The organism is Streptomyces sp. NA02950 (genome assembly GCF_013364155.1).
Classification (GTDB): Bacteria; Actinomycetota; Actinomycetes; order Streptomycetales; family Streptomycetaceae; genus Streptomyces.
The window spans coordinates 2,220,772-2,450,653 of the sequence record NZ_CP054916.1 but is presented as its reverse complement, the minus strand read 5'-3'; the positions used below and the strand labels follow the sequence as shown (position 1 = coordinate 2,450,653).

Here is a 229,882-nt window from a genome sequence, read left to right as displayed (position 1 = left end):
GCCGTCGCGGCGGCCTTCGCCGCACACGGCGCCGACGCCGTCGACGTCTCCACCGGCCAGGTCGTCGCCCATGAGCGCCCCGAATTCGGCCGCTCCTACCAGACCCCGTTCGCCGACCGCATCCGCAACGAGCTCGGCGTCCCCGTCATCGCCGTCGGTGCCATCTCCTCCTGGGACGACGTCAACTCGCTGATCCTGGCGGGCCGCGCCGACCTCTGCGCCCTGGCCCGCCCGCATCTCTACGATCCCCACTGGACGCTGCACGCGGCGGCCGAGCAGGAGTACACCGGCCCCGGGGCGCCCTGGCCGCTGCCGTACCGCGCGGGCAGCCGCAAGCCGCCGACGGGGCGGACGGACGGACCCAAGCCGCGGCTGGCGCTGGAGGAGCCTGCGGCCGGCCGGGCCGGAACTCCTTAGGCCGTACCGCTCAGCGCCGCCTCGGCGTACGCCGCCCCGGTGTCGCGCAGCAGCTCGTCCAGGCGCGCGAAGACCTCGGCGGCACGCACCCCGGGCCAGTCCTCGGGCAGCAGCGCGGCGGGCAGACCGGGGTCGGCGTAGGGCAGCAGCCGCCAGGAGTCCAGGGCCAGCAGATGGTCCCGGTAGGCCTCCTCGGCGTCCTCGGGCGACGGGCCTCGTCCGCTCCACCGGCGCAGCACCGGTTCGTGGTCGGTGAGGAACGCGCGGTGCAGGGCGGCCAGTCCGTCCAGGTCCCACCAGCGGCGCACCGCCTCCGCGGTGGGGGTGAAGCCGGCGTGGGCGCCGCGGAAGAGGTCCACGTACGGCGAGAGGCCCAGGCGCTGGAGGGTGTGCCGGGTCTCGTCGTAGAGCCGGTCCGGGGCGATCCAGACACCTGGCGCGGCCGTGCCGAAGCCCAGCCGGGACAGCCGGGAGCGCAGCAGATGCCGCTTGTGGCGCTCCTGTTCGGGGACGGAGAAGACGGCGAGCAGCCAGCCGCGCTCGGCGGTGTCCGCCTCCGGGCCGCCGTAGATGCGCCGGTCGCCGTCGTCCAGCAGCTGCCGGGCGTCGGCGGACAGGGAGTATCCGGCGGCCCCGGCGGCCGTGCGGTCGGCGACCAGCAGTCCGCGCCGTTTGAGCCGGGAGACCGCCGAGCGCACCGACGGCGGGTCGACGCCCACCGCGCCCATCAGCCGGATCAGCGCGGCGATCGGCACCGGCCCGGCGGGGCGGCCGGCGCTGCCGCGGCCGTGGGCGCCGTAGTAGCTGACGATCAGGGAGCGCGGGGTGTGCTGGCCGGTCACGCGCTTACTGTAGAGCGCCTTCGCGCAGCCGGTAGCGCTGGAGCTTGCCGGTGGCGGTACGGGGGAGGGCGTCCAGGAAGACGAAGACCCGCGGGCACTTGTAGGGGGTGAGTTCCGCGGTGGTGAACTCCTTCAGCGTGGTGACGGTCTCCTCGGTGCGGGGCACCCCCGGCCGCAGCACCACATGGGCGACCACGACCATGCCGCGGGCGGTGTCCGGCCGCCCGGTGACCGCGGCCTCCACCACATCGGGATGGCGCAGCAGGGCGTCCTCGACCTCCGGGCCCGCGATGTTGTACCCGGCAGAGATGATCATGTCGTCGGCGCGGGCCACATAGCGGAAGTAGCCGTCCGGTTCGCGGACATAGGTGTCCCCGGTGAGGTTCCAGCCGTCGCGCACGTACTCCCGCTGCCGGTCGTCCGCGAGATAGCGGCAGCCGGTCGGCCCGCGCACCGCGAGCAGCCCCGGTTCGCCGTCCGGCACCGGGCGCAGCGCGGCGTCCACCACCCGCGCCTCGAAGCCGGGGACCGGAACGCCGGTGGTACCGGGGCGGATCGCGTCGTCGGCGGCGGCGATGAAGATGTGCAGCAGTTCGGTGGCGCCGATGCCGTTGATGATCCGCAGGCCGGTGGCCCGCTGCCAGTCGTGCCAGGTGGCGGCGGGCAGGTTCTCCCCGGCGGAGACACAGCGGCGCAGTGAGGAGATGTCGTACCCGGCGGGGGCGCTGTCGAGTCGTCCCAGCATCGCGCGGTAGGCGGTGGGCGCGGTGAACAGCACCGAGACCCGGTGGCGCCCTATGTCGGCCAGCAGCCGTTCGGGCCCGCCCCAGTCGGCCAGCAGCGCCGACGCCCCGGCACGCAGCGGGAAGATCACCAGTCCGCCGAGGCCGAAGGTGAAACCCAGCGGCGGACTGCCCGCGAAGACATCGTCGGGGGTGGGCCGCAGCACCTGGGCCGAGAAGGTGTCGGCGATGGCCAGCACATCGCGGTGGAAGTGCATACAGCCCTTGGGGCGTCCGGTCGTTCCGGAGGTGAACGCGATCAGCGCGACATCGTCGGCGGAGGTGGCCACCCCCGGATACTCCGCGGGGGCCCGCGCCGCCAGCCGGATCAGGTCGTCGGGTTCGTCGCCGCCGAACCGGGTGGTCCGCAGCCCCGGGACCCCGGCCTTCTCCAGCTCCTCGGCACACCGGACGTCGCACAGGGCGTGCCGTATCCGGGCGAGGTCGCAGATGGCCGCCAGCTCGCGGGAGCGCTGGGCGGCCAGCACGGTCACCGCGACGGCGCCCGCCTTCATCGCCGCCAGCCAGCAGGCGGCCAGCCAGGGCGTGGTGGGGCCGCGCAGCAGCACACGGTTGCCGGGAACGACACCGAGGGTGGTGGTGAGGGTGTGCGCGATCCGGTCGACATGGCCGCGCAGTTCGCCGTAGGTCCACACCTCGCCGCGGCCACCGCACAGGGCGGGCCGGTCGGGGCCGTACCGCTCGATGGTGCGGTCCAGCAGCTCCGTCCCGCAGTTGAGGCGGTCGGGGGTGCGCGGTCCGGGCAGGTCGAGCAGCAGCTCGGGCCACTGGCCGCCGGGCGGCAGATGGTCGCGGGCGAAGGTGTCGGTGTGTCCCGACGGTCTGAGCTCCATCGTGGAATGCGCCCCCTCTGCCTGTCCGATAGCTCTGCCGGATGGCTGCCTGAAGTCGCTGAGTCAGCGTAACGTGATGGTGACGACAGTCAATATGCCGCGATAAGAGGTGTGGTGAGGGAGGGTGCCCCGTGTCGTCATTCGCACTGGATCCGGAGCGGCGCCGCTGGTGCGCACGACTGCGCACACTGGCCCGCGATCGGCTGCGTCCCCTCGCGGAGAGCGGACCGCCCGGCCGGCTCAACCGTCCGCTGACCGCCGCGCTCGGTGAATTCGGTCTGCTGCGGCGGCTGTTCCCGGCCGGAGCGCCGGTCCGCGCGCTCGATCTGTGCCTGCTGCGCGAATCGCTCGCCATGGAGTGCACGGAGGCCGAGACCGCGCTCGCCCTCCAGGGGCTCGGCGCCTATCCGATCGTGCTGTCCGGGACCGAGAAGCAGCACGCGCGCTGGATGCCCGGGGTGCGGGAGGGCCATGTGGTGGCCGCCTTCGCGCTGAGCGAGCCGCAGGCCGGGTCCGACGCGGCGGCGCTGACCCTGCGCGCCGAGCGGGACGGCCCCGGCGGCTGGCGGCTGACCGGCGAGAAGTGCTGGATCTCCAACGCCCCCGAGGCCGACTTCACGGTGGTGTTCGCCCGCACCACCGAGGGCGCGGGCGCCCGCGGGGTCACCGCCTTCCTGGTGCCCGCCGACCGTCCCGGGATCGGTGGTGAGCCGCTGGAGATGCTGAGTCCGCACCCCATAGGCCGCCTGGTCTTCGACGGGGTCCCGGTCACGGCGGAGGATGTGCTCGGCGAACCCGACGCGGGCTTCGGCGTCGCCATGCGCACCCTCGATCTGATGCGGCCGAGCGTGGGCGCGTTCGCGGTCGGCATGGCGCAGGCGGCGCTGGACGCGGCGGTCGCGCACGCCGAGCGCCGTACCGCGTTCGGCGGACCGCTGAAGGACCTCCAGTCCGTCGCCCACCAGCTCGCCGAGATGGCCACCCGCACCGAGGCCGCCCGGCTCCTGGTCTACGCGGCGGCGAGCGCCTACGACGACGGCGCGCCCGATATCGTCCGCCGCGCCGCCATGGCCAAGCTGCTGGCGACCGAGACCGCGCAGTTCGTCGTGGACACCGCCGTGCAGATCCACGGCGCCCGGGCCCTGCAACGCGGCCATCCGCTCGAACACCTCTACCGGGAGGTCCGCGCCCCGCGCATCTACGAGGGCGCCAGCGAGGTCCAGCGCACCATCATCGCGAAGGAGTTGTACCGGTGACGGAACCGACGGGTGCCGTATCGCGCCTCAACCCCGCCGAGCTGTCCCCGCCCACCGGCTTCAGCCACGCCGTCACGGCGCTGGGCGGACGGCTGGTGTTCCTGGCCGGGCAGACCGCGCTGGACGGTGCCGGGACGATCGTCGGCGACACCCTTCCCGCCCAGTTCCGGCAGGCGCTGACCAATCTGCTCACCGCGCTGGCGGCGGCGGGCGGCGCCCCCGCCGATCTCGCCCGGCTGACGGTGTACGCCACCGATGTCGCCGAGTACCGCGCCCGCGCCCCCGAACTCGGCCGGATCTGGCGGGAGATGGCGGGCCGCGACTATCCGGCGGTGGCGGTCATCGGCATCGTCCGGCTCTGGGACGAGGAGGCGATGGTGGAGCTGGACGGGATCGCCGTCCTGCCCTGAGCGCTCCGCGGGAAGTGCCGCGATTGCGGTCGTTCGTCCGTGGCTGCGGCGTGGCTGGGCGCACGCTTGCTTCGTTATTCCGTAATAACGTAATCTCTGGGGCCATGGCTTCCGAGTCGTTGCAGCGGCGGATCGCCGCGCTCGAGGAGCGGGTGGCGCGTCTGGAGACCGCGCGGGACACCGCCGGGGACGTGGGGTCCACGTCCCGGGAGGACACGTTCTGGGCGCTCGAAGGACTGCGCCGCCGGCTCGCCGGGCGCGGTCAGGTGCTGTTCACCGGTGCCCTCGACCTGCCCACCGGTGAGCACTACGAGTGGCAGCAGGGCGCGTTGGCGGACGGGCTGCTCGCCGCCGACTGGTCCGAGCACGCCGCCTCGTACGCCGCGCTGGGGCACCCGGTGCGGCTCACCCTGCTGCGCGCGGTGCTGCGCGGCATCCGGTCCGCCACCGAGCTCCAGGAGGTGGCCGGGCTGAACACGACCGGTCAGCTCTACCACCACCTGAAGCAGCTCACGGCGACCGGCTGGCTCCAGGCCGAGGGCCGCGGCCACTACCGCGTGCCCGCGGGCCGGGTGGTGCCGCTGCTGGTGCTGGTGTCGGCGGTGGTGCCGCCAGGAAGCCGACAGGAAACCGAATGACGGGGGAATACCTGATGAATCGAAGGACCTTTCTCATGACCGCGTCCGCCACGGGCGCGTCCGCAGCGGGCGTCGCCCTGCTGCCCGGCGGCGCCGCGGCGGCCGGCGGTCTGCCCGCCCGGGTGCGGCGCGCGCTGGACGAGGCACTGGCCTCGGGCGCCCCGGGCGCGGTGTGCGGGGTCATCCAGGGCGGCCGCACCCACGTCGCGGGCGCGGGCAGGCTCCGGGCCCGGGGCCCACGCGCGGAGGTGCCGGACGGCAGGACGGTGTTCCAGCTCGGCTCGATCGGCAAGACGCTCACCGCCACCGCGCTGGCCCGCGCCGTCCACGCGGGCAGCACCCGCCTCGACGCACCGCTGACACTGCCCGCCCGGTTCCCGATACCGCGCAAGGGCGACCACCGGATCACCCTGGCCGATCTGGCCACCCACAGCTCCGGACTGCCCTCGCTGCCGCCGAACCTCCTCACCGGAGCCGATCCGTACGACCCCTACGCCCACTACACACTGGACGAGCTGGCCGAGGGGCTGGCGCAGACGGAGTTGGCGACGGTACCGGGGAAGACCTACCGCTACTCCAACCTCGGCTTCGGACTGCTCGGCCAGGCGCTGGCCTTCGACGGGGTGGACGCGATGCTGCGGCGCCGGGTCACCGATCCGCTGCGGCTGCGGGACACCAGGACGACGCTGAGTCCGGACATGGCCTCCCGCAAGGCGGTCGGCCATCTCGACGGAAAGCCGGTACCGGACTGGCACGACCGGGTGCTCAGCGGCGCGGGTACCTCGATGTACAGCACCGCCGACGACATGCTGCGCTATCTGGCCGCTCAACTCCGCCCGGAGCGCTCGCCGTTCCGCGAGGCGATCGAGCTGACCCAGCGGCCCCGCTTCACCGCGGGCGAGGGGCTGCGGCTCGGACTCGGCTGGCATCTCAGCGCGTTGCCCGGCGGCCGCACGATGACCTGGCACAACGGCGGCACCGGCGGCTTCGGCAGCTGTGCGGCGTTCAGCCGGGGGAGCGGTACGGCGGTGGTGATGATGGTGAACACCGCCGGCGAGGAGACCGGGGGCCAGGCCCGCCCGGTCGACGCCCTCACCGTCAAGCTGCTGCGGGAACTCGACGCGGCCTGACCTGGAACCGCCCCGGGAAGTCCGCCCGCACACGGGGGGCGGGCGGACTTCCCGGGTGAACCGCCGGTGGTGGCCGGTGGCGTCCGGTCAGATGTCGCGGAACGTCTCGATCTGCGCGCCGATGGAGTTCAGCCGTTCGGCGAGGTCCTCGTAACCGCGGTTGATCACATAGACGTTGCGCAGCACCGAGGTGCCGGGCGCCGCCATCATCGCCAGCAGTACCACCACCGCGGGCCGCAGTGCGGGCGGGCACATCATCTCGGCCGAGCGCCAGCGGGTCGGTCCCTCGACCAGGACCCGGTGCGGGTCGAGCAGTTTGACGTGGGCGCCCAGCCGGTTCAGCTCGGTCAGATAGATGGCGCGGTTGTCGTAGACCCAGTCGTGGATGAGTGTCGAGCCCTGTGCGGAGGCCGCGATGGCGGCGAAGAAGGGCACGTTGTCGATGTTGACGCCGGGGAACGGCATCGGGTGGATCTTGTCGATGGGGGCCTGGAGCTTGGACGGCCGGACCGTCAGATCGACCAGCCGGGTACGGCCGTTGTCCGCCGGGTACTCGGGGGAGCGCTCGTGGTCCAGGCCCATCTCCTCCAGGATGGCCAGCTCGATCTCCAGGAACTCCACCGGCACCCGGCGGATCGTCAGCTCGGACTCCGTCACCACGGCTGCGGCCAGCAGGCTCATCGCCTCCACCGGGTCCTCGGAGGGGGCGTAGTCCACGTCGCGGTCGATGTCGGTGACACCGTGCACGGTGAGCGTGGTGGTGCCCACCCCCTCGACCTTGACTCCCAACTCCTCCAGGAAGAAGCACAGATCCTGGACCATGTAGTTGGAGGAGGCGTTGCGGATCACCGTGATCCCGTCGTGCCGGGCGGCCGCCAGCAGCGCGTTCTCGGTGACGGTGTCGCCGCGTTCGGTCAGCACGATGGCGCGGGTGGGCGCGACCGAGCGGTCGACCTGCGCGTGGTACATCCCGTCGGTGGCGGTCACTTCGAGGCCGAAGGGGCGCAGCGCGGTCATATGCGGCTGCACGGTGCGGGTGCCGAGGTCGCAGCCGCCCGCGTAGGGAATCCGGAAGCGGTCCAGCCGGTGCAGCAGCGGGCCCAGGAACATGATGACGCTGCGTGTCCGGCGGGCGGCCTCGGTGTCCATGGCGCCGAGGTCCAGTTCGGCGGGGGGCACGATCTCCAGATCGGCCCCGTCGTTGATCCAGCGGGTGCGGACGCCGATGCTGCCGAGCACTTCGAGGATGCGGTAGACCTCCTCGATCCTGGCGACCCTGCGCAGCGTCGTACGGCCGGAGTTGAGGAGTGAGGCGCACAACAGCGCCACACAGGCGTTCTTGCTCGTCTTGACGTCGATGGCGCCGGAGAGTTGGCGGCCGCCCACCACCCGCAGATGCATCGGACCGGCGTAACCCAGCGAGACGATCTCGCTGTCGAGCGCCTCGCCGATCCTGGCGATCATCTCAAGACTGATGTTCTGATTCCCCCGCTCAATGCGGTTGACCGCGCTCTGGCTGGTGCCGAGCGCCTCGGCAAGCTGTGACTGGGTCCAGCCTCGGTGCTGTCGGGCGTCACGGATGAGCTTGCCGATACGTGAGAGATAGTCGTCGGTCATACGTCAGAGGCTATCTCAAATATGAGATGCGCATGCGACTGGAGGGATGGGTGAGTCGCGGTCTGTCCAGCCGCAAGTTGTTCTACTAGTATGCGAACAAGGGGGTTCACCATGACTCGTTCCGCGCGCCGCGCGCTGGTGGTCGCTTCGCCGTTCGCGCTGGCCTGGGCCGCTGTGCTGGGGACGTTCGCCGGGTTGGCCGGCCGGCTGCCGGACCGGCTCGCCACCCACTTCGGCGGCTCCGGTCGGGCCGACGGATTCACCGGTCCGGGTGCCTTCCTCTCGGTGGTGACCGCCGTCCTCCTCGTCCCCGGAGCGGTCGCTGGATGGCTCGCCTTCCGCTCGCGTACGCCGCTCGGGGCGCAGCGGGCGCTGGTGGCTGTCGGTTACGGAACGCCCGCCCAGCTCGGCTGTGTCCTGGGTCTGCTGCTCCTCGCCAACGCCGACGCCGGGGCCGGGACGGGGGCCGGGGGCGCCGAACGGGTGGATTTCCCGCTGTGGCACCTGGCGGTGTCCTTCACCGTCGCGGCCGCCGTCGGCTGGATCGGCTGGCTGCTCGCCGGGCTGGACACCGCGTCGGTGCCAGGGGACGCTGACCCGGACCAGGCGCCCCGCCTCCCGCTCGCAGAAGGGGAGTTGGCCAGCTGGACGCACACCGTCGGCTCGCCGGTGCTGATCGGCGTGGGCGGGGTCACCGCGGTGCTCGGCGGGGTGCTGGCCCTCTCGGCGGGCCCGGCGGCCGGACTGCCGCTGGCCGGAGGCGGGGCCGTCGCCGCCCTGCTGTCCGGCTGCCGGGTGACCGTCGACCGCCGGGGCCTCACCGTCGCCGCCCGGTTCGCCCCGCGCCCCCGGCTGCGGGTGCCGCTGGAGCGGATCGAGCGGGCCACCAGCCGGGAGGTCCGCGCCATGGAGCTGGGCGGCTGGGGCTACCGGTCGTGGGCGGGGCGCAGCGGGCTGGTGCTGCGCTCGGGCGAGGCGCTGTGTCTGCGGCTGGCCACCGGCAGGGAGTTCGTGGTGACGGTGGACGACGCCGCCACGGCCGCCGCGCTGCTCAACACCCTTGCCGAGCGCGGCCGGGCGGCCGGTCCGGGAGGGCGGGACTGAGATGCTGTTCCGCGTCGCCCCCGGATCTCCCGTCCCGCTGGGCGACCAGGTCGCCGCCTCGGTGCGCGGCGCCATCGCGGACGGCACCGTACGCCCCGGCGAGCGGCTCCCCGCCGCCCGCGCGCTCGCCGACTCCCTCGGCGTCAACGTGCACACGGTGCTCCGGGGCTATCAGCGGCTCCGCGAGGAGGGCCTGATCGAACTGCGCCGCGGCCGCGGGGCGGTGGTCACCGGCGAGCAGTCACCCGGCCGGGCCCGCCTCCTGGAGGGCGTCCAGGGCCTGGTGGCCGAGGCGCGGGCGCTGGGCCTGTCCGACGAGGAGGTCCTCTCACTGGTGAGGTCCCGCCTCGCGGGCGGCTGAACGCACCGGAGCGGCCCCCGGACCAGGGGGCCCGGCTCCGGGGGGTCAGAACTCCGAGGTGTCCAGCTCCAGGCCGAACGGTTCGGGGAGCGCGAGGGGGGTGCCGAAGGGGTGGGGGCCGTCCGCCCTGGTGTAGCCGAGGTTCCCGGGAGCCGCGTACAGCGTGCAGGCGCGCTGCTGCCGGTCGACGAGCAGATACAGCGGTGCGCCGTACTCGGCGTAACGGCGGCGCTTGACGATCCGGTCGGTGTCCCCGTTGGAGTCGGAGGTGATCTCGACGATCAGCAGGGTCTGATCGGGGGTCAGTGCTTCAGCGTCCGCCAGGTCTTCGGGCACGACCGCTACGTCAGGCACGTACCAGTTGCTCGTGCCGGGCAGATCCAGATTGCCCGATCCTGAGACGCAGCCCAGTTTGCTCACGATCGAGGCGATCTGGTTTCGGATCTTGTCGGCCGCCTTCTCATGGCCCCAGCTTGGCGACACCTGTGTGATGACCCCCTCGACGATCTGCACCCGGTCGTCCCCCTGGATGTGTTGGATCGCGTACTTCAGCGCGGTTTCGGGATCGTCGGCCGCGTACGAGGCGGCACCCTCATGAGGTTGTGCGCTCATCGGTCCTCCATCAGACGTCGGGGATGCGGCATGACGACGCCGCCAGGTGTATCGCCATCCTCCTCGGAAGAGGGCGTTTCGGTGCGCCCTTCACCCATACCGGTGACGATCCCCCGTCACCAGCGCGGCCAGTGACCGGGCCGGGCCGTCCACGGCCGGGCCGTGCAGCAGCTCGATGCGGTGCGTCACCCGTGGCGCGATCAGCGGGACCGCGACGATTCCGGGCACGCCCTCGGTGGCGGAGTGCGGCACCAGTGTCAGGCCGTGTCCCGCGGCGGCCAGCGCCAGCAGCCCCCGCACCTCCGTCCCCTGGTAGGTCAGCGCGGCGCGGAAGCCGCCGGTGCGGCCCAGGGCGCGCAGGCGCACCAGCGGCATCGCGGTGTCCGGCGCGTCCAGCCAGCGGCTGTCGGCGAGGTCGGCCAGCCGCAGTCCGAGCCGCCGGGCCAGCGGATGGCCCAGCGGCAGCGGCACCACGAGCGGGCTCTCGGCGACCGCGACCGCGGTGAGCTGTCCCGCCGCGGACGGCGGAAGCGGATCGGACGGGGCCGCCGGACCGTCCACCAGACCCAGGTCCAGCGCTCCGCGCGCCACCGCGGCCGGGACCTCCTGGCGACCCAGGATCCGTACGGTGGTCCGGACACCGGGGTGGAGCTTTCGCAGCTGCTCCAGCGCCGACGCGGTCCGCGGGGTCAGGGCCAGCGGTGAGGCGCCGAGCGTGAGCCGGGTGGCCCCGGCCCCGGCCAGCCGCTCGACCTCCGCGCGGGCCGCGTCCAGCCGCAGCAGCAGCGGACCGGCGTGATCGAGCAGCCGCGCCCCCGCGGTGGTGAGCGTCACCGGCTGCCGGGTGAGCAGCGGGGTGCGCAGATCCGCCTCGAGCGTCGCGATGTGCCGGGAGACCGCCGAGGGGGTGGACCCCAGTTCGTGGGCGGCCTCGGAGAAGGAGCCGCAGCGGGCCACGGAGACGAACGTACGGAGCAGGTGCGGATCCATGGGGAGCAGTATTGCGGCGGCCACGGGAGGCCGGGTCCGGAACTCCAAGCCGTCCGGGCCGAGTTCGAGCGGCCCGGATCAGCGTGCCGTGCACCGCGAAGCGGAACGGTCCGCTCACCGTGGGTACCGGGGCGGTCCCGGTCCGGCCATTTCCGGCCGCCACCGGACGTCGCGGGCACGGCACCGGGCCCGCCCCGGTTCGCCCGCCCTCCGTCGCGACCTGCGGCGGACGCGCCCGGCGATCACCCGTACCGGTGAACGCGCCACACGGCATGACACCGCCCGGCGGCAGGGCTGAGCTGACTGCGCGGGGGCGATGTACTAGAGTTATCTCGACATCGAGATATCTGCTGAAGGTGCACCGCCTTCCCCCGTGCTGGTAAGGGTTACCTAACTTAGCCCTACCTTAGCGGACGAGCGCGGGCAGGCAACGGCAGCATTGCGGTGGTACGCGCGAATTCATGCATGAAGGAGACTGTCGTGTCGGCGAACAGCTTCGACGCCCGCAGCACCCTGCAGGTGGGCGACGAGTCGTACGAGATCTTCAGGCTGGACAAGGTGGAGGGGTCCGCCCGCCTGCCGTACAGCCTGAAGGTGCTGCTGGAGAACCTGCTCCGCACCGAGGACGGCGCGAACATCACCGCCGACCACATCCGCGCGCTGGGGGGCTGGGACTCCCAGGCCCAGCCCAGCCAGGAGATCCAGTTCACCCCGGCCCGCGTGATCATGCAGGACTTCACCGGCGTGCCCTGTGTGGTCGACCTCGCCACCATGCGTGAGGCCGTCAAGGAGCTCGGCGGCGACCCGGCGAAGATCAACCCGCTGGCCCCGGCCGAGCTGGTCATCGACCACTCCGTCATCGCCGACCGCTTCGGCACCCCGGACGCCTTCACCCAGAACGTGGAGCTGGAGTACGGGCGCAACAAGGAGCGCTACCAGTTCCTGCGCTGGGGCCAGACCGCCTTCGACGAGTTCAAGGTCGTCCCGCCCGGCACCGGCATCGTCCACCAGGTGAACATCGAGCACCTGGCCCGCACCGTCATGGTCCGGGGTGGCCAGGCGTACCCGGACACGCTCGTCGGCACCGACTCCCACACCACCATGGTCAACGGCCTCGGTGTGCTGGGCTGGGGCGTCGGCGGTATCGAGGCCGAGGCCGCCATGCTGGGCCAGCCGGTGTCGATGCTCATCCCGCGGGTCGTCGGCTTCAAGCTGACCGGCCAGCTCCCCACCGGCACCACCGCCACCGACCTGGTGCTGACCATCACCGAGATGCTGCGCAAGCACGGTGTGGTCGGCAAGTTCGTGGAGTTCTACGGCGAGGGCGTATCCGCCATCCCGCTCGCCAACCGCGCCACCATCGGCAACATGTCGCCGGAGTTCGGCTCCACCGCGGCGATCTTCCCGATCGACGGCGAGACGATCAACTACCTCAAGCTCACCGGCCGCAGCGAGCAGCAGCTCGCGCTCGTCGAGGCGTACGCCAAGGAGCAGGGTCTGTGGCTGGACCCGGCCGCCGAGCCGGACTTCTCCGAGAAGCTGGAGCTGGACCTGTCGACGGTCGTCCCGTCGATCGCCGGTCCCAAGCGCCCGCAGGACCGCATCATCCTCGCCGAGGCCGCCGAGAAGTTCGCCCAGGACGTCCGCAGCTACGCCTCCGCGGCCGACCTGGACGAGGCCGGTATCGAGTCCTTCCCGGCCTCCGACGCCCCGGCCGTCACCAACGGCGTGCCGACCAAGCCCACCCCGGTGATCGCCCCCGACGGCAGCCAGTACGAGATCGACCACGGCGCCGTCACCGTCGCCGCGATCACCTCCTGCACCAACACCTCCAACCCCTACGTCATGGTCGCCGCCGCCCTGGTGGCCAAGAAGGCGGTGGAGAAGGGCCTGACCCGCAAGCCGTGGGTCAAGACCACCCTGGCTCCCGGGTCCAAGGTCGTCATGGACTACTACGACCGCGCCGGGCTCACCCCGTACCTCGACAAGCTGGGCTTCAACCTCGTCGGCTACGGCTGCACCACCTGCATCGGCAACTCCGGTCCGCTGCCGGAGGAGGTCTCCAAGGCCGTCAACGACGCCGACCTCGCCGTCACCTCGGTGCTCTCCGGCAACCGCAACTTCGAGGGCCGGATCAACCCGGACGTCAAGATGAACTACCTGGCGTCCCCGCCGCTCGTCGTCGCGTACGCCATCGCGGGCTCCATGAAGGTGGACATCACCAAGGACGCCATCGGCATCGACCAGGACGGCAATCCGGTCCACCTCGCCGACATCTGGCCCTCCGAGAAGGAGGTCGAGGAGGTCGTCGCCTCCGCCATCGGCCAGGAGATGTTCAACACCAGCTACGCCGACGTCTTCGCCGGTGACGCCCAGTGGCAGGCGCTGCCCGTGCCGACCGGCAACACCTTCGAGTGGGACCCGGAGTCCACCTACGTCCGTAAGCCCCCGTACTTCGAGGGGCTGACCATGGACCCGGCCCCGGTCGAGGACGTGCGCGGCGCCCGGGTGCTGGCCAAGCTGGGCGACTCGGTCACCACCGACCACATCTCCCCGGCCGGTGCGATCAAGGCCGACACCCCGGCCGGCACCTACCTCACCGAGCACGGTGTCGAGCGGCGTGACTTCAACTCCTACGGTTCCCGCCGGGGCAACCACGAGGTCATGATCCGCGGCACCTTCGCCAACATCCGGCTGCGCAACCAGATCGCGCCCGGCACCGAGGGCGGCTTCACCCGCGACTTCACGCAGGACGGGGCTCCGGTCTCCTTCATCTACGACGCGTCGCAGAACTACCAGGCCGCCGGTATCCCGCTGGTCATCCTGGCGGGCAAGGAGTACGGTTCCGGCTCCTCCCGCGACTGGGCCGCCAAGGGCACCGCGCTGCTCGGCGTCAAGGCCGTCATCGCCGAGTCCTACGAGCGCATCCACCGCTCGAACCTCATCGGCATGGGCGTCCTGCCGCTCCAGTTCCCCGAGGGCGCCTCGGCGCTGTCGCTGGGCCTGACCGGCGAGGAGACCTTCGAGATCACCGGTGTCACCGCGCTCAACGAGGGCGGCATCCCGGAGACCGTGAAGGTGAAGGCCAGGGACGACCGCGGAGGGGAAGTTGCGTTCGACGCCAAGGTGCGCATCGACACCCCCGGTGAGGCGGACTACTACCGCAACGGCGGCATCATGCAGTACGTGCTGCGCTCGCTGATCCGCAAGTAGGCACGCGGTCTTCGGCGACGGAGACGGACGGCGGAAACGGGCCGCACCCCGCGCGGGGTGCGGCCCGTCCGCACGCCAGGGGTCAGAGAAACGTCCCCGAGGGGATGTACGGCGCCGGGGGCGGCATTCCGCGCAGACACAGATAGCCGCTGGTGGACAGCTCCAGACCGGCCTCGAGCCCCACGTCCACCGCCCATTGCTGGTCGGCCGTCAGCGCCGGGACCCGGGCGTCCGCGCCCTCCGGCAGACACAGCAGGGCCGCCGTCAGCAGTCGCTTCGCCAGCCGCCGCGAGGTCGCGGCCAGCATCTCGACCTTGCCGTCCTCGCTCACGTAGCAGTAGCCGCTGCCCGCCAGGTCGTCCACCACCAGCAACCGCCGCTGGGCCAGCAGCAGTTCGTGGTCGGTGCCGTGGGCGCCGCCCCGGATCCGGCGGTCCACCGAGTCCAGCAGGTCACGGTGGCGGGCCACCCCCTCGTGCACCGCGCCGTCCGGCGGGGACAGCCGCTCCTTGGTCTCCGGTCCGACGGTGCCGCGCAGCCGCATCGTCGGATGCAGTGCGAAACCCGCACGCCGGTAGGTGGCCACCGCGCGCGGATCCTCGGAGCCGCAGATGATGCCGCGCAGACACGCCCGGCCGTACATCAGCGCGGCGGCGAGCAACTCCCGGCCGACGCCCTGCCGCTGGGCCCGTGGCAGCACCGCGAACATCGACAGCCCCCAGGTGCCCTCGCGGCGCGTGGACAGCGCCGCGCCCAGGGGCATCCCACCGTGGTCCACGGCGAGCCAGCAGCCGCCCGGATCGCTGCGGGCCAGATGCCGGTTCCGGTCGTGCACCTCGGCGACGTACTCCGGCGGCCAGCCGTCCAGGCCCGCGAGCACGGCCGCCTCCCCGAACGCGGCGGAGACCACCTCCCATACCGCCTTGGCGTCCTCGTCGGTGTCGTGCAACTGGCGGAGGATCATGCGCCCATGATGGCGCGTCCGATGAGCGATTGCCGGTACGCGGAAGCGGCTTGCTCGACCGGCGAACGCGACAACGTTGTCAGGCCGACTGCAACGATCAGTACGCCGCCAACCGGGTGTCCCTGTCAAGACCGTCTCCGCACTCTTACGGCCGACGGCCCCCGTGCGGTACGGTCCCCACGGCTTGCTCGACCCGGCGATCGCGGCCCTTCCGAGAAAAAGGTGGGACCGCAATGCCCTCAAGACCCCTGGCCGCCCTGGCGGCCGCGGCCCTGACCGCGGGACTCCTCGCCACCGCGGCCACCGCGCCCGCGTCGGCCGCCCCGCCGCCAACGCTGGTCAAGGACCCGGCGGCGTACGTCGATCCGCTCATCGGCAGCTCGGCCGGCGGGAACACCTTCCCCGGTGCCGTCGCGCCCTTCGGCATGCTGTCGTGGAGCCCGGAGAACACCCGCGGCGACGCCACCCGGACTGCCGCGCCCGGCGGCTACCACTACGACGCCACCCGCGTCCGCGGCTTCAGCCTCACCCATATGTCCGGTACCGGCTGTGCGGGCGGCGCGGGCGACATCCCCTTCTTCCCCCACGTGGGCGAGGTCACCTCCTCACCCGCCGCCGACACCAAGGACCAGGTCTACGCCTCCGACTTCAGCCACTCCGACGAGACCGCCGAACCCGGCCGCTACAAGGTCTCCCTCGCCTCCGGCGCCGGTGCGGAGCTGACCGCCACCGCCCGCACCGGCTCGGCTCGCTTCACCTACCCCGCGGACAAGACCGCCTCCCTGCTGATCCGCACCTCCTCCTCCGAGGTCGGCAGCTCGGACGCCGACCTCACCATCGACCCGGCGCACCGCACCGTCTCCGGCTCGGTCACCAGCGGCAACTTCTGCGGCTATCTCGACCCCGAGGGGCGCCGCAGCTACTACACGCTGCACTTCACCGCCACGTTCGACACCCCGTTCACCTCCCAGGGCACCTGGCGGGACGGCACTCTGCGGCCCGGCACCACCAGCGCCGAGGGCGGCTCGGGCGGCTATGGGAGCGACGGCCGCCCGGTGGCCGGAAAGGGCTCCGGCGGCTATCTCCAATTCGCCCCGGGCACCCGCCGGGTGGGCGTCAAGGTCGGCATCAGCTACGTCGGCGACCAGGGCGCCCGGGCCAACCTCGCCGCCGAGAACCCGCCGCGGCGCGGTTTCGACCAGGTGCGGAGCGCCGCGTACGACGCCTGGCGGCGGCAGTTGTCGGCCATCCGGGTCGGCGGCGGCGCGGACGCGGACCGCACCACCTTCTACACCGCGCTCTACCACTCGCTGCTGCACCCCAACGTCATCAGCGACACCGACGGCCGCTACCGGGGCAGCGACGGTGAGGTGCACCGGGTGAGACGGGGCCACCGGGCCCAGTACGGCACCTTCTCCGGCTGGGACGTCTACCGCTCCCAACTCCAGCTGCTCACCCTGCTGGAGCCGGACAAGGGCTCCGACATCGCCCAGTCGTTGCTGAACCTCGCCCAACAGAACGGTGGCGTCTGGGACCGCTGGCTCCAGGGCGCCTCGGGGACGCATGTGATGAACGGCGATCCATCGGCCGCCGCCCTGGCGGGGATCCGGGCCTTCGGCGGCGATGACTACGACCTCGACGCCGCCCTCGACTCGCTCGTCAAGGCGGCCACCGAGCCGACCGCGAAGGACCTCAGCCCGGTGGGCAAGCCCATCATGTCGGTCGGCCAGCGGCCCTCCCTCGACAAGTACCTGAAACTGCACTACATGCCATCCGTCTCCAACGCCTGGGGCGGCGCGGCCGAGACCCTCGAGATGTCCGGCGCGGACTTCGCCCTCTCCCAGCTGGCGCGGGCCGCGGGCCGCAAGGACACCGCCGAGACCTTCGCGCGCCGCGCCCAGTGGTGGCAGAACAACTTCAACCCCGCCGCCGACCCGGAGACCGGCGGCTACGCCGCCAACCGTAAGGCCGACGGCAGCTGGGTCACCGGCTTCACCCCGGCCACCGGCAACGGCTTTGTCGAGGGCACCAGCGCCCAGTACACCTGGATGGTCCCGCACAACCCCGCGGGTCTCTTCGCCGCCATGGGCGGTAAGGACGCCGCGGTGAAGCGTCTGGACGCCTTCTTCCACGACGCCGACGGGGGCTGGGCGCTCACGGGGGCGGGCGGCGAGAAGTCCGAGCTGGACAACGAGCCGTCGATCAACGTCCCCTATCTCTACGCCTACGCCGGACAGCCGTACAAGACACAGGAGACCGTGCGCGCCGCGATGCGCCGGCTGTGGACCACCGCGCCCACCGGCATCCCGGGCAATGACGACCTCGGCGAGATGTCGTCCTGGTACGTGTTCTCCGCCCTCGGCATGTACCCGCAGGTGCCCTCCCGCGCCGAACTGGTGCTGGCCTCGCCGCTGTTCCCGCGCATCGAGGTCGACCGGGGCGGCGGCCGGGACATCTCCATCCGCGCCCCGCAGGCCGCGCCCGGCGCGCCGTACGTCCAGGCGCTGAAGGTGAACGGGAGGGCGAGCGACCGCCCCTGGCTGCCGGAGTCCTTCGTACGGCACGGCGGAACGCTGGACTACACCCTGTCCGACGCCCCCGACCACGCCTGGGGCTCGGCCCCGTCCGACGCCCCGCCCTCCTTCCGCGAGGGCGAGCAGCCCTACCAGATCGGGGTCGGGCCCACCACGGGCACGCTCGCCCCGGGCGACAGCCTGACCGTGAAGGTGGCCGCCGTCCGGGTCAGCGAGGGCGACCGCCCCGAGGTGCGCTTCACCGCCGACGCCCCCGACGGGATCACCGCCGCACCCGCCTCCGGGACGGTGGGCCCGGACGGCACGGCGGACATCTCCCTGCGCGCGGGGAAGGACACGGCCGAGGGGTTCTACGACGCGAAGGTGACCGTGACCAGCGAGGGCACCGAGGTCGTCCAGCCGATCACACTGACCGTGGCCGCCCCCGGCTCGCTGCTCGCCGCGTACAACAACGTCGGCGCGACCGATGACGCCGGTGAGCACGACGAGGGCGACTACGACGGCGGCGGCTGGAGCTACTCCCGCCAGGCCCTCGCCGCGGCCGGCCTCGAGCCGGGCGCCAAGGGGACCACCCAGGGCCTGGACTACGCCTGGCCCGCCTCCCCGTCCGGCCGCCCCGACAATGCCTCCGCCACCGGCCAGACCATCGCCCTGCCCCCGTCCACCGGCCTCTCCTTCATCGGCAGCGCCGTCAACGGCAACCAGAAGACCACCGCCAAGGTCACCTACACCGACGGGAGCTCGGACACCACGGAGCTGGCCTTCACCGACTGGACGGTGGGAGGCGGCGGTGGAACGGTCCAGTACGGCAATGTGACCGTCGCCAGGACCCCGTACCGCAACATCAGCGGCGGCGACAAGGACGTGGTGGACGCCTACATCTTCGCCACGAAGGCGTTCCGGGCCCCCGAGGGCAAGACAGTCAAGAGCGTCACCCTGCCCGACAACGCGGATCTCCACGTCTTCGCGGTCGCCCGCGGCTGAGTTTGACGCACACGATCGAGTGAAGCGAGGGCAAGTGCCACCGGCACTTGCCCTCGTCTTTCTAGCGTTCGACGCATGGTCAGTTCTTCACATGAGGCCCTCCACCGGATTTTCCAGGAGGACACCGGGGCCATCGTACGAGCACTCAGAGAACTGCTCGGCGTCCCCTTCCCGGAGGCGAGCAGCGCGTTTGTCGTGAGCCCCGACCTCACCGAGATCGCGCCGGTCGAGAGGCGCGTGGACACGCTGCTCCAGGTGGAGACCGGGGTTGACGGCACGTATCTGTTCGCCATCGAATCCCAGAGCAGAAGAGATCCGAAGAAGCCTGCGGCCTGGGCCTACTACCTCTCGTACCTGCACGCCACATTCGGCCACCAGCCGGTGCTGATCGTGCTCTGCCCGGACGAAGCCACGGCCCGGTGGGCCGCCCAACCGATCAGGCTCGGCATTCCCGACTGCCCGTCCCTGACGGTTCGTCCACTCGTCCTCGGTCCCGGGAACACTCCTGTCGTCACCGACGCCAAGGACGTGGTCCGAGATGTTCCGATGGCCGTCTTCTCCGCGATTACAGTAAGAGCGAAAACGTCGATGCCATACTGAAGGCGCTGGCGACCACGCTCAACAGTCTCGACCCCGAACAGGCAACGATCTACGCCGAGCTCGTCGAGGCGGGACTCGGAAATACCCCGGCACGAGAGATCTGGAGCGACCTGATGTCCGCGTTGCTGGACTCCTTCCGTTCCGAGCACGCTCAGCGAGCCTTTGCGGAGGTGCGAGCTGAAAGCTGTGCCCAGAACATCCTGCGGATCCTCAAGGCCCGGGGCGTCGATGCCACTCCCGAGACGCGTGAGCGCATTGAGGCCTGCAGGGATATGGAGGTCCTCGGCACCTGGCTGGATCGGGCCGCGACCGCCTCTCGCGTCGAGGACCTGTTCACCTGATGTCCGCGTTGCTGGACTTCTTCCGTTCCGAGCACGCTCAGCGAGCCTGTGCGGAGGTGTGAGCCGAGACCGGGCCGAGGTCCGCGCCGGGAGCGTCTTGCGGGTCCTCAACGCTCGGGGGCGCGAGGTCACTGCCGAGACCCGCGAGCGCGTGGGGTCGTGCGAGGACCTGGACCTCCTCGACACGTGGCTCGACGGTGCGGTGACCGTCTCATGTGCGGAGGAACTCTTCGCCGACTGTGAGCGCGCGGGGCCGGGAGGGGAGGCGTCGATGAACCACTCCCGCCCAGCGGCAGTCCGACGGGCGGGGACGGTCGCCGCTCGTCCGAAGGCCGCGACCGCTCTTCGCCCCGCTCGCGACCTGGCCGGCCGAGAACCTGCCCGAGGTCCGGCGGGCCCGGCTGGACTACGACGGCGAGGAGACGGCGCCCACCGGTCCTCGGTGGGGCTGAGGCGCCCGGCACGCACGCGGGCCGTGACCGGCGGACTTCCGGCCACGGCCCGCCTCCCTCACCTCATCGCTGGGGTCAGCTCAGCAGCTCCACCTCGGCCAGGGTCGCCTTGGCGTCCGGCACCAGGCGGTAGTGGCCGTACGAGCCCGGGGCATGGACCGAGAAGACGCGGGTCTGCTTGTCCCAGGCGAAGGACTCACCGGAGCGCCGGTCCAGGTTCTGCCACTTCTCGCCGTCGGACGAGCCCTGGAGCACCCACCCGGACGGGGCCTTGCTCCGGTCCGACGAGGTCAGGGTGTACTGCACGGCGCGGCCCGGCTCCGTGACCGGCAGGTCCACCGAGGTGAATGTCGCGTCCGTGCCGGAGGTGTTGTCCAGCACCGCCGTGCCGCCGCTGGGCACGGTCAGGTCGCGGCGTGGAGTGGGCACCTTGTCGTCGTCCGTGATGGAGGTCGGCGCGGCGTTCTTTCCCGTTCCCCATGCCGAGGGCTCAGGCCCCATGGCGAACTCCAGCGTGCCGCCGGGGGCGAGCAGCGAGTGGGGCAGCGCGGTCGAGGACCACGGCTTCCCGTTGACCTTCAGGCCCTGGACGTAGACGTTCCGCGCGCTGTTGCGCGGCGCCTTGATCACCAGGTCGCGGCCGTTCTCCAGGTGCACCGTGGCCTTGGTGAACAGCGGGGACCCGACCGCGTACTCCGAGCCGCCCATCACCAGCGGGTAGAAGCCCAGCGAGCTGAAGAGGTACCAGGCCGACTGCTCGCCGTTGTCCTCGTCGCCGTGGTAACCCTGGCCGATCTCGCTGCCGTTGTAGAGGCGGGAGAGCACCTCGCGCACCTTCTCCTGGGTCTTCCAGGGCTGACCCGCCGCGTCGTACATGTAGGTGGCGTGGTGGGCGACCTGGTTGCTGTGCCCGTACATGCCCATGCGGACGTCGCGTGCCTCGGTCATCTCGTGGATGACCCCGCCGTAGGACCCGGCGAACTCGGGGGAGGCGGTCTCCGGGGTGGAGAAGTAGCTGTCGAGCTTCTTGGCGAGGCCGGACCGCCCGCCGTAGAGGTTGGCCAGGCCCCGGCTGTCCTGGGGCGCGGTGAAGGCGTAGCCCCAGCCGTTGGTCTCGGTGTAGTCGTAGCCCCAGATCCGGGGGTCGTACTTGTCGGAGGGCACGCGCCACTTTCCATCGGCGTCCTTGCCCTGGAAGAAGCCCGCCTTGTCGTCGAAGAGCGAGACATAGCCCTGCGCACGGTGCAGGAAGTACTCGGACTCCTCCTTGTAGCGGGCCTTCTTCGTCTTCGCGTAGAGCGCCTTGCCCATGTTGGCGAGGCCGAAGTCGTTGAGATAGCCCTCCAGTGCCCAGGACAGTCCCTCATGGGTTTCGGTGCTGGTGTAGCCCAGGAAGGGCGAGCTGGACATGCCCTTCCGGCCGACGCCCGACGTGGGCGGCACGGTGGTGGCGTTCTTCAGCGCGGCCTCGTACGCGGCCTCGGCGTCGAACCGCACGCCCTTCAGATACGCGTCGGCGAAGGCCACGTCCGAGCTGGTGCCGGTCATCAGGTCGGCGTAGCCCGGTGAGGACCAGCGGGATATCCAGCCGCCGTCCTTGTACTGCTGCACGAAGCCGTCGACCATCGTGCCCGCCCGCTTCGGGGTGAGCAGGGAGTAGGCGGGCCAGGTGGTGCGGTAGGTGTCCCAGAAGCCGTTGTTGACGTACACCTTGCCGTCGACGATCTTCGCGCCGGTGTGGGTCGGGGTGTTCTCCCCGGTGGCCGGTGAGAAGGCGCTCGCGTACTGGTGGCGGGGCTTCGCCGCCGTCCCGGTGTTCTCGAAGGCGGAATTGGGATAGAGGTACAGCCGGTAGAGGCTGGAGTAGAGCGAGGTGAGCCGGCCGCGGTCCGCGCCCTCGACCTCGACGCGGCCCAGGATGTCGTCCCACTCCGCCTGGGCAGCCCGCTTGACCTGCCCGAACGACCGCGACGCGGGCAGCTCCAGGTCGAGGTTGGCCTTCGCCTGGCCGACGCCGATCAGCGAGGTGGCCAGCCGCAGGGTGACGGTGCGGTCCTTGCCGGGGGCGAAGCGGAAGTAGCCGGTGACGTCCTTGCCGCCGCCGCCCGGCAGTTTGCCGCTCGCGGTCACGGGCGCGTCGAAGACGCCGTAGACGAAGAGCCGGGTGGCGCCGGTGGACAGTCCGCTCTTCACATCCGAGTAGCCGCTGACCACACCGTGCTCGGCGTCGAGCGTCAGCCCGCCGTCGCCGGTGACGTTGTCGAAGAGGACGCTGGCCCGCTCGCCCGGGTAGGTGAAGCGCATCATCGCCGCGTGGTCGGTGGGCGCGATCCTCGCCTTCAGCCCGTTCTCGAAGGTCACCCCGTAGGCATAGGGCCGTGCGGTCTCGCGGTCGTGGCGGAACGGCAGCGCGCGGGCGGTCCGGGAGGCGTCCGGTATCCCGGACGCGGTGGACGGCATCAGCTGGAAGGTCTGCCGGTCGCCCATCCAGGGGCTGGGCTCGTGGCTGGCGCTGAACGCCTGGATGGTGGGCAGGTTGTCGGCGTTGTTGGCGCGGGCGTACTGGTAGATCCAGTCGGTGGAGCCCGCGTCCGTCACCGGTGTCCAGAAGTTGAAGCCGTTCGGGACGGCGGTCGCCGGGAAGTTGTTGCCGCGCGAGAAGCTGCCGCTGGAGTTGGTGCCACGGGTGGTCACCGCGTAGTCGGACAGATGCGACAGCCGCCGCGCGGGCGCCTTCGGGGCGATGGAGATGTCGTCCACCCAGCCGCGGAACTTCGCCGGGCCCTTGGGGGAGTCGTACGCCACCAGGATCCGGTCGACCGTCCGGCCCGCGGCGACCGCCCCGATCCGCGACTGCTTATGGTTCCACTGGTTGACGTAGAGCGTCTTGGAGGCCGCCTGGCCCCCGGGGCTCATCCGGGCGCCGTGCTGGTCCACCGCATCCGCCAGCTCACTGAGGTAGCTGCCGTCGGTGAAGGCGAGGTCGACGGAGACATGGGTGGCCGGATAGCTCAGGTCGGTCTCCGGCATCGAGGGGAAGATCCGGTACGACAGCACGGTGTTCCGGCCGACGGCCGTGTTCACGTCGAAGACCTTGTTGTACGAGTACGCCCGGCCGTCCGGCTTGTGGGTGCCCGCGTAGCGCAGGGCGTGGGTGCCGGTGAAACCCGCACGGGCCTTGGCGGTGGGGGATCCGGCGGGGCCGCGGTCCACCTCGCTGCGCATATCGGAGGGGGCGGGCGGGGCGGTGCTGCCGTCCGCCAACTGCACCTCGGCGAGCTGGACGAGGTCGTCCCCGGCGTTACGGGTGATCTCCAGCCGGAAGTGCCGGTAGCCGGTGGAGTTGTCGAAGTCGAAGGTGCGGGTCTGCTGGCGCGAGTCGAAGGTCTCGTCCTTCCGGCTGTCCAGCGTGGTCCAGTCGGAGCCGTCGGCGGAGCCCTTGAGGGTCCAGTCCCTGGGGTCCCGGCCGGGGGCGTCATTGGCGGAGGTGAGGGCGTAGCGGACGGCCTCGACCGGTTCGCTCAAGCCGAACTCCAGCCAGGCGGTCTTGTCGAACACCAGCCACTTGCTGGTGAGCTCACCGTCGACCAGGTTCTCTTTGGTCTCCCCGCCGGAGGCGTTCTCACCGCTCGCCCGGACCTCGGTGACCTTGTCGGTGACATTGCCCGGGATACCGGAGGAGTAGCCGCCGTCCACCCCGGACGCCTTCTTCTTCCCGTCGGGGCCGGTCTCGACGGTGTTGCGCCAGTCCGGCCGGGGATCGTCCGGCTCGAAGGACGAGGCGAACGTCCGGTCGGTGTGCCGTGCGGTGTCCGGGCCGTGCGGGTCGGCCGCCGCTGTGCCCTGCGCCGTCACCGCCAGCAGAACGGCGGCCAGCAGGGCGGCCGTTCGTCCGGTTCTCCGTCGTCGCGGTGGTCGTCCCTGTCGCATGCTCCACCTCTCCATGCGTATGACAACGTTGTCAAGCTGCATCGCGCAGAGATAAGTAGGACGGCCGGGGGACGGCGGTGTCAAGAACGCGGCGGGGACCGGATCCGGTGGGCGGCGGAGCGGCCGGAGGGCCCACGCACCGCGGGCCGTACGCCCGTTGGGGGGTACGGCCCGCGGCCATCAGGGTGATTCGGGAGCGCGGTCAGTCGGCCGAGTCGGACTTGGTGCCGAGCGAGAGCCGGCACTTCTTCGCCTTCTTGGAGCTGTCCGCCTCGAACGCGGTGACCTTGATGGTCTTGTCGGAGTCGCCCGGCACCGGGGCGTCGGACTTGGTGCCCGTGGTCACCACCTTGCCGGCGTCGTCGACGAAGCCGACCAGCAGGGTGTAGTAGGCGGTGGTGGAGCTGGAGTTGCTGATCTTGATGTTGGCGTAGGGCTTGCCGTCCGAACCCCAGCCGCAGGTGCCCATCTTGGCGTCCGAGGTGACCAGGGCGGACCCGCCGGTGGGGCTGTCCGTGGGGTCGTCGTAGGGGTCGTCGGTCGGGTCTTCGGTGGGCTCTTCGGTGGGCTCGACGGGGAGCTGGGCCATGCCCTTGCCTATCGCCGCCCCGCCCTTGGTGTCTCCGGCCGACGAGCCGCCACCGTCGGAGCCGCATCCCGCGGTCAGAGCGAGTGTCGCCGCCACGACAACGCTGGTGGTCAAGGGGAGCTGCTTCCGGGACACAGGGGAACCGCCTCTCGAGTGATCATGCGCACGGCGGCACGCCGTACGGGCTGAGGCCCCCTACGGTATGTCGGACAGGTCTCAACTCGGGAAAGACTGTTACCCAATGAAGATTCGATCTTGCCCAGTTGATACCGAGTGGACTATACCTGTCGCCCCAGGGGGAGGGCCGCACTGCCGCCCACTTCGCACGGGCCCCGGCGGGCCTCCGCACTCCCCGGCGCACACCCAGCAATACTCCGCTTCACGCTTCAACTGACCCGCGGTGTCGGGCCCCTCGCCGGAGGCGAGATGTACGGGAGACCGTTACACCGCCTGAGTCCTGACGAAGGCGAGGACTTGAGCATGGGATCCACACCAGATGTCGGCCGCCGTGACCTGGTCAAGCGGTCAGCGGCGCTCGGACTGATCGCCGTGCCGTCCGTCAGCGTGCTGAGCGCCTGCGCGAGCGGCGGTGACGACGATTCCAACAAGGTCGACAAGGGCAAGAAGAGCGCCAAGAACCCGCTCGCCGTCAATGAGAGCGTCGGGCTCGACGTCGTCATCTTCGACGGCGGTTTCGGACAGCAGTACGCCAAGGACGCCGAGAAGGAATTCACCAAGGCGTTCCCGAAGACCGCGGGCAAGGTCAAGCACTCCGCCACTCAGAAGATCCAGACGACCCTCCAGCCGCGGTTCAACGGCGGCACCCCGCCGGACCTCATCGACAACTCCGGCGCCGAGCAGATGGACTTCGGCACCCTGGTCGGCAAGAAGCAGCTGACGGACCTGACCCCGCTGCTGGACGCGCCCTCCATCGACGACCCGAAGAAGAAGGTGCGCGACACCCTGCGCCCCGGCGTGGTCGAGATGGGCCAGTTCGACGGCAAGCCGGTCTGGGTCCTCTACTACGCCTACACCGTCTACGGCGTCTGGTATTCCAAGAGCAATCTGGCAAAGCTCGACGTGGAATACCCGGAGACCTGGGACGACATGCTCGCGGTCTGTGCCAAGGCCAAGAAGAAGGGCATCGCCGGCTGGACCTACCCCGGCAAGTACCCCTACTACCTCCCCTTCAGCCTCTACCCCTTCATCGCCAAGATCGGCGGCGCCGATGTCCTGATCGCCATCGACAACCTGGAGGAGAACGCCTGGAAGCACCCGGCCGTCAAGGCCGCCTTCGAGGCGTACTACGAGCTCTACAAGAAGGGCTACATCCTCAAGGGCACCCCGGGTCTGACCCACATCGAGTCCCAGACCGCGTGGAACGAGGGCAAGGCGCTGTTCATCCCGAACGGCTCCTGGGTGGAGAACGAGGCGAAGAAGACCACGCCGAAGAACTTCCAGATGGCGGTGGCCGCGCCGTCCAGTCTGGACAGCGGCGACAAGATGCCCTTCGGCACCCTGTGGGCCTCCGGCGGTGAGCCCTTCATCGTGCCCAAGACGGCGAAGAACCCCGAGGGCGGCATGGAGCTGCTGCGCATCATGCTGGGCGAGAAGTCCACCAAGAACTTCGTCCAGCAGGTCTCCTCGCTCACCTCGCTCAACGGCGGCACCGAGGGTCTTTCGCTGCCGCCGGGGCTGGCGTCCGCGCAGGAGGCCCTGAAGAAGGCCGGGACGAACGTCGTCAACCCGCGGCTCCAGGACTGGTACGTCGCGCTCCAGAAGCAGCAGATCGGCGTTGGCGTGCTGGGCGAGATGATGGCCGGCCGGATGACCCCGGCCGAGGCGATCAAGAAGATCCAGAAGTTCGCCGACGCCACGGCCAAGGACGACGCCGTCAAGAAGTACAAGCACGTCTGATGGGATTCGATGCGTCACCAGTGGTAGTGGCCATGGGGGAAAACCGAGGTCGGTGAGATGCAGAAGGTCAGGACTCGGACCGGTGCGCAGGGCGAGAAGAAGAACCGGCCCCGGCGCGGCAAGGATTCCTATCCGAGAGTGATCCGGTGGCTCCTGGAGTGCTGGGCGGCCGTGGCCCGGTGCTTCCGGGCCGTCTGCCGGCCGATCGCCCGGTGGTTCCGGAAGTACGGCTTTGTCGTCGGTTTCCTGACACTGCCGATCTCGTTGTACGCGGTCTTCGTGATCTCACCGTTCATCCAGGCCATTCTGTACTCCTTCACGGACTGGACCGGTCTGAGCTCCGACTTCAAGATGGTCGGGTTCGACAACTACGACTGGCTGCTCCACGACGACCTCTTCTGGAAAGCGGTCGGACACAATGTCCTGCTGCTTGTGGTCGTACCACTGGTGACGCTCGGCCTCGGGCTCTTCTTCGCCTTCATGCTCAATGTCGGCGGCCGGGGCCGGAAGAACGCGGCCGTGTCCGGAGTGCGCGGTTCGAGCCTCTACAAGGTCGTCTACTTCTTTCCGCAGGTGCTGTCGATCGCGATCGTCGCCCTGCTGTTCCAGTTCACCTACAACCCGCGCAACGGGGCGCTCAACGCCTTTCTGGGCGGAATCGGCCTGGACTTCCTCCAGCAGCAGTGGCTGGCCGATCCCGAGCTGGCCCTGTGGTGCCTGATGGTCGTGATGGTCTGGTGCAACGTCGGTTTCTACGTCGTCCTGTTCTCCGCCGGGATGAGCTCCATCCCCAAGGACTTCTACGAGGCGGCGCTGCTGGACGGGGCGAACCGGATCACGACCTTCTTCAGGATCACCCTGCCGCTGCTGTGGGACACCGTCCAGACCGGCTGGATCTACATGGGGATCCTCGCCCTCGACGCCTTCGCCGTGGTCCAGATCATGACCGTGGGACCGGGCGGGCCCGCCGACTCCACCCAGGTGCTGGGCTACTACGTCTACACCAAGACCTTCCGCGACGGGCAGGCGGGCCGTGCCACCTCCATCGGGGTGGCGATGCTGATCGTCACCATGATCTTCGCGGTCGTCGTGTCCAAGCTGGGCCGGCGCGAACGGCTGGAGTACTGATGCCCGGGCCATGCACCGCAGACCACGACCGCCGCCCGACCGCCGATCTGGGGGTATCGCAGTGACCTCACCAGCACAGCCCTCGGAACTCCGCGGCGCCACCAAGGACGACGCGGCGCCCCGTGAGCCCGCCGGGGACCAGCTCCCTCCGCGCTACACCCCCGAGGGCCGCATCGGCAGCGAGGGCAAGGTCCTCAACGTCTTCTCCCACGGAATGCTGGTGCTCTGGGCGCTCCTGGTCACCATGCCGCTGCTGTGGGCGGTGATGAGCTCCCTGAAGACCGACAAGGAGATCTTCACCTCTCCCTGGGGGCTGCCCGGCAGTCTGCACTTCGACAACTGGACGCGCGCCTGGAGCAAGTCGAACATCGGCGACTTCTTCCTCAACACCGTCGTGGTGGTGGGGTGCTCGCTGGTGGGCACCATGCTGCTGGGCGCCATGGCGGCGTACGTCCTGGCCCGCTTCGAGTTCCCGGGCAAGCGCGTCATCTACTTCATGTTCGTGGGCGGGATGAGCTTCCCCATCATCCTGGCGCTGGTGCCGCTGTTCTTCGTGATGAAGAACCTGGCCCTGCTGAACACCTTCCACGGGCTGATCCTGGTCTACATCGCCTATTCGCTGCCGTTCACCGTCTTCTTCCTCACCTCGTTCTTCAAGACCCTGCCGTCCTCGGTGGCGGAGGCGGCCCTGATCGACGGCGCCTCCCAGACCCGTACCTTCTTCCAGGTCATGCTGCCGATGGCGAAGCCGGGCCTGATCAGCGTCGGGATCTTCAACTTCCTCGGGCAGTGGAACCAGTACATGCTGCCGACGGTGCTGAACACCGAGGAGGACAAGCGGGTGCTCACCCAGGGTCTGGTGCAGCTCGCGGCCAGTCAGCAGTACAAGGGCGACTGGTCGGCGCTGTTCGCCGGGCTGGTGCTGGCCATGCTGCCGGTCCTTGGCGTCTACATCATCTTCCAGCGGCAGGTCCAGGCCGGTCTGACGGCGGGCGCGATCAAGTAGACCCGCCCCCTCGCGACCCGGTAACGGGGCGCCCCCGCCGTTCGGCGGGGGCGCCCCGTACCCTTGCGGGAAAGCGGCCCCCTCGGCGCGGAACGTCGCACGTCAGTGTGCTGATCGCACATGCGCGCTGCGCCGCGCGCGCCGCCGTGACCGGGAGTCGCCCGGGAGCCGTCCGGAAGGTGTCAAGGACTTGACGTGGGACAACCAAGGCGGCTCATCTTAGAGTTCACATGTTGGAGACACCGCTGGGCCTCACTGCTGCGGCCCGGCCGGCGGAGCGGCCGTCGTGCCGCCCGTGAAGGCGGGAGTGGATGGGCGTGGAGACTCCGGGATCGCAGTCGTCGCTGCACCGGGCCAACCTCGAGCGGGTGGTCCGTGCGGTGCGCATGGCGGGCTCGCTGACCCAGGCGGAGATCGCCCGGAGCACGGGGCTGTCCGCCGCCACCGTCTCCAATATCGTCCGTGAGCTCAAGGACGGGGGAACCGTCGAGGTCACGCCCACTTCGGCGGGTGGCCGCCGGGCCCGCAGCGTCTCCCTGAGCGGCGACGCGGGCATCGTCGTCGGCGTGGACTTCGGCCATACGCATCTGCGCGTCGCCGTCGGCAACCTCGCCCACCAGGTGCTCGCCGAGGAGTCCGAGCCGCTGGATGTGGACGCGTCCGCCGCACAGGGCCTGGACCGGGCCGAGCAGCTGGTCAGCAGGCTGATCGCGGCCACCGGACTGCGCCAGGACAAGGTGGTCGGCGTCGGGCTGGGAGTGCCCGCGCCCATCGACGTCGAGACGGGCACGCTGGGCTCCACGGCGATCCTGCCGGGCTGGGCGGGCACCAACCCCCGCGATGACCTCGCCCAGCGGCTCGGGGTGCCGGTGCACGTCGACAACGACGCCAACCTGGGCGCGCTCGGCGAGCTGGTGTGGGGGTCCGGGCGCGGGGTCGCGGACCTCGCGTACATCAAGGTCGCCGACGGTGTCGGTGCCGGTCTGGTGATCAGCGGACAGATCTACCGCGGCCCCGGCGGTACCGCAGGCGAGATCGGGCACATCACCCTGGACGAGTCGGGCCCGGTCTGCCGCTGCGGCAACCGCGGCTGTCTGGAGACCTTCACCGCGGCCCGCTATGTGCTGCCGCTGCTGTACTCCAGCCATGGCATGGATCTGACCGTTGAACGCATGGTGCAACTGGCCCGCGAGGGCGACCCCGGCTGCCGACGGGTGATCGCGGACGTCGGGCGCCATATCGGCAGCGGAGTGGCGAATCTGTGCAATCTGATCAACCCGAGCCGCATGGTGCTCGGCGGTCAGCTCGCCGAGGCGGGGGAGTTGGTGCTCGCTCCGATCCGGGAGTCGGTGGCCCGTTATGCCATCCCCAGCGCCGCACGGCAGCTCTCGGTGATGCCCGGGGCGCTCGGCGGCCGGGCCGAAGTGCTGGGCGCGCTGGCGCTGGTGCTGAGCGAGATGGGCGATTCGACACTGCTGGATGGGGCGGATGGGGCGGCTGGGGCGGCTGGGGCGGCCGGGGCGGTTCCGGCCGGAGCGCCTGCCCTGACCTGAGTACCTTTGTCCGGTCACGCTGCGTCTATGGGACCTCGTCCGGCTGCGTTCACTCAGATAACGAATGGCACCGTTGCCATCTCGTTAAGGATTTACTTCTTGACGCCATGCGAGCGGCCGAGTTGACTTCCAGCCACCTCGGCCGCGTGGACGCGGCCTCGTCAGGGAGGTCACCCCCATATGAACGCAACGATGCGTCGCGTCGCCATAGCCAGTGCCGTCGTGTCCATGGCAGTGTCGCTCGCCGCCTGTGGCTCGGCGAAGGAGGCCGACAGCGACAAGTCGGACCAGAAGAAGAAGACCGGTCCGCTCACCATCGGTCTGCTCCTGCCGGAGGACCAGACCGCGAGATACGAGAACTTCGACCGACCGCTGATCACCAAGAAGATCAAGGCACTCTGTGCCGAGTGCAAGGTCCTCTACGTCAACGCCAAGTCGGACACCGCGCTCCAGCAGCAGCAGGTCGACTCGATGATCACCAAGAAGGTCGACGCGATCATCCTGGACGCGGTGGACTCCGAGGCCATCGCCAGCTCGGTCAAGAAGGCCGACGAGGCCGACATCCCGGTCGTCGCCTACGACCGGCTCGCCCAGGGCCCGATCTCCGGGTACACCTCCTTCGACAACGAGAAGGTCGGCAAGGTCCAGGGCAAGGCGCTGCTCAAGGCGCTGGGCGGCAAGGCCAAGGACGGCAAGATCGTCATGCTCAACGGCTGGGAGGCCGACCCCAACGCCGCCATGTTCAAGAAGGGCGCGCTCTCCGTCCTCAAGGGCAAGGTGGACATCGGCAAGCAGTACGACGTCGACCGCTGGCTGGCGGACAAGGCCAACGAGGCCATGAACGGTGCCATCTCCTCGCTGGGCAAGAACAACATCGTCGGCGTCTACTCGGCCAACGACACCATGGCCGGCGGCGCGATCACCGCGCTCAAGAGCGGCGGCGTGGACCCGCTGCCCCCGGTCACCGGACAGGACGCCGAACTCGCCGGTGTGCAGCGCATCCTGGCCGGTACCCAGTACATGAGCGTCTACAAGCCGTACGAGCCGGAGGCCACCGCCGCCGCCGAGATGGCCCTCGCGCTCGGCCGCGGTGAGAAGCCCAACGAGTCCAACACGGTGGACAGCCCGACCACCAAGGGGATCCCGGCCACGCTGATCACCCCGGTCTCGCTGACCAAGGACAACATCAAGGACACCGTCATCAAGGACGGTCTCTACAAGGCAAGCCAGATCTGCACGGCCAAGTACAAGGCCGCCTGCGAAGAGGCCGGCCTCCTCAAGTAGTAGCGCCCGCCGGGCCGCCCGTGATCCTGCGGGCGGCCCGCGACGGCCCCCTGACACCCCAGCCGAGGGGAGAGAGCGCTCTCCCCTCCGTCATGCAGCAGGGCTCTCCCTGCCCGGAACGGAGATGGCCATCGTGCCGAACGAACCCGTGTTGGCGTTGCGCGGGATCTCCAAGCGATTTGGCGCTGTCCAGGCGCTGAGCGACATCCACCTGGAGGTCCATGCCGGTGAAGTTGTCGCCCTGGTGGGCGACAACGGCGCGGGCAAGTCCACCCTCGTCAAGACCATCGCCGGAGTCGGCCCCGCCGACGAGGGCGTCCTCGCCTGGCAGGGCAGGCCGGTCCAGGTCAGCCGGCCGCACGACGCCCAGGACCTGGGCATCGCGACCGTCTACCAGGACCTGGCACTCTGCGACAACATCGACGTCGTCGGCAATCTCTTCCTCGGCCGCGAGATCCTGCGCGGCGGGGTGCTGGACGAGGTCGAGATGGAGCGCCGCGCCCGTGAGCTGCTCCAGACCCTGTCCATCCGGATCCCCAGCGTGCGGATCCCGATCGCCTCGCTCTCCGGCGGCCAGCGGCAGACCGTCGCCATCGCCCGCTCGATGCTGGGCGAGCCCAAGCTGGTGATCCTGGACGAGCCGACCGCCGCCCTGGGCGTCGAGCAGACCGCCCAGGTGCTGGACCTGGTCGAGCGGCTGCGCGAACGCGGTCTCGCCGTGATCCTCATCAGCCACAACATGGCCGACGTCAAGGCGGTCGCGGACCGGGTCGCGGTGCTGCGCCTGGGCCGCAACAACGGCACCTTCGACGTCCGGTCCACCTCTCAGGAAGAGATCATTTCCGCCATCACCGGCGCCACGGACAATGCCGTGACCCGCCGCAAGGCGCGCAGCGGGGAGGTCGCGAAGTGACCACCAATGTCCGGAAGAACAACGGCGGCAGCCACGCCAAGCGCGGTCCGGCCGACGCCAACCCGGTCGCCGCGGACGCGGTCACCGCCGTGGACCCGCGGCTGCTGGTGCGTCAGGAGGGCTTCAAGGGCTACCTGACCGAGTTCAGCCGCAAGATGCGCAGTGGTGACCTGGGCGCCGTCCCGGTCATCATCGGCATCGCCATCATCTGGGCGGTCTTCCAGTGGAAGGACAGCGCCTTCCTCTCGCCCAAGAACCTCTCCGATCTGTCCATCCTGATCGGCGGCACCGGCATGATCTCGGTCGGGATCGTGTTCGTCCTGCTGCTGGGTGAGATCGATCTCTCCGTCGGGTCGATCAGCGGTCTGGCCGCGGCCACCCTGACGGTGCTCAATGTGAACCACGGGGTGCCCGAGGGGATAGCGGTGGCCGCCGCCCTGGGTGCCGGTGCCGTCCTCGGCGCGCTGCACGGTTTCTTCTTCGCCAAGATCGGCGTACCGGCCTTCGTGGTGACCCTGGCCGGTCTGCTGGCCTGGAACGGGCTGATGCTCCAGGTGCTGGGAACCACCGGCACCATCGGCATCGCCGACGACAGCTTCGTCCGCACCCTCACCGACCACTACTTCACCCAGCTGGTCGCCGCGTACGGGGCGGCGACGGTCGCGGTGGCGGGCTTCTTCTTCGCCCAGTTCGTGGACAGCAGGCGGCGCAAGGCGGCCGGTGTCCCCTCCCGGCCGCTGAGCGAGATCCTGGTGCGCACCGCGGTGATCGCCGCGATCGTCTTCACGGCGGCGTGGCGGCTGAACGAGTACAAGGGGCTGCCGCTCGGCCTGGTGATCTTCGTGGTGGTGCTGGTGCTGCTGGACTTCGTGGTCCGCCGCACCGCCTACGGACGCAAGGTGATGGCGCTCGGCGGCAGCGTCGAGGCGGCGCGCCGCGCGGGCATCAACGTCGTGGCGGTGCGGATGTCGGTCTTCGCGCTCTCCGGGTTCATGGCCGCCTTCGGCGGTCTCATGATCGCCTCCCGGGTGGGCTCCGCCAGTCAGCAGGCCGGTACCGGCAACCTGCTGATGGAGGCCATCGCGGCCGCGGTCATCGGTGGCACCAGCCTCTTCGGCGGCCGGGGCTCGGTCTGGTCCGCACTGCTCGGCATGCTGGTCATCGGCTCGATTTCATCCGGTATGAACCTGCTGGGCGTGGCCAACTCCGTGCAGTACATGATCACCGGTGGGGTGCTGCTGGCCGCCGTCGTGATCGACTCGGTGTCGCGCAGAACACAACGCTCGGCCGGACGCGGTTGATCCGCCGCGGCCGGAGGACCACAGCCCGGCACCGCCCCGCGAGGCGGTGCCGGGCTCGTCCGTTCGCGTGACCCACATCGCATGGGCCGGGGTCTTCGGCGCAGAGCGGAACACTAGACTCGGGCGGACCGGCAAGGCTCGATGGAGACGCTCGAAGCAAGGAGGCACGGGTGCTGCTGACCCGCATCAGGGGACCGCGCGATCTGGACCGGCTCGCTCCGGAGGAGCTGGACCAGTTGGCCGCGGAGATCCGCACCTTTCTCGTCGACGCCGTCTCCAAGACCGGTGGCCACCTCGGCCCCAACCTCGGTGTGGTCGAACTGACCATCGCCCTGCACCGGGTCTTCGACTCGCCCCGCGACAAGGTGCTGCTGGACACCGGGCACCAGTCCTACGTCCACAAGCTGCTCACCGGCCGCCAGGACTTCTCCCGGCTCAAGAGCAAGGGCGGGCTGTCCGGTTACCCCGCGCGCGCCGAGTCCGAGCACGACGTCATCGAGAACAGCCACGCCTCGACCGTCCTCGGCTGGGCGGAGGGACTGGCCAAGGCCAACGAGCTGCTCGGCAAGCAGGACCATGTGGTCGCCGTGATCGGTGACGGGGCGCTCACCGGCGGGATGGCCTGGGAGGCGCTCAACAACATCGCCGCCGCCAAGAACCGTCCGCTGGTCATCGTGGTCAACGACAACGAGCGCTCCTACGGCCCGACCATCGGCGGACTGGCCAACCACCTCGCCACGCTGCGCACCACCGACGGCTACGAGCGCTTCCTCGCCCGTGGCAAGGACCTGCTGGAGCGCACCCCGGTCGTCGGCAGGCCGCTGTACGAGACCCTGCACGGCGCCAAGAAGGGGCTCAAGGACTTCATCACCCCGCAGGGCATGTTCGAGGACCTGGGGCTGAAGTACGTCGGTCCGATCGACGGCCATGACATCGAGGCACTGGAGTCCGCGTTGCAGCGGGCCAAGCGGTTCGGCGGCCCGGTCATCGTGCACTGCCTCACCGAGAAGGGCCGCGGCTACCAGCCCGCCCTCCAGGACGAGGCGGACCGCTTCCACGCCGTCGGCAAGATCCACCCGGACACCGGGCTGCCGATCTCGGCCTCCGGCGCCGACTGGACCTCGGTCTTCGGCGAGGAGATGGTCAAGCTCGGCGAGGAGCGCGAGGACATCGTGGCCATCACCGCGGCCATGCTGCACCCGGTGGGCCTCACCGAGTTCGCCAAGCGCTTCCCCGACCGGGTCTACGACGTCGGCATCGCCGAGCAGCACGCGGCGGTCTCGGCGGCGGGCCTGGCCACCGGCGGTCTGCACCCGGTCTTCGCGGTCTACGCCACCTTCCTCAACCGCGCCTTCGACCAGGTGCTGATGGATGTGGCGCTGCACCGCTGCGGGGTGACCTTCGTCCTCGACCGCGCCGGGATCACCGGTACGGACGGGGCCTCGCACAACGGCATGTGGGACATGTCGATCCTTCAGGTCGTCCCCGGGCTGCGGATCGCCGCCCCGCGCGACGCCGACCAGGTCCGTGCCCAGCTGCGCGAGGCCGTCCAGGTCGACGACGCACCGACCGTGGTGCGCTACTCCAAGGGCGCGGTGGGCCCGGCGGTGGCCGCGGTCGGCCGGATCGGCGGGATGGACGTTCTGCGCGAGCCCGCGCAGGACGAGGGCGAGCGGCCCGATGTGCTGCTGGTGTCGGTCGGGGCGCTCGCCCCGATGTGTCTGGAGGCTGCCGACCTTCTCGACAAACAGGGCATTTCCACCACGGTGGTGGACCCGCGCTGGGTCAAACCGGTCGACGAGGAGCTGCCCGCGCTCGCCGAGCGCCACCGCGTCGTGGTCACCGTCGAGGACAACAGCCGGGTCGGCGGTGTGGGCTCCGCCATCGCCCAGGCGCTGCGCGACTCCGGCGTCGACATGCCGGTACGCGACTTCGGCATCCCGCCGCGCTTCCTGGACCACGCCTCCCGCAAGGAGGTCATGGCCGAGATCGGGCTGACCGCCCCCGACATCGCCCGACAGGTCACCGGCCTGGTCTCCCGGATCGGCAACCGAACCGGGGACGAGGCCGCCGAGCCCGCCGAGGCGACCGGTCCGGGCCGCGCCGGGCGGGTGACGCAGCCGGCGTCCGCCGGGGAGCCGGTGCGCGACTAGGCCCTGTCCGGTGGATCTTATCGGGCCCGCGACGCCTGGCACCGCGCCCCCAGCTACCGCTGGGAGGTGCCCCCGGCTGCGTTGTCGGAGTCGCCCGAGTACGCCCAGTACGAGGGCGATCCTCCGCCTTGCGATCCTCCCCCAGCTACCGCTGGGAGGTGCCCCCTGCACCAGACGCCGCGGGCTGACCCTCAAAGATCCACCGGACAGGACCTGAGCGCTCCGCGGGAAGTGCCGCGAGGCGCGCTCGTTCGTCCGCGGCCGCGTCGTGGCCGGTCGCGCCCACGCGGCGGAGCCGCACAGCGACACGGCCCCGCGCCCCTTCGGGGCGCAACCGCACCGCACCGGACGTCAGCGAGGCCGCTTGGCCACCACGACCGCCTCCCGTCCGCGACGGCTCACCGGGCCGGTCGGCGCCTTCGGTGCTCCGACCGGCCCAGCGCGTATCCCGCGGGCCCGCCCCATCGGGTGAATCGGCGCGGGCCCGGAGTGTGCCCCCGCCCCGCTCCCACCGGTTGGCTGAACCATGGGCGCGCACGGGGCACGGGCAGGCGTGGAGGTGGCACCGGTGAGCGAATCGAGACCCGACGGCGGCTCCGGAGGCCGCGGTGCCCAGGCCAAGGCCCGGCCGGACTATCTGCGGACCAAGTCCGTCGAGCGGTCCATCCAGGACACCGAGGAGCCCGAGCATGCGCTGACGCGGTCCCTGTCCGCCCTGGACCTCACCGTCTTCGGCGTCGGCGTCATCATCGGGACCGGCATCTTCGTGCTGACCGGATCCGTCGCCAAGGAGCAGGCGGGCCCCGCGACCGCGCTCGCCTTCGTCGTCGCGGGCGTCGTCTGCGCCCTCGCGGCCCTGTGCTACGCGGAGTTCGCCTCGACCGTGCCGGTGGCCGGGTCCGCGTACACCTTCTCGTACGCCTCGCTCGGCGAACTGCCCGCCTGGATCATCGGCTGGGACCTGGTGCTGGAGTTCGCGCTCGGCACCGCCGTGGTCGCGGTCGGCTGGGCCGGGTACATCCGCTCGCTCCTGGACAACGCCGGCTGGCACCTCCCGCTCGCCCTCTCCGGCCCCGAGGCGGCCCACGGCTTCGCCTTCGACCTGCTCGCCTTCCTGCTGGTGCTCGTGCTCACCGTGATCCTGGTCCTCGGCATGAAGCTGTCCGCGCGGGTCACCTCCGTCGTCGTGGCGATCAAGGTGACCGTGGTGCTGCTGGTCATCATCGTGGGCGCCTTCTTCATCAAGCCCGGGAACTACGACCCCTTCATCCCCGAGCCCAAGGGCACGGTCGCCGGCTCCGGGTTCAGCGCACCGCTGATTCAGCTGATGTTCGGCTACGAGCCGACGACCTACGGCGTCCAGGGCATCTTCGCCGCCGCCGCGGTCGTCTTCTTCGCCTTCATCGGCTTCGACATCGTGGCCACCGCCGCCGAGGAGACCCGCAACCCGCAGCGCGACATGCCACGCGGCATCCTCGGCTCGCTCTTCATCTGCACCGTCCTCTATGTCGCGGTGTCCATCGTGGTCACCGGGATGCAGAAGTACACCAAGCTGTCGATCGACGCCCCGCTCGCCGACGCCTTCAAGTCGACCGGCCATCCCTTCTACGCGGGCCTCATCAGCTTCGGCGCGGCCGTCGGGCTCACCACGGTGTGCATGATCCTGCTGCTCGGCCAGAGCCGGGTGTTCTTCGCGATGAGCCGTGACGGGCTGCTGCCGAGGGTCTTCTCCAAGGTGCACCCGCGGTTCGCCACGCCCTACCGGTCCACGATCCTGCTGGGTGTGATCATCGCCATCGTCGCCGGGTTCACCAGCATCTCCGAGCTGGCGGCGCTGGTGAACATCGGCACCCTCTTCGCCTTCGTCGTGGTCGCCCTCGGCGTGATCATCCTGCGCCGCACCCGCCCCGATCTGCACCGCGCCTTCCGCACCCCCTGGGTGCCGGTGCTGCCGCTGCTGTCGGTGGCGGCCTCGCTGTGGCTGATGCTCAATCTGCCCGCGGAGACCTGGCTGCGGTTCGGGGTGTGGATGGTCATCGGCTTCTTCGTCTACTTCCTCTACGGACGCCGCCACAGCCGGATGACCACCGCCGGAAAGCGCCGCTAGCGCCTGGCTGACGGCTTTTCACGGACGGTCCGCGGCGCTTGGGGGAGCATCGCAGGGCGGAGTGTCCGGCCTCGGCCGGGCTGCGCCGGGCCCGCCAGGAGCCGGTGATACGGCCCTAGCCTCTCCCCAGCCGCCCCGCCGTCCGCGCCAGCGCGTGGACCATCCGTGAGCGGGCCCGGGGGGAGTCGCGGACGCTGCGGCTGGTCTCGATGTGCAGGAAGGAGACATCGTGCGCGGCCGCCGTGCGCGCCTGCACATTGGTGGTGCCCTCCAGTTCGCCGCAGTCCCGCCGCCAGGCCCGGCACACCTCGAACCCGTCGGCGAAGAGCAGGTGCGCCGCCTCGCGCACCAGCGCCCCGGCCCGGCCGGGACCCGGCGAGACCACCACGTCGTTGCCCGGTGAGCTGTCGTCGGCGAAGCCGTGGACCTGGATGCCGGGGATCCGGCGGGCGGCGAGCGCCGCGCAGACGGCGTCGAACACCGAGTCCTCGCGGTGTGCCACGTCCGCCGTGTTGCCCTTGCCCGCGTGGCGGGTGGCGCCCGCCAGCACCAGGACCCCGCCGGGTGCCCGGGAGAACAGCTCGGCGCCCATCAGCTCGGTGTGCTGGTCCGACACCGGGTGCGGCACCTGAGCGCTCCACCGCACCCGGCTGCTCAGATCGACGTACACCTCGCCCCAGCCGCGCCGCGATGCCCCGCGACCGCCGGTCCCGGTGACCTGGGCGACCCGTCGGCCCGAACCAGCCAGCCGCACCGTGCGCACGCCGTAGCCGGCCCTGGACAGCGGGCCGCGCGCCGCGTCGGGCCTGCCGTCGAGCAGCCGGGTGATCCCCTCGCCGATCCCGGCGCGTTCGGCGGCGCTGGGGGGCCGGTATGCGCCGTTACGGGGGAAGTCCGCCACGTACGCGCGGACATGCCGCTCCAGGCCGAAGGCCGACGGGGCCGGGGGCGACCCGGAGTCCTGGCGCGCGAGCGTAATGAGTGTTCCCGAGGCGCACAAGGCGAGTACGAAAGCAATGGCCCAAAATCGCCGCCTCCTCGGCCCAAAGCTGAACGGATTTCTCAATGTGATACACCTCACAGCAACTTTCGCCCCCTGGATATCAACGCGCCGATAAATCCCGTCATCAGTAAGGGAAGAGGGAAAACCAAAGGAAAAGAGAATGGCATATGGGTTTAGCCGTAAGGGTCGCACGGCGCTCGCCCCCAAGGCGAAGAAAACGCGCGGACATGCCTCTTCTCGGGGGTGTCCGCCCGCCCATAGCCGCGTTGGGCGTGTTCTTGCTCGCCGTCGCGGGATTCACCGCCCTGACCGTTGGGCATTCGGACGACCGCGGGGTCTCGCGCGCCGTGGCAGAGGCTCAGCAGGACGTGGCCGCCGATGCCGCCGGATCCCTTCGCGCCTCGCTGGAGCAGAGCTCCGGTGACCTGCGCGACGCCACCGAACTGCTCCGCCTCGGCGACCCGGGCACCCCTGAGGAGGCGCTGCGCAAGCTCGCGGGCGCCTACCACAAGTGGCGCGGCCTCTCGGTGGTGGATGCCGCCACCGGCCGCCCGCTCGCCTCGCACGGAGAGGCCGTGCCGCCGGAGCGCCCGCTGGTCCGCCATGCAGGGGACAGACCGCGCTCCCGCCTCGTCAGGCTCCCCTCCGGTGAGTCCCGGGTACTGTCCTTCGCGCCCCTCGACGCGCCGGACGGGGGAGGGCGGCTGCTGGTCGCCTCCCGCGCGCTGCCCGTGCCGGACGAGCGGGCGGGCCGCGCCACCTTCGTCGTGAACACCGACGGCCGGATCCTCGCCGCCTCCGGCGACCGGAACGGCGACGAGCCCCTGCGTGAGCTGGCCCGCGAGTCCGGCCGGGCCCGGGGCGCGACGGGCAGCCATACCGCACGCGGCGACCGCGGCCACTTCGCCGTCGTCGGCCACGCGGCCGTACCGGCGGGCGACGGGGGACAGGACTTCGGCCTGGTCGTGGCCTCCGGCGCACAGGTCCCGGAGGGCACCGCCGTCGGGAGCGACCGGTGGCGGGGTGCGGGCGCGGCTGCCGCTCTGCTGGCGATCTGTCTCGCCGTCACCTGGATGCTGATCCGCTGGATCCAGCGCCCGGTGCTCCGATTGCACCTGGACGCCCGCCGCCTCGCGCAGGGCGATCTCGCGCGCCCGGTGGCCCGGTACGGGCACGGCGAGACAGCGCGGCTCGGCGGGTCTCTGGAGTCGCTGCGACGCCAACTGCTGGGCGAGCGCGAGGAGACCGCGCGTTCGCGTGCCCGCGGCAGCGTGCGCCTCACCGTGCTGGGCTGCGTGGTGCTCGTGACGTCCTGGTCCTGCGCGCTGCCGCTGATGAACCTGGCCGAAGGCGGGGAGCCGGTGCCCGCCCATGTCGTGCGCGCCCAGAGGGACCGCACCGACGCCGCGTCCGGCCGGGTACGGCGGGTGCTCGGCGAAGGCGCCGCCGATCTGTCCTCCGTCGCCCTGCTCGCGGGACATACGCCCGACGGGCTCGGGAGGGCCCTGAAGGCGGCGCTGCCCGAGCACAGCGCATGGCGCTCGCTCTACCTCCTCGGCCGGGACGGGGAGGTCCTGGAACGCGCGGGCGGTACCCCGTACGACGCGGACCGCAAGGCCGTCCTGAGCCGGGTCAAGCGCGGTACGCCCGCCGTCCTCCAGCTCAACCACCGCGGCAGGGTGCCGGTGTCGGCGGCGGTGGTCCCGGTGGGCGGCCGGGCTCTGGTGGCCGAGTTCCGGCCCGAGGTCCTCAGCGGGGCACTCGACCGCGCCCATATCGGCCGGGCCTGGCTGGTCGACGCGGACGACAAGGTCATCGGCTCCAACGACGGCTTCATCGCCTTCGCCTCACTGCCCGGCCGCCCCGGGGACGGCGCCACGCTCACCACCGCGGCCCCCGTACGGGGCACCGGCGCCGTCAACGCCCTCAGGTGGCGCGTGGTCACCCACAAGCCGGTCTCCTGGCTGCCGCTCGCCTCGTACGAGACGCAGCGCCGGGCCGAGGTCGCCGGGCTGCTCGCGTTCGGCGCGGCCGTGCTGTGCCTGGGCTGGCTGGAGCTGGCCGTACTGCGCCCGCTCCGGGCCCTGGACCGGTCCGCCGCCGCGCTCGCCGCCGGTGATCTGCAGACCGTGCGATACCCCCGCCACCACGACGAGGTCGGTTCGGTCGTCCGCAGCCTGGAGCTGATCCGGCAGCGGTTGGCCGCCGCGGAGCCGAGCGCCACCGGCACGCCCAGACCCGTCGTCGGGCAGCCGCGCTGAGCCGGGCTCGCCCGCCGTTCCTGACGAACCTCCCCCCACAACCCACAAGCGGAGACATGCTTTTCCTCTACATCGTCTTCCTCCTCTGCTCCCTCGGGCTGCTCGTCGCCGGAGTGGTCGAGCAACGCAGACACTTCGAGAACCTGGCGCGGATGCCGCATCGCGTGCTGGTCAACGGCATCCGGGGCAAGAGCTCCATCACCCGCCTGTGCGCGGGCGCGCTGCGTGGCGGAGGGCTGGTCACGGTCGCCAAAACCACCGGCACCGCCGCCCGCTTCATCCACCCGGACGCCACCGAGGAGCCCGTCTACCGGAAGTTCGGCATCGCCAACGTCGTCGAGCAGATCGGCATCGTCCGGCGGGCCGCGGCGTGTCGGCCCCAGGCCCTGGTGATCGAGTGCATGGCGGTGATGCCCGCCCTCCAGGAGGTCAACCAGACCAAGCTCATCCGTTCGACCATCGGTGTGCTGTGCAATGTCCGTGAGGACCACCTGATCGAGATGGGACCGACGCTCGATGACGTGGCCCGTTCGCTGTGCCGCTCCATGCCGGCCGGCGGCGTGTGCGTGACCGCCGAGCGCGACCGGCTGCACATCCTGCGGGAGGAAGCCGCCGTCCGCGACTGCGAGCTGATCACCGTCGACCCGGAGTCCGTCACGGACGAGGAGTTGCGCGGCTTCAGCTGGTTCACCTTCAAGGAGAACGTCGCGATAGCGGTCGCGGTGGCCGGGCTGCTCGGCGTCGACCGGCAGACGGCGCTGCGGGGCATGTGGGCGGCGCCGCCCGACCCGGGCGTGCTGTCGGTGCAGAAGTACCGCACGCCGCGGGGCGCCCGGCTCGGCTTCGCCAATGTGTTCGCCGCCAACGACCCCGAGTCGACGCTGATGAACGTGCGCCGGCTGATGGAGCTCGGCGCGATCCGCCGTCCGCTGCACGTCCTCGTCAACTGCCGTCCGGACCGGGTCGAGCGCAACGGCCAGATGGGGGCCCTCGTGCCCGAACTGGACCCCGAGTCGGTGTTCCTGATCGGCCACCCCACCAAGAGCGCACGCAAGGGCATACCCGACAGCTGGACGGGCCGGGTCGTCGATCTCGGCGGCGACCACCGCGACGCGGACGAGCTGATGGGAGCCGTCCTTGAGGGGGTCGGCGGCAGCGACGCGTCCCTCGTCGCGATCGGCAACATCCACGGGCAGGGCGAGCGGCTCCTGGAACGGCTGGCACGGCTGCCCACGGCCGGTGCCCCGATGACCACCGCCACCGCCACGCCCATCACGACCCTGACCGCGACCGAGACCGCGACCGACGGCACCGGAGGCGCCCAGTGAACCCCGTCGTCCTCAGCCCGGACATGGCCGCCCTGGGTATCGCCCTCGGCCTGCTCTTCTCCCTGGTCTGCTATCTGACGACCAATCTCTCGCCCGGGGGCATGATTACGCCCGGCTGGCTCGCCCTCACCCTCGTCGAGGACCTGCGGCTGGCCTCCATGGTCCTCGGCGTGACCGTGCTGACGTATCTGTCCACCAGACTGCTGCAGGGCGCGGTGATCCTCTACGGGAAGCGGTTGTTCGCCGCGGTCGTGATGTGCGGCGTCCTGCTCCAGGCGACGCTCTACATGGTGCTGCGGAATCAGTTCCCGATGCTTTTCTCGCACCAGACACTGGGCTATATCGTGCCCGGTCTCATTGCCTATCAACTGGTCCGGCAACCCCCGCGCGCCACCTTGGTGTCCACCGCCACGGTTACCCTCGGCGCCTATGCCGTCCTCGCTGTGGGGGCCTTGCTCGACGTGCTGCCGCGCGCCTGACGAAAGGCGGGAAAGGGGGGCGGAACGGAACGGGGGATGGAGCGGAAAAGAGAGCGGGAAATGGTGCGGAAAATAGAGCGGGAAACGGAGAGCAGGCCCGGAGAGAGGAAAACGGAGAGCCGGGAAAAGGAGGGAACAGCCGGATAATTCCTCGGGGCGGTCAGCCGGAACGCACCGCCCGGGGACCGGCCACCCCGGCCCCGAGCGCTCCCACCCGCTTCCGCAGCTCCCGGTCGGCGGTCACCACCAGGCACGGGCGGTCCGGCTCCCGCTCCGCGACGAGCTCCACGATCCGGTCGTCGCCGCTGCCCGGCGCGGCGTCCACGCCGACCCCCTCCACCGGCTCCACCCCACGGGCCGCGCCCTCGACCACCAGCACGAGGTCCAGCGGCGGACGGGTCGCCCACCCGGGGACGCCGGTGTCCTGCCGAAGGCCGTCGACCGCGAGGGCGGCCAGCCGGTCGCGCAACCGCTCGGCCGCGCCGCGTCGGTCGCGCCACCAGCCGTCGGGCACCGAACCGACCACATTGGCCGCGTCCACGACCACCAGACCGGGGGCCGGGGCGGGACCGGCGTCAGAACCGTTCATAGAACAGGCAAAATACTATGGACGGGGTAGGAACACGGCGGTTGGCGCCGGGGAAGGTTGGCGGCGGGCCATGGCGTTGCGGTTGCTCCGCGGCAAGGACGGCAGGCTCACGGCCTACGCACCGGTGGCGGGGGGTGTCGCCCGCTGGACCGAGGACCGCCCGGGAGGGCCGTCGTGGACGGGTCCCTGGCTGATAGCGGCCCCGGACCTCGGCGCGGTGACGGTCGCTCAGGGTGCCGACGGCTATGCGCATCTGGTGGGGCTGCGGCGCAAACCCGGCCCCGAGGGCGAGCCCCCGCGGGTCGAAGTCGTCCACGCCACCCAGTTCCAGACGGGCCGTCCGCTGACCGCGTGGCACGCGCTCGGCACCCCGCACCCCAAGGACCGGGGCAAGGCGGCGCGCACCGGTGCCCCCGCCGTGGCCGTGGACGCCTCGGGCGCGGTGCACGTCTTCGTGCGCAACGCCGGGAGCGGGGTGAGCTGCCGCCGCCAGGACGCCAAGGGCAAATGGGGCGGCTGGACCGACTTGAAGGGCAAGGACGTCCTCGACGGGCTGTCGGCCGCCGCGACCGCCGACGGCCGGGTCGAACTGCTCGCCCCGGCCAGTGCGGGAGCGGCCCTGCGCTGGTACCAGCCGGAGCCCGGCGGTGCCCTGCGCCGCGGCGCGGACATACCGGCGCGCGTCCAGGCGTGGTCCGCCTCCGCCGTGGAGACCAGCCGGGACACCGTCACCCACTACTGGCGGGACGCGGACGGCGGCGGGCTGCTCGCCTGGCGCCCGGACGCGGACGCCACCGCGTCCCTGGGCGGGACCGCGGGCGCCGGGCCGGCCGCCGTGCTCCGCGCGCCCGTGGACGGCCACGACTGCACCGTGCTGGCCCACCGCGACACCGGGAGCGGCCGGCTGGCCGTCGCCGCCCATCCGACGGAGGACGAGTCGGCGGGCGTGTGGTGGACACCCTCGGGCGAACAGGGTGCCCGCGACCCGGCGCTGGCCCTCGACGGGCTGGGCCGGGTGGTGCTGGCCGCCGTCTCCCTCGACGGCGTGCTGCTGGTGGCCCGCCAGAAGATTGATGAAGGCGGACTGGCCCTGCGGGCCTGGACCCGCGTCGGCGGCCGCTGAGAGGGCCGCTGGAGGCCCGGGAGACACCGCGAACGCCGACGGGCGCCGGCCGGACGGATCGTCAGAGGTCCATCCGGCCGGCGCCCGTGGATCAGGGCAGGGTCGCCAGGCCGCCCGGCTACGCCGGGACGCTGGCCAGGCCCGGAGCCAGGAACTTCTTCCCGGTCACCCGCTCCGAAACGCCCTCGCGGTCCAGGTACGGCGTGATGCCGCCCAGGTGGAAGGGCCAGCCCGCACCGGTGATCAGGCACAGGTCGATGTCCTGCGCCTCGGCGACGACGCCCTCGTCGAGCATCAGGCCGATCTCCTGCGCGACGGCGTCCAGCACCCGGGCGCGCACCTGCTCCTCGGTCAGGACGGTGTCGCCCTGCTGCATCAGCGCCACCACCTCCGGGTCCAGCTTGGGCTCAGCAGACCCGTCGGCGGAGTGGACGTAGAAGCCGCGCTTGCCCGCCTCGACCACGCGCCTGAGGTTCTCCGAGACCGTGAAGCGGTCCGGGAACGCGCCGTGCAGCGTCTCCGAGACATGCAGACCGATCGCCGGGCCGACCAGCTCCAGCAGCACCAGCGGGGACATCGGCAGTCCGAGCGGCTCGACCGCCCGCTCGGCCACGTCGATCGGGGTGCCCTCGTCGATGACGTTCTGGATCTCGCCCATGAAGCGGGTCAGGATCCGGTTGACGACGAACGCCGGGGCGTCCTTGACCAGCACGGCCGTCTTCTTCAGCTTCTTGGCCACGCCGAAGGCGGTGGCCAGCGCCGCGTCATCGGTCCGCTCACCGCGGACGATCTCCAGCAGCGGCAGCACGGCGACCGGGTTGAAGAAGTGGAAGCCCACGACCCGCTCGGGGTGCTTGAGCTTGGCGGCCATCTCGGAGACCGACAGCGAGGAGGTGTTGGTGGCGAGAATGGCGTGCTCCGGCACGACCGCCTCGACCTCGGCGAACACCTTCTGCTTGACGCCCATCTCCTCGAAGACGGCCTCGATGACGAAGTCGGCGTCACCGAACGCGGCGGCCTTGTCCAGGGAGCCGCTGACCAGGGCCTTGAGCCGGTTGGCCTTGTCCTGGTTGATCCGGCCCTTGAGCAGCAGCTTGTCGATCTCGCCGTGGACGTAGCCCACGCCCTTGTCCACCCGCTCCTGGTCGATGTCGGTCAGCACGACCGGCACCTCCAGACGGCGGGCGAACAGCATCGCCAGCTGCGAGGCCATCAGACCGGCGCCCACCACACCCACCTTGGTGACCGGGCGGGCCAGCGACTTGTCCGGCGCACCGGCCGGGCGCTTGCCGCGCTTCTGCACCAGGTTGAAGGCGTAGATACCGCTGCGCAGCTCACCGCCCATGATCAGGTCGGCCAGCGCCTTGTCCTCGGCGTCGAACCCGCGAGCCAGGTCGCCGTTGCGGGAGGCGTCGATGATCTCCAGCGCGCGGTACGCGGCCGGGGCCGCCCCGTGCACCTTGCTGTCGGCGATGGCACGGCCGCGTACGACGGCCTCGTGCCAGGCGTCGCCGCGGTCCACCTCGGGCCGGGCGATCTCGATCTCGCCCTTGAGGACGGCCGCGGTCCAGATCAGCGACTGCTCCAGGAAGTCGGCGCCCTCGAAGATCGCGTCCGCGATCCCGAGCTCGTGGACCTGCTGCCCCTTGAGCTGCTTGTTCTGGTTGAGCGCGTTCTCGATGATCACCGAGACGGCGCGGTCGGCACCGATCAGGTTGGGCAGCAGTGCGCAGCCGCCCCAGCCGGGGACCAGGCCGAGGAAGACCTCGGGCAGCGAGAAGGCGGGCAGCGCGGCCGAGACCGTGCGGTAGGTGCAGTGCAGCCCGACCTCGACACCGCCGCCCATCGCCGCGCCGTTGTAGTACGCGAAGGTCGGCACGGCCAGCGAGGACAGCCGCTTGAAGACCGCGTGGCCGCCCTTGCCGATGGCGAGCGCGTCCTCGTGGCGCTTGAGCAGCTCCACGCCCTTGAGGTCGGCCCCGACGGCGAAGATGAACGGCTTGCCGGTGAGGCCCACACCGACGATCGAGCCGTCCGCGGCCTCCTTCTCGACCTGGTCGAGCGCCGTGTTGAGGTTGGCGAGCGAGGCCGGGCCGAAGGTGGTCGGCTTGGTGTGGTCCAGGCCGTTGTCCAGGGTGATGAGCGCGAAGCGGCCCGCGTTCTGGGGGAGGTCGAGGTGGCGGATGTGCGCCTGGGTCACGACCTCGTCCGGGAACAGCTCGGCGGCTCGCTTGAGAAGTTCTGCGGTGGTGGTCACTTGTTCCCCTCGAAGTGCGGGTTCTCCCAGATCACGGTGGCGCCCATACCGAAGCCGACGCACATGGTGGTGATGCCGTAGCGGACCTCGGGCTGCTCCTCGAACTGCCGGGACAGCTGGGTCATCAGACGGACGCCGGAGGAGGCGAGCGGGTGGCCGTAGGCGATCGCGCCGCCGTACTGGTTGACGCGCGGGTCGTCGTCGGCGAGGCCGTAGTGGTCCAGGAAGGACAGCACCTGGACGGCGAACGCCTCGTTGATCTCGAACAGACCGATGTCGTCGATGGTCAGCCCCGCCTTGGTGAGGGCCTTCTTGGTCGACGGGACCGGGCCGTAGCCCATCACCTCGGGCTCGACACCCGCGAAGGCGAACGAGACCAGGCGCATCCTGACCGGGAGCCCCAGCTCACGGGCGAAGTCCTCGGAGGCCAGCAGCGAGGCGGTGGCGCCGTCGTTGAGACCGGCGGAGTTGCCCGCGGTGACCCGGCCGTGCGGACGGAACGGGGTCTTCAGCGTGGCCAGGTTCTCCAGCGTGGTGCCCGGGCGCATCGGCTCGTCGGCGGTGGCCAGACCCCAGCCGGTCTCGCCGCCCTCGGGGCTGGTGCGGCGCACCGAGATCGGCACCAGGTCCTGCTGGATCTTGCCGTTGGCGTACGCCTTGGCGGCCTTCTCCTGGCTGCGCACCGCGTACTCGTCGGCGCGCTGCTTGGTCAGGTGCGGCAGCCGGTCGTGGAGGTTCTCCGCGGTCATGCCCATGAAGAGGGCCGACTCGTCGACCAGCTTCTCCGAGACGAAGCGGGGGTTGGGGTCGACGGCCTCGCCCATCGGGTGCCGGCCCATGTGCTCGACACCGCCCGCGACCACCGCGTCGTAGGCGCCGAAGGCGATGGAACCCGCGGTGGCGGTGACGGCCGTCATCGCACCGGCACACATCCGGTCGATGGAGTAGCCGGGGACGGACTGGGGCAGCCCGGCGAGGATGCCCGCGGTGCGGCCGAGGGTCAGGCCCTGGTCGCCGATCTGCGTCGTCGCGGCGACGGCCACCTCGTCGATGCGCTCCGGCGGCAGATCCGGGTTGCGGCGCAGCAGCTCCCGGATGCACTTGACGACCATGTCGTCGGCGCGGGTCTCGTGGTAGATGCCCTTCGGGCCCGCCTTGCCGAATGGGGTGCGGACGCCGTCGACGAAGACGACGTCCCTAGCGGTACGAGGCACGTTGGCTCTCCTCCAGGTGCGGGATGGCACTGCTGCGGGCACGCCGAGGACGGCGGGTACCCATCCCTCATGCTACTTATGAGTAACCACGGTGCCCAGTCCCCGCCGCCGGAGCGTCGAAGGTCACAGACCCGAGCGGCCGCACACCCCGCCGGTCCCCGCCCGCCACCTCAGGCCGGGGCCGCCTGAAGGGCCCCGGTGAGCACCTCGGCCACCTGCTCGATCTGCCAGGGGCGTGCGCCATGACCGGCGAGAACGACGCGGACGGCATCCGCGGTGGGCTCCTCCGGGGGCTCCCAGCACAGCCGCCGCACGGTGTCCGGGGCGATCAGGTTCTCCTGGGGCAGATTCAGCCGTTCGGCCAGCGCGGTCACCGCCGCCCGGGCCGCGGAGAGCCGCGCCGCCGCGGCCGGGTCCTTGTCGGCCCAGGCCCGGGGCGGCGGAGGACCGGCCACCGGCTGGCCCGGCTGGGGGAGTTCCGCCTCCGGCAGGGCTCGCGCCCGGTCCACCGCGGCCTGCCACTGCTCGAGCTGGCGGCGGCTCATCCGGTGGCCGAAGCCGTTCAGCGCGGACAGCGCCCGGACGGTCGAGGGCACCGCGAGCGCGGCCTCGACGATCGCCGCGTCCCCCAGCACCTTGCCCGGGGAGACGTCGCGGCGCTGGGCGATATGGTCCCGGGCCGTCCACAGCTCGCGCACCACGGCCATCTGCCGCCGCCGCCGGACCTTGTGCATCCCCGACGTGCGCCGCCAGGGGTCCTTGCGCGGCGGGGCGGGCGGGGCCGCGGCGATGGCCGCGAACTCCTGGTGCGCCCAGTCCAGCTTCCGCTGCCGGGTCAGCTCCTCCTCCAGCGCGTCGCGCAGGTCCACCAGCAGCTCGACATCGAGCGCGGCGTAGTGCAGCCAGGGCTCGGGCAGCGGGCGGGTGGACCAGTCGACGGCCGAGTGGCCCTTCTCCAGGGCGTAGCCGAGGATGTTCTCGACCATGGCGCCCAGCCCCACCCGGGCGAACCCGGCCAGCCGGCCCGCGAGTTCGGTGTCGAAGAGCCGGGCCGGGACCATGCCTATGTCACGCAGGCACGGCAGGTCCTGGGTGGCGGCGTGCAGCACCCACTCGGCGTCGGCGATGGCGTCCCCCAGCCCCGAGAGATCGGGGCAGCCGACGGGATCGATCAGTGCGGTCCCCGCTCCGGCCCGGCGCAGCTGGACCAGATAGGCCCGCTGCCCGTAGCGGTAGCCGGAGGCGCGCTCGGCGTCGACGGCCACCGGCCCGTGGCCCGCGGCGAAGGCCGCCACGACCTCGGCGAGTCCGTCCGCGTCCGCGGTGACGGGCGGGATGCCCTCGCGCGGCTCCAGCAAGGGGACCGTCGCCGGGGGGAGGTCGTCCGGAGGAGCGCCCCCGGTGGTTCGCAGTGTCGTCTCTGCTGCGGTCTCTTGGGCGTCGGTCACCTGTCAAGGGTAGCTGTGCACGCCGGGTACGCAGGGCGCCCGTCGACGGAACGTTCCGTCGACGGGCGCGGGGGCGGGTGGGCGGCGTGGTGGCCGGGCGGGTACGACTCAGTGAATGATCCCGGTACGCAGCGCGACCGCGACCATTCCGGCCCGGTCGCCGGTGCCCAGCTTGCGGGCGATCCGGGCGAGGTGGCTTTTGACGGTGAGGGCGGACAGGCCCATCGAGACGCCGATGGCCTTGTTGGACTGGCCCTCCGCAACCAGCCTCAGCACCTCGACCTCGCGGCCCGACAGCTCCCGGTAGCCCCCGGGGTGGCCGGGCGCGCCCGGCGGGCGGCGGTGCATCCGGGCGGCGGCACCGAGCGGGGCGGCGCCCGGACGGCCCGGGATGCCCAGATTGGTGCGGGTGCCGGTGACGACATAGCCCTTGACGCCGCCGGCCAGGGCGTTGCGTACGGCGCCGATGTCGTCGGCGGCGGACAGGGCGAGGCCATTGGGCCAGCCCGCGGCCCGGGTCTCGGACAGCAGTGTGAGGCCGGAGCCGTCGGGGAGGTGGACATCGGCGACGCAGATGTCCCGCGGGTTGCCGATACGGGGACGGGCCTCCGCGATGGACGACGCCTCGATGACGTCGCGCACCCCTAGGGCCCACAGATGACGGGTGACGGTGGAACGGACGCGGGGGTCGGCGACGACGACCATGGCCGTCGGCTTGTTCGGGCGGTAGGCGACCAGGCTGGACGGTTGCTCGAGGAGAACAGACACCAGGCCTCCTGGGAAGTTGTGGGACGGGTCACCACGTCCTTCGGCACCGATACGGCCCGGCTTTAGAGAATGATCACGATTTGGTGAGTAACAATTCGGGCAATTAGGACGGCTTTTCGATCAATGGTGCTCTCTTGAGGGCTCGGTTCTCCCCCAGCGGTAGCCGGGGGAGAACCGAGCCCTCAAAGAAAGGGGGTCAGCGGGCCCCGGGGCCGCGGCGCTGAGGCAGGGAGACGACGCCCGCCTCCGCCGCCCCCACCGGGGGCAGCCCCGCGATCTGGCACAGCAGATCGCACCAGGCGGCCAGATGCGCCCCGGTGTCCGGCGCCCCCGGCTCCGCCGCGTCCTCGCCCGCCCGCTCCTCCGGCCGTCGTCCGGAGCGGGCCGGTTCGGGGGCCGGATGCTCCGAGGGCGTCCAGGAGGCGCGGATCTCGATCCGGGTCGAGGGCTCCCGCTCACTCATCGCGCCGAAGTAGTGCGAGCTGGCGCGGGTCACCGTGCCGCTGGGCTCGCCGTAGGACAGCCCGCGCGCCTCCAGCGCGCCGGTCAGCCAGGACCAGCACACCTCGGGCAGCAGCGGATCGGCCGCGATCTCCGGCTCCAGATCCGCGTGGACCAGCGTGACCAGGCGGAACGTACCCTGCCAGGCATCGTGCCCGGCCGGGTCGTGCAGCAGGATCAGCCGTCCCTCGGCCAGCTCCTCGTCCTCGTCCGCGCCGTCCGCGGTGACCACCGCCTCCAGCGCGTACGAGAAGGGGGCGAGCCGCCGGGGCGGTGGGGTCGGATCGAGCTCCACCTCGGGCCGCACCCGCACACCGCGCAGCCCGGCGACCGCACGCCGGAAGGCGAGCGGGGCGTCCTCCCCACCCGCGTTGGTGCCGTCAGCGCCGTCAGCACCGTTCGAGAGGTGTCCTTGAACCGCTGCCATGCCCGGAAGACTAGGCGCATCGGGGGCCTCAACCGGGGAGGAACACCCGGGTTGGCGGGTCACTCGTTCGGCCCGTGCGAAGATTTGGTGCATGAGCGCCACAGAGCGGCCCTCGGGCCAGCAGCAGACCGGCCGCGCCACGGCCGGTGCCACCGCCGATTCGGCCTTTCTGCGGGCCTGTCGGAAGGAGCCGGTGCCGCACACCCCGGTGTGGTTCATGCGGCAGGCCGGGCGCTCGCTTCCGGAGTACCGCAAGGTCCGCGAGGGCACCGCGATGCTCGAGTCCTGCATGCGGCCCGACCTGGTCACCGAGATCACCCTCCAGCCGGTGCGCCGGCACCATGTGGACGCGGCGATCTACTTCAGCGACATCGTGGTGCCGCTCAAGGCCATCGGCCTCCATCTCGACATCAAGCCCGGCGTCGGCCCCGTCGTGGAGCGGCCCATCCGCACCCGCGCCGATCTGGAGCGGCTGCGTCCGCTCGAGCCGGACGATGTGAAGTACGTCACGGAAGCGGTCGGGATGCTCGTCGGGGAGCTCGGCGCGACCCCGCTCATCGGTTTCGCGGGCGCGCCCTTCACGCTCGCCAGCTATCTGGTGGAGGGCGGCCCCTCGCGCAACCACGAGCACACCAAGGCCCTGATGTACGGCGACCCGGAGCTGTGGGCCGACCTGCTGGACCGGCTCGCCGACATCACCGCCGCCTTCCTGAAGGTCCAGATCGAAGCGGGCGCCTCGGCGGTCCAGCTCTTCGACTCCTGGGTCGGCGCCCTGGCCCCCGCCGACTACCGCCGCAGCGTGATGCCCGCCTCCGTGAAGGTCTTCGACGCCGTCGCCGGCTACGGCGTGCCGCGTATCCACTTCGGCGTCGGCACCGGTGAGCTGCTCGGGCTGCTGGGCGAGGCCGGGGCGGATGTCGTCGGCGTCGACTGGCGGGTGCCGCTGGACGAGGCCGCCCGCCGGGTGGGCCCCGGGAAGGCGCTCCAGGGCAATCTCGACCCGGCGGTGCTCTTCGCCCCGCGCGGGGCGGTGGAGGCCAAGGCGGCCGAGGTGCTGGACGCGGCCCAGGGCCTGGAAGGGCATATCTTCAACCTCGGCCACGGAGTGCTGCCCACCACCGACCCGGACGCCCTGACCCGGCTCGTCGAATACGTCCACACCCGCACCGCACGCTCCGTCTGACGGGCGGAACCACCGTGGGACACCGCGCGTCGTTCCGATCATGAACGACTTGCACGCCGCCGCCGTCGAGGAACTGGCCGACGCCTGGGACACGATCTGGCTCTACGGCGAGGCGCGGGAGGACGACTACGACCGGGCGGTCCTGGACTGTGCCGCCCGGCTCGCGGCCGATCCGGGCGGTCCGTCGGCGTATGTCTGGACCCTGGGCCTGGTGATGACGGCGCCGTACGTCGGCGGTCTGCGGGCCGAAGAACTGGTCACCCCGGTGACGGAAGCCCTCGTCGCCGCCGACGCCGCCCTGCGGGACCGGCCCTGCGGCCACACCTCGCATCCGTACCAGACGCACTACGGGGACATCGACGAGGACCTCGCCGACGAACTGCGGCTGATAGCCGACGAGACGGCGTGGCAAGAGCCGTCCGCGCCCCGCGAGGAGTGGCGCTGTCCGCGCAACGTCGCCGGGTTCGCCCGTATCGCCCGGAACATCGTGCACCCCGGCTCGGCCGAGGACATCCCGCCCCGGCTGCCGAGGGAGGCCCTGCGGCGCATCAAGCACCTGTCGGCGGTGCTGGAGGGCTATCCCGAGAGCGAGGTCTACGAAGAGCTGGCGTCCGTGGGGCGGGACCTCTGCCTCGCCGACGATCCGCTGGACATGGCCGGGTACGTCATGGCCGTCCGGGGGGTCAGCCGGCACGCGGTCTCCGGGATGATCCGCGCCGAGTTCGTCCTCGAAGAACTGGTCGACGGGCTGGAGAAGGCCCTGTCCCGGTTCGCGGACGCCGCGTGCGGGCACCAGACGCATCCGGCGCTGTCCGACAGCGGACCGGAGGCCGCCGAACTGGGCATCGTCCTCAGCAGCCCCGCCGGACGGGGCGTCTTCGAGGACGGGTGGGGGAACAAGGGCAGGCTGGACGTCCTGCTGTGCCCGGCCTTCATCGCCGATCACGCGCGGGAGACCCTGGAACTGCTGCGGACCGGTCGGGAGCAGCTCTTCGGGCGCCGTGACACCTCCTCCCTGGACGCCGAGTACCTGCGCCCGGACGGACGGCTGGACATCGGGCTGATCGTGGAGCGGCTCGATGACACACCCTCGAACCAGCCGTACGCCCTGGATCTGGGGCTGTGGGCGGCCCGCCGCTACAGCGAGGCCACCGATGAGCGGGAGCGGACCGTGCTGCTGCTGACCGTCGGTCGGACGATGCGGATCGCCTACCCGGACCCGCCGGTCTCCGTGCTCGGCGAGGTCGAGCCGGTGCTGCGGAGCGCCGCCGCCGCGCGCCCCGAGGGTGAGTGCGGGCACCCGGCCCATCCGCCGATGGACCGGGGTGCCTTCCGTGGCGGTCTGGCACACCTCTACGCCCCCGAGGAGCACCCGGCGCCCGAGGGCGTCCTGGACTCCGGCGCCTGGATCTGCGCGTGGTCCCTTGCCGCGTACGCGGAGGACGTGCTGAAGGATCTGGAGGGGCTGCTGGAAGAGGACGAGTACCTCTATGAGTGCCGCGTCAGCCAAGGTTCGCCCGGGAGCGGGGCGTCCTGGTGCGTGCGATCGCACGGCGGCCGGAAGCCCTCGTAGGGGGCCTCCTCGGGCCTTCGGCCAACGCGGCGAGAGGGGGCACCTCCCAGCGGTAGCTGGGGGAGCGTGCCGGGGCGGCGAGCGGGGCGAACCTTGGCTGACGCGGCACCAGGGCGAGGGCGGACGGCCCGGAAGGGTTCCGGCTACCCGGACTCCGCCGCCCGTACGGCCGCCACCGCCCGGCGCGCCGCCACCTGCACCGGGTCCCACACCGGTGAGAACGGCGGCGCGTACCCCAGGTCCAGCGCGGCCACCTGGTCCACCGTCATCCCGGCGGTCAGCGCGACCGCCGCGATGTCCACGCGCTTGCCCGCGCCCTCCCGGCCCACGATCTGGGCGCCCAGCAGCCGCCCGGTGCGGCGCTCGGCGAGCATCTTCACGGTCATCGGGCGGGTGCCGGGGTAGTACCCGGCGCGGCTGGTCGAGTCGGCCGTGACGGTCACGAACCGCAGTCCCACGGCCGCGGCCTCGGCCTCCAGCAGCCCGGTGCGGGCGATCTCCAGATCGCAGACCTTGCTGACCGCCGTGCCCACCACACCGGGGAAGGTGGCGTAGCCGCCGCCCACATTGGTGCCGATGACCTGGCCCTGCTTGTTGGCGTGGGTGCCCAGGGGGATGTGCCGGGTGCGGCCGGAGACCAGGTGGAGGACCTCGACGCAGTCGCCGCCCGCCCAGATGTTCTCGTGTCCGCGCACCCGCATCGCCAGATCGGTCAGCAGCCCGCCGGACTCGCCCAGCGGCAGCCCCGCCTCGTGGGCGAGCCCGGTCTCGGGGACCACCCCGAGGCCCAGCACGACCAGTTCGGCCGGGTACTCGCTGACCTTGGTGGCCACACCCCGCACCCGGCCGTCCTCACCGGTCATCACCTCGGCGACCTCCGCTCCGGTGACGGTGTCGATGCCGAGTCCGGTCATCGCCTCGCGCACCAGCCGCCCCATGTCGGGGTCGAGCGTGGCCATCGGCTGCTCACCCCGTTCCAGGACGGTGACCCGGCAGCCGCGCCGGATCAGGGCCTCGGCCATCTCCACCCCGATGTAGCCCGCGCCGACCACGACCGCGCGCTCGACCCGGGTGCCCTCGAGGGTGTCCAGCAGGGCCCGGCCGTCGTCCAGGGTCTGCACCCCGTGCACACCGGGCGCGTCGATCCCCGGCATCGAGGGGCGGCGCGGCCGGGCGCCGGTGGCGATCACCAGATCGTCGTAGCCGTACCAGCGTTCGCCGTCGCCGCGCGGATCGAGATCCCGGACCAGGACGCGCTGTCCGGCCGGGTCGATCTCGATGGCCTCGGTGCACAGCCGGACGTCGATACCGCGTCCGCGGTGGGTCTCGGGCGTCCGGGCGACCAGGGCGTCGGGGCCGTCCACATCGCCGCCGACCCAGTAGGGGATGCCGCAGGCCGAGTACGAGGTGAAGTGGCCGCGCTCGAAGGCGAGGATCTCCAGATCGCTCCGGCTGCTGAGTCTGCGTGCCTGGGACGCCGCGGACATCCCCGCCGCGTCGCCCCCGATGATCACCATTCGCCGCGCCGCCATGGCCCGTGCCCCTCCGCCGCGTTGGGTCCCGCTCTGCCGGGACCACGCTACGTGCGCGCGGGGCCCTCGCGGACGAGGCCGTAGAGCACGGCACTGGCGAGCATCAGCGCGCCGTCGATGACGACGGCCCGCGTCCAGCTGCCGTAGGCGTCGAAGAGGGTGCCGCCGAGCGCCGGGCTGATCACCGCGCCGATCTCTCCGACCAGGTTGAACAGGCCGAAGGCGGCGCCCCGTTCGGCGGCGTCGACCACGTCGTTGAGCAGGGCGTGCGCCATCGGCTGGAGGGCGTTGAAGAACAGCGAGGTGATGAAGAGCAGCACCGACATCACCCACAAGGAGGGTGTGCTGTGGGTGTGCAGATACCCGGCGAAGACCAGTACCAGCGCTCCCTGGACCACGGTGAACGCGACCAGCAGCGGCCGCCGCCCCCGCCCCCGGCCCTTGGCCCGGTCCGACAGCCAGCCCCCGGCGGGGAAGCCGAGGAGGCCCGCGCCCGCGTTGAAGGTGGCCACCAGCGCGGCGTTCTGGAACGAGCTGTGGGCGGCGTCGGCCACGATCGACACCGACCAGAAGCTGAAGAACCACAGGTTCCACATCACCGCGATGAAGGCGAAGCTGAGCAGCAGCACCTCGCGGTTCCGGGAGACGGCGCCCATCCGCCCGCCGCGCCGGGCGAACACCGCCCCGATGAGGAGGAACGCGAGCACACACTCCAGGGCGGCCACGCCCCAGCTCGGCAGCCCCGCCCCGTCGGCGATCAGATAGACCGCCATGACGGCGGCGCACAGCACCGCCGAGATCCCCAGCAGCCGCAGCGCGGAGCCGGTGGCCTTGAGCGGGCCGCCGATCCGGCGCATATAGGCCGCGGTGGCCCAGCCGAACGCGAGGGTCGCCCCGCCCAGCACCAGGAACGGCATCCGCCAGGCGTCCTCGGGGCCGAACACCTCCGCGCCCCAGGCCAGCAGATGGGGTGCGGAGACGGTCGCGACCGTCAGTCCGATGGACAGTCCGGTGATGGCGACGCCCATGCCGAGTCCGGCCTTGGCGGGCGGGGTGCGCTGGGCGATCAGCGAACGGTCGTTGGAGTAGAAGACGCCCTCGCCGAGCCCGGTCAGCACCCGCAGCACCACGAAGGCGACCAGCCCGGTGACCAGTCCGCTGGCGAGCGTGGTCAGCCCCGCCCACACCAGCGAGATCGCCAGCATGGTGCGAGGACCGAACCGGTCCCCGAGATAGCCGCCGGGGAACTGAGTGAGCATGTAGCCCGCGAAGAACAGACTGCCGATCAGACCGCCGAGGGCGTGCGGATGGGTGGCGGAACCCAGCATGCCGTGGTCGTTGTCGATCAGCCAGGTGACGACCGGGCCGGTGATGGTGCGGTCGGCGTAGGAGAACAGCCAGCCGCCGAGCAGCATCGCCCACAGGGTGTGGTGCGGCTGCCAGCGCCCGGTCCCGGCCGGGCGGGGCACGGTCTGGGTCTCGGTGGTGACGTCGGGCATGTCCCATGTCCCCCTTCGGGCCCGGGGGTCCGGGCTTCCGGCGTGGTGAGCGGTGGGTGGGGCGGCCCACAGAATCCGGCCGGGGACGAAGCGGCGGCAAGGGCTCCTTCCGTCAGCCGGAAAGGTCCGCCCGGTCCTCGCCCCAGGCGGTGGCGAGGGTCCGGGAGATTCCCTGCGCGGCGACCCGCACCGCCGGAACCAGCCCCGGAGCCCGCCCCTCCGCGGCCGGTACGACCACCGAGAGCGAGGCCACCACCTCCCCGCCGGGGCCGTGTACCGGGGCCGCCACCGACAGCCCGTCCACCGTGATCTGGCGGTCGCTGACGGCCACCCCGGCGCGCCGCACCTCGGCGAGGGCGGCCCGCAGCCGGGCGGGGTGCTGGATGGTGAACTCGGTGAAGCGGCGCATCGGCCGGGCGCACACCCGCTCCAGCAGCCGGGGCGGACCGTAGGCGAGCAGCACCAGACCGACGCCCGTGGCGTGCAGCGGCAGCCGCCCGCCGACGCGGGTGCGCACCCGCACCGCGGACCGTCCCGAGATCAGCTCCACGTACACCACGTCCAGGCCGTCGCGCACGGCGAGCTGGACGTTCTCATGGGTGGCCTCGTACAGGTCCTCCATGAACGGCAGCGCCGCCTCGCGCACCCCGACACCGCGCGGTGAGAGCGTCGCGACCTCCCACAGCCGCAGCCCGATGTGGTAGGCCCCGCTCGTGTCCCGCTCCAGGGCGCCCCACCGCGTCAGCGAGGCGACCAGCCGGTGCGCGGTGGCCAGTGGCAGTCCGGCGCGGCGGGCCAGGGCGGTGAGCGACAGCGAGCGGTGGGTCGCGTCGAACGCCTCCAGGACCGCCAGCACCCGGCCCGCGACCGTACGGCTTTCAGGCGGGCCGTCCTGGCCCGGGCCCCGGGTGGCCGGGGGACTCGGCGCCGTCATGACAGCGGGAGGCCGACGTAGTTCTCGGCCAGCTCGGCGGAGGCGGTGGCGGAGGAGGCGATCCGGTCCAGCTGCGCGACCTGGAGGCGGTCCTCGAACGGGCTCTGGTCCGGCCGCCGGTGCAGGGTCTCGGTCATGAAGAACGAGAAGCGCTCGGCCTGCCACACCCGGCGCAGACAGGTCGCCGCATAGCCGTCCAGCAGCTCGGTGGAGCCGGTGCGGTGGTGCTCGACGAGCGCGCGGGCCAGGGTGAGGACGTCGGAGACGGCCAGGTTGAGCCCCTTGGCGCCGGTGGGCGGCACGATGTGCGCCGCGTCGCCCGCCAGGAAGAGCCTGCCGTGACGCATCGGCTCCCGCACGAAGCTGCGCATCGGGGTGACCGACACGGCGGTGATCGGACCGCGCTCCAGCGTCCAGCCGTCGTCGGTGCCCAGACGGACGCTCAGCTCGTCCCAGATCCGGTCGTGCGGCCACTCGGCGGGGTCCGTGCCGTTCGGCACCTGGAGGTAGAGCCGGGAGACCCGCGGCGAGCGCATGCTGTGCAGCGCGAAGCCGCGCTGGTGCCGGGCGTAGATCAACTCCTCGCAGGACGGCGGCACATCGGCCAGCACCCCCAGCCAGGAGTACGGGTAGCCGCGCTCGAAGGTGCGCGCCCGGTCGGCCGGGACCGCGCGCCGGGCGATGCCGTGGAAGCCGTCGCAGCCCGCCACCACATCGCAGACCAGGGTCCGTTCGCGACCCTCGTGGCGGAAGCGGATCTCCGGTGCGGCGGAGTCCGGCCTCTCCACCGCCAGCGCCTCCGCCCCGAAGAGCAGCGGCGGTCCGGCCTCGCCGCCCTCGCCGAGCTGGAGTGCGATCAGATCCTTGACCAGCTCGGTCTGGGCGTAGACGGTGACCGACCGGCCGCCGGTGGCCGCGGGGAAGTCGACGCGGTGCCGACGGCCGTCGAAGCGCAGCTCGATGCCGTGGTGGACCAGCCCCTCGCGGTCCAGCCGCGCGCCCGCGCCGCATGCGCGCAGCGCGTCCACCGTGCCCTGCTCCAGGATCCCGGCCCGCTGGCGCCGCTCGGCATACGCCCGGTCCCGGCTCTCCAGCACCACACAGTCGATCCCCGCCCGGTGCAGCAGCCGGGCGAGCAGCAGACCGGCGGGCCCCGCGCCGATGATGCCGACGGTCGTGCGCATCGATACGTCCCTTCGTCCGGGCCGAGGTGATGCGAGTCGGCCCCGGCAGTTGTTCGCCCAGTGAAACTTTGTTCATAATTGGCTGATGGTGAGTCTCAGCCCAGTGCCCCCGCCTGTCAATGGCCCCGTCGGCCCGCTCGAGCGCGGCCTCGCCGTGCTGCGCGAGCTGACCCGGCTGGCCGCGCACGAGGGCCGCGCCACGGTCCGGCCCGGCGATCTCGTCCGTGGCACGGGGCTCGCCCGGTCCGTTGTCGACCGGGTGGTGGCCACCCTCGACCAGTTGGGATACCTCACGCTCGACGGGCGCGACATCGGCCTCGCCGCCCGGCTGATGGAGCTGGGCAACGCGTATCTCGCGGCCTGCGGACTGCCCGACGCGCTCGGGCCCTTCGCCGAACGGCTCGCGGACCGGCTCGACGAATCGGTCTCGGTGGCCGTGCCCGACGGCGACGGAGTGCGCTTCGTCGTCCAGGCCACCCGCCGCCGCACCATGTCCCTGGCCTTCCGGATCGGCGAACTGCTCCCCGCCGAGCGCTGCGCGCCGGGCGCGCTGTTCGCCGCGGACTGGGACGGGCCGGCCTGGGCCGCCTGGCGCGCCCGCCGCGCCGCTGATCCGCTGGACACCGCCTTCCCGGCCGTCGCGCCCGGCCGGCCGCCCGCCCCGGACACCGACTTCGAGGCCCGCGCCGAGGCCGCCGCCCGCGACGGCTGGTCCCTGGACGACCAGCTGATCGAACCGGGCCTGGTGGCCGTGTCGGTGCCGGTCCGCGACCCGGCGGGCCGTATCGCCTGCGCGGTCAACGTGGTCAGCCACACCAGCCGCCACGACGCCGCCTCGCTGCGCGCCGCCGTCCTGGACCCGCTGCGGGCCGAGCTCCCCGCGATGGAGGGGGCGTTGGCCACGCCGCGGGGGAGGGGCGGCGCGGAGCCGTCCGGTCCGGTGGGTGCCCCGGGGGAGGATCCCGCACGGCTGGCCAAACGGGAGCTGGGGGCCGGGTTCCTCCAGTCCCTCGCCCGCGGGCTCGCCGTGCTGCGGGCCCTGGGCGCGGCCGACGCCGCCACCGGCGGACTCTCCCTCACCGCCGTCGCCGAGGCCACCGGGCTGCCCCGGGCCACCGCCCGCCGTTCGCTGCTGACCCTCGTCGAGCTGGGCTACGCCGCGGCCGACGACCGGGGCTTCCGGCCGCTGCCGAAGGTGCTGGAACTCGGCTGCACCCCGCTGGCCGACCTCACCTTCACCGACCTCGCCGCGCCGCATCTGCGCGAACTGGTCCGCACCGTCCAGGAATCGGCGTCCCTGGCCGTGCTCGACGACGGCGACATCCGGTACGTCGCCCGCGTGCCCACCGTCCGCATCATGAGCGTCAACATCACCCTCGGCACCCGCTTCCCCGCCTACGCCACCTCCATGGGGCGGGTGCTGCTCGCGGGCCTTGACGAGCGGGCCCGCGCCGGATATCTGGCCGGGCTGGCCCCCGAGCCGCTGACCCGGCACACCGTGACCTCCGTGCCCGAGCTGGCCCGGCTGCTGGAGCGGACGGCGGCCGACGGACACGCGCTCGTCGACGAGGAGTTGGAGGAGGGTCTGCGGTCGCTCGCCGTGCCCGTACGGGACGCGGACGGCCGGGTGGCGGCCGCGCTCAACGTGGCGACCCACGCGGGCCGCGGCAGCGTGGAGAGCACCCGCCGCGAACTGCTCCCGGCGCTGCGCGCCGCCGCCGCCCGGATCGAAGCCGACCTGGCCGTCGCCGCCGCGTACCGCCCGCTCGGGACGGGTTCCCCGGAGGCCACCCGGTCCCCGCGGCCCGGGAAGGGGGTCTGAGACAGTGGGGGCATGAGCGCAGTGAGCACCCCCGGGGCGGGGCGTACCGGCCATGTGGCCGTCATCGGCGGCGGGATCTCCGGTCTGGCGGCGGCCCACCGGCTGCTGGAGGCCGGGACGCGGGTGACCGTCCTGGAGGCGTCCGGGCGGCTCGGCGGCAAGCTGCACGCGGGGGAGATCGAGGGCGTTCCGGTGGACCTCGGCGCCGAGTCGATGCTGGCCCGGCGGCCCGAGGCGGTGGAGCTGGCGCGCGCGGTCGGCATCGGGGACCGGCTCCAGCCCCCGGCGACCGCGAACGCCTCCCTGTGGACGCGCGGCGAACTGCGGCCGCTGCCCAAGGGCCATGTGATGGGTGTGCCCGGTGATCTCGCGCCGCTGGCCGCCTCCGGGGTGATCTCGGACGACGGGCTCGCGCGGATCGCCAAGGAGGGGACGCTGCCGCCCACGGAGGTCGGCGAGGACGTGGCGCTCGGCGAGTTCATCGCGGCGCGGCTCGGCCGGGAGGTTGTCGACCGGCTCGTCGAGCCGCTGCTCGGCGGGGTGTACGCGGGCGATGTCTACCGCACCTCGATGCGCGCGTCGGTGCCCGCTCTCTTCGAGGTGGCCCGCTCCGACCGTCCGCTGACCGAGGGCGTGAGGGAGCTGGCCGAGCGGGCCGCGCGCCGCCAGGACGGCCCGGTCTTCATGGGCATCGACGGCGGAATCGGACGGCTGCCGCTCGCGGTGGCCGACGCGGTCCGCGCCCGGGGCGGCGAGATCCGCACCCACACGCCCGTACGGGAGCTGCGGCGGACCGCCGACGGCTGGACCGTCGCCACCGACGGCGCTGCGCTCCGGGCCGACGCGGTGGTGCTGGCCGCCCCCGCACCCGCCGCCGCGCGGCTGCTCGCCGCCGACTCCCCGGCCGCCTCCGCCGAGCTGGCCACCGTCGACTACGCCTCCATGGCACTGATCACTATGGCCTTCCGCCGCGCGGACGTGGAAGCGCTCGCCCAGGGCAGCGGCTTCCTGGTCCCGCCCGTCGACGGCCACACGATCAAGGCCGCCACCTTCTCCAGCCGCAAATGGGGCTGGCTGCGGGACGCGGACCCCGATCTGTTTGTGCTGCGTACCTCGATCGGGCGGTTCGAGGACGAGGAGGACCTGAAGCGCGACGACGCCGATCTGGTAGGGATGTCGCTCGCCGATCTCGGTGAGGCGGTGGGTCTCGCCGCCCGGCCCGTCGCGACCCGGGTCGACCGCTGGGACGGCGGGCTGCCGCAGTACCCCGTCGGCCATCTGGACCGGGTGGCCCGCATCCGCGCGGAGGTCGCCAAGCTGCCGGGACTGCGGGTGTGCGGCGCTCAGTACGACGGCGTCGGCATCCCCGCCTGTATCGCCGGCGCCCGCCGGGCGGCCGACGAGCTGGTGGAGCACACCGGAGCCACCCTGGAGCCGGGCACCGGAGGCCGGGAGCGAGAATAGGGAGCATGACTGCTGCCCCTGAGAAGACTCCCCACGCCGGCAAGAAGGCCAAGGACCTCAACGAGGTCATCCGCTACACCCTGTGGTCGGTGTTCCGGCTGCGTGATGTGCTGCCGGAGGACCGCGCCGGCTACGCCGACGAGGTCGAGGAGCTCTTCGCCCAGCTCGCCGCCAAGGACGTCACCGTGCGCGGCGTCTACGACCTGTCCGGGCTGCGGGCCGACGCGGACGTCATGATCTGGTGGCACTCGGAGACCTCGGACGCCCTCCAGGAGGCGTACAGCCTCTTCCGCCGCACCCGGCTGGGCCGGGCCCTGGAGCCGGTGTGGTCGAACATGGCGCTGCACCGCCCGGCGGAGTTCAACAAGTCGCACATCCCCGCCTTCCTCGCGGACGAGCGGGCGCGTGACTACGTCAGCGTCTACCCGTTCGTGCGGTCCTACGACTGGTACCTGCTGCCGGACGAGGAGCGCCGCGCGATGCTCGCCGACCACGGCAAGATGGCGCGCGGCTACCCGGACGTGCGCGCCAACACCGTCGCCTCCTTCTCGCTCGGCGACTACGAGTGGATCCTCGCCTTCGAGGCGGACGAACTGCACCGGATCGTCGACCTCATGCGCCATCTGCGCGGCTCCGAGGCGCGCCGCCATGTGCGCGAGGAGGTGCCGTTCTTCACCGGACGGCGCAAGGAGGTCTCCGAGCTGGTCGCCGGACTCGCCTGACGGCGCGGCCGACGCCGGACGCCCGGCACCCGCGGGGGTGCCGGGCGTCCGGGGTCTCAGGCCCTCACGGGGAGCCGGGCAGTGCGGCGGGCTGCTTGCCGGAGTCGGGCAGCGGGGCCGGTTCCGGCTGCGGTTCCGGCTCCGCGCGGGCGGCGCAGTCGGCGCTCCGGCCGGGGGTCTTCCCGGTCAGCAGATAGGTGTCGACATACCGGTTGACGCATGCGTTGGGGCCGCCCCACAGCCCGTGCGTCCCCGCGTTCCGCTCGGTCACCAGTGAGGAGCCGGGCAGCCGCCGCCACAGCTCCTTCGCCCCCGCGTACGGCGTGGCCGCGTCGCGTTCGGCGGACAGCAGCAGCACCGGCGGCAGGGTGCCGCGGCCCGGCCCGGTGCCCGTACCGATGCCGATGTCGAGCGGGCGCTGGTGCGGCACCGGCCAGAACGCGCACGGCAGGTTCATCGCGACGTTGTCCCAGGTCTCGAAGGGCGCGCGGCGGGCGAGGGCGGTGTTGTCGCGGTCCCAGGTGCCCCAGGTGCGCGGCCAGGGGGCGTCATTGCACTCCACGGCCGTGTAGACGGCGTTGCCGTTCTCGTCTTCCGCGGCCGTGGCGGGGTCCGGCGCGGCCAGGTCGGCCAGCGGGGCGGGGTCGCCGCGCAGATAGGCGGCCAGCGCCCGGGCGCTCGGGTCCCAGTAGTCGTCGTTGTAGCCGGTGCGCAGGAACGCGTGTTGGAGCTGGGCGGTGCCCACCGCGCCCGCGGGCTCCCGCGTCAGCCGTGCCCGCGCCTTCTCGTACGAGGCGAGCACCCGCTCCGCGGTGGTGCCGAGGTGGTAGACGTCGTCATGGCGGGCCACCCAGCCGCGCCAGTCCCGCCAGCGGCGCTCGAAGGCGAGCGACTGCTCGAGGTTGTTGCGGTACCAGATCTGCCAGGGGTCGGGGTTGACCACGCTGTCGAAGACCATCCGGCGTACATGGCCGGGGAAGAGCGTGGCGTACACCGCGCCGTAGTACGTGCCGTACGAGGCGCCGATGAAGGTCAGCCGCCGCTCGCCCAGCGCGGCGCGCAGCACGTCGAGGTCACGGGCGTTGTCCAGGGTGGTGTAGTGCGCGAGCGCGGACCCCGCGCTGCGGGCGCAGCCCCGCGCGTACGCCTTGGCCCGGGCCACCATGCGCCGTTTGAAGGCGGCCGACGGATGGGGCGGGGAGCTGGTGGGAGCCTTGGCGAAGACCGTGGGCGATTGGCAGGACAGCGGTGCGGAGCGGCCGACTCCGCGGGGTGCGTAGCCGACGAAGTCGTACACCGCCGCCACTCGCCGGAACTCCTCCTCGGGCGCGTACGAGGGGAACGCCATCCCGGAGGCGCCGGGTCCGCCCGGGTTGTAGACCAGCGCCCCCTGGCGCCGGGCCTTGGGGCCGGTGGCACGCACCCGGCTGACGGTGAGGGAGATCTGCGGGCCGCCGGGCCGCGCGTAGTCCAGCGGGACGGAGACCGTGCCGCAGGTGACGGGGGCGGTCAGTGCCTCGGCACGGGGGCAGCGGCCGAAGTGGATCCCGCGGGCGGCGGCCCGCCGGGCGGCGAGCGCCACGCCCTGGGCCTCGGCGGCCCGGCCGAGGGGAGCTGCGGCCAGCGCGGAGGAGACGGGGGAGGCGGGGGAGGCGGGAGAGACGGACCAGGCGGGAGCGGCGGCCGGCGGAGCGGCGGCGGTCCCGGCGGACACGGCGGCCCGGGCGCGCACGGCGGCGGTGGCACCGGCCGTGGTGCCGCTGGTGTGCGGTGGGGCGGGCGCGGCCAGCGGACGGCCGGTGGCCGGGGTGGCCAGCAGCGCGGTCATACCGAGCGACAGGGAAAGCGGTCCGAGGATGCCGTACAGCGCTGCTGCTCTCACAAGCCATCCCTTTCCGCGGTGCGCGAAAATGCGTGACGCGATAAAAGGCATATTTCGTGCGGTTGTTGGCTGTGTAAAGCACCGCGCGGCGGTGTCGGGGTCATTGACCCCAATGCGCCTTCAGTGCCGCGCGCAGCGCGGGGTCGGGGAGCGCGGCGGTGCCGTGGACCGCGACCGCGGTGAGCAGCTCGCCGTCGTCACCTCCGTCGTCGGCCCCGCCCCCGCCGTGCCGGGTCGCGGCCCGCCGCGGGGGTACGTCGATCCGGCCCAGCAGCTGCTGTCCGGCCGGGGACGCCCAGCGCGAGTACGGATGCGCCTCGACCCGGGCGATCACCAGACAGCTCGCGGTGAGGACCAGCGGCAGTCCGAACCACGCCGCCACCGGCCCGTGCCCCGGCGCGGGCGGCACCAGCGACAGCGCGGCCGCCGCCGACAGCAGGACCAGCACCCCCGCCGCCCCGACCTGCCGTACCGCGGACGCCACGTTCGTCCGCGCGTCGGTGGACACCGCGAGCCCCGCGCCCACCAGCCGCTCGGCCAGGGCCCGTACCGGCTCGGCGGAGGCGAGGGCGGTCCGGACGGCCGGTACGGGCGACGCGCCCTGCGCACCGATCGCGGAGATCACCGAGCGCTCCAGATCGTTCCGGCCCTCGGGGTCCACCACCGTGACCCAGCCGGTGTGGGCGAGCAGCAGACGGCGCTCGCGGTACATGGTCACCAGCGCGAGATCGCCGACCCGGCGCGGGCCGCCCGCCAGAAAGGCCGTCTCGTACAGGCCCAACGCCGCCGAGCGCAGGGCCGGGTCGGGGTCCAGGGGCTGGGCGGCGGCGACCGCGGCCCGGCACAGCCGGGCGCAGCTGATAACCGCGGCACCCCAGGCGACGAGCAGGAACGGGACCCACAACATGGCCGAGTTCTACTGGACCGGGCCCGTCCGCGCCACAGTTTTCACGATGTGGAACGGCGCGGGCGGTATGGGCTCCACGTGCCGTGGTGTCCTCAGCGCGCCCGTTCCGGGTGGCTCAGCCCCCTCCGCCGCAGCCACCGCCTCCGCCGCAGCTGGAACCGCCACCGCAGCTCGATCCGCCGCCCCCGCCTCCGCACGACGAGCTGCTGCCGCAGGAGGACCCACCGCAGCCGGAACCGCCTCCGCCGCACCACGAGCCGCCGGAGGAGTCCGAGGAGGGGCCGGTGTACCCGCCGGGGCCCCCCGCGCCGACCGACGCCCTGCCCGCCTCCAGCAGCTGGTCCCGCAGCACCTGATCGTCGGCCAGGGCCACCGCGCCGCCCAGCGCGACGGCGACCGCCACGGCGGCCGCGGCCTGGGCGGCGTACGGACCGTGATGACCCGGTCCGGGGTCCCCCGGTCCGACCTGCCCCGGGCGGTGGTCCGGCACGGGGGCGGTCGTGGGAGTGGTCGCGGCCTGCGCGGTGTACGTCCGCAGCGCCCGCTTCCCGGCACCGGTCACCCGGTGCTTGCCCGCGTTCGCGCAGGCCGCGCCGATGATGAAGCCGAGGAACAGCGGGGGGAGGACCTCGACGATGAACGGCAGCTCGTGCAAGCTGTCGCTGTCCTGGTTCGTCGTCGCCCAGACGCTCGCGAAGATCCCCAGCCAGCAGGCCACGATCTGCGCCACCGCCCAGCGCCGCCAGGGGCGGGCGGCCTCGGGCCGCACCATCAGCCCGCGCCGTGCCAGCCCGTCGCCGATCGCCTGCACCTCCGCACTGCGCATCAGCTCCCGGCGCAGCAGGGCCAGTCCGCCGTGCGGGGTGCGGGCGCAGAGCGTCAGCAGCGCGTTCTCCACGGGGTGGCGCGCGACCGGCTGCCGTACCGAGACCACCCCGGGGCCGCCGACCGCCAGCCGTCCGTCCTTGTGCATCGTGCTGATCACGGTGTCCGCCACCCGGCCGGGCCCGCCCGCCAGGAACGCGGCCTCCAGGACGTCGTGCGCCTGGGCGTACATCGGGCCGTCGGCCGCCTTGCGGGAGCGGACGGTGCCCGTGATGAGGGTCATCGCGGAGACCGCGACCGCCACATAGACCAGAGCCACTGCCGTATCCATGTCTCTCACCTTCCGCTCAGCGCGTGGCGCAGGGCGCGGGCGAAGCGCGCCGCGGGGTTCACCGGCAGCGGGGCGGGCCCCGACCGCTCCTTCCACCACTGGGTCAGCCGCCGCCGTGCCGCCGGGTCCCGGGGCAGATCGTCGGCGAGCAGATACTCGGCGAACGACAGCGCGTCGCGGCGGTAGCCGCCGGTCATCGGGCGGCTGTCCGCGTAGGCCACGAAGGCCGGGCGGAAACCGTCGCCCAGGATCTCCGGCAGCTCGGGCGCCACATGGGCGATCACCGAGGCCCGCTTGGCCGTCAGCGCCTTGCTCTGGACGCGCAGCCGCCGCCGGTCGAAGCCTTCGGGGGCCGGGGTGCCCGCGACGAGCGCGGACAGCAGGGAGGTCTGGCCGAGCGCGAGCCGCTGCCGGGCGGCGTCGAGCGCGGCCTCGCCGGGGCCGTCGGCCATCGGGGGAGCGTCCGGGGTCGCCTCAGCGGTCCGCGGGATCGCGGGGGCCGTCCCCGCCGCTGTCACTGCGCGGATCGCGTCGAGTTCGCCCGCCAGCTCCTCGGCCGCCGGGAAGTCCTCGTCGCGCTCCAGCAGTACGCCGGGCGGTGCCGTCCGCGCGCACAGCTCGGCGAGCACGTCGAGCACCGGCTGGGTCACCGGATGGGCATGGCTGTCATGCCACACCCCGTCCCGTTCGACACCGCCCGCCACATGGACGTAGGCGATGGCCTCGGTCGGCAGCTCGTCCAGGGCCTTGGCCGGGTCCTCGCCCCGGTTGACGTGGTTGGTGTGCAGATTGGCGACGTCGATCAGCAGCCGCACCCCGGTCCGCTCCACCAACTCGGCCAGAAACCGCCCCTCCGTCATCTCCTCGCCGGGCCAGGAGATCAGCGCCGCGATGTTCTCCAGCGCGAGCGGCACCGGCAGCGCGTCCTGCGCGATTTGTACGTTCGCGCACAGCACGTCGAGCGCGTCCCGGGTGCGGGGCACCGGCAGCAGATGCCCCGCCTCGATCAGGGGGGACGCGGTGACCGGCCCCCCGGCCCGTACGAACGCGATGTGCTCGGTGACCAGCGGCGCGCCCAGCGCCTCCGCCCGCTCGCCGAGGGCCTTGAGCCGCTCGGGGTCGGGCGGTTCGGCACCGCCCAGGCCCAGGGAGACGCCGTGCGGCACCACGGTGGTGCCGCGCTCCCGCAGCCGCTCCAGCGCGTCGGGCACATGGCCGGGGCAGATGTTCTCCGCGACCACCTCCACCCAGTCGATGCCGGGCAGTTCGGCGATGTCATCGGCGATTTCCGGTCGCCAGCCGATTCCGGTACCGAGGCGCACCATGGCTCCCCCTCCTCGTTCCGTACCGCGTTCCGCGCGGTGTGTTCTCGCGTGCCGGGGTCATGACCCCACAGGAAGAGGACGAATCCCCCGGCCGTCCGGTTCAGAGGTTCATTTGAGCTTCGGAGGTTCACTCCGGGAGGGGCCCCGGGGGCTCGGGGACGGTCCCGGGGCGGGATCGGGGGCGGACCGCACGGCCGCCCCTCCTCCCCTCCGGGGCCCGTGTGGCGGCGGGTGTCCGGCGGGGGCGAATGGTCACCGGCCGTCCCGAGTTGTGGAATTTCGTCACTGTTACAAAATTTTGGGCCCCTGCGGCGACAGGTGTCAGGAGGGGAAAATAGGATCGTGTGGTCGTGAGGGGGATGGAAGATCACATCTTTGTGCCGCGCCCGCGCGCGGAGTGAGCGTGGGGGAAAGAAGTGCAGGGCAGCAGCGACAGCAACGCGGCGGGGAAGCACCGGAGGCACCGCCGTGCCGCTCCTCCGAGGGTCCGGCGCGGTCGGGTTCCCCCGGGGGGCCGCCGCCGTTCGACGACGCCCTCGGGGCGCAGGCTCATGCTGCTGCGCCGCTGGGCGGCCGGCAGTGTCCGGCTGGACTATCCCCGGGCGGGCAGAAGGGGGGTGTGGCGCTGGCTGCCGTCATGGCGTCAGACGTCCCTGTTCTTCCTCTTCTGCCTGGGCATCATGACCGGGCTGCTGAGCTTCCTCTATTTGCGGACGGACATACCCGAGGACCTGAACGACTTCGCCACCCAGCAGGACAATGTCTACTACTGGGCCGACGGCAGCGAGATGGCCCGCACCGGACCGGTCAACCGCCAGGAGGTCCCCCTCGAGAAGGTGCCGGAAAAGGTCCAGTGGGCCGTTCTGGCCGCCGAGAACGCCAGTTTCTACTCCGACAGCGGGGTCTCGCCCAGCGGGCTGATGCGCGCCGTGACCCGGATGGTGACCGGCGGGGAAACCCAGGGCGGTTCCACCATCACGCAGCAGTACGTGAAGAACGCCTATCTGAATCAGCGCCAGACGTTCTCCCGCAAGCTCACCGAGATGTTCATGGCGATCAAGCTGGACGACCGGATGAGCAAGGAGGAGATTCTCGAGCGGTATCTGAACACCAGCTGGTTCGGCCGTGGCACCTACGGTATTCAGCGGGCCGCCTACGCGTACTACGGCAAGGACGTCTCGAAGCTGAATCCGAGCGAGGGCGCGCTGCTCGCCTCACTGCTCAAGGGAGCCGGGTCATACGACCCCACGCTCGGCGAGAAGAACCGCCAGCGGGTGACGGAGCGCTGGAAGTGGGTGCTCGACCGGATGGTCGACATCGGAAAGCTCTCACCCCAAGAGCGCGCGAAGTACACGAAGTTCCCCGAGCCCAAGGCGCCGCCCAAACCCGAGGGGCTGACCGGACAGGTCGGTTATCTGGTGGAGACCGCCCGGGCGTACGTCAGCTCTCACACCGAGATCTCCGACGCCGACTTCGACCTCGGTGGTTACCAGATCCACACCACCTTCGAGAAGCCGAAGGTGAACGCGCTGGCCAAGGCGGTGAAGAAGGCGCGCGCCTCGTTCGACCCCAAGGAACGGTCCGGCGACCGCCATGTGCGGATCGGTGCCGCCTCCGTCGCACCGGACGGCAGGATCGCCGCGCTGTACGGCGGCCCGGGCTATCTGGAGCAGGGGTTCAACGACGCCAACGCCTCCAATGTGCCCGCCGGTACGGCTTTCACCCCGTTCGTCTACGCCGCCGGGCTGCGTGACGGGGTGCTGCACGACCGCGAGGGCCCGCGGCAGCCGGTGGCCCCCACGAGCCTCTACGACGGCAACAACAAGGTGGCCGTGCGGACGCCGGAAGGCCCGTACTGGGACCGCAGCGGGAAGATCGTGCGGGCGAGCAACGACGGCGACAGGTCCTACGGGCAGGTCAGTCTGCGCCAGGCCATCGTGCAGTCGATCAACACCCCGATGATGCAACTCGGCATGGACGTCGGCCTGGAGCGGGTCCGGCAGGCCTCCATCGACGCGGGGATGCTGCCCAGCAGCTTCGGCGCCCGGGTGCCCGCGTTCTCGCTCGGCACCGCCACTCCCAGCTCCATCCGGATGGCCAGCGCCTACGGGACGTTCGCCGCCAAGGGCGTACACGCCCCGCCGTACTCGGTCAGCGGGCTCACCCGTAACGGGGAGAAGTTCCGGCTGAGCAGGGACCGCGCCCAGCGGGCGTTCAGCGAGGCGGTCGCGAACGAGGTGGACGACGCGCTGCGCGGCGCCGTCCGGAGCGAGGCGGGTTCGGCGCGCGAGGCCGGTGCCGCCGGACCCGATGTGGCCGGAAAGCGCGGTATGGCGCAGGACGGCACCTCGGCCTGGTTCGTCGGCTACACCAAGAAGCTGTCCACGGCGGTGTCGCTGTCGCGGGTGGACCCCAAGACCCAGGAGCTGCTGTCGCTGGAGGACCTGGGCGGAAGGGGCGCGGTCCCCTCGGTGGACACCTATCCGCTGTCCATCTGGACGCGCTATATGACGGTGGTCGGCCGGGAATGAGACAGCCGGGAATAAACAGCCGGGAATGAAACACACCCGGTTGTGAAACGGGAACGGCATCACCCCCGGGGGGAATGTCCCGGGGGTGATGGAGGAGAGGCCGCGCCGGACCGGCGCTATTTCTTGGTGAAGGTCCGCCAGTCCGGGGATTCCGCCGGATCCAGCATGCGCAGCTTGGCCAGCACCTCCGGGTCCTGGGCGTCCAGCCAGTCGGCGAGCTGTTTGAACGACACACACCGCACCCCCTTACGAGGGCAGACGTCCCGCATCACGTCCTCGACGGCCTGCATGTAGATGCCGCCGTTCCACTGCTCGAAGTGGTTCCCGATGAACAGCGGGGCGCGGCTGCCGTGGTAGACGCGCTCGAAGCCGTTCAGATAGCCCTCGCGGGTCAGCCGCTCCCACTCCGCGTGTTTCGACGGATCGCCCTCGGTGCTGTCCCCGGACTGGTTGAAGAGGAAGTTGAAGTCCATGGACAGGACCTGCTTCTCGCTCTCCGGGTACGGCACCAGCTGAAGCGGGAAGTTCCAGATGCCGTTGAGCTTCGACGGCCAGATCTGGAAGTCGCCCGGCGAACTGGCGTCATAGCGCCAGCCCATCGATTTGATCACCGGGAGCAGATTCTTCTGCCCCTCCAGACATGGGGCACGCCCACCCGCCAGTTCCACGTCGTAGTCGAAGGGCAGCGGCTTGATGTCGGTGAAACCGGTGTTGGTCTTCCAGTGCTTCACAAACGAATACGCCTGCTCGGTCTCGCTCTTCCACTCCTCCGCGGTCCAGTCCTGGCCGCCCTTGGCGCCGCAGAAGTGGCCGTTGAAGTGGGAGCCGATCTCGTTGCCCTCCTGCCAGGCGCCGCTCAGCTGTTCCAGCGTCTCCCGGATGTGCTCGTCGGTGGGGAAGGATATGGCGGCCGAGCCCCGCTTGTGCTGCGGGGGCTGGTACAGATAACTCTTCGACTTGGGCAGCAGATACATACCGCTCAGGAAGAACGTCATCGTGGCATTGCTCTCCTTGGCGACCTGACGGAATCGCGAGAAGAGATGGTCGTCGCTCTCCAGCGCCCCGTCCCACGAGAACACCACGAACTGCGGCGGTTTCTCACCGGGCTTGAGTTTCCGCGGCTTCAGCTGTTTCGGCTGCGGGCCGGTGTAGGAAGTGGAGCCGTCGCCGAGGACCTTGACCTTGCCGTCCCAGTCGGCGTATTTTTCCTTCTTCTTTTTCGCCTCCTTGGGCATACGGTCCGACCTCGGGGAGGCGGCGGCCGCGGGGACGTCTCCGTCCGGTGCGTCGCCCGCGCCTCCGCGCGAGGTCAGGGCTATCAGCAGGGCCACCACGACGGCCACGGCCGTGAGCGCGCCGAGGGGCCCCACCACTCCGTGGGCGCTCCGCGCGATTAAAACCTTCCACGCCTTCATGATCTTCAGCGCCTTCAACGGGTCCGCCCCCAGCACCAGTACAGATGTACATCCCCTCCAGTATCACAGAAGTATCACGTGCTCTTCACATCGGTCCCGTCACCATCCGGTCAGCAGCAGATGATTGATGAGAAGTGCCACCATGGCCTGGACCATGAGCCAGTGGCGCCGGTCCCGCGCGGGCAGCAGCGCGGTCCCGGGCAGCAGCCACAGGACGAACGGCAGCCAGATGCGCTCCGTCTCCGCCTTGCTCATACCGGACAGATCGGCGACGGCCAGTGCGAGCAGCGCGGCAGAGGTCAGCACCACCAGAGCGTCCGGCGCGCCCACCCCGCGGCCGCGCAGCCGCCGTACTGCCCCGGGGGCGGCCATGACGACCCGGCGCGCCCCGGCCACACAGGCCGGACCGGCGGCGACCCCCGCGACGGCGAGATTGGCCCACACCCAGTAGGCGTACGGCCGGTCCGCGGCGACGCCCTGGTAGTAGCGCTCCACCAGCAGGTGGTACCCCTCCCACCACACGAACCCGGACAGCGTGAACACGCCCGCCACCGCGGCCACTCCGGCCAGCACCCAGGGCAGCGGCTTCACCGTACGGGCGAGCACCAGCACGGCCAGGGCGGGCAGCGCCAGCAGGGTGAGCCCGTACGAGAGATACACCGTCAGGCCCAGCAGCAGCCCCGAGACCAGCGCCACGGCGCCCGGTGCCCGCACCGTGCGCCGGGCCGCGAGCGCCAGCAGCGCCAGAGCCCACGCCGCCACGGCGGCGAAGTAGCCGTCCGCCGAGGCCCCCGCCCACACCGCCGCCGGGGCGAGCACCAGGAACGGCGCTGCGGTGCGCGCCGCCTTTTCCGCGCCCAGCGCGCGCAGGGCGACCAGCACCGCGGCCGCCGCCGAACTCCCCACCGTGATGCAGAACGCCCCCGCCCACCCCCCGCCGCCCAGCCCCAGCCGGTCCAGCCCGACGAAGGTGAGCACCGCGCCCGGCGGATGGCCCGCGATATGCGCCGGCCAGTGGTCGGGCTGGGTCAGCAGGATGTGATCGGTGAACCCGCGCAGCGCCGCGCCGACGTTGTCGAACCGGTCCACGCCGCGCAGATACTCATGGCGCTGGGTCAGCCGCCCGGCCATCCCCCGGCCCCAGCCGTCGACCAGCGCCAGCGACCACGTCCACACCATGGCCGTCCCCCACACCGCCGCCAGCAGCCCGCGCCACGGCAGTCGCAGCGCGAGCCGCGGCCCGTGGACAACAACGGCCACCGCGACGGCCAGGGCAGCGGGCGTACCGGGCCCCACATGGGGCAGCCAGTCGGCGTACAGCGGCGCCCAGTCGACGTACAGGGAGTGGTCGGTGCGCTGGATCAGGGTGCCGACGACGGCGGCGACCGCGAAGAGGACGGCGCCCGCCACGGCGGCCAGCACATCCGGACGGCGGCCGGTCCGCCCGGGGGCAGCGGTGGTACGGGGCTCGCTGTCGATGCGGAGAGGGAGCTTCACGGCCTCACGCTATGTCCTGGAACCGGGGAACGGGCCGCCGCGTCGCGCCCCGTCACCGAACCGTCAGATCCTGGCAGCGCGCCTCTGAGCCGACCGCGCCGACGTCAGCGTTTCGTCATCGGTTGAAGCCCCCGGAAAGCGCCGGGGCGGCCCTACGGTCATGCCATGAGCCACCCTCCTCACCCCGGCCGCGCGCCCCGCATCCGCACTCCGTGGCGGAGCCCCCTGCGCGGCCCCTGGCTGACCTCCGTCTTCGGCCTGGTGCTGCTCGTCGGCATCCCCGTGCTCTTCGTGACCGGTCTGCTCTCGTACGCCGCCTACAACCCCGATCTGTCCCCGGTCAACGACAAGACGCCGGACAAGGGGCTGCTCGGCTTCTACCTCTTCTCCTGGCCGACGTCCCCCTCCTGGCTCTACCGCGTCACCCAGGGGGTCCACGTCACGCTTGGCGTCGTGCTCGTCCCCGTCCTGCTGGCGAAGCTCTGGTCGGTCGCCCCCAAGCTCTTCGAGCGGCCGCCGGTGCGGTCCCTGGCGCACGGCCTTGAGCGGCTGTCGCTGCTGGTGCTGGTGGGCGGCGGGCTCTTCGAGTTCGCCACCGGGGTGCTCAACGTCCAGCTGGACTACGTCTTCCCCGGGTCCTTCTACCCCCTGCACTTCTACGGCGCGTGGATCTCCATGGCCGCCGTTGTCGTCCATGTGGCCCTGCGCTTCCCCCGGATGGTGCGCGCGCTGAAGGGCCGCGATCTGCGGGCCGAACTGCGTACGCCGGTCTCCCGCACCCGGCCCGAACCGCCCGACGACACCGGTCTGGTGAGCCCCGACCCGGCCCCGCCCACCATGTCGCGCCGTGGCGCGCTCGGCATGGTCGGCGCCGGTTCGGTCGCCCTGCTGGCGGTGACGGCGGGCCAGAGCATCGGCGGTCCGCTGCGCGAGACGGCGCTGCTCGCCCCGCACAACCGAGAGCCCGGCCGGGGCCCCAACGGCTTCCAGATCAACAAGACCGCCGCGGGCGTCGGGATCCGCGCCCGTGACACGGGCCCCGACTGGCGGCTGGTGGTACGCGGTGGGGAGCGCGAACTCGTCCTGACCCGGCAGCAGGTGCTGCGGCTGCCCCGGCACGGCGCTTCGCTGCCCATCGCCTGCGTGGAGGGCTGGTCCACCCCCGACCAGCGGTGGGAGGGGGTACGGCTGGCCGACCTCGCCGCGCTCGTCGGCCACCGCGACCGGCCGCCGGGCGTCCTGGTGGAGTCCGTACAGCGGCATGGCTCCTTCCGCACCGTCGCCCTGCGCGACAACCAGGTCCGCGATCCGCGCTCGCTGCTCGCCCTGAAGGTCAACGGCGCGGATCTGTCACCGGATCACGGCTATCCGGCGCGCATCATCGTCCCCGGCGCCCCGGGTGTGCAGAACACGAAGTGGGTGGGGCGGCTGAGCTTCGGGGAGACGGTGTGAGGGGCGGGAAGGCGGAACGCCGCCGTGGTTGGCGAAACCGGTACGGGGAGTCCCCGTGGCATCTTCTGTTGCTGCTGTGCTCCTTCGCGCTGACCGCCTACGCCGGTGTCCGGCTGCTGCACGGCGACTGGCTCGGCATCGTGCTCTGGATCGTGGGCGCGGCCGTCCTGCACGACCTGGTGCTGCTGCCGCTGTACGCGCTCGTCGACCGGGCGGTGGGCGCGGTTCTGCCCGCCCCGGCCTCCTGGATCAACCACATCCGGGTGCCCGCCTTCGTCTCCGGGCTGTTGCTGCTGGTCTGGTTCCCGCTGATCCTGGGCGAGCAGACGCGGCGTTACGAACGCTCGACCGGGCTGTCGGCCGATGTCTTCCTGTGGCGCTGGCTGCTGATCACCGCCGCGCTCTTCACCGCGTCGGCCCTGTGGCTGGCCCTCCGGCTCTGGCACGCACGCCCGGGCGGCGCGGACCGTGAGCCCGCCGCCCGCCCGGCCCCGCCGAGCGACACCTGACCCGGCGCCCCCGCCGTCGTGAGCCCGCCCGGCCCGTTGGGCGCTCCGCGCCCGCCCGCCGCGCACACGTCGCGCCCTGCGCGATCACCTCAGCGCGGCGGGCGAGCGCTGTGGCGTGCCGGGCGTTCACGGTGGGCGGGCCGGACACGGGGCCGGGCCGGAGACGGACAGCCGGGGACGGGCGCCCGGGCGCGCTCCTGGCCGTCCGCGACGGGAGCGGCGGCACGCGCCACGGCGGGCGGTCAGGCGAGCGGCGGTGCGCGGGTGTACGCGGCCGGTGGCCGGGCGGGGGCGGTCCGCGCGTGGCGGATCGCAGGTAACGGGGCGGCCGGCTGGGCGGTGCGGGTGTAGGCGGCCGGTGTGGGCTGCGCCCGCGCTCGGTACGCGGCTGTGGGCCGCGCTCCGGGCGGTGACCGCGCCGCTCGCAGGCCGAGCCACGGCGGCCGGCCGGCGGTGCGGGTGGGATGTGCACCGCACCGCCGACCGGGGTCAGGGGGCCGGGCGGCCGTCAGCGCTCGGTGGCCGGGCCCGGTCCGGGCACCGCGCGGCGCAGGGCCACGAAGTCGCGGTCGAGCGCCGACCAGTGCTCGACGGCGGTCCAGCCCGCCGCGTGGGCGTGGCGCAGCAGGGCCGGGGCCCCCACCCGGGCCCAGGGGAAGTCCGTGCCGACGCCGCCGCGTCCGTCGTCCACCCGTACCCGCACCCGTTCGTCGATGTCCGACGGTGCCACCTCCACCAGCAGCAGCCCGTCCGGGGCGAGGACGCGGCCCACCCGGGCGAGCAGGGCCCGCGGGTCGCCGCCGATGCCGATGTTGCCGTCGATCAGCAGTGCCGTACCCCAGCGCCCTTCACCCGGCATCGGCTCGAACACCGAGCGGCACAGGGCCGGGGCGCCCGCCCCGACCGTGCGGGCGACCGCCGCCTGGCTCACGTCGATGCCCAGGCACGGGCGGCCGAGCAGGGCGAGCGCAACCACCAGCCGTCCGGGGCCGCAGCCGATGTCGAGGACGGGGCCCCGGCAGCGCGTCAGTACGGTGCGGTCGGCGGCGTCGGCGTCCGCGCACCAGCGTTCGACCTCCAGCGGCAGCATCCAGCCGTCGGCGCGGCGCAGGAACAGCGGTCCGCGTCCGGCGCGCAGCGCCCGCGTATAGGGGTCGGCACGCCAGGAGGACGGGGCTCCCCGGCCGTCGACCCGGCTGTCGGCCCGGCCCTTGCCCCGCTCGCGCACCGGTGCGTCCGGCACGTCCGGCGCGACCCGCGCGGCGCCCTTCCGTATCGACCCGGCCGCGCTCATCGGGCGGCCGTCCGCGCCGACAGCCGGGCGAGGGTCCGGGCGAACCGGCCGCCGGGGGCGGCGGCCGCCGCCTCCAGGGCGTCGCTCGCCGTGTCGACGTCTCGCAGCGCCGGCAGTTCGCGCACCCGCAGCCCCGCGCCCACGAGCCGACTCCGCTGTACGGCACCGGTGGTGGCGGTGGACATCGGCACTCCGCGCAGCAGCCCGGGGTCCGGTTCGGCAAGGCCCAGCGCCCAGAAGCCGCCGTCGGCGGCCGGGCCGAACCACGCGTCGCAGCCGGTCCAGCCGTCCGCGTCCAGCACCGGGGCGAGGAGGGCGGGGGTGATCTGCGGGGTGTCCATGCCGATCAGCAGGGTGGGCCCCCGGCAGCCCTCGAACGCGCCCGCCAGCCGTTCGTCGAGACCGCCGCCGCACTGCCCCACCACCTCGATGCCCGGCGGCAGCCACGGCCCAGGACGGCCGTCGAGGGCCAGCACCCTGCGGCGCGCGGGCATGTCGGCCACGACCCGCAGGGTGTCGGCGAGGGCGGCCTCGGCGAGCGCGGCGGCCTCCGCCGGGGTGTACGGGGGAGTGAGCCGCGTCTTCACCCGGCCCGCCACCGGCTCCTTGGCGATGACGAGCAGCGTGGTCCCCGCCCCGCGCCCGTTCCCCCCGCCGGCCACGTCCCGCGCGGGGCTCACCGGGCCGCCTTCGCCCGGCCGTTCACCCCGGCGGTGGGCGCCCGCGGCCGCCGCAGCACCGCCCGCATGTCGCGTACCGCGTGCCAGGTGCCCCGCCAGGTGCCGGTGACCTTCGACGCCCCCGCACGCGGCAGATACGGCACATCGCGCTCCTCGACCCGCCACCCCGCGTCGGACGCCCGCACCACCATTTGCAGCGGATAGCCGCTGCGCCGGTCGGTGAGGCCGAGGCCGAGCAGCGGTTCGCGCCGCGCGGCCCGCAGCGGGCCGAGGTCGTGCAGCTTCAGGCCGGTTCGCCGGCGGAGCATCCGGGCGAGGGCGATGTTGCCGAGCCGGGCGTGCGCCGGCCAGGCCCCCCGCCCCTGGGGACGGCGGCGGCCCAGCACCAGGTCCGCACCGTCCTCGGCGAGCGTCGTGACGAAACCGGTCAGCAGCGCGGGGTCGAGCGTGGCGTCGCAGTCGCAGAAGCAGACGAACTCCGCCTCGGCGGCGAGCAGGCCGGCGTGGCAGGCCGCCCCGAAACCGCGGCGGGACTCGTGCACGACGGTCGCGCCGCGGGCGCGGGCGATGGCGGCCGAGCCGTCCGTGGAGCCGTTGTCGACGACGATGGCGCGCCAGCCGTCGGGGATGCGTTCCAGCACCCAGGGCAGGGCCGCGGCCTCGTCCAGACACGGCAGGACGACGTCGGCACGGGGAACAACGTCGGAACGGGGAGTGATCGCATGTGTCACACGCCCCACACTACGAAGAAGAAAGCGACATTTCGGGCTTCAGCTCCTTACGAAACGCGGACGTCGCCCGGTCCCCGTCCGCCCGGGGTGGGCCCGGGCCCGGCTCGGTGCGAGGCTGGGGGAATGCAGCAGACCCCCACCCACGGCCGGGTCCTCGTCGTGGACGACGACCCGACCGTCGCCGAGGTCGTCGCCGGATACCTCGACCGCGCGGGCTATGACGTCGACCGGGCCGCCGACGGCCCCGAGGCGCTCGCCCGCGCCGCCGCCCGCTGGCCCGACCTGGTCGTCCTCGATCTGATGCTGCCGGGCATGGACGGGCTCCAGGTGTGCCGCACGCTCCGCGACCAGGGGCCGGTGCCGGTCATCATGCTCACCGCGCGCGGTGACGAGGACGACCGGATCCTCGGCCTGGAGATCGGCGCGGACGACTACGTGACCAAGCCGTTCAGCCCGCGCGAACTGGTGCTGCGCGTGGAGTCGGTACTCCGCCGCAGCCGCACCGGTCCGCGGGGTGCCCCCCTGGGCGGGACGCCCGGCGGCGCGGGCGGCCCCGCCCGGCCGGACGGGGTGCTCCGGCACGCCGGGATCACCCTCGACCCCACCGCCCGCCGCGCCACCCGTGACGGCCGCGAACTCGCCCTCACCCTCCGTGAGTTCGACCTGCTGGCCCATCTGCTGCGCCACCCCGGAGTGGCCTGCACCCGCGAGGAGCTGATGCGGGACGTCTGGGGCTGGGACTTCGGCGATCTGTCCACGGTCACCGTCCATGTGCGGCGGCTGCGCGGCAAGATCGAGGACGATCCGGGCGCACCGCGCCTCATCCAGACGGTCTGGGGCGTCGGCTACCGCTTCGACACCCCCTCGTCCCAGACCGCGGACCGCGAGGGCTGATCGCCGTGCGAGACGTGCTCCTGATGGCCCTTTTCGCCTTCCTCGGCGCCGCCGCGGCCGGTCTGCTCGGCGCGCTGGCGCTGCGGCTGCTGCGCGGACGGTCCGTCGTCGTGTCCCTCACCGTCGTCGCCGCCGTCACGGTGACCGCCATGCTGGCGGGCACGCTCGCCGTCGCGTGGGCCATGTTCCTGTCCGCGCACGACCTGACGGTCGTCACCACCGTCTGCGCCATGGCCGCCGTGGTGTCGATGGCCACCGCGCTGCTGCTGGGCCGCTGGGTCGTGGCGCGCAGCAACGCGCTGGCGCAGGCCGCCCGTTCCTTCGGCGACGGCGGAAACTTCGCCGCCCCCGACGGCGAGGCCACCGCCGAACTCGCCGCTCTCGGCCGCGCACTGGCCGACACCAGCGCCAAACTGGCCGAATCGCGGACACGCGAACGGGCCCTGGAGTCCTCGCGCCGTGAGCTCGTCGCCTGGATTTCCCACGATCTGCGCACCCCGCTGGCCGGTCTGCGCGCGATGTCCGAGGCGCTGGAGGACGGGATGGTCCCTGATCCGGAGCGCTATCTGCGCCAGATCCGGACCGAGGTGGAACGGCTCAACGACATGGTCGGCGACCTCTTCGAACTCTCCCGCATCCACGCGGGGGCGCTGTCCCTCACCCTCACCCGGATCTCCGTCTACGACCTCGTCGGCGACGCCCTCGCGGGTGCCGATCCGCTCGCCCGTGAGCTGGGCGTACGGCTGATCGGCAATCCCATCGACCCCGTCCCGATCGAGGCCGACGGCAAGGAGATGACCCGCGTCCTGGGCAACCTCCTCATCAACGCCATCCGCCGCACCCCGGCCGACGGCACGGTCGCCGTCGCCGCCCAGCGCGAGGCGGACCACGTCGTGCTGTCGGTCACGGACGGCTGCGGCGGCATCCCCGAAGAGGACCTCCCGCGCGTCTTCGACACCGGCTGGCGCGGCAGCCACGCCCGCACCCCCCCGGCGGGCGCGGGCCTGGGCCTCGCCATCGTCCGCGGCATCGTCGAAGCCCACGACGGCCGCGCGGCGGTCCACAACGTCATCGGCGGCTGTTGCTTCGAGGTCCGCCTCCCGGCGGCGCGGGGGTAGGCGGTTCGGCCCGGCCGGGGCGCCGGGCGACGGCTGCGCCGTCGGGGCGTGGCCGCGGGGCGCCGCGTCCGCGTTCCGCCCTGCGGCGGGGGCGGGCTGCGGTGGTCCGTCTCCCTGCGGCGCGGGCGTGAGCGGTTCGGCCCGGCCTGGGGTGGGCGCCCCGCCCCGCGGAGGGTGGCAACGGCCGTTGCTGTCGGGCGCCGCGGCGGGGTGCCGTGGCCGCACCGTGCGCGGCGGGCCGCGGACGGGACGCACGCCCGCGCCTCCGGAGGGGCGGCGTCCTCCGGGACGGGCCGGGGCCTCGCGCTTGTCCCGTGGGCTCCATGGACGGGTCGGTGGCGGTCACGGCCGTCGCCGCCGGTCGCGGGTGTCTCCTGGGCGGGCACCACGTCCTGCCACCGCGCAGGGGTTCGGGACGGCCGGCAAGCCGGTGGGCCACCGGGCCCGGTCCCGGGGCCCCGCCGCCCCGGGGCCGGTCGTGGGCCGCGACGGCGGCGAGGCGGGGGTGTCCGCGGGCTCGGGAGCAGGCGTCTAGGGGACCGGGTGGGGGCGGCGGGCGGTCGCGCGCTGGGGGGCTCGGGCGAATTGGGTCATGCCCTCCGTGAACGGAACCGTCGCCCGCCACCCCAGCCGCTCCCGGATCCGCCGCGACGAGGCCGTGATGTGGCGGACGTCCCCCATGCGGTACGCGCCGGTGACCACCGGTGCCGGGCCGCCGTGGGCCTCCGCCAGGGCCCCGGCCATCTCGCCCACCGTGTGCGGATCGTCGCTGCCGGTGTTGTACGCGGTCAGCGCGCCCAGGGGTGCCGCGTCCGCCGCCGTGTCCGCCCCGCCCACCGCCGCCTCCAGCGCGGCGACATTGGCCGCGGCCACATCGCGTACGTGGATGAAGTCCCGGCGCTGCCCGCCGTCCTCGAACACGGTCGGTGCCTCCCCGCGCGCGAGCGCCGAGCGGAAGAACGAGGCGACACCCGCGTAGGGGGTGTCGCGCGGCATCCCCGGGCCGTAGACGTTGTGGTAGCGCAGCGACACCGCACGGCCGTCCACCGCCCGCGCCCACGCCGCCGCCAGGTGCTCCTGGGCCAGCTTCGTCGTGGCGTACACATTGCGCGGATCGGCCGGGGCGTCCTCCGCGACCAGCCCCGCCACCAGCGGGGTGCCGCACTCCGGGCAGGGCGGTTCGAAGCGGCCCGCCGCGAGGTCCGCCTCCGCGCGCGGGCCGGGCCGCACCCACCCGTGCCGGGGGCAGTCGTAGCGGCCCTCCCCGTACACCACCATCGACCCGGCGAGCACCAGGGTCCGCACCCCGCGCTCGGCCATCCCCGCCAGCAGCACGGCGGTGCCCAGGTCATTGCAGCCGACGTAGTCCGGCGCGTCCGCGAAGTCCTTGCCGAGGCCGACCATCGCCGCCTGGTGGCAGACCGCCTCCACGCCGCGCAGCGCCGCGTCCACCGCCAGGCGGTCCCGTACGTCGGCGTGGATCCACTCCGCGTCGGGCAGCGGCGGCGGTGCCGGGTGGGCGGCCGGGAGCAGGGCGTCGAGGACGACCGGCTCATGGCCGTGGGCGGTGAGAGCGGTGACGATGTGCGAGCCGATGAAGCCCGCGCCTCCGGTGACCAGTACGCGCATGGTGGCGACGCTAGGCCGCGGAACGGCGCGCGGCCCGCCCACGCGCCGCGCCGTCACCGGACCGTAAGGGTTCCGGGGGCCCGGGGGAGGGCCGGGCCCCCCGACCCCCGTCCCCACGGCCGTCCCCCCACGGCGCCGCCCCCGCTCCGTGATGCGACCCCGCCACTCCTGGGCGATCCTGTGATGACCAGCGTTGAGAGGCAATGATGCGCACCACAGGTCTGACATCCCGCACGCTGACCGCCCTCCGCGCCAAGAGGCCCTATCCGGCGGTCACCATCACCCTCCCGACCCTCCGCCGCGAAACCCACAACGCACAGGACTCGGTGCGGCTGCGCAACCTCGTCGCCGAGGCCAAACGACGTCTGGAGGCGGCTCCCGACGTCCCGCGCGAGGCCCGCTTCGACATCAGCGGGCAGCTCGACCGCGCCGTGGCCGACGCGGATCTGCGCTACGCCCTGGACTCGCTCGTGATCTTCGCGGCGAAGGGGGAGTACGAGGTCTGGTCGCTGCCGAGGACGGCGCCCGAGCGCGTCGTCCTCAGCGACACCTTCCTCACCCGCAACCTGGTCGCGGCGCGCGAGCGGACCCGCCCGTACTGGGTGCTCGCCGTCGCCTCGGACCGCACCGCGCTGTGGGCCGGATCCAACGGCTCGCTCCAGCAGGTGCGCGTGGCGGGGTTCCCGATGGAGCCCGAGCCGGGCGACAACGAGGACGTCGAGCGCGAGGAGCGGATCGGCAACGCGCCCGGCATCTACGACGACGAGCGCACCCGGCAGTATCTGCGACAGGTCGACGCCGGGCTCGACGGTCTGCTCGCGACCGATCGCCGCCCGCTCTACCTGGTCGGGCTCGCCCCCGTGCTCAGCCTGCTGGACGAGGTGGGCACGGCGGCGAAGGCCGCCGTGAGCCGGGTGCCCAAGGGCGGACTGGCCGGGGGCCCCGCCAGGGCGCTCGCCGAGGCGCTGCGCCCGGCGCTGGGCGAGCAGGCGGCCCGCCACACCGAGCGCGTCATCCGGCGCACCGAGCAGGCCCAGGGGCGGCGCGCCTTCGCCGCCGGGCTGGAGGAGGTGTGGCAGGTGGCCCGCGAGGGCCGGATCGATCTGCTGGTCGTCGAGGAGAACTACCAGCAGCCGGTCCGGGTCACCGGCGAGCATCTGAGCCCGGTCGACCCGGCCGAGCTGAGCGCCGCCGAGCACGGCGCGGCCGTGCAGGAGGACATCGTGGACGAGATCATCGAGGCCGCGCTGGACACCGGCAGCGAGGTCGCCTTCGTCCCGGACGGGGCCCTGTCCGGCTGCGACCGTATCGCGGCGGCCCTCCGCTTCTGAACGGCCACCGGGCCTCCCGCCGTCCTCCTCCCGGTCGATTTCCAGCCTCGCAGCGCCCCGCTATGCCCGGGTTCGTACTGATGTGGACATCACTTCATCTCGCTTTTTCGGTCACACAACACACACCACAGGGACCCTCCGACGTTGCCTTCCGCTGTCAGCGTGGCGGCCACCCACGTCTCTTCACGTCTTCCGGACGCCGCTCAGAACGCCACGCACGCACCGCACGCAACTTACGCACCGCACGCAACCGAGGAACTGAGAGCAGCATGACGGCCACCACCGCGCGAGCAGCGCAACGTCCCCGCAGCCTCAACGACGTCAAGGGGTGGTTCCCCAGCCTTGACCAAGTGCTGTTCGACCGCTTCCTGACCCGTCAGGAGCGCCACGAGCAGCGCGGAGACCTCCTGGAGATGGGCGCCTACATGGGCAAGAGCGCCATCTTCACCGCGGCCTATCTGCGCAGGGGCGAGCGCTTCACGGTCTGCGACCTCTTCGACGCCGACGCGCCGGACGAGCAGAACGCGGCCGAGGCCCGCAAGTCGTACGCCACCCTCACCCGCACCGCCTTCGAGCAGAACTACCTCGCCTTCCACGACGAGCTGCCCCACGTCCTCCAGGGGCCGACCTCCGTGGTGCCACGCCACGTCGGCCCGGACAGCTGCCGCTTCGTGCACGTCGACGCCTCGCATCTGTACGAGCACGTGGCGGGCGACATCGACACCGCGCACACCGCGCTGGCCCCCGGTGGCCTCGTCGTCCTCGACGACTTCCGCTCCGAACACACCCCGGGCGTGGCCGCCGCCACCTGGGAGGCGGTGTTCACCCGGGGGCTGCGGCCGGTGTGTCTCAGTACCCAGAAGCTCTACGGCACCTGGGGCGACCCCGGGCCGTTGCAGGACGAGCTGCTCGCCGACGAGGAATGGCGGTCGACGATGCACACGAGCGTGCAGGAGATCGCGGGGCGGCGGGTGCTGCGGTTCTCCGGCAAGCCGCCGAACCCGGCCGCGCCGCGCTCCCGCTACGCCCAGGAGCCGCGGGAGTCCGCGCCGGACGCACCGTCGGCCTCCGCGGACGCGGCGGGCCGCCCCGGGCGCTCCCCGGTCCGGCGGCTCGCCGCCGATGTCCTGCCGCCGGTGGTCGCGCGGGCGATCCGCAGCAGGCGCCGCACCACCGGCTGAGCGCCCGCACCGTTCCGGTCGGGCGCCGTCGCCGTCGCTGCGGCGGTCAGCGCCGCCGCAGCGACGGGTGGTCCGCCACCACCGTGCGGGACCCCGGAGTGACCTCGGTGAAGCCCGCGTCCCGCACCACCGGCAGGCCGCTCGCCGTCAGCGCGTCCCACCGCTCGGGGGACGCCGTACGCACGGCCAGCGGAAAGCCCGCCGCCCGCCAGGCCGCCCGTGTCGGGCCGTCCAGCTCCCACCAGGCGAGCTGTGCGCCGTGCCCGGCCTGGGCCATCGCCTTGCCCGCCGACATGTCGATATGCGGATTCATCCACAGCACCGGTTCGGCGGGGTCGGGCGCGGCCGGTGGCTCCGGGTCGTCCAGGTCGGTGCCGGACACCTGGAGCTTGACCAGTTCCTTCGGCCAACCGTCCAGCGGCACCGGCGGGAACACCCGCACCTCGGCCGCCGGCGGGGACCCGTCGCCCTGCCCGCCCTCAGGCGCCCGCCCGGCCCGGCCCGTGAGCGTGATGCCCGGCAGCGTCCCGGCGCGCCGCCACTCCGCGCCGCGCGCCCGCCGTACGACCTTGCGGATCCGGGCGTCCTGCCAGGCCCGTACGGCCTCCGCCCACTCGCCGCCGCCCCCGGTCGCCCGCTCGTCCGACAGCAGCACCAGCACGGCGCGGGCCGCCGTCTCCAGGGCGTCGGTACGGGCCGGGGGCGCGGCCTTCTCGATCCGGACCACCAAGGGCAGGACGAACTGCGGCGCGGCGTCCCGGCCGGTCTCCGCATGACGGAAGGGGCTGGTGCGGGGGCTGGTCCCGGAGCGGGTCCCGGGGTGGGTTTCGGAGCTGGTCACGCGCCCCAGTCTGCCAGCAGGACGCGGGCCGGGGGCGGGACGGATATTGCGGAATGATCAGTAACCCCGGAACTATGCGCACATGCAGAGCGATCTCTTCTCTCCGGAGTACATGGCCCAGTTGGCCACCACGCCGGGGATGACCCTCCAGAATCCGAAGTCGATCAAGTACGCCGTCGACGGCGAGTGTTACGCCCGCCAGGGTGCCATGGTCGCCTTCCGCGGTGACCTCTCCTTCGAGAAGCACGGCCAGGGCGTCGGCACGTTCCTCAAGCGCGCGCTCACCGGTGAGGGGCTGGCGCTGATGGTCGTCCGCGGCAAGGGCGAGGCGTGGTTCGCCCACGAGGCGGCCAACTGCTTCCTCGTGGACCTCGCCGCCGGCGACAGCCTCACCATCAACGGGCGCAACGTCCTGTGCTTCGACTCCTCCCTCACCTACGAGATCGAGATGATGAAGGGCGCGGGGATGACGGGCGGCGGCCTGTTCAACACCGTGTTCAGCGGCAGCGGACGGCTCGGCCTCATATGCGAGGGCAACCCCATCGTCATCCCGGTCAGCCCGACCGACCCGGTCTGCGTGGACACCGACGCCGTCGTCGGCTGGACCACCGCCCTGCGCACCTCGCTGCACCGCTCGCAGAGCTTCGGCTCGATGCTGCGCGGCGGTTCCGGCGAGGCCGTCCAACTCCGGCTGGACGGGGAGGGGTTCGTGATCGTGCGCCCGAGCGAGGCCAAGCCGGAGAAGGACGGCGCCAACTGACCCACGACACGGCGGCCGGTTCGCCGGGCCTATGCTCGACCGGCATGAGACTGCGAGGAGTCGGCCGCCGCTACGGCCTGGGCGGGCCCTGGGTGCTGCGCGGTGTCGACCTCGAGCTGGAGCCGGGCTCGCTGACCCGCGTGGAGGGCACCAACGGCAGCGGGAAGTCCACCCTGCTGCGGCTGCTCGCCGGGATCGACGCACCGAGCGCGGGCCGGATCACCGGCCGCCCGCGCACCGCGTACGTACCCGGAGCGGTTCCCGGCCGAACTCCCCTTCTCCGCCCGCGGCTACCTCACCCACCTCGGCCGGATCCACGGGCTGCGGCGGGCGGCGGCGGAGCGTGGGGCGGGGGAGTGGCTGGAACGGTTCGGCGCGGCCGAACACGCCGACACCCCGCTCGCCGAACTGTCCAAGGGCACCAGCCAGAAGGTGGCCGTAGCACAGGCGCTGCTCGGCGCCCCGGGTCTGCTGGTCCTCGACGAGGCGTGGACCGGCCTCGACCGGGCCGCGCGCACCGTACTGGACGCGGCCGTCGCCGAGCGGGTCGCCGACGGTGCCGCGGTCGTCTTCGTGGATCACGACCCCCGACGGCTGTCCGGCGCCGCCGACGCGGTGTTCCGCGTCACCGACGCCCGCCTGACGCCGCTGGGGCCGCCGACCGCGGGCGGGAGCCCGCCGGACCCGTCGGGTGCGGGACCTGCCGCCGGGATGTCGGACACGCCGTGGCGGACCTCGGCAGGTGCCGCGGAGCCGCGGGTGACGGTCGTGGCCGTGGGCCCGCCGGACGCCGAGCTTCCGCCGGATCTGCCGGGCGCGCCGCGCTGCGAGTCACCGGTGTCCGGGCCCGCGCCCGCCGTCGGACCGGCCGCGGACGGCGCGGAGCGGCGTCGCATACGGATGACGGTCGGGGCGGCGCACTCCGACGCACTGCTGCGGGCCCTGCTCACCGCCCACCCGCCGTGGCACATCCGCTCCGTGGCGGACGCGGCGGACCCGCCAGGTGCGCAGGACGTGCGGGACGTGCGGGACGCGCCGCCCGGGGCGCCGACAGCAAGGCCGGAGGCCTCATGACCGCGCTGCTGCGCTATCAGGCCGCGCTGCTGGTCCGCTCGCAGCGCTGGCTGCCGCCGGTGCTGCTCTACGTCGCGTTCATGGGCATCACGGTGCGGGCGGGGGATCCGGTCCTGGACTCCTTCGGCTACGCCGCCGCCGCGCTGCTCCCCGTGGCGGCCTGGCTGGTGCGGGTGTGTGCCACCAACGAGCCCGCCGCGGCACGCAACTGCGCGGCCGCCGCGGCGGGCCCCGGCCGGGTGCATCTGGCCGGTGTGCTCACGGCGCTCGGCGCGGCGCTCGTACTCGGCACCGCCGGGGCCCTGTTCGTCGGCCTCATCAGCGACCCGCGCACCGCGGATCACCAGGTCGGGATCCCGGTGGCGAAGGCGACCGCCGCCGGGCTGCTCGCCGCGTTCGCCTGTGCGCTGCTCGGCACGGCCGTCGGCGCGCTGTGCAACCGGCCGCTGCTGCGCAGCCCCGGCTGGGCGATCTCCGCCACCGCGGTCGCCGCGCTGCTGGTGCTGGTGGCCGGTGCCTCGCCCGCGAACGCCGCGGTGTCGGGACTCGTCGAGGGGTCGCACAGCGGTGCCGTGCCGCTGCCCCTGCTGCCGCTGGCCGTGACCGGTGCGGCGGCCGCCGGGGCGACCGCGCTGGCCTGCGCCCTCAGCTCCCGCCGCACGTAGGCGGCGCGGGGGCGTCAGCGCACTCGGCCCGTACGGTCCCGACCCTACGGCCCCGGCGCCGTAGGGTCGGGGCCATGGACGACACCACGGACACCAACGGCTGTTGCGACGCCCCCGGGCCCGGGAGCCCGGCGCATGCCACGGCGGGCCCGCCGTACGCCGACTGCGTGCGGTGCGGCGAGCCCACCGAGTACCCGGCCGCGCGGCCCGGGGTGACGCTGTGCCCGGTCTGCGAATGGCAGGAGGCCCAGCGCACCGCCTGCTCCGGCTAGGCCGCGCGGTCCCGCGGAGCGCTCAGTGCCGCCAGGGGCCGGTCACGGCGAAGGTGGTCCCCGGGGTGTAGCAGTTGACGTACATCGTCCGGTGGTCCGGGGCGAAGGTGACGCCCGCGAACTCACCCCACTCCGGCTTCTCCGGGGTGCCGATGTTCTGCCGTCCGCGGGCCATCGGATAGACCTCGCCCGCCCGGGTCACTCCGAAGACGTGCTGGGCGCCCTCGCCGTCCTCGCACACCATCAGTCCGCCGCTGGGCGCCAGCGTGATGTTGTCCGGGGACTCGCCGGGCAGCTGGAGGTCGGTGTCCGGCCCGAAGACGATCACCAGGGTGAGCCGCCGCCGCCACGGGTCGTAGCGCCAGATCTGGCCGTAGTGGTCGGCCGCCGAACCCGCCGCCCTCTTGGCGAAGCTGGAGACGAAGTAGACCGACGACCCGCCCCAGTAGCAGCCCTCCAGCTTCTGGGCGTGGGTGATGCCGCCGGAGCCGAAGTCCTGGAAGCGGATGGGGGTTTCCCTGGCGAGCGGATCGGGGACCGTCACCCACTCGATGTGGTCGAAGGTGGTGCCGGTCTCCTGGACCGTGGACAGGTCGGGTACGCCCGGCACCCGCATCGCCTGGAGCTCACCGCCCGCGCGTAGCGAACCGAGTCCGCCGAGCGGCTTCCTCGGCCGGAACCGGTAGAACAGCCCGAACGGCTTATCGAAGGCGTCCTCGGTCTCGTAGACGATGCCGTTGCGCGGGTCGACCGCGATGGCCTCGTGCTGGAAGCGGCCCATGGCGGTGAGCGGCACGGCGCCGGTGCGGCGCGGATCGTAGGGGTCGACCTCGAAGATGAAGCCGTGGTCCTTGGTGTAGCCGTTGGTCCCGGCTCTGTCCTCGGTCTCCTCGCAGGTCAGCCAGGTGTTCCAGGGGGTGGGGCCGCCCGCGCAGTTGACCGCCGTGCCCGCGATGGCGACGCGCTCGGACCGTACGTGGTTGCGGGAGTCGAGCTCCAGGGCGGTACAGCCGCCCAGGCCGGCCGGGTCGTAGGTGAGGCCCTTGACGGCGGGGACGCGGATCGCCGCGTCCACCCGGTTCTCGTGGTTGCGGACCAGGTGGGTGCGGCTGTGCTTGCCGCTGGACCGGCCGGGGAAGGCGGCCATCCCGTCGCAGTGGCTGGGGACCTTGCCCTCCCCGGAGCGCAGTTCGTCGCCTTCCCGGGACAGCACCCGGTAGCGGAACCCCTCGGGGAGGTCGAGCAGACCGTCGGGGTCGGGGACGAGCGGGCCGTAGCCGCCGGGGACGGCCTCGGCGGCCTCGGCGGCGGGATCGGATCCGGCGGCCGAGGCCGTACCGGCGAAGAGCTCCGGGATGCTTCCGGTGAAGGCGATGGAGGCGCCCAGCGCACCGGTGCGTCCCAGGACCTGACGTCGTGTCGCTGACATGCGGTAACTCCCTGCTGGCGGACAGGAAATATGACCGCACGTGTGTATCACGCGCATGCGCGTGCGGGAACCATCTGATCAGTGTCGACTGGACGCGTCCCCACGACGCCGTGACCCCGCTACGCTACGCGGCCGCACGCCGCGCCCGGCTCAGTGTCCGCTCCGCCCCTCGGCGAGCCCCTTCGCGTCCCGGGCCAGTGCCGTGAGCCGGGATATCGCCCGGAAGTACTTCTTCCGGTAGCCGCCGCGCAGCATCTCCTCGCTGAACAGCTGGTCGAACGGGACACCGGAGGCCAGCACCGGCACCTCGCGGTCGTAGAGCCGGTCCGCCAGTACCACCAGCCGCAGCGCGGTCGACTGGTCCGGCACCGGGCCGACCCCGGTCAGACACACGGCCTGGACGCCGTCGCACATCGCGCCGTACCGGCTCGGGTGCACCCGCGAGAGGTGCTCCAGCAGCGAGGCAAAGTCGTCGAGCGAGGCACCGGGGGTGCGGTACGCCGCGCGCGTGACCGTGTCGTCGGAGTACGGGGCCGGAGCCTCGGGCAGTCCGCGGTGCCGGTAGTCCTCGCCGTCGATGCGCAGGGTGTGGAAGCGGGCGGACAGCCCCTGGATCTCCCGCAGGAAGTCGGCGGCGGCGAACCGGCCCTCGCCCAGCTTGCCGGGGAGCGTGTTGGAGGTCGCGGCCAGGGCCACGCCCGCCTCGACCAGCTTGCCGAGGAGGGTGGACACCAGCACGGTGTCACCCGGGTCGTCCAGCTCGAACTCGTCGATGCACAGCAGCCGGTGGCCGCTCAGGGTCTGTACGGTCTGCTGGAAGCCGAGCGCGCCGACGAGGTTCGTCAGCTCCACGAAGGTGCCGAACGCCTTCCGCTCGGGGGCGGCCGGGGTGGCGTGCCACAGGGAGGCCAGCAGATGGGTCTTGCCGACGCCGTACCCGCCGTCCAGATACATCCCGCGCGGGCCGCTCGGGGCGGCGGACCTGGGTTCCCGGCGGAACCAGTGCCGGCGTCGGCCGTCCTTCGCGCCCGTCCCGCCGTCCAGCCTCTCGGCGAAGCCGCTGAGCGTTTTGACGGCCTCGGCCTGGCTGGGCTGATTGCGGTCCGGTATGTAGTTGTCGAAGCTCACCGTGGCGAAGCGGGGCGGCGGCACCATCTCGGCGACCAGGCGCTCGGCCGGAACGTGCGGAGCGCGGGCGGTGAGGGCTACCGGGGCTTCGGCGGCTATCGGGCCTGCCGAGCCAGAAGTGGTGGTTGGTGCAGACACGGAAGTCCAGGGTAGTCGCATTTCATGGAGCCACGGACCGAGAGGGAGGCATGTCACACTGCGCCGTATGCGACGCCTGTTCCCGTTGTCCACCGAGCCGACCACCGGATCCGCCGCCCCGCGCGGCTCCGAGGACCGTGAAGAGGACCGTGAATGGGGGCTGGACGAGCTGGCCGACGCCTATGCCTACCCGGACCGGCCGCCGGGGCCCGCGGGGGCCTTCCTGCGGGCCAACATGGTCTCCTCGCTGGACGGCGCCGCCCATCACGACGGCCGCTCGCAACCGCTGTCGTCCGCCGCCGACATGCGGATCTTCGGGGTGCTGCGCGGGCTCGCCGACGCCGTGGTCGTCGGTGCCGAGACCGTACGCCGGGAGGGATACCGCCCGGCGCGGGTCCGGGAGGCGTTCGCCGAGCGGCGGGCGGCGCTCGGCCAGGCCCCGGCGCCCGCGATCGCCGTGGTCAGCGCGAGCCTGGACCTCGACTTCTCGATGCCGCTGTTCACCGAACCCGTGGTGCCGACGCTGGTGATCACCGGTGGACGGGCGCCCGGGGAGCGGCTCGCCGCCGCCCGCGCGGCCGGTGCCGAGGTGGTGCTCACCGGGCACGGGGAGTCGGGGCGGGTGGACGCCGCCCCGATCGTGACCGCCCTCGCCGAGCGCGGCCACACCCGGCTGCTGACGGAAGGCGGACCCAGACTGCTGGCACTGTTCGCGGCCGCCGGGGTACTCGACGAGCTGTGTCTTTCGGTGGCGCCCTTGCTGGCCGCGGGGGACGCGGCGCGCATCGTCAACGGTCCCGCGCTGGCGGAACCGGAACGGTTCGCTCTCGCTTCCGTCCTGGAGGAAGCCGGGTTCCTTTTCACCCGCTACCGTCGGATTTACCAATAATGTTGCAGTAAACGCGTAAACGGACTGGATTTATGGATTCCGGTACGGGATCCGTGAATGGAGAAGGGCGCCTGCCGTGTTCACGAGCGTTTTGATGATCGAGAAGCCCCTGACCCCTGCCGACGTGGAGTTCGTCACCAGCCTGCACGGCGACGATCCGATCTCCTTCATCGTGCTGATGCAGCCCCGGGGCAGTAAGGACCGGCTGCTGCGCGCCATAGACGACATCGCGCTGGGCGAGCTGGAGCAGGCAGCCCAGGAACGGGACGAACCCGAGGGCAGCGAGGCGCTGGAACCGGCCGAGCGCGCCCTCACCCACTCGGTGGCGGCCCTGCGCGAGGCCGGCTGCGAGGCCAGGGGCCAGGTCGTCCAGCGCCGCCCGCTGGACGTGCTGCGCGGGGTCGTCGAGGAGACCGGCGCCGACGAGGTGATCGTGCTCACCGCCCCGCACTTCGTGGAGGAGTTCTTCCACCGGGACTGGGCCTCCCGGGCCCGGCACACCGTGGGCGTCCCGGTGCTCAAGCTGTTCTCCCACGCGGTCGACGAGGGACAGACGACAGGAGGCTGAGCCGGGCCGTCACGGGCTTGCGCGGGGCCGGGCGGTGCGGGGTGCGAGAATCGGGCCGACAGCGAGAACTGCGAATCAGGGAGACCCGTACATGGCACCGGCCGGCACCGCCTCCGACGCGCTGGATCGACCGCACTTCATCGGCATCGGCGGCGCCGGGATGTCGGGCGTCGCCAAGGTGCTCGCCCAGCGCGGCGCACAGGTCGCGGGCAGTGACACCAAGGACTCCCCGACCGTGGCCGCGCTGCGCGAGGCGGGCGCCACCGTGCACATCGGCCACGCCGCCGAGCACATCGCGTCCGACGCCAGCAGCGTCGTGGTCTCCAGCGCCATCCGCGCCGACAACCTGGAGCTGGTCACCGCCGTCGAGCGCGGCATCCCGGTGGTGCACCGCTCCGACGCGCTCGCCGCGCTGATGGACGGCGCCCGGCCGATCGCGGTCGCGGGCACCCACGGCAAGACGACCACGACCTCGATGCTCGCCGTCTCCCTCGGCAGCCTCGGTCTGGACCCGACCTACGTCATCGGCGGTGACCTGGACGCACCCGGCTCCAGCGCCCGCCACGGCAGCGGCGAGATCTTCGTCGCCGAGGCCGACGAGAGCGACCGCAGCTTCCACAAGTACGCTCCCGAGGTCGCCATCGTCCTCAACGTGGAGCTCGACCACCACGCCAACTACGCCTCGATGGACGAGATCTACGAGTCCTTCGAGACCTTCGTGGGCCGGATCCGGCCGGGCGGCGCGCTCGTGGTCTCCGCCGACCACGACGGTGCCCGTGAGCTGACCGCCCGGGTGAAGGGCCGCGAGGGGCTGCGGGTCCTGACCTACGGCGAGGACGAGAGCGCGGACGTCCGGGTGCTCGACATCGTCCAGCACGGTCTGACCAGCCGGGTCACCGTCCGGCTCGCCGAGGTCCTGGGCGGTCAGGAGATCACTTTCGCCGTCTCCGTCCCCGGCCGCCACTACGCGCTCAACGCGGTGGCCGCGCTCACCGCGGGCGCCGCCCTGGGCGTCCCCGCCGCCGACCTCGCCCCCGCGATCGCCGCGTACACCGGCGTCAAGCGACGGCTCCAGCTCAAGGGCACCGCGGCCGGAGTGCAGGTCATCGACTCCTACGCACACCACCCCACCGAGATCGCCGCCGACTTGGAGGCGATCCGCGGCGGCGCCGGTGCCGGGCGGGTCCTGGTGGTCTTCCAGCCGCACCTGTTCAGCCGCACCCAGGAGCTGGGCACCGAGATGGGCGAGGCCCTGACGCTCGCCGACGCCTCCGTCGTCCTCGACATCTACCCGGCCCGCGAGGACCCGGTCCCGGGCATCACCAGCGCCCTGGTCATCGACGCCGCCGCGCGCCGGGGCGCCGATGTGACCGCCGAGCACGACCGGGCCGCGGTGCCCGGGCTGATCGCCGGAATGGCCAAGCCCGGTGACCTTGTTCTCACCATGGGCGCGGGCGATGTCACCGACCTCGGTCCGGAGATCCTCGCCCGTCTGGAGCGCCCGGAGAGCGGCGAGAGCCGCGAGAGCTGAGGAGGTCCGCCGATGGCGTACGAGATCGACAAGCCGGACGAGCAGTGGCGCGCGGAACTGAGCCCGGAGGAGTACCAGGTCCTGCGCGAGGCCGGTACCGAGCGTGCCTTCACCGGTGAGTACACCGACACCAAGACGACCGGCGTCTACTCCTGCCGGGCGTGCGACGCCGAGCTGTTCCGCTCCGACACCAAGTTCGAGAGCCACTGCGGCTGGCCGTCCTTCTACGACCCGGCGGACACCTCCGCCGTCGAGCTGATCGAGGACCGTTCGCACGGCATGGTCCGTACCGAGGTGCGCTGCGCCCGGTGCGGCTCCCACCTGGGGCATGTCTTCGCGGGCGAGGGCTATCCCACCCCGACCGACCAGCGGTACTGCATCAACTCCATCTCGCTGCGGCTGACGCCCCGGGAGAGCTGAGGCCGCGGGCCGGGTGGCCGGGGGTCCGCAAAGGGTTGGCGCGATCGGTGCGGCCGGGCCGACGATGGCCGGATGCTGAGTACATTCATCGCCTTCCTGGGGGCCTGCACACTGATCGCCGCCTCACCCGGCCCGAGCACCGTCCTGATCATCCGGCAGTCGCTCGCCAGCAGGCGGGCGGGGCTGATGACGGTCCTCGGCAATGAGACCGGGATTTTCATCTGGGGCCTGGCCGCCGCCTTCGGGCTCACCGGGCTGCTCGCCGCCTCCGAGGTCGCGTACGACGTCATGCGGATCACCGGCGCGGTGGTGCTGGTGGGCTTCGGCGTCCAGACGCTGCGCGCGGCCCGGCGCGCCAGGCGGGAGGGCGAGGGGCAGGAGCCGGGGCCGGCGGCCGAGGAGGCCGTCGTCGCCCCGGCGCCGCGCGGGCGCGGCTCCGGATGGCGTTCGTACCGCGCGGGCCTGGTGATGAACCTGGCCAACCCCAAGGCGGCCGTCTTCGCGCTCTCCTTCCTGCCGCAGTTCGTGCCGTCCGGCGCGCCGAAGCTGCCCACGATGGTGGTGCTGGCGGCGGTGTGGGCGGTCTACGAGATCGGCTACTACTCCGTGTACGTCTGGGGTGTGAGCCGGATGAAGCGCCTGCTGAGCCGGGCCGTGGTGCGCCGCGGGATGGAGCGGGTCTCCGGCGGGGTACTGGTGGCCCTGGGCATACGCATGGCCGTCGAGGGCTGACTGGGTCCCGGCCTCGGCCGCGGTACCGGCGTGCGCCGGGCCGGTGCCGGTCGGCGAGGTGTGACGGTCAGGCGGTGTGACGGTCAGCGCGTCCCGTGGCGCAGGACGGCGGCCGACTCGGGCGGCAGCCGCAGAACGCCGTCCGCGCCCGGGAGTTCGACCGGCCGCCAGGCGGCCACCACCTCGCTGACCTCGCCCGGTCCGGTGCCGAGCCGGACCTGGGCCGAACGCTTCCGCGGATTGACGACGATGTGCAGCGGACCGCGCCGGAAGCCGAACCAGCCGCCGTCCGCCGGGGCCGACACCCCGGCCGACACCCCGTCCGGTAACCCGCCTGCCGGCTCGGACACCGGCCAGCCCGGATCGGTGAGGGCCGGTTCGGCGCGGCGCAGCGCGATCAGCCGCCGGTGCCAGGCGAGCAGTTCCGCATGCGGCTCCCGCTCCGGTTCCGACCAGTCGAGGCAGGACCGCAGCCGGGTGGCCGGATCCTGGGGGTCGGGAATCTCCGCCTCGGTCCAGCCATGGGCGGCGAACTCACGGCGGCGGCCGCGTCGTACCGCCTCGGCGAGCTCCGGGTCCTGGTGGTCGGTGAAGTACTGCCAGGGCGTGCCGGCGCCCCACTCCTCGCCCATGAACAGCATCGGTGTGAACGGCGAGCACAGCACGAGGGCCGCCGCGCAGGCCAGCAGACCGGGGGACAGGCTGCCGGAGAGCCGGTCGCCGATCGCGCGATTGCCGATCTGGTCATGGGTCTGGGCATAGCCGAGCAGCCGGTGGGCGGGGGTGGTGCGGGTGTTCAGCGGGCTGCCGTGCGCCCGGCCCCGGAAGGCCGAGTGGGTGCCGTCGTGGAAGAAGCCGCCGGTCAGCGTTTTGGCCAGGGCACCGGCGCCCTCGGCGGCGAAGTCGGCGTAGTAGCCCTGGTGCTCACCGGTGAGCAGGGTGTGCAGGGCGTGATGGAAGTCGTCGTTCCACTGCGCGTGCAGACCGTGGCCGCCGGACTCGCGCGGTGCGGTGGTGCGCGGATCGTTCAGATCGGACTCGCCGATGAGGAACAGCGGGCGGCCGGTCCTGGCGGCCAGCGCGTCCACGGCCGCGGACAGTTCGGCGAGGAAGTGCTGCGCCCGGGTGTCGTGCAGCGCGTGTACGGCGTCCAGCCGCAGCCCGTCGAGCCGGAAGTCGCGCAGCCAGGCGAGCGCGCTGCCGGTGAAGTACGCGCGGACCTCGTCGGAGCCGGGGGCGTCGAGGTTGACCGCGGCGCCCCAGGGGGTGTGGTGGGTGTCGGTGAAGTACGGGCCGTAGGCGGGGAGATGGTTGCCGGAGGGGCCCAGGTGGTTGTGGACCACATCGAGGACCGCGCCGAGGCCGTGGCCGTGCGCGGCGTCGACGAAGCGGGCCAGGCCCTCCGGTCCGCCGTACGGCTCGTGCACCGCCCAGGGCGCCACGCCGTCGTACCCCCAGCCGTGGGTCCCGGGGAACGGGCAGACCGGCATCAGCTGCACATGGCTGATGCCCAACCCGGCCAGATGCGGCAGCCGTTCGGCCGCCGCGTCGAAGGTGCCCTCGCGGGTGAAGGTGCCGATGTGCAGCTCGTAGAGGACCGCGCCCGGCAGCGGCCGTCCGAACCACTCCCGCTCCCAGGGGAAGCGGGAGTGGTCCACGACGGCGCTGAGGCCCTCGGGGCCGTCCGGCTGGCGGCGGGAGCGCGGATCGGGCAGCGGCGGGCCGCCGTCGAGCGCGAAGCCGTACCGCGTCCCGTGCCCGGCCTCGGCCTCGGCCCGCCACCACCCCTCCCGGGCGGGATCGCGCTCCATGGGACGGGTCACGCCCTCCACATGGAGCCCGACCTGCCCGGCGTGCGGTGCCCACACCTCGAACAGCACTGGCGTCTCCCCTCTCATGGCCGCTCACCTCGTGGCGTCGCCCGAGGTTCCCGACCATGCTGGGGGACGCGGTGCCGGGACGCAGCAGGACAACACCGGTCAACCGGCCGGCCCGCCGACCGGTCAGCCCGCCGGCCGATCAACCGGGGCGCCGGTCACACGAGGTCGATGACCTCCTGGGTGACGGGATAGCCCGCCCTGGTGAAGTGCGCGGCCATGGGGGCGTTGCCCTGGTCGGTCGCGGCAGCGATCGTGGCGGCGCCCCGTTCCACCAGGTCGTGGGTGCACTCCACCAGCAGGTCGTACGCATAGCCGTGGCCGCGGTGCTCGGCGACGACCCCGATGAAGCCGACGCAGGGCCCGCTCGGATTGTGCGCGGGCACCTGGATGCCGGCGACCTCCCCGCCGGGTGTCCACGCAAGCCGCCACCAGGCACGCGGTGACGGACACCAGGTGAGGAAGTCCATCAGCTCACGGACCGCGGCCTCGATACCGCCCTCGGCCATGGCCTTCAGATCGTGTGCGTCGAGGCTGCCCGGCATGACCCGGCGCAGCACCTCGGCCACCACCGCGTCATCGGGCTCCGGCCGGAACTCCAGCCGCCCCGGCCGCTCCGGAAGCCCGTCGCCGGGCGTCCACTCGTAGCGGAAGCGCTCCACCAGCGGGGTCAGCCCGCCCGCCACGGCGGCGTCGACACGGGCCCGCGCCGCCGCCCGCTCCTCGGGCCGGTCCCGCCAGCCGGGCGGGACCATCAGCGTGTACTCGGCGTGATGCGGTGCGGTGCGCAGCAGTTCGGCGGCGGCCTCGTCCTCGCCGTCGGCGAAGTCGAACCAGTCCAGCGCGATGGGCTTGGTGTCGCCGGGCGCGGCCCACCAGGCGGCGCGGGCCACGACGCGCTCGTCGCGCAGCGCCACCCAGGTCCACTCGGGGCGGTACTCGCCGCCCTGGCCGACGGTGGCGTAGGTGCGGCCGAAGCGGCCCCGGCCGACGAGTGCGGGGTCGTGCAGGGTGTGGAACAGATGGGCGTCGCCCTCGGTGAGCGCGCGGATGACCAGATCGGTCATGGGAATCCTTCCGGGACAGCGATGCGCTCCCGGGTCGGATACCTGATCAGACGCGGATACGCCCTGCGGATAGGGGGCGGGAGCGCGGAATGGTCGTCATGGTGTCCATGGCTCTCGCCTCCTTTCTCGATCAAGGGCGTGCCCGCACTGTAAAACCCCCGACGGCTCCGCGTCCACCTCTTTTCCCGCGGCTGTCCGCTTGCGGTGTCATGGGTCGAGGAGGCCCGCGTCGTGGGCCAACAGGGCGATCTGGACACGGTTGTTGAGGCCCAGCTTGGTGAGGACCCGTGACACATGGGTTTTGACGGTGGGGACGCTCAGGAACAGCGCGGCGGCGATCTCCGCGTTGGACTTTCCCTGGCCGACCGCGACCGAGACCTCCCGCTCCCGGTCGTTCAGCCGGGTCAGCAGCTCCCGCGCCCGGCCCCGGCGGGGATCTGGTCCGGAGCCCGCCACCTGCTCGATGAGCTGCCGGGTCACCGCGGGGGACAGCACCGGATCGCCTTCCGCGACCCGCAGCACGGCGGCCACCAGCTCCACGGGCGGGGTGTCCTTGAGGACGAAGCCCGCCGCCCCGGCGCGCAGGGCCCGCAGCACATGCTCATCCGCGTTGAAGGTGGTCAGGATGATGACCTCCGGGGGCCGTTCGCGCCGCCGCAGCTCCTCGGTCGCGGCCAGACCGTCCACGGTGGGCATCCGGATGTCCATCAGCACCACGTCCGGGGCGTACCGGTCAACCAGGGACCCGACCTGGGAACCGTCGGATGCCTCGGCCACGATCTCGATTCCGCAGGCGCCGCCCAGCATCAGCCGCAGCCCGGCGCGGACGAGCGCGTCGTCGTCGACGAGCAGCACCCGGACGGGGGCGGAGACGGACGCCGCGGCCTGGGCGGAGGTGGGCCCGGGGGCCGGGGTGGGCGCGGGGGAGTCCGGCGCGGAATGACTCATGCGGGCCACGGTAGCCATGCGTAGAGCCGGAAGTCGCCACGGCCGGACGGCCCGCTCTCCAGCCGTCCGCCCGTCAGTTCCGCGCGCTCGGCGAGCCCGATGAGCCCCCGGCCCGCGCCGGGGATGGCCGGGGGCGCGGGGACGGGGCCGGGAGCCCCGGGAGCGGGGGCGGTCATGGGAGCCGGTGCGGTCACGGGAGTCTCCGCTGTCACGGGAGTCTCTGCTGTCACGGCAGTCTGTGCGGGCGTCGCGGCGGCCGTCGGGGCGTCAGATCCCCGATCCCCGGCGGGCACCGGCTCACGCGCCGCGGGGCGGGCCGGTGGGGGCACCGGACGGTGGAGCGGATTGCGGATCTCCACGGTCAGCCCCTCGCCCCTCCTCCCGGCCGTCACCACCGTCACCTCGGCGTACGGGGCGTGCTTACGGGCGTTGGTCAGCCCCTCCTGGACGATCCGGTACGCCGTACGGCCCGTGGCGCCCGGCACCGACTCCGCCCCCGACGCGCCGCCGATCTTCTCCCGCAGCGTGACCCTCATCCCGGCCTGCCGCGACTCCTCGACCAGCCGCGGCAGATCGGTGAGGGCGGGCTGCGGCCGGTCGGGGGGAGACGGGTCCGCGGGATCGCTGTCCGGGGCCCGCAGCACCCCGATCACCTCACGCAGATCCTGGAGCGCCTGGTGGGCGCTGTGGCGGATCACCCCGGCGGCGCGGGCGACTTCGTCGGGGGAGGCGTCCGGGCGGTACTCCAGCGCGCCCGCGTGCACACTCAGCAGGGAGAGCCGGTGCGCGAGCACATCGTGCATCTCCCGGGCGATCCGCTCACGGGTCAGCCGCTGGCTCCGCTCGGCGCGCAGCGCCGCCTCGGACTCCGCGCGCAGCGCGCGCTCGCGCAGGGATTCCAGCAACTGGCGGCGGGAGCGCACGAACATGCCCCAGCCGATGACCCCGCTGAACAGCACCGCGCCCAGCAGCACCGACTCGACGTAGCCCAGATCCGGGTCGGGGCGCACGGCCGGGCCGGTCAGCGACTGCGCGACGGACGCCACGCCGACGAGCCCGACGGTGCGCAGGGGTCGGTGGACGGCGACGGTGAACACCGCCACCAGCAGCGGCCCCGATGTGTAGAACGAGACGGTGCCGACGGCCAGCAGGGTCAGCGCGAGCCCCACCGGCCACCGGCGCCGTTGCCAGAGCGCGAGACAGGCCAGCGCCCCGGCGCTCACATCGGCGAACAGCGCGTCGTCGGACACCGACGGATCCTCGGCCACCGTCGTGGAGGCGAGGAGCGAGAAGAACGCCGCCAGCACGATGATGCTGGGGTCGACGAACCAGTCGCGTACGGTGCGGCGCGGTGGACGCGTGGTCGGTGAACTGCCCATACGGAGGAATGTAATGACGGGCGGGGGCGGCGTCGCCGCTCTCGGCCGGGGAAGCGACCAAAGTCGGGCGGCGCGATACCTTCGGCCGATCCGCCGCCCCCGGCCCGCTGCCTAGCCTCGAAGCATGAAGAAGGTATGGGAGGGGGCGGGATCGCTCCTCGTGTTCTGGGGCCTCGCCGGGCTGGTGCACGAGCTCGTGGGCTGGTTCCGGTTCTGGGGTCTGCTGGGCCGTCTGCCCCTGGTCGACGGCCACGAGTGGATCGCGAGCGCGGTGATCCTGGTGCTCGGCGTCATCCTGGTCGTGGTGGCGGAGGAGATGGCCGGGCGGCCCGCGGGCCCGAAGATATCCGCGGCAGGGGAGGGCGGGGCATCGGTCAGTGCTGATGCAGACCGCGCCCGGCCAGAGTGAGGTAGGTCTCGCCGACGGCCTCGGAGAGGGTGGGGTGCGGGTGGATGTGCTGGGCCACATCGCCGGGTTCGGCGTCCCATCCGATGATGAGCTGGCTCTCCGCGATCATTTCCGAGACATGCGGGCCCACGAGATGAACACCGAGGACCCGCCCGGCTGATCCCGCCGCTCCGGATCCCGCCGCTCCGGATCCCGCCGCTCCGGATTCTGCCGTCCGCTCGGCGACCACCTTCACCATGCCGCCCTGCCCGTGCACCATGCCCTTGGCCACGGCGGTCAGCGGCATGGTGTTGACCGCCACCGCGTCATCGCCCGCACGGGCCCGGGCCGCCGCCTCCGAGAGGCCGACGGAGGCGGTCTGCGGACTGGAGTAGGTCACGCGGGGCACGGCGTCGTAGTCCACGGGGCGGGGTGTACCGCCCGCCAGGGTCTCGGCCACCACCAGGCCTTCCGCGAAGGAGGCATGGGCCAGTCCGAGAGAAGGGGGAGGAAGCAGATCGCCGACGGCATGGATGCCCGGTACCGCGGTCTCCAGCCGCGACCAGTCGGCGGGGGCGAGGAAACCGCGCTCGTCGGTGGCGAGTCCGGCGGCGGCGAGGTCCAGCCCGTCGGTGACCGGGGTACGGCCGACGGCCACGAGCAGCCGCTCGACGTCCAGGGTCCGCACCTCGCCGCGGGCCGTGCGGACGGTGGCGCGCACCCCGTCCTCGTACGGCTCGGCCTCCTCCAGCCGGGCACCCGTCAGCACCTCGATACCGCGTCGCTTCAGCCCGCGGGTGAGATGGCGGCTGACATCGGCGTCCTCCAGGGGGAGCAGCCGGTCCGCCGCCTCGACCAGGGTGACCCGCGCCCCCATGGAGCGGTGCAGTGAGGCGTATTCGACCCCGATGGCGCCTCCGCCCAGCACCAGGACGGAGGTGGGGAGGCCGGGTGCGAAGAGGGCGTCATCGCTGGTGACGACCCGTCGGCCGTCCGGTGCCAGACCCGGGAGGGTGCGGGGCCGGGAGCCGGTGGCCACCACGATGCCGCGGCGTGCGGTCCACTGGCTGACCCGCCGCCCGTCGTCTCCGGCAGCGGCCGCTCCGCCCGGTCCGGTGGCGGTCACCGGCTCGATGCGGACCGTTCGGGGGCCGGTCAGGGCGGCGGTGCCGGGCACCACACGGACACCGGCGTGGGAGAGAGTGCCCTCCACCCCGCGGTGGTTGCGGGCCACGATGTCGTCACGGGTCGCGGTCAGGGCGGGCCAGTCCACCGCGTCCAGGGACGCCTTGACGCCCCAGCGCTCCCGCGCCTCCGCGATGCCGTCGACCAGTTCGGCGGCGTGCAGCATGGCCTTGCTGGGGATACAGCCGCGGTGCAGACAGGTGCCGCCGATCAGATCGCGTTCGGCGAGCACCACTTCCAGGCCCAGGGCGGCGGCGCGCAGTGCGGTGCTGTAGCCGCCGGTGCCGCCCCCGATGACGATGACGTCGGTCTCATCCATGGACGTAAGCCTCCGCCCGGGGCGCGGTATGAGTCCAAGGCATAGTTTTTATAGTTCCGATGGATTCTCTGCATGGCATAGCTGCATGGCACAGGGGGAGCGGATGAGTCTGCGGCAGATGGAATATCTGGTCACGGTGGTCGAGGAGGACTCCTTCACCGCCGCCGCCGAACTGCTGGGGGTCAGTCAGCCGACGCTGTCGCACCAGGTCAAGGCCCTGGAGGCAGAGGTCGGCGGACCGCTGCTGGAGCGGCTCTCGCGCGGGGTACGGCTGACGCCGATGGGGCGGGCCTATCTGCCGCATGCCGAACGGGCGGTGCGCAGCGCCCGGCAGGCGCGGCGCGCGGCACGGGCCGCGGCCGGGACCGAAGGTGGCGAACTGCACATCGCCACCCTGCACGCCCTCGCGGTCGGCGTGCTGCCCGAGGTCTTCGCCCACTGGCGCCGTGAACGTCCGGGCGTGCGGCTGCTGGTGCGCGAGTACGCCACCGGCGACGAGCTGTGCGAGCGGATGGAGCGCGGGGTGGCCGACCTCGCCATCGGCCACCGTCCGAAGGACTGGCCGGGGCCCGTTGCCCCCCTGGGCCGGGAGGAGATCGTCGTCGTTGTCCCGGACGGGGACCCGCTGGCCGGGCGGAAGTCCATACGGCTGGAGGAGCTGGCGGACCGTGACTGGGTGCGCTGTGCGCTGGAGCCGGTGGTCGAAGGGCGCCGCTTTCTGGATCTGGCCTGTCAGCGGGCGGGGTTCGTCCCGCGCGACGGGGTGCACACCGAGCACTCCTCGACCGCCGTGCGGATGGCGTCCGCCGGTGCGGGCATCGTCGTCACCCCCGCGCATGTGGCCGCCGGGCACGGTGCCACGGCGGTGCCCCTGGACCCGCCGTGGCACCGAGAGCTGGCCGCGTTCTCGCGGGTGTCCCTGACCGGAGCGGCCGCCGCCTTTGTCACCCTGCTCAGCCGCACGGCACGGCTGGACCGAACGGCGGCGGCCCCGGCCGCCGGGGCGTAAGCCCACCCGTCCGGGCCGCCGTTGACGGCCTGACCGGCCGTCCACGGTCGGCAGCCGTTCGGCGTCGGATGCCCTCCGACTGTCCGTCCCCGCGGTGGTGGTCGGGTCACCGCCTCGCCAGTCCCTGGTGCCGCATGGCGGGTCGGGCCCCGGTGAGGCGGTCCGGGGGCGTCGGGCGGTCGGGCGCCTCGGGCTGTCCGTCCGCGCGGTGCCGGACGGCCGCGCCTCGGGCCGTCCGCCACCGCGCGCCAACCCGCTCCGCCGTTGGGCGCTACAGCCCTCCAACCGGGCCCGCCACCTCACTCGCGCATCAGCAGGGCCACCGGGAGGCGGGCCAGGAGTTCCCCCAGCGGGCAGGCGCCTTCGACCCTGCGGCCCGTCAGCAGATCCCGCCAGCGGCCGGGCGGCAGCGGCAGGCGGGTGGTGCCCCAGCCGCCCGCCGCGGCCAGGCGCCGCGACAACCGGGTGACCACCGTGACCGCCCCGCCCCCTTCACGGCTTCCGCTCCCCTCACGGCCCCCGTTTCCTTCTCGGCTTCCGGCCCCTTCACCGCTTCCGCCACCCGCGGCCGCGCCGGGGACCCGGGCGAAGGCCACACAGTGGGCGGCGGCCGGGCCCTCGGCCCGTAGCGGCACATAGCCGCTTCCCGCGCCGAACCACTCCGGGTGTTCCCGCCGCAGCCGTAGTGCCGCCGAGGTCAGCAGCAGCTTCTCGGCGGACACCCCGTCCGCCTCCCGTCCCGCGTCCAGGGCGACCAGCGCCTCCGGGCGCGGCTCGGGCGGGCGGCGGTTGTCCGGGTCGACCAGGGCGCGGTAGAGGTGCTCGGTGCCCATGTAGAGATCGGGCACGCCCGGCATGGTCAGCTGCACCAACGCGGCGCCCAGCGCGATCACCCGGGCCGGGGCGTCGAGTTCGGCGGCGATCTCCGCCCACACCGGCGCCGCGGGGTCGCCCGGTCCCTCCGCCGACTCCAGATAGGCGGCCACCGCCTCCTCGTACGCCGGGTCCCGCTCCGTCCAGGTGGTGCGCAGCCCCGACTCCCGTACGCCCTTGAGCACCGCCGGGACCAGCCGCGCGGTGTCCGCGTGGCCCAGGCCGAGCGCGGTCTGCCACGCCGTCCACACCACAGGGGCGTCGGGGGCCGCCGTCCCGTCCCGCTCACCCGCCGCCCGTGCCTTCGCCAGCAGGCCCGCCATCAGCCGCCCCCACCACTCCGGGGACTGGGTCAGCGCCGCGATCCGCGCCCGGACGTCCGCGCTGCGCTTGGTGTCATGGGTGGACAGCACCGTTCCGGTGGCGGGCCAGTCGCGCAGCAGCCGGGCGGCGAAGGCGTGGAACTCCTCGGCCGGGACGGCCGGGCGCCCCGGGTCGCCGCCCACCTCCGCCGCCGAGAGCAGCGGGGTGTGGCGGTAGAAGGCGGTGTCCTCGACCGACTTGGCGCGCAGCGCCGCCGCGGTCTGTGCGAAGCGCGCGCAGAAGTCCCGGTGGTGCGGTCCGTCGCCGAGCCTGCCGAGCGCCGCGTCCCGCACGGTGTCCACGGCCCGGGCCTCCTCCGCCACCGCGAACGCCGTCCTGGCGCCCCGCGCCGCCTCCTCCAGCAGCGCGGCGTCCCCGTCCGGTGCGGGCGTTCCGACGACGGCGTACGGGCGGTAGACGGGCAGCCGCACCAGCAGCTCGCGCACGGCCGTGCGCAGCGCCCAGGGCGCGTGGTCGCGCAGCCGGGGCGAGGCGTCACAGATCCGGGACGCCGTCCGCACCAGCCGCGCCACCTCGGCGGCCAGCTCATGCGTCACCACCTCCCGCGCGGCGCGGCGCACGGTGGCGGCCCAGTCGCCGCCCTCGTCCGCCCCCGCCGCCGTGAGGTCCTGGTAGATCATGGCCAGCGCGGCCGGTCCGTCCGGGTCGAGGAAGAGCCCGTCGATGTGGTGCAGCGCGTCGTAGCCGGTGGTTCCGGCCACCGGCCAGTCGGCGGGCAGCCGTTCGTTCCGGGCGAGGATCTTCTCCACGACGGTCCACCGGCCACCGCCCACCGTTGTATCCGCCGTCGCGGCCCGCACCTCCCGGTCCAGCCGCCGCAGATAGCCGGCCGGGTCGGCGAGGCCGTCCGGGTGGTCCACCCGGAGCCCGTCGATCACCCCGTCGCGCACCAGCTCCAGCAGCTTGGCGTGGGTCGCCGCGAACACCTCCGGGTCCTCCGCCCGCACCGCGATCAGCTCGGAGATGGTGAAGAAGCGCCGGTAGTTGAGCTCGGTACGGGCCAGCCGCCACCAGCCCAGCCGGTACCACTGGGCGTCCAGCAGCTCGGGCAGCGGCAGCCCCGCGGTGCCGGGCCGCAGCGGGACGGTGTGGTCGTGGTAGCGGAGGACCGCGTCGTCCCCCTCGCCCTCCACCGCCAGCCGTTTGAGCTCCTCGCCGAGCGGGCCGCCGAGCACCGGCAGCAGCACCTTTCCGCCGTGCTCCGCCCAGTCGATGTCGAACCAGCGCGCGTACGGCGAGGCGGGCCCCTCCCGCAGCACCTCCCACAGGGGCCGGTTGAGCCGCTCGGGCACGGGCGCGGCCATGTGGTTCGGAACGATGTCGACGATCAGCCCGAGCCCGTGCGCCCGCGCCGTACGGGCGAGCGACCGCAGCCCCCGCTCACCGCCCAGCTCGGCCCGGACGGCCGAGTGGTCCACCACGTCGTAGCCGTGGGTGGAGCCGGGCCGGGCCTCCAGCACGGGGGACAGATGCAGATGGGAGACGCCGAGCGAGGCCAGGTACGGTACGGCCCGCCGTGCCGCCTCGAAGGGGAAACCGGGCTGGAGCTGTAACCGGTAGGTGGCGGTGGGTGCGATGGGGTCAGCCGTCATAGGAACGTATGTACCCACCCCGCGGGTTCCATGAGATGCCCGCGCACCCATTCGGGTGCTCCACCGACCCCTCCGTCGGCCCCCGGCCTCCTACGCGGGCCGCTGGAGCACCATCAGGCTGCGGTCCACCAGGGTCAGCCGGTCGCCCGCCGCCACCTTCGCCCCACTGCCCGGCTCCACTCCCTCCGGTTCGGCGGTGTCCACGATGACCTGCCACGACTTGCCGTGGTCGACGGGCACCGTGAACTCCAGCGGCTCGTGGTGCGCGTTGAACAGCAGCAGGAAGGAGTCGTCGGTGATCCGCTCGCCGCGCACCCCCGGTTCGGAGATCGCGTTCCCGTTGAGGAAGACCGTCAGCGACTTGGCGTGTGCCGCCTGCCAGTCCCGCTGCCGCATCTCCTCGCCCTCGTGGGTGAACCAGGCGATGTCCGACAGCTCGTCGTGGGTGCCCTCGACCGGCCGTCCGTGGAAGAAGCGGCGGCGCCGGAAGACCGGATGGTCACGGCGCAGCCACACCAGCGACCGGGTGAAGCGCAGCAGCGCCAGCGCCGAGCGGTCCTCCTCGCCGCCGTCCTTGCCGGGGTTCGGCCAGGCCACCCAGGACACCTCGTTGTCCTGGCAGTACGCGTTGTTGTTGCCGCCCTGGGTACGGGCGAACTCGTCGCCGTGGCTGAGCATCGGCACGCCCTGGGAGAGCATCAGCGTGGCGATGAAGTTGCGCATCTGGCGCCGGCGCAGCGCCCGTACCTCCGGGTCGTCGGTCTCGCCCTCGACCCCGCAGTTCCAGGAGCGGTTGTAGCTCTCGCCGTCCTGGTTGGACTCCCCGTTCTCCTCGTTGTGCTTCTCGTCGTACGACACCAGGTCGCGCAGGGTGAAGCCGTCGTGGCAGGTGACGAAGTTGACCGAGGCCAGCGGGCGGCGGCCGTCGCCCTGGTAGAGGTCGGAGGAGCCGGTCAGCCGGGAGGCGAACTCCGCCAGGGTCCGTGGCTCCCCGCGCCACAGGTCGCGCACGGTGTCCCGGAACTTCCCGTTCCATTCGGTCCACAGGGGCGGGAAGTTGCCCACCTGGTAGCCGCCCTCGCCGACGTCCCAGGGCTCCGCGATCAGCTTCACCTGGCTGACCACCGGGTCCTGCTGCACCAGGTCGAAGAACGACGACAGCCGGTCCACCTCGTGGAACTGACGGGCCAGGGTGGCCGCCAGATCGAAGCGGAAGCCGTCGACGCGCATCTCGGTCACCCAGTAGCGCAGCGAGTCCATGATCAGCTGAAGGACGTGCGGGCTGCGCATCAGCAGGGAGTTCCCGGTGCCGGTGGTGTCCATGTAGTACCGCCGGTCGTCGGTCAGCCGGTAGTACGAGGCGTTGTCCAGCCCCCGGAAGGAGAGGGTCGGGCCCAGGTGGTTGCCCTCGGCGGTGTGGTTGTAGACCACGTCGAGGATGACCTCGATCCCCGCCTGGTGCAGGGCCCGCACCGCCGACTTGAACTCCAGGACCTGCTGGCCCCGGTCGCCCCAGGAGGCGTAGGCGTTGTGCGGGGCGAAGAAGCCGATGGTGTTGTAGCCCCAGTAGTTCGCCAGCCCCTCGTCGACCAGCCGGTGGTCGTTGACGAACTGGTGTACGGGCATCAGTTCGAGCGTGGTGACGCCCAGCTCCGTCAGATGCTCGATGATCGCCGGGTGGGCCAGCGCCGCGTAGGTGCCCCGCAGCTCGTCCGGAAGCCGCGGATGGCGCATCGTCAGCCCCTTGACGTGGGCCTCGTAGATGACGGTGCGGTGGTAGTCGGTGCGCGGCGGCCGGTCGTCGCCCCAGTCGAAGTAGGGGTTGACCACCACCGAGGCCATGGTGTGCGGGGCGGAGTCGAGGTCATTGCGCTTGTCCGGCCGGTAGAAGTGGTAGCCGTAGACCTCCTCGCCCCAGTCGATCCGCCCACTGATCGCCTTGGCGTAGGGGTCCAGCAGCAGCTTGGCGGAATTGCAGCGGTGGCCGAGCTCCGGTTCGTACGGGCCGTGGGCCCGGAAGCCGTAGCGCTGCCCCGGCATGATCCCCGGCAGATAGGCATGGCGCACGAACGCGTCGGTCTCGCGCAGTTCGACCGCCGTCTCCGAGCCGTCGTCGTGCAGGAGGCACAGTTCGATCCGAACCGCTGCCTCGGAGAACACCGCGAAGTTGGTTCCGGCGCCGTCGTACGTGGCGCCCAGGGGGTAAGCCTGTCCCGGCCAGACCTGCATGCGTCGACTCTTCCACTTCTCCTCCGGGGGCCGCGAGCACCCGTGGCACCGGACGGAACCGGATCGGAGGGGAATCCTTTCCCAACTGGCCCGGTCTGACCGCTGTTTCGGCGGAACTTCCTCAATTGGGAGGCAACCTACGGCCACCTTGGTTCGTCCTACCGGGTGACGTTCGCATACGTGATTTACCGCTATGCGACAGGATATGTCGACAGGGGGGATTGGGGGAGGATGTGCGCACGATGATCCACCGGCACCTGGGCAAGGTGGTGGCCGGTGCGGCCGTGGCCGTCACGGCGGCCGCGGTGATGATCGGGGTGACGCTGCCGAGCAGCGCGTCCGGTGACGAGGGACCGGGCGGGGGAGGGCCGCAGGGTTCCGCGGCCGAGCAGGGCCAGGCGTCGCCGCGGCCCGGAGTGGTGGAGTCCGCTCCCGAGCGGGGGAAGAAGGGCACCGGGCGGGATCCGCTCACCGACGACGAGATGAAGCGCGCCCAGTCGCTCGCGCTCAGCCGCGGCTTCCGGGCCGAGAGCGAGGACGTCAAGGGCAAGAAGGGCCCCGAGCACCTCTCCACCGACCTCGCCGAACTGGAACCGGACGAGGTCGGCGCGGCCGCTCCGCCCCGTCGTGCCGATGTCACGTACTACGACTACAAGGACGACACATATGTGACCAAGACGGTCGACCTGCGCGCGGGCAAGGTCGAGCACACCGACACCCAGCGGGGTGTCCAGCCGCCGCCCGGCCATGACGAGGCCGTGGAGGCCGCCCGGCTGCTGATCAACGACAAGCGGGGCGCGGATCTGAAGGAGGACTTCAAGGACGCCACCGGCAAGACGCTGACCGGCCCCGGCCAGCTGACCGTGACCGGTTTCGTCTACCGCGCGGGCGAGGGCAACGCCGGACCGGCCGCCGTCCAGGACTGCGGCAAGCACCGCTGTGTGCGGCTGTTCACCCGGGTCGTCAACGGCCCGTGGATCGACACCCGCCAGCTGGTGATCGACCTGAGCGACCACTCGGTCGCCCGGCTGGGCTGACGCCGCCGGACGCTTGCCCACGCCCACCCACATGCTGAACCGACAGGAGTCCTCCATGCCCGAAAGAAGGCTTCGCCGCGCCCGCCTCAGGGTCGCGGCGGCCATCGGCGCCTCGACGCTGCTCGGTACCGTGGCGGTCGCCGCGGGCCCCGCCCAGGCAGCCCCGAAGGCCCCGGTGAAGGCCCCCGCGCCCGCCGCGGACTGCAGCTCCGCCTACAAGGTCGAACAGGAGCTGGACGGCGGCACCACCTGGCGGATGTGCTGGCACTACGAGAGCAAGGCCGGGCTGGTGCTCGACAACGTCTCGTACCAGCCCAAGGGCGAGTCCGCCCCCATCAAGGTGCTGACCTCGGCCAAGCTGGGCCAGATCCATGTGCCCTACGACGACGGCAGCAATGAGTACGACGACATCACCGGCCAGGACTTCGCCCAGGGCCTGCTGCAGCTGGACCCGGCCGAGTGTCCCGGCGGCACCATCAAGACCGTGCGGGTGCCGGACGCCTGGGATCCCGGCCGGCAGAACGTGAAGGGTCTGTGCGCCACCACCCGCGCCCGCGGCCACGCCTACCGCATGACGGGCGAAGGGAACAAGGTCTACCAGCGGCAGGGCAAGGACCTGCTGCTCTACACCGTCAACCAGGTCGGCTGGTACGAGTACATCACCGAGTGGCGGTTCTCCGGCGACGGCACCATGTCCATGCAGGTCGGCGCCACCGGCACACTCTCCCCGATGGACTACGACGCGGGTGACGGCCGCGGCTGGCCGATCGGCAAGGGCGCCAAGGACTACGCCACCAGCCACGCCCACAATGTGTTCTGGCGGCTCAACTTCGGCCTCGACGGCTCGCCCAAGAGCAAGGTCGAGCAGTACGACTCCAAGACCACCGCCACCTCCGGCCAGATCCCCAAGACCAAGACCACCCGCACCCAGGTCACCAAGGAGCTCGCCGGGGACGCAGCCGAAGCGCGCTGGTGGCGGGTGGTGAGCACCGCGGGCAAGAACAAGGACGGCCACCCGCGCAGCTACGAGATCGTGCCCGGACACACCACCAAGTACCAGGGCCGCGGCTACACCAAGCACGACGTGTACTTCACCGAGTACAACAAGTGCGAGCAGTTCGCCAGCAACAACCTGCGCAACTGCGGTCGGGGCGCGGGCAAGTCCGTCGACAAGTGGGTCAACGGCCAGAGCCTCAAACACCCGGTCGTATGGGTCAACATCGGTTTCCACCACATCGCCCGTGACGAGGACCAGGAGCCGATGCCGGTCCACTGGCAGGGCTTCCAGCTCTCCCCGCGCGATGTCACCGCTATGAATCCGCTCACGCCTCCCGCACTCTCCGGTCACAACGGCCATACAGAAGAGCAAGGTTGACCGATAGGTCGATCGAGAGTGCTGCACCGCCTCCGCCCGCGCAGTAGTCTGCGGTGATCGTTGAACGGGGGCGGAAGGCGGTGCACAGGTGAGCTCGGGCGGGCTGGAGCTGCCCCCTGGTGACGGAGGTCCCGGGGGTGACGGCTCCACCGAAGCACCTCCCGGCGCGGTGTCCCTGGTGCGGCCGATGGAGATCGGAGCGGAACTGGACTGGGGCGCCGACGCCTGGACCGAGGTGCGGACACGCGCGCGCCGGGCCGGGCGGGCCTACATCTGGCTGAACCTGGTGGAACAGCGGCTGCGCGCGGTCGTCGGTGCCGTACTCCGGCCCATCTACGAACCGGTCCACGGCGACGACTGGGTCATCGCCGCGGCCGGACCCGCCGGACAGGAGTGGGTGCAGCGCGCGGTGGCGGTCCGGGAGGTGAGCCGCCGCAAGGGCTATCTGCTCGATCCCGCCGACGACAACGTGCTCAGCTTCCTCACCCTCCCGCAGCTGCGGGAGCTGCTCGTCCAGCACTGGCCGTGCTTCGAGCCCTACCTCGACGACAGGCGCGAGGTGGAGCTCGCCCTGGACGAGCTGGAGGTCGCGCGCAATGTCGTCTCCCGCAACCGCGCCCTGTCCGAGACGGTGCTCGCCCAGGCCGAGCGTGCCTCGGCCCGGCTGCTGGAGATACTCGGCAGCGGCACCGGCACCCCTTCCGCGGACCGGCTGCCCATCGACGCCGTCGAGGACCTCGTCGGCGACCGCTACGCCGATGTGGTCGGCGTCCACTCCGACCGGGTACGGCTCCAGCGGCAACTGCCCGCCGAGGACCTGTTCGAGGGCGCCCGCCGCCTCGACGCGGTCGGTATCGGGCTCAACCTCCTGGTCCAGAACTACTCCGGCCGCCGTCTGGTGCGGCTGGCCGAATCCGGCTGCCGGGCGCGGCTGCTCTTCCTCAACCCCGCGAGCAGCGCGGTGCGCCGTCGCGAACGCGAACTCGGCCTGAAGAAGGGCGAGATGAGCCGTTCGGTGGAGATGAACATCCTCCATATGCGACGGGTCCGGGCCCGGCTGCGCGACCCCGGGGCCTTCGAGATCCATGTCTTCGACGAGACCCCCCGCTTCACCGCCTACCTGGTGAACGGCGACGGCACCGACGGGCTCGCGGTCGTCCAGAGCTATCTGCGCAAGGCCCGCGGTATGGAGGCCCCGGTGCTGGTGCTGCGGGGCGGCGGCCGGGGCCGCGAGGTGGTGCGGGCGGGCCAGGACGCCGGTCCCGCCGCGGACGGCGGGCTCTTCGGCACCTACCGGGAGGAGTTCGAGAGCGTCTGGGCGGACTCCCGGCCCGTCTCCTGAAGTCCCTCCCGAAAACGCCCCTCCTGAACGGTCCTGCTGAACGGCCCCGCTGGACCGCGTCCCGCCCCGGGGCCGTCGGGCGGTGCCGACCGGCGTTGTCAGTGGTGCGTGGGAAGGTGAGGAACACCAAGGCAAAACCGGGGGAAACCGGGGGAATCATGTCAAGGGAGGGCAGCCATGGGCTGGCACCGTGAGCTTCTGATCGGATTCGATCTGGAGACGACGGGCACCGATCCGCGGACGGCGCGGATCGTGACGGCGGCCGTGATCGAGGTGAAGGGCGGGGAGCCGATCGCGCGGCGGGAGTGGCTGGCCGATCCGGGGGTGCCCATCCCGCAGGGTGCCGTGGCGGTGCACGGGATCACCGACGAGCGGGCCAAGGCCGAGGGGCGGCCCGCGGCGGAGGTGGTCGACGAGGTCGCGGACGCGCTGGTGGCGCACTGGCGCCGGGGCGTCCCGGTGGTGGCGTACAACGCGGCGTTCGATCTGAGCCTGCTGGCCGCCGAGGTGGCGCGGTACGGGCTGCGGCCGCTGAGCGAGCGGCTGGACGGGGCGGAGACCGGCCCGGTGGTCGATCCGTACACGATAGACCGGGCCGTCGACCGCTACCGCAAGGGCAAGCGGACGCTGGAGGCGGTCTGCGGGGAGTACGGCGTGGCGCATGAGCGGGCCCATGAGGCCGGGGCGGACGCGCTGGCGGCGGTGCGGGTGGCCTGCGCGCTCGCCGAGCGCCACCGCGAGGTGGCCGGGCTCGAGCTGTGGGATCTGCACCGCAAGCAGGTGGGCTGGTACGCGCACTGGGCCGCCGACTTCCAGTCCTGGCTGCGCCGCAAGGGCACCCCGGACGCGGTCGTGGACGGCAGCTGGCCGCTGCGCGAGGTGGGCGCGGCCGTGGCGTAGGTCCCGGGGCGGGCGCGCCGGACGGCCGTCGGCCGGACGGGCGCACCCCGCGCCGATGAGTTTCCCGCCTCCGGCCGGTCCGTACAGGCAGAGGGATGACCGGACCGGAACGAGGAGGACCGCCGTGACACAAGAGAGCCCGATCGTCGATCTCGGCCCCGCGGCCCGACAGGTGACCGCACTGCTCAGCGGAGTCTCGGACGATCAGCTGACGGCGCGCACCCCCTGCGCGGAGTACTCGGTGGGGGACCTGCTGGACCACATCATGGGGCTGGCACTCGCCTTCCAGAACGCAGCGCGCAAGAAGGCGCCGGAGGATGCGGAGCGCTCCGCGCCCGGTCAGGGGTCCGCGGCGCGGCTGGAGCCGGGCTGGCGGGAGGAGCTGCCGCGGCGGCTGGACGGCATGGCGGCCGCGTGGCGGGACCCGGCGGCCTGGCAGGGGTCCACGGAGGCCGGGGGAGTCACCCTGCCCGCCGGAGTCATGGGCCTGGTGGCCCTGGACGAGCTGGTCATCCACGGCTGGGATCTGGCCCGTGCCACCGGCCAGCCGTTCGACTGCGACTCCCGCAGCGCCGAGGCCGTCATCGGGCTGCTGTCGCAGTCCGCGCTCGAGGACCGTCCGAAGGAGCTGTTCGGGGCCGTTGTCCCGGTGCCGGAGAGTGCTCCGGCGCTGGACCGCGCGGTCGGCCTCAGCGGCCGCGACCCCGCCTGGAGGGCCTGAGCGGCGCCGGCACCCCGGTCGGGACGCGGCACCCCGGTCAGAACGCGGACCAGCGCACCGCCGGGTCACCCTCCCGCAGGGAGGCCACCCGGCGGGCGAACTCGGCCCGCGCCGCCGGATTGTCCGGCGCGTGCTGGGCCACCCACGCACAGCTGGCGGTCTCCCGGGCGCCCCGCAGCACCGCACAGCCGGGCCACTCGCGCACATCCCAGCCGTAGGCCGCCGTGAATTCGTCGTAGGCGGCCGGCTCGAGACCGTAGCGGTCCCGGGTCAGGGCCATGACCACGAGGTCGTGCTCGCGCAGATCGGAGGAGAACGTCTCCAGGTCGACGAGGACCGGGCCGTCGGGCCCGATGTGCACATTGCGCGGCAGGGCGTCCCCGTGGATCGGCCCGGGGGCCAGCCGCGGTGTCAGCTCGGCGGCCGCCGCCGCGACGTCGTCCCGGCGGGCGCGCAGATACGCCGCGTCCGCCGGATCGATCGCGTCCCCGGCCAGCCGCAGCCAGCGCTCCACCCCGCCCAGCAGCTCCCGCCGCGGCAGCTCCAGCGACAGTTCCGCGGGCGGCTCCGGCAGGGCGTGCACCATATGCAGCAGCGCGGCCAGATCGCGGGGCCCGGCGGGCCGTACCGGCTCCGGGAGCCGCTGCCAGTAGGTCACCAGATGGCCGGAGAACGGAAGCGGCTGCTCCGAGCCATAGCTCCGGTCGGGCCGTACCGCGGGCAGTCCCTCCCGTGCCAGCCAGTCGGCCACCTTCAGCTCCCGGGCCGCCCGGTCCCATACCTCCAGGTCCCGGCTGACCCGCACCACCAGCGACAGGCTGTCGACGGCGAAGACGGCGTTCTCACCGAAGGACAGCAGCCGCGCCTCGGCCGCCCCCTCCCGATACGGCGGCAGCGCCGCCCCGAGCACCGCCCGCGCCCGCTCCTCCGTGAACGCCACGTCCGCCACGCCGTATCCCCTTCGCCGCCCGCGCGCCATGGCTCATCATGCACCCTCGGCCCGTTCGTTGATCATCACCGGGGTCCCGGGCAGCGCGGCGCGGCGTCAACTCCCGTACGCCGCACCCCCGGTCGTACGTCTTGACTGCACCCGGTCCCCTCCGCACGATGACGTGGGCCTCCCCACCGAGCCGACTCGCACCGCCCCGCTCACCGCACTGCCCCGCCCCGCTCACCGCCCCGCCGCGCCCCGAAGGAGCCCCCTGCCCGTGACACCCACGACCGCGACGGCGCGGCCGGACCGGAGACCGGACGCGGGAGCGTCCGGCGGCGGCGCGCCGGGAGTTCGGCGCGCCACGGGACATGGCGCCTGGTTCCTGGTGCTGCCCGCGCTGATCCCGATCCTGCTGCTGAGCGTCGGCCCGCTGCTGTACGGGGTCTCGCTCGCGTTCACCGACGCCCAGTCGGGCCGTACCGAGCCCACCGAGTGGATCGGGCTGCTGAACTTCCAGGACCTGGCACACGACACGCTCTTCTGGGAGTCCTTCCGGATCGGGCTGGTCTGGGCCGTTGCCGTGTCCGTACCGCAGTTCCTGCTGGCGCTGGGGCTGGCACTGCTGCTCAACCAGAACCTCCGCTTCCGCTGGCTGGCACGGGCGTTGGCGATCGTTCCCTGGGCGATGCCCGAGGTGGTGGTGGGCATCATGTGGCGGTTGGTCTACCACCCGGAGGCGGGCATCCTCGGCGAGACGCTGGGCACCCAGCGGGACTGGCTGGGCGATCTGGGCACCGCGCTGCCCGCCGTGGTGGTGGTCGGCATCTGGGCGCGGCTGCCGCAGGTGACGGTGGTGCTGCTGGCCGGACTTTCGAACGTTCCGCGGGAGCTGCACGAGGCCGCGGCGATGGACGGCGCGGGTGCCTGGCGGCGCTTTCGCACCGTCACCTGGCCCGCCATCCGGCCGGTCGCCCTGGCCATCGGCGCGCTCGGCTTCATCTGGAACATCAACTCCTTCGCGCTGGTGTTCGTCCTGACCGGCGGCGGCCCCGGCGGACGCACCCGGCTGCCGATGCTCTTCGCGTACGAAGAGGCGTTCCGCTACGGGCAGTTCGGCTATGCGGCGGCGATGGGGTGTGTGCTGGTCGCGGTGGTCTCGGTGCTGCTCGCCGTCCAGCTCGTCGGACGGCTGACGGGAGACGGCCGATGAGTACCGTCTCGCGTCCCCCGCGCGCCCTTGTCGTCCGGCGCCGCGCGGCCCGCGCCGGGCAGTACCTCGCCCTGCTGGGCTATCTGGTCTTCCTCGGCTTCCCGCTGCTGTGGCTGGTGTCCACCGCGTTCAAACCGCCGCGCGAACTGGCGAGCCTCCACCCCGGCTGGTTCCCGGACCACCCCACGCTCGACAACTTCCGCCAGGCGTTCGACGAGCAGCCACTGCTGCGGGCCGGGGCCAACAGCCTGCTCGCGGCGCTGGCCGCCGCGGTCGTCGCCGTGGCGATCGCGACCCCGATGGCGTATGTGATGGCCCGTCACCACCGCTCTCCGCTGTCCCGGGCGGCCACCGGATGGGTGGTGGTCAGCCAGGCGTTCCCCTTGGTGCTGGTGATCATCCCGCTGTTCCTGGTCCTCAAGAACCTCCGCCTGGTCGACTCGCTCGGCGGGCTGATCCTGGTCTACGTGGTGTGGTCCCTGCCGTTCGCGCTGTGGATGCTCGCGGGGTACGTCCGGGCCGTACCGCGCGAACTGGAGGAGGCCGCGGCGGTGGACGGCGCGGGGCGGCTGCGCACGCTGTTCTCGGTCACCATGCCGCTGCTGGCCCCCGGGATCGTGGCCACCGCCCTGTTCGCCTTCATCACCGCCTGGAACGAGTTCTTCTTCGCCCTCGTCCTGCTCACGTCCCCCGGGAAACAGACGATGCCGGTCATCCTCACCCACTTCATCGGCGCGGAGGGCGTCGCCGACCTCGGACCGCTCGCCGCGGCGTCGCTGCTGGCGACCCTCCCCTCCCTCGTCCTCTTCGCCGTCATCCAGCGGCGGATCACCAGCGGCACCCTGGCCGGGGCGGTGAAGCACTGATGCGCCGCCGGGGCTTCCTGACCGGGGCGATGGCCGCGCCCGCCGCCGCCGCGCTGCTGCCCGGCTGCGCACCCGGGCGGCGTCGTGCCGACGGCGGAAAGGTCAGGCTCCGCTTCCAGTCGCCGGCCTGGCAGCAGGAGTCGGTGGAAGCCAACAAGCGCCTGGTGAAGGAGTGGAACGCGGCCCACCCGGACATCGAGGTGGAATACGTCCAGGGCAGCTGGGACAGCGTCCACGACCAGCTGCTCACCTCCTTCGAGGCCGGTGAGGCGCCGGACATCATCCACGACGCCGCCGACGACCTCGCCGACTTCGCGTACGGTGGGTATCTCGCCGACCTCGGCGGGCTGCTGCCGCGGCGGCTGAAGGACGACATCCCGCCGCACAGCTGGCGGACCGCCACCTTCGGCGACGGCGTCTTCGGGGTGCCGTTCCTCCAGGAGCCACGGGTGCTCATCGCCAACCGCGCGCTGCTGGCCGCGGCGCGGGTCCGGGTCCCCACCGCACAACGGCCCTGGAGCTGGGAGGAGTTCGAGGACGCGGCGAAGACGCTGACCCGGGGCGGCACGCACGGGGTGGCCTGGCCGCTCAAGGAGCCCGTCTCCGCCACCCTCAACCTCTCGCTGTCCACCGGCGGCAGGGTCTTCCACCGGGGCGCGGACGGCAAGGTCACCATCCGTTTCGACCCCGCCGACCAGCGGGTGCCGCGCACCATCCGCGATCAGGTGGTGCGGGACCGCACGGCCTCCCGCACCACCCTCGGCATGGGCGGCTCGGACACCCTGCCCGGCTTCTTCGGCGGGAAGTACGCGATGGTCCCGCTCGGGTTCTCCTACCGTCAGCAGATCGCGCAGCAGGCGCCGAAGGGGTTCGAGTGGACCGTCCTGCCGTCCCCGGCCGGGCTCGGCGGCGACCTGCGCCAGGGGGTGAGCCCGCAGACGCTGTCTGTCGCCGAGGACAGCCCGTACCGGGAGGAGGCCGTCCGCTTCATCGACTTCCTGCTGCGACCGCCCCATATGGTGCGGCTCGCGCTCGGCGACTGGATGCTGCCAACGGGCACCCGCGCCCTGCGCGATCCGGCGCTGCACACCCGCCGATACGGCTGGGCCACCGGTACCGCGCTGGCCCGGTCGCTGCGTCCGGCGCCCGCCCAGTCGGTGCGCGGTTATCCGGAGTGGAAGGACAAGGTCGCCACCCCGGCGCTCCAGGAGTACTACAGCGGGGCGATCGGGCTGGACAGCCTGACGGATCGGCTGGTCAAGGACGGGAATCTGGTGCTGGCCCGGTATCAGCGGTAGGTAGCCGCGGACACCGCCGGATGCCGGAAATCATTTTTACGAGACGTATCGTCTTGCTTAGCGTGGAGGGCATGACCGCATCCCCGCGCCCGCACCGGGCCGCCCACATCGCCATGTTCAGCATCGCCGCCCACGGCCATGTCAACCCGAGCCTCGAGGTGATCCGCGAGCTGGTGGCCCGGGGCCACCGGGTCACCTACGCCATCCCCGAGTCCTTCGCGGCCAAGGTCGCCGCGACCGGCGCCGAGCCCAGGATCTACACCTCCACCCTCCCCACCGACGACGAACCCGAGGCATGGGGTACCGAGGTGATCGACCACATCGAGCCCTTCCTCGACGACGCCGTCCAGTCGCTGCCGCAGCACCTGAAGGCGTACGAGGGCGACGAACCCGACCTCGTCCTCTACGACATCACCGCCTATCCGGCCCCCGTCCTCGCCCGGCGCTGGGGTGTGCCGGTCATTCAGCTCTCGCCCTGCCTCGTGGCCTGGGAAGGCTACGAGGAGGAGGTCGGAGAGCCGATGATGGCTCCCATCCGTGAGACCGAGCGCGGCAGGGCGTACTACGCGCGCTACCGCGCCTGGCTGGACGAGAACGGGATGGCCGACACCGACCCCGACCGCCTTATCGGCCGCCCCGAGCAGTGCATCGTGCTGATCCCCGAGGTGCTGCAACCGCACGCCGACCGCGTCGACCGCTCCGCCTACACCTTCGTCGGCGCCTGCCAGGGCGACCGCAGCGGTGAGGGCACCTGGCACCGTCCGGACGGTCTCGCGGCCACCGACCGGGTCCTGCTGATCTCGCTCGGCTCGACCTGGACCAAGGAGCCCGCCTTCTACCGCGCCTGTCTCGAGGCGTTCGGGGGTCTGCCGGGCTGGTACGTGGTCCTCCAGGTCGGCAAGCACATCGATCCCGTCGAGCTCGGCGAGATCCCCGCCAATGTCGAGGTGCACCAGTGGGTGCCGCAGCTGAGCGTATTGCGCCAGGCCGACGTCTTCCTCACCCACGCGGGCGCGGGCGGCAGCCAGGAGGGGCTGGCCTGCGGGGTGCCGATGGTCGCCGTACCGCAGGCCGTCGACCAGTTCGGCAACGCCGACATGCTCCAGGGGCTCGGTGTCGCCCGCCATCTGCCGAAGGAGGAGGCGACGCCGGAGGCACTGCGTGAGGCGGTGCTCGCCCTCGCCGGCGACCCCGGGGTGGCCGCCCGCTGCGCGGCCGTCCGGGAGCGGATGGCGGGGGAGGGCGGGACCCGGCGGGCCGCCGATCTGATCGAGGCCCGGCTGTCCACCTGAACCTGCCATCGACCTGGTCCACACAAGAGACCGATACCCCCGGGGAAAGGTTGCGTCCCACCGCTCTTGTCTCTTCTTGCAACGGCTTCTTAGCTTCAAGTAAACGCTTGTCAAACGCCAGGAAGCTGAAGAATGACCCGAGACATACCGCCGCTCGCCGAGGTCCGCAGGATCACCGAGAAGAAGCGGGACGCGTGGTGGACCGTCATGCTCGTGGACCCGGTGGCCACCCCACTGGTGCGCTGGACCGCGAAAAACACCCGCGCCACCCCCAACCAGCTCACCTGGGGCGCGTTCCTCGTGGGTCTCGGCTCCGCCGCCTGTTTCGCCCAGGGCGACTGGAGATGGCTGCTGCTCGGCGCGGTGCTGTACCACGTGAGCTTCATCTTCGACTGCATGGACGGCAAGCTCGCCCGGCTGACCGGGACCGGCTCGGTCTTCGGCGCCTGGCTGGACTTCGTCTTCGACCGGATCCGGGTCCTGGTCTGCGCGGTGGCGCTGATGGGCGGTCAGTACGCGCGCACCGGGGAGGTGCTCTACCTCTGGCTCGCGCTGGCCGTGGCCTCGCTGGACGCGCTGCGCTACATCGACTCGCTGGAGATCTTCAAGATCCGGCACGGGATGCGCAAGCAGATCAAGGCGCGGATGCGCGCGGCGCGCAAGGCCGAGAACGCGGCCGAACTCGCCTTCATGGAGGACCTGCTCCGCGAGAACCCCGAGGCCGACCTCGAACAGGACCGGGTCACGGTGGCCGCCCTGGAACCGGCCGGGCCGACGGCCACCGAGCCGGTGGACCCGGGCACCGCCGTCCCCGGGCCCGCCGTCCCGGGGACCGACCCGGTAGTCGCCCCGGCGGCGCGCCGCCCCGCCGTCGTCGATCTGCACCAGGAGTTCCGGCGCCGGTTCCCGTGGTGGACCCGGTGCCGGAACGTCCTGCTGCGCCACCGCATCCGCGCTCATCTCATCAGCGGTATCGAGTTCCAGATGGGCGTGTTCATCATCGGCCCCGCCGTCGACGCGGTGGTGGCGACGACCGTCGTCTCGGGTGTGCTGCTGCTCGTCTTCGAGCTGGCCATCATCTACAAACTGCTGCTGTCCACCCGGGACTTCGCGCGCACTTTGGACTCCTTCGACGCGGCGGTGCCGCCCCTCCCCGCCCCCGTGGCCGCCTCCGCCACCCCGGCCACCCCGGTCAGGTCCTGAGCCAGGACGAGCCACTGCGGGGGTGTCACATGGCCGACCACCACCTCCCGCTCCAGCCCCGCCCGCCGGAACGCGGCGGTCAGCCGCCGGGCGGGGCAGACCCGGCGCAGGGACGCGTGCAGCGAACCGCCGACGCCGGAGAAGCCCAGCTCCACCAGACCCGCGTAGGAGGCGCGTTGCTCCGCGTCCGGCAGCAGCGGCCGCGGACGGCGGATCAGCCGCATGATCCCGCCGTCCACCGCGGGTACCGGCCGGAAGGCGGTCCGTGCCACCCGGCCGCACAGCCGCCACTCCACCTCGGGCCAGGTCCGTACGGTCAGCAGGCTCCAGCGGCCGAAGTCCCCGGTGCGCTTGCGGGCGTACTCGAGCTGGGTCATCAGGGTCGCCGAGGTCAGCCGGGGCGCCCGCAGGGCCCATTCGACGATGTCCGAGGTACGGGCGTAGGGCACATTGCCCACCAGGGCGAAGGGTTCGCGCGGCGGATGGGCGGTCAGGAAGTCCCGGTGGACGACGCGCACCGCCGGGTACGGGGCGAGCCGCTCGCGCAGCCCCGCGATCAGATGGCGGTCGATCTCATAGCTGATCAGCTCGCGGCAGAGCGGAGCCAGCGCCTCGGTGAGCACGCCCTTGCCCGCGCCGACCTCCACCAGGAGATCGCCGGGGCCGGGGCGGGCGGCGCGGACCACCCGGGCCACCGCGCCCGGGTCGGCCAGGAAGTTCTGCGAGAGGGTGCGCCGCGCCCGGTCGCGAGCGGTGCGACGGGACGCGGGGGAACGGTGTCGATTGCGGGCCACGGCCACGGTCCTTCCGGAGCCGGACGGACGGCGGAGGCAGCGGTGACGGCAGCGCCGGACGGGCCCTGCCGCCCGTCCGGAACGAATGATTCCTGAACTGGCGGGGGCCCTGGCCGAGGGCATACGGAAGCGGGAGATCGGCCGCTCGGGGAGATGAGCGGACACCCGTGGAGACGATCAGCGGCGAAAGCGGAGCCGGTCGCTCATGACAACCGTTCGCTGACCACGACAGGTCGCTTACGACAACGGGCGGATCACAGACTCGTGGAGAGGCTGGGCGCGTCCGGGCCGGCCAGGGCACCGGGGCCGCGCCGCGGACGGCGGGTGAGCAGGGCATAGGCGCACACACACGCCACCCCGGCACAGCCGCGGGTGATGACGTGGGTGGACACGCCGATGCCGGGACTGCCGCCCATCGGTGTCCTCCTCCCAAGTGCGCCCGTGCGGGCCGTGTGCACCACGGATCTCCGCCGTGACCCTGGCACCGTACGGACGGAGCGGGCGACGGCGCAACGGGTTTTTGCCCGGGCACCGCGGCGTCAGGAACAAGACACCACACGGAACCGGCCGCGCGGCCGAAAGGCCACGCGACCGGTTGACGTCGCGGCGGGGGAGCGGAGGCGCTAGACCCTGGCGTGCCGCGGCCGGTCACCCAGGTCGGTGCCGTACCCGGGAGACGCACCCGCCGGGACCGGGGCGGGCGGCCGCGTCAGGGCCGCCTCGTCATGGGTCAGATCGGGCAGCCACCTCAGCCACGTGGGCAGATACCAGTTGCGCTCGCCCAGCAGCGCCATCACGGCCGGGAGCAGCACCCCGCGGATCACCGTGGCGTCGATGAGCACCGCGGCCGCGAGTCCCACGCCCATCTGCTTCATGCTCTGCATCGACAGCGTTCCGAAGATCGCGAAGACGGCGACCATGATGACGGCGGCGCTGGTGACCACCCCCGCCGTGGTGACGACGCCGTGCACCACCGCGTCCTTGGTGGTGCGCCCGGCCAGCCGCGCCTCGCGGATCCGGGAGACCACGAAGACGTGGTAGTCCATGCTCAGCCCGAAGAGGATCACGAAGAGGAACAGCGGCAGCCAGGACACGATCGCGCCCACACCCTCCGCGCCCACCAGGCCCGCGCCCCAGCCGTGCTGGAAGACCGCGGTGAGGATGCCGTACGCGGCGCCCACCGACAGCAGGTTGAGCGCGATCGAGGTCACCGCGATGGTCAGCGACCGGAAGGACATCAGCATCAGCAGGAAGGCGAAGACCACGACGAAGGCGAAGACCGGGGTCACGGCCGAGCCCAGCTTGTCGTTGAAGTCCTTGGAGGAGGCGGTGGAGCCGCCGATCGGGGCCTCCACACCGTCGACCGCGCCGAGGGTCGCCGGACGCACCTCGTCCCGCAGGACGGCCAGGCTCTTCTCGCTCTTCTTCTCGTCGGAACCGCCGATCAGCGGCACTTGGAGGACGGCCACGTTCTGCTCGGTGTGGACGGTCACCTTGACCGGGCCCTTGGAGGCGCCCTTGGCCACCGCGTCGGCGCGGAAGCGGCCGATGGCCTCGCGCACCGGTGCGGCGTTGATGTCGTCCGCCGTGACGACGACCTCGGCCGGGTCGGGACCGCCGGGGAACGCCTCGTCGATGTGCTGGTAGGCGGACACGACCGGGAGCCGGTCGCCGAATTCCTGGTCCATGGTGAGGTTCGCGGTGTTCATGCTCACGGCGGGTACGGCGATGGCGATCAGCGCACCGCCCGCGAGCGCCAGGGACAGCTTGGGCCTGCGCAGCACCCGCCCGAGCACCGCGCGCCAGACGCGGCTTTCACCGTTGCTCCTGCGCTTGGCGCGGGCCAGGAACGGCATCCGCCCCTTCTCGACCCGCTCGCCGAGCAGCGAGAGCAGTGCGGGCAGCACCGTCACCGAGCCGACCATCGCCACCGCCACCACCATCAGGGTGGCCAGGCCCATCGCCTTGAACTCGGCGATACCGGTGAACAGCATGCCCGCCATCGCCACGATGACCGTGACACCCGAGACCAGGATGGCCCGGCCGGAGGTTGCCGCGGCGATGCGTAGCGCGGTCTCGGCGTCCCGTCCGGCGGTGCGCTCCTCGCGCTCACGCCGCAGGTAGAACAGGCAGTAGTCGACGCCGACGGCCAGACCCACCAGCAGCATCACGGAGTTGGCGGTGTCGCTCATATGCACCCAGTGGCTGACCACCGCCACCAGACCGGTGGTGGCCAGGAACGCGGTCATCGCCAGTGCCACCGGCAGCAGTGCGGCCACCAGGGCGCCGAAGGCGATCAGCAGGATGCCGAGGGCCACCGGCAGGGCCGAGTACTCGGCCTGCTGGAAGTCGTCGCCGAAGGCGTCGTCGAACGCCTTCTGGCCGCTGGCGTCGCCGAACTCCTCGATCAGCAGGCCGGGGTGGGCGTCCTTCGCCTTGTCCACCGCGTCCAGCACCGGCTGGATGTGCTCCGACGCCTTCTCCGCGTCGCCGCGCATATCGAACTGCACCAGCGCCGAGCGCCGGTCGGCGGAGATGGTCTTGGTCCGGTACGGGGACTTCACGGCGGTGACCTCGCCGGTGCCGCGGACCGCGCCGATCACCGCGTCGACCGCCTTGTGGAACTCCGGGTCGTCCGCCGTGGTGCCGTTGCCCTTGGCCTGGATCAGGACGGTTTCACCGGCCACTTCGTCAATGCCCGCCGTGTCGAGAATCTGCGAGACGCGCCCGGCCTCGCCGGGTACCTGCTCACTGTCCGACACATCGACCCGTCCGGCCATCGACCCCACGGCCAGGGCGAGGATGACCAGCAGCACCCATCCTCCGACCGCCGTCCACCGGTGCCGGGCGCTCCAACTGCCTGCGCGGGCCGCTATGCCACGCGGTCTTTCCAAGGGCTCCGTATCCGCCACGACGTCCTCTTCTCCTGTGGCAGCGACCCCGTGCCGCCACCGGGAAAAACGCTAGGCCGCGGGGGTGCGGCTCCCCATCCTGCTGGCCGGTGAACCGGCGGGCCGTTCCCTCCACCCCGGGGAGGGGGGACAGCCCTACCATTTCGATTCAAGCCCCTTACATGTAAAGGGATTTGGCTTGATCGTCATGATGGCGGGAGTTGTCTGCGTCACACCTGCGGGGAGATCTTGAATTGGCCGCGTCAATCGGTCAGGGTTTCGAGTCAGCCCGGGGCGACCCCACTCGCTTCCCGGTGCGCGCACTCCGTGCGATTCCCCCCACGACCACACGAGGAGGATTCCCTCGTCATGGCAGCACACAAGCAGCGCAACGCGCGTCGCGTCGGTCTCGCCGTCGCCGCGGCGGCCGCCGTCACAGCCGGTGCCTTCGTGGCCATTCCGGCCGGAGCCGCCACCAACGCCCCCGCCGAGGGCAAGATCTACGGCGCCGGGTCCAAGAACGCCGTGGACGGCAGCTACATCGTCATGCTCAAGGGCGGCAAGTCCATCAAGGCCGCCTCCGAGGGCAAGGACCTCGCCAAGGAGTACGGCGGCCAGCTGCGCCGCACTTTCGACTCCGCGATCAACGGCTTCTCCGCCAACAGCCTGAGCGAGACCGAGGCGAAGCGGCTCGCCGCCGACCCGTCGGTCGCCAAGGTGATCCAGAACCACCGGTTCACGATCAAGGGCACCCAGGAGAACCCGCCGTCCTGGGGACTGGACCGGATCGACCAGGAAGACACCACGGGCGACAAGAAGTACACCTACCCGGACACCGCGGGTGAGGGCGTCACCGCGTATGTCATCGACACCGGTGTGCGCACCTCGCACAAGGACTTCGGCGGCCGCGCCAAGTCCGGCTTCGACGCCGTCGACAACGACGACAACGCCGATGACGGCAACGGCCACGGCACCCACGTGGCGGGCACCATCGCCGGTGCCGAGCACGGTGTCGCCAAGAAAGCCAAGATCGTCGCCGTGCGCGTCCTGGACAACGAGGGCTCCGGCACCACCGAGCAGGTCGTATCGGGCATCGACTGGGTGACCGAGCACCACGAGGGCCCGTCCGTGGCCAACATGAGCCTGGGCGGCGGTGTCGACGAGGCGCTCGACGCGGCCGTGAAGAAGGCCATCGACGCGGGTGTCACGTTCGCGGTGGCGGCGGGCAACGAGTCCAGCGACGCCGGTCAGAGCTCCCCGGCCCGAGTGAAGGAAGCGATCACCGTCGCCTCCAGCACCGACAAGGACGAGCAGTCGGACTTCTCCAACTTCGGCAAGGTGGTGGACATCTACGCCCCCGGCTCGGACATCACCTCCGACTGGAACAGCGGCGACGACGCCACCAAGACCATCTCGGGCACCTCGATGGCCACCCCGCACGTCGTGGGCGCCGCCGCCGTCTACCTCAGCGGCCACAAGGACGCCAAGCCGGCGGACGTCGCCAAGGCCCTGACCGGCGGTGCCACCGCCGACAAGATCACCAACCCGGGCGAGGGCACCCCGAACAAGCTGCTGAAGGTCGTCGAGTAACGCCCTTCGAGCCCTGCGGTATCCCGGCCGCCGTGCCCGCGTACCTGGGCACGGCGGCCCTTCCGTTTCCCGTTCGCATGGGCTTCGCACGGGCCGGAACCAGGTAGCGCGAGCAACCGGCTCATGCCTTCACCCGCCCCCAGCGCCGTGACACGCTGAGGGCATGAACCTCACCGACGGATACGTAGGGACAGCGGTCGCGGACGCACCGGTGAAGGAGCTCTTCCCGGGCATCCGGCTGCGCCCGCTGTGGACCGGCGACAGTGGGGCGAAGGCACATGTCCTCGAAATGGACCCGGGCAGCTCATGGGAGGGCCTGGACGTCCATGAGCCCGGCCCCGAGGAGGTCTTCGTCGTCTCCGGCACCTTCAACGACGGCGCCCGCGACTACCCGGCGGGCTCCTTCATCCACGCCCCGGCCGGCTCCTCCCACATCCCGCAGACGACGACCGGCTGCACGCTCTTCGTCTTCTACCCGGAGGGGTAGGGTCCCCTTCAGTCCGGCAGGTCGCCGAGCAGGGCGGCAATGTCCAGGTCGACGGTGAACTCCCCAGCGACCGGGACGGACTGCTTGCCCGTGACCGTAGCCACCTCGCGGTAGGTGCCGGCCTCCAGCTCCTGCACCACCACACGCACCTCGGGCTCCAGCTCCACCCGCCCATAGGCGGGCACCTTCGCCTGGGCGTGGAGCGCGGGCTTGAGTGAAAATCACCCTTCGGAGTGAGGAGACACGGGGCGCGCCCGTCCGTCCCGTCAGTGGTGACGCCAAGCCGACTTGGACCGTACGCCTCAGGCGCTCAGCAGCGCCGGGGTGGCCGGGCGGGACTCGTCGTAGCGGCGGAGGAGGAGGCGGGCCAGTTCGGGGGCGGGGCCGAGGACACCGGCGAGGAGGTCGGCGCCCGCCGCGCGGGCGCCGTGGGCGATGCGGTCCGGGAGGCGGCCGGGGGCGATGACGTACGGGGCCACGGCCACGCGCCGGACGCCTTCGGCGCGCAGCGCGCGGACCGCGTCCTCGGTGCGGGGGAGGGAAGCGGAGGCGAACGCGGGTCGCACGGCGCACCATCCGGTGTGCCGCCACTCCCGCGCGATTTCAGCGATCACCGCGATCGCCTCCGGGTCGGAGGAGCCCGCCGAGGCCAGGACGACCCCGGTCGAGCGTCGGTCGGCCGGGCGCAGACCGGCCTGGTGCAGCCGGCGTTCCAGCGCGTCGGTCAGCAGTGGGGAGGGGCCCAGCACCTCGGTCTGCCGGACGATCAGCCGCGGGTGGCGGGCGGTGGCCTCGCGCAGCACCGCGGGGATGTCGGACTTGGCGTGGAAGGCGCGGTTGAGCAGCAGGGGGAGCGCGGCGATGTCCGTGACGCCCTCGGCGGCGAGCCGGGCCAGGACCTGGCCCACCCGGGGCGCGTTGAAGTCCAGGAAGGCGGCTTCCACCCGCAGCCCCGGCCGCAGCGACCGTACGCGCGCGCAGAGCGCGTCGACGGTCGCCGCGTGCCGGGGGTCGCGGCTGCCGTGGGCGATGACCAGCAGGGCCGGGGGCGTGACGGACATCAGCGGGCGCTCACCAGCAGGCCACGGCTGCGCAGCACGCGGCGCTCGATCGGGGCGAAGATCAGCAGCTCGATGGCGATACCGACGACGAGGATGAGCGTGATGCCGAGCAGCACACCGGCCATGTCGGAGTTGTTGCGCTGGTTCTCCAGGTACTGGCCGAGTCCGAGCCCGAGTTCGGGGGACTTGGCGATGATCTCGGCGGCCATCAGCGAGCGCCAGGAGAACGCCCAGCCCTGCTTGAGGCCCGCGACATAGCCGGGCAGCGAGGCGGGCAGCAGGATGTGCCGGGCGCTGACCAGACCGCGGGCGCCCAGGGTGCGTCCGGCCCGCAGGAACAGCGGGGGCACCTGGTCGATCCCGGCCACCAGGCCGTTGGCGATGGAGGGCACCGCACCGAGCAGGATGACGGTGTACATCATCTGGTCGTTGAGGCCCAGCCAGATCACCGCGGGCGGCACCCAGGCCACCGACGGCAGCGACTGGAGCCCGGACAGGATCGGGCCCAGCGCGGCGCGGACGAACTTCACCCGGGCCACCACCAGCCCCAGCGGGGTGGCGATGGACAGCGCGATGAGGAAGCCGAACAGCCCCCGCGAGACGCTGGTCCAGACGATGTCCAGCAGTTCGCCCTCGAGCCACAGCTGCCGCAGCGCGTCCCAGACCAGGCCCGGGTCGGGCAGCTTGTAGTCGTCGGTGACCTTCGCCAGCACCAGCAGCTTCCAGATGACCACCACCAGGGCGATGGCCACGATCGGCGGCAGCACCTTCTGCACCAGCACCTCGGTCGGTGAGGTGCGCCGGATCTGCACCGTGTCCAGGGCGTCGAGACCGGCCTCCAGGCCCTCCATGTCCTGGGCGCTCTTCTTCCGCGCCGCGGCGGTGCCGGTCGCGGTCGTGTCGGTGGCGTCGGTCGCGCCGGTGGTCGTCTCAGTGCCGGCCATGGCGGCGGATCTCCCCACGCAGTTCTTCGGTGATCTCTATGGACAGGTCGGCGACGGCGGCGTCCTCGATCCGGCGCGGCTGCGGAATGTCCACCGCCCAGTCGCGGACGACCCGGCCGGGGCGCGAGGACAGCAGCACCACACGCTGGGCCAGCCGGACGGCCTCACGCACGTTGTGCGTGACGAACAGGACGGACACCCCCGTCTCGCGCCAGATCCGGGTCAGTTCGTCGTGCAGCACATCGCGGGTGATGGCGTCGAGGGCGGCGAACGGCTCGTCCATCAGCAGCACCCGCGAGTCCTGCGCCAGCGCGCGGGCCATCGCCACGCGCTGCCGCATCCCGCCGGACAGCTCGTGCACCCGCTTGCCGTAGGAGCCGCCCAGCCGCACCAGCTCCAGCAGCCGTTCCGCCTCGGGCCTGCGGTCGGGCCGGGGCACCCCGCGCAGCCGCAGGGCGAGTTCGATGTTCTTGCCCGCGGTCAGCCACGGGAACAGGGCGTGCTCCTGGAACATCAGGGCCGGCCGGCCGCCGGGGACCTCGATGGTCCCGGCGGTCGGCTTGTCCAGGTCCGCGATCAGGTTGAGCAGGGTCGACTTACCGCATCCCGAGGCGCCCAGGAGGCAGACGAACTCTCCGGGCCGCACGGTGAGGTTGATGTCGTCGAGGACGGGCTGAGCGGCGCCGGCCCGGCCGAACGCCTTGTGGACGTGGTCGATGCGTACTGCCGGGTCCGCGGCGATCGTCGCGGCGGTGCCCGCCGGATCGGCCTTCTCGGTGGTCAGTGCCGGGGACATCCGGTCACCTCCTGGTGGGTGCGTTACGGCGTACGTGCGTACGTGCGTACGGGGAACGGGCGGCGGGCTACTGCGTACCGAGTCCGGCGGCCGACACCGTCGGCTTGCCCTCGGCCCTGAGGACCTTGTTGAGCAGGGTGAGGTCGTAGATGCCCTTGAGGTCCGGCTTGTCCAGCAGACCCGCCTGGACCGCGTGGTCCGCCTCGGTGTCCAGCGTCCGGGCCAGCGGGTCATCGGTGACCTGGATGCTCTTCCACGCCGGGTCGATCACATCGGACGGAAGGGGCTTGCCGGTCTCGGCCTTGAGCGCGGCGTTGGCCGCCTCCTTGGCCTTCTCGGGATTGGCCTTGATCCAGTCGTTGGTCTTCACCGAGCCGCGCAGCACGGCCTCGACGACCTTCGGGTGCTCCTTGAGGAACGACTGCCTGACGATTAGGTTGGTGATCACGAACTTCTTGTCCGGCCACAGCGAGGCCTCGTCGAGCAGAACCTTGCCACCCTCGGCGACCAGCTTGGAGGCGGTCGGCTCGGGCACCCACGCACCGTCGATGGCACCGGACTTGTAGGCGTCGGGCGTCACCTTGTTGTCGCTGCGGACCACCGACACATCGCCCTTGCCGCTCTGGGCGTCGACCTTCCAGCCCTTCTTGGCGATCCAGTTGAGGAACGCCACGTCCTGGGTGTTGCCCAGCTGCGGGGTGGCGATCTTCTTGCCCTTGACGTCGTTCTCGGACTTGATCTTCTTCGGGTTGACGACCAGCTTGACGCCGCCCGAGACCGAGCCGGAGATGATCTTGAGGTTCTCGCCGTGCGACTTCACATAGCCGTTGATGGACGGCGAGGGGCCGATCCAGCCGATGTCGATGGAGCCCGCGTTGAGCGCCTCGATCTCCGAGGGCCCGGCGTTGAAGACGAACGGCCGCGCCTGGGTGCCGCCCAGCGCCTGCTGGATCTGACCGCCCTTGCGCAGCCCCACCAGGGCGGTGGCATGGGTGAGGTTGGCGAAGTAGCCGACCTTCACCTTGTCCAGACCGTCGACCTTCTTGCCGCCCGCGGCGGGGAGGGCGTCGGCCCCCTGGCCGTCGTCCTTCTTCTGGGATCCGTAGCCGCAGGCGCCGAGCGCGCCCATCAGGAGCGGGAAGACGGCGGCGGCGGCGAGCAGCCGGGTGCGGCGGCGCGGGGACCGGGCCGGTCGGGCGGGGTCGGGGCGGTCGGCGTACGACACGGGAGGTGTTCCTCTCGCAGGGGCCGGGGTGCGTCAGAGGACGCCCGGCAGTTCACAAGGTCTTCGGTTCCGGTGGAGCGGAGCGGGGCACAGCGGCATGGGGCTACGCATCAGCACGCACATCGCCCGACTCCTCCCTGGCCGCTGCCACGGGCGCCGCTGCCGACGCGGCCGCCCTCCTTCGCGAAGGTCGAGAACGCCTCTTTGGCCATGGTCAGAAATCCCACCCCTCGTCATCCGCGGCCGGCTCCGCCCCGGTGGCGGCCCGCGCGGCGAACGAGTCGCCCGCCATGCCCGCCGTCAGCGTGGTGCCGTCGGCCGGGTCGATCAGCAGGAATGATCCGGTGCGGCGCGAGGCGTCGTACGCGTCCAGCGCCAGCGGCTCGGAGGTGCGCAGCGTCACCCGGCCGATGTCATTGGCCGCCAGCTCGCCCGGCGAGGGGTGCTGCGACAGATCGTCCAGCGTCAGCCGGGACGGGATGTCCTTGACGATCGCCTTCACCGTACGGGTGGTGTGCTTCAGCAGCACCCGGTCGCCGACCCGCAGTGGCCGGTCGTGGAGATGGCACACCGTCGCCTCGACGTCCTGGGTGACGGAGGGGGCATGGGCGCTCGGGGCGATCAGATCGCCGCGCGAGATGTCCAGGTCGTCGGCGAGCGTCACGGTCACCGACTGCGGCGCCCAGGCCAGGTCCACCGGCGCGCCCAGCGCGTCGATCCCGGTGACGGTGCTGGTCAGACCGGACGGCAGCACGGTGACGGGGTCCCCGACCCGCAGCACACCGGAGGCGATCTGGCCCGCGTAGCCGCGGTAGTCGGGGTGCTCCGCGGACTGCGGACGGATCACGTACTGCACCGGGAAGCGCGCCGGGTCCTGGGACGGGTCGGTGCCCACCGGCACCGTCTCCAGGTGCTCCAGCACCGTCGGCCCGCCGTACCAGTCCATGTTGGCCGACGCGGTCACCACGTTGTCCCCGGCCAGCGCCGAGATCGGGATGGCGGTGATCTCCGGGACGCCCAGCGACGCGGCGTATGTCGTGAACTCCTCCGCGATGGCCGCGAAGACCGGCTCCGCGTAGTCGACGAGGTCCATCTTGTTGACCGCCAGCACCACATGGGGCACCCGCAGCAGGGCGGCGACCGCGGCATGGCGCCGGGTCTGCTCCACCACGCCGTTGCGCGCGTCCACCAGGACCACCGCCAGCTCGGCGGTGGAGGCGCCGGTGACCATGTTCCGGGTGTACTGCACATGGCCGGGGGTGTCGGCGAGGATGAACCGCCGCCGGGGGGTGGCGAAGTAGCGGTACGCGACATCGATGGTGATGCCCTGCTCGCGCTCCGCGCGCAGCCCGTCGGTCAGCAGCGCCAGGTCCGGGGCCTCCTGGCCACGGCTGCGCGAGGCGTGCTCGACCGCCTCCAACTGGTCGACCAGCACCGACTTGGAGTCATGCAGCAGCCGCCCGACCAGGGTGGACTTGCCGTCGTCGACCGAGCCCGCGGTGGCGAAGCGCAGCTGGGAGGTGGCCGCGGAGCGCTCCACGGCGACCGCGGCGGCCTGGACCTCGTCGCTGATGTTGCTCGTCATGGCTAGAAATACCCCTCGCGCTTACGGTCCTCCATGGCGGCCTCCGACAGCTTGTCGTCGGCGCGCGTCGCACCCCGCTCGGTCAGCCGGGAGGCGGCGATCTCATCGATGACCTGCTCGATCGTCACCGCGTCCGAGTCCACCGCACCGGTGCAGGACATATCGCCGACCGTGCGGTAGCGCACCAGACGCCGCTCCACGGTCTCGCCGTCCTTCGGGCCGCCCCACTCACCGGGCGCCAGCCACATACCGCTGCGCCGGAAGACCTCGCGCTCGTGCGCGTAGTAGATCTGCGGCAGTTCGATCTTCTCGCGGGCGATGTACTGCCAGACGTCCAGCTCGGTCCAGTTGGACAGCGGGAAGACCCGGACGTGCTCACCGGGGGAGTGCCGGCCGTTGTACAGCTGCCACAGCTCGGGGCGCTGCCGCCGCGGGTCCCAGCCGCCGAACTCGTCGCGCAGCGAGAACACCCGCTCCTTGGCGCGGGCCTTCTCCTCGTCACGCCGTCCGCCGCCGAAGACCGCGTCGAACCGGTTCTTCTCGATGGCGTCCAGCAGCGGCACGGTCTGGAGCGGATTGCGGGTGCCGTCGGGGCGCTCGCGCAGCCGACCGTCGTCGATGAACTCCTGGACGGAGGCGACATGCAGCCGCAGCCCGTGCTCGGCGACGGTGCGGTCCCGGTAGTCGATGACCTCGGGGAAGTTGTGCCCGGTGTCCACATGGAGCAGCGAGAAGGGCACCCGCGCCGGGGCGAACGCCTTGAGCGCCAGGTGCAGCATGACGATGGAGTCCTTGCCGCCGGAGAACAGGATCACCGGCCGCTCGAACTCACCCGCCACCTCGCGGAAGATGTGCACCGCCTCGGACTCCAGCGCGTCCAGGTGCGACAGCGCGTAGAGGTCGCCGCCCTCGGCCGCACCGGTGCCGTTGATCGCGGCTACCGTGGTCATGCCAGTCCCCTCTCGCTCAGCAGCGCCCGAAGCGCCGCGGCGGATTCCTGTACGCCCTGCTGGTGGGTCTCGATGCGCAAGTCCGGGTCGGCCGGGGCCTCGTACGGGTCGTCGACCCCGGTCAGCCCCGAGATCTCGCCCGCCGCCTGCTTGGCGTAGAGCCCCTTGACGTCCCGCTCCGAGCACACCTCGACCGGGGTGGCCACATGCACCTCCAGATACGGGGTGCCCTCCTTCTGGTGGCGTCCGCGCACCGCCTCACGGCTGTCCGTGTACGGGGCGATCACCGGGACCAGTACCTTCACTCCCTGGGAGGCCAGCAGTTCGGCGACGAAGCCGATCCGCTGCACATTGGTGTGCCGGTCCTCGCGGGAGAAGCCGAGCCCCGCGGAGAGGAACTCGCGGATCTCGTCGCCGTCGAGCACCTCCACCCGGTGGCCCTCGCCGCGCAGCCGCTCGGCCAGGGCGTAGGCGATCGTGGTCTTCCCGGCGCTGGGCAGGCCGGTCAGCCACACGGTGGCTCCCGTGTGCAGGGGCGCGCTCATCTCGTTCTCCTGGTCGACAGCCATCAGCCGTGCAGCCCGCATTCGGTCTTGGTGCTTCCGGACCAGCGGCCGGAGCGTGCGTCCCCGCCCTCCAGCACCCGCCGGGTGCAGGGCGCGCAGCCGACCGACGGATAGCCGTCCATCAGCAGGGGGTTGGTGAGCACACCGTGCTCGGCGACGTACGCGTCCACGTCTCCCTGCGTCCAGCGGGCGATCGGGGAGACCTTCACCTTCCGCCGCTTGGCGTCCCAGCCGACGACCGGGGTGTTCGCCCGGGTCGGGGACTCGTCGCGGCGCAGCCCGGTGGCCCAGGCGTCGTACTCCCGCAGCCCCTCCTCCAGCGGCTGGACCTTGCGCAGCGCGCAGCACAGGTCGGGGTCGCGGTCGTGCAGCTTCGGGCCGTGCTCGGCGTCCTGCTCGGCCACCGTCCGGCGCGGGGTGAGCGTGATGACGTTGACGTCCATCACGGCGGCCACCGCGTCCCGGGTACCGATGGTCTCGGGGAAGTGGTAGCCGGTGTCGAGGAAGACCACGTCGACACCGGGGAAGGCGCGGGAGGCCAGATGGGCCACCACCGCGTCCTCCATCGAGGAGGTGACGCAGAACCGCGGACCGAAGGTGTCGGCCGCCCAGCGCAGGATGTCCAGCGCCGGGGCGTCCTCCAGCTCACGGCCCGCCCGCTCGGCGAGCGCCTCGAGATCGTCTGTCTGCTGAAGCCGGGTCATATCCCCGTGCCCCCTTCTCCGGCCGGATCGCGCCGCAGGCCCTTGGCCAGCAGCCCGAGGAACGACAGGCGGAACGCACGATTGCAGGACGCGCATTCCCACGCGCCATGGCCTTCCTCGGAGGGGCGCAGGTCCTCGTCCCCGCAGTACGGGCAGTAGAACGGCGCAGCACGCTCACTCATGACAGCGCCTCCTCACTGGCGCGCCCGGCCCAGGTGGCGAACCGCTCGCCGTCCTCGCGCTGCTCCTGGAAGCGGCGCAGCACCCGCTCGACGTAGTCGGGCAGTTCGTCGGCGGTGACCTTCAGACCGCGCACCTTGCGGCCGAAGCCGGGCTCCAGGCCCAGCGCGCCGCCCAGGTGCACCTGGTAGCCCTCGACCTGGTTGCCGTTCTTGTCCATGACCAGCTGGCCCTTGAGGCCGATGTCCGCGACCTGGATCCGGGCGCAGGCGTTGGGGCAGCCGTTGAGGTTGATGGTGAGCGGCTGGTCGAACTCGGGCAGCCGCCGCTCGAGTTCGTCGATCAGCGTGGAGCCGCGCTCCTTGGTCTCGACGATCGCCAGCTTGCAGAACTCGATACCCGTGCAGGCCATGGTGCCGCGGCGGAACGGGGACGGCTTGACCTGGAGGTCCAGCGCCTCCAGTCCGGAGACCAGCGAGTCCACCTGGTCCTCGGCCACATCGAGCACGATCATCTTCTGCTCGACGGTGGTGGTCAGCCGGCCGGAGCCATGGGCCTCGGCCAGATCGGCGATCTTGGTGAGGGTCGCGCCGTCGACCCGGCCCACGCGCGGGGCGAAGCCGACGTAGAAGCGGCCGTCGCGCTGGCGGTGCACTCCGATGTGGTCACGCCACTGCTGGACCGGCTGCTCGGGCGCGGGCCCGTCGCTCAGCGGACGCTTCAGGTACTCGTCCTCCAGCACCTGGCGGAACTTCTCCGGGCCCCAGTCGGCGACCAGGAACTTCAGCCGGGCGCGGGTGCGCAGCCGCCGGTAGCCGTAGTCGCGGAAGATGGAGGTGACCCCGGCCCAGACCTCCGGGACGTCCTCCAGCGGGACCCACGCGCCGAGCCGGACGCCGATCTTGGGGTTGGTGGACAGACCGCCGCCGACCCACAGGTCGAAACCGGGGCCGTGCTCGGGGTGGCGCACACCGACGAAGGCCACGTCGTTGATCTCGTGGACGACGTCGAGCACCGGGGAGCCGGAGACCGCGGTCTTGAACTTGCGCGGCAGGTTGGAGAACTCCTTGCTGCCGATGTAGCGGCGGTGGATCTCCTCGATGGCGGGGGTGCCGTCGATGATCTCGTCCTCGGCGATCCCGGCGACCGGGGAGCCGATGATCACGCGCGGGGTGTCACCGCACGCCTCGGTGGTGGACAGCCCCACGGCCTCCAGCCGCTTCCAGATCTCGGGCACGTCCTCGATCCGGATCCAGTGGTACTGGACGTTCTGCCGGTCGGTGATGTCCGCGGTGCCGCGGGCGAACTCCTGGGAGACCTCGCCGATGACGCGCAGCTGCTCGGTGGTCAGCCGTCCGCCGTCCACCCGCACCCGCATCATGAAGTGGGTGTCGTCCAGCTCCTCCGGCTCCAGCACGGCGGTCTTGCCGCCGTCGATCCCGGGCTTGCGCTGGGTGTACAGACCCCACCAGCGCATCCGGCCGCGCAGATCGGCACCGTCGATCGAGTCGAAACCGCGGTGGGCGTAGATCGTCTCAATGCGTGTCCGCACATTGAGACCGTCGTCGTCCTTCTTGGTCTGCTCATTGCCGTTGAGCGGAGTGAAGTGCCCCGCGGCCCACTGGCCTTCGCCGCGGTGGCGTCCGGCCTTGCGGCGGGGTGATGCGCTTACGCGTTCCGGGGTGGCGGCCATGGCGGTGTGTGTCCTTCTGGGCGGCTCTGGTGCGGCGGATGATGCTCGCGCGCACCCTCTGACGTGCGGTTGCGCGCAGGTGGGCACGGCTTACGGCGGTACTGGGTGCGGTGGTGCGGCGGGGGAGGTCCCGCGGGTGCGCCCGCCCACGTCGTCGGGGGCGGTGGTCGGGGGCGTCGGGGACTGCTGGGGTGCTGCCCGGGGCCTCACGGGCCCTGAGAGATGCGGGTCAGCCCGCCGGACAGATCGCGCTGGACATGCGGCCGAGGTCGACGTGGCGTCGACTCACCAAGGCAATTCCAGCTCGAGACATGGAGGAAGCGTGGCACGGTGGTCTCCGGGGAGTCCACCGCTATCCACTATCTGGACGAGAGTGTCTTGTATCGCGAGACGATGTGGTGTGGGTCACCCGTCCGTTCCGAGGGGCTCCGCCTCGGTGGCGATGTGGAAGATCCGGAAGCCGCGCCGCTGGTAGTTGTCCAGCGCGTACGGCCCGTCCTTGCTACAGGTGTGCACCCACACCCGCTTGGTCGGCGGCTGCCCCGGCAGCCGCTCGCCCTGGTCCCAGGCGCGGCGGATGCCCCAGGTCAGCAGGTGCCCGCCGATCCGGCGGCCGCGGAAGGCGGGCAGCAGCCCGAAGTAGAGGATCTCGACCACGCCCTCGTCCTGGCGCTCCAGCTCGATGTACCCGGCCGGGGTGCCGCGCTCGTACGCCACCCAGGTCTCCACACCGGGCCGGGCCAGATGCTCCTCCCAGCGCTCGCGTGACCACTCCAGCCGATCGGTCCAGGAGACATCGGCGCCGACGGTGGTGTAGAGGAAGCGGCTGAACTCCGGGCTCGGCACCTCCGCCCGGACGATCCGCACCCCGGCGTCATCGGCGGGCTCCCGCGCCGGGCTGAGGTCCGCGGGCGAGGTCTGCTCCAAGGACCAGGTGGTCACTGTGATGCTCATGGTGGACAGACAACCACGGACCGGCCGGCGGCCGGCGTCCGGGCGGTGACCGGACCGGGCGGTTGCACCGGAAACGGTGGACGGGCGGTGGCTCCATGGGCCACCGTGGGCTCTTTGACATGTCTCGCACAGAGCGGTGGCCCCGCGCCGCCGGTGCCGGAGGAACAGCGCCGTATCCCGGAACGTCCGACGACGAGGGAGACCACGCCCATGACCCGCACCAGCACCAAGGCCGCCGCGCTGCTCGGCGGTGCACTCCTCGCGGCCACCGGCCTCGCCACCGCCCAGGGCGCGTCGGCCGCCCCCGCCGCCCCGGTGACGGTCACCGCGCCGACGGTGGTCACCGCCCCGAGCACCAGCGCGGTGGCCAAGCTCAGCCACGCCGAGGCGACCAGCCGACTGCGCGCCGCGGGGATCGGCTGGACCTCCAGCGGCGGCTGCTCGGACCGCAGCAACCCGACCTGTACCTCGTTCGAGCAGGTCAACCTGGCCACCATCCAGGGCGCGGTCACCCTCGAGCAGGCCAGCGGCTGTGCCCTCACCATCACCGGCGGTACGGAGACCGGGCACGCCTCCGGTACCTACAGCCACTGGAACGGCTACAAGCTCGACTTCAGCCCCACCAGCTGCCTCAGCGGCTACATCACCCGCACCTTCACCAACATCGGCCCGCGCCCGGGCGACGGGGCCCAGCAGTACCGGTCCGGCGCGGGCAACATCTACGCCCGGGAGAGCAACCACTGGGACGTGCTCTTCTACAACTGCGGCGGCTGCTGATCCGAACCCGCTCGTCCGTCCGGTTGCAACGCGGCGCAACCTTTGCGCATGGCGGTACCCGGAACGGACAGTGGGCCCAGCGGGCGGAGGGCGGTGCCGAGTCGGCGCGGCATCCCCTCCGCCGCCGCGCGGACGCCGCGCGGACGGGGCCGGTCGCGAGGTGAGCCGGGGGTGAAACCGCCCGATACGGTGAGAAGGTGCAGCCAGCAAAAGTAGAACTGTCCAAGCCGTCCGGTCGGCTCCACAAGGCCCGCGCCCTCTACCGCAACGTGTCCAAGCGCAGGATGGTCTGGCTGCTGCTCAAGGACACCATCCACTCCTGCATGGAGCACCGGGTCACCGGGCTCGCCGCCGAGGCGGCCTTCTTCACCCTGCTGTCCCTGCCCCCGCTGCTGCTGGGTCTGATCGGTCTGCTCGGCTACTTCGATGCCTGGACCGACACCGAGACCGTGGCCACCATCCGGCAGAACATCCTCGACGCCTCCGGGACCGTACTGTCCGACAGGGGCGTCAAGGAGATCGCCCGGCCCCTGCTGGACGACGTCATCGAGGGCGGCCGCCCCGACGTCATCTCGCTCGGCTTCGGTATCGCCCTGTGGTCCGGCTCGCGCGCGGTGAACGTGTTCGTGGACACCATCACCATCATGTACGGGCTGGAGGGGCGGCGCGGGATCGTCCGGACCCGGCTGCTCGCCTTCCTCCTCTACCTGGTCGCGCTGGTCGTCGGTGCGGTGGCGCTGCCGCTGATGGTCATCGGTCCGGAGACCGTGGTGGACCTCCTCCCGGCCAGCGGCGATCTCGTGCGGATCCTCTACTGGCCCGTGGTGATCCTGCTGTCCGTCGCCTTCCTCACCACGCTCTACCACGTGTCGGTGCCGGTGCGTTCGCCCTGGCGCGAGGACATCCCCGGTGCGCTGGTGGCCCTCACCATGTGGGTGCTCGGCAGCTTTCTGCTGCGCATCTATCTGGTCCACACCGTGGAGGGCCCGACGATCTACGGCTCGCTGGCCGCACCGGTCGCCGTGCTGCTGTGGATCGGTGTGGCCGCCTTCGCGGTGCTGGTGGGGGCGGCGGTCAACGCCGCCATAGACCGGGTCTGGCCGTCGGTGGCCACGGCCGCCGGGCGCGCCGAGCAGGCCGCCCGCGCCCGGGAGCAGGCGGCGCGGCTGCGTGCGCGTGAGCAGCGCACCGAGGACGACGGCGCGGCGGAGGTCACCCCGCCGTCGGAGTTCCCCGAGCGCTGGGCCCAGTTCCTGCCGCACGCGGACATCCGGGCACGGCTGCACGCGCGACGGCAGCCCGAGGAGCGGACGACCGAGAACGGTGCCGGGGAGGCTTCGGCGAAGACCACCGAGACCGGCGCCGGGAAGTCCGCGGCGACGTCCGACCGGGCGCCCCGGCAGGGGCGGCGGCCCGAGGCCGACACCGCGGCGGACGGGTCCGCGGAGACCACGGCGGACAGGTCCGCGGAGACCAGGGCGGACGGCGGCCGCCGCGCCGGAACCCCACCGCGCTGAGCGTTCCGCGGGACGTGCCGCGAGGTGCGCTCGTTCGTCCGCGGCCGCGTCGTGGCTGTCGCGCCCACGCGGCGGAGCCGCACATCGACACAGCCCCGCGCCCCTTCGGGGCAACCGAACGCCGAACAGGCCACCGAGGCCCCTGGGGGATACGGAGTACCCGGCGCCGACGGGGTGCGACCCGCCCGTCAGCGCCCGGAGAAAAATCCGTGGTGCCGGTCCCGGCCGCCGGACTACAGTGAGCCCGACCCGGTCCGGCGGCCCACCTGGCGCCGTGATCCACCGTGATCCGCCGTGGAGAGAAGGAGGTGTGACCCGATGGCTGTCTTTGCGATGGGCGCTGCCCGCAACCAGGAGTTCATCATGTCCACCTCCGTGGCCTCCGGCTGATTCCACGTCATTTCTTCGCGCCCCAACGGCGCGCGCCGGGGCCACCCTTGTGAAGGGTCACCCCTTGTCATCCTCTTCGTCGTCCTCTTCGACGTCCTCCTCTTCCGCCACCCCCTCCCCGGACCCGCTCGCCCCGTACGGCTGGGACGAGGGCTGGGAGGCCGCCTTCGCCCCGTACGCCGAACGGGGACTGGTGCCCGGCCGGGTGATCCGGGTGAACCGCGGCCAGTGCGATGTCATCACCCCCGCCGGTACGGTGCGGGCCGACACCGAACTGGTCACCCCGCACGACCCGATGCGGATCGTGTGCACCGGCGACTGGGCCGCCCTCGACCCCGACGGCGACCCGCGCTATGTGCGTACGCTGCTGCCGCGCCGTACCGCGCTGGTGCGTTCCACCTCCTCCAAGCGGTCCGACGGACAGGTGCTGGCCGCCAACGCCGACCACGCCGTCATCGCCGTCTCCCTCGCCGCCGCATTCGACCCGGGCCGTCTCGAGCGGTTCGTGGCCCTCGCCTGGGAGAGCGGTGCCCAGCCGGTGGTCGTCCTCACCAAGGCCGACCTGGTGCCCGACCCGGCCACCCTGGGCCATCTCGTCGATGACGCCGCGACGGCCGCGCCCGGTGTGGAGGTGCTGCCCGTCAGTTCCACGACCGGGGAGGGGCTGGACGTGCTGTCCGCCGTCCTCGCCTCCGGCACCGCCGTGCTGCTCGGCCAGTCGGGCGCGGGCAAGTCCACCCTGGCCAACGCACTGGTCGGGGAGTCCGTCCAGGACGTCCGGGAGATCCGGGACAGTGACGGCAAGGGCCGTCACACCACGACCACCCGCGATCTGCTGCCGCTGCCCTGGGGCGGTGCGCTCATCGACACCCCGGGGCTGCGCGGGGTCGGGCTGTGGGACGCCGGAAGCGGTGTCGCCCAGGCGTTCGCCGAGATCGAGGCGTTCGCCGAGGAGTGCCGTTTCCAGGACTGCGCCCACCGCACCGAACCCGGGTGCGCGGTGCTCGCCGCCATCGACGACGGCTCGCTGCCGCACCGGCGGCTTGAGAGCTACCGCAAGCTGCTGCGGGAGAACGAGTACCTCGCGGCCCGGACCGACGCCCGGCTGCGGGCCGAGATCCGGCGGGACTGGAAGCAGAAGCAGGCGCTCGGCCGTCACCTGATGGAACGCAAGCGCGGACCGCTGCGCAAGCCGTAGTGGAGATCATGGCGTTGCCCCGGGCCCGCGGCACGGGGCAACGCCGTCGCCCGCCGCCGCCGTACGACAGAACGGCCCGGGATGCCGATTCGGCTGGCTCTGCGCGGTAACTCGACGCCAGGATGGCCCCAGCGCCACACGGTCGATCACACCGCCGGTTTCGGCAGAGAGCGGGTTGCGATGAACGACGCCATGGACGAGTACGACGTCGTTGTCCTGGGCGCGGGCCCGGTCGGTGAGAACCTGGCCGACCGCACCCGTGCCGCCGGGCTCTCCACGGCCATCGTGGAGAGCGAGCTGGTCGGCGGTGATTGCTCGTACTGGGCCTGCATCCCCAGCAAGGCGCTGCTGCGCCCGGTCATCGCCCGCGCCGACGCACGCCACACCCCCGGGCTGCGCCAGGCGGTGGGTGGCCCGCTGGACAACGCCGCCGTGTTCACCCACCGTGACTCCTTCGTCTCGGACTGGAAGGACGACGGCCAGGTCGGCTGGCTGGACTCGGCCGGTATCGACCTGGTCCGCGGCCACGGGCGGCTGACCGCACCGCGCCAGGTCACGGTCACCGGCCCGGACGGACAGGAGCGCGTACTGACCGCCCGGCACGCCGTGGGCATCTGCACCGGAAGCCGGGCCGCCGTGCCGGAACTGCCCGGGCTCGCGGAGGCCCGCCCCTGGACCAGCCGGGAGGCGACCAGTTCGTCCACGGTGCCGCGGCGGCTGGCCGTGGTGGGCGGCGGGGTGGTCGCCGTCGAGATGGCCACGGCGTGGAACGCCTTCGGCTCCGAGGTGACCATGCTGATCCGCGGCTCCGGGCTGCTGGAGCGGATGGAAGCGTTCGCGGGCGAGCTGGTCGCCGAGGCGCTGACCGAGGCAGGGGTGAAGATCCGCACCGGTACGTCGGTCACGGGTGTACGGCGGGACGGCGCGGACGGACCGGTGACGCTCACCCTCGCGGACGGGGAGACCGTCGAGGCGGACGAGGTTCTCTTCGCCACCGGCCGCGCACCGCGCACCCACGACGTGGGCCTGGAGACGATCGGGCTGCGGCCCGGGAGCTGGCTGGACGTGGACGACACCCTCCGGGTGCGCGATGTGCCCGGCGGCTGGCTGTACGCCGCGGGCGATGTGAACCACCGCGCACTCCTCACCCATCAGGGCAAGTACCAGGCCAGGATCGCGGGCGCGGCGATCGGCGCGCGGGCGCAGGGCGTGCCGCTGCTGGAGACCGACCGCTGGGGCGCGCACTCCGCCACCGCGGACACCGCGGCCGTGCCGCAGGTGGTCTTCACCGACCCGGAGGTGGGCGCGGTCGGGCTGAGCGCTGCCCAGGCCGAGGCCCAGGGGCGCAGCGTGCGGGTGGTCGACTACGACCTCGGCCAGGTCTCGGGCGCGGCGCTCTACGCGGACGGCTACCGGGGCCGGGCGCGGATGATCGTCGACCTGGACCGGGGCCATCTGATCGGGGTCACCTTCGTGGGCCCCGGGGTGGGGGAGCTGTTGCACTCGGCCACGGTGGCGGTGGCGGGCGAGGTGCCGGTGGAACGACTGTGGCACGCCGTTCCGTCGTTCCCGACGATGAGCGAGATCTGGCTCCGGCTGCTGGAGGCGTACCGCGGCTGATCCGTGCCGTCCGGGGGAGTGCGGCGGTGCGGCAGGGTGTGGTGGCTCCCGCCGCACCGCGGGGTGAGCGCCGGGGCGCCCTCGTTCACTGCCGTACGCCCCCGGCCTGTCCCCGTACGACCCTCGGCGGGGCTCCGTGGGTTCAGCGGGCTCCCGTGGGCTCAGTGAAGGACGACCGCCGTCAACCAGCCGCCCGCGACCAGCAGACAGGCGAACAGCTCCATCAGCACGCTGGTGCCGATCGCCCGCATCACCGTCTTCGTCGACAGCCACGCGTCCCCGTGCCCACCCAGCCGGTGCCGCTCCGCACCGTAGATCCCGGCCACGAAGCCGATGGGCGCGCCGATCACCGGAATCACGAAGAAGCCGACGATGCCCGCGATACCGGCCAGCAGGAACGTCCGGCGGGTGATGCCCGCCCCGCGCATCCGGCGGGCGGGCAGCAGCCATTTCACGGCCTGGTCGAGCAGCAGCAGCCCGGTCGCCCCGGCCAGCAGGGCCCAGGCCGGGCCGGTCTTCTCGGTCAGCGACCACCACACCACCGCGGCCCACACGATGACCGGACCCGGCAGGCCCGGTACGACCACGCCGACCAGGCCCAGCAGCATGACCAGGCCGCACAGGACCAGCTGCCATGTCGCCATGTCCCCAGGCTGCCGGAAGTGACGGCCGGACGCCCGGGGACCGCGGCGTGGTGTTGCCGTGAAGCCTCCCTGTGGACAATGTGGGGATGAGCCAGCAGGGGGACAAGCACGGTCACGAGGACGACTGGTGGGGCGAGTTGTACGACCCGCGTCGGGCCGACGCGGGACCCGCCGCTGCGACGGACTCCGTCGACGACCGGTTCGACTCGGCCGCCCGCACGCTCGGCTGCCGCCCCGGCGGCGGTGCCGGGCAGCGGCCCACCGCGGGGGCTCCGTGGGGGCCGCGGGAGGAGCCGGGCGGTGCCGCACCGGGCCCGGATGCCGCCGAGGGAGGTGGCCCGCAGGGGTGGCGATCTCCCGGCGGCGATGAAGGGCCCGGCGCCGCACCGCCCTCTCCCCCGCGTACCGCCACGCCCTCTCCCGCGCGTACCGCCACGCCCCCTCCGGCCCGGCCCAACCCGGCCTCTCCCGCCCGGCCCAACCCGGCCTCTCCCGCCCGTGCCGAGCCGCCCTCCTCCGCCCGTACCGCCCCCGCCGCCGCCCCCGGCTCCGGCGCCTCCGCCGCCACGGCCCCCATCCCCTCGCCCGTCAGGCCCTCCGCCCCGGATCCGGCCCCGGCCGGCACGCCCCCCGCCGACCCCGCCCGGCCCTGGCGCGCCGCCGTGGCCGGGTTCGTCGGAAGCGGGCCGCCCACCTACGAGGCCGAGCCGACCACCCTCCCCGTCGCCGACCCCGAGGAGCTCGGCGAGCTGGTGCCCGACACCGTGCTGGACGGTGCCCGCTACGGCACCTTCACCCTCCGGGCCGTCTCGCTGCGCGGCGACTCGGCCCGCTACCGCGGGGAGCCGCGGCGGGACGCGCTGCTGACGGCACGGTTCGGGACCGGTGACGGCGCCCTGGTCCTGGTGGTCGTGGCCGGTGGGGTACGGGCGTCCCCCAGGGCGCACCAGGCCGCGCGCGAGGTCTGCGAGTGGATCGGCGGAGCGGTCGGCCGCAGCCGCGTCCGGCTGACCGAGGACCTGCACACCGCCGACCGCGGCGCCCTCAAGTCCGGACTGCACCGGCTGACCTCCCGCGGCTACGGCCGCCTGCGCGCCCGCGCCATCGCACTCGGCCTGGACGCGGCCGAGTACACCGCCTCGGTGCGCTGTCTGCTGCTGCCCGCCCATCCGGCCTGCCGCACCCGGGTGTTCTTCGGTGTCGGCGGGGGCGGGCTGTTCCGGCTGCGCGAGGGCGGCTGGCAGGACCTGGAACCCGCGCCGGGGGAGGGGGACACCGTGGGCGGGCCGGTCCTCGGCCACGGCGACGGGCGTCCGCCCGCGAGCGCGCCCCCAGAGGGGGACGGCGACGGCCCGGCCGGACCCGCACCGGATCCGGCCCCCACCGGTGACACCCCGCCCGACGCCCCTGCCGGTGGACCGTTCCTCTTCCGCGCCTCCGTCGCCCGTCCGGGCGACACCCTGCTGCTCTGCGGTGAGGGCCTCGCCGATCCGCTGCGCGGGGAGGCCGCGCTCGCCGACCACTTGGCCGAACGCTGGGCCGGGGCCGAGCCGCCGGGGCTCGCCGCGTACCTCGCCGACGCCCAGACCCGGGTGAAGGGCTACGCCGACGACCGTACGGCGGTGGCCGTCTGGGAGGCGTGAGCGCGTCGTCCATGGGTTGATGGTCAGGGGTGTGCGAACCCCGGCAACCCCAGGGCGGAAGGAACGAGGCGCGCGATGGGCAAGCAGACGGTGGCGGAGCAATGCGTGGACATCCTGGTGCGCGCCGGGGTGCGACGGCTGTACGGGGTGGTCGGCGACAGCCTCAACCCCGTGGTGGACGCGGTCCGTCGCAACGCCGCCATCGACTGGATCCAGGTCCGGCACGAGGAGGCCGCCGCCTTCGCCGCGGGCGCCGAGGCCCAGCTGACCGGCACCCTCGCGGCCTGCGCGGGCTCCTGCGGCCCGGGAAATCTGCACCTCATCAACGGGCTCTACGACGCCCACCGCTCGATGGCCCCGGTCCTGGCCATCGCCTCGCACATCCCCAGCAGCGAGATCGGCACCGGCTACTTCCAGGAGACCCATCCCGACCAGCTGTTCCGCGAGTGCAGCCACTACTGCGAGCTGATCTCCAGCCCCCAGCAGATGCCGCGCGTCCTCCAGACCGCCGTCCAGCACGCGATCGGCCGCGGCGGGGTCAGTGTGGTCACCCTGCCCGGTGACATCGCCGCCCGCCCGGCCCCCGAGCGCGCCGAGGAACACGCGCTGGTGACCTCCCGGCCCACCGTGCGCCCGGGCGACGCGGAGATCGACGAGCTGGCGCGGATGGTGGACGCGGCGGACCGGGTCACGCTCTTCTGCGGCAGCGGCACCGCCGGGGCGCACGACGAGGTGATGGAGTTCGCCGAGCGGGTGAAGGCCCCGGTGGGCCACGCCCTGCGCGGCAAGGAGTGGATCCAGTACGACAACCCCTACGACGTGGGCATGAGCGGGCTGCTCGGCTACGGCGCCGCGTACGGGGCCACCCATGAGTGCGATCTGCTGATCCTGCTGGGCACCGACTTCCCGTACGGCGCCTTCCTCCCGGACGATGTGACGACCGTGCAGGTGGATGTGCGCCCCGAGCATCTGGGCCGACGCTCCAAACTGGACCTCGCGGTGTGGGGCGATGTCCGCGAGACACTGCGCTGTCTGACGCCGAAGGTGCGCCCCAAGACCGACCGCCGCTTCCTGGACCGGATGCTGAAGAAGCACGCGGAGGCGCTGGAGGGCGTGGTCCGGGCCTACACCCGCAAGGTCGAGAAGCACGTCCCCATCCACCCCGAGTACGTGGCCTCGGTCCTGGACGAGGAGGCAGCCGATGACGCGGTCTTCGCCGTTGACACCGGGATGTGCAACGTCTGGGCCGCCCGCTATCTGACCCCCAACGGCCGCCGCCGGGTGATCGGTTCGTTCACCCACGGTTCGATGGCCAACGCGCTGCCGCAGGCGATCGGCGCCCAGTTCCTGGACCGCCGCCGCCAGGTGGTGTCGATGTCCGGCGACGGCGGATTCACCATGCTGATGGGCGACTTCCTCACCCTCGTCCAGTACGACCTGCCGGTGAAGGTGATCCTGTTCAACAACTCCTCGCTCGGCATGGTCGAACTGGAGATGCTGGTGTCGGGGCTGCCCGCGTACGGCACCACCAACCGCAACCCCGACTTCGCGGCCCTCGCCGAAGCGGCCGGGGTCTACGGGGTCCGGGTGGAGAAGCCCAAACATCTGCGGGCGGTACTGCGGGACGCGCTGCGGCGCAAGGGGCCCGCGCTCGTGGACATCGTCACCGACCCCAACGCGCTGTCCATCCCGCCGAGGATCAAGGCGGAGATGGTGACCGGATTCGCACTGTCGGCCAGCAAGATGGTGCTGGACGGGGGCGTCGGCAGGATGGTGCAGATGGCCCGTTCCAATCTGCGCAACCTGCCGCGGCCCTGACCTCACCCCGCCGCCGGTGTCTCACCGGCCGTGCCGCGAGGGGTGCCCCACTGCGGTGTCGGCGGCTGGGTCGTGGGCTTGGTGATGGGCTTGCCCTTCGCCCAGTCGCGATAGCCGCCCTTGAAGGGGGCGTGGCCGAACCGCGTCAGATATCCGGTGTGCCGCACCGGGACGCGGAAGGTCACCTATCACGAGCTTCTTGCCGGTCATCGCCTCCGTCACGGATGCGGCCACCCGCTCCTGGGTACCGGGCGGCGGTGCGTCGTCGCCCGAGGACCAGGCTCTGAGCGCGACCAGGGCGACGACGGTCAGAGTGGCGGCGACGGCCGAGGCGCCGATCTGGAGCGTGCGGAGCCGCCGGGTCGTGGGCGGGCGGCCGGTCGGAGGCGGGCCCGGGGGACGACGGCGTCCCAACGGCCACCGGTGCCGCCGGGTTCGAGTGCTCCGCCGCCCTCGCCGCCGCCCAGCGGAGCGCCGACGACGAGGAACATAACGTGTGATGAGACGGCACGACAGTGAGTCGGACGATGTGGGGGAGATCGCCTGTTCGGGCGCTGCCCTACCCGGACACCGGCCGCAGCCGCAGGGTGAGGATCTGGTGCGGCCGCAGGGCCAGGCTCAGCCCGCCCGCACCGGCCGCCGCGGGACGCAGCGGACGCTCCAGCAGATCCGTCACCTCCGCCCGTGTCACCGGGAAGCCGGTGACCAGGGTGCCCGCCGCCCGGCCGCCGTGCGATTCGTAGAGCCGCACCACCACATCGCCGCTGCGGTCCTCGGCGAGTTTGACCGACTCCACGGTGATCGCCGGATTGTCCACCGAGACCAGGGGTGCCAGGGCCGGCGGACCGGAGGGCAGTGCACGCAGCGGCAGGTTCAGCGCCAGACCCCCGGCCACCGCGTCCCCCACCTCCGCGCCCGGCAGCAGGGCGTAGCGGAAGTGGTGGGTGCCGAGGTCGGTCTCCGGGTCCGGACTGTGCGGGGCGCGCAGCAGCGTCAGCCGTACGGTCGTGCCCAGCACCTGGCGCTCGTCACCGTCGCCGTCGGGCACCGGGTGCACGCTGCGGGTCACATCGTGGCCGTACGTCGAGTCGTTGAGCAGCGCGGCCCCGTACCCGGGTTCGGCCACCCGCAGCCAGCGGTGGGCGCAGATCTCGAACCGGGCCGCGTCCCAGCCGGTGTTGGTGTGGGTGGCGCGGTCCACATGCCCGAACTGGATCTCCGCGGTGGACACCCGGGCGTGCAGGTCCAGCGGGAACGCCGCCTTGAGGACCTTCTCCGACTCCTGCCAGTCCACCTCGGTGGCGATGTCGAGACGGCGGCTGCCCGCGGCCAGGGTGAGGTCCTGGACCACCCGCGAGGCGCCGAACGAGCGCACCACCCGCACCGTGGCGCGCAGCGGTCCGGACTCGGTCAGCTCGACGTGCTCGGCCTCGGTGAGGTCGGTGCGGGTGCGCCGGTAGTGCCGGTCGATGTCCCAGGCGTCCCACTGGTTGGGGTGGTCGGGGTGCAGCTGGAGGAGGTTGCCGCGGGCGCCGGGGGCCAGCACCTCACGGCCCGCGTCCAGGTCCAGCACCGAGGTCAGCAGCCCGTCGGCGTCGATGGTCACCCGCAGCCGGTCGTTGTCGAGCACGATGCGGTGGCCGTCGCTCAGCGCGGTCACCCCCGGCTCGCCCGGGGTGGCGGCGGCCGGAAGCGCCGCGGCGCCCAGCCCGGCCACCCGCACCGGCACCGCCGTCAGCCCGCCGCCCAGCGGCTGGGAGGGGGTCTCCGGCGGAAGGGCGGCGGCGGTCTCCGCGTCCACCACGGCCACCTCCTCGCGTTCGTACGGCGAGGCGTTGAGCACCGCGGGACCGCCGCCGCCCAGCGCCGTCACCGCCGTCGCGACGATCCCCTCCAGCTCCGCGAACACCCGCTGGTAGGTCTCGCGCGCCTCGCGGTGCACCCAGGCGATCGACGAGCCGGGCAGGATGTCGTGGAACTGGTGCAGCAGCACCGTCTTCCAGATCCGGTCCAGGTCGTCGTACGGATAGACATGGTCCGGCGCGTGCAGCGAGGCCGCGGTGGCCCACAGCTCCGCCTCCCGCAGGAGGTGCTCACCGCGCCGGTTGCCCTGCTTGGTCCTGGCCTGCGTGGTGTACGTGGCGCGGTGCAGTTCGAGATACAGCTCGCCGGACCAGACCGGGGCCTTGGCCCCGTACTCCCGCTCGGCCTCGGTGAAGAACACCGACGGCTTGTGGATCTCGACCTTCGGCGAGCCCTCCAGCGAGGCGAGCCGCCGTGCCTTCTCCAGCATCTCGCGGGTGGGTCCGCCTCCGCCGTCGCCCCAGCCGAAGGGCACCAGCGAGCGGGTGGCCAGGCCCTTGTCGGCGAAGTTGCGCTCCGCGTGGGCCAGTTCGCCCGCGTGGAACTGGGCGTTGTAGGTGTCCACCGGCGGGAAGTGGGTGAAGACCCGGGTGCCGTCGATGCCCTCCCACCAGAAGGTGTGGTGCGGCATCTTGTTGGTCTGGTTCCACGACAGCTTCTGGGTGAGGAACCACCTCACCCCCGCCAGCTTCGCCAGCTGCGGGAAGGCGGCCGTGTAGCCGAAGGAGTCCGGCAGCCAGATCTCCTGGGTGTCCACCCCGAGCTCCTCGAGGAAGAACCGCTTGCCGTGCACGATCTGCCGGGCCAGCGCCTCCCCGCCGGGCATATTGGCGTCCGACTCCACCCACATCGAGCCGACCGGTGCCCAGTTGCCGTCCGCCACCGCCTTCTTGATGCGCTCCCAGATGTGCGGCTGGTGCTCCTTCACCCACGCGTACTGCTGCGCCTGGGAGCAGGCGAAGACCAGCTCGGGGTAGTCGCCCGCGAGCGCGGTGACATTGGCGAAGGTGCGGGAGGCCTTGCGCACGGTCTCGCGCAGCGGCCACAGCCACGCCGAGTCGATGTGGGCGTGTCCGGCCGCCGAGACCCGGTGGGCGCTGGCGTGCGCGGGACGGCTGAGCGCGTCGGCCAGTTCGGCGCGGGCGGCGGCCGCGGTACCCGGCACATCGTGCAGATCGAGGGCGTCGAGCGCGTTCTCCAGGGCGCGCAGGATCTCATGGCGGCGCGGCCGGTCCGCGGGCAGTTCGCGCATCAGCTCCGACAGCACCTCGATGTCCAGCACCAGATGCCAGACCTGTCCGTCGAGCACGGCCAGATCGGCCGACGCGAAGCGGTACAGCGGCCGGTCCCCGGCGGTCAGCACGTCACCCAGGTTCGTCGGCACAAAACCGTCGCGCAGCACGGCCGGGTTGGCGGCCGCCTCCAGCAGCAGCCGCACCGGTTCGCCGCCCTCCGCGGGGGCCGCGACGGGGATGTGGCGGTTGCGCGGATGGATGCCCTTCAGCGGCACCCCGTGGACGTCGTACACCAGCCCCTCGGCCTGGAACCCCGGCCCGTCACCGCTGAAGCCGGGGTCGATGACGGCCTCGACCCGGCGCCCGGCCCACTCCGCCGGGACCGCGCCCTCCAGCCGGAACCACCAGGTCGACCAGGGGCTGCCCCAGTCCGTGCCGGTCTCGAACCGCTCGTACGGGGCCTCCAGCGCCTCGCCGACCGGCACCGGTTCACCGGGCGCCCGCCAGGCGAACAGCGCCAGCGGCACCCGCTGCGGATACTGGGCGGGCCGGATGAACTGGTTCAGCGCCCGGTCCAGGCGTCCTTCCACCAACAGTCGGTCGTCGTGCATCACGGCTCCTCGAGCTCGGCGCTGAGCGGATCACTCCCAACAGTTCCCTCGGTGTGTGGGCCGCAACACGCGGGCATGCATTTCCGTGAGCGTGTTCGACGGCAATCAACGCTGGACGCCCGCCAGGGGCGGCCGGGGCGGGGGAGGATGAAGCGTCAGCGTGTACGGCCGGGCCGGCTGCCGGTCGGCCGGCCGGATCCGAGGGCGAAGGCTGCGGAGGCTGTCCAGGTGGAGCGTGGCCCGGTCCTCAGCAAACGATTGGCGCGGGACGAGCTGGCCGCGGTGGCGGAGGTCCGGGCGGAGCTGCGGGAGATGCTGCGGCGCTGGGGCGGACCGGGCCGGGCCGATCTCGCCGAACTGCTCATCAGCGAGCTGGTGACCAACGCGCTGGTGCACACCGGCCGCGGGGCCCAGGTCACGGCCGCCCTGGGGGACGGGCCCGCCGCGCGGGTCGCGGGCCGATTACGGGTGGAGGTGCGGGACTTCGACGCCCGCCATCCGACGCTGCGGGCCCGCCCTCCGGAGGACGCCACCTCCGGGCGCGGGCTGCTGCTGGTGCACTCGCTCGCGGACGCCTGGGGCGTACGGACCCACGGGGTGGGCAAGGCCCTGTGGTTCGAGCTGGAGGCCGACGGCCTCGTGGAGTGACGGCGTGCTGATCGCGGGCGGACGGCGTGCGGACGACGGCGGGCGGACGACGCCGGGCGGGACGACGGCGGCGAAGTGCCCCGCCGACGCCGTCGCCCGTCCGCGTCGTCGCTCAGCCGAAGGCGCGCTCGATCTGTGCCAGCTTCTCCTCGAGGGAGTCCAGCCGGGGGATGGTGAGGGTGTCGTCCTCGGCGGTGAGGTCGACGGTGCGGGGACGGTCGGCTTCGGCGTCCTTGTCCTTGTCCTTGTCCAAGGCCCAGTCCTGGTCACCGAAGCCGAAGCTGAAATCCCGGTCGCGGTCCCAGTCCTCGCTGTCGCCGTCACCGACCGTCGCGGACTGGAGGGCGGGACGGGCGGAGGACGTGGACAGCCGCGCCTGCTCGGCGTTTCCCACCGGCTCCAGCACCTTGTCGGCTAGGGCAGGCTCCGAACTGAGCTGTGCGGGCCGGTCGGTGGCGACGGAGACGTCCACCTGACGGCCGCCGCGGCGGCCCCATGCCCGGTGCTGCCGGTTGAGCGCGCGGATCCGGGCCCGGTCCAGCCTCTCCTGCTCGCGCTCGCGCTTGCGGTTGCTCTCCTTCTCGCGGCGGTCCTCACGGACCTCCTCGACCGCCTCGTCCAGTGTCCGCACACCCTCCAGCAGCATCAGCGACCAGGCGGCGAAGGTCTCACGGGGAGCGCGCAGCCAGCGGACGATACGGATCTGCGGCAACGGCCGTGGCACCAGGCCCTGTTCGCGCAGTGCCGAGCGGCGGGTCTGCTTGAGCGCGCGGTCGAAGAGGACCGCGGCCGACAGCGACATGCCCGCGAAGAACTGCGGGGCGCCCGCGTGGCCCATACCGCGCGGTGCGTGCACCCAGTTGAACCAGGCCGCGGCGCCCGCGAACATCCACACCAGCAGACGCGAACCGAGCGCCGCGTCACCGTGGCTGGCCTCGCGCACCGCGAGCACCGAGCAGAACATGGCGGCGCCGTCGAGGCCGAACGGGACCAGGTACTCCCAGCCGTCCGAGAGCGCCAGGTTCTCCCGGCCGAAGCCGACCAGACCCTGGAAGGAGAGCGCGGCGGCCACCCCGGCGCAGCAGAACAGCAGCACGTACGAGGCCATCCCGTAGATGGCCTCCTTGCGCCGGCGGCGCTCCTCGCTGCGCTCCCAGGAGTCCGTGGGGCCGCTGTCCGTCTTCTTGTCGTTGCGACCGCGGGCGAGGACCACCACCGCCCCCACAACACCGAGGAGTGCCACGAGGACGGGCAGGGCCCAGCCCAGCGATATGTCGGTCAGTCTCATCCGGTGCCCCTTGCCTCGCTTCCGTGAAGTTCTGGCCGCAGTGCGGCCTACACGCGCGACATCCTGGCGGACTCCGGCCCGGCATCGAGCGGTTTCCGGACAAGAGGCCGCCAAGTGGGCGGGGGGACACGCGGATAGGTGCGTTACGGTTCGAACGCTCGCTCTGTGCAAGCGGCTTGATTCTATTCACGGAACCCGGTGGCGGGTAATCCGAACGGTCAGTTCGCGGCCCGGCTCGCGATCCGCTCAGCGTCGGCGGTGCGCGGACAGGTCGCACACGGCTCCTCCGGCCGCAGGGTGGAGAAGAGGCAGCAACTGGCCCGGCTCCGGGTGACGGTCGGCCCGCCCTCGGCCCCGGCCGTCGCGCGGAACGCGGCCCCGGCCGGATAGGGATCGCCGGGTCCCGGCAGCAATGCCGTCAACTCCGCCACCGCTCGCGGCTCTTCGCCCAGAAGTCCGCCGACGTGCCACAGCCCCTCGGTGATCTCGTCCGCCGCCATCCGCCACAGGGCGCGGATGCCGCGGCGCATCCGTGGCCGGAACGCGTCGAGCACCGGGCCGAGGTGTTCGGCCGCGGCCGTCCGGAGCCCGGCGCGCAGCGCCTCCTCGTCCGCGACGGGGCGGGCGCCCGGCAGCACGGCCGCCGGATCGTCCGGCAGACAGGCGAACTCGCCCGTGCGCACCGCGATCCGGCCCCGCGTCCGGTGGTACGACACCTGGCCGACCGTCAGCCGTGGCACCCGGCGGCGCAGGAACCACGGCACGGTGAACAGCAGACAGATGTGCCAGGCGTAGCGGTGCAGCCCGAACCCGGCGATCACATCGGGCCGGGCCCGCTGGCCGTAGTCGCGCGCCACCTGTGCCTCGTCCCAGGCCAGATAGGCGTCGAGCGCGGGTCCGCCCGCGGCGAGGTCCGCCGCGTGGACCCAGCCCGCGCCGGTGGGCGGCACCGTGCCGGTGGTGACCGTCACCGCGCAGGAGGGCAGCGCCTCCGCCAGCCGCCGGTACGCGCCGAGCAGCGCGTCGGTGGGGGCGGGGCCGGTGCGGACGGGTTCGGTATGGAACGGGCGGAGCGGGGGCACGGACATGCGGGACCGCCGATTCGCGAGGCACGGAGTGAGGTTAGCCTCACTTTACTTGATGTTATCCGGGCTTTGACCTCACGCGGCGGCCGCATATCGTTTCGATGGCATGTCAGGAGGACCCGAGTGGAGCAGGCCAAAGCGGAGGCGGCAACGGAGCCGCTGCCCTCGTCCGGTGTGCCCGCGGCACGCCCGTCCCCCCGGCGCCACTCCGTCCGTGGACAGATCCTGGACGCGCTGCGGGACGCGCTGGTCGGCGGTGACCTGACCCCGGGCGAGGTCTACTCCGCCCCGGCCCTCGCCGAGCGCTTCGGCGTCTCGCCCACCCCGGTGCGGGAGGCGATGCAGCAGCTCTCGGGCGAGGGTGCCGTCGAGGTGGTGCCCAACCGCGGCTTCCGGGTCGCCCGCCGCACCGAGCGCGAGCTGGCCGAGCTGGCCGAGGTCCGTGCGCTGCTGGAGGTCCCCGTGATGCTCGGCCTGGCCCGGGCCATCGCGCCCGAGCGCTGGGCGCTGCTGCGGCCCTTCGCCGAGGCCACGGCGGCCGCCGCCGCCAAGGGGGACCGGGCCGCCTATCTGGAGTCCGACCGCACCTTCCACCAGAGCGTGCTGAGTCTGTCCGGAAACCAGCAGCTGGTGATCGTCGCCGACGAACTCCACCGCCGCGCCCAGTGGCCCCTGGCCTGCGGCCGCCCGGTCCGCACCGCCGACCTGGTGGCGGACGCCGCCGAGCACATGGCCCTCCTCGACGCCCTGGCCGCCCGCGACCTGGACGTCGTCGAATCCCTGGTCCGCGAACACTTCACCAGCGGCGCCTGACCGGCCTGCGGCCGGTGCGGGCGGTGGGGCCGCACCGGCCCCACCCGCCGCGCCCGGGGCGCCGCGGGACCCCGCCCGATGGCCGGGGCCCGGCGTATCGCTCCGGGTTCCTTCCCCGGCACGCCGGGCCCGGACCGGCCCGTCGGTTGTGCGTCCAACGGACGAGGCGTGCCTGTCCCGCCTGGGGCGGCTGGTCGCCGGGCGGGTTCACGGCGACGAGGCGCGCCGTTACGCCCGCGGGGCGGTCTGGGGCGGCGCCTCGGACGGGCGCCCGCTGGCGCGCCCGCCGGGGTGAGAGCCGCGCGGCCGACATTCACCCGGGTGGCGCTCCCGAGGCCGGATCCGGTGAGGGTGAGGGTGTCCCCGGCCTTGCCCCGGTCGGTGCCGGTGGCCGCGTCGACCAGTGAGGTGAGAATCCCCGCCATGACCGTCCTCCGTGGTATGCCCGCTCGGCCACCGCACCGGGCCGCCCGGTGAGGCCGATTAAAGCAATCGGGTGACGGCGCCCGCGGCGTGTGGTCGGCGGGCGGGTGCCGGGCGGACGGGGGTGCCGGGCGGCCCCCACGGATCGCCCGGCACCCGGGCCGCCCACCCGTGGTGTGTCAGGGGCGGTGGCCGTCGAGGGGTGGTTCGGTGTGGCCTAACTGGTCGGCGAGCCACACCGGGACGCCGCCCAGCAGTCGCACCAGGCGGCCCGCCTCCGTGCGCATCCGTTCGGCCTCCTCCGGGTCCGTCTCCACATCGGCCAGGGCGGCCAGGGCCGGGGCGATGCCGACCAGGTAGCCCAGCTCCTCCCGGATGCGGAGCGATTCGGCGAAGCCGTGCCGGGCCTGGGGGAGGTTGCCCTCCTCCTCGGCCATGGCCGCCAGGTGACGCCAGGTGAACGAGGTCAGCAGGACGTCGCCGTGGGCCGCCGCGCCCGCGTGGGCACGCTGGAAGGCGGCCTGGGCGCCGGTCGGGTTGTGGGCGAGGTGCTGGGAGATCAGCCCGCGGCGGAAGTCCAGCAGTGGGCGGGTGGGGGAGCCGGGCGCCAGCAGTGCCGCGGCGCGGCCGAGCGCGGTGCGTGCCTCGTCGGCGCGGTCGCGGACGCTCAACAGGGTGGAGGCGTACGCGAGATAGCCGCGCTCGCACGCCGTGGCGCCCCGCTCGGCGTCGGTGAGCGCCAGCGCCTCCGCGGCGCGCAGCGCGTCCTCGGCCGCGTCCCACCCCGTGGAGGTGTACATGCACCGTTCGATCAGGACGACGCTGCGCTTGAGCGCGGCCGAGGCGTCGTCCCCGGCGTAGGGCGTGAGCAGTTCGGCGGCGTCCTTCCAGCAGCCGCGCGAACGCAGCCGCCAGACAGCCGTGTCGAGGGGGGTGTCCCCGCGCCCCGCCAGTACCTCGGAACGTTCCTCGGAAGGTACCCCGGCGGGTACCTCGGAATCGGAATTTGACGATCCAGGTGGTGACATGGCGGTGTCCGCCACATTGCCCTCCCCAAGCGCGCCATCGAGCCGGAAGCCGTGAGGCGAATCTCAGCATGAATGCGCGGGCGGGCCAAGAGGTTGGTGTGAACGAATTCACAAACCCCTGACCGGGGCGGTGGCTTTCAGGCGCATCGGTGGGGCGCGGGAGTGCGCACGGGGCTCGTGGGAGTTCGTCAGCTCATGCGCAGCGCGAGGAAGAAGTCCAGTTTGTCCTCGAGCCGGGACAGTTCGCGTCCGGTCAGCTGCTCTATCCGGCCGACCCGGTAGCGCAGGGTGTTGACGTGCAGATGAAGCCGCGCCGCACACCGCGTCCACGACCCGTCGCATTCGAGGAACGCCTCGAGGGTGGGGATCAGTTCGGCGCGATGGCGGCGGTCGTACTCGCGCAGCGGGTCGAGCAGCCGGGCGGTGAAGGCGCGGCGGACGTCGTCCGGGACGAAGGGGAGCAGCAGGACGTGGGAGGCCAGCTCCTGGTGACCGGCGGCGCAGACCCGGCCGGGGCGGGCGGCCGCGACCCGGCGGGCGTGCCGGGCCTCCTCCAGGGCGCCGCGCAGCCCGTCGGCGGAGGGGACGGCGGCGCTCACCCCGAGGGTCAGCCGGCCGTCGCCGTCCAGTCCGCGGGAGAGCGGCTCGCGGACGGCGGCGAGCAGCGCGTCCGCGTGCAGCCCGGCGTCAAGGGCGGGGCCGTTCGCACCGGACCCGTGCGCGCCGGAGCCCGCCGTCGAGGAGTCGGCGGCGTCCGGCGGTCCGTCCGGGTGCGCCGGGAGCGGTACGAGCGCCACCGCCTCCTCACCGGTGTGCGCCACGGCGATCCGGTCCGAGGGCTCCGGCCCGGTCGCGTCCGGATCGACCAGGATCTCCTCCAGCAGCGCCTGGGCGACCGGCCCGCCGGACACGCCGCCGCCCGCCGCGCCGCCCGCGGACGTCTCCTGCCCGTCCTCCCCGTTCGGCCCGGTGAACCCCCACTCCACCCGGGCCACCACCACCTGCCAGTGCGGCGCCGAGCCGAGTCCGGGGAGCAGCACGGGGGCGGCCACCCGCAGCCGGGCCGCGATCTCGGCGGGCGGGGCGCCCGTCTGGACCAGCTCCAGCACCTCCTGGGCCAGCCGTCGCCGCACCGTACGTGCCGCGTCCCGCCGGTCGCGCTCGACCGCGATCAGCTGGGTGACCCCGTGGAGCAGATCGAGCCGCTCCTCCGGCCAGTCGCCCGCGTCCGCGCCGACCGCCAGCAGCCAGTCGGACAGGACGGTGTCACGTACGTCCGCGGACTCTCCGCTGCGGATGGCGAAGAGGGAGTAGGTGGCGCCGTTCGCCGCGGTGACCCGGTGCGGGCCGCGCCGCCCGGTACGCCGTGCCGCGAGATGTTCGCCCGCCAGCTCGGCCCGGATCTCCGGCGGCAGCTCCGGGGAGGGGGCGGGGGCGCCCGGGCCCGCGATCCGGCGGCCGGTGGCGGAGAGCACCCAGGCGGGCAGGTCGAGATCGGAGCCCAGCAGATCGAGGACCACGTCGGGGCCGCCGCCCGCGGGGCCGGACGTCATCATCCGCCGGTGCCGGTCCACCACCGCCGCGAGGTCCCCGGCCCGCTCACCGGAGACCTGGCGCACCACATGTTCGGTGATCGACGCGAACGAGACGTCCTCGACCACCGAGAACAGCGGCAGCCGGTGCCGGGCGCAGGCCAGCACCAGATCCTCGGGCACCGCGCCGAGCTCCGCCTCGCCCGCCGCCAGCCCGGCCACCCCGGCGGCCGTCAGGATCCGTACGAACCGCTCGGAGTCGTCCGGCTCGCGGCGCCAGGCCAGCCCCGTGAGCACCAGTTCGCCGCCGGACAGATAGCGGCTGGGGTCCCGCAGATCGGTGGTCATCACGCCGCGGACGGTGCGGTCCAGCTCGTCCTCGCCGCCGAGCAGGCGCAGGCCCAGGACGTCGGTCTCCAGCAGTGCGCGCAGCCGCATGGTGATGCCAGCCGATCTTGTTCTTGTCACCGGTCGAATACCGCGAGGTTTCCACCCCTCGCTGTTCGTTCGAATCTACAAGACCGGGCCGCTGGCCAGCCAACTGCTTCATGCCTTCGGTGACTGCACCAGGTGGCCCACACGTCGGTCTACTGGCGATGAGCCGCGTGCACATTCTTGGGGGAGCCGGGTTGCCGTCCTCCCGCCCCCACCCGCTGACCCGAGAAGAGAGACCCATGGACTTTCTGCGCCCCGCCGGGTGGCGGGAGGCGCTCGCCGCGAAGGCGGAGCATCCCACGGCCGTGCCCATCGCGGGCGGCACCGATGTCATGGTCGAGATCAATTTCGATCATCGGCGGCCCGACTGCCTGCTGGATCTGAACCGTATCGGCGAGCTGGCCGAGTGGGAGGTCGGCGAGCGCACGGTCCGGCTGGGCGCCGGTGTCCCCTACACCCGGATCATCGAGGAGCTGCGGACCGAGCTGCCGGGTCTCGCGCTCGCCTCGCACACCGTGGGCTCCCCGCAGATCCGCAACCGCGGCACGGTCGGGGGCAACCTCGGGGCCGCCTCGCCCGCCGGGGACGCCCACCCCGCGCTGCTGGCGGCGGGTGCGGAGGTCGAGGTGGAGTCGGTGCGCGGCACCCGGCTGATCCCGGTCGAGGAGTTCTTCACCGGGGTCAAGCGCAATGCCCTGGAGCCCGATGAGCTGATCCGGGCGGTGCACATCGAGAAGGCCGACGGACCGCAGCAGTTCTCCAAGGTCGGCACCCGCAACGCCATGGTCATCGCGGTGTGCGCGTTCTCCGTGGCGCTGCATCCGCGCACCCGCACCGTCCGTACCGGCATCGGCTCGGCCGCGCCCACGCCGATCAGGGCACGGGAGGCGGAGCGGTTCCTGACCGCCGCGCTCGCCGACGGCGGCTTCTGGGACAGCGGCGCCGTCATCACCCCGTCGATCGCCCGCCGGTTCGCCGAGCTGTGCTTCGGCGCCTGCAATCCGATCGACGACGTCCGCGGCAGCGCGGCCTACCGCCGCCACGCGGTGTCGGTGATGGCCCGCCGCACGCTGGGCTGGACCTGGGAGGCGTACCGCGAGGGGAACGGGAGGACCGTACAGTGCGCGTGAATTTCACGGTCAACGGGCGGCCCCAGCAGGCCGACGACGTCTGGGAGGGCGAGTCCCTGCTGTACGTGCTGCGTGAGCGGATGGGTCTTCCGGGCTCCAAGAACGCCTGTGAGCAGGGCGAATGCGGTTCCTGTACGGTCCGTCTGGACGGTGCCCCGGTCTGTGCGTGCCTGGTCGCGGCCGGTCAGGCCGAGGGGCGCGAGGTGGTGACCGTCGAGGGCCTGGCGGAGTTCGCCGAGCGGCGCGGCGCCGCCGCGTCCGGCGGTGCCACCATCGCGTCCGGCGGTACGGAACAGACCTCCGGCACCGGTCTCGACGAGGCCCGGCGCCGGCAGCCCCGCCCCGGTGGCAGCGCCCCGCTGGCCCCCGTCCAGCAGGCGTTCATCGACGCCGGGGCCGTCCAGTGCGGCTTCTGCACCCCCGGACTCCTCGTCGCCGCCGATGAACTGCTGGAGCGCCACCCCGACCCGTCCGACGCCGACATCCGCGAGGCCCTGTCCGGCAATCTGTGCCGCTGCACCGGCTACGAGAAGATCCTCGACGCGGTCCGCCTGGCGGCCGCCCGCACCAGGGAGGAGGGCTGACCATGGGAGCCGGTCCCACCCCCGGAAGGATCACCCAGACCAGCAGCGCCACCAGGGGCGCCATCGGCGAGTCCACCCTGCGCCCCGACGGCACCCTGAAGGTGACCGGGGAGTTCGCGTACTCCTCGGACCTGTGGCACGAGGACATGCTGTGGGGCTTCACCCTCCGCAGCCCGTACGCCCACGCCGAGATCCGGTCCATCGACACCGCCGAGGCGCTGGCCGTGCCCGGGGTCCACGCCGTGATGACCCACGACGACCTCCCGGCCGCCACCCACTACGGGCTGGAGATCCACGATCAGCCCGTGCTCGCCGAGGGCCGCGTCCGCTACCACGGCGAGGCCGTGGCCATCGTGGCCGCCGACCACCCCGAGACCGCCCGCCGCGCCGCCGCCAGGATCAAGGTGGTGTACGCGGAACTGCCGCCGGTCGTGGACGAGGCCACCGCCACCGCACCGGACGCGCCCGTGCTCCACCCGGGCCGTGCCGACCACCACGCGAGCCATGTCCCGCACCCCAATATCGTGCACCGCCAGCCCGTCCGGCGCGGCGATGTCGTCGCCGCCCGGGCCCGGGCCGATGTGGTGGTCCGCCGCGACTACGAGGTCGGCATGCAGGACCAGGCGTTCCTGGGGCCGGAGTCGGGGCTCGCGGTACCGGCCGAGGACGGCGGGGTCGACCTCTACATCGCCACCCAGTGGCTGCATGTCGACCGCGACCAGCTCGCACCGGTCCTGGGGCTGCCCGCCGACAAGGTACGGCTGACGCTGTCCGGCGTGGGCGGCGCGTTTGGCGCCCGCGAGGACCTGTCGATGCAGGCGCACGCCTGTCTGCTGGCACTGCGCACCGGCCGCCCGGTGAAGATCGTCTACAACCGCTACGAGTCGTTCTTCGGCCATGTCCACCGGCATCCCGCCAAGCTCACCTATGAGCACGGCGCCACCCGCGACGGCCAGTTGCTCTACGTCCAGTGCCGCATCGTCCTGGACGGCGGGGCGTACGCCTCCTCCTCCCCGGCGGTGGTCGGCAATGCCGCGTCCCTGGCGATCGGCCCCTACGTCGTCGACAACGTCGACGTCGAAGCCATCGCCCTCTACAGCAACAACCCGCCCTGCGGCGCGATGCGCGGCTTCGGTGCCGTCCAGGCGTGCTTCGCCTACGAGGCGCAGATGGACGCCGTGGCGCAGGAACTCGGCCTGGACCCGGTGGAGTTCCGGCAGCGCAACGCCATGTCCCAGGGTGCCGTGATGCCCACCGGACAGGTGGTGGACTCCCCGGCGCCGGTGGCCGAACTGCTGCGCCGCGTCAAGGCGATGCCGATGCCGCCCGAGCGCCCGGGGGTCCCCCCGGACGGAGTCTGGGGGAGGCTGGCCGCCGACCGGTCCACCGATGTCCGGGCACTGCCGGGCGGCCTGTCCAACACCACCCACGGCGAAGGGGTGGTACGCGGCGTCGGCTATGCGGTCGGCATCAAGAACGTCGGCTTCTCCGAGGGGTTCGACGACTACTCCACCGCCCGGATCCGGCTGGAGGTGATCAACGGCGAACCGGTGGCCCTGGTGCACACCGCGATGGCCGAGGTCGGCCAGGGCGGCGTCACCGTGCACGCCCAGATCGCCCGTACCGAACTGGGCGTCGGCCAGGTCACCATCCACCCCGCCGACACCCAGGTGGGCTCGGCCGGTTCCACCTCCGCCTCCCGTCAGACGTATATGACCGGCGGCGCCGTCAAGCACACCTGCGAGGCGGTGCGCGAGGAGGTGCTGCGGCGCGGCCGGGAGCGGTTCGGCTCCTGTCACCCCGCGTGGGCCACCGCCGGACTGCTGCTGGAGGGAGGCAAGGTGGTCACCGACGGCGGAGAGGTGATCGGCGATCTCGCCGAGATCGTCGGCGATGAGCCGGTCGAACTGGAGCTGGAGTTCCGGCACCGCCCCACCGAGCCGTTCGACCTGGAGACCGGACAGGGCTTCGGCCACGTCCAGTACTCCTTCTGCGCCCACCGCGCGGTGGTCGAGGTCGACATCGAACTGGGCCTGGTCAAGGTGATCGAGCTGGCCGCCGCCCAGGACGTCGGCAAGGCGCTCAATCCGCTCTCCGTCGTGGGCCAGATCCAGGGCGGCTCCACCCAGGGGCTCGGCCTCGCCGTCATGGAGGAGATCGTGGTCTCCGAGGGCGCCCGGGTCCGCAACCCCTCCTTCACCGACTATCTGATCCCCACCATCCTCGACACGCCGACCATCCCCGTGGACGTCCTCGAACTGGCCGACGACAACGCCCCGTACGGGCTGCGCGGGGTCGGCGAGGCGCCCACCCTGTCCTCCACCCCGGCCGTCGTGGCCGCCGTCCGCGCGGCGACGGGCCTCCCCCTGAAGCGGGTCCCGATCAGGCCGGAGCATCTGACGGGCTGCTGAACCCCCCCCATCACCACCAGCCGGGCCGTCCCCCGGGTCGTGGATGCCAGCGCACCATCCCAACCCCCTATGACACTTGGGAGTGGCACCGCATGACCCAGCACGCCATCAAGCCACCGACCGCCCCGGAGGGAACGGCCCGCCGGTCCCGTCTCGACCGGTACTTCCTCATATCCGACCGTGGATCCACCCTCGCCCGGGAGATCCGCGGCGGCGTCACCACCTTCATGGCGATGGCGTACATCCTGCTGCTCAACCCGCTGCTGCTGTCCGGCGAGGACGCCCAGCACCACACGCTCGCCCAGAGCGCGCTGATCACCGCCACCGCGTTGGCCGCCGCCGTCTCCACCCTCCTCATGGGCTTCATCGGCAAGGTGCCGCTCGCGCTCGCCGCCGGGCTCAGCGTCTCCGCCGTCCTCACCGGCCAGGTCGTACCCCATATGAGCTGGCCGCAGGCGATGGGGATGTGTGTGCTGTACGGGACGGTGATCGTGCTGCTGGTGGTCACCGGGCTCCGTGAAGTGATCATGAACGCGATCCCGCTCGCCCTCAAACACGGGATCACCATCGGCATCGGAATGTTCATCGCCCTGATCGGCCTGGTCAACGCCGGTTTTGTGGGCAAGGGCGCACCCGTGACGCTCGGGGTGGAGGGACAGCTCGCGGGCTGGCCCGTACTGATCTTCTGTGTCACCCTGCTGCTGATCTTCATGCTCCAGGCCCGTGAGGTGCCGGGCGCGATCCTCATCGGCATCGTGGCCGGAACCGTCCTCGCCGTCGTGATCAACGCGGTGGCCGGGCTCGACCCCGAGGCCTGGGGCGGGCGCGCCCCCGAGCTGCCCTCGCACGCCGTCTCCTCCCCGGACTTCAGCCTCTTCGGACAGGTCGAGTTCGGCGGCTGGTCCGAGATCGGCGGGATGACGGTCGGCATGATCGTCTTCACCCTGGTACTGGCCGGGTTCTTCGACGCCATGGCGACCATCATCGGCGTCGGCACCGAGGCGAAGCTGGCCGACGAACGCGGCCGGATGCCGGGGCTGAGCAAGGCGCTGTTCGTGGACGGCGCGGGCGGTGCGATCGGCGGTGTGGCCGGGGCCAGTGGCCAGACCGTCTTCATCGAGTCCGCCACCGGCGTCGGCGAGGGGGCCAGGACCGGGCTGTCCAGCGTGGTCACCGGACTGCTCTTCGCCTGCGGGCTGTTCTTCACCCCGCTCGCCCAGATCGTGCCAGGCCAGGTCGCGGCCGCCGCCCTCGTGGTCATCGGCGCGATGATGATGCAGAACGCCCGCCATGTGGACTGGGCCGACCGCTCGGTGGCCGTCCCGGTCTTCCTGACCGTCGCCCTGATGCCGTTCACGTACTCCATCACCGCCGGGGTCGGCGCGGGCGTGATCGCCTACACCGCGATCAAGGCCGCGCGGGGCAGATATCGGGAGCCCGGCGTGTTCATGTGGATATTGACGGCCGTATTCGTCATCTACTTCGCCCTGAACCCGATCGAGCACTGGCTCGGGGTCCGATAGCGGCCGCACAAGGAGCTGATCACCATGCTGGACATCGCTGCCGAACTGCACCACTGGTGCCAGGAGGGGCGTGACTTCGCCGTCGCCACCGTGGTGGCCGTCCGTGGCAGCGCCCCGCGGCGGCCCGGTGCGGCCCTCGCCGTCGACGCCGACGGCACGGCCCTCGGCAGCGTGTCCGGCGGCTGTGTGGAGGGCGCGGTCTACGAACTCTGCCAGGAGGCGCTGGGCACCGGCCGACCGGTCCGGCAACGCTTCGGCTACTCCGACGAGGACGCCTTCGCGGTGGGCCTGACCTGCGGCGGGGTCATCGACGTCCTGGTCACCCCGGTTCCCGCGGCCGACCCCGCACTGCGCCCGGTCCTCGCCGCCGCGGTCCGTTCCGCCGCGGCCGGTGGCGAGCCGACGGCGCTCGCACGGATCGTGGACGGCCCGGACGGGCTGCTGGGCCGCGCCCTGCTGGTCCGCCCGGACGGGACGTACGAGGGCACCCTCGGCGGCCCGGCGGGCGCCACCGCGGCCGACCGGGCGGCGCTGGACCGCACCGCGGCGGGGGAGGCGCGCGCCCTGCTGGACGCCGGGCGGACCGCGAGCGTGGTCATCGGCGCCGAGGGCAGCCGCTGCGGCCGTCCGGTCACCCTGCTCGTCGAGTCCGCCGTGGCCCCGCCCCGCATGATCGTCTTCGGGGCGATCGACTTCGCGAGCGCCCTGGTGCGGATCGGGAAGTTCCTCGGCTACCACGTGACGGTCTGCGACGCCCGTCCGGTCTTCGCGGCGGCCCACCGCTTCCCGGAGGCCGACGAGGTCGTCGTCGACTGGCCGCACCGCTACCTCGAGGGGACCGAGGTGGACGCCCGGACCGTGCTGTGCGTCCTCACCCACGACGCGAAGTTCGACGTCCCGCTGCTGGAGCGGGCGCTGCGGATGCCCGTCGCCTACGTCGGGGCGATGGGCTCCCGCCGCACCCACCTGGACCGGCTGCGACGGCTGCGCGAGGTAGGCCTGGGCGAACGGGAGCTGGCCCGGCTGCGCTCCCCGATCGGGCTCGACCTCGGCGCCCACACGCCCGAGGAGACGGCGTTGTCCATCGCGGGGGAGATCGTCGCCAGCCGCCGGGGCGGCACCGGGGTGCCGCTGACCGGAGCGCACACCCCCATCCACCACCCCACCGACCGGGCGGCCGCGGACCGGATCGGGTCGGTCGCCTGACGTTCATCCGATCTAAGGCCACTCCTGGGCGGGAAACCGGTACGGCCACCTGGCCCACAGCCGCGTTGCCGGGCGCGCGTTTCTGAGTGAGAGTCAGATTCGACCCGTCCGCCGCCCCTGGAGTGCGCCTGTGCCTAGCAAGCGGAAAGCCCTCACTGCCCCGATGGCCGTTCTGGCCGCAACCGCCCTTCCCCTGTTGACCAGTTCGGCCGTACAGGCCGCCACGCCCCAGGGCGTCGGCGAGGCCCTGCGCGGCAGCCGTCTCTACACCCCGCCACCCGAACGGGACCCCTACCGCCAGGTGAGCACGCTCGCCTGGCGGGGCGAGAGCCAGGAGGCCAGAGGGGTCCTGTCCATGGTGCGCACCCCCCACGCCGTCTGGTACGGGGACGAGAGCCCCGAGCAGGTCGAGCGGATGGTCCGGACGACCACCCGCAGCGCCGAGCAGCGCGGCACGGTGCCGGTCCTGGCGCTGTACGACGTCCCGGGCCGGGACTGCGGAAGCTACTCCGCGGGCGGTGCGCGGAGCACCGCCGAGTACCAGGCGTGGATCGACGCCGTCGCCGAGGGCATCGGACAGCGCGAGGCGCTGGTCGTCCTCGAACCCGACTCGCTGGCGCTGCTGCCGTCCGACTGCACGCAGAACGCGGGCGGGGGCGGCGACGGCGACGACGGCCCGGGGGAGGCGGAGGCCAGTACCCTGCCGGCCGAGGCCGAACCGTCCGCCCCCGCGGACGGCCAGGCCGCGGAGACGGGTACCGGTACCGATGCGAGTGCGAATGCCGGGGCCACGGGTACGGGCGAGGGCGAGCTGCCCCCGCTGCCCGACCCGGGCACCCAGTCCGTCCCCGCGGGCGGGGCCCAGCCCGGCGCATCCACGGCGGCCGAGAAGCCCGCGGCCCAGACACCCGCGTCCCCGAAGCCCACTGCCAAGACCCCCACCGCCGAGACCTCGGCGTCCCAGACCCCGGCCCCCGCGGCCTCCGCCTCGGAGACGCCGAGCATCCTGCCCAGCCCCGAACCCTCCGCCCCCGGAACGGCCTCCGCCTCCGGCACGGCCTCCGCCTCCGGCACGGCCTCCGCCTCCGGCACGGCCTCCGCCGACCCCGCCCTCCCCGACACCGGCGACCCGGAGATCGTGGGCGACCTCGACGACCTCAACGACCTCGAGGGCCTCGACGACCTCGAGGGCCTCGACCAGCTCATCAACGAGGAGGACCCGAAGACCGCCGCCCGCTACTCCGAGATCAACTACGCGGTCGACGTCCTCACCGCGCTCAGCAACACCGCCGTCTACCTGGACGCGGGCCACGCCGGCTGGCACTCCGTCAGCAGCATCGTGCCCCGCCTCCTCAAGGCCGGGGTCGACCGCACCACCGGCTTCGCACTCAATGTCTCGCACTACCAGACCGACGCGGCCAACACCTGGTACGGACGGCTGATCTCCTCCTGCCTGGCCTACGCCGACGAGGGCGGCGACCCCGCCGACTGCGCCGACCGGAACTGGTCGCACCGGAGGGCAACGGCCTGGGTCCGGGCCCACGCCCCCGCCGACCCGGCGGAGCTGAAGCACTTCGTCACCGACACCAGCCGCAACGGCCAGGGCCCGTGGGCCCCGGAGGGCAGCGACCACGCCGATCCGCAGCCGTGGTGCAACCCGCCCGACCGCGGTCTGGGCATCCGTCCGACCACTCGGACCGGCGATCCGCTCCAGGACGCGGCGCTGTGGGTGAAGACGCCGGGCGAGTCCGACGGGCGGTGTCTGCGCGGCGGGACGGGCCCCGAGGACCCGGAGCGGGGCACGGTCAACCCCGAGGCGGGGCAGTGGTTCCCCGACCAGGCCCTGGAGCTCGTACAGAACGCCCGGCCCGCCCTGGGCTAGGTCTCCGCGGCCCGCCCGTCAAACGGGGTTCTTCCGGATGAGGGCGTCGACCAGGCCGGAGGCGGTGTTCGGAAAGTCCATCGGGACGATGCCGAGCCCCGTCCAGCCCTGTGCTCCGGCGCCCTCCAGGAAGCCCCTGACCTGGGGGTTGAGCCGGTCAGCTGTGGAGCGGGGCGGCAGCAGGGCGGAGGTGCTGACGTAGTTCACGAACAGCTTGCCGGGCTGCTCCACCGCCTTGCGGAACTGTGTCTCGATCTTCGGGTACTTCCCGAACGGCTCGGCCATGTAGTCGTCCTGGATGTCGAAGAGCTGGGCGTCGCCGTACCGGACGCCCGGCAGCGCGCCGGAGTCGCCGAGCAGCACCACCCTGCCCCGGGCCTCGCCCAGGGTGGGGAGGGTGCCGTCGAGGCGGAACAGCGAACGCCAGCCCTTGTCGAGGTAGATGTCGAAGATCCGGCGGAACTCCTCGGCGCTCTCCTCCGAGTACTCCTGCTTGACCCGCATCAGCACGGTCTCCGTCGGGTGCGCGGAGAGGAAGGAGCGGCAGGCGCCCAGCACGTCGTCGAAGTCGAGGTGCTGGTAGAAGGCGCCGTGGCGGATGGGGAAGGCGTTCTCGAAGGCCCGGCAGCGGATGTCCAGGAAGCGGATGCCGCTGGTGAGCTGGTCGGCGATGGCGGTGTTCTGGCACTCGGCCCACGGGCCGCCGTGGCGGGCACCGGAGTCATGGGTGCCGGGCAGGGTCAGCCGCTGGACGGGGGTGGAGTCGGTGACGGCGGACAGCCAGTCCTGAGGGGCGAGCCGCCGGGGTGGTGCCGCGGTGGCGGTCGCCGTGCCGCCCGCGGCGGAGATCAGCCCCGCGGTGGAGATCGCGGCCACGCCTTTGAGGAACCCTCGCCGGTCCATACACGTACTCCCGTCGCTTGTTACTCGCGCGTTCGTCCTGAGCCGTTGGGCATCGAAGCACAACTCGCCCTGGAAAGCTGCACGTTGGGACGGATCATCGGAAGTGGCGGACGGTTGAGGACAGTGGATGTCCGCAAGGGCCCGTACCGTGCGGGGGTATGACGAACCCCGTGCTCGGACCCCGCGCGCTCAACCGGGCGCTGCTGGAGCGACAGCTGCTGCTGCCCCCGTCGGCGTCCCTGACCGCCCTCGAGACGATCGAGTGGCTGGTCGGTATGCAGTCCCAGGCGCCGGGGGCGCCGTACCTCGGGCTGTGGACCCGGCTCGACCGCTTCTCCTTCGCCGAGCTGGAAGCGCTGATGACCGAGCGTCAGGTGGTGCGGATGGTGCTGATGCGCGGCACGGTGCACCTGGTGAGCGCGGAGGACGCGCTGCGGCTGCGCCCGCTGGTGCAGCCGATGCTGGACCGGTCGTTCCGGCAGACGCCTTTCGCGCGCGCAGTGCGCGGTGCGGACCCGGCCGATGTGGTGGCGGTGGCGCGGGAGCTGCTGGCCCGGGATGCCCTGGGCCCCGCGGAGCTGCGGCGGGAGCTGGGCGCACGCCGGCCGGAGGCGGACCCGAATGCGCTGGTGAACGCGCTGCGGCTGTGGGCGCCGCTGGTCCAGGTGCCGCCGCGCGGTCTGTGGAGCCGCGGCGGCGGGCCCCGCTACGCCACCGTGGAGGACTGGCTCGGACGGCCGATGGAGACCGGGTCCCCGGCCGAGGCCCTGGAGGCGGTGGTGCTGCGCTATCTCGCCGCCTTCGGTCCCGCGACTGTCGCCGACGTCCAGAAGTGGTGCGGGCTGACCGGGCTGCGCGAGGTGCTGGACCGGCTGCGCCCGGGCCTGCGCACCTTCCGGGACGAGGGCGGGCGCGAGCTGTACGACGTACCGGACGCACCGCTGCCGGATCCCGGGACGCCGGTTCCGGCGCTGCTGGTGGCCGACTTCGACAATCTGCTGCTCTCGCACGCCGACCGCGCCCGGGTGCTGGACAACGCCTACCGGAGGCGGGTGATGGGCGCCAACGGCGTGGTACGCGGCACGATCCTGGTGGACGGCTTCGTCGGCGGCGTCTGGGGCATCGACCGCACCGGGAAGGGCGACAGCGCCACGGCGACGCTGACCGTGTCCCCGTTCGTCCCCCTGACCGCCGACGACCGGGAGGCCCTGGAGACCCGGGCGGCACGGCTGCTCGACGAGACCGATCCCGCGGCCGGGACCCGCGCGGTGCGGATCGAGCGCCCCGCGCCCTGAGCCCCGGCCCCGCGGTCAGCCCCGCCGGGCCAGTTCCTCGACCCGGGTGTGCAGCCGGGCCACATGGTCCTCCGACTCCGGCTTCATCAGCACACTGCGCAGGATCCGCGCGCCCTCCGCGTCGGCGGTCAGCTTGGGGTGGCGGCCGGTGAACGCCCGGGCGCCGGCCCGGAGCGTGGACAGGAAGACCGGGTCCTCGCCGGTCATCCCGTCCTGGAGGATCCGGGCCGAGGCGCGGTCGATCGCGGAGAGCGCGGGAGGGTCGGTCACCGGGAAGTAGCTGACGATGTCCAGCTCCGGCGGCTGGTAGAGATCGAGCAGCTCCGAGCCCTCGATCAGCTCCGACCAGGTGAGCGCGGCCCGGCGTCCGGCCGCCAGCACCTGGCCCAGCCCCTCCGGGGTGGGTGGCAGCAGCTGGAAGGTGAGCCACAGCGCGGCGGCCGAGGCCCCGGCGCGCGAGCACTCCAGGCTGATCTCGCCGAGGTGCAGCTCCTCGGAGGTGAAGTAGGTGTAGGGGGAGTCGTGGAGGTAGAAGCGGCCCACCTCGGGATCGGCGAACAGCACCGCCCCGCAGCCGTAGGGCTGGAGCCCGTGCTTGTGCGGGTCGACGACGACCGAGTCGCACTCGGCGATGGCCCGCCAGGGCGCCTCCGCCAGCCCGGCCGGGCCCTCGGCCCCGGCCAGCAGGGTGAAGAAGCCCCCGTAGGCGGCGTCCACGTGGATCCGTACGCCGTAGCGCTCGCGGAGCGCCGGCGCCTGGTCGATGGGGTCGATCGCGCCCAGGCCGGTGGTGCCCGCGGTGAGGACGACGGTGCCCACCCGGCCCGTGGCCAGCAGCTCCTCCAGCGCGTCGAGGTCGATCCGGCCCCGGCCGTCGGTGGGCACGGCATGTCCCTCGACGCCCAGCACACCGCACATCCGGCCGTGGGTGTAGTGGGCCTCGGCGCTGTAGGCGACGCCCTGGCCGGGGTGGAGCTCACGGGCGACGAAGAGCGCCTCGAGGTTGGCGACGGTGCCGCTGGTGGTGAGGTGGCCGAGATGGGTGTCGTAGCCGAACATCGTGGCCAGCTGCTGCACCACCTCCCGCTCCATCCGCGCGGTGGCCGGTCCGCCGTCCAGCGCGTGGTTGTTGGGATTGATCTGCATGGCGGTGAGATAGCCGACCATGGCGGCAGGGTGCGGGGGCTTGAGCATCTGCCCCGCGTAGCGGGGGTGGAAGAACGGGTAGTTCTCCTTCAGCCGCTCGGTGAACGTGCCGAACACCTCGGCGAACCGGTCGTCGTCGATCTCCAGCGACGGATGGGTGGCAACGGGGCCGAATCCCTCCGCCCACTCACGGTTCGCCTCCACGGCCCGGCCGAGCCAGTGTCCCAGGTCCATTCGGTGTCCGGCCTTCCCTCGCGTGCGTGAGAATGTTTGGGCTCAAACGTATGGCCTGGTGGATCCCTCTGGCAACCGTCCGGCCGCCCCGGGGGCTGCCGGACGCGCCACTCAGAGCCAGTCGCGGCGCTTGAAGATCACATAGAGGCTGACGCACACAGCGGCCATCAGCAGCAGCGCGAAGGGGTACCCCAGCACCCAGTGCAGCTCGGGCATCTGCGTGAAGTTCATCCCGTAGATGGTGCCCACCAGGGTCGGCGCGAAGAGGATGGCCGCCCACGCTGAGATCTTCTTGACCTCCTCGTTCTGCTCGAACCCGGCTTCCGCGAGCGCCCGCATCTCGGCGTTCTGCTGCTGGCTCACCAGCGTGGCGTTGACCGCCAGGATGTCGGTGAGCGCCGAGCGGAAGCCGTCCACCCGCTCGCTGGTGTGGGTGACGTGGTCGGCGACGTCCCGCAGATAGCGCTGGAGCTCCTCGTCGGTGCCGTACTTGTCGAAACCGGCCATCAGCCCCCGCAACATGCCCACCAGGGGGCGGGTCGCGCGCTGGAACTCCACCATCTCGCGGGAGAGTTCGTAGATCCGGCGGGACGCCTCCGGGTCGCCCCGGAACACCTCGGTCTCGATCTCGTCGATGTCGTTCTGCACCCCCGCGACGACCGGTGCGTAGCCGTCCACGACCGCGTCCAGAATCGCGTACAGCACCGCCTCAGGGCCCAGCGCCAGCAGCTCGGGCGTCGATTCCATCCGGGTGCGCACCGCGGACAGATCGGGGGCGGCGCCGTGCCGGACGGTGATCACGAAGTCCGGGCCCACGAAGACGTGCAGCTCGCCGAAGTCGACCTCCTCGGGCGCGTCCAGATAGCGGGCGGCGCGCAGCACCACGAACAGCGTCTCGCCGTAGCGCTCCAGCTTGGGCCGCTGATGCGCCTCCATCGCGTCCTCGATGGCCAGCTTGTGCAGATCGAACTCCTCGGCCAGCGACAGCAGCTCCGCCTCCGACGGCCGGAACAGCCCGATCCACGCCATCGCGCCGGGCTCCTCGCGCAGCCGCCGGTAGGTGGCGGCCAGGGTGTCGGGGTTGCCGACCCGGCGGCCCCCGCGGTAGACCGCGGCGTCCACCACGCTGCGCTCGTCCGCGACGGGGGCGCCGTCGGACGCCGCGGGGAGGGATTCGCCGCGCGGTGGGCCCGGACGGCCGGGGGAGGACCGCGGAGCGGAGTTCGCCTCACGGGCGGCGGCGGGGCGCAGCCAGGGGTACCGCCTCGGGGACCGCGGGGTGCGGGAGGAGCGCTCGGACATGGCGGGTCCTACCTTTCAAGGGTGGTTGCTCTGGTCATTCGTAAGATCGGAGGGCCCGGGGGCTTCGGGCATGGCTCATGGTTGGGCGCCGTTGGCAAGGCTCAAAGGACTTGGCCACCCGAGGCCCCGCGACGACTCGACCGCCAATTGGGAGACGCGACTCTGATCGCTGCTGTAGGACAACGTCGGCGAGGTCGTCTGCGGGATCGATGTAACGGCGAGCTGGCGGAGGAAACGTGCCCGAGATCTGGGCCGGGGTGGACATCGGCAAGGAACACCACCACTGCGTGGTGATCAACGCGGACGGTCAGCGGCTGCTGTCCCGCCGGGTCCTGAACGACGAGACCGAACTGCTCCAGCTCATCGCCGACATCTTGGAGATATCCATCGACGTGCTGTGGGCCGTCGACCTCAACCACGGCGGCGCCGCCCTGCTGATCGGCCTGCTGCTCAGTCACGACCAGCCGATGGCCTACCTCACCGGCCTGGCGGTCCACCGTGCCTCGGCCACCTACAAGGGCGAGGGAAAGACGGACGCCAAGGACGCCTTCGTCATCGCCGACCAGGCCCGCGTTCGCCGAGACCTTGGCTTGTTGCGCCCCGGAGACGAGATCGCCGTCGACCTGCGCACGCTGACCACCCGGCGCCTGGACGTGGTATTCGACCGCACCCGGCAGATCAACCGGCTCCGTGCTCAACTGCTGGAGATCTTCCCCGCGTTGGAGCGGTCGCTGGACCTGGTCAACAAGGGGCCGGTGATGCTGCTGACCGGCTACCAGACCCCGGCTGCGATCCGTCGCGCGGGCGCGAAGCGAATTGAGACCTGGCTGAAGAACCGGAGGGTCCGTGGCGCCGCCGCACTTGCGAGGACGGCGGTGGAGGCTGCCCAGGCTCAGCAGACGGCCCTGCCCGGCGAGAAGCTGGCCGCCGCCATGGTGGTCCGCCTCGCGAAGGGGGTGATGGCCCTTGATGAGGAGATCGCCGAGCTCGACGCCCTGATCGAGGCCAAGTTTCGCGAGCATCCGCATGCCGAGGTGATCCGCAGCCTGCCCGGCATGGGAACCAAGCTCGGCGCCGAGTTCATCGCCGCGACCGGCGGTGACATGGACGCCTTCGGCAGCGCCGACCGCCTGGCCGGCTTCGCCGGCCTGGCCCCCCGACCCCGCGACTCCGGCCGCGTCAGCGGCAACCTGCGCAGACCCAGGCGCTACCACCGCGGCCTGCTGCGGGCGATGTACCTCTCGGCCATGGCCAGCCTCAAGGGCTGTCCGGCCTCGAAGGCGTACTACCAACGGAAGAGGAGCGAGGGAAAGGGACACAAGCAGGCCCTGCTCGCGCTCGCCCGCCGACGCCTCAATGTCCTGTGGGCGATGATCCGTGACGGACAGTGCTACCAAGGTTCACCTCCCGTCACAGTGGCGGCTTGACATCACGATTGGGAAGTCCTTTACGGGTAGCGGGCGCGGAAGCGGAGTGTGGGGCACACCGCCGGGCGTCGCCACCGGAGCCGGGCTGGGGCGCGCTTGCTTCGCGCTCAGGCCTGGCGGGCCGGGGTGGCGCCTCGCGGCGTACGACTGGGAGGTTCACCGTGCATCGCGGACCTCACCTCCTCGTCGCGGGCGCGTGGGCGCGGGAAAACCGACCACAGTGCAGGATATCCCTCCCCGCGCCCCGAAGCGCGGCGCGAACGCGGCAACCGCGCCCGCACCCGCCCCGGGCCGGGTGCGCCCCCGGGCTCCCCCCGCCCCCGGGCTCCCCCCGCCCCCGGGCTCCCCCCCCCGCCCCCGGGCCGACCGCCCGGCACGCGCCCAGGCGGCACGCGCCACACGCGGTGCGGCAGCGGCTCGTCCCGCGGCGCGGGGAGGGCGCCCCCGCCACCATGGCGGCCTGCTCTCCGCCCGTCCGCCTGGCCGCACCAGCATCCGCCGCGGTGCCCCGCGCCACCGACCTCGGCCCTGGCCAGGTGCGGCGCCGAGCCCTCGACCGCGCCTCGCGCGCAGGCGGCCACGCCATAAAGGGCACGGCAGCGCCCGTCGGAGCCGGTACGGGGGTGCTCACGCCGTCGGCTCCCGACACCACCCCTACGGGAGGAGGCCCGCTCGGCGGGCCTCTACGACCGCGTGGAGGCGGGTGTGCGCACCCAGCTTGCGCATGGAGGAGCGCAGGTAGCTCTTCACCGTTTCCGGGCGCAGACCCAGCCGGTCCGCCGCGGCCGAGTTGGTGGCGCCGGACGCCACGCACGCCAGCACGTCCACCTCGCGCGGCGACAGCTCCACCGGTTTGGGGCCCGGCGGCACCCGTGTGCCGCCCGACGAGGCGCGGGCCAGTCGTCCGCATGCGCGGAGGATCTCCTGCCGCAGGTGCGGGTCGGGCACCCGGTGTGCCAGGGCCCGCAGATCGACATGGGCCTCGCGCACCTCCTCCCACAGCGCCGGATCGGCCTCCGCGGCCGACGACGGCTGCTGTGCCACGTCCATCAGCCGCTCCGCCTCGTCCCGCACCGCGAGCGACTGCTCCAGTTCGCGCGCCGCCTCCACCGCGGCGCTCAGCGCCCGGTCGCCGAGCATCAGCGGCTGGCGCAGCGCGCCGTACAGCACTCCGCGGACCCGGCCGCGCACCACCACCGGCACGGCCAGCATCGAGCGCAGCCCCTCGGCGACCACTGCCCCGTCGTACTCATGGCTGATCGCCCGCGAGGCGGGGTAGTCGGCCACGGAGATCGGCCGGGACATGGTGAGCACCTTGCCGCCCAGGCCGTTCCCGGGAGTGACGGCAAGCCCGCGCAGGGAGTTGGTGGTGGTGCCGGTGAGTTCGGAGATACGGAACTGCCGTGAGCCCGCGAACAGTCCGCCGAACGCCACGGGCAGACCACCTCGACGGCGCATCCGCAGCAGCGCTGTCCGTACGTCGACGGCCCGGTCCGAATCCGCCACGAGTCACCTCCCCGACATACCGTCACCCCCGTCCGGGGGTGGTGAGACTCAGATCACCCGTCCACGATGCTAGCGAGCGGTACGGCAATCAGGAGGACATGTGACAGCAAACAGTCCGTCTCACGACTTCCGCGTGGCACGGGACTTCCTGCTCCGCCACCGGGAGGACTACACGGTGGCGTACGGGGGGTTCGGCTGGCCACGCCCGGAACGCTTCAACTGGGCGCTGGACTGGTTCGACCGCATCGCCGAGGGCAACGACCGCACCGCTCTGCACATCGTCGAGGAAGACCGCACCGAAACCCGAGTGAGCTTCGAGGAGATGCGCCGGCGCTCGGACCGGGCGGCGGGCTGGCTGCGCGACCTCGGGGTCGAGGCGGGCGACCGCATCGTCGTGATGCTCGGCAACCAGCGCGAGCTGTGGGAGACCGCGCTCGCCGCGATGAAGCTGCGTGCCGTCGTCATCCCCGCCACCCCGCTGCTCGGCCCGATCGACCTCGTCGACCGCATCGAGCGCGGCCGGGCGAAGCACGTCGTCGTCCGGGCCGAGGACACCGGCAAGTTCGCCGAGGTGCCGGGCGACTACACCCGGATCTCGGTCGGCGGTCTGCGGGAGGGCTGGCTCGCCTACGAGGACGCCGGGACGGCCGAGATCACGGCGGAGGAGGAGCCGGACGAGCCGTTCGTGCCCGACGGGCCGACCCTCGCCGACGACCCCCTGATGCTGTACTTCACCTCCGGGACCACCGCCCGCCCCAAACTCGTCGAGCACACCCACGTCTCGTATCCCATCGGCCATCTGGCGACGATGTACTGGATCGGGCTGCGGCCGGGCGATGTCCACCTCAACATCTCCTCCCCGGGCTGGGCCAAGCACGCCTGGTCCAACCTCTTCGCCCCGTGGAACGCCGAGGCGACCGTCTTCGTCCACAACTACACCCGGTTCGACGCCGCCCGGCTGATGGCCGAGATGGACCGCTGCGCGGTCACCACCTTCTGCGCCCCGCCGACCGTCTGGCGGATGCTCATCCAGGCCGATCTGACCCAGCTGCGGTGCCCCCCGCGCGAGGCCGTGGCCGCGGGCGAACCGCTCAACCCCGAGGTCATCGAGCATGTCCGGCGCGACTGGGGCGTCACCATCCGGGACGGCTTCGGCCAGACCGAGACCGCCGTCCAGGTGGCCAACACCCCCGGCCAGCCACTCAAGGCCGGTTCGATGGGACGGCCCACCCCCGGCTTCTCCGTGGTCCTGCTCGACCCGGTCACCGGACAGCCCGCCGACGAGGGCGAGATCTGCCTCGACCTCACCGGACCCGGCGGCCGCCCGGTCGGCCTGATGACCGGCTACGAGGGCGACGCGGAGCGCACCGCCGAGGCCACCGCGGACGGCTGCTACCGCACCGGCGACATCGGCACGCGTGACGCCGACGGCTACATCACCTACATCGGCCGCGCCGACGACGTGTTCAAGGCGTCCGACTACAAGATCTCGCCGTTCGAGCTGGAGAGCGCGCTGCTGGAGCACGAGGCGGTGGCCGAGGCCGCGGTGGTGCCCGCGCCCGACCCGGTGCGGCTGGCGGTGCCGAAGGCGTACATCGTGCTGGCCGAGGGCTGGGAGCCCGGGCCCGACACCGCCAAGGCGCTGTTCGCCCACTCCCGCGCGGTGCTGGCCCCCTACAAGCGGATCCGCCGCCTGGAGTTCGCCGAGCTGCCCAAGACCGTCTCCGGCAAGATCCGCCGCATCGAGCTGCGGGAAGCCACCGCGCGCGGCGACGGCACCGAATTCCATGAGGAGAGCTGAGCCCTCATGACCGCCCCCGCCCCTCCCCCCACGCTTCCGAACGAGGAGACCCCATGACCGCCCTGCCGTCCGGCCCACCGGCCCCACCCGCCCTGTCATACGCCAGCGGGGCGGGCGAGCTACCCCTGCTGGGCGACACCATCGGCGCCCATCTGGCCCGTACCGTCGAGCGGTTCGGCGACCGTGACGCGCTGGTCGACGTCCCTTCCGGCCGCCGCTGGACCTACGCCCAGTTCGGCCGCGCGGTCGAGGCGGTCGCGCTCGGGCTGATGGCCAAGGGCGTCGGCAAGGGCGACCGGGTCGGCATCTGGGCCATCAACTGTCCCGAATGGGTCCTGGTGCAGTACGCCACCGCCCGCATCGGCGCCATCATGGTCAATATCAACCCCGCCTACCGCGTCCATGAACTGCGGTACGTCCTGCGGCAGGCCGGGATCTCCGTGCTGGTCTCCTCCATCGAGCACAAGACCAGCGACTACCGCCGCATGGTCGAGCAGGTGCGCGCCGACTGCTCCGCCCTGCGCGACGTCGTCTACATCGGCGACCGCACCTGGGACGGGCTGGTGCGCGCGGGCTCCGAAGTGCCGCCGGAGAAACTGGCCGAGCGGGAGGCGCGGCTGTCCTGCGACGACCCGGTCAACATCCAGTACACCTCCGGCACCACCGGCTTCCCCAAGGGCGCCACCCTCTCCCACCACAACATCCTCAACAACGGCTATTCCGTGGGGGAGATGGTCGGCTACACCCACCAGGACCGGATCTGTCTGCCGGTGCCCTTCTACCACTGCTTCGGCATGGTCATGGGCAATCTGGGTGCCACCACCCACGGCGCCTGCATCGTCATCCCCGCCCCGGCCTTCGACCCCGCGGCCACCCTCTCCGCCGTCGAACGGGAGCGCTGCACCTCGCTGTACGGCGTGCCCACGATGTTCATCGCCGAGCTGGGCCTGCCCGACTTCGCCACCTTCGACCTCTCCTCGCTGCGCACCGGGATCATGGCGGGCTCGCCGTGCCCGGTGGAGGTGATGCGGCGGGTGGTGTCCGAGATGCACATGGCCGAGGTGTCCATCTGCTACGGCATGACCGAGACCTCACCGGTGTCCACCCAGACCCGGCGCGACGACGACCTGGAGCGCCGCACCGGCACCGTCGGCCGGGTGATGCCCCATGTCGAGGTCAAGGTGGTCGACCCGGCCACCGGGGTGACCGTCCCCCGCGGCACCCGCGGTGAGCTGTGCACCCGCGGCTATTCGGTGATGCTCGGCTACTGGCAGGAGCCGGCTCTGACCGCCGAGGCCATCGATCCGGCGCGCTGGATGCACACCGGTGACCTCGCGGTGATGGGCGAGGACGGCTACGTCCAGATCGTCGGCCGGATCAAGGACATGATCATCCGCGGTGGGGAGAACGTCTATCCGCGGGAGATCGAGGAGTTCCTGCACACCCACCCCAAGATCGCCGATGTGCAGGTGGTGGGCGTCCCCGACGAGAAGTACGGCGAGGAGATCATGGCCTGCGTCATCCTGGCGGACGGCGCCAAGACCCTCACCCGCGATGAACTCGCCCGCTTCTGCCGGGGACGCCTCGCCCACTACAAGGTGCCCCGCTATCTGCGGCTGATGGACGCCTTCCCGATGACGGTCAGCGGCAAGGTCCGCAAGGTGGAGCTGCGCGAGAGCGGCGCCCGTGAGCTGGCGCCGCTCCCGGAGTCCCGTACCGACCCCGACCTGGCCGGGCAGCCGGCGGAGCCGGCGCCGCGCTGACGGCGGCACCGGCCGGGCGGCCGGACGCGGTTCACTGCCCCGCGTTCGGCAGACAGCCCTTCACCCCGGACTGCGCGCCCCGGCTGAAGGCCGACACCCGCTGGGTCGCGTCCCCGTGATCGGAGGTGTTGGTCCAGGGCGTCTTGTCCGCGAGGGCGGTCAGCGCGTCGGCCAGTTCCTCGGTGTCGCCCTCCTCGAAGGTGAGGGTCTGGTCACGGGCGGCGCCGAAGAGCACCGCCCCGGCCAGACAGTCGGCCTGGAGCTCACGGGCCAGGTCGACCAGGCCCGCGTCCAGCCGGTTCTGGACGGCATGGCCCCACTCGTGGGCGATGACCAGGTACACCCAGGCGTCGCCCCGCTGGTGGCCCCAGCGCATCAGATCCATGTCCCACGCTATGAAGTCCCCGGCGGGGCAGTAGACGGCGTTGTCGTCGGGCAGCGGTTCGTTGCCGCACAGCGGTACGTCCGGCGCGGAGCCGTCGTACACCCCCCGCACCCGGGGGGCGCTGTAGGAACCGGTGAAGAACTCGGACCAGTGTCCGGCCCAGTAGGCGGTGGTGACGGACACCGCCGAGTCGATGTCCCCCTCCACGCTCTCCGAGCCGCCCCCGCCGCCGCTCGCAGAGCCGTCGCCCACCGGGCCCGGGGAGGTGCCGGGTGGGGTTTCGGCCGGGGACGTGGTGGGGGCCGGGGTACCGCCCGAGGTACCGCCCGGGGACGTGGTGGCGGGCGCGGAGGAGCTCCCGGAGGGCCGCGGCGGGCTGTCGCCGCCCCCGCAGCCGGTGGTGAGCAGCAGGGTCAGAGTGGTGACAAGGGCGGCGGACAATCTGAGGTACCACGGGGCAGCCATCGTTCGCCTCCGGCCGGTCGTGCGGATGGGACGGGTGAGCGGGTGAACGGTGGAGGGGCGGTGCCTCAACGGAAGCGTTCACCGGTCATGAGCGCAAGTCCAGCCGGTGCACGAAGGCGCGGATCTCCTCCGCAAGGGTGCGCGGGCGCTCGAGCAGCATCGCGTGCGTGGCGTCGACCGTGCGCACCGTGAGGGAGGGGCGTTCGGCGGCGAGCGCCGCCAGCTCCCGGTCCAGTCCCTTGACGTAGGCCGCCATCAGCTCGTCGTACCAGGCCAGTTGGTCACCCTGGTCCGCGAGCCGCCCGGCGCGCACCACCAGCAGCGGACGGGTGGTCCGGCGGTGGACCGCGACCATGTCCAGCTCGTCCATCGCGTCGAGCATCTCCACGGCACGCTCCCGCTCGGGCCGCAGCACCAGCTGCCCGTCGCCGGTCTCGGCCAGCGAGCGCCGGAGGCCCTCCTCCAGCAGTTCGGGCGCGAACCCCAGCTGGTCCGCCATGGCCTTCTGGTAGCCGCGGACGGCGTCCAGGCCCTCGGGCGGGAAGACCCGGCCCGCGCCCGCCCGGCTGACGTCATGGGCGCGCGCCAGCCGTTCGAGCACCGTCTCGCGCTCCAGACCGACGTAACTCTCGGGCCGCCCCTGACCGAAGCCGTCGAGGTTGACCGCGGCGGGGGTGTGCGGATGGGCCTCCGCGTGGAGCGCGGCCACCATGCCGCCGAGCGAATGACCCACGGGCACCGCGTCCGGGATCCCGCAGGCGTCCAGCACGGCTTGGACGTCGCCGAGTACGGCCGGGATGGTCCACGGCCCGGAGCCCGCGGAGGAGTGGCCGTGCGCGCGCAGATCCATGGCGACGACGCGGTGGTCCGCGGTCAGTCCGGCCGCGACGCCCGACCAGTCGGCGAGCGTACGGCCGGCACCGTGGAGCAGCAGCAGCGCGGGGCCGGTGCCGCCGTGGTCACGGACGGCCAGCTCGACGTCCCCGTGCCGCACGGTGCGGTCGGCGGACGGGACGGAAGAGGACATGACGCGGCTCCTGGAGGGGGGTGGGCGGCCGATCCGACGCGGGATCGACCACCACCGTAGGGCGTGGAAAACGCCCGGAGATCATCCGCGGAGAGGAGGAAAAACGGCTCGCCGCGGGTCCATGATGGACAAGGGGCACGGGGGAGTTCAGCCATCCGGCGGTCCCGTCCGGATCAGCACGTCCGCCGGGTCGTTCACCGGCTGCGGAGTGCCGGTGAGATCCATGATGAACAGCGGGATGTGCAGGGCGTCGCCGCGCGCCCGCGCCTCCCGGGCGTAACCGGCCAGCGAGAAGAACACGCTCAGGGCCGACCGCTGGAGCCCGTGCAGCCACAGGCATTCGATGTCCCGCAGCCCGGCGGGGCGGGTGGAGGGATCGACCCGGGCGACCAGACCGGTGCCGTACAGATCCACCCCGGCCTCCCGGTCCTCCGGCCGCCGGGGATCCCGGAAGCCGAGCCACTTCAGATACTGGGCGGCGGCGGTCACCGCGTCCCGGGCGGTACGGATCGTCACCGGCCGGAAGGCCGGGCGCGCCACCGCCGGGGCGGGCGGCGGGGCCGCGGCGGGCAGCGGGGGTGTGACCGGGACCCGCACCAGCACTCCGCAGCCGCAGCCGAACTCCGGCTGCGGCCAGTGGCCCTGGCGGCCGCACGAGGGGCAGTCGACCACCACCCAGATGTCCTGCCAGGTGCGGTGCTCGATCTCCTCGGGCGCGCCGTCGCGCAGTACCGGGACGGTGAGCGGGGCGCCGCACGAGCAGGGGAAGGTCGGCGGGGTGAAGGACTGCTCGCGACGGCACGCGGGGCAGCGCACCGGCACGCTGTCTGTCATCTCGGGGCTCCGGAAGGTCCATGGGGACGGGCGGCGGTCGTGCCCATGCTCCAGGAAGTGGGCGCCCGGTGCGAGGAGTTGGGAGTTTCCTGCCGCGTGACGGGGCAGGCGTGTTAGGCCCTGTCCGGCGGATCTCGTCGGGCCCGCGACTCAAAGACCCACCGGGCAGGACCTGGCCCGGGCGGCGGCACCGGCGGGGCGCGACTGGGACAGCTGCCGGTCACCGCCGCCCGGGGGTTCGGGAGGGGCGTCGGCGGCGGTCAGCGGCCGGTGGCCGCCGCCCCGGAGAGCCGTTCGACACCGCGCAGCAGGGCGGAGTGGTCCAGCCCGCCGTCGCCCTGGGCGCGCAGTGCGGCCACGAGCTGGGCCACCACGGCGCCCACCGGCAGCGCGGCGCCGACGTCGCGGGCCGCGGCGGTGACGATGCCCATGTCCTTGTGGTGCAGATCGATCCGGAAACCGGGGGCGAAGGAGCGGCGCAGGAAGTTGTCCTTCTTGCGCCGGAGGACGGTGGATCCGGCGAGCCCGCCAGCGAGCACGTCGAGCGCGGCCTCGAGGTCCACGCCGGACTTCTCCAGGAACACCACGGCCTCGGCGCACGCCTGGAGGTTGGCCGCCACGATCAGCTGGTTGGCGGCCTTCACGGTCTGACCGGCGCCGTGCGGGCCGCACCGGATCACGGTCCTGCCGAGGGCGTCGAAGATCGGCCGGGCCCGTTCGAAGTCCTCCGGCTCCCCGCCGACCATGATGGACAGCGCGGCCTCCACCGCCCCGGCCTCACCGCCGGAGACCGGGGCGTCGAGGACGCGGACGCCCCTGCCGTCCTCGGCGGCGGCCCGCGCCACGGCCTGGGAGGTCCGCGGGGTGATGGAGGACATGTCGATCAGCAGACTGCCGGGGCGGGCATGTGCCAGTACGCCGTCCACGCCGAGCACGACCGCCTCGACCTGGGGCGAGGCGGGCACCATGGTGATCACGACACCGGCGTTCCGGACGGCCTCGGCGACGGAGGCGGCGGGGGTGCCACCGGCCGCGGCCAACCGGTCCAGCTTCTCCTGTTCGAGGGTGAATCCGGTGACGTCGTAGCCCGCTTTGATCAGGTTCTCGGCCATGGGGGAGCCCATGATGCCGAGTCCGATCCAGGCGATGGTGGGAAGGGAGCCGCTCACGGTCCGGCCTTTCTCGTCGGGCTCGGTGGTGGTCGGGTCGGTCATCGGTGGGTCCGGTGATCGGTCAGCCAGCCGAAGGACGCGGCGCTCGGCCCGTCCGGCTTGTACTCCAGCCCGATCCAGCCGTCGTAACCGGCCTCGCGCAGCCGGTCCAGCAGACCGGGGAGTTCGAGCGTGCCGGTGCCGGGTGCGCCACGGCCCGGGACATCGGCGATCTGCACATGGCCGGTGCGGGCCGCGTAGGTGTCGATGACCCGGGGCAGGTCCTCCCCGTTCCTGGCCAGGTGGTACAGGTCCATCAGGAAGGCGGCGTTGTCCAGGCCGGTGGTTTTGTCGACCCGCTCCACCACCTCGACCGCGGCGGCCGCGCTGACCAGCGGGTAGTGCGGGGACTCGGCGGCGCCCAGCGCCTCGACCAGCAGGGTCGCGCCCACCCGGTCGGCGGCGCGGGCGGCCAGGGCCAGGTTCTCCAGCGCCAGGGCGTCCTGGACCGCGGGGTCCACCCCGCCGATCCGGTTGCCGTACAGCGCGTTGAGCGCGGTGCAGCCGACGGACTCGGCGAAGCCGGCGGCGACCTCGACATTGGCGCGGAAGCGGTCGGACTCCTCGCCGGGTACGGACAGCGCGCCGCGGTCGGGGCCGGGCAGTTCGCCCGCGTAGAAGTTGAGCCCCACCAGCCGGGTCCCGGCGCTCTCCAGCGCGGCACGCAGCGCGTCGAGTTCGGCCCGGCCGGGGGTGGGGTCCCGGGGCCATGGCCACCACAGCTCGACCGCGGTGAAGCCCGCGGCGGCCGCGGCCGCCGGGCGCTGAAGGAGGGGGAGCTCGGTGAAGAGGATCGAGAGATTGACGTCGAAGCGCTCGCGGCGTTCGGCGCGCTTGAAGCGCTGGTCCGTGCGGTCCATGGGCCCTCGGCTCCTTCCGTTCCAGAGATTTCGTATAGCGGAAGCTGCTTTCTGGATTACGGAAGCATGGGATGGTGGTCGCGGGGCTGTCAAGAGGGGCTGCCCGAGGCGCCCCCGGGCGCAGTAGGTTTGGCGGCGTGAGATTGAGGGTTGAGTTCACCACCGAGCCGTTCGACCTCGACGAGGTGCCGCCGCATGCCGTGGTGGCCCGCGAGACCGTGCAGTCCGCCGCGCTGGACGCCGTGGACGTCGGTCCGTTCGGCAACACCGCCGAGGGGCAGGCCGACGCCGTGCTCACCGCCGTGGACCAGCTGCTGCGCACGTCCCTGGAGGCGGGCGCCACCCGGATCTCGCTCCAGGTCAACGTGATCGGCGAGGCCGGCGCGGGCCGGGAGGGCGGGGCGTGAGCGCGCCGGAGGACCACCCCTTCGTCTCGGCGGTCAAACCCCTCGTCGACGCCATGGGCGGGGAGATGATCGCCCCGGGGCGGGCGCGCGGTGACGATGTGGTGCTCTCCTGGGAGGGCCGCGAGGTGGTGGCCGTCCGGCTGCCGCATCTGTCCGACTCGCTCGACCACATCCTGGCCGATCTGCAACGCCGCCACGGCGTCCCGCTCGCCGACCTGGACCGCAAGACCAAGCAGTCGGTGGTCCGTCTCCTGGAGCAGCGCGGTGCCTTCTCGGTGCGCCACGGTGTGGAGACGGTGGCGAGCGCACTCGGGGTCAGCCGCTTCACCGTCTACAACTACCTCAACCGCGAGAAGGACGCGCCGCCGCCATCCGGTTGATCCCCACCAGGGTCCGGTAGCGGGGGCGTGCCGCGAGGGCGGCCGGGGTCCAGGCGGCGGGCCGCCCCACCTCGGCGCACAGGTGCGGGATCGCCTCCGGACCCGACCGGACGCCCCGGTGCGCGCCGAAGGCGCCGTCGGTGGCGCACCGCGTAGGCGAACGCCCGGCGGTCGGCGCCGTCGGCGGGGCCGGGCCCGGGCCACTCCGCGACGGCAGGAGATCCGGGACGATGGTGTCACCGAAAGTTTTCAACAAAGTGTTGACGTTTGCCGCGGGGGGCTCCTAGCTTGCCGATGTGACTACCAGCGCACCGCCGGGCCTGACCCGGTTCAACTCCGCGGCCGAGCGCGATGCCGCCGGGCTGCTGCACGAGGTGTGTACCGGCCGGGCCTGGGCCGGGGCGGTGGCCTCGGGGCGGCCGTACGCCACCGTCGAGGCGCTGCTCGCCGCCTCCGACGCGGCCATGGCCGCGCTGACCGCCGACGATCTCGCCGAGGCGATGGCCGGACATCCGCCCATCGGCAGGCCCACCCCGGGCGACGCCACCTCGGCCCGCGAGCAGAGCGGGGTCCGCGCCGGACTCCGCGCCGAGCTGCTCGAACTCAATCTGGCCTACCAGGAGCGCCACGGCCACGTCTTTCTGATCTGCGCGACCGGACGCACCGGTGAGGAGATGCGCGCTGCTCTGGGCGAGCGGATCGGCAACGACGCGGACACCGAACGCGAGATCGTCCGCACCGAGCTGGGAAAGATCAACCGCATCCGGCTCATCCGCCTCCTGGAGGCCGCAGCGGAAGGAGAGCGCTGATGGCGACCGCCACCTCCGTGTCCACCCACATCCTGGACACCAGCGTCGGCCGCCCGGCCGCGGGCGTCGACGTGGAGCTGTCCGCCCGGGGCGCGAGCGGTGCGGACTGGACCCCGCACGCCACCTCCGCCACCGACGCCGACGGCCGCTGCAAGGATCTGCCCGCCCTCCCCGAGGGCACCACCGAGGTACGGCTGCGCTTCGCCACCGGGCCGTATCTGCCCCACGCCTTCTTCCCCGAAGTGGCGGTCGTCTTCGCCGTCGAACCGGGTGAGCACTACCACGTACCGCTGCTGCTCACCCCGTTCGGCTACTCCGTATACCGAGGGAGTTGAGCCCGATGCCCGAGCTCGGCCAGAACCAGTACGGCAAAGCCGAATGCCGTGTCGTCCGCGTGGTGCGCGACGGCGCCGTCCACCACATCAAGGACCTGAACGTCTCGGTGGCGCTCTCCGGCGACATGGACGAGGTCCACCTCTCCGGCAGCAACGCCCATGTGCTGCCCACCGACACCACCAAGAACACCGTGTACGCCTTCGCCAAGGAACACGGCATCACATCGGCCGAGCAGTTCGGCATCCACCTGGCCCGCCACTTCGTCACCAGCCAGGAGCCGATCCACTCCGCCCGGATCCGGATCGAGGAGTACTCCTGGGACCGGATCGAGACCTCCGGCGAGGCCCGGCACTCCTTCGTCCGCTCCGGCCGGGAGACCCGCACCGCCCAGATCTCCTACGACGGCGAGCGCTGGGAAGTGGTCTCCGGGCTGACCGACCTCACCGTCCTGAACTCCACCGACTCCGAGTTCTGGGGCTACGTCAAGGACAAGTACACCACCCTGCCCGAGGCCCGCGACCGCATCCTCGCCACCGAGGTGCACGCCCGCTGGCGCTCCGGCTGGAGCGATGACACCCGGCCGATGCCGGACTGGGAGCAGAGCTACACCGAGACGCGCGGCCATCTGCTGACCGCCTTCGCCGAAACCTATTCGCTCTCGCTCCAGCAGACGCTGTACCAGATGGGCGCCCGCGTCATCGAACAGCGGCCGGACATCGACGAGATACGGCTCTCCCTCCCCAACAAGCACCACTTCCTGGTGGATCTGGAGCCCTTCGGCCTCAAGAACGACAACGAGGTGTACTACGCCGCCGACCGGCCCTACGGCCTGATCGAGGCCACCGTGCTGCGGGACGGTGCCACGCCCCGGATCCCCACCGACTGAAGGGCGCCGTACGTGAACCGCACCGTCATCGAGAACTGTGCCGTCGCCACCGTGGACGCCGACGACACCGAGTACACCTCCGGGCATCTGGTCGTCGCGGGCAACCGCATCGAGTCGGTCGGCGCCGGACCCGCGCCCCGGGAGCTGGAAGGTGTGGTCCGCCGGATCGACGGCACCGGCCATCTGGCCACCCCGGGCCTGGTCAACACCCATCACCACTTCTACCAGTGGCTCACCCGCGGTCTGGCCCAGGACTGCAACCTCTTCGACTGGCTGGTGGCGCTCTATCCGACCTGGGCGCGGATCGACGAGCAGATGGTCCACGCGGCGGCCCGCGGCTCGCTCGCGATGATGGCGCGTGGCGGGGTCACCACCGCCATGGACCACCACTACGTCTTTCCGCGCGGCACCGGCGATCTGCTCGGCGCCGAGATCCGCGCGGCGCGGGAGCTGGGGGTGCGGTTCACCGCCGCGCGCGGCTCCATGGACCGCGGGGCCTCCGCGGGCGGGCTGCCGCCGGACTTCGCCGTGGAGACCACCGAGGGCGCGCTGACCGCCACGGAGGAGGCGATCGACACCCACCACGACGGCTCGTTCGACTCGATGCTCCAGATCGCGGTCGCGCCCTGCTCACCCTTCTCCGTCTCCACCGCACTGCTCCGCGAGGGCGCGGCCCTGGCCCGCCGCAAGGGCGTACGGCTGCACACCCACGGCTCGGAGACCGTGGAGGAGGAGAAGTTCTGCCATGAGCTGTTCGGCATGGGCCCCACCGACTACCTCGCATCGACCGGCTGGCTGGGCGAGGACGTCTGGATGGCCCACTGCGTCCACATGAACGACGCCGACATCGCCGCCTTCGCCCGGACCGGCACCGGTGTGGCCCACTGCCCCTCGTCCAACGCCCGGCTCGCCGCAGGTATCGCGCGGGTGCCGGATCTGCTCGCGGCGCGGGTGCCGGTCGGCCTGGGGGTGGACGGCACCGCGTCCAACGAGTCCGGTGAACTCCACACCGAACTGCGCAACGCCCTGCTGGTCAACCGGCTCGGCAGCCACCGCGAGAAGGCGCTGACCGTACGTCAGGCGCTGCGTCTCGGCACCTACGGCGGCGCTCAGGTGCTGGGACGGCAGGACCAGATCGGCTCCCTGGAGCCGGGCAAACTGGCCGACCTGGTGCTGTGGAAGCTGGACGGCATCGGACACTCGACCATCGCCGACCCGGTCGCGGCGCTCGTCCTCGGCGCGGCGGCCCCGGTCACCCTGTCGCTGGTGAACGGCGAACCGGTGGTGGAGGAGGGGCGGTTGCTCACCGCCGACGAGGACGAGATCGCGCGGAGCGCGCGCGACCAGGCGCACCGGCTGGCCCGTATCGCGGCCGACGGGTGACCCAGGGCTCCGGCCGGGAGGGACGGCTCCCGGCCGGACGCGGGCCCGGCATGCGCACCGGGTCCGTGGCGGCGACCGCACCCGGCGACCGGGGGCTTCGGCCCGCGGTCTCCGGGTGCGGTTCCCTTTCTGACTGCGCTGCCCCTGTTCGGGAGATTCATCGGATGGCTTGACCTCTGAAATGCTCTCCCGGCGGAGGTTGACGGGCATTCATCGGGTACGAGGTCCGTTGACATCCAACCTTTACGGCTCTAGGTTCCCGTACGCGGCTGGCCAGCCCTCCTGTCCGACCTCCGCACGAGCACAGGAGCCGCCATGCGTATGCCCGGACGAGCCCGCAGATTCCTCCGATCACCGTCACCGAGACCGAGGCGCGCGCTGAGCGTGCTGCTCGGGCTGGTGCTCGCCACGATCCTCACCGGCCCCGGCCTCGCCGGGCCCGCCCCGGCAGTGGCCGCACCCGCCGCACCCACCGCCCGCGCCGCGGCGGGTCCCGGCACCGACTACGCGACCGACGACCCGTTCACCGCCGACCGCACCGCCTGGTGGCGGCAGGACCGCTTCGGGATGTTCCTCCACTTCGGCGCCTACTCCCAGCTGGAGGGCGAGTACACCCGCACCGACGGCTCGGTCTGCCGCAACGCCGAGTGGATCCAGCGGAGTTGCTCCATCCCCCGGCGCGAGTACGAGGACATCGCCCAGGGCTTCAACCCCGCCGCCTTCGACGCGAAGGCGGTCGTCAAGGCCGCCAAGGACGCCGGACAGCGCTACATCGTCATCACCTCCAAGCACCACGACGGCTATGCGATGTGGCCGACCCGGCACAACGGCTGGAACCTGCGCGACCACTCCTCCTTCGACAAGCGGCGCGACATCCTGGCCGAGTTGAAGTCCGCCGCCGACGACGCCGGGATCAAGCTGGGCTTCTACTACTCGATCTGGGACTGGCACGACCCCGACTTCGCCGGCCCCGCCACCTTCCCGGCCTACGAGAAGCGGATGTACGCGCAGCTCAAGGAGCTGATCGACGGCTATCACCCGGATCTGCTGTGGTTCGACGGAGAATGGGACACGGACAACCCCGTCAACCGCTGGTCCCCGCGGGACGGTGAACGTCTGGAGGCATATCTGCGCGGGCTCGACCCCGGCCTCGTCATCAACAACCGGGTCGGCAAGCGGCGCGTCGTGGACGGTGACTACGGCACCCCCGAGCAGGAGATCCCCGGCGCCCCGGTGGACGGCCAGCTCTGGGAGAGCTGTATGACCCTCAACGACCACTGGGGGTACGCGAAGTACGACCAGAACTGGAAGTCCCCGGCCACCCTCACCCGCGATCTGCTGGACATCGCCGGCCGCGGTGGCAACTACCTGCTCAACGTCGGCCCCGACCGGCTCGGCCGGGTGCCCCAGCCCTCCGTCGACCGGCTGCGCGCCATCGGCGACTGGCTGCGGACGGACGGTCAGGGCCGGGCGGTGTACGGTGCGGGTGCCCCCGGGCTGGTGGCCGAGCCCTCCTGGGGCGCGGTCAGCCGGCGGGGCAACACCCTCTACGCGTCCGTCACCTCCTGGCCCGCCGCCGGGCGGTCCCTCCACCTCAGCGCGAGGACACCGTTCCGGGTGACCGGCGCACGGGTGCTGGGCGGCGGACAGCGGATCACGGTCACCGAGGCCGGGGACGGCTTCGACCTCACCCCGGCCGGTGGCGCGCCGGACCCCACCGCCTCGGTGATCGCGCTGTCGGTGAAGCCCCCGGCGTCCGTCCCGCCGGGGGCTGGAAAGGGACTGCGGGCGGAGATCTACGCCAATGACACCTTCACCGGGCAGCCCGCCGTCACCCGGACCGACCCGACCGTCAACCACGCCTGGAAGTTCGCCGGTTCACCGGATCCCGCGGTGCCCGTGGACCACTTCGGGGTCCGGTGGACGGGCTTCCTGGAGCCCCGCCACAGCGAGACCTACACCCTCACCACCGTCTCCGACGACACGGCCCGGGTGTGGATCGACGGCCGGCTGGTCATCGACTCCACCACCCCGCACGAGCCGCGGGTCGACAAGGCGACCGTCGCGCTGCGCGCCGGACACCGCCACACCATCAGGATCGACTACACCGAGCGGACCGGCGAGGCCCATATGAAGCTGCTGTGGTCCAGTCCGGATCAGTCCCAGCGGATCGTGCCGAGCTCCCAGCTCTTCACCCCCTGACGGCACGGCAGGGGCCCCGGACCGCGACGGCGCTCTCCAGTGGTCCGGGGCCCCTGCTCTCCGCCCGTCGGTACGGCTCAGTCCAGCAGCGCGTAGGCGGGCAGGGTGAGGAACTCCGCGTAGTCCTCGTCGAGCGCCACCTTCAGCAGCAGATCGTGTGCCTGGTCCCACTTACCGGTGGCGTAGCCCTCCGGCCCGGTCTCCTCGCGGATCGCCGCGAGTTCCTCGGCCGCCACCCGGCGCACCAGGTCGGCCGTGGCCTTCTCGCCGTTCTCGAACACCACACCCGCGTTGATCCACTGCCAGATCTGGGACCGGGAGATCTCGGCGGTGGCGGCGTCCTCCATCAGGTTGAAGATGGCGACGGCACCCAGTCCGCGCAGCCACGCCTCGATGTAGCGGATCCCGACCTGGACGGCGTTGCGCAGCCCCGCGTAGGTGGGCCCGGCGTCCACCGAGGAGATGTCGATCAGCTCGGCCGCGGTGACGTGGACGTCCTCGCGCAGCCGGTCCTTCTGGTGCGGCCGGTCGCCGAGGACCGCGTCGAAGCCGGCGCGGGCGACCGGGACCAGATCCGGGTGGGCGACCCAGGAGCCGTCGAAACCGTCGCCCGCCTCACGGTCCTTGTCCGCCCGGACCTTCTCCAGGGCGACGGCGTTGACCTCCGGATCGCGGCGGCTGGGGATGAACGCGGCCATCCCGCCGATCGCGTGGGCCCCGCGCTTGTGGCAGGTGCGCACCAGGAGTTCGGTGTAGGCGCGCATGAACGGGGTGGTCATGGTGACCGCGTTGCGGTCGGGGAGGACGAAGCCGGGGCCGGCGTCACGGAAGTTCTTGACGATGGAGAAGAGGTAGTCCCAGCGGCCCGCGTTGAGCCCGGAGGCATGGTCGCGCAGCTCGTGGAGGATCTCCTCCATCTCGTAGGCGGCGGTGATTGTCTCGATCAGGACGGTGGCGCGGATGGTCCCTTGCGGAATGCCCACGTAGTCCTGTGCGAAGACGAAGACGTCGTTCCAGAGGCGGGCCTCCAGATGGGACTCGGTCTTGGGGAGGTAGAAGTACGGTCCCTTGCCGCGCTCCAGCAGCCGGTGTGCGTTGTGGAAGAAGTAGAGCCCGAAGTCGACCAGCGCGCCGGGCACCGCGCGGCCGTCGGAGGCCCGCAGATGGCGCTCGTCGAGGTGCCAGCCGCGCGGCCGGGTGACCACGGTGGCCAGCTCCTCGTCCGGGCGCAGGGCGTAGCGCTTGCCCTCGGGGGAGGTGAAGTCGATCCGGCGCTCGTAGGCGTCGATCAGATTGAGCTGGCCGCCGATCACGTTCTCCCAGGTGGGGGCGGACGCGTCCTCGAAGTCGGCGAGCCAGACCCGGGCCCCGGAGTTGAGGGCGTTGATGGTCATCTTGCGGTCGGTGGGGCCGGTGATCTCCACCCGGCGGTCCTCGAGGGCGGGCGGTGCCGGGGCCACCCGCCAGTCGGGGTCCTCGCGGATGGCGGCCGTTTCGGGGAGGAAGTCCAGGCTGCTGGCGCGGGCGATCTCGGCGCGGCGCTCCGCGCGGCGGGCGAGCAGGGTGTCGCGGCGCGGGGTGAAGCGGTCGTGCAGCGTGGCGAGGAAGGCCAGGGCCGCGTCGGTCAGCACCTCGCCCTGGCGGTCCAGAGGTTCGGTGTCGACAACGGCCAGCGGGGACGGCGCTGGTGCTGGCATGAGCGGACACTCCTTAGGAGGCGGTGCGTGGCACGGGGTGCCGGGGGTGGGAGAAGGGCGGTGCGGCGTCGTGCGGGCAGCCTGACGCCCCACAGACCTTCTGATCTGTGGATAGTAATTTCCTTATGGTGGAACTTCAATCTTTTGTTGAGGGGAGAGCTGCTCCTCACCCCATCGGCCCCGCATCGGCCTCCGCGCCGGCCTCCCCATGGCCCCCGGTGCCACCCCGGTTCACTCCAGCAGCGTCAAGTCCTCGGTGGTGTCGATGTCACCCGGTCGAGCGATGTCCGAGCAGTCCACGAGCGTGAGCGCCGTTCGGTGCGCCCGCAGATAGTCGCGCGCCCCGCGGTCGCCCACCGCGTCCGCCGCGACATCGGCCCACCGGTCCGCCCCGAACAGCACCGGATGGCCCCGCACCCCGTCGTACACCGCGGCCGCCAGGCTGTCCGGCGAGCGGTACGCGGCCAGCAGCCGGGCCACCGCCTCGGCGCCGATACCGGGCTGATCCACCAGCGTGACCAGCGCCGCCGACGCACCCGTCGCCGCCAGCGAGGCCAGCCCGGCCCGCAGCGAAGAGCCCATGCCGCCTTCCCAGTCCGGATTGTCGACCAGGACGCAGCCGGGCAGTTCGGCCCGGGCCCGCACCTCCTCGGCGGCGGCGCCCAGCACGATGTGCACCGGGGCGCAGCCGCCCTCCCGCAGCGCGCGCGCCGCGTGCTCCACCAGCGGCCGCCCCCGGTGCCTCAACAGGGCCTTCGGCCGTCCGCCCAGCCGCCGTCCGCCGCCCGCCGCCAGCAGCACTCCGGCGACCTGCGCATTGTCACGTGAGGTGCGATCCATGGGCCCTGCTTACCGCACCGAACGCCGCTGCGGACGATCCATCCCAGCCGGTCTGATTTTCGCTCTCCGTATGGCGCGGCGTGCGTACCGTGGCGTTAACTGAGCCGCGGCCCCTTGTGTCCGGTCTTGTGTCCGGTGCAGTGTCCGGTCCTGGCGCCTGGCGGCCGTATGGGAGAGAGGGAGAGGGGGCAGGTTCGTGCACCAGTGTGCGAGGGGACGAAGGGCAGTGTTGTCCGACGATGGCGCGAAGCTCTGGGGCCCACCCGATGCCTCGTCAGTGGAGGACGCCGCGGTCATGGAAGTCAGCCGAGTGTCCGGCACCGACGACGACCCGAGAGCGGCCGAGCTGCGCCGCGCCGTCGCCCGGCTCAGGCGTGACCTGGCCGCCCATCCGGCCGAATTACCCGACCGCGCGATCGCGGACGACGAACTCGCCGCGCTGGACGCCATGGTCCGCACCGGCGCCCCCGAGCTGCACCGGCTGCGCCGCTCGCTGCTGCTCATCGCGGGCGCCCTCGGTTCGGTCAGCGCGCTCGGCCCCGCGCTGACCGGTGTACGGGTCGCGATCGACCTCTTCGGCAGCGTGCCGCAGGGCCGCGGGAGGGAGTGACCCCAGGGCCCGCCGTGTCGGCGGGGTCCGGTCCGCTCGTCCGGGGCGGACCGGACCCCGCCGCCGGCGCCGTGGGCCGCCGGGCCCTAGAGGTCCTGTCCGGTGGATCTTATCGGGCCCGCGACGCCTGGCACGCACGCTCGCTGCGTTGTCGGGATCACCCGAGTAGGCCCACTACGAGGGCGACCCTCCGCCTTGCGATCGCACGCACCAGACGCCGCGGGCTGATCCTCAAAGATCCACCGGACAGGACCTAGGCGGACCCGGTGCTCGCCAGGGCGCCCGACAGCTCGGCCGCGACCTCCTTGAGGATCGGCACGATGTCGTCCGTGGCCTCCTCGGTCACCCGGCCCGCCGGGCCCGAGATCGAGATGGCCGCCGCGGTCGGCGAGTCGGGCACCGGTACCGCGAGACAGCGCACGCCCATCTCCTGCTCGTTGTCGTCCACCGCGTAGCCCGTCTCGCGCACCCGGCGCAGCGCCTCCAGGAACTCGTCCGGCGTGGTGATCGTCCGGGGGGTCACCGGCGGCATCCCGGTACGGGCCAGCAGGGCGCGCACCTCGTCCGGGGCAGCGGTGGCCAGCAGCGCCTTGCCGACACCCGTGGTGTGCGGCAGCACCCGCCGGCCGACCTCGGTGAACATCCGCATCGAATGGCGGGACGGCACCTGCGCGACGTACACCACCTCGTCGCCGTCGAGGAGGGCCATGTTGGCGGTTTCGCCGGTCTCCTCCACCAGCCGCGCCAGATACGGCCGTGCCCAGGTGCCCAGCAGCCGCGCGGAGCTCTCCCCGAGCCGGATCAGCCGGGGGCCGAGGGCATAGCGGCGGTTGGGCTGCTGGCGCACATAGCCGCAGGCCACCAGGGTGCGCATCAGCCGGTGGATGGTGGGCAGCGGCAGCCCGCTGCTGGTGGAGAGTTCGCTCAGGCCCACCTCGCCCCCGGCGTCCGCCATCCGCTCCAGCAGATCGAAGGCGCGCTCGAGGGACTGGACGCCGCCGGAGCTGGCGGCGGCGGTCTTGGGCTCGGCGGACGGCACGTCGGCGTTTCCTTTCACGGCGGCTGGTACGGACCGTGCGCGGCGACGTTCCGCAGCCGGCCGGCCACCGGCAGCCTACCGGGCCGCACCGGCCCCCACAGCGCCTTTGGAAGGCTGTCCGCGCCGGTCACGGCCTCGGCGGCGGGGTCCCGGCGGACGGGGTCTTGACCGGACCGGCGGCGGGGTGAAGACTTCGGGCTTCAACAGAATGTTGATTTCTGGAATCCGGGAGAACCTGGAAGCCGAGGAGGATGCGGGTGTCCGATCCGGAAGCCGAGCTGGTGCTGCGCTCGACGCGCGTGGTCACCCCGGAGGGACCGCGCGCGGCGTCCGTCGCCGTGTCCGTGGCCGCGGGGACGATCGCCGCCGTCCTGCCGTACGACGCCCCGGCCCCGCCCGGGGCCCGGGTCGAGGACCTCGGGGACGACGTCCTGCTGCCCGGCCTCGTCGACACCCACGTCCATGTCAACGACCCCGGGCGCACCGAGTGGGAGGGGTTCGGGACCGCCACCCGCGCGGCCGCCGCGGGCGGGGTCACCACCCTGGTCGACATGCCGCTCAACAGCATCCCCCCGACCACCACCGCCCGGGCCCTGGAGATCAAACGGGCCGTCGCCCGCCGGTCGGCCCATGTGGACATCGGCTTCTGGGGCGGGGCGGTGCCGGGGAACGCACCGGACCTCAAACCGCTGCACGACGCGGGCGTCCTCGGCTTCAAGTGCTTTCTGCTCCCCTCCGGCGTGGACGAGTTCCCCCATCTCACCCCGGCCGGCCTGGAGACCGCCCTCCGCGAGATCGCGGGCTTCGGCGGACTGCTCATCGTGCACGCCGAGGACCCGCAGCTCATCGACGGCGCCCCGGCGCCGAGCGGCCCGGCGTACGCCGACTTCCTCGCCTCCCGCCCCCGCGACGCCGAGAACCGGGCGGTCGAACGGCTGGTGGCGCTGGCGCGCGAGCTGAACGCCCGCGTCCACATCCTCCATCTCTCCTCCGCCGAGGCCCTGCCGCTGATCGCCGCCGCCCGGCGCGAGGGCGTCCGCGTCACCGTGGAGACCTGTCCGCACTTCCTGACCCTCACCGCCGAGGAAGTCCCGGACGGCGCCACCGAGTTCAAATGCTGTCCGCCCATCCGCGAGGCCGCCAACCAGGACGCGCTGTGGCGGGGGCTGGCCGACGGCACCATCGACTGCGTCGTCTCCGACCACTCGCCGTGCACCGCCGACCTCAAGGTCGACGACTTCGGCCGGGCCTGGGGCGGAATCTCCTCGCTCCAGCTCGGACTGCCCGCGGTCTGGACCGAGGCCCGGCGCCGCGGCCACACCCTCCACGACATCGCGCGCTGGATGTCCGCCGGGCCCGCCGCCCTCGTCGGCCTCGACCGACGCAAGGGCGCCGTCGCGGCGGGCCACGACGCCGACTTCGCGGTGCTCGCACCCGACGAGACCTTCACCGTCGACCCCACCGCGCTCCACCACCGCAACCAGGTCACCGCCTACGCGGGCAGAACCCTCCACGGCGTCGTACGGTCCACCTGGCTGCGCGGACGGAAGATCGCCGACCACGGCACTCCGACCGAACCGACCGGCCGACTCCTGGAAAGGCAGCCCCGCGCATGACCGCGCCTCCACCCCGCTTCACCGGTGACGCCGAACCGTACGGCGGCGGCGACCCCTACGCCGACTTCCGCTCCGCCGACCTTCCCTTCACCCATCTCACCGACCTGGCCGACCGGCGGCTGGGCGGCAGTGTCATCGCGGCCAACGACGAGTTCTTCGCCGAACGCGAGAACCTGCTCAAGCCCCACGCCCCGCACTTCGACCCCGGGTCCTACGGCCACAAGGGCAAGGTCATGGACGGCTGGGAGACCCGGCGGCGGCGCGGCGCCTCGGCCGGCACCCCGCACCCCGCCGACACGGACCACGACTGGGCGCTGATCCGCCTCGGGGTGCCCGGGGTCGTCCACGGCATCGTCGTCGACACCGCCCACTTCCGCGGCAACCACCCGCAAGCGGTGGGCGTGGAGGCGGCCCGTGTCCCCGGCGCGCCGTCCCCGGAGGAACTGCTCGCCGACGATGTGACGTGGACCGAACTCGTCCCACGCACCCCGGTGGGCGGCCACGCGGCGAACGGCTTCGAGGTGTCCGTACGGCGCCGCTTCACCCACCTCCGCCTCGCGCAGTACCCCGACGGCGGGATCGCCCGGCTCCGGGTCCACGGCGAGGCCGCCCCGGACCCCGAGTGGCTCACCGCGCTCGGCGTCTTCGACCTGGCCGCCCTGGAGAACGGCGGGGTGGCCGAGGACGCCTCCGACCGCTTCTTCTCCCCGCCCGCCAACTCCATCCAGCCGGGCCGCTCCCAGCGGATGGACGAGGGCTGGGAGACCCGCCGGCGCCGCGACACCGGCCACGACTGGGTCCGCTACCGGCTCACCGGCCACTCCCGGATCCGTGCCGTGGAGATCGACACCGGCTGCTACAAGGGCAACGCGGCGGGCTGGGCCGCGCTGTACGGCCTCGACGCGACAACCGGCGCCGATCCCGCCGACCACACGGCCCCCGGCTGGACCGAACTCCTGCCCCGCACCCGCCTCCAGCCCGACACCATCCACCGGCTGCCCCTGGCCGACGCCCCGCCGGTGACCCATGTGCGGATCGACATCCATCCCGACGGCGGGGTCGCCCGGCTGCGGCTCCACGGCGAACTGACCGAGCAGGGCGCCAAGCGGCTCGCCGAACGCCATACGGAGCTGGGCGGCTGACGGCCGCTCAGACGCCAGGCTCCGGCACCCCGATCGGATTGGGGAAGCGCAGCACCGTCGAGCAGGCCGCGGCCAGCGGCTTCAGCAGTGCCGCCAGGGCCGCGGCCTCCTCGGCGGTCAGCGGGCGCCAAGGGCGTTCGGCCGCACGGTCGGTGGCGGATTCCACCGCGCGCAGCAGCTCGAGCCCGTTCTCGGTCGCGGCGCCGTCCGGCTTCAGCAGCCCCCGGTCGGCCAGCCGGGTACGGGCCGCCTCCCACTCCTGGTCGGTCCAGCCGCGGTAGGGCTGCAGTTCGGCCCGGGGCAGATCGGCGCCCGCGCGGAGGACCAGCACTTCGCAGCCGTCCAGGCCCGCGGCGACCAGGGCCGCCACATGGCCGTCGCCGCGGTGTTCGCGCAGCAGGGTGGCGGCGTGCCACAGGCGCTCCACGGGCTTGTCGGGGAAGTCCAGCGCCGCGTTGGCCGAGGTCAGGACCCGGCCCGCGCCGTCCAGACCGGCGGAGCGGGGCACCAGGGCCTCGGCGGCGCGCTCCGCCGCGGCCTCCTGCCCGGCGAGCAGCCGCCGCAGGGCCGCCACGGCCCCCGTACGGCGGATCTCCAGCACCCGCTCGGGAGGGACCATCGCCCAGACGTCGGGCAGGGCGCGCGCCACCATCGCGGGGGCGAAACCGAAGAACGCCGCGACGACTGGCTCCGGGCCGACCGGACCCAGGGGCGCGGCGCGCCCCGCGAAGTAGCCGCGCCAGAAGCCGCGCAGCCCCGCGTCCTCGTAGGCGGTCAGGGCCTCCGGCGCGAAGTAGGTGACCGCGTGGATCGGCTCGAACAGGGCCCACAGGGTGCGGGCCCGCGCCGGGGCGGTGGCGTCCATCGTCGTTGCTCCTTTTGCAGCGGGTCTCCGTCACAGGCCGTGTTCCCGGCGTACGTGCTCCCAGCCCAGCCTGACCAGTGAGGCGATCGTCGCACCGAACGCGACGCGGAGTCCCTTCTTCGCGTAAGTCCGGCTCGCCGTCCAGTGCCTGCGCCGGTTCTCGCGGGTCTTTTCCACTGCGCTGCCTCCTCATGGTGTGTTCCACCCAGGAGACGCAGCCGGGCTCGGAATTCTGTCATGGTGGCGCACCTATCGAAAGGCCCGGCCTCGGATATCCCCCTTGGATCCAAGACCGGGCCCCACTCGTTCAACGCCTACGCCTTACCCCGTTCGTAAGCGTTCTCCCGCACGCATCCGCAACCCCGTGTCTGCGGCCTTCGCGCGGGTCATCACTTCTCGTGTCATCCCCTCCCCCATGGGGGGATGGCCGAGCAGTTGTCCAGGAAAACGCTGGGCCGTTCTCCCGGGTCGTGCTGTTCGATCGCAAGATCCTCGACGACCGCGAGCGCTACCGCGTCGCCGGCCTGCGCCGCGTGGCGCCACCACGCACAGGCCGCTTCCTCGCCGTCCAGAAGCTCCACGATTTCCGCAATGCGTCGGAGTCTGCTTCCGTCCTTTCCGCCGTCGCTGTCACGGCTGATTTCCTGGAGCTCGTCCAGGAGGCCCTGCCGGGTCTCCTGGACGGCACCGTCCTCGGATACGGCCTGCCCGGGGCCGACCGCACGGCGGTCGGCCCCGATGGCAGAGGCCGGTGGGGAGGCACACCCCAGATCCGGGAAGACCCGGGTGAGGAATGCCTCCGTGTCGGGCCGAACCGAATCCGGGGAAGGGTGCTGGGATGCCAGGGCGAGACGTTCAAAGACGTCCATCCCGCCCTCCTTTCTCTCCCCATGCCCGTTCGGCTTGTGCGAGGGCATTGAGCGCCCCCTTGTCGTATCGGCGGGCGGTCGATTCCGAAATGCCCAGGATGGCGGCTATCTCGGCGAACGACTTCCCCTGTCGGTACCGGAGTTCAATCACGGAACGCCAGGTGGGTTCGAGCTGTTCCAGCATCGGCGGTAAGCTCAGCTTCCACTCGATGTCGGAGTACAGGTCCTGGGTTTCCGGTACCGGCTCACCGGAGCTGTATTTCTTGAGACGCTCACGTTCTGCGGCCTCGCTTCGCTCCGTGGAGCGCCAGGCATTGATCACGCAACGCTGTGCGTATCCAGGTGTGTTCTTGACCTTCTCGCGGAATTCCGCGTCGCCCCACTTCTTCCAGAAGCTCTCCAATACGGTCTGTACGGTGTCGTCCGCGGCCTGGTGATCGCGAGCGTGCCTGCGTGCGGTCAGACGGAGTGGACCGGTGTTGTCGTACAGCCAGGTCCGGAAGTCCTCCCGTACGTCGAACTCCTCGCTCATACGGCCCTCCCGGTGACATACGGAACGCCGGCTGCGCGCGTCGTCGTCGGGGCGGCTGACGGATGGCCCGGCAGCGGGAGACCGACGCCGTGGCGCGGCGTCGGGTGCGTACCGGGGGTGAACTCGCGGGCGGTGGTGCGGGCGTCGGGCAGGACCTGGGTGGCCCTGTGCTCCGGCCGGGGGCGCGCCGCGAGGTCGCGCGGGAAGGCGTCGTCGACTGCGGGCATCGACGGCTCCCCCTCTCGGTGTATCGATCGCCTCGGACCCCGGTCCCAGTGGGGCCGAGTCCGATGGCCGCCGGAGAAGTGCGGCGACCAACCCGTAGACGCGGCCGAGCGGGCGGATCCGTCACCGGCCGCCGAAAAACCCGGAAAACCTTCCCCGGAGGGCTACTTGGCGCCCGCCAGATGGAAGAGCAGGAAGAGGAAGGCGGCGATGAAGTGGACGCCCACGAGGTAGACGAAGACCCGGACGGTGAGCGTCTTCGGCGCCCGGTCCTCCTCGTTGGCCCCCTCGGCCGGGCGTGCGCCCGTGGTCCCGGGCGTGTTCTGGGCGGTCGTCGGCGTGTTCTGGGCGGTCGTCCCGTTCATGGCGTACCGGGCCTTCCTCGGCGGGCGGCGTCACCGAGGCACAGATCGGCCGTGCCGCTCCGCAGCAGTGTGTGGACGAAGAGCAGATCCGTGCCGCCGGGCGAGGCGGCGGCGATGCGGTGCGGGGTGAGGGAGTCGAAGTGGGCGGCGTCGCCCTCGGCGAGTACGTGGACCGCCTCGCCGAGCGTCAGCCGCAGCCGTCCCCGGGTGACGTACAGCCATTCCTCGCCGGGGTGGACCCGCACCAGGGCGTCCTGGGCGCCGGACCGCCGTGGGACGTGCACCCGCAGCGCCTGCACGGCCCGGCCCGGCCCGCCGGCCCGCCAGTACGTCCAGCCGCCCGCCTCCTGGGGCTCCATCCGGTCGGCCCGCACGATCGGGTCCCGCTCCGGCGGCGCCTCGCCGAGCAGGTCGGATACCGTGGTGCCATAGGTACGGGCCAATGCCAGCAGCATGGGCAGCGACGGCTGGCGCCGGCCCGTCTCCAGCCGGGACAGATGGGCGGGGGAGAGGCCGACCCGCCGGGCGGCGGTCTCCAGTGTCAGACCGCTGAGCCGCCGCAGGTCACGCAGGCGCGGGGCGACGGTGGGCAGTTCGGCCGGCGGTCCGTCGCCGGGCCCGTCGAGGGGCCGGTCACCGGGCCCGTCGGGGAACGGAGTCATATCTCCGGTATAGCCAGCCCTTCGCCTCTCGGGCAAAGTATTTGCCTGAAAGGCAAAAGTTACATTTTCCTCACCGGGTCCGGCATTCCGCGGAGGTCTTGTGAACTCATCGGTAACAAAGGGCAGTTGGCATTGACATGCCATGCTCTACGCGCGTCATGCTAGTCCCATGAAAATCCCCCCACGGATGGCCCGTATCGGCGCCCTGGGCGCCCTCGCCTCGACGCTGCTGATCGGCGGGACGGCGGTCACGGCCACCGCCGCCCCCACGGTCCACAGCGTCGTCTCGGTCCAGGCCACCGCCGATGTCGGCGAGATCTGCTACTCGGAACTGCCCGGCGAGGCCCATGACACCCTCGACCTGATCGAGAAGGGCGGCCCCTACCCGTACCCGCAGGACGGCACCGTCTTCGACAACCGCGAGGGCATCCTCCCGGACCAGTCCTCCGGCTACTACCACGAGTTCACGGTCAGGACCCCCGGCTCACCGGACCGCGGCGCCCGCCGCATCGTCACCGGTGAGAAGGAGAACGAGGACTACTACACGGCCGACCACTACGAGTCCTTCGACCTGGTGGACCGCGGCTGCTGACGCACCGAGAACCCGCCACCCCCCACCGTCGCGGCCGCTGCCCTGGACCCAGGGCGGCGGCCGCGGCGCGTGCCCCGGCGGACACCGGCCGGGCGGACACCGGATGCCGCACGGCTCGCGGTGCGCCGGGCGGCGCCGCGCACGGCATACGATCCGGCGGTCCTCCCCGAACCCCGCGCGGGCCCTTGTCAGTGCCTCCCGATACCGTTTCGGTGGTAGCGGATGTATGGGGAGGCATCGGTGACGAACGGCCCGGACGTGGTCACATGCGGCGAGGCGATGTTGCTTCTGCTCGCCGAGCCCGGAGTTCCGCTGGAGCGGGCCGTGCACTTCCGTCGCTCGGTGGCGGGGGCGGAGTCCAATGTGGCCGTGGGTCTGGCCCGGCTGGGCCACGGAGTGCGCTGGCTCGGCCGCGTCGGCGCCGATCCGGCGGGTGAGGCGGTGCTGCGCGAACTGCGCGCGGACTGTGTGGACGTCGGCCACGCCATCGTGGACGACCACGCCCCCACCGGGCTGCTGATGCGGGACAGCCATCCGCACCGCGCGATCGACGTGCAGTACTACCGCATGGGGTCGGCCGCCTCCCGGCTCACCCCCGAGCAGATACGCCCCGAATCCGTCGAGGGCGCCCGGCTGCTGCACCTCTCCGGGATCACCCCCATGCTCTCGCCGACCGCCGCGGCCGCCGGCCGGCGGCTGGTGGAGCTGGCCCGGGCGGCCGGGGCCCAGGTGTCCTTCGATCCGAACGTCCGGCACAAGCTGGGCGCTGCCGCCCAATGGACCCAGGCGGCGGGCCCGTTGATGCGCGAGGCGGACATCGTCCTCGCGGGGGAGGACGAGTTGGAGCTGCTGACCGCCCAGCCCGCCGAGGAGGCCGCGGCGGAGCTGCTGCGCGGCGCCGCCCGGGAAGTCGTGATCAAGCATCCCGACCACTCCGCCACCGTACGGACCGCGGACGGCAGCTGGCACCAGACGCCCCACACGGTGCCGGTCGTCGATCCGATAGGCGCCGGTGACGCCTTCGCGGCGGGCTATCTCTCGGCCCGGCTGCGGGGTTTGCGCGAGCACCGCGCGCTGGCCGAGGCCGCCTGTGTGGCCGCGCTCGCCGTCCAGGCCGCCACCGACACCGACGGGCTGCCCACCGCCGCCGCGCGGGACCGTGCGCTCGCCCGGGCCGCCGGCGGCGGGGACGGGGTCCACCGCTGACCCGGCCGCCCGGTCCGTAGGCTCGTCCCGGCAGACCCGTCCCGCGCCCGTAGCCACCCCGACGGAAACCCGCTCCTCCGCTACCTCGAACCCTTCGCAGCACCGCACATCGTCAACCGCACACCGCAAGTGCCGCATATCCCCCGGGCAAACCGGCGCGGCACCACCCAGGCAGCACCTCGGAGAGGAAAGGCGGCGACCGCCGTGTACCGCTGGGAGACCACCCGGGCCGCGCTCGCGCAGCGCGTCCTGGCGATCGTACGGAGCGACAGCTACGACCATGCCACGGCCGCCGCGGACAGCCTGCTCTCCGCCGGTATAGCCGGTCTGGAGATCTCATTGACCACCCCCTTCGCGCTGGAGGCGGTCACCACGCTCATCCGGGAGGTCGGCAATGACGCGGTGATCGGCGCGGGCACGGTGCTCGACGCCACCTCGGCGCGGATGGCCGCCGACGCGGGCGCCCGCTTCCTGGTCTCCCCGAGCCTGGACGCCGAGGTCATCCGCACCGGCCACCGGTACGGGCTGCCCGTCTTCCCCGGTGTGGCCACCCCCACCGAGGCGGTGCGCGCCCTGGAGCTGGGCGCGGATGCCCTCAAGCTGTTCCCCGCCTCGGCCTACGGCCCGAGCTGGGTCAGGGACGTCCGGGCCGCGCTGCCCCAGGCCGCCGTGATCCCCACGGGCGGGGTGGGGGTGGCCGAAGCCCCGGAGTGGATCGCCGCGGGCGCGGTGGCCGGTGGAATGGGGGCATCGCTGGCCGAGGGCGACCGGGACACCGTGGCCAAGCGCGTCGCCGAACTGCTGGCCCGGCTCGCCGAGGTGGGCCCGCCGCTCGACCCCGCGCCCGAGCTGTACTGACGGCGCGGACCGCGGGGTGCGCGCCGTGCCGCGGCGGGCGGGCGCGGTCGGTGCCCCGGAGACGGTCAACGGGTTCACCTGAGCGGTTACTTCTGCCACTCTGGGCGCGCTGTGATCATGCGGCCCCGGGTCATCCGCCCGGGGCCCGGAAGGTCGCGTGCCCGGAAAGTCGCTCGCCCGGAAGGTCCCGTGCCCACGAGGTCCCGTGCCGTGCGGATCCCGTGTCCGGGAACCCCGTGCCAGGAGATCAGGAGTCGCCGTGAGACGTACCGTCACCCTGTCCGCCCTCGCCGCCCTGCTCGCCGCCACCGCCGCGGGCTCCGCCCTGGCCGCCGGGTCCGCGGCACCAGCCGCCGCCGACCGTCCGCACCCCCGCGGCACGCCGCTCGACAAGGTGCCCGAGCGCGGCGTGCTGCGGGTGTGCACCACGGGCGACTACCGGCCCTTCACCCATCGCGACCCCAAGACCGGCGAGTACTCCGGCATCGACATCAAGATGGCCGCCGACCTGGCCAAGAGCCTTGACGCCACGCCCCGGTACATCGCCACCACCTGGGCCGACCTGGTCGGCGATCTGGCCGCCGGGCGGTGCGACGTCGGGATGGGCGGGGTGTCGGTGACCCTGGCCCGCGCCCGCACGGTGTCCTTCAGCGAGCCGTACCTCACCGACGGCAAGACGCCCATCGTGCGCTGCCCGGACGAGCGGAAATACACAACGCTGGAGGAGATCGACCGCCCCGGGGTGCGGGTGGTGGTCAACCCCGGCGGCACCAACGAGCAGTTCGCCCGGGCCCATGTCAAGAAGGCCACCCTCACCGTCCACCCGGACAACACCACGATCTTCGACGAGATCATCGAGGGCCGGGCCGATGTGATGATGACGGACGCCAGCGAGACCCGCTACCAGTCGAAGGTCCACCCCGAACTGTGCGCCGTCCACCCGGACAAGCCGTTCTCCTTCTCCGAGAAGGCGTATGCCCTCCCGCGCGGGGACGCGCAGTTCAAGGAGTACGTCGACCAGTGGGTCCATCTGGCCACCCACGACGGCACCTATCGGAAGTACGAGGATGAAGTGATGAAGTGATGAAGTGATGAAGTGACGCACCCGGACCCGGGCGGGGTTCCCGCTACCGGCTGCTGCCCGACACTCCCCACGCTGTGTCGACTGATCTATATTGACCCGGGTTTACATCACCCCCCCGTGGCATAAGGACTGATCGATGGCAGCGCACCTCGAACGCTCCGGGAGCGCCGAGACCACGTCCGGACCCGCCGCCGCGCCGTCCGGCTGCCCCGCCCGCACCGGTGCCCGGCCGCTCAGCGGGCCGGGGTTCCAGACCGACCCGGCCCGGATGTACGCCGATATGCGGCGCGAACACGGGCCGGTGGCCCCGGTGCTGCTCGAGGGCGGCATCCCCGCCTGGCTGGTGCTGGGCTATCCCGAGCTGCGCCAACTGACCAGCGAACCGTCGCTGTTCACCCGCGATTCCAGCGGCTGGAACGCATGGGACGACATACCCGACGACTGGCCCCTGCTGCCCATGATCGGCCGCGGTGACACGGCCGTGGTCTACACCGAGGGCGAGGTCCACCGGAGGCGTTCGCTGACCATCAACAACGCGCTGGAGGCCGTCGACCCCTACGAACTGCGGGACCAGGCCGAGAAGTTCGCCGACCTGCTGGTGGACGCGTTCTGCGAGCGCGGTGAGGGCGATCTGATCGCGGAGTACGCGGTGCTGCTCCCGGCGCTGGTCATCGCCCGTGTCTTCGGCTTCCCCGACACCATGGGGCCGGGGCTGCTGCGCTCGCTCAACGACGTGGTGGACGGCAGCCGGAAGGCCCGTAAGGGGCAGAAGGCGCTGCGTGCCGGAATGCGGGAGCTGCTGGCCGTCAAGCGCGAGGTCCCCGGGCCGGATGTGGCCTCCCGGATGATCGTCTCCTCGGACACCTCCCGTGACGAGGAGATCATCCAGGACCTGATGGTGATGTTCGGGGCGGGCCACCAGTCGACGGCCGACTGGATCGGGAACACCCTGCGGCTGATGCTCACCGACGAGCGGTTCGCCCTCTCGCTCTCCGGCGGCCGCCACAGCGTGGCCCGGGCGATGAACGAGGTGCTGTGGGAGGACACCCCTACCCAGAACATCGCGGGCCGCTGGGCCACCCGGGACACCGTGCTGGGCGGCCGGCGGATCCGCCGCGGGGATCTGCTGCTGCTCGGCTTCGCCGCCGCCAACGCCGATCCGGAGGTACGCCCGGACCGGCGGGCCTCCACCGAGGGCAACAGCGCCTTCCTCTCCTTCGGCCACGGGCCGCACCGCTGCCCCTACCCGGCCCAGGAGATCGCCGAGGTCATCGCCCGTACCGGGATCGAAGTGCTGCTGGACCGGCTGCCCGATCTGCGGCTCGCGGTGTCGCCGAAGGCGCTCGTCTGGCGGCCGTCCCCCTGGATGCGTGGACTGTCCGCCCTGCCGGTCGAGTTCACCCCGGCCCCCGGCGGTGTGCGCTGAACGGAGCCCGCGGCAGCTGAGAACGGTCCGGCCGCGGCCGCGGGCCCATGGGTGTGCCGACGGTCACCGTCGCGACGTAGTTGATCTCTCTGCGTAGTCGCCGGGTCATTTGTCCGGACAACAGAACTTCACGACTTCCCGTCATGTGCTCATCCGGCTACGCTCGCCCCGTGGCAATGCAGGGAGAAGACTCTTCTGGCGCGGCGGACGCGCTCCAGTTCAGCGTCGACCGCAGCAGTCCGGTCCCGCTGTACTTCCAGCTGTCCCAGCAACTGGAGGCGGCGATCGAACAGGGGAGGCTGGCGCCCGGGAGCCTGCTCGGCAATGAGATCGATCTCGCCGGGCGGCTCGGGCTGTCCCGCCCCACCGTCCGCCAGGCCATACAGTCGCTGGTCGACAAGGGGCTGCTGGTGCGGCGCCGGGGTGTGGGCACCCAGGTGGTGCACAGCCAGGTCAAGCGCCCGCTGGAGCTGAGCAGCCTCTACGACGATCTGGAGGCCGCGGGCCAGCGCCCCGCCACCCGGGTGCTGCGGAACACCACCGAACCCGCCACGGCCGAGGTCGCCGCCGCCCTCGGGATCGCGGAGGGCACCGACGTGGTGCTGATCGAGCGGCTGCGGCTGGCCCACGGCGAGCCCATGGCCCATCTGTGCAACCGCCTCCCCGCGGGCCTGCTCACCCTGGACAGCGCGGAGCTGGAGAACACCGGTCTGTACCGGCTGATGCGCGCGGCCGGGATCACCCTGCACAGCGCCCGTCAGGCGGTCGGCGCCCGCGCCGCCTCCGCCGAGGAGGGCGAGCAGCTCGGTGAGCCGGAGGGCGCGCCGCTGCTGACGATGGAGCGTACGACCTTCGACGACACCGGCCGGGCCGTGGAGTTCGGCTCGCACACCTACCGGGCCTCGCGCTACGCCTTCGAGTTCCAGCTGCTCGTCCGCCCCTGACCGCCCCGGCCCTCCTCAACACTCCCTGGAGCACGCCGCCTTGACGTGATCCGCGCCCGCCGCTAAAAGTCCTCCAGCCGCAACGGGGCGGCCGGGAGGGGAAGGCGGAGCCAGGATGAGGCATCGGTGGACGCGCAACTCTCGTACGGCTCGCACGGCGGCGGCCCTCGGTTTCGCGGCGGCGCTCGCGCTCACCGGGTGCAGCGACAGCGGCGGGAAGAAGTCCGAGGACCGGCCCGAGGGCTCCGGCGGCGGCAAGGCGAGGCGGTCGTGGCCAGGGCCGGCCACATCGGCCAGGACGAGTCGGTCGCGGGGGAGGACACCGCCCGTGGCACCCGCCGAGCCCCCCGGGGCCCCGGTGGTCACCGGTGACGGATACTTGGCGGCGGCCGGAGCCCGGAACACCTGGCGCCCGGCCGTGATCATGACAGCGGACAGACCAGGTCATCCGGGACAAGACCGGAACAGACGGCAAGAAGGGCGACGCTACGTGGCGAGCGCGGCGAGGGTTCGGACAGGGGTGCGCGCGGTGACCGCCGCCCTGGTGGCGGCGGCACTGGGCGCGGGCCTGGCCGGGTGCAGCAGTACCGGCGGCAAGCGCGCCGAGGAGCGGGCCGCCCAGGCGGCCCAGGGCCGGGCGGCGGTCACCACCCCGAAGTGGACCTTCGCCATGGTCACCCACTCCGGTGACGGCGACACCTTCTGGGACATCGTGCAGAGCGGCGCCAAGCAGGCCGCCGTCAAGGACAACATCAAGTTCCTCTACGCCCACAACGAGGAGGGCAAGGAGCAGGCCCAGCTGGTCCAGTCCTACATCGACCAGAAGGTCGACGGGCTGATCGTCACCCTCGCCAAGCCCGATGCCATGAAGTCGGTGGTCAAGCGGGCCCAGAAGGCCGGAATACCGGTGATCACCGTCAACTCCGGCTCCGGTGAGTCCAAGAAGTTCGGTGCCCTCACCCACGTCGGCCAGGACGAGACCATCGCGGGCGAGGCCGTCGGCGAGGAGCTCAACAAGCGCGGCCGCAAGAAGGCCCTGTGCGTCCTGCACGAACAGGGCAACGTCGGCCATGAGCAGCGCTGCGACGGCGCGGCCGAGACGTTCGAGGGCAAGCTGGAGAAGATCTACGTCGAGGGCACCAACATGCCCGATGTGGAGTCCTCCATCGAGGCCAAGCTCCAGTCCGACAAGGACATCGACAGCGTGGTCACCCTCGGCGCGCCCTTCGCGGACACCGCCGCCAAGGCCGCCGACGGCGCCGGCAGCGAGGCGGAGATCGACACCTTCGACCTCAACGCGAAGGTCGCCGCCGCGCTCCAGGACGGCACGCTCGGCTTCGCCGTCGACCAGCAGCCGTATCTCCAGGGTTACGAGGCGGTGGACCTGCTCTGGCTCCACCGTTACAACGCCGATGTCCTCGGTGGCGGCAAGCCGGTCCTCACCGGCCCGCAGATCGTCACCAAGGGCGACGCCGCCGAGCTCGCGGCGTACACCAAGCGGGGGACCCGATGAGCGCGGACGCCCAACCCCTGAAAACACCCGGTGCGACCGGCAACCCCGGCGGACCGCGGCGCCCGGATCACGAGCGGACGGTGCGCGCCTCGCTGCCGCGCCGTCTGGTGAGCCGTCCGGAGCTCGGCGCGGTGGTCGGCGCCGTCGCCGTCTTCGTCTTCTTCTCGGTCGCCGCCGACGCGTTCCTCCAGTGGTCCAGCTTCAGCACCGTGCTGTACGCCTCGTCGACCATCGGGATCATGGCGGTACCGGTGGCGCTGCTGATGATCGGCGGGGAGTTCGACCTGTCGACCGGGGTCCTGGTGACCTCCTCGGCGCTGATCTCCTCGATGTTCTCGTACCAGATGACGGCGAACGTCTGGGTCGGTGTCGGGGTGTCCCTGCTGGCCACCCTCGCCATCGGCTTCTTCAACGGCTGTCTGCTGGTGCGCACCGGGCTGCCGAGCTTCATCATCACCCTCGCCACCTTCCTGATCCTCCAGGGCTGCAACCTCGGCTTCACCAAGCTGATCAGCGACACCGTCTCCACCAAGAGCATCGCCGACATGGAGGGCTTCCCCTCCGCGCACAAGGTGTTCGCCTCGCATCTGACCATCGGGGACGTCGAGGTCCAGGTCACCGTCCTGTGGTGGTTCGCCCTGATCGCGCTGGCCACCTGGATCCTGCTGCGCACCCGCGCCGGAAACTGGATCTTCGCGGTGGGCGGCGCCAAGGAGGCGGCCCGCGCGGTGGGCGTACCGGTGAACCGCACCAAGATCGGGCTCTACATGGGCGTCTCGTTCGCCGCCTGGATCTCCGGTCAGCACCTGCTGTTCCACTACGACGTCGTCCAGTCCGGTGAGGGTGTCGGCAACGAGCTGCTGTACATCATCGCGGCCGTCATCGGCGGCTGTCTGCTGACCGGCGGCTACGGCTCCGCGGTGGGCGCCGCCGTCGGCGCGTTCATCTTCGGCATGACCAACAAGGGCATCGTCTACGCGCAGTGGGGGGCGGACTGGTTCAAGTTCTTCCTCGGGGCGATGCTGCTGCTCGCCACGTTGCTCAACTGGTGGGTCCGCAAGCGGGCGGAGGCGAGCAAGTGACCACATCGCCGCTGATCGAACTGAACGGCGTCAGCAAGTACTACGGCAACGTCAAGGCGCTGGAGGGGGTGTCCCTCGAAGTGCGCGCGGGGGAGATCACCTGCGTCCTCGGCGACAACGGCGCGGGCAAGTCAACCCTCATCAAGATCATCTCCGGGCTGCACCGGCACGACGGCGGCAGCTTCGCCCTCGAGGGCGAGGAGACCCGGCTCGGCTCCCCGCGCGAGGCCCTGGACCGCGGGATCGCCACGGTCTACCAGGACCTCGCCGTGGTCCCGCTGATGCCGGTGTGGCGCAACTTCTTCCTCGGCTCCGAGCTGCGCAAGGGCCACGGGCCCCTCCGGCGGCTCGACGTGGACGCGATGCGCGCCACCACCCGCGGCGAGCTGCTGCGCATGGGCATCGACCTGCGCGATGTGGACCAGCCCATCGGCACCCTCTCCGGCGGTGAGCGCCAGTGCGTGGCCATCGCCCGCGCCATCCACTTCGGCGCCAAGGTGCTGGTGCTGGACGAGCCGACGGCGGCGCTGGGCGTCAAGCAGTCCGGGGTGGTGCTCAAGTACGTCGCCGCCGCCCGGGACGCGGGCCTGGGCGTGGTGCTGATCACCCACAATCCGCACCACGCCTATCTGGTCGGGGACCGCTTCGTACTGCTCAAGCGCGGCGCGATGGCCGGCAGCCACACCAAGGACGGCATCGCCCTGGACGAGCTCACCCGCCAGATGGCGGGCGGCAGCGAGCTGGAGCAGCTCAGCCACGAGCTGGCCCGGCTGGACTCCGGCCCGGCCGCGGGCTGAAGCCCGGGTCCCGGGGCACGCGGCCCCGGGACTCCGCCATGCGGGGCGAGCCCCGGGTGAGGCACAATCGCACGGCGGGCCCCACCCGCCACGAGAACGCCCCGAGGCCCCGGCCTCCCGAGACCCCCGCAGGGACGACGAACTCTTGCGAGCACGCACCCGCAGCGACCGCACCCCCCGCACCGGTGAAGGGGGCGGCCGATGAGCATCTACCGCGAAAGAGTGCACCGGGGCTCGGCCCGCGCCACCGTGCTGCGGACCGTCGGCACCCGTGAGCGCCGCTCGCACCTGTCCGCGCCCCGGGTGCCCACCGTCGGCATCGACATCGGCGGCACCAAGGTGATGGCCGGGGTCGTCGACGCCGACGGCGTGATCCTCGAGAAGCTGCGCACCGAGACGCCCGACAAGTCCAAGAGCCCCAAGGTCGTCGAGGACACCATCACCGAACTGGTGCTGGACCTCTCCGACCGGCACGACGTGCACGCGGTGGGCATCGGCGCCGCGGGCTGGGTGGACGCCGACCGCAACCGCGTCCTGTTCGCCCCCCATCTCTCCTGGCGCAACGAACCGCTGCGGGACCGGCTCGCGGAGCGGCTCGCGGTCCCCGTCATGGTCGACAACGACGCCAACGCGGCCGCGTGGGCCGAGTGGCGGTTCGGCGCCGGACGCGGCGAGGACCATCTCGTCATGATCACGCTCGGCACCGGTATCGGCGGCGCCATCCTGGAGGACGGCCAGGTCAAACGGGGTAAGTACGGGGTCGCGGGCGAGTTCGGCCATATGCAGGTCGTCCCCGCCGGACACCGCTGCCCGTGCGGCAACCGCGGCTGCTGGGAGCAGTACAGCTCCGGGAACGCCCTGGTGCGCGAGGCCCGTGAGCTGGCCGCCGCCGAGTCCCCGGTGGCGTACGGCATCACCGACCGCGTCGGCGGCAACATCCAGGAGATCACCGGACCGCTCATCACCGAGCTGGCCCGCGAGGGCGACGCCATGTGCATCGAACTGCTCCAGGACATCGGCCAGTGGCTCGGTGTGGGCATCGCCAACCTGGCCGCCGCCCTCGACCCCTCCTGCTTCGTCATCGGCGGCGGCGTCAGCGCCGCCGACGACCTGCTGATCGGGCCCGCCCGGGACGCCTTCCGGCGCACCCTCACCGGCCGCGGCTACCGGCCGGAGGCCCGTATCGTCAAGGCCCAGCTGGGGCCCGAGGCCGGGATGGTGGGCGCCGCCGACCTCGCCCGGCTGGTGGCCCGCCGCTTCCGCCGTGCCAACCGCCGCCGGGTCGAGCGCTACGAACGCGCCGGGACCTCCCCGCTGCGGCTGGCGCCCCGAGGACAGGCGGGCCGCGGATGAACGCCGCCGACCGGCGCCCCGCGCAGGGCGACAAGGGCGCCACCCCGCCGGGCCGCGGCAGCGGTGTCCCGGCGCGTCCCGGCACTCCCGGCGGTGACGACGGCCGGCCGCGCCGCCGCTGGCTCAGGGCCCTGGTCATCTTCCTGCTGATCGCGATCCCGGCGGGCTACGGGGTGATCTCCGCCATCCAGAGCCGCGAGGGCGGCGAGAACAAGGAGGAGCGCGCCTCGGCCACCGGGCTCACCGAGGGCTGGCCCAGCCGGGTGCAGCGGCGCATATACGACGTGCCGATCCCGCCCTACTCCGCGGACGTCGCCTTCTACGAGACCAACTCCTGGGACGAGAGCTCGCTGTACGTGCAGTTCATCACCTCGCGCGAGGGTCTCCACCGCTTTCTGGTCCGGGCCGGCGTCCGCCCGTCGGCACTGGAGCGGGGCGAGGTGACGATCAGCGCCAAGGAGGCCAAGAAGGTCGGCTGGCAGCTGGGTTCGGGCAAGCACTGGTCAGGAACGGTGTTCCAACAGAAGGATCCCCAGCCCAGGCTGGAGATCACCGTCAACCGTGACAATCCCCGTCACCCGAAGGTCTACGTTGTCTCCACAGTGACGCCGTAAAGGGCGGCCGCCTCGTTCGGATACCGTTTTCGGGTGAGTGAGATCAAGACACTTCAGTACCGGACCGACGGCCCCGAGGACGGGCCCGTGCTCGTCCTCGGACCGTCGCTGGGTACCACCTGGCACATGTGGGACCGCCAGATACCCGAGCTCTCGCGCCACTGGCGGGTGCTCCGCTTCGATCTGCCCGGCCACGGCGGCGCACCGGCCCACCCCGCCTCCTCCGTCGCCGACCTCGCCGGCCGGCTGCTGGCCACCCTGGACCAGCTGGGCATCGACCGGTTCGGCTACGCGGGCTGCTCGCTCGGCGGGGCCATCGGCGCCGAACTCGCCCTGCGACATCCGCTCAGAGTGGGCTCGCTCGCCCTCGTTTCCGCCTCCCCGCGCTTCGGCACCGCCGACTCCTTCCGCCAGCGCGGGGTGGTGGTCCGCACCAACGGACTGGACCCGGTGGCCCGCGCCACCCCGGAGCGCTGGTTCACCCCCGCGTTCGCGGGCGCCCAGCCCGCCATCGTCGACTGGGCCGTCCAGATGGTCCGCACCACCGACCCCGGCTGCTACATCGCCTGCTGCGAGGCGTTCGCCGCCTTCGACATCCGCGCCGAACTCGGCCTGATCAGCGCCCCCACCCTGGTCCTGGTCGGCGCCGACGACCAGGTGACCCCGCCCGCCGACGCCCGCGTCCTGGTCGCCGGAATCCCCGACGCCCGGCTCGCGATGGTCCCCGGTACCTCCCACCTCGCCCCCGTCGAGCAGCCCGGGGCCGTCACCGATCTGCTGGTCCGCCACTTCTCCGGCACCTGGCAGAGCCCGGACCACCCCACCGGGATGACCGCGATCCCGGCGCCGCCGGTCAAGCCGGTGCTCGCCCCCGCGCCCCCCGCCGCCCCGACGGCCACCCCGGCCTCCACCCCGGCCGCCGAGATCGGCTGGGCCGCCGCGCCCGAACCGGCGCCGGACGCCCGTACCGACGCCTACGAGCGCGGTATCAAGGTGCGCCGGGAGGTGCTGGGCGACGCGCACGTGGACCGCGCGGAGTCGCAGACCGACGAGTTCACCGGCGACTTCCAGGACTTCATCACCCGCTACGCCTGGGGCGAGGTGTGGACCCGGCCGGGGATCGACCGGCGCACCCGCAGCGTGATCACCCTCACCGCCCTGGTCGCCCGCGGCCACCTGGATGAACTGGCCTTCCACACCCGCGCCGCGCTGCGCAACGGGCTCACCCCCACCGAGATCAGGGAAGTGCTGCTGCACACCGGCGTCTACTGCGGAGTGCCCGCGGCGAACGCCGCCTTCGCGGTGGCCCAGCGGGTCATCCGCGAGGAGACCAGCCCGGAGGAGTAACCCGTTTACGGGGCCGGTCCGGTAGCAGAATGATCCACATGAAGCTCACCAAGAAGGGCCACGCCTGCGTCCGGCTGGAGAAGGGCGGGCAGACGCTCGTCATCGACCCCGGAGCCTTCAGCGAAGAGGACGCGGCGGTCGCCGCGGACGCGATCCTGGTCACCCACGAGCACGTCGACCACTTCAACGAGGCACGGCTGCGGGTGGCGCTCGAGGCCAACCCCGAAGCCCAGCTGTGGACCCTGGCCAGTGTGGCCGGACAGATCTCGGCGGCGTTTCCCGGCCGGGTGCACACGGTCGGCGAGGGCGACACCTTCACCGCGGCGGGGTTCGAGATCGAGGTCCACGGCCAACTGCACGCCCTCATCCACCCCGACATCCCCCGGATCACCAACGTCGGCTACGTGGTGGACAACACCGTCTTCCACCCCGGCGACGCGCTCACCGTGCCCCCAGGCCACCGGCTGGACACCCTGCTGCTGCCGGTGCACGCCCCCTGGAACAAGTTCAGCGAGGTGCTCGACTACATCCGGGCGGTGGCCCCGCGCCGCGCCGTCGACATCCACGACGCCCTGCTGTCCGATGTCGCGCCGCAGGTCTACGGCCGGATGCTGGGCCCCGAGGGTCCGGGCATCGGCAGCACCGAGCATCTGCGGCTGACGCCGGGGGAGAGCCTGAGCCTGTGAGCGCTGTCGGACCCGGCTGTTAAGTTGGCCTCCATGCGCATCGCCACCTGGAACGTCAATTCGATCACCGCCCGGCTGCCGCGGCTGCTCGCCTGGCTGGAGAGCAGCGGCACGGACGTGCTGTGCGTCCAGGAGACGAAGTGCGCCGAGTCCGCCTTCCCCTACGAGCCGCTGCGTGAGCTGGGCTATGAGGCCGCGGTCAACGCCACCGGCAGGTGGAACGGGGTGGCGCTGCTCTCCCGGGTGGGTCTCGAGGAGATCACCGTCGGGCTGCCCGGCGGCCCGGACTACGACGGCGGGCAGGAGCCGCGCGCCATAGCGGCCACCTGCGGCGCCGTCCGCCTCTGGTCGGTCTATGTGCCCAACGGCCGGGAGATCGGCCACCCGCACTACGACTACAAGCTGAGCTGGCTGGAGGCGCTGCGCACGGTGGTCTCCGGCGACGCCGCCGGTGAGCGCCCCTTCGCCGTCCTCGGCGACTTCAACGTGGCGCCCAGCGACGAGGACGTCTGGAACCGGGCCGCCTTCGACGGCCTCACCCATGTCACCGACCTGGAGCGGGACGCCCTGGCCGCGCTGCGCGGCGCCGGACTGTCCGATGTGGTGCCGCGCCCGCTGAAGTACGACCGCCCCTTCACCTACTGGGACTACCGCGAACTGGGCTTCCCCAAGAACCGGGGCATGCGGATCGACCTGGTCTACGGCAACGAGCCGTTCGCGAAGGCCGTGGGCGACGCGTATGTGGACCGCGAGGAGCGCAAGGGCAAGGGCGCCTCGGACCACGCCCCGGTCGTCGTCGACCTGGAGGTCTGAGCCCGCGGAGCCCCCTGAGCCCGCGGGGCCCCCACCCGGCGCTCAGCGGCTCAGCCCGAGAGGGACCGCAGGTCGATCGACTCCGCCAGCGCCCGCAACCCGGCGTCCCCGGGGTGCAGATGGTCACCGCTGTCGTACGCCGGGAGGATCCGCGCCGGGTGCCGCGGATCCCGCACCACCGCGTCGAAGTCCAGCACCGCGTCGAACACCCCGCCGCTGTCCCGCAGGAACGCGTTGACCACCTGGCGCCGCGCGTCGGCGTCCGCCGTGCACCGCGCCTCGCCCTCGCACGGCGCGATCGTCGCCCCGACCACCCGCAGCCCGCGCGCGTGCGCACGGGCCGCGACGGTCCGCAGCCCCGCGATGACGTCCTGCGCCGAGGTGCCCCAGCGCAGATCGTTGATGCCCTGGAAGACCACGACCGTACGAGCCCCGGTCCGGGCGAGCGCATCCCGCTCCAGCCGGCTCAGCGCGCTCACCCCGCTGGTCACCGTGGACACCCCGTCGCCCGAATAGACATCGGTGACCACGCGGTTGGCGGAGATCCCGCTGTTGACCACCCCGTACGCGGGCACATCGGACTGGGCCCGCAGCCGCCGGGCCAGGACGTCCGGCCAGCGGCGGTTGGCGTCGGTCGTCGAGTTGGTGCCGTCGGTGATCGAGTCGCCCAGCGCCACCACCGTGCCCGGTCCGCCCCGTACGTCCACCCCGGTGAGGAACGGCCAGGTGGTCAGGGTGCCGGTGTAGGCGTCCGCACCGGAATCACCGGTGCGGTCTCCGCTGCCGGGCGCGCTCAGATACGAGCGCTGGGTGGCCTGGGTGTGCACCGGCGCCGCGCTGACCGGGCCCGGCAGATGCACACTCACCAGCAGATTGGTGTCCGCGGGCACGGGGAACTCCACCGGATCGCTGACCAGCTGCGCCCCCGCGGGGATCGAGGCGCCCCGCCGTCCGCCGAAGGTCAGCGGCACCGGCGTGCCGTGCGCCGCCGCCCCGTCCCCCTGGACGGCGACGGTGGCCCGGCCGATCGCCACGGGTGCCCCGGCGAAGGTGTTCGCCAGCCGGATCCTGGCCCGCGGCCCGCCCGCGCTGGTGTGCACCACCAGCCGCAGCGTCTGGTCCGTCCACGGCCCGACCTTGGTGTACCCGGCGGTGCTCGCCGCCCAGCTCCCGGTCCAGCCCGGCGCGGACTGCCGCAGCGTCGCGGCGAACACATGCAGATCGGCACCCGGACCCGGATCCTCCGGCAGCACCACCGACGCGATCTCCCGGCCGCGCTCCACCGGCACCGTCACCGCGTACAGCCGCGCGGCCTCAAGCCGCTGCCCGGACGCGTTGTTGACGTGGGGGAGACCGACCGCCTTGGTGGCCGCGGAGCCCGCGCGCCAGTCCGGCGCGGTCAGGGTGTACGTCCCGCGGGAACCGTCCCGGTAGCGCACCGTCCCGGTGCCGCTCACCCCTGCACCGGGCCCGTCCGGCGCACTGCCCGCGACCAGGAAGGTGAGCGCGTCGCCCCGGCCGCGCAACCGTACCGCCTGCCCGTCGGCGACCACATTGTCCGGCCGTACCCCGGCACCGCGCGGCCAGGTCAGCCGCGCCGCGTCCAGGTCGACCACCCGCCCCGGCGTCCACCCGGCGGCCCTCAGATCCTGCGCGGACAGCGAGTTGCCCGAACCGTCGAAATCCGCGTCCCCCGGCCGGGTGTCCTCACTGACCGCCCGGTTGTCGAAAAGCCGCTCCAGAGGGAGCGGCTTCAGTGGTGCTGCCTGTGCGGATGACCCGGCCAGAGCCGGCACGGCCGATGCCGGAAGGGCGAAGGCGACACCCCCCGCGACGAGTCCGGTCGCCGTCCACCGTCTGCCGACGCGCATACGAGTCCCCTCTCGCAACCAACCCGACCGCTGATCCGACAGGTGCGGGAAGAACGTAGAGAGGCGGATGGGTGTCGTCAAGACAATCATCGGGTCACGAGCCGTACCGCGCGCCCTGTGGTGCGCCCGTGCGTGGGATGCGACGCTGAGTGGTATGAACATCCCCTTCTTGGACAACTGGCGCAAGCGGCGCGGCCCCCCTTCCGGTGTCGCGCTGATGGGAGCCCAAGAGGAGGATCCCCAGGGCGTCGCGCAGTTGCTCTCCGAATGCGAACTCCTGCGCGCCCGGGCCGCCACCGCCGGTATCGGACTCGACGACTCCGCCGCCTCGTTGGAAGCGCTCGACCAGCTCCTGCCACGCTGGCGCGACGACCCCGACGAACTGCCCTGGCTCGCCAACGACGCCGGCCTCTACCTCGGCACGGTCATCATCCGCACCGTCCCCGGCGCCGTCTGGCAGGTCTGGCCCAACGGCCACCCCGTCGTCAGACTCGGCTCCGGCCGCGAGGTCGACGTGGTCGAAGCCGGCCGCCAATGGGCCACCGACGGCGCCCCTGAGCTGTCCCAGCTGTACGCGGAGGTCGCCGAGACCTAGGGGCCCCGCGGCGGGGCCCGGTGACACCAACGGGTGACCTGTGCGCGGAATCCGGCCCGGTCTCGTCATCGAGGGCGCGGCCGACCCCGACCGCGGCTTCCGCGCACGCTTCCGCCGCGAGATCGCCGCGGCCCAGGCCGTGGACGGCCGCTACACCGCACGGCTGCCGTCGCCGACTCGGACGTCTTCTGCCTGGCGCCGCCGCTGTGCTACGCCGCCACGGGCGAGGGACTGTTCGGCGACGGACCGGTGGCCGCGGTGCTCTACCGCATCGCGCAGGCGGAGGCGGACCTCTCCCGGGTACCCGGCTGGTCGCGCGCACCACTCGCGGACCGTCCGCATCCGGCCCCTCGGCGCGGCCGGACACCGCCGAGCTGGGACGACGGCTCGCCGGGGGTGTACCCGCGGGCGCCGCCGGGCGGGCCGCCTGGCCCGAGCCGGTCCGGGCGCTCATCACCGAGCGGGAGCGGGCACTGCGCCGGGTCCTCGGACGCGCCGCCACGGAACCCGCCTTCCGCCCGTCCGCCCCGACCGGCGCTTCCGCTGTGCACAGCGCGCCGACCGTGACCGGCACGCCGCGGCCGGCGCCGCGGCCCGACAGGCTGCGGCGTACCGCGTCGGCGCCGGCCGTCGCCCGGGGACCAGCTGAAGGAGACCCGGCCCCTGGCGCTCGGCAGCGGCGGGGTGCTGTACGTCGTCCTCGGCGACGGCAGGGTGGTCTCCGGCGCGCTGCCCCGAGGTCTTGCCCCCGGCCGGTCTCGATCGGGGGGTATCCACTTCGGTTTGCGTGTCATCAGCGAAGTGCCGCTTTTGTCTGGATAGCTTGCGCTGACGCGACACAGGCGAAAGTGGGTGGGGCCGGGTATGGCCGTCGGCGAACCGTTGATCGAGCTGCGTGAGGTCAACAAGTACTTCGGCGCGCTGCATGTGCTCCAGGACATCGACCTCACCGTCGGCCGCGGTGAGGTGGTGGTGGTCATCGGGCCCTCCGGCTCCGGGAAGTCGACGCTGTGCCGGACCATCAACCGGCTGGAGACGGTCCAGTCGGGCGCCATCGTGGTGGACGGCAGACCGCTGCCCGAGGAGGGCAAGGACCTGGCGCGGCTGCGCGCCGAGGTGGGGATGGTCTTCCAGTCGTTCAACCTCTTCGCGCACCGGACCGTGCTGGCCAATCTGATGCTCGCCCAGCAGAAGGTCCGCAGACGCGGCAAGCAGGAGGCCGAGCGGCGGGCACGGGAGTTGCTGGAGCGGGTGGGGCTCGCCGATCAGGCGGACAAGTACCCGGCGCAGCTCTCCGGCGGTCAGCAGCAGCGGGTGGCCATCGCGCGGGCGCTGGCGATGGACCCGAAGGTGATGCTGTTCGACGAGCCGACCTCGGCGCTGGACCCGGAGATGATCAACGAGGTACTGGAGGTCATGCGTCAGCTCGCCCGTGAGGGGATGACGATGGTGGTCGTCACCCATGAGATGGGCTTCGCGCGCTACGCGGCGAACCGGGTGGTGTTCATGGCCGACGGCCGGATCGTGGAGGACCGCAGCCCGGAGGAGTTCTTCAAGGCACCGGCGACCGAGCGGGCCCGGGACTTCCTCTCCAAGATCCTCAAGCACTGAGCCGGGTGATGACGGACATGAGGCGCATCCGCCGGGCGATCGCCGCGCTGGCCCTGGCCCTCGCCCTGCTCCCGGCGGCGGCCGGGTGCGGCAAGGAGGGCAGTCCGCCCGCGAAGGGGCCCCGGGCCGAGAAGCTGCCCACGTACGAGGTGGCCACCGGCTTCCGGCTGCCGGCGTCGCCCACCTGGCGGAGGGCCGAGCGGCGCGGCCATCTCACCGTCGGGGTCAAGGAGGACCAGCCCTATCTCGGCGAGAAGGACCCGGCCACCGGCCGTTACTCCGGCTTCGACATCGAGATCGCCAAGATGATGGCGGCCTCACTGGGCTTCAAGCCCAGCCAGATCCGCTTCCGGACCATTGCCTCCGCCAACCGGGAGACCGCGCTCCAGAACGGCCAGATCGACTACTACGTCGGCACCTACACCATCAATCCGCTGCGTAAGCGTCAGGTGGGGTTCGCCGGGCCGTACTACATGGCGGGCCAGTCACTGCTGGTGCGCGCCGACGAGGACGACATCCACGGCCCGCAGGACCTGGCGGGCAAGACGGTGTGCTCGGTGGCCGGTTCGACCCCGCTCCAGCGGATCCAGGCCGACTACCCCGAGGCCCGCGCGGTGGCGTACGACACCTACTCGGTCTGCGTGGACAACCTGCTGAGCTATCAGGTCGACGCGGTCACCACCGACAACGTGATCCTGCTCGGCTACGCGGCCAAGGTCCCGGAGGAGCTGAAAGTGGTGGGCAAACCCTTCTCCAAGGAGCCGTACGGCATCGGGGTGCCCAGGGGGGACAACGCGCTGCGCTTCGCGCTGGACGACGCGCTCCTGGTCCACGAGCGCAACGGGAACTGGAAGCAGGCGTACAACGCGACCCTCGGCCTGTCCGGCGTGCCCGCCCCCAAGCCGCCGCCCATCGACCGCTACCAGACACGCTGAGGCCGCCGCATGGACGTGCTCACCGACAACTTCTCCCTCTACGGCAAGGGGTTCCTCGGCACGGTCGAGCTGACCGTGTACGCCTCGCTGCTCGCCCTGGCCGTGGGCATCGTGATGGCCGCCTTCCGGGTGGCGCCGGTGGCCTCGCTGCGAGCCTTCGGCGCCGCGTGGGTGACGGTGCTGCGCAACACCCCGCTGACACTGCTGTTCTTCGCGGTGATGCTGGGGCTGCCGCGCTTCGGCCTGGTGCTGCCGTTCACCACCTTCGCGGTGCTGGCGCTGGGCTGCTACACCTCGGCGTTCATCTGCGAGGCGGTGCGCTCGGGCATCAACACGGTGCCGGTCGGGCAGGGCGAGGCCGCGCGCAGCCTCGGGATGACGTTCGAGCAGACGCTGGGCGCGGTGGTGCTGCCGCAGGCGTTCCGCTCGGTCATCCCGCCGATCGGCTCGACCCTGATCGCGCTCGCCAAGAACTCCGCCATCGCCGGGTCGTTCAGCGTCACCGAGCTGCTGGGCACCTACAAGCCGCTCAACGAGATGGGCTACAGCATCATCTGGACCTTCATCTGGATCGCCGTCGGCTATCTGGTCGTGACACTGGCCATCAGCGCGATCTTCGCCGTCCTGGAGAAGCGCTGGGGAGTGCCGCGATGACCACCACCGCCCTCTACGACGTGGCCGGACCGCGGACGCGGCGCCGCCACCGCATGTACGGGATCGCGGCGACGGCGGTGCTGCTGGCGCTGATCGCCTGGATCGTCCATCTCCTGGTCGACACCGGTCAGTTCGCGCACCAGAAGTGGATGCCCTTTGCGTACAAGGGCATCCAGGAGCTGCTGCTGCGCGGACTCGCCAACACCCTCAAGGCGTTCGGTCTGGCCGCGGTGTTCTCGCTGGTGTTCGGCGCCGTACTGGCGGCCGGACGGCTGTCCGAGCACCGGCCGGTGCGCTGGCTGTCCACGCTGGTGGTGGAGTTCTTCCGGGCGATGCCCGTGCTGGTGATGATCTTCTTTGTCTTTGTCGCGCTGAAGGTGCAGGCGCTGCCCGCCCTGGTCACCGGGCTGACGCTGTACAACGGTTCGGTGCTGGCCGAGGTGTTCCGCGCGGGGGTGAACGCGGTGGACCGCGGACAGCGCGAGGCGGCGTACTCCCTCGGCATGCGGAAGACGGCGGTCATGACGTACGTGCTGGTGCCCCAGGGCGTACGGGCGATGCTGCCCGCCATCATCAGCCAGCTGGTGGTGGCCCTGAAGGACACCTCGCTCGGCTTTCTCATCACCTACGAGGAGTTCCTGCACGCCGGAAAGCTCATCGCGTCCAATCTCGACTACGACCTTCCGTTCATCCCGGTGGTGATGGTGATCTCGCCGATCTACATCGGGATGTGCATGCTGCTGTCGTGGTTCGCCAACTGGGTGGCGAAGCGCGAGCGGCGGAGTGTGAAGACCGGCCGGACGCCGGTCGCCGCCCCCGAACCGGTCGCCCCCATGCCGGGCGACACACGCGCCTGACACGGGGGCGGGGGCCTGACGGGGGACCGGATCAGTCGCGGACCGGCACCGACAGGGCGGACGGGTCGTCCGCGGGTGAGGAGAAGGTGAGCCGCGCCCCGTCCGGGTTGTGCTCGTTGTACAGCGGGTCCTTGGCGTCGACGACCAGGGCCATCCGGTGCCCGGCCGGCACGTCGTAGGCGGTCGAGAACAGCTCCAGGTCCACGCCGAACGGCGTTCCCGGGGTGCGGTCGTGGAAGGTGACCGGGGCGTGGGTGATGAGCTTGCCGATCCCGAGCGGGCCGACGTCGTAGAGGTACGCCACCGCCGTACCGCTGGACTTGTTGCTGGTCATGGTGGTGTGCAGGGTGACCGTGCCGCGGATGCGCTGCTCGGTGGCGTAAGCGCCGCTCTGCCAGACGGCCGCGTAGGAGCGGGGCAGCAGCGGGATCGAGGCGAGCGGCGGGAGCTTGAGGAACTGGTCCAGCACGCCGCTGAGGATCGCCGTGCCGCCGTCGGCGCCGGAGTTGTGGTCGGCGCTGATCCGCTCGGTGCGGTCCAGGGCGATCCGGCGGTGGCCGCTGGGCACGGCCGCCCAGCTGGGGTAGCCCTCGTAGCCGTCCTTGGTCCGTGAGGCGAGCTGCACCGGCTGCTCGCTGTCGATGCCGTTCCGCTCGCTCTTGAGATAGCGGTCCAGCCAGCGGCGGGAGTGGTCCCAGGTGTCGTTGGGCAGCCCCAGCAGTCCGGTGACCTCGGGGGTGGCGTGGTCACCGGACCGCAGCTCCAGCCGTTTGGGGCCGGTGAGCTTCTCGTAGAAGCGGGCGTAGCTGTTGACCGGGAAGATGGAGTCGCCCCAGGCGTTGCCCAGCATGACGGCCGTGCCGTTGGCGTTGAGGCGGTCGAGGTAGGTGGCGGCGGAGCGCTTCCTGCCCCACTCGATCATGTCCTGTTCCTTGGCCAGGTTGGAGCCGAGGAAGTCCTTGAGAAACTGCTTCATCTCCTCGCTCGGACGGCCGGTCAGCGTTCCCAGCCCGCCGAGCAGACCGACGGCCTGGCGGTGCTCGGTGCGGCCGCTGTAGATGGAGCCGACCAGGTCCGCCCAGCCGCTCATCGCCACAACGGCCTTGACGCGCGGGTCGAATGCCGAGGCGAGCAGGCTGATCCCGGCACCGTAGGAGACTCCGGCCAGGCCGATGCGGTCGGGGTCGGCGCCGGTGTGGGCCAGGGCCCAGTCGATGACCTTGGAGGCGTCGGCGACATCGGGTGGTCCGGCCGTCTCGATCCGTCCGCCGGACTGCCAGAAGCCGCGGGGGTTGTAACTGAGCACCACATAGCCGGACTCGGCCATCTTCTTGGCCTGGGCGAGATATTCGACCTGGGGCATGGCCCAGCTGGTGGGCAGCACGACGAGCGGATAGCGGTGTGCGGGACCGGCGTCGGCCGGGGCGACCACGTTGGCGGCGAGGGTGACCCCGCCGTCGCCGGGGATGTCGACGAAGCGTACGGAGGCCGAAGAGGACGGTGATGCCGATGACGCGGCGACGGCGCTCACCGGTGCCGAGGCCGCGGCCGGTGCCGAGACGGCGGGGCCGAAGGTGGCACCGGCCAGCACGGTCGCCGAGACGGCGGCGGCCGCCGCCGTACGCAGGGATTTGCGGGCAAGGGTCACTTGTCGCTCCTGGGGGGCCGTGGGGGGCTGAAGGGAGCGCGCGCTCAAGTGACTTGACGGTAACCCGGGTGTTTACCGGTGGTAATAGTGCGGTAAGTTACGCCTGGGTAACGATAAGAGCCGCTCCTGGCTGCCGGGGCCGGAGCGGCTCGGAGCGCTGCCCGGGGGCCGGGCCCCGTCCGGGTCCGGCCCCGCGAAATCACGGCAAGTGGGCTCCGTTCAACCTTCCTTGGACGTGGCCTGCGGCCGCGGCGCCCCGGAGGCCGCCGCCTTGGTGACATCGGCGACCAGCTCGACCACATCCGGGCCGTACGCCTGCGAGTTGACCACCTTCAGCAGCAGACAGAACGAGCCGTGGGCGCCGTACTTCCGGGCCAGCCGGGCGCGGTTGCGCACCAGATGGCGTACGGCCGCACGATGCGTCACCGGGCGCTGCCCGGCGGCCAGGAACACCGGCCGGCCGCCCTCGCCCGCCGTCAGCCGGGCCAGCAGGACGTACTCGACGGTGCCCGGTTCGGCGCGGTAGGCGGTGCCGCCGATGGTGAAGGTGCCGCGGTCCGCGCCGGACTCGTCGCCCGGCTGCACGGCCACGCCCGGCAGCAGGTTCGACAGGTGGGCGGACAGCCTGCGGTGCGCCGTGGGGTCGCCGACGCAGAACTCCGTCCGCGCGCCGAACCCCTGCAACCCGGTGTCATGCGGCGCGACCTCCGGGTGGGCGCCGCAGTTCTCCACGACGGAGGCGAGTCCGAGCAGCGCGAGCGCGTCATGGCGTGGAATGCTCCAGTGCGCCGAGGTGCTGTCCCGATGGGTGACCAGCACACACTCCGAGCCGTCCGGCAGGCCGAAGAAGCGCTGCTCGCGGGCGCGCTTGCGGCGCACGAGCGCCGAATGCACGGCCCAGCCGAGGGCCAGGCCCACGACCAGGGCCGCCGCGGAGGCGATCAGGTCCTGCAGGGTGTCATTCATGGCCGCGCATCGTAGCGGCGAACCGGGTTGGTGTTCGAGGCCGGGGATGGGGGGAACCCGTTCCCTGCCCTGACCACCCGGGACGGCCCACCCTCTGTCGTGACCACGCCGGACACGGGTAGGCTCCGGCCCCTGTCGTCCGCTTGGAGGTATGGATGGGGCCCGCCGCACGACCAGCCGCACCGTCGACCACGTCCAGCGCCGCGCCGCCCCGGCGCCGGCTCCCCGCGCTGGCCGCCGCGGCCGCGCTGGCCGCGGTGCTCGGCATCGCCCCGGCCGGTGCGGCGCGGACCGGCCCGGCGGATTCCGCACCGCACGGCACCCCCGCCAAGACCCCGGTGGCCGAGGGCTACGGCGGCGCCGTCTCCAGCGTGGACCCCGACGCCTCGGCGGCCGGGATCGACGTCCTGCGGCACGGTGGGAACGCGGTGGACGCGGCGGTCGCGACCGCCGCCGCGCTCGGCGTCACCGAGCCGTACTCGGCGGGCGTCGGCGGCGGCGGGTACTTCGTCTACTACAGCGCCAAGAAGCACAAGGTGTACACGCTGGACGGCCGGGAGACCGCGCCGCTCAGCGCCGACAAGGGCCTCTTCCTCGACAAGGACGGCAAACCGCTGCCGTTCGCCGACGCGGTCACCAGCGGACTGAGCGTCGGTACCCCCGGCACCCCCGCCACCTGGGAGGACGCCCTCGACACCTGGGGCACCGAGTCACTGGCGCAGGTGCTGAAGCCCGCCGAGCGGCTGGCCCGCGACGGCTTCACCGTGGACTCCACCTTCCGTCAGCAGACCGCCGACAACCAGGACCGCTTCAGGGACTTCCCGGCCTCGGCCGAGCTCTTCCTGCCCAGTGGCAAGCTGCCGGTGGTGGGCTCCACCTTCACCAACCCCGATCTCGCCCGCACCTACGCCCTGCTGGCCAAGAAGGGCACCGGCGCGGTCTACAAGGGCGAACTGGGCCGCGACATCGTCGACACCGTGCGCAAGCCCCCGGTGGACCCGAAGGCCCAGCGCACCGTACGGCCCGGCGATCTGACCGCGCGCGACCTGCGGTCGTACGCCACCAAGCGCCAGGCGCCCACTCACACCGGCTACCGGGGCCTGGACGTCTACGGCATGGCGCCCTCGTCCTCCGGCGGCACCAGCGTGGCCGAGGCGCTCAACATCCTGGAGAAGACCGACCTCTCCAAGCTCGGTGAGCGCGACTACCTCCACCGCTACATCGAGGCCAGCCGGATAGCCTTCGCCGACCGCGGCCGGTGGGTGGGCGACCCCGCCGCCGAGGACGTCCCCACCAAGGGACTCACCTCACAGCGGTTCGCCGACTCCCGCGCCTGCCTGATCAAGCCCGACGCGGTGCTCAAGAGCCCGGTCAAGCCCGGCGATCCGAACCGCCCGGCGAAGCCCGGCAGCTGTGACACCCGCGGCCACGCCGCCCCCACCACCTACGAGGGCGAGAACACCACCCACCTCACGGTGGCCGACAAGTGGGGCAACGTCGTCGCCTACACCCTCACCATCGAGCAGACCGGCGGCAGCGGCATCACCGTCCCCGGCCGCGGCTTCCTGCTCAACAACGAGCTGACCGACTTCTCCTTCGCGCCCGCCGACCCGGCCGTCCACGACCCGAACCTGCCGGGTCCGGGGAAGCGCCCCCGCTCGTCCATGTCGCCGACGATCGTGCTCGAGAAGAACAAGCCGGTGCTGGCGCTCGGTTCGCCGGGCGGCGCGACCATCATCACGACCGTGCTGCAAACCCTGCTCAACCATCTCGACCGGGGGCTGCCGCTGGTCGACGCCATCGCCGCCCCGCGCGCCAGCCAGCGCAACGCCGCCCAGACCGAACTGGAACCGGGGCTGTGGAACAGCCCCAAGCGGGCCGAACTGGAGGCACTCGGCCACTCCTTCAAGCAGAACCCGGAGATCGGCGCCGCGACGGGCGTCCAGCGGCTGCCCGGCGGACGCTGGCTGGCCGCGGCCGAGAGGGAACGCCGGGGCGGCGGCTCGGCGATGGTGGTCAGCCCCACCGGCTGACGACGCGGGCCCGGACCGGCCCGGCCGCGCGGTTCAGCCCAGCAGGGCGATGACCTCGTCGGACGGGCCGGTCTCACCGAGCCGGGGCGCCCACCGCGGCCGCTCCAGATCCAATGCGCGGGGCCGGGGCGCCGGTGGCCAGGGACCGCGCCCGCAGCAGCGCCATGGCCGCCGGACAGGCGGCGGAGGCGCCGATGCCGAGCAGGGCGCGTGAGCCGATCAGCCAGCCGAAGCCAGGGGCGAACGCGCCCAGCACCCGGCGCCGCACACCACCAGCAGCCCGCACAGGAACCGGCGCGGGCCGAGCAGATCGGCGAGACGGCCCATGGCGGGCTGGGCCAGGGCGCCGGCGAGGTAGAGCGCGGCGATGAGCCAGGCGGTCCCGGCGGCACCGACGCCGAAGTCACGGCCGATGGCCACCGGACCGGTGGCGGTCATCGTGGAGTTGACGGGGTTGAGGACCGAGCCGATCAGCAGCGGGGTCATCAGCCGGGCCCCGAACGGATCGCCCGCACCGGCCGGTGCGGGGGAGCGGTGCGCGTCGCCCGGGCGCGGAACCGGTGCGCGCACGGCGTCCAAGGCGCCCGTGGCTGCCCTGGTATCCGTGGCGTCCCTGACGTCCGTCATTCCTCGACCAGACGTTTCAGCAGTGCGGTGGCCTCGGCCAGGGTGCGGCGCTCCTCGGCGTCGAGGCGGGTGGTCATCGCGTCCAGCAGCCAGCTCCGCTTGGCCTGCCGTGCGGCGGTGATCGCGCGCAGCCCCCGCTCGGTGACCGAGAAGTCGATCTGCCGCCCGTCGGTGGGATGCGGGGTCCGCTCGACCAGCCCCCGCTCCTCCAGCGCGGCGAGGATGCCGCGCATCGACTGGGGGCGGATCAGCTCCGCGCGGGCCAGGGCCGCGGTGGTGGCCGGGCCGCCGGTGTCCAGACGGCTGAGCACGCTGCGCTGGGACGGGGTCAGCTCGCCCAGCGGTGAGGCCGCCCGCATCCGGCGCATCAGCCGGCCGACGACGGCGGAGAGATCGACGGCGACGCGCTCCTGGGCCAGGGTCTCCGGGTCGTGCGGGGTGCCGTCGGGACCGTTCTGGGGTGCCATCGCTCCATCGTGCGATGTCAACAGGTAGACTTGCAAGTTTTGCTGTTGTGTGCGCAGCAGGAAAACCGTCCGTAGCACGCCCGTAACCGTTCCCGTAACACGCGGGGTGTCCAATGCGGGCCACGGGGGTGAAGGGTGCGAGGGGGAGGAGAGTGGCGATGTCGGGCGGGCAACTCCCGGCCGCGATCGGTGAGTTCGCGGACTTCCTGCGTGTGCTGACGGGGCGGCTGGACCCGGGGGCGGGGTGGTACGGCGTCTTCGCCCGGCGCGACCCCGGGGGTCTGGAAGCCTGTCTGGCCGGCCAGGAGGTGCCGCCCTGGGATGTGGTCCAGGCGTTGCTCCAGGACCTCTCCGCCCGGCACGGCCCGGAGGCGGCGCGGGAGGCGGCGGCCCGCGCGGCGGTCCTCTACCGGGCGTCGGTCCTGGTCCACGACACCGAGGTGGGCGGGCGCGCGGCGCTCCAGGACCGGCTGGAGGCGATGCTGGGCGAACAGCGCCGTGCGGCCCGGCGCGAACGCCGCCTCCAGGAGGCCGTGCACACCGCCGGGGACACCACGACGCGGGACGGCCTCGCCGCCGATCTGGCGTGGGCGCACGACGACTGGGAGCGGGCGACCGCCCGCTGCGAGGAACTGCGCGCCCGCCTCGCCGCACTGCCCCCGACCGGGCCCGGTCCACGGGGGCCGGTGCGGCCCGGACCCGACCGGCCCGGACCCGACCGGCCCGGACCCGACCGGCCCGGACCCGACCGGCCCGGACCCGACCGGCCCGGACCCGGTCGGCCGGTTGCGCCGGAGGAGCCACCCCCGGGTACCGCCGAGAGCGTCGCGGCCACGCCCGCTGCGCCGGAGTCGTCCGCCGAGCGTCCCGCGCCCGCCGCTTCCGCACCCCCGCCCACCAGGTCCGCCAGGTCCGCGCCCGCACGCAACCGACCGCGCGGGGCCCGGTTCGCCGGGATCGAGCCGGACGCCGAGGGGGCAGCGGCCGGGGGAGCGGCCGAGCCGCTGCCCCCGGCCGCTGCCCCCGTCCCCGCCCCGGTGGCGGACGCCGCGCCCGAGGCACCGGCGACACCCCGGGGCGCCCGGTTCGCCGGGGCGTACGGCGCCGGGGACGCCCCCCGGCGCCGCCGTCGCGGCGACCGGGAAGAGAGCGCGACCCACCGCGCCGTACGGGAGGCGGCCCGGCGCGGAGAGGCGCACCGCGCCGCCGCCGAGGCCGTGACCCGGCTCGGCAGTCTGCGGGCACAGGGGCGCGGCGGCGAGGCCCATGTGGTGCTGTGCGAGGCCGCCGCCTGGCCCGCCCCGAGGCTGCCGGTGCTCGCGGCGGAGCTGGAACGCGCCGGGCTCGGGGCGGATGTGGCCACCCTGCTCTGGGAGATGGCGTGTCTGCCGCCCCCGAGGCTGGCCGCCGCCGCCGAGGCCCTGATGGCGGCGGGCCGGGAGGCCGACGGCGAGCGGCTGCTGCGGCAGAGCGTCTCCCGGCCGGTCGTGGAGATCGCGCACACCGCGCTGGCGCTGGTCGCGGCGGGTGCCGACCACGAGGCGGGCCTTCTGCTGCGGGCGCTGGTGCGGGCCCGGAGCCCGGAGGACGCGGCGGACGCGGCGGGTGCGGATCCGGCCACCCTGGTGCCGCTGCTGCTCGACGCCGCCGACGGGGTGTCCACCAGCAGCCATCACGATCTCGCCCTGGCGCTGCGCGTGGCCGGTCTGGCCTGACACAACGCGAAATCCGAACGTCTTCGTTGAGTAACGGCGGCGGTATTGCCAGAGTGGTCAGTGCGCTTCTACGTTCTTTTCCACAGCCGGATTCTACGTGCGTAGACACAGGTTGACGACGGGGCTACGCCCCCGGAGCACTGCTGTGAAGGAGCTGATCATGGCTAATGTCGTACGTGCCGCTCTCGTCCAGGCCACCTGGACCGGCGATACCGAATCGATGATCGCGAAGCATGAGGAGTACGCCCGGCAGGCGGCCGCCCAGGGCGCCAAGGTGATCGGCTTCCAGGAGGTGTTCAACGCCCCGTACTTCTGCCAGGTCCAGGAGGCGGAGCACTACCGGTGGGCCGAACCGGTGCCGGACGGGCCGACCGTCCAGCGGATGCGGGAACTGGCCCGGGAGACCGACATGGTGATCGTGGTGCCGGTCTACGAGGTCGAGCAGTCGGGCTTCTACTACAACACCGCCGCCGTGATCGACGCGGACGGCAGCTATCTCGGCAAGTACCGCAAGCACCACATCCCCCAGGTCAAGGGATTCTGGGAGAAGTACTACTTCAAGCCCGGCAACGTGGGCTGGCCGGTGTTCGACACCGCCGTCGGCAAGGTCGGCGTCTACATCTGCTACGACCGTCACTTCCCCGAGGGCTGGCGGGAGCTGGGGCTCGCCGGGGCCCAGCTGGTCTACAACCCCTCGGCGACCTCCCGCGGTCTGTCCGCGTATCTGTGGCAGCTCGAGCAGCCCGCCGCGGCCGTCGCCAACGAGTACTTCGTCGCCGCGATCAACCGCGTGGGCGTGGAGGAGTACGGCGACAACGACTTCTACGGCACCAGCTACTTCGTCGACCCGCGCGGCCAGTTCGTCGGCGAGGTGGCCAGTGACAAGCAGGAGGAACTGATCGTCCGGGACCTCGACTTCGACGTCATCGACGAGGTGCGCCGGCAGTGGGCCTTCTACCGCGACCGGCGGCCCGACGCCTACGAGGGGCTGGTGAAGCCGTGAACGAGCGGCCCTCCGGCGTCCACGCGGCGCTGCACCGGCGGCACCAGGCCGTGCTGCCCGACTGGCTGGCCCTGTACTACCGGCAACCCATCGAGATCACCCACGGCGAGGGGCGGCACGTCTGGGACGCCGACGGCAACCGCTACCTCGACTTCTTCGGCGGCATCCTCACCACGATGACCGCCCACGCGCTGCCCGAGGTCACCAAGGCGATCAGCGAGCAGGCGGGCCGGATCCTGCACAGTTCCACGCTCTACCTCGACCGCCCCATGGTGGACCTGGCCGAGCGCGTCGCCGCCCTGTCGGGCATCCCCGACGCGCGGGTCTTCTTCACCACCTCGGGCACCGAGGCCAATGACACGGCCCTGCTGCTCGCCACCACCCACCGCCGCTCCAACCAGATCCTGGCGATGCGCAACAGCTACCACGGCCGGTCCTTCTCGGCCGTGGGCATCACCGGCAACCGCTCCTGGTCACCGACCAGTCTGTCCCCGTTGCAGACCCTGTACGTCCACGGCGGGGTGCGCGGACGGGGACCCTTCGCCGGGCTCACCGACGCCGAGTTCATCCAGCGTTGCGTCGCCGACCTCGAGGACATCCTCGGCCAGGCGCACGGCAATGTGGCCGCCCTGATCGCCGAACCGATCCAGGGCGTCGGCGGGTTCACCTCCCCGCCCGACGGGCTGTTCGCCGCCTTCCGCGAGGTGCTCGACCGGCACGGCATCCTGTGGATCACCGATGAGGTGCAGACCGGCTGGGGCCGCACCGGCGACCACTTCTGGGGCTGGCAGGCCCACGAGGGCTCCGGGCCGCCCGACGTCCTCACCTTCGCCAAGGGCATCGGCAACGGTATGTCCATCGGCGGTGTGGTGGCCCGCGCCGAGGTCATGAACTGTCTGGACGCCAACTCCATCTCCACCTTCGGCGGCAGCCCGGTCACCATGGCCGCGGGTCTCGCCAACCTCAACCACCTCGTCGAACACGACCTCCAGGGCAACGCGCGCCGGGTGGGCGGACTGCTCATCGAGCGGCTGCGGGCCGCGACCGCCGGTCTCGACGCCGTCCGCGAGGTACGCGGCCGGGGACTGATGATCGGCATCGAACTGGTCGAGCCCGGCACCGACCGGCCGTCCCCCG

Annotated in this window: 193 protein-coding genes and 4 pseudogenes (2 of these 197 running past the window's edge); 110 read left to right on the top strand and 87 right to left on the bottom strand. The window is 72.4% G+C overall.

The genetic code is table 11. The annotated features are described in order from the left end of the window. Positions 1-417, top strand: partial view of a bifunctional salicylyl-CoA 5-hydroxylase/oxidoreductase gene (locus HUT19_RS10290; protein ID WP_254885517.1) — the end only. It extends 1,929 nt beyond the left edge of the window; 417 of the gene's 2,346 nt are visible here — the last part of the coding sequence; the start codon falls outside the window, past its left edge; the stop codon is at positions 415-417. Here HUT19_RS10290 and HUT19_RS10285 read toward each other — a convergent pair. Beyond that, positions 414-1,259 carry a PaaX family transcriptional regulator C-terminal domain-containing protein gene (locus HUT19_RS10285; protein WP_176180169.1) on the bottom strand — a complete coding sequence of 282 codons (846 nt, stop codon included), beginning with the start codon at positions 1,257-1,259 and terminating at the stop codon, positions 414-416. The genes HUT19_RS10290 and HUT19_RS10285 overlap by 4 nt on opposite strands. 4 nt (positions 1,260-1,263) lie before the next feature. After that, on the bottom strand, positions 1,264-2,895 hold the full coding sequence (locus tag HUT19_RS10280; protein ID WP_176180168.1) for an AMP-binding protein: 1,632 nt from the start codon (positions 2,893-2,895) through the stop codon (positions 1,264-1,266). A gap of 131 nt (positions 2,896-3,026) precedes the next feature. Here HUT19_RS10280 and HUT19_RS10275 point away from each other — a divergent pair, with 131 nt between their 5' ends. The 4 genes from HUT19_RS10275 (at position 3,027) to HUT19_RS10260 (ending at position 6,329) form a co-directional block, all read left to right on the top strand. After that, complete coding sequence (locus HUT19_RS10275; protein WP_176180167.1) at positions 3,027-4,151, top strand: acyl-CoA dehydrogenase family protein; 1,125 nt, start codon at positions 3,027-3,029, stop codon at positions 4,149-4,151. After that, entirely contained in the window at positions 4,148-4,561 is a 414-nt protein-coding gene (locus HUT19_RS10270) for a RidA family protein (RefSeq protein ID WP_176180166.1), read from the top strand. Before HUT19_RS10275 ends, HUT19_RS10270 begins: the two co-directional genes overlap by 4 nt. A 104-nt stretch (positions 4,562-4,665) precedes the next feature. Beyond that, positions 4,666-5,199, top strand: a complete 534-nt coding sequence (locus HUT19_RS10265) for a helix-turn-helix transcriptional regulator (RefSeq protein WP_176180165.1) — start codon at positions 4,666-4,668, stop codon at positions 5,197-5,199. A 35-nt stretch (positions 5,200-5,234) separates the two neighbouring features. Beyond that, entirely contained in the window at positions 5,235-6,329 is a 1,095-nt protein-coding gene (locus HUT19_RS10260; protein ID WP_254885516.1) for a serine hydrolase, read from the top strand. An 87-nt stretch (positions 6,330-6,416) separates the two neighbouring features. On the opposite strand, the gene HUT19_RS10255 is transcribed toward HUT19_RS10260, so the two are convergent. Further along, positions 6,417-7,946, bottom strand: coding sequence for a UDP-N-acetylglucosamine 1-carboxyvinyltransferase (locus HUT19_RS10255; RefSeq protein WP_176180163.1), 1,530 nt, complete (start codon positions 7,944-7,946; stop codon positions 6,417-6,419). 111 nt (positions 7,947-8,057) lie between these two features. Between HUT19_RS10255 and HUT19_RS10250 the strand changes: the two genes are divergently transcribed. Continuing rightward, positions 8,058-9,050: a DUF1648 domain-containing protein gene (locus HUT19_RS10250; RefSeq protein ID WP_176180162.1), complete on the top strand. Its 993-nt coding sequence runs from the start codon at positions 8,058-8,060 to the stop codon at positions 9,048-9,050. A gap of 1 nt (position 9,051) precedes the next feature. Further along, positions 9,052-9,411, top strand: coding sequence for a GntR family transcriptional regulator (locus HUT19_RS10245; RefSeq protein WP_176180161.1), 360 nt, complete (start codon positions 9,052-9,054; stop codon positions 9,409-9,411). A gap of 45 nt (positions 9,412-9,456) precedes the next feature. Here the strand turns inward: HUT19_RS10245 and HUT19_RS10240 are convergent, their stop codons facing one another. After that, complete coding sequence (locus HUT19_RS10240; protein ID WP_176180160.1) at positions 9,457-10,023, bottom strand: Uma2 family endonuclease; 567 nt, start codon at positions 10,021-10,023, stop codon at positions 9,457-9,459. 90 nt (positions 10,024-10,113) lie between these two features. Further along, positions 10,114-11,013 carry a LysR family transcriptional regulator gene (locus HUT19_RS10235; protein WP_176180159.1) on the bottom strand — a complete coding sequence of 300 codons (900 nt, stop codon included), beginning with the start codon at positions 11,011-11,013 and terminating at the stop codon, positions 10,114-10,116. 480 nt (positions 11,014-11,493) lie between these two features. Between HUT19_RS10235 and acnA the strand changes: the two genes are divergently transcribed. Next, entirely contained in the window at positions 11,494-14,226 is a 2,733-nt protein-coding gene (acnA, locus tag HUT19_RS10230) for an aconitate hydratase AcnA (RefSeq protein WP_303331708.1), read from the top strand. Positions 14,227-14,308: 82 nt separating this feature from the next. On the opposite strand, the gene HUT19_RS10225 is transcribed toward acnA, so the two are convergent. Further along, entirely contained in the window at positions 14,309-15,190 is an 882-nt protein-coding gene (locus tag HUT19_RS10225; protein WP_176180157.1) for a GNAT family N-acetyltransferase, read from the bottom strand. A gap of 233 nt (positions 15,191-15,423) precedes the next feature. Between HUT19_RS10225 and HUT19_RS10220 the strand changes: the two genes are divergently transcribed. The 3 genes from HUT19_RS10220 (at position 15,424) to HUT19_RS42910 (ending at position 19,649) form a co-directional block, all read left to right on the top strand. Continuing rightward, positions 15,424-18,708 (top strand): GH92 family glycosyl hydrolase, encoded by a 3,285-nt coding sequence (locus HUT19_RS10220; RefSeq protein ID WP_176180156.1) that lies wholly within the window; start codon positions 15,424-15,426, stop codon positions 18,706-18,708. 75 nt (positions 18,709-18,783) lie between these two features. Then, a complete protein-coding gene (locus tag HUT19_RS42915) occupies positions 18,784-19,308 on the top strand; it encodes a hypothetical protein (RefSeq protein ID WP_254885515.1) in 525 nt (174 codons plus the stop codon). Between the two features lie 113 nt (positions 19,309-19,421). Continuing rightward, positions 19,422-19,649, top strand: coding sequence for a hypothetical protein (locus tag HUT19_RS42910; RefSeq protein WP_254885514.1), 228 nt, complete (start codon positions 19,422-19,424; stop codon positions 19,647-19,649). Positions 19,650-20,176: 527 nt separating this feature from the next. On the opposite strand, the gene HUT19_RS10210 is transcribed toward HUT19_RS42910, so the two are convergent. Then, positions 20,177-24,031, bottom strand: coding sequence for a GH92 family glycosyl hydrolase (locus tag HUT19_RS10210; protein WP_176180155.1), 3,855 nt, complete (start codon positions 24,029-24,031; stop codon positions 20,177-20,179). Between the two features lie 202 nt (positions 24,032-24,233). Further along, positions 24,234-24,734, bottom strand: coding sequence for a hypothetical protein (locus HUT19_RS10205; protein ID WP_254885513.1), 501 nt, complete (start codon positions 24,732-24,734; stop codon positions 24,234-24,236). Positions 24,735-25,100: 366 nt separating this feature from the next. On the opposite strand from HUT19_RS10205, the gene ngcE reads away from it, so the two are divergent. From ngcE to HUT19_RS10160, 9 genes are all read left to right on the top strand, one after another. Beyond that, a complete protein-coding gene (ngcE, locus tag HUT19_RS10200) occupies positions 25,101-26,537 on the top strand; it encodes an N-acetylglucosamine/diacetylchitobiose ABC transporter substrate-binding protein (protein WP_176180153.1) in 1,437 nt (478 codons plus the stop codon). A 57-nt stretch (positions 26,538-26,594) separates the two neighbouring features. After that, entirely contained in the window at positions 26,595-27,665 is a 1,071-nt protein-coding gene (locus HUT19_RS10195; RefSeq protein ID WP_254885512.1) for a carbohydrate ABC transporter permease, read from the top strand. A 61-nt stretch (positions 27,666-27,726) separates the two neighbouring features. Then, a complete protein-coding gene (locus tag HUT19_RS10190) occupies positions 27,727-28,671 on the top strand; it encodes a carbohydrate ABC transporter permease (RefSeq protein WP_176180152.1) in 945 nt (314 codons plus the stop codon). 317 nt (positions 28,672-28,988) lie between these two features. Continuing rightward, positions 28,989-30,224 (top strand): ROK family transcriptional regulator, encoded by a 1,236-nt coding sequence (locus tag HUT19_RS10185; protein ID WP_254886146.1) that lies wholly within the window; start codon positions 28,989-28,991, stop codon positions 30,222-30,224. A gap of 180 nt (positions 30,225-30,404) precedes the next feature. After that, complete coding sequence (locus HUT19_RS10180; RefSeq protein ID WP_176180151.1) at positions 30,405-31,508, top strand: substrate-binding domain-containing protein; 1,104 nt, start codon at positions 30,405-30,407, stop codon at positions 31,506-31,508. A 124-nt stretch (positions 31,509-31,632) separates the two neighbouring features. Beyond that, a complete protein-coding gene (locus HUT19_RS10175; protein WP_176180150.1) occupies positions 31,633-32,421 on the top strand; it encodes an ATP-binding cassette domain-containing protein in 789 nt (262 codons plus the stop codon). Continuing rightward, positions 32,418-33,722, top strand: coding sequence for a sugar ABC transporter permease (locus tag HUT19_RS10170; protein WP_176180149.1), 1,305 nt, complete (start codon positions 32,418-32,420; stop codon positions 33,720-33,722). The genes HUT19_RS10175 and HUT19_RS10170 overlap by 4 nt, the downstream gene beginning before the upstream one ends. A 170-nt stretch (positions 33,723-33,892) precedes the next feature. Then, on the top strand, positions 33,893-35,875 hold the full coding sequence (dxs, locus tag HUT19_RS10165; protein ID WP_176180148.1) for a 1-deoxy-D-xylulose-5-phosphate synthase: 1,983 nt from the start codon (positions 33,893-33,895) through the stop codon (positions 35,873-35,875). Between the two features lie 637 nt (positions 35,876-36,512). Continuing rightward, positions 36,513-37,982 (top strand): amino acid permease, encoded by a 1,470-nt coding sequence (locus HUT19_RS10160; protein ID WP_254886145.1) that lies wholly within the window; start codon positions 36,513-36,515, stop codon positions 37,980-37,982. Positions 37,983-38,097: 115 nt separating this feature from the next. Here the strand turns inward: HUT19_RS10160 and HUT19_RS10155 are convergent, their stop codons facing one another. Next, positions 38,098-38,982, bottom strand: a complete 885-nt coding sequence (locus HUT19_RS10155; protein WP_176180146.1) for a hypothetical protein — start codon at positions 38,980-38,982, stop codon at positions 38,098-38,100. Positions 38,983-39,212: 230 nt separating this feature from the next. Between HUT19_RS10155 and HUT19_RS10150 the strand changes: the two genes are divergently transcribed. From HUT19_RS10150 to HUT19_RS10140, 3 genes and pseudogenes are all read left to right on the top strand, one after another. Further along, positions 39,213-41,246 carry a HAMP domain-containing protein gene (locus HUT19_RS10150; protein ID WP_176180145.1) on the top strand — a complete coding sequence of 678 codons (2,034 nt, stop codon included), beginning with the start codon at positions 39,213-39,215 and terminating at the stop codon, positions 41,244-41,246. Positions 41,247-41,302: 56 nt separating this feature from the next. Then, a pseudogene (gene pgsB, locus HUT19_RS10145) lies at positions 41,303-42,478 on the top strand (poly-gamma-glutamate synthase PgsB); the annotation flags it as partial. A 92-nt stretch (positions 42,479-42,570) separates the two neighbouring features. Then, the gene (locus HUT19_RS10140) at positions 42,571-43,053 is read left to right on the top strand and encodes a poly-gamma-glutamate biosynthesis protein PgsC/CapC (RefSeq protein ID WP_254885511.1); all 483 of its coding nucleotides are present in this window, start codon (positions 42,571-42,573) and stop codon (positions 43,051-43,053) included. 160 nt (positions 43,054-43,213) lie between these two features. Here the strand turns inward: HUT19_RS10140 and HUT19_RS10135 are convergent, their stop codons facing one another. Then, positions 43,214-43,642 (bottom strand): NTP pyrophosphohydrolase, encoded by a 429-nt coding sequence (locus tag HUT19_RS10135; RefSeq protein ID WP_176180143.1) that lies wholly within the window; start codon positions 43,640-43,642, stop codon positions 43,214-43,216. Between the two features lie 70 nt (positions 43,643-43,712). On the opposite strand from HUT19_RS10135, the gene HUT19_RS10130 reads away from it, so the two are divergent. Continuing rightward, entirely contained in the window at positions 43,713-44,765 is a 1,053-nt protein-coding gene (locus HUT19_RS10130; protein ID WP_176180142.1) for a hypothetical protein, read from the top strand. Between the two features lie 118 nt (positions 44,766-44,883). Here the strand turns inward: HUT19_RS10130 and HUT19_RS10125 are convergent, their stop codons facing one another. From HUT19_RS10125 to HUT19_RS10105, 5 genes are all read right to left on the bottom strand, one after another. Next, on the bottom strand, positions 44,884-47,022 hold the full coding sequence (locus HUT19_RS10125; protein WP_176180141.1) for a 3-hydroxyacyl-CoA dehydrogenase NAD-binding domain-containing protein: 2,139 nt from the start codon (positions 47,020-47,022) through the stop codon (positions 44,884-44,886). Then, positions 47,019-48,236: an acetyl-CoA C-acyltransferase gene (locus tag HUT19_RS10120; protein ID WP_176180140.1), complete on the bottom strand. Its 1,218-nt coding sequence runs from the start codon at positions 48,234-48,236 to the stop codon at positions 47,019-47,021. Before HUT19_RS10120 ends, HUT19_RS10125 begins: the two co-directional genes overlap by 4 nt. A gap of 170 nt (positions 48,237-48,406) precedes the next feature. Then, positions 48,407-49,684 carry a ribonuclease D gene (locus tag HUT19_RS10115; RefSeq protein ID WP_176180139.1) on the bottom strand — a complete coding sequence of 426 codons (1,278 nt, stop codon included), beginning with the start codon at positions 49,682-49,684 and terminating at the stop codon, positions 48,407-48,409. Between the two features lie 108 nt (positions 49,685-49,792). Further along, positions 49,793-50,452, bottom strand: coding sequence for a response regulator transcription factor (locus HUT19_RS10110; RefSeq protein ID WP_014175686.1), 660 nt, complete (start codon positions 50,450-50,452; stop codon positions 49,793-49,795). Between the two features lie 196 nt (positions 50,453-50,648). Continuing rightward, on the bottom strand, positions 50,649-51,380 hold the full coding sequence (locus HUT19_RS10105; RefSeq protein WP_176180138.1) for a DUF3000 domain-containing protein: 732 nt from the start codon (positions 51,378-51,380) through the stop codon (positions 50,649-50,651). Between the two features lie 91 nt (positions 51,381-51,471). On the opposite strand from HUT19_RS10105, the gene hemE reads away from it, so the two are divergent. Further along, a complete protein-coding gene (gene hemE / locus HUT19_RS10100; RefSeq protein ID WP_176180137.1) occupies positions 51,472-52,563 on the top strand; it encodes a uroporphyrinogen decarboxylase in 1,092 nt (363 codons plus the stop codon). Positions 52,564-52,603: 40 nt separating this feature from the next. After that, positions 52,604-54,136: a hypothetical protein gene (locus tag HUT19_RS10095; protein WP_176180136.1), complete on the top strand. Its 1,533-nt coding sequence runs from the start codon at positions 52,604-52,606 to the stop codon at positions 54,134-54,136. A gap of 143 nt (positions 54,137-54,279) precedes the next feature. Here HUT19_RS10095 and HUT19_RS10090 read toward each other — a convergent pair whose 3' ends face one another. From HUT19_RS10090 to HUT19_RS10075, 4 genes are all read right to left on the bottom strand, one after another. After that, entirely contained in the window at positions 54,280-55,668 is a 1,389-nt protein-coding gene (locus HUT19_RS10090; RefSeq protein ID WP_176180135.1) for an FAD-dependent oxidoreductase, read from the bottom strand. Between the two features lie 47 nt (positions 55,669-55,715). Continuing rightward, complete coding sequence (locus HUT19_RS10085; protein WP_176180134.1) at positions 55,716-57,167, bottom strand: MFS transporter; 1,452 nt, start codon at positions 57,165-57,167, stop codon at positions 55,716-55,718. Between the two features lie 112 nt (positions 57,168-57,279). Then, entirely contained in the window at positions 57,280-58,101 is an 822-nt protein-coding gene (locus tag HUT19_RS10080; protein ID WP_176180133.1) for an IclR family transcriptional regulator, read from the bottom strand. After that, positions 58,098-59,285, bottom strand: coding sequence for a 4-hydroxybenzoate 3-monooxygenase (locus HUT19_RS10075; RefSeq protein WP_176180132.1), 1,188 nt, complete (start codon positions 59,283-59,285; stop codon positions 58,098-58,100). The genes HUT19_RS10080 and HUT19_RS10075 overlap by 4 nt, the downstream gene beginning before the upstream one ends. 85 nt (positions 59,286-59,370) lie before the next feature. On the opposite strand from HUT19_RS10075, the gene HUT19_RS10070 reads away from it, so the two are divergent. The 3 genes from HUT19_RS10070 to hemQ are packed head-to-tail and all read left to right on the top strand — an operon-like array spanning position 59,371 to position 63,293. After that, entirely contained in the window at positions 59,371-61,107 is a 1,737-nt protein-coding gene (locus tag HUT19_RS10070) for an IclR family transcriptional regulator C-terminal domain-containing protein (protein ID WP_176180131.1), read from the top strand. 12 nt (positions 61,108-61,119) lie between these two features. Continuing rightward, entirely contained in the window at positions 61,120-62,571 is a 1,452-nt protein-coding gene (gene hemG, locus HUT19_RS10065; RefSeq protein ID WP_176180130.1) for a protoporphyrinogen oxidase, read from the top strand. A gap of 5 nt (positions 62,572-62,576) precedes the next feature. Beyond that, on the top strand, positions 62,577-63,293 hold the full coding sequence (gene hemQ, locus HUT19_RS10060) for a hydrogen peroxide-dependent heme synthase (RefSeq protein WP_176180129.1): 717 nt from the start codon (positions 62,577-62,579) through the stop codon (positions 63,291-63,293). A gap of 64 nt (positions 63,294-63,357) precedes the next feature. On the opposite strand, the gene HUT19_RS10055 is transcribed toward hemQ, so the two are convergent. From HUT19_RS10055 to HUT19_RS10040, 4 genes are all read right to left on the bottom strand, one after another. Then, positions 63,358-65,175: an alpha/beta hydrolase gene (locus HUT19_RS10055; protein WP_254885510.1), complete on the bottom strand. Its 1,818-nt coding sequence runs from the start codon at positions 65,173-65,175 to the stop codon at positions 63,358-63,360. 100 nt (positions 65,176-65,275) lie between these two features. Next, a complete protein-coding gene (locus HUT19_RS10050) occupies positions 65,276-66,082 on the bottom strand; it encodes a TIGR04222 domain-containing membrane protein (protein WP_176180128.1) in 807 nt (268 codons plus the stop codon). A gap of 115 nt (positions 66,083-66,197) precedes the next feature. Next, on the bottom strand, positions 66,198-67,238 hold the full coding sequence (locus tag HUT19_RS10045) for a TIGR04222 domain-containing membrane protein (RefSeq protein WP_176180127.1): 1,041 nt from the start codon (positions 67,236-67,238) through the stop codon (positions 66,198-66,200). Between the two features lie 5 nt (positions 67,239-67,243). Further along, positions 67,244-68,563 (bottom strand): DUF692 domain-containing protein, encoded by a 1,320-nt coding sequence (locus HUT19_RS10040; protein WP_176180126.1) that lies wholly within the window; start codon positions 68,561-68,563, stop codon positions 67,244-67,246. Between the two features lie 551 nt (positions 68,564-69,114). Between HUT19_RS10040 and HUT19_RS10035 the strand changes: the two genes are divergently transcribed. Beyond that, positions 69,115-71,094, top strand: a complete 1,980-nt coding sequence (locus HUT19_RS10035) for a transglycosylase domain-containing protein (protein WP_176180125.1) — start codon at positions 69,115-69,117, stop codon at positions 71,092-71,094. Positions 71,095-71,210: 116 nt separating this feature from the next. Here the strand turns inward: HUT19_RS10035 and HUT19_RS10030 are convergent, their stop codons facing one another. Together HUT19_RS10030 and HUT19_RS10025 are read right to left on the bottom strand one after the other, a co-directional pair. Next, positions 71,211-72,509, bottom strand: a complete 1,299-nt coding sequence (locus HUT19_RS10030; RefSeq protein ID WP_254886144.1) for a hypothetical protein — start codon at positions 72,507-72,509, stop codon at positions 71,211-71,213. 99 nt (positions 72,510-72,608) lie between these two features. Then, positions 72,609-74,006, bottom strand: coding sequence for a hypothetical protein (locus HUT19_RS10025; protein WP_176180124.1), 1,398 nt, complete (start codon positions 74,004-74,006; stop codon positions 72,609-72,611). Positions 74,007-74,171: 165 nt separating this feature from the next. Here HUT19_RS10025 and HUT19_RS10020 point away from each other — a divergent pair, with 165 nt between their 5' ends. Beyond that, on the top strand, positions 74,172-75,458 hold the full coding sequence (locus HUT19_RS10020; RefSeq protein ID WP_176180123.1) for a molybdopterin-dependent oxidoreductase: 1,287 nt from the start codon (positions 74,172-74,174) through the stop codon (positions 75,456-75,458). A 68-nt stretch (positions 75,459-75,526) separates the two neighbouring features. Next, positions 75,527-75,967, top strand: a complete 441-nt coding sequence (locus HUT19_RS10015; RefSeq protein WP_368661683.1) for a hypothetical protein — start codon at positions 75,527-75,529, stop codon at positions 75,965-75,967. Positions 75,968-76,475: 508 nt separating this feature from the next. Here HUT19_RS10015 and HUT19_RS10010 read toward each other — a convergent pair. The 3 genes from HUT19_RS10010 to HUT19_RS10000 are packed head-to-tail and all read right to left on the bottom strand — an operon-like array spanning position 76,476 to position 78,672. Then, positions 76,476-77,261 (bottom strand): class I SAM-dependent methyltransferase, encoded by a 786-nt coding sequence (locus tag HUT19_RS10010; protein ID WP_176180121.1) that lies wholly within the window; start codon positions 77,259-77,261, stop codon positions 76,476-76,478. Further along, positions 77,258-77,941: a DUF2064 domain-containing protein gene (locus HUT19_RS10005; RefSeq protein WP_254885509.1), complete on the bottom strand. Its 684-nt coding sequence runs from the start codon at positions 77,939-77,941 to the stop codon at positions 77,258-77,260. Before HUT19_RS10005 ends, HUT19_RS10010 begins: the two co-directional genes overlap by 4 nt. Beyond that, entirely contained in the window at positions 77,938-78,672 is a 735-nt protein-coding gene (locus HUT19_RS10000) for a glycosyltransferase family 2 protein (RefSeq protein ID WP_176180120.1), read from the bottom strand. Before HUT19_RS10000 ends, HUT19_RS10005 begins: the two co-directional genes overlap by 4 nt. 123 nt (positions 78,673-78,795) lie before the next feature. Here HUT19_RS10000 and HUT19_RS09995 point away from each other — a divergent pair, with 123 nt between their 5' ends. Both HUT19_RS09995 and HUT19_RS09990 read left to right on the top strand, forming a co-directional pair. After that, the gene (locus HUT19_RS09995; protein WP_176180119.1) at positions 78,796-79,566 is read left to right on the top strand and encodes a response regulator transcription factor; all 771 of its coding nucleotides are present in this window, start codon (positions 78,796-78,798) and stop codon (positions 79,564-79,566) included. 5 nt (positions 79,567-79,571) lie between these two features. After that, positions 79,572-80,684 carry a sensor histidine kinase KdpD gene (locus HUT19_RS09990; protein ID WP_176180118.1) on the top strand — a complete coding sequence of 371 codons (1,113 nt, stop codon included), beginning with the start codon at positions 79,572-79,574 and terminating at the stop codon, positions 80,682-80,684. A gap of 531 nt (positions 80,685-81,215) precedes the next feature. Here the strand turns inward: HUT19_RS09990 and HUT19_RS09985 are convergent. Then, on the bottom strand, positions 81,216-82,313 hold the full coding sequence (locus HUT19_RS09985; protein ID WP_176180117.1) for an NAD(P)-dependent oxidoreductase: 1,098 nt from the start codon (positions 82,311-82,313) through the stop codon (positions 81,216-81,218). Between the two features lie 206 nt (positions 82,314-82,519). Here HUT19_RS09985 and HUT19_RS09980 point away from each other — a divergent pair, with 206 nt between their 5' ends. Both HUT19_RS09980 and HUT19_RS09975 read left to right on the top strand, forming a co-directional pair. After that, positions 82,520-83,644: a chemotaxis protein gene (locus tag HUT19_RS09980; protein WP_176186722.1), complete on the top strand. Its 1,125-nt coding sequence runs from the start codon at positions 82,520-82,522 to the stop codon at positions 83,642-83,644. 269 nt (positions 83,645-83,913) lie between these two features. After that, positions 83,914-84,825, top strand: coding sequence for a class I SAM-dependent methyltransferase (locus HUT19_RS09975; protein WP_176180116.1), 912 nt, complete (start codon positions 83,914-83,916; stop codon positions 84,823-84,825). A 46-nt stretch (positions 84,826-84,871) separates the two neighbouring features. On the opposite strand, the gene HUT19_RS09970 is transcribed toward HUT19_RS09975, so the two are convergent. Further along, positions 84,872-85,666, bottom strand: a complete 795-nt coding sequence (locus tag HUT19_RS09970; RefSeq protein ID WP_254885508.1) for a peptidyl-tRNA hydrolase — start codon at positions 85,664-85,666, stop codon at positions 84,872-84,874. Between the two features lie 82 nt (positions 85,667-85,748). Here HUT19_RS09970 and HUT19_RS09965 point away from each other — a divergent pair, with 82 nt between their 5' ends. The 4 genes and pseudogenes from HUT19_RS09965 to HUT19_RS09950 all read left to right on the top strand — a co-directional run bounded on the left by HUT19_RS09965 (position 85,749) and on the right by HUT19_RS09950 (position 88,437). Then, on the top strand, positions 85,749-86,426 hold the full coding sequence (locus tag HUT19_RS09965) for an AIM24 family protein (protein WP_176180115.1): 678 nt from the start codon (positions 85,749-85,751) through the stop codon (positions 86,424-86,426). A 44-nt stretch (positions 86,427-86,470) separates the two neighbouring features. Further along, positions 86,471-87,500, top strand: a pseudogene (locus HUT19_RS09960) (ATP-binding cassette domain-containing protein). Beyond that, on the top strand, positions 87,497-88,165 hold the full coding sequence (locus tag HUT19_RS09955) for an ABC transporter (RefSeq protein WP_176180114.1): 669 nt from the start codon (positions 87,497-87,499) through the stop codon (positions 88,163-88,165). The pseudogene HUT19_RS09960 and the gene HUT19_RS09955 overlap by 4 nt, the downstream one beginning before the upstream one ends. Before the next feature lie 74 nt (positions 88,166-88,239). Beyond that, entirely contained in the window at positions 88,240-88,437 is a 198-nt protein-coding gene (locus tag HUT19_RS09950; RefSeq protein ID WP_176180113.1) for a hypothetical protein, read from the top strand. A gap of 22 nt (positions 88,438-88,459) precedes the next feature. Here HUT19_RS09950 and HUT19_RS09945 read toward each other — a convergent pair whose 3' ends face one another. Together HUT19_RS09945 and zapE are read right to left on the bottom strand one after the other, a co-directional pair. Then, positions 88,460-89,866, bottom strand: a complete 1,407-nt coding sequence (locus tag HUT19_RS09945) for an alkaline phosphatase PhoX (protein ID WP_176180112.1) — start codon at positions 89,864-89,866, stop codon at positions 88,460-88,462. 150 nt (positions 89,867-90,016) lie between these two features. Then, complete coding sequence (gene zapE, locus HUT19_RS09940; RefSeq protein WP_176180111.1) at positions 90,017-91,153, bottom strand: cell division protein ZapE; 1,137 nt, start codon at positions 91,151-91,153, stop codon at positions 90,017-90,019. Between the two features lie 46 nt (positions 91,154-91,199). On the opposite strand from zapE, the gene HUT19_RS09935 reads away from it, so the two are divergent. The 5 genes from HUT19_RS09935 (at position 91,200) to HUT19_RS09915 (ending at position 95,272) form a co-directional block, all read left to right on the top strand. Further along, entirely contained in the window at positions 91,200-92,021 is an 822-nt protein-coding gene (locus HUT19_RS09935; protein WP_176180110.1) for a pyrimidine reductase family protein, read from the top strand. Positions 92,022-92,115: 94 nt separating this feature from the next. Beyond that, positions 92,116-92,589, top strand: coding sequence for an indole-3-glycerol phosphate synthase (locus tag HUT19_RS09930; RefSeq protein WP_176180109.1), 474 nt, complete (start codon positions 92,116-92,118; stop codon positions 92,587-92,589). Positions 92,590-92,680: 91 nt separating this feature from the next. Further along, entirely contained in the window at positions 92,681-94,120 is a 1,440-nt protein-coding gene (gene murC / locus HUT19_RS09925) for a UDP-N-acetylmuramate--L-alanine ligase (RefSeq protein ID WP_176180108.1), read from the top strand. Positions 94,121-94,132: 12 nt separating this feature from the next. Then, positions 94,133-94,540 carry a peptide-methionine (R)-S-oxide reductase MsrB gene (gene msrB / locus HUT19_RS09920; protein ID WP_176180107.1) on the top strand — a complete coding sequence of 136 codons (408 nt, stop codon included), beginning with the start codon at positions 94,133-94,135 and terminating at the stop codon, positions 94,538-94,540. 72 nt (positions 94,541-94,612) lie between these two features. Beyond that, a complete protein-coding gene (locus HUT19_RS09915) occupies positions 94,613-95,272 on the top strand; it encodes a LysE family translocator (RefSeq protein ID WP_176180106.1) in 660 nt (219 codons plus the stop codon). Between the two features lie 83 nt (positions 95,273-95,355). Here HUT19_RS09915 and treZ read toward each other — a convergent pair whose 3' ends face one another. The 4 genes from treZ to HUT19_RS09895 all read right to left on the bottom strand — a co-directional run bounded on the left by treZ (position 95,356) and on the right by HUT19_RS09895 (position 100,543). Further along, positions 95,356-97,152 carry a malto-oligosyltrehalose trehalohydrolase gene (gene treZ, locus HUT19_RS09910; protein ID WP_176186718.1) on the bottom strand — a complete coding sequence of 599 codons (1,797 nt, stop codon included), beginning with the start codon at positions 97,150-97,152 and terminating at the stop codon, positions 95,356-95,358. Between the two features lie 155 nt (positions 97,153-97,307). Further along, positions 97,308-98,216, bottom strand: a complete 909-nt coding sequence (locus tag HUT19_RS09905; RefSeq protein WP_176180105.1) for a GNAT family N-acetyltransferase — start codon at positions 98,214-98,216, stop codon at positions 97,308-97,310. A 207-nt stretch (positions 98,217-98,423) separates the two neighbouring features. Further along, positions 98,424-99,164, bottom strand: a complete 741-nt coding sequence (locus HUT19_RS09900) for a response regulator transcription factor (RefSeq protein WP_176180104.1) — start codon at positions 99,162-99,164, stop codon at positions 98,424-98,426. After that, positions 99,161-100,543 (bottom strand): sensor histidine kinase, encoded by a 1,383-nt coding sequence (locus tag HUT19_RS09895; protein ID WP_176180103.1) that lies wholly within the window; start codon positions 100,541-100,543, stop codon positions 99,161-99,163. Before HUT19_RS09895 ends, HUT19_RS09900 begins: the two co-directional genes overlap by 4 nt. A 124-nt stretch (positions 100,544-100,667) precedes the next feature. Here HUT19_RS09895 and HUT19_RS09890 point away from each other — a divergent pair, with 124 nt between their 5' ends. Then, positions 100,668-100,952: a hypothetical protein gene (locus HUT19_RS09890; protein ID WP_176180102.1), complete on the top strand. Its 285-nt coding sequence runs from the start codon at positions 100,668-100,670 to the stop codon at positions 100,950-100,952. Here the strand turns inward: HUT19_RS09890 and HUT19_RS09885 are convergent. After that, the gene (locus HUT19_RS09885; RefSeq protein ID WP_176180101.1) at positions 100,918-102,435 is read right to left on the bottom strand and encodes an FAD-dependent oxidoreductase; all 1,518 of its coding nucleotides are present in this window, start codon (positions 102,433-102,435) and stop codon (positions 100,918-100,920) included. The two genes, HUT19_RS09890 and HUT19_RS09885, sit on opposite strands and share 35 nt — an antisense overlap. A gap of 103 nt (positions 102,436-102,538) precedes the next feature. Between HUT19_RS09885 and HUT19_RS09880 the strand changes: the two genes are divergently transcribed. Beyond that, entirely contained in the window at positions 102,539-103,444 is a 906-nt protein-coding gene (locus HUT19_RS09880) for a LysR family transcriptional regulator (protein WP_176186716.1), read from the top strand. A 299-nt stretch (positions 103,445-103,743) separates the two neighbouring features. Here the strand turns inward: HUT19_RS09880 and treY are convergent, their stop codons facing one another. Continuing rightward, positions 103,744-106,293 (bottom strand): malto-oligosyltrehalose synthase, encoded by a 2,550-nt coding sequence (treY, locus tag HUT19_RS09875; protein WP_176180100.1) that lies wholly within the window; start codon positions 106,291-106,293, stop codon positions 103,744-103,746. Positions 106,294-106,383: 90 nt separating this feature from the next. Next, positions 106,384-108,522 (bottom strand): glycogen debranching protein GlgX, encoded by a 2,139-nt coding sequence (glgX, locus tag HUT19_RS09870; RefSeq protein ID WP_176180099.1) that lies wholly within the window; start codon positions 108,520-108,522, stop codon positions 106,384-106,386. Between the two features lie 242 nt (positions 108,523-108,764). On the opposite strand from glgX, the gene HUT19_RS09865 reads away from it, so the two are divergent. The 5 genes from HUT19_RS09865 (at position 108,765) to HUT19_RS09845 (ending at position 113,897) form a co-directional block, all read left to right on the top strand. Beyond that, positions 108,765-109,559 (top strand): Tat pathway signal sequence domain protein, encoded by a 795-nt coding sequence (locus HUT19_RS09865; RefSeq protein WP_176180098.1) that lies wholly within the window; start codon positions 108,765-108,767, stop codon positions 109,557-109,559. 55 nt (positions 109,560-109,614) lie between these two features. Beyond that, the gene (locus tag HUT19_RS09860) at positions 109,615-110,934 is read left to right on the top strand and encodes a copper amine oxidase (protein WP_176180097.1); all 1,320 of its coding nucleotides are present in this window, start codon (positions 109,615-109,617) and stop codon (positions 110,932-110,934) included. A gap of 88 nt (positions 110,935-111,022) precedes the next feature. Next, a complete protein-coding gene (locus HUT19_RS09855; protein ID WP_176180096.1) occupies positions 111,023-112,276 on the top strand; it encodes an SAV2148 family HEPN domain-containing protein in 1,254 nt (417 codons plus the stop codon). A 177-nt stretch (positions 112,277-112,453) separates the two neighbouring features. Continuing rightward, a complete protein-coding gene (locus tag HUT19_RS09850; RefSeq protein ID WP_176180095.1) occupies positions 112,454-113,176 on the top strand; it encodes a 3'-5' exonuclease in 723 nt (240 codons plus the stop codon). A 124-nt stretch (positions 113,177-113,300) separates the two neighbouring features. Continuing rightward, positions 113,301-113,897, top strand: coding sequence for a TIGR03086 family metal-binding protein (locus HUT19_RS09845; protein ID WP_254885507.1), 597 nt, complete (start codon positions 113,301-113,303; stop codon positions 113,895-113,897). Between the two features lie 37 nt (positions 113,898-113,934). Here the strand turns inward: HUT19_RS09845 and HUT19_RS09840 are convergent, their stop codons facing one another. Continuing rightward, complete coding sequence (locus HUT19_RS09840) at positions 113,935-114,876, bottom strand: aminoglycoside phosphotransferase family protein (protein WP_176180093.1); 942 nt, start codon at positions 114,874-114,876, stop codon at positions 113,935-113,937. Between the two features lie 337 nt (positions 114,877-115,213). Between HUT19_RS09840 and HUT19_RS09835 the strand changes: the two genes are divergently transcribed. The 5 genes and pseudogenes from HUT19_RS09835 to HUT19_RS09815 all read left to right on the top strand — a co-directional run. Further along, positions 115,214-116,041: a carbohydrate ABC transporter permease gene (locus tag HUT19_RS09835; RefSeq protein WP_254886141.1), complete on the top strand. Its 828-nt coding sequence runs from the start codon at positions 115,214-115,216 to the stop codon at positions 116,039-116,041. Beyond that, positions 116,038-116,907, top strand: a complete 870-nt coding sequence (locus tag HUT19_RS09830) for a carbohydrate ABC transporter permease (RefSeq protein ID WP_176180092.1) — start codon at positions 116,038-116,040, stop codon at positions 116,905-116,907. Before HUT19_RS09835 ends, HUT19_RS09830 begins: the two co-directional genes overlap by 4 nt. After that, the gene (locus HUT19_RS09825; protein ID WP_176180091.1) at positions 116,907-118,205 is read left to right on the top strand and encodes an ABC transporter substrate-binding protein; all 1,299 of its coding nucleotides are present in this window, start codon (positions 116,907-116,909) and stop codon (positions 118,203-118,205) included. The genes HUT19_RS09830 and HUT19_RS09825 overlap by 1 nt, the downstream gene beginning before the upstream one ends. A 71-nt stretch (positions 118,206-118,276) precedes the next feature. Continuing rightward, a complete protein-coding gene (gene mgt / locus HUT19_RS09820; RefSeq protein WP_176180090.1) occupies positions 118,277-119,497 on the top strand; it encodes a macrolide-inactivating glycosyltransferase in 1,221 nt (406 codons plus the stop codon). A 132-nt stretch (positions 119,498-119,629) separates the two neighbouring features. Beyond that, a pseudogene (locus tag HUT19_RS09815) lies at positions 119,630-120,631 on the top strand (CDP-alcohol phosphatidyltransferase family protein); the annotation flags it as partial. On the opposite strand, the gene erm reads toward HUT19_RS09815, so the two are convergent. The 3 genes from erm to HUT19_RS09800 form a co-directional block, all read right to left on the bottom strand. Continuing rightward, complete coding sequence (erm, locus tag HUT19_RS09810) at positions 120,577-121,494, bottom strand: ErmE/ErmH/ErmO/ErmR family 23S rRNA (adenine(2058)-N(6))-methyltransferase (RefSeq protein ID WP_254885506.1); 918 nt, start codon at positions 121,492-121,494, stop codon at positions 120,577-120,579. The pseudogene HUT19_RS09815 and the gene erm overlap by 55 nt on opposite strands. A 254-nt stretch (positions 121,495-121,748) precedes the next feature. Then, a complete protein-coding gene (locus HUT19_RS09805) occupies positions 121,749-121,910 on the bottom strand; it encodes a hypothetical protein (RefSeq protein WP_176180089.1) in 162 nt (53 codons plus the stop codon). A 207-nt stretch (positions 121,911-122,117) separates the two neighbouring features. Beyond that, on the bottom strand, positions 122,118-124,406 hold the full coding sequence (locus HUT19_RS09800) for an MMPL family transporter (RefSeq protein WP_176180088.1): 2,289 nt from the start codon (positions 124,404-124,406) through the stop codon (positions 122,118-122,120). A gap of 348 nt (positions 124,407-124,754) precedes the next feature. Between HUT19_RS09800 and HUT19_RS09795 the strand changes: the two genes are divergently transcribed. Together HUT19_RS09795 and HUT19_RS09790 are read left to right on the top strand one after the other, a co-directional pair. After that, entirely contained in the window at positions 124,755-125,975 is a 1,221-nt protein-coding gene (locus tag HUT19_RS09795; protein WP_176180087.1) for a S8 family peptidase, read from the top strand. A 163-nt stretch (positions 125,976-126,138) separates the two neighbouring features. Further along, a complete protein-coding gene (locus tag HUT19_RS09790; RefSeq protein ID WP_176180086.1) occupies positions 126,139-126,462 on the top strand; it encodes a cupin domain-containing protein in 324 nt (107 codons plus the stop codon). Positions 126,463-126,470: 8 nt separating this feature from the next. On the opposite strand, the gene HUT19_RS09785 is transcribed toward HUT19_RS09790, so the two are convergent. The 13 genes from HUT19_RS09785 to HUT19_RS09730 all read right to left on the bottom strand — a co-directional run bounded on the left by HUT19_RS09785 (position 126,471) and on the right by HUT19_RS09730 (position 137,120). After that, positions 126,471-126,647, bottom strand: a complete 177-nt coding sequence (locus HUT19_RS09785; protein ID WP_176180085.1) for a hypothetical protein — start codon at positions 126,645-126,647, stop codon at positions 126,471-126,473. Between the two features lie 117 nt (positions 126,648-126,764). Then, positions 126,765-127,523 (bottom strand): sirohydrochlorin chelatase, encoded by a 759-nt coding sequence (locus tag HUT19_RS09780; RefSeq protein ID WP_176180084.1) that lies wholly within the window; start codon positions 127,521-127,523, stop codon positions 126,765-126,767. Further along, entirely contained in the window at positions 127,523-128,374 is an 852-nt protein-coding gene (locus HUT19_RS09775) for an ABC transporter permease (protein WP_254886140.1), read from the bottom strand. The genes HUT19_RS09780 and HUT19_RS09775 overlap by 1 nt, the downstream gene beginning before the upstream one ends. Before the next feature lie 79 nt (positions 128,375-128,453). Continuing rightward, the gene (locus HUT19_RS09770) at positions 128,454-129,263 is read right to left on the bottom strand and encodes an ABC transporter ATP-binding protein (protein WP_176180082.1); all 810 of its coding nucleotides are present in this window, start codon (positions 129,261-129,263) and stop codon (positions 128,454-128,456) included. Between the two features lie 67 nt (positions 129,264-129,330). After that, positions 129,331-130,488, bottom strand: coding sequence for an ABC transporter substrate-binding protein (locus tag HUT19_RS09765; RefSeq protein WP_254885505.1), 1,158 nt, complete (start codon positions 130,486-130,488; stop codon positions 129,331-129,333). A 214-nt stretch (positions 130,489-130,702) separates the two neighbouring features. After that, positions 130,703-132,073 (bottom strand): sulfate adenylyltransferase subunit 1, encoded by a 1,371-nt coding sequence (locus HUT19_RS09760; protein WP_176180081.1) that lies wholly within the window; start codon positions 132,071-132,073, stop codon positions 130,703-130,705. A 2-nt stretch (positions 132,074-132,075) separates the two neighbouring features. Then, complete coding sequence (gene cysD / locus HUT19_RS09755; RefSeq protein WP_176180080.1) at positions 132,076-133,023, bottom strand: sulfate adenylyltransferase subunit CysD; 948 nt, start codon at positions 133,021-133,023, stop codon at positions 132,076-132,078. Next, a complete protein-coding gene (gene cysC / locus HUT19_RS09750; RefSeq protein ID WP_176186708.1) occupies positions 133,020-133,592 on the bottom strand; it encodes an adenylyl-sulfate kinase in 573 nt (190 codons plus the stop codon). Before cysC ends, cysD begins: the two co-directional genes overlap by 4 nt. Then, entirely contained in the window at positions 133,592-134,293 is a 702-nt protein-coding gene (locus tag HUT19_RS09745; RefSeq protein ID WP_176180079.1) for a phosphoadenylyl-sulfate reductase, read from the bottom strand. Before HUT19_RS09745 ends, cysC begins: the two co-directional genes overlap by 1 nt. Further along, the gene (locus tag HUT19_RS09740; protein WP_176180078.1) at positions 134,290-134,475 is read right to left on the bottom strand and encodes a hypothetical protein; all 186 of its coding nucleotides are present in this window, start codon (positions 134,473-134,475) and stop codon (positions 134,290-134,292) included. Before HUT19_RS09740 ends, HUT19_RS09745 begins: the two co-directional genes overlap by 4 nt. Next, the gene (locus tag HUT19_RS09735; RefSeq protein WP_176180077.1) at positions 134,472-136,166 is read right to left on the bottom strand and encodes a nitrite/sulfite reductase; all 1,695 of its coding nucleotides are present in this window, start codon (positions 136,164-136,166) and stop codon (positions 134,472-134,474) included. The genes HUT19_RS09740 and HUT19_RS09735 overlap by 4 nt, the downstream gene beginning before the upstream one ends. 229 nt (positions 136,167-136,395) lie before the next feature. Further along, entirely contained in the window at positions 136,396-136,479 is an 84-nt protein-coding gene (locus HUT19_RS44230; protein WP_309471194.1) for a putative leader peptide, read from the bottom strand. A 92-nt stretch (positions 136,480-136,571) separates the two neighbouring features. Further along, positions 136,572-137,120: a GNAT family N-acetyltransferase gene (locus HUT19_RS09730; RefSeq protein WP_176180076.1), complete on the bottom strand. Its 549-nt coding sequence runs from the start codon at positions 137,118-137,120 to the stop codon at positions 136,572-136,574. Positions 137,121-137,330: 210 nt separating this feature from the next. Between HUT19_RS09730 and HUT19_RS09725 the strand changes: the two genes are divergently transcribed. From HUT19_RS09725 to HUT19_RS09710, 4 genes are all read left to right on the top strand, one after another. Beyond that, positions 137,331-137,897: a hypothetical protein gene (locus HUT19_RS09725; protein ID WP_176180075.1), complete on the top strand. Its 567-nt coding sequence runs from the start codon at positions 137,331-137,333 to the stop codon at positions 137,895-137,897. A 284-nt stretch (positions 137,898-138,181) separates the two neighbouring features. Continuing rightward, positions 138,182-139,414 (top strand): YihY/virulence factor BrkB family protein, encoded by a 1,233-nt coding sequence (locus tag HUT19_RS09720; protein ID WP_176186706.1) that lies wholly within the window; start codon positions 138,182-138,184, stop codon positions 139,412-139,414. Positions 139,415-139,868: 454 nt separating this feature from the next. After that, the gene (gene rsgA, locus HUT19_RS09715; protein ID WP_176180074.1) at positions 139,869-141,002 is read left to right on the top strand and encodes a ribosome small subunit-dependent GTPase A; all 1,134 of its coding nucleotides are present in this window, start codon (positions 139,869-139,871) and stop codon (positions 141,000-141,002) included. Between the two features lie 180 nt (positions 141,003-141,182). Continuing rightward, positions 141,183-142,622 carry an NAD(P)/FAD-dependent oxidoreductase gene (locus HUT19_RS09710; protein ID WP_176180073.1) on the top strand — a complete coding sequence of 480 codons (1,440 nt, stop codon included), beginning with the start codon at positions 141,183-141,185 and terminating at the stop codon, positions 142,620-142,622. A gap of 161 nt (positions 142,623-142,783) precedes the next feature. Here HUT19_RS09710 and HUT19_RS09705 read toward each other — a convergent pair whose 3' ends face one another. Continuing rightward, positions 142,784-143,266 carry a DUF456 domain-containing protein gene (locus HUT19_RS09705; RefSeq protein ID WP_176180072.1) on the bottom strand — a complete coding sequence of 161 codons (483 nt, stop codon included), beginning with the start codon at positions 143,264-143,266 and terminating at the stop codon, positions 142,784-142,786. Between the two features lie 86 nt (positions 143,267-143,352). On the opposite strand from HUT19_RS09705, the gene HUT19_RS09700 reads away from it, so the two are divergent. Next, positions 143,353-144,909, top strand: coding sequence for a protein phosphatase 2C domain-containing protein (locus HUT19_RS09700; RefSeq protein WP_176180071.1), 1,557 nt, complete (start codon positions 143,353-143,355; stop codon positions 144,907-144,909). 75 nt (positions 144,910-144,984) lie between these two features. Then, entirely contained in the window at positions 144,985-146,727 is a 1,743-nt protein-coding gene (locus HUT19_RS09695; RefSeq protein ID WP_176180070.1) for a pyruvate dehydrogenase, read from the top strand. A gap of 2 nt (positions 146,728-146,729) precedes the next feature. Here HUT19_RS09695 and HUT19_RS09690 read toward each other — a convergent pair whose 3' ends face one another. Both HUT19_RS09690 and HUT19_RS09685 read right to left on the bottom strand, forming a co-directional pair. After that, entirely contained in the window at positions 146,730-146,912 is a 183-nt protein-coding gene (locus HUT19_RS09690; protein ID WP_176180069.1) for a hypothetical protein, read from the bottom strand. A gap of 374 nt (positions 146,913-147,286) precedes the next feature. After that, complete coding sequence (locus HUT19_RS09685; protein WP_176180068.1) at positions 147,287-150,436, bottom strand: glycoside hydrolase family 38 C-terminal domain-containing protein; 3,150 nt, start codon at positions 150,434-150,436, stop codon at positions 147,287-147,289. 228 nt (positions 150,437-150,664) lie between these two features. On the opposite strand from HUT19_RS09685, the gene HUT19_RS09680 reads away from it, so the two are divergent. Then, positions 150,665-151,084, top strand: coding sequence for an ATP-binding protein (locus tag HUT19_RS09680; RefSeq protein ID WP_254885504.1), 420 nt, complete (start codon positions 150,665-150,667; stop codon positions 151,082-151,084). Between the two features lie 112 nt (positions 151,085-151,196). Here the strand turns inward: HUT19_RS09680 and HUT19_RS09675 are convergent, their stop codons facing one another. Together HUT19_RS09675 and HUT19_RS09670 are read right to left on the bottom strand one after the other, a co-directional pair. Continuing rightward, positions 151,197-152,372 carry a DUF2637 domain-containing protein gene (locus tag HUT19_RS09675; RefSeq protein ID WP_176180066.1) on the bottom strand — a complete coding sequence of 392 codons (1,176 nt, stop codon included), beginning with the start codon at positions 152,370-152,372 and terminating at the stop codon, positions 151,197-151,199. Positions 152,373-152,590: 218 nt separating this feature from the next. After that, positions 152,591-153,460 carry a (2Fe-2S)-binding protein gene (locus HUT19_RS09670; RefSeq protein ID WP_176180065.1) on the bottom strand — a complete coding sequence of 290 codons (870 nt, stop codon included), beginning with the start codon at positions 153,458-153,460 and terminating at the stop codon, positions 152,591-152,593. A gap of 120 nt (positions 153,461-153,580) precedes the next feature. Between HUT19_RS09670 and HUT19_RS09665 the strand changes: the two genes are divergently transcribed. Next, the gene (locus HUT19_RS09665) at positions 153,581-154,270 is read left to right on the top strand and encodes a GntR family transcriptional regulator (RefSeq protein WP_176180064.1); all 690 of its coding nucleotides are present in this window, start codon (positions 153,581-153,583) and stop codon (positions 154,268-154,270) included. Positions 154,271-154,872: 602 nt separating this feature from the next. Here HUT19_RS09665 and HUT19_RS09660 read toward each other — a convergent pair. Both HUT19_RS09660 and HUT19_RS09655 read right to left on the bottom strand, forming a co-directional pair. Then, positions 154,873-155,721, bottom strand: coding sequence for a hypothetical protein (locus tag HUT19_RS09660; RefSeq protein ID WP_176186704.1), 849 nt, complete (start codon positions 155,719-155,721; stop codon positions 154,873-154,875). Positions 155,722-155,909: 188 nt separating this feature from the next. Further along, a complete protein-coding gene (locus HUT19_RS09655) occupies positions 155,910-157,691 on the bottom strand; it encodes a PucR family transcriptional regulator ligand-binding domain-containing protein (RefSeq protein WP_176186702.1) in 1,782 nt (593 codons plus the stop codon). Positions 157,692-157,927: 236 nt separating this feature from the next. On the opposite strand from HUT19_RS09655, the gene HUT19_RS09650 reads away from it, so the two are divergent. From HUT19_RS09650 to HUT19_RS44225, 6 genes are all read left to right on the top strand, one after another. Continuing rightward, positions 157,928-158,818 (top strand): xanthine dehydrogenase family protein subunit M, encoded by an 891-nt coding sequence (locus HUT19_RS09650; RefSeq protein WP_176180063.1) that lies wholly within the window; start codon positions 157,928-157,930, stop codon positions 158,816-158,818. Beyond that, entirely contained in the window at positions 158,809-159,402 is a 594-nt protein-coding gene (locus tag HUT19_RS09645; protein WP_176180062.1) for a (2Fe-2S)-binding protein, read from the top strand. Before HUT19_RS09650 ends, HUT19_RS09645 begins: the two co-directional genes overlap by 10 nt. 2 nt (positions 159,403-159,404) lie before the next feature. After that, entirely contained in the window at positions 159,405-161,813 is a 2,409-nt protein-coding gene (gene pucD, locus HUT19_RS09640; RefSeq protein WP_176180061.1) for a xanthine dehydrogenase subunit D, read from the top strand. A gap of 92 nt (positions 161,814-161,905) precedes the next feature. Then, entirely contained in the window at positions 161,906-163,336 is a 1,431-nt protein-coding gene (locus tag HUT19_RS09635) for an NCS2 family permease (protein WP_176180060.1), read from the top strand. A gap of 24 nt (positions 163,337-163,360) precedes the next feature. Beyond that, on the top strand, positions 163,361-164,542 hold the full coding sequence (locus HUT19_RS09630; RefSeq protein WP_176180059.1) for an XdhC/CoxI family protein: 1,182 nt from the start codon (positions 163,361-163,363) through the stop codon (positions 164,540-164,542). 163 nt (positions 164,543-164,705) lie between these two features. After that, entirely contained in the window at positions 164,706-166,424 is a 1,719-nt protein-coding gene (locus tag HUT19_RS44225) for a glycoside hydrolase family 6 protein (protein WP_368661682.1), read from the top strand. A gap of 18 nt (positions 166,425-166,442) precedes the next feature. Here HUT19_RS44225 and HUT19_RS09615 read toward each other — a convergent pair whose 3' ends face one another. Next, complete coding sequence (locus tag HUT19_RS09615) at positions 166,443-167,327, bottom strand: phosphatidylinositol-specific phospholipase C (protein ID WP_176180058.1); 885 nt, start codon at positions 167,325-167,327, stop codon at positions 166,443-166,445. A 158-nt stretch (positions 167,328-167,485) separates the two neighbouring features. Here HUT19_RS09615 and HUT19_RS09610 point away from each other — a divergent pair, with 158 nt between their 5' ends. After that, positions 167,486-168,622: a winged helix DNA-binding domain-containing protein gene (locus HUT19_RS09610; RefSeq protein WP_176180057.1), complete on the top strand. Its 1,137-nt coding sequence runs from the start codon at positions 167,486-167,488 to the stop codon at positions 168,620-168,622. Positions 168,623-168,637: 15 nt separating this feature from the next. Here HUT19_RS09610 and HUT19_RS09605 read toward each other — a convergent pair whose 3' ends face one another. After that, the gene (locus HUT19_RS09605) at positions 168,638-170,002 is read right to left on the bottom strand and encodes an aminotransferase class I/II-fold pyridoxal phosphate-dependent enzyme (RefSeq protein WP_176180056.1); all 1,365 of its coding nucleotides are present in this window, start codon (positions 170,000-170,002) and stop codon (positions 168,638-168,640) included. A 111-nt stretch (positions 170,003-170,113) separates the two neighbouring features. Next, positions 170,114-171,304 (bottom strand): magnesium and cobalt transport protein CorA, encoded by a 1,191-nt coding sequence (locus HUT19_RS09600; RefSeq protein WP_176180055.1) that lies wholly within the window; start codon positions 171,302-171,304, stop codon positions 170,114-170,116. A gap of 236 nt (positions 171,305-171,540) precedes the next feature. On the opposite strand from HUT19_RS09600, the gene HUT19_RS09595 reads away from it, so the two are divergent. Further along, positions 171,541-172,731 carry an IS110 family transposase gene (locus HUT19_RS09595; RefSeq protein ID WP_176179770.1) on the top strand — a complete coding sequence of 397 codons (1,191 nt, stop codon included), beginning with the start codon at positions 171,541-171,543 and terminating at the stop codon, positions 172,729-172,731. Positions 172,732-173,385: 654 nt separating this feature from the next. Here HUT19_RS09595 and HUT19_RS09590 read toward each other — a convergent pair. Then, positions 173,386-174,237: a helix-turn-helix transcriptional regulator gene (locus HUT19_RS09590; protein WP_176180054.1), complete on the bottom strand. Its 852-nt coding sequence runs from the start codon at positions 174,235-174,237 to the stop codon at positions 173,386-173,388. A gap of 100 nt (positions 174,238-174,337) precedes the next feature. Between HUT19_RS09590 and HUT19_RS09585 the strand changes: the two genes are divergently transcribed. Then, positions 174,338-176,038 (top strand): AMP-binding protein, encoded by a 1,701-nt coding sequence (locus tag HUT19_RS09585; protein WP_176180053.1) that lies wholly within the window; start codon positions 174,338-174,340, stop codon positions 176,036-176,038. 53 nt (positions 176,039-176,091) lie between these two features. Then, a complete protein-coding gene (locus HUT19_RS09580; RefSeq protein ID WP_176180052.1) occupies positions 176,092-177,801 on the top strand; it encodes an AMP-binding protein in 1,710 nt (569 codons plus the stop codon). Between the two features lie 31 nt (positions 177,802-177,832). Here HUT19_RS09580 and HUT19_RS09575 read toward each other — a convergent pair whose 3' ends face one another. The 5 genes from HUT19_RS09575 to HUT19_RS09555 form a co-directional block, all read right to left on the bottom strand. Beyond that, positions 177,833-178,651, bottom strand: a complete 819-nt coding sequence (locus HUT19_RS09575) for a neutral zinc metallopeptidase (protein WP_176180051.1) — start codon at positions 178,649-178,651, stop codon at positions 177,833-177,835. A gap of 85 nt (positions 178,652-178,736) precedes the next feature. After that, on the bottom strand, positions 178,737-179,678 hold the full coding sequence (locus HUT19_RS09570; protein WP_176180050.1) for an alpha/beta fold hydrolase: 942 nt from the start codon (positions 179,676-179,678) through the stop codon (positions 178,737-178,739). A gap of 147 nt (positions 179,679-179,825) precedes the next feature. Then, a complete protein-coding gene (locus tag HUT19_RS09565; RefSeq protein ID WP_176180049.1) occupies positions 179,826-180,512 on the bottom strand; it encodes a hypothetical protein in 687 nt (228 codons plus the stop codon). A gap of 260 nt (positions 180,513-180,772) precedes the next feature. After that, positions 180,773-181,726 (bottom strand): 2-hydroxy-3-oxopropionate reductase, encoded by a 954-nt coding sequence (locus HUT19_RS09560; protein WP_176180048.1) that lies wholly within the window; start codon positions 181,724-181,726, stop codon positions 180,773-180,775. Next, on the bottom strand, positions 181,723-182,583 hold the full coding sequence (locus HUT19_RS09555) for a TIM barrel protein (protein ID WP_176180047.1): 861 nt from the start codon (positions 182,581-182,583) through the stop codon (positions 181,723-181,725). The genes HUT19_RS09560 and HUT19_RS09555 overlap by 4 nt, the downstream gene beginning before the upstream one ends. A gap of 137 nt (positions 182,584-182,720) precedes the next feature. Between HUT19_RS09555 and HUT19_RS09550 the strand changes: the two genes are divergently transcribed. The 7 genes from HUT19_RS09550 to HUT19_RS09520 all read left to right on the top strand — a co-directional run bounded on the left by HUT19_RS09550 (position 182,721) and on the right by HUT19_RS09520 (position 188,986). Continuing rightward, complete coding sequence (locus tag HUT19_RS09550) at positions 182,721-182,990, top strand: hypothetical protein (RefSeq protein WP_176180046.1); 270 nt, start codon at positions 182,721-182,723, stop codon at positions 182,988-182,990. Beyond that, the gene (locus HUT19_RS09545) at positions 182,987-183,370 is read left to right on the top strand and encodes a helix-turn-helix domain-containing protein (protein ID WP_176180045.1); all 384 of its coding nucleotides are present in this window, start codon (positions 182,987-182,989) and stop codon (positions 183,368-183,370) included. The genes HUT19_RS09550 and HUT19_RS09545 overlap by 4 nt, the downstream gene beginning before the upstream one ends. Before the next feature lie 296 nt (positions 183,371-183,666). Then, positions 183,667-184,179 (top strand): 2-oxo-4-hydroxy-4-carboxy-5-ureidoimidazoline decarboxylase, encoded by a 513-nt coding sequence (gene uraD, locus HUT19_RS09540; RefSeq protein WP_176180044.1) that lies wholly within the window; start codon positions 183,667-183,669, stop codon positions 184,177-184,179. Beyond that, on the top strand, positions 184,179-184,514 hold the full coding sequence (gene uraH, locus HUT19_RS09535) for a hydroxyisourate hydrolase (protein ID WP_176180043.1): 336 nt from the start codon (positions 184,179-184,181) through the stop codon (positions 184,512-184,514). Before uraD ends, uraH begins: the two co-directional genes overlap by 1 nt. A 5-nt stretch (positions 184,515-184,519) precedes the next feature. After that, positions 184,520-185,401 (top strand): factor-independent urate hydroxylase, encoded by an 882-nt coding sequence (gene pucL, locus HUT19_RS09530; RefSeq protein WP_176180042.1) that lies wholly within the window; start codon positions 184,520-184,522, stop codon positions 185,399-185,401. A 12-nt stretch (positions 185,402-185,413) separates the two neighbouring features. Continuing rightward, positions 185,414-186,784 carry an 8-oxoguanine deaminase gene (locus HUT19_RS09525; RefSeq protein WP_176180041.1) on the top strand — a complete coding sequence of 457 codons (1,371 nt, stop codon included), beginning with the start codon at positions 185,414-185,416 and terminating at the stop codon, positions 186,782-186,784. Between the two features lie 315 nt (positions 186,785-187,099). Then, the gene (locus HUT19_RS09520; protein ID WP_176180040.1) at positions 187,100-188,986 is read left to right on the top strand and encodes an alpha-L-fucosidase; all 1,887 of its coding nucleotides are present in this window, start codon (positions 187,100-187,102) and stop codon (positions 188,984-188,986) included. Between the two features lie 77 nt (positions 188,987-189,063). Here the strand turns inward: HUT19_RS09520 and aceB are convergent, their stop codons facing one another. Together aceB and HUT19_RS09510 are read right to left on the bottom strand one after the other, a co-directional pair. Then, positions 189,064-190,683, bottom strand: a complete 1,620-nt coding sequence (aceB, locus tag HUT19_RS09515; RefSeq protein ID WP_176180039.1) for a malate synthase A — start codon at positions 190,681-190,683, stop codon at positions 189,064-189,066. A 231-nt stretch (positions 190,684-190,914) separates the two neighbouring features. After that, on the bottom strand, positions 190,915-191,523 hold the full coding sequence (locus HUT19_RS09510; RefSeq protein WP_176180038.1) for an NTP transferase domain-containing protein: 609 nt from the start codon (positions 191,521-191,523) through the stop codon (positions 190,915-190,917). 295 nt (positions 191,524-191,818) lie between these two features. Here HUT19_RS09510 and HUT19_RS09505 point away from each other — a divergent pair, with 295 nt between their 5' ends. Beyond that, complete coding sequence (locus HUT19_RS09505) at positions 191,819-192,133, top strand: DUF5955 family protein (RefSeq protein ID WP_176180037.1); 315 nt, start codon at positions 191,819-191,821, stop codon at positions 192,131-192,133. A gap of 253 nt (positions 192,134-192,386) precedes the next feature. Here HUT19_RS09505 and HUT19_RS09500 read toward each other — a convergent pair whose 3' ends face one another. Beyond that, positions 192,387-193,172, bottom strand: coding sequence for an IclR family transcriptional regulator (locus HUT19_RS09500; RefSeq protein WP_176180036.1), 786 nt, complete (start codon positions 193,170-193,172; stop codon positions 192,387-192,389). A gap of 257 nt (positions 193,173-193,429) precedes the next feature. Between HUT19_RS09500 and allB the strand changes: the two genes are divergently transcribed. Together allB and alc are read left to right on the top strand one after the other, a co-directional pair. Then, positions 193,430-194,788 carry an allantoinase AllB gene (allB, locus tag HUT19_RS09495; RefSeq protein ID WP_254885503.1) on the top strand — a complete coding sequence of 453 codons (1,359 nt, stop codon included), beginning with the start codon at positions 193,430-193,432 and terminating at the stop codon, positions 194,786-194,788. Continuing rightward, positions 194,785-195,930 (top strand): allantoicase, encoded by a 1,146-nt coding sequence (gene alc, locus HUT19_RS09490; RefSeq protein WP_176180034.1) that lies wholly within the window; start codon positions 194,785-194,787, stop codon positions 195,928-195,930. The genes allB and alc overlap by 4 nt, the downstream gene beginning before the upstream one ends. 7 nt (positions 195,931-195,937) lie before the next feature. Here alc and HUT19_RS09485 read toward each other — a convergent pair whose 3' ends face one another. From HUT19_RS09485 to HUT19_RS09455, 7 genes are all read right to left on the bottom strand, one after another. Continuing rightward, entirely contained in the window at positions 195,938-196,795 is an 858-nt protein-coding gene (locus tag HUT19_RS09485) for a hypothetical protein (protein WP_176180033.1), read from the bottom strand. 30 nt (positions 196,796-196,825) lie between these two features. Further along, the gene (locus HUT19_RS09480; RefSeq protein ID WP_176180032.1) at positions 196,826-196,972 is read right to left on the bottom strand and encodes a hypothetical protein; all 147 of its coding nucleotides are present in this window, start codon (positions 196,970-196,972) and stop codon (positions 196,826-196,828) included. 224 nt (positions 196,973-197,196) lie between these two features. Then, the gene (locus HUT19_RS09475) at positions 197,197-197,664 is read right to left on the bottom strand and encodes a hypothetical protein (protein ID WP_176180031.1); all 468 of its coding nucleotides are present in this window, start codon (positions 197,662-197,664) and stop codon (positions 197,197-197,199) included. Then, positions 197,651-198,196, bottom strand: coding sequence for an RNA polymerase sigma factor (locus tag HUT19_RS09470; RefSeq protein WP_176180030.1), 546 nt, complete (start codon positions 198,194-198,196; stop codon positions 197,651-197,653). Before HUT19_RS09470 ends, HUT19_RS09475 begins: the two co-directional genes overlap by 14 nt. Then, positions 198,193-198,423 carry a hypothetical protein gene (locus HUT19_RS09465; protein ID WP_176180029.1) on the bottom strand — a complete coding sequence of 77 codons (231 nt, stop codon included), beginning with the start codon at positions 198,421-198,423 and terminating at the stop codon, positions 198,193-198,195. The genes HUT19_RS09470 and HUT19_RS09465 overlap by 4 nt, the downstream gene beginning before the upstream one ends. Positions 198,424-198,585: 162 nt before the next feature. Then, positions 198,586-198,786 (bottom strand): DUF6126 family protein, encoded by a 201-nt coding sequence (locus tag HUT19_RS09460; protein ID WP_176180028.1) that lies wholly within the window; start codon positions 198,784-198,786, stop codon positions 198,586-198,588. Then, the gene (locus HUT19_RS09455; RefSeq protein WP_176180027.1) at positions 198,783-199,448 is read right to left on the bottom strand and encodes a helix-turn-helix domain-containing protein; all 666 of its coding nucleotides are present in this window, start codon (positions 199,446-199,448) and stop codon (positions 198,783-198,785) included. The genes HUT19_RS09460 and HUT19_RS09455 overlap by 4 nt, the downstream gene beginning before the upstream one ends. Positions 199,449-199,617: 169 nt before the next feature. Between HUT19_RS09455 and HUT19_RS09450 the strand changes: the two genes are divergently transcribed. The 14 genes from HUT19_RS09450 to HUT19_RS09385 all read left to right on the top strand — a co-directional run bounded on the left by HUT19_RS09450 (position 199,618) and on the right by HUT19_RS09385 (position 213,763). Continuing rightward, positions 199,618-200,040 carry a ribonuclease domain-containing protein gene (locus HUT19_RS09450; RefSeq protein WP_176180026.1) on the top strand — a complete coding sequence of 141 codons (423 nt, stop codon included), beginning with the start codon at positions 199,618-199,620 and terminating at the stop codon, positions 200,038-200,040. Positions 200,041-200,280: 240 nt separating this feature from the next. After that, complete coding sequence (locus HUT19_RS09445; RefSeq protein WP_254885502.1) at positions 200,281-201,246, top strand: sugar kinase; 966 nt, start codon at positions 200,281-200,283, stop codon at positions 201,244-201,246. Between the two features lie 204 nt (positions 201,247-201,450). Next, positions 201,451-202,104 carry a bifunctional 4-hydroxy-2-oxoglutarate aldolase/2-dehydro-3-deoxy-phosphogluconate aldolase gene (locus HUT19_RS09440; RefSeq protein ID WP_176180024.1) on the top strand — a complete coding sequence of 218 codons (654 nt, stop codon included), beginning with the start codon at positions 201,451-201,453 and terminating at the stop codon, positions 202,102-202,104. Between the two features lie 259 nt (positions 202,105-202,363). After that, a complete protein-coding gene (locus tag HUT19_RS09435) occupies positions 202,364-203,188 on the top strand; it encodes a transporter substrate-binding domain-containing protein (protein WP_176180023.1) in 825 nt (274 codons plus the stop codon). A gap of 268 nt (positions 203,189-203,456) precedes the next feature. After that, positions 203,457-204,614 (top strand): cytochrome P450, encoded by a 1,158-nt coding sequence (locus tag HUT19_RS09430; RefSeq protein ID WP_254886139.1) that lies wholly within the window; start codon positions 203,457-203,459, stop codon positions 204,612-204,614. 176 nt (positions 204,615-204,790) lie between these two features. Next, positions 204,791-205,558, top strand: coding sequence for a GntR family transcriptional regulator (locus HUT19_RS09425; protein ID WP_176186698.1), 768 nt, complete (start codon positions 204,791-204,793; stop codon positions 205,556-205,558). Between the two features lie 529 nt (positions 205,559-206,087). Continuing rightward, positions 206,088-207,071 (top strand): sugar ABC transporter substrate-binding protein, encoded by a 984-nt coding sequence (locus HUT19_RS09420; protein ID WP_254885501.1) that lies wholly within the window; start codon positions 206,088-206,090, stop codon positions 207,069-207,071. Continuing rightward, the gene (locus tag HUT19_RS09415) at positions 207,068-208,153 is read left to right on the top strand and encodes an ABC transporter permease (RefSeq protein ID WP_254885500.1); all 1,086 of its coding nucleotides are present in this window, start codon (positions 207,068-207,070) and stop codon (positions 208,151-208,153) included. Before HUT19_RS09420 ends, HUT19_RS09415 begins: the two co-directional genes overlap by 4 nt. Beyond that, entirely contained in the window at positions 208,120-208,950 is an 831-nt protein-coding gene (locus HUT19_RS09410; protein WP_176180021.1) for an ATP-binding cassette domain-containing protein, read from the top strand. Before HUT19_RS09415 ends, HUT19_RS09410 begins: the two co-directional genes overlap by 34 nt. A 201-nt stretch (positions 208,951-209,151) precedes the next feature. Further along, a complete protein-coding gene (locus HUT19_RS09405; RefSeq protein ID WP_176180020.1) occupies positions 209,152-210,303 on the top strand; it encodes an ROK family glucokinase in 1,152 nt (383 codons plus the stop codon). Then, positions 210,300-210,917, top strand: coding sequence for a hypothetical protein (locus tag HUT19_RS09400; protein ID WP_176180019.1), 618 nt, complete (start codon positions 210,300-210,302; stop codon positions 210,915-210,917). Before HUT19_RS09405 ends, HUT19_RS09400 begins: the two co-directional genes overlap by 4 nt. A gap of 33 nt (positions 210,918-210,950) precedes the next feature. Then, a complete protein-coding gene (gene pcaC, locus HUT19_RS09395) occupies positions 210,951-212,264 on the top strand; it encodes a 4-carboxymuconolactone decarboxylase (protein WP_176180018.1) in 1,314 nt (437 codons plus the stop codon). A 38-nt stretch (positions 212,265-212,302) separates the two neighbouring features. Next, on the top strand, positions 212,303-212,950 hold the full coding sequence (locus tag HUT19_RS09390) for an MBL fold metallo-hydrolase (RefSeq protein ID WP_176180017.1): 648 nt from the start codon (positions 212,303-212,305) through the stop codon (positions 212,948-212,950). Between the two features lie 33 nt (positions 212,951-212,983). After that, the gene (locus HUT19_RS09385) at positions 212,984-213,763 is read left to right on the top strand and encodes an exodeoxyribonuclease III (RefSeq protein WP_176180016.1); all 780 of its coding nucleotides are present in this window, start codon (positions 212,984-212,986) and stop codon (positions 213,761-213,763) included. Positions 213,764-213,813: 50 nt separating this feature from the next. Here the strand turns inward: HUT19_RS09385 and HUT19_RS09380 are convergent, their stop codons facing one another. After that, positions 213,814-215,634: an SGNH/GDSL hydrolase family protein gene (locus HUT19_RS09380; RefSeq protein ID WP_176180015.1), complete on the bottom strand. Its 1,821-nt coding sequence runs from the start codon at positions 215,632-215,634 to the stop codon at positions 213,814-213,816. A 154-nt stretch (positions 215,635-215,788) separates the two neighbouring features. Between HUT19_RS09380 and HUT19_RS09375 the strand changes: the two genes are divergently transcribed. The 5 genes from HUT19_RS09375 to HUT19_RS09355 all read left to right on the top strand — a co-directional run bounded on the left by HUT19_RS09375 (position 215,789) and on the right by HUT19_RS09355 (position 220,286). Next, complete coding sequence (locus HUT19_RS09375; RefSeq protein WP_176180014.1) at positions 215,789-216,229, top strand: DUF6278 family protein; 441 nt, start codon at positions 215,789-215,791, stop codon at positions 216,227-216,229. Between the two features lie 864 nt (positions 216,230-217,093). After that, positions 217,094-217,840: an amino acid ABC transporter ATP-binding protein gene (locus tag HUT19_RS09370; RefSeq protein WP_303331635.1), complete on the top strand. Its 747-nt coding sequence runs from the start codon at positions 217,094-217,096 to the stop codon at positions 217,838-217,840. An 8-nt stretch (positions 217,841-217,848) separates the two neighbouring features. Continuing rightward, a complete protein-coding gene (locus HUT19_RS09365; protein WP_176180013.1) occupies positions 217,849-218,775 on the top strand; it encodes a glutamate ABC transporter substrate-binding protein in 927 nt (308 codons plus the stop codon). Between the two features lie 9 nt (positions 218,776-218,784). Further along, a complete protein-coding gene (locus HUT19_RS09360; RefSeq protein ID WP_176180012.1) occupies positions 218,785-219,429 on the top strand; it encodes an amino acid ABC transporter permease in 645 nt (214 codons plus the stop codon). Then, positions 219,426-220,286 (top strand): amino acid ABC transporter permease, encoded by an 861-nt coding sequence (locus HUT19_RS09355; protein ID WP_176180011.1) that lies wholly within the window; start codon positions 219,426-219,428, stop codon positions 220,284-220,286. Before HUT19_RS09360 ends, HUT19_RS09355 begins: the two co-directional genes overlap by 4 nt. A gap of 31 nt (positions 220,287-220,317) precedes the next feature. Here HUT19_RS09355 and HUT19_RS09350 read toward each other — a convergent pair whose 3' ends face one another. Together HUT19_RS09350 and HUT19_RS09345 are read right to left on the bottom strand one after the other, a co-directional pair. Further along, positions 220,318-221,934 carry an alpha/beta fold hydrolase gene (locus HUT19_RS09350; protein WP_176180010.1) on the bottom strand — a complete coding sequence of 539 codons (1,617 nt, stop codon included), beginning with the start codon at positions 221,932-221,934 and terminating at the stop codon, positions 220,318-220,320. A gap of 219 nt (positions 221,935-222,153) precedes the next feature. Next, positions 222,154-222,900 (bottom strand): hypothetical protein, encoded by a 747-nt coding sequence (locus tag HUT19_RS09345; RefSeq protein ID WP_176180009.1) that lies wholly within the window; start codon positions 222,898-222,900, stop codon positions 222,154-222,156. Between the two features lie 155 nt (positions 222,901-223,055). On the opposite strand from HUT19_RS09345, the gene ggt reads away from it, so the two are divergent. After that, positions 223,056-224,933 (top strand): gamma-glutamyltransferase, encoded by a 1,878-nt coding sequence (ggt, locus tag HUT19_RS09340; RefSeq protein ID WP_176180008.1) that lies wholly within the window; start codon positions 223,056-223,058, stop codon positions 224,931-224,933. Between the two features lie 151 nt (positions 224,934-225,084). Here the strand turns inward: ggt and HUT19_RS09335 are convergent. After that, positions 225,085-225,503: pseudogene (locus tag HUT19_RS09335) on the bottom strand (MFS transporter); the annotation flags it as partial. A 53-nt stretch (positions 225,504-225,556) separates the two neighbouring features. Beyond that, positions 225,557-226,027, bottom strand: a complete 471-nt coding sequence (locus HUT19_RS09330; RefSeq protein WP_176180007.1) for a MarR family winged helix-turn-helix transcriptional regulator — start codon at positions 226,025-226,027, stop codon at positions 225,557-225,559. Positions 226,028-226,185: 158 nt separating this feature from the next. Between HUT19_RS09330 and HUT19_RS09325 the strand changes: the two genes are divergently transcribed. From HUT19_RS09325 to HUT19_RS09315, 3 genes are all read left to right on the top strand, one after another. Then, complete coding sequence (locus HUT19_RS09325; protein ID WP_176180006.1) at positions 226,186-227,742, top strand: hypothetical protein; 1,557 nt, start codon at positions 226,186-226,188, stop codon at positions 227,740-227,742. 160 nt (positions 227,743-227,902) lie between these two features. Further along, positions 227,903-228,745, top strand: a complete 843-nt coding sequence (locus HUT19_RS09320; RefSeq protein ID WP_176180005.1) for a nitrilase-related carbon-nitrogen hydrolase — start codon at positions 227,903-227,905, stop codon at positions 228,743-228,745. Then, positions 228,742-229,882, top strand: partial view of an aspartate aminotransferase family protein gene (locus tag HUT19_RS09315; RefSeq protein WP_254885499.1) — the 5' portion only. Its footprint extends 188 nt past the window's final position; only the first 1,141 of its 1,329 coding nucleotides appear in the window; its start codon is at positions 228,742-228,744; the stop codon falls past the right edge of the window. The genes HUT19_RS09320 and HUT19_RS09315 overlap by 4 nt, the downstream gene beginning before the upstream one ends.

What these genes read in the sequence shown, in the direction of transcription:
- HUT19_RS09850 (WP_176180095.1), top strand. Translation starts at nt 112,454, where the DNA reads ATGGGCTGGCACCGTGAGCTTCTGATCGGATTCGATCTGGAGACGACG.
- HUT19_RS09865 (WP_176180098.1), top strand. Translation starts at nt 108,765, where the DNA reads ATGATCCACCGGCACCTGGGCAAGGTGGTGGCCGGTGCGGCCGTGGCC.
- HUT19_RS10280 (WP_176180168.1), bottom strand. Translation starts at nt 2,895, where the DNA reads ATGGAGCTCAGACCGTCGGGACACACCGACACCTTCGCCCGCGACCAT.
- HUT19_RS10250 (WP_176180162.1), top strand. Translation starts at nt 8,058, where the DNA reads ATGACTCGTTCCGCGCGCCGCGCGCTGGTGGTCGCTTCGCCGTTCGCG.
- HUT19_RS09360 (WP_176180012.1), top strand. Translation starts at nt 218,785, where the DNA reads ATGGACGTGCTCACCGACAACTTCTCCCTCTACGGCAAGGGGTTCCTC.
- HUT19_RS09945 (WP_176180112.1), bottom strand. Translation starts at nt 89,866, where the DNA reads ATGTCAGCGACACGACGTCAGGTCCTGGGACGCACCGGTGCGCTGGGC.
- HUT19_RS10080 (WP_176180133.1), bottom strand. Translation starts at nt 58,101, where the DNA reads ATGACGGCGCCGAGTCCCCCGGCCACCCGGGGCCCGGGCCAGGACGGC.
- HUT19_RS10075 (WP_176180132.1), bottom strand. Translation starts at nt 59,285, where the DNA reads ATGCGCACGACCGTCGGCATCATCGGCGCGGGGCCCGCCGGTCTGCTG.
- HUT19_RS09565 (WP_176180049.1), bottom strand. Translation starts at nt 180,512, where the DNA reads ATGACAGACAGCGTGCCGGTGCGCTGCCCCGCGTGCCGTCGCGAGCAG.
- HUT19_RS09405 (WP_176180020.1), top strand. Translation starts at nt 209,152, where the DNA reads ATGAGCATCTACCGCGAAAGAGTGCACCGGGGCTCGGCCCGCGCCACC.
- HUT19_RS10265 (WP_176180165.1), top strand. Translation starts at nt 4,666, where the DNA reads ATGGCTTCCGAGTCGTTGCAGCGGCGGATCGCCGCGCTCGAGGAGCGG.
- HUT19_RS09700 (WP_176180071.1), top strand. Translation starts at nt 143,353, where the DNA reads ATGAGCCAGCAGGGGGACAAGCACGGTCACGAGGACGACTGGTGGGGC.
- HUT19_RS09390 (WP_176180017.1), top strand. Translation starts at nt 212,303, where the DNA reads ATGAAGCTCACCAAGAAGGGCCACGCCTGCGTCCGGCTGGAGAAGGGC.
- HUT19_RS09825 (WP_176180091.1), top strand. Translation starts at nt 116,907, where the DNA reads ATGCGCCGCCGGGGCTTCCTGACCGGGGCGATGGCCGCGCCCGCCGCC.
- HUT19_RS10020 (WP_176180123.1), top strand. Translation starts at nt 74,172, where the DNA reads ATGAGCCACCCTCCTCACCCCGGCCGCGCGCCCCGCATCCGCACTCCG.
- HUT19_RS09580 (WP_176180052.1), top strand. Translation starts at nt 176,092, where the DNA reads ATGACCGCCCTGCCGTCCGGCCCACCGGCCCCACCCGCCCTGTCATAC.
- HUT19_RS09555 (WP_176180047.1), bottom strand. Translation starts at nt 182,583, where the DNA reads ATGGACCGCACGGACCAGCGCTTCAAGCGCGCCGAACGCCGCGAGCGC.
- msrB (WP_176180107.1), top strand. Translation starts at nt 94,133, where the DNA reads ATGGCGTACGAGATCGACAAGCCGGACGAGCAGTGGCGCGCGGAACTG.
- HUT19_RS09345 (WP_176180009.1), bottom strand. Translation starts at nt 222,900, where the DNA reads ATGAATGACACCCTGCAGGACCTGATCGCCTCCGCGGCGGCCCTGGTC.
- HUT19_RS10235 (WP_176180159.1), bottom strand. Translation starts at nt 11,013, where the DNA reads ATGGATCCGCACCTGCTCCGTACGTTCGTCTCCGTGGCCCGCTGCGGC.
- ggt (WP_176180008.1), top strand. Translation starts at nt 223,056, where the DNA reads ATGGGGCCCGCCGCACGACCAGCCGCACCGTCGACCACGTCCAGCGCC.
- aceB (WP_176180039.1), bottom strand. Translation starts at nt 190,683, where the DNA reads ATGCCAGCACCAGCGCCGTCCCCGCTGGCCGTTGTCGACACCGAACCT.
- HUT19_RS09635 (WP_176180060.1), top strand. Translation starts at nt 161,906, where the DNA reads ATGACCCAGCACGCCATCAAGCCACCGACCGCCCCGGAGGGAACGGCC.
- HUT19_RS09370 (WP_303331635.1), top strand. Translation starts at nt 217,094, where the DNA reads ATGGCCGTCGGCGAACCGTTGATCGAGCTGCGTGAGGTCAACAAGTAC.
- treY (WP_176180100.1), bottom strand. Translation starts at nt 106,293, where the DNA reads ATGACGGCTGACCCCATCGCACCCACCGCCACCTACCGGTTACAGCTC.
- HUT19_RS09365 (WP_176180013.1), top strand. Translation starts at nt 217,849, where the DNA reads ATGACGGACATGAGGCGCATCCGCCGGGCGATCGCCGCGCTGGCCCTG.
- HUT19_RS10090 (WP_176180135.1), bottom strand. Translation starts at nt 55,668, where the DNA reads ATGGCGGCGCGGCGAATGGTGATCATCGGGGGCGACGCGGCGGGGATG.
- HUT19_RS09745 (WP_176180079.1), bottom strand. Translation starts at nt 134,293, where the DNA reads ATGACCCGGCTTCAGCAGACAGACGATCTCGAGGCGCTCGCCGAGCGG.
- HUT19_RS09740 (WP_176180078.1), bottom strand. Translation starts at nt 134,475, where the DNA reads ATGAGTGAGCGTGCTGCGCCGTTCTACTGCCCGTACTGCGGGGACGAG.
- hemG (WP_176180130.1), top strand. Translation starts at nt 61,120, where the DNA reads ATGAGCGCAGTGAGCACCCCCGGGGCGGGGCGTACCGGCCATGTGGCC.
- HUT19_RS44225 (WP_368661682.1), top strand. Translation starts at nt 164,706, where the DNA reads ATGGCCGTTCTGGCCGCAACCGCCCTTCCCCTGTTGACCAGTTCGGCC.
- HUT19_RS09425 (WP_176186698.1), top strand. Translation starts at nt 204,791, where the DNA reads ATGCAGGGAGAAGACTCTTCTGGCGCGGCGGACGCGCTCCAGTTCAGC.
- HUT19_RS10210 (WP_176180155.1), bottom strand. Translation starts at nt 24,031, where the DNA reads ATGCGACAGGGACGACCACCGCGACGACGGAGAACCGGACGAACGGCC.
- HUT19_RS09510 (WP_176180038.1), bottom strand. Translation starts at nt 191,523, where the DNA reads ATGGATCGCACCTCACGTGACAATGCGCAGGTCGCCGGAGTGCTGCTG.
- HUT19_RS10010 (WP_176180121.1), bottom strand. Translation starts at nt 77,261, where the DNA reads ATGAGCGCGGCCGGGTCGATACGGAAGGGCGCCGCGCGGGTCGCGCCG.
- HUT19_RS09720 (WP_176186706.1), top strand. Translation starts at nt 138,182, where the DNA reads ATGGTCTGGCTGCTGCTCAAGGACACCATCCACTCCTGCATGGAGCAC.
- HUT19_RS09975 (WP_176180116.1), top strand. Translation starts at nt 83,914, where the DNA reads ATGACGGCCACCACCGCGCGAGCAGCGCAACGTCCCCGCAGCCTCAAC.
- HUT19_RS10030 (WP_254886144.1), bottom strand. Translation starts at nt 72,509, where the DNA reads ATGAAGGCGTGGAAGGTTTTAATCGCGCGGAGCGCCCACGGAGTGGTG.
- HUT19_RS09450 (WP_176180026.1), top strand. Translation starts at nt 199,618, where the DNA reads ATGAAAATCCCCCCACGGATGGCCCGTATCGGCGCCCTGGGCGCCCTC.
- HUT19_RS10050 (WP_176180128.1), bottom strand. Translation starts at nt 66,082, where the DNA reads ATGTTGTGGGTCCCGTTCCTGCTCGTCGCCTGGGGTGCCGCGGTTATC.
- hemQ (WP_176180129.1), top strand. Translation starts at nt 62,577, where the DNA reads ATGACTGCTGCCCCTGAGAAGACTCCCCACGCCGGCAAGAAGGCCAAG.
- HUT19_RS09460 (WP_176180028.1), bottom strand. Translation starts at nt 198,786, where the DNA reads ATGAACGGGACGACCGCCCAGAACACGCCGACGACCGCCCAGAACACG.
- HUT19_RS09375 (WP_176180014.1), top strand. Translation starts at nt 215,789, where the DNA reads ATGAACATCCCCTTCTTGGACAACTGGCGCAAGCGGCGCGGCCCCCCT.
- HUT19_RS09915 (WP_176180106.1), top strand. Translation starts at nt 94,613, where the DNA reads ATGCTGAGTACATTCATCGCCTTCCTGGGGGCCTGCACACTGATCGCC.
- HUT19_RS09465 (WP_176180029.1), bottom strand. Translation starts at nt 198,423, where the DNA reads ATGCCCGCAGTCGACGACGCCTTCCCGCGCGACCTCGCGGCGCGCCCC.
- HUT19_RS09965 (WP_176180115.1), top strand. Translation starts at nt 85,749, where the DNA reads ATGCAGAGCGATCTCTTCTCTCCGGAGTACATGGCCCAGTTGGCCACC.
- HUT19_RS10245 (WP_176180161.1), top strand. Translation starts at nt 9,052, where the DNA reads ATGCTGTTCCGCGTCGCCCCCGGATCTCCCGTCCCGCTGGGCGACCAG.
- HUT19_RS09805 (WP_176180089.1), bottom strand. Translation starts at nt 121,910, where the DNA reads ATGGGCGGCAGTCCCGGCATCGGCGTGTCCACCCACGTCATCACCCGC.
- HUT19_RS09710 (WP_176180073.1), top strand. Translation starts at nt 141,183, where the DNA reads ATGAACGACGCCATGGACGAGTACGACGTCGTTGTCCTGGGCGCGGGC.
- hemE (WP_176180137.1), top strand. Translation starts at nt 51,472, where the DNA reads ATGAGCGCCACAGAGCGGCCCTCGGGCCAGCAGCAGACCGGCCGCGCC.
- HUT19_RS09675 (WP_176180066.1), bottom strand. Translation starts at nt 152,372, where the DNA reads ATGAGACTGACCGACATATCGCTGGGCTGGGCCCTGCCCGTCCTCGTG.
- pucD (WP_176180061.1), top strand. Translation starts at nt 159,405, where the DNA reads ATGGGAGCCGGTCCCACCCCCGGAAGGATCACCCAGACCAGCAGCGCC.
- HUT19_RS09795 (WP_176180087.1), top strand. Translation starts at nt 124,755, where the DNA reads ATGGCAGCACACAAGCAGCGCAACGCGCGTCGCGTCGGTCTCGCCGTC.
- pucL (WP_176180042.1), top strand. Translation starts at nt 184,520, where the DNA reads ATGCCCGAGCTCGGCCAGAACCAGTACGGCAAAGCCGAATGCCGTGTC.
- HUT19_RS09930 (WP_176180109.1), top strand. Translation starts at nt 92,116, where the DNA reads ATGATCGAGAAGCCCCTGACCCCTGCCGACGTGGAGTTCGTCACCAGC.
- HUT19_RS10045 (WP_176180127.1), bottom strand. Translation starts at nt 67,238, where the DNA reads ATGGATACGGCAGTGGCTCTGGTCTATGTGGCGGTCGCGGTCTCCGCG.
- HUT19_RS10130 (WP_176180142.1), top strand. Translation starts at nt 43,713, where the DNA reads ATGGCGTTGCGGTTGCTCCGCGGCAAGGACGGCAGGCTCACGGCCTAC.
- HUT19_RS09385 (WP_176180016.1), top strand. Translation starts at nt 212,984, where the DNA reads ATGCGCATCGCCACCTGGAACGTCAATTCGATCACCGCCCGGCTGCCG.
- HUT19_RS09520 (WP_176180040.1), top strand. Translation starts at nt 187,100, where the DNA reads ATGCGTATGCCCGGACGAGCCCGCAGATTCCTCCGATCACCGTCACCG.
- cysC (WP_176186708.1), bottom strand. Translation starts at nt 133,592, where the DNA reads ATGGCTGTCGACCAGGAGAACGAGATGAGCGCGCCCCTGCACACGGGA.
- HUT19_RS09735 (WP_176180077.1), bottom strand. Translation starts at nt 136,166, where the DNA reads ATGGCCGCCACCCCGGAACGCGTAAGCGCATCACCCCGCCGCAAGGCC.
- HUT19_RS10150 (WP_176180145.1), top strand. Translation starts at nt 39,213, where the DNA reads ATGCCTCTTCTCGGGGGTGTCCGCCCGCCCATAGCCGCGTTGGGCGTG.
- HUT19_RS09605 (WP_176180056.1), bottom strand. Translation starts at nt 170,002, where the DNA reads ATGGACCTGGGACACTGGCTCGGCCGGGCCGTGGAGGCGAACCGTGAG.
- HUT19_RS09615 (WP_176180058.1), bottom strand. Translation starts at nt 167,327, where the DNA reads ATGGACCGGCGAGGGTTCCTCAAAGGCGTGGCCGCGATCTCCACCGCG.
- HUT19_RS10240 (WP_176180160.1), bottom strand. Translation starts at nt 10,023, where the DNA reads ATGAGCGCACAACCTCATGAGGGTGCCGCCTCGTACGCGGCCGACGAT.
- HUT19_RS09475 (WP_176180031.1), bottom strand. Translation starts at nt 197,664, where the DNA reads ATGGACGTCTTTGAACGTCTCGCCCTGGCATCCCAGCACCCTTCCCCG.
- HUT19_RS09775 (WP_254886140.1), bottom strand. Translation starts at nt 128,374, where the DNA reads ATGGAGGGCCTGGAGGCCGGTCTCGACGCCCTGGACACGGTGCAGATC.
- HUT19_RS09935 (WP_176180110.1), top strand. Translation starts at nt 91,200, where the DNA reads ATGCGACGCCTGTTCCCGTTGTCCACCGAGCCGACCACCGGATCCGCC.
- HUT19_RS09950 (WP_176180113.1), top strand. Translation starts at nt 88,240, where the DNA reads ATGGACGACACCACGGACACCAACGGCTGTTGCGACGCCCCCGGGCCC.
- HUT19_RS09730 (WP_176180076.1), bottom strand. Translation starts at nt 137,120, where the DNA reads ATGAGCATCACAGTGACCACCTGGTCCTTGGAGCAGACCTCGCCCGCG.
- HUT19_RS09470 (WP_176180030.1), bottom strand. Translation starts at nt 198,196, where the DNA reads ATGAGCGAGGAGTTCGACGTACGGGAGGACTTCCGGACCTGGCTGTAC.
- HUT19_RS09685 (WP_176180068.1), bottom strand. Translation starts at nt 150,436, where the DNA reads ATGCACGACGACCGACTGTTGGTGGAAGGACGCCTGGACCGGGCGCTG.
- HUT19_RS09630 (WP_176180059.1), top strand. Translation starts at nt 163,361, where the DNA reads ATGCTGGACATCGCTGCCGAACTGCACCACTGGTGCCAGGAGGGGCGT.
- HUT19_RS09655 (WP_176186702.1), bottom strand. Translation starts at nt 157,691, where the DNA reads ATGCGGCTGCGCGCACTGCTGGAGACCGACGTCCTGGGCCTGCGCCTG.
- HUT19_RS42910 (WP_254885514.1), top strand. Translation starts at nt 19,422, where the DNA reads ATGTCCGCGTTGCTGGACTCCTTCCGTTCCGAGCACGCTCAGCGAGCC.
- HUT19_RS10220 (WP_176180156.1), top strand. Translation starts at nt 15,424, where the DNA reads ATGCCCTCAAGACCCCTGGCCGCCCTGGCGGCCGCGGCCCTGACCGCG.
- HUT19_RS09995 (WP_176180119.1), top strand. Translation starts at nt 78,796, where the DNA reads ATGCAGCAGACCCCCACCCACGGCCGGGTCCTCGTCGTGGACGACGAC.
- HUT19_RS10135 (WP_176180143.1), bottom strand. Translation starts at nt 43,642, where the DNA reads ATGAACGGTTCTGACGCCGGTCCCGCCCCGGCCCCCGGTCTGGTGGTC.
- zapE (WP_176180111.1), bottom strand. Translation starts at nt 91,153, where the DNA reads ATGCGACTACCCTGGACTTCCGTGTCTGCACCAACCACCACTTCTGGC.
- HUT19_RS09325 (WP_176180006.1), top strand. Translation starts at nt 226,186, where the DNA reads ATGTCGGGCGGGCAACTCCCGGCCGCGATCGGTGAGTTCGCGGACTTC.
- HUT19_RS44230 (WP_309471194.1), bottom strand. Translation starts at nt 136,479, where the DNA reads ATGTCTCGAGCTGGAATTGCCTTGGTGAGTCGACGCCACGTCGACCTC.
- HUT19_RS09570 (WP_176180050.1), bottom strand. Translation starts at nt 179,678, where the DNA reads ATGTCCTCTTCCGTCCCGTCCGCCGACCGCACCGTGCGGCACGGGGAC.
- HUT19_RS09355 (WP_176180011.1), top strand. Translation starts at nt 219,426, where the DNA reads ATGACCACCACCGCCCTCTACGACGTGGCCGGACCGCGGACGCGGCGC.
- HUT19_RS09905 (WP_176180105.1), bottom strand. Translation starts at nt 98,216, where the DNA reads ATGACCGATCTGGTCATCCGCGCGCTCACCGAGGGCGACGCCCATCTG.
- HUT19_RS09895 (WP_176180103.1), bottom strand. Translation starts at nt 100,543, where the DNA reads ATGGGCAGTTCACCGACCACGCGTCCACCGCGCCGCACCGTACGCGAC.
- HUT19_RS09455 (WP_176180027.1), bottom strand. Translation starts at nt 199,448, where the DNA reads ATGACTCCGTTCCCCGACGGGCCCGGTGACCGGCCCCTCGACGGGCCC.
- HUT19_RS10095 (WP_176180136.1), top strand. Translation starts at nt 52,604, where the DNA reads ATGAACGACTTGCACGCCGCCGCCGTCGAGGAACTGGCCGACGCCTGG.
- HUT19_RS09505 (WP_176180037.1), top strand. Translation starts at nt 191,819, where the DNA reads ATGGAAGTCAGCCGAGTGTCCGGCACCGACGACGACCCGAGAGCGGCC.
- HUT19_RS09880 (WP_176186716.1), top strand. Translation starts at nt 102,539, where the DNA reads ATGAGTCTGCGGCAGATGGAATATCTGGTCACGGTGGTCGAGGAGGAC.
- glgX (WP_176180099.1), bottom strand. Translation starts at nt 108,522, where the DNA reads ATGCAGGTCTGGCCGGGACAGGCTTACCCCCTGGGCGCCACGTACGAC.
- HUT19_RS10195 (WP_254885512.1), top strand. Translation starts at nt 26,595, where the DNA reads ATGCAGAAGGTCAGGACTCGGACCGGTGCGCAGGGCGAGAAGAAGAAC.
- HUT19_RS09790 (WP_176180086.1), top strand. Translation starts at nt 126,139, where the DNA reads ATGAACCTCACCGACGGATACGTAGGGACAGCGGTCGCGGACGCACCG.
- HUT19_RS09725 (WP_176180075.1), top strand. Translation starts at nt 137,331, where the DNA reads ATGACCCGCACCAGCACCAAGGCCGCCGCGCTGCTCGGCGGTGCACTC.
- HUT19_RS09575 (WP_176180051.1), bottom strand. Translation starts at nt 178,651, where the DNA reads ATGGCTGCCCCGTGGTACCTCAGATTGTCCGCCGCCCTTGTCACCACT.
- HUT19_RS09885 (WP_176180101.1), bottom strand. Translation starts at nt 102,435, where the DNA reads ATGGATGAGACCGACGTCATCGTCATCGGGGGCGGCACCGGCGGCTAC.
- HUT19_RS10255 (WP_176180163.1), bottom strand. Translation starts at nt 7,946, where the DNA reads ATGACCGACGACTATCTCTCACGTATCGGCAAGCTCATCCGTGACGCC.
- HUT19_RS09485 (WP_176180033.1), bottom strand. Translation starts at nt 196,795, where the DNA reads ATGGACGCCACCGCCCCGGCGCGGGCCCGCACCCTGTGGGCCCTGTTC.
- uraH (WP_176180043.1), top strand. Translation starts at nt 184,179, where the DNA reads ATGGCGACCGCCACCTCCGTGTCCACCCACATCCTGGACACCAGCGTC.
- HUT19_RS10225 (WP_176180157.1), bottom strand. Translation starts at nt 15,190, where the DNA reads ATGATCCTCCGCCAGTTGCACGACACCGACGAGGACGCCAAGGCGGTA.
- HUT19_RS09670 (WP_176180065.1), bottom strand. Translation starts at nt 153,460, where the DNA reads ATGTCCGTGCCCCCGCTCCGCCCGTTCCATACCGAACCCGTCCGCACC.
- HUT19_RS42915 (WP_254885515.1), top strand. Translation starts at nt 18,784, where the DNA reads ATGGTCAGTTCTTCACATGAGGCCCTCCACCGGATTTTCCAGGAGGAC.
- HUT19_RS09650 (WP_176180063.1), top strand. Translation starts at nt 157,928, where the DNA reads ATGGACTTTCTGCGCCCCGCCGGGTGGCGGGAGGCGCTCGCCGCGAAG.
- alc (WP_176180034.1), top strand. Translation starts at nt 194,785, where the DNA reads ATGACCGCGCCTCCACCCCGCTTCACCGGTGACGCCGAACCGTACGGC.
- HUT19_RS09900 (WP_176180104.1), bottom strand. Translation starts at nt 99,164, where the DNA reads ATGAGTCATTCCGCGCCGGACTCCCCCGCGCCCACCCCGGCCCCCGGG.
- HUT19_RS09600 (WP_176180055.1), bottom strand. Translation starts at nt 171,304, where the DNA reads ATGTCCGAGCGCTCCTCCCGCACCCCGCGGTCCCCGAGGCGGTACCCC.
- HUT19_RS10085 (WP_176180134.1), bottom strand. Translation starts at nt 57,167, where the DNA reads ATGCCCGACGTCACCACCGAGACCCAGACCGTGCCCCGCCCGGCCGGG.
- mgt (WP_176180090.1), top strand. Translation starts at nt 118,277, where the DNA reads ATGACCGCATCCCCGCGCCCGCACCGGGCCGCCCACATCGCCATGTTC.
- HUT19_RS10260 (WP_254885516.1), top strand. Translation starts at nt 5,235, where the DNA reads ATGACCGCGTCCGCCACGGGCGCGTCCGCAGCGGGCGTCGCCCTGCTG.
- HUT19_RS09380 (WP_176180015.1), bottom strand. Translation starts at nt 215,634, where the DNA reads ATGCGCGTCGGCAGACGGTGGACGGCGACCGGACTCGTCGCGGGGGGT.
- HUT19_RS09660 (WP_176186704.1), bottom strand. Translation starts at nt 155,721, where the DNA reads ATGTCACCACCTGGATCGTCAAATTCCGATTCCGAGGTACCCGCCGGG.
- HUT19_RS09840 (WP_176180093.1), bottom strand. Translation starts at nt 114,876, where the DNA reads ATGGCGCGCGGGCGGCGAAGGGGATACGGCGTGGCGGACGTGGCGTTC.
- HUT19_RS10040 (WP_176180126.1), bottom strand. Translation starts at nt 68,563, where the DNA reads ATGGTGCGCCTCGGTACCGGAATCGGCTGGCGACCGGAAATCGCCGAT.
- HUT19_RS10035 (WP_176180125.1), top strand. Translation starts at nt 69,115, where the DNA reads ATGCTGCTGCGCCGCTGGGCGGCCGGCAGTGTCCGGCTGGACTATCCC.
- HUT19_RS09610 (WP_176180057.1), top strand. Translation starts at nt 167,486, where the DNA reads ATGACGAACCCCGTGCTCGGACCCCGCGCGCTCAACCGGGCGCTGCTG.
- HUT19_RS09400 (WP_176180019.1), top strand. Translation starts at nt 210,300, where the DNA reads ATGAACGCCGCCGACCGGCGCCCCGCGCAGGGCGACAAGGGCGCCACC.
- HUT19_RS09890 (WP_176180102.1), top strand. Translation starts at nt 100,668, where the DNA reads ATGAAGAAGGTATGGGAGGGGGCGGGATCGCTCCTCGTGTTCTGGGGC.
- HUT19_RS09760 (WP_176180081.1), bottom strand. Translation starts at nt 132,073, where the DNA reads ATGACGAGCAACATCAGCGACGAGGTCCAGGCCGCCGCGGTCGCCGTG.
- HUT19_RS09320 (WP_176180005.1), top strand. Translation starts at nt 227,903, where the DNA reads ATGGCTAATGTCGTACGTGCCGCTCTCGTCCAGGCCACCTGGACCGGC.
- HUT19_RS10070 (WP_176180131.1), top strand. Translation starts at nt 59,371, where the DNA reads ATGGTGAGTCTCAGCCCAGTGCCCCCGCCTGTCAATGGCCCCGTCGGC.
- HUT19_RS10180 (WP_176180151.1), top strand. Translation starts at nt 30,405, where the DNA reads ATGAACGCAACGATGCGTCGCGTCGCCATAGCCAGTGCCGTCGTGTCC.
- HUT19_RS09705 (WP_176180072.1), bottom strand. Translation starts at nt 143,266, where the DNA reads ATGGCGACATGGCAGCTGGTCCTGTGCGGCCTGGTCATGCTGCTGGGC.
- HUT19_RS09330 (WP_176180007.1), bottom strand. Translation starts at nt 226,027, where the DNA reads ATGGCACCCCAGAACGGTCCCGACGGCACCCCGCACGACCCGGAGACC.
- HUT19_RS09770 (WP_176180082.1), bottom strand. Translation starts at nt 129,263, where the DNA reads ATGTCCCCGGCACTGACCACCGAGAAGGCCGATCCGGCGGGCACCGCC.
- HUT19_RS09415 (WP_254885500.1), top strand. Translation starts at nt 207,068, where the DNA reads ATGAGCGCGGACGCCCAACCCCTGAAAACACCCGGTGCGACCGGCAAC.
- ngcE (WP_176180153.1), top strand. Translation starts at nt 25,101, where the DNA reads ATGGGATCCACACCAGATGTCGGCCGCCGTGACCTGGTCAAGCGGTCA.
- murC (WP_176180108.1), top strand. Translation starts at nt 92,681, where the DNA reads ATGGCACCGGCCGGCACCGCCTCCGACGCGCTGGATCGACCGCACTTC.
- HUT19_RS09430 (WP_254886139.1), top strand. Translation starts at nt 203,457, where the DNA reads ATGTACGCCGATATGCGGCGCGAACACGGGCCGGTGGCCCCGGTGCTG.
- HUT19_RS09560 (WP_176180048.1), bottom strand. Translation starts at nt 181,726, where the DNA reads ATGACCGACCCGACCACCACCGAGCCCGACGAGAAAGGCCGGACCGTG.
- HUT19_RS09830 (WP_176180092.1), top strand. Translation starts at nt 116,038, where the DNA reads ATGAGTACCGTCTCGCGTCCCCCGCGCGCCCTTGTCGTCCGGCGCCGC.
- HUT19_RS09695 (WP_176180070.1), top strand. Translation starts at nt 144,985, where the DNA reads ATGGGCAAGCAGACGGTGGCGGAGCAATGCGTGGACATCCTGGTGCGC.
- HUT19_RS09955 (WP_176180114.1), top strand. Translation starts at nt 87,497, where the DNA reads ATGACCGCGCTGCTGCGCTATCAGGCCGCGCTGCTGGTCCGCTCGCAG.
- cysD (WP_176180080.1), bottom strand. Translation starts at nt 133,023, where the DNA reads ATGACCACGGTAGCCGCGATCAACGGCACCGGTGCGGCCGAGGGCGGC.
- HUT19_RS09780 (WP_176180084.1), bottom strand. Translation starts at nt 127,523, where the DNA reads ATGTCCGTCACGCCCCCGGCCCTGCTGGTCATCGCCCACGGCAGCCGC.
- HUT19_RS09860 (WP_176180097.1), top strand. Translation starts at nt 109,615, where the DNA reads ATGCCCGAAAGAAGGCTTCGCCGCGCCCGCCTCAGGGTCGCGGCGGCC.
- HUT19_RS09985 (WP_176180117.1), bottom strand. Translation starts at nt 82,313, where the DNA reads ATGCGCGTACTGGTCACCGGAGGCGCGGGCTTCATCGGCTCGCACATC.
- HUT19_RS10105 (WP_176180138.1), bottom strand. Translation starts at nt 51,380, where the DNA reads ATGGCAGCGGTTCAAGGACACCTCTCGAACGGTGCTGACGGCGCTGAC.
- HUT19_RS10175 (WP_176180150.1), top strand. Translation starts at nt 31,633, where the DNA reads ATGGCCATCGTGCCGAACGAACCCGTGTTGGCGTTGCGCGGGATCTCC.
- HUT19_RS09980 (WP_176186722.1), top strand. Translation starts at nt 82,520, where the DNA reads ATGCGCACCACAGGTCTGACATCCCGCACGCTGACCGCCCTCCGCGCC.